183 protein-coding genes, 13 tRNA genes, 3 rRNA genes, 2 other RNA genes, 2 pseudogenes, 2 riboswitches and 1 other annotated feature (2 of these 206 cut by a window edge) are annotated in these 230,686 nt (G+C 58.4%); of the genes and pseudogenes, 23 read left to right on the forward strand and 180 right to left on the reverse strand.

The window, feature by feature from the left end; all coding sequences use genetic code 11:
• A protein-coding gene (locus KB449_RS27245; protein ID WP_282911375.1) for a hypothetical protein crosses the window boundary here: on the forward strand, window positions 1-382 show its 3' portion. 365 nt of this gene lie to the left of the window's left edge; only the last 382 of its 747 coding nucleotides appear in the window; its start codon lies off the left edge, out of view; the stop codon is at window positions 380-382.
• A gap of 497 nt (window positions 383-879) precedes the next feature.
• Here KB449_RS27245 and gcvH read toward each other — a convergent pair whose 3' ends face one another.
• From gcvH to KB449_RS27285, 8 genes are all read right to left on the reverse strand, one after another.
• Window positions 880-1,272, reverse strand: a complete 393-nt coding sequence (gene gcvH, locus KB449_RS27250; protein ID WP_282911376.1) for a glycine cleavage system protein GcvH — start codon at window positions 1,270-1,272, stop codon at window positions 880-882.
• 93 nt (window positions 1,273-1,365) lie between these two features.
• Window positions 1,366-1,446, reverse strand: a riboswitch (glycine riboswitch).
• Window positions 1,447-1,449: 3 nt separating this feature from the next.
• Window positions 1,450-1,558: riboswitch (glycine riboswitch) on the reverse strand.
• Between the two features lie 420 nt (window positions 1,559-1,978).
• The gene (locus KB449_RS27255; protein WP_282911377.1) at window positions 1,979-3,226 is read right to left on the reverse strand and encodes a response regulator; all 1,248 of its coding nucleotides are present in this window, start codon (window positions 3,224-3,226) and stop codon (window positions 1,979-1,981) included.
• Window positions 3,226-5,034 (reverse strand): cache domain-containing sensor histidine kinase, encoded by a 1,809-nt coding sequence (locus KB449_RS27260; protein ID WP_282911378.1) that lies wholly within the window; start codon window positions 5,032-5,034, stop codon window positions 3,226-3,228. The genes KB449_RS27255 and KB449_RS27260 overlap by 1 nt, the downstream gene beginning before the upstream one ends.
• Window positions 5,035-5,043: 9 nt before the next feature.
• Window positions 5,044-5,925 carry a carbohydrate ABC transporter permease gene (locus tag KB449_RS27265; protein ID WP_282911379.1) on the reverse strand — a complete coding sequence of 294 codons (882 nt, stop codon included), beginning with the start codon at window positions 5,923-5,925 and terminating at the stop codon, window positions 5,044-5,046.
• A gap of 41 nt (window positions 5,926-5,966) precedes the next feature.
• Window positions 5,967-6,860, reverse strand: a complete 894-nt coding sequence (locus KB449_RS27270) for a carbohydrate ABC transporter permease (RefSeq protein ID WP_282911380.1) — start codon at window positions 6,858-6,860, stop codon at window positions 5,967-5,969.
• A gap of 88 nt (window positions 6,861-6,948) precedes the next feature.
• Window positions 6,949-8,346, reverse strand: a complete 1,398-nt coding sequence (locus tag KB449_RS27275) for an extracellular solute-binding protein (protein WP_282911381.1) — start codon at window positions 8,344-8,346, stop codon at window positions 6,949-6,951.
• Between the two features lie 404 nt (window positions 8,347-8,750).
• The gene (locus KB449_RS27280; protein ID WP_282911382.1) at window positions 8,751-9,629 is read right to left on the reverse strand and encodes an AraC family transcriptional regulator; all 879 of its coding nucleotides are present in this window, start codon (window positions 9,627-9,629) and stop codon (window positions 8,751-8,753) included.
• A 217-nt stretch (window positions 9,630-9,846) separates the two neighbouring features.
• Window positions 9,847-10,662, reverse strand: coding sequence for a hypothetical protein (locus KB449_RS27285; protein WP_282911383.1), 816 nt, complete (start codon window positions 10,660-10,662; stop codon window positions 9,847-9,849).
• Window positions 10,663-10,826: 164 nt separating this feature from the next.
• Here KB449_RS27285 and KB449_RS27290 point away from each other — a divergent pair, with 164 nt between their 5' ends.
• Complete coding sequence (locus tag KB449_RS27290; RefSeq protein ID WP_282911384.1) at window positions 10,827-11,975, forward strand: lipocalin-like domain-containing protein; 1,149 nt, start codon at window positions 10,827-10,829, stop codon at window positions 11,973-11,975.
• On the opposite strand, the gene KB449_RS27295 is transcribed toward KB449_RS27290, so the two are convergent.
• Window positions 11,963-12,787: a methyl-accepting chemotaxis protein gene (locus KB449_RS27295; RefSeq protein WP_282911385.1), complete on the reverse strand. Its 825-nt coding sequence runs from the start codon at window positions 12,785-12,787 to the stop codon at window positions 11,963-11,965. The two genes, KB449_RS27290 and KB449_RS27295, sit on opposite strands and share 13 nt — an antisense overlap.
• Window positions 12,788-13,022: 235 nt before the next feature.
• On the opposite strand from KB449_RS27295, the gene KB449_RS27300 reads away from it, so the two are divergent.
• Complete coding sequence (locus tag KB449_RS27300; protein ID WP_282911386.1) at window positions 13,023-14,285, forward strand: MFS transporter; 1,263 nt, start codon at window positions 13,023-13,025, stop codon at window positions 14,283-14,285.
• Between the two features lie 660 nt (window positions 14,286-14,945).
• Here KB449_RS27300 and KB449_RS27305 read toward each other — a convergent pair.
• Window positions 14,946-15,539 carry a LysR family transcriptional regulator gene (locus KB449_RS27305; protein ID WP_282911387.1) on the reverse strand — a complete coding sequence of 198 codons (594 nt, stop codon included), beginning with the start codon at window positions 15,537-15,539 and terminating at the stop codon, window positions 14,946-14,948.
• 161 nt (window positions 15,540-15,700) lie between these two features.
• Between KB449_RS27305 and KB449_RS27310 the strand changes: the two genes are divergently transcribed.
• Window positions 15,701-16,540 carry an SDR family NAD(P)-dependent oxidoreductase gene (locus KB449_RS27310; RefSeq protein WP_282911388.1) on the forward strand — a complete coding sequence of 280 codons (840 nt, stop codon included), beginning with the start codon at window positions 15,701-15,703 and terminating at the stop codon, window positions 16,538-16,540.
• A gap of 62 nt (window positions 16,541-16,602) precedes the next feature.
• On the opposite strand, the gene KB449_RS27315 is transcribed toward KB449_RS27310, so the two are convergent.
• The 3 genes from KB449_RS27315 to KB449_RS27325 all read right to left on the reverse strand — a co-directional run bounded on the left by KB449_RS27315 (window position 16,603) and on the right by KB449_RS27325 (window position 18,952).
• Window positions 16,603-17,223, reverse strand: coding sequence for a glycerol-3-phosphate acyltransferase (locus KB449_RS27315; protein WP_282911389.1), 621 nt, complete (start codon window positions 17,221-17,223; stop codon window positions 16,603-16,605).
• Window positions 17,220-18,314: a glycosyltransferase family 2 protein gene (locus tag KB449_RS27320; RefSeq protein WP_282911390.1), complete on the reverse strand. Its 1,095-nt coding sequence runs from the start codon at window positions 18,312-18,314 to the stop codon at window positions 17,220-17,222. The genes KB449_RS27315 and KB449_RS27320 overlap by 4 nt, the downstream gene beginning before the upstream one ends.
• A 98-nt stretch (window positions 18,315-18,412) precedes the next feature.
• Window positions 18,413-18,952, reverse strand: coding sequence for a hypothetical protein (locus tag KB449_RS27325; RefSeq protein ID WP_282911391.1), 540 nt, complete (start codon window positions 18,950-18,952; stop codon window positions 18,413-18,415).
• A 91-nt stretch (window positions 18,953-19,043) separates the two neighbouring features.
• On the opposite strand from KB449_RS27325, the gene KB449_RS27330 reads away from it, so the two are divergent.
• The gene (locus tag KB449_RS27330; RefSeq protein ID WP_282911392.1) at window positions 19,044-19,640 is read left to right on the forward strand and encodes a TetR/AcrR family transcriptional regulator; all 597 of its coding nucleotides are present in this window, start codon (window positions 19,044-19,046) and stop codon (window positions 19,638-19,640) included.
• 283 nt (window positions 19,641-19,923) lie between these two features.
• Here KB449_RS27330 and KB449_RS27335 read toward each other — a convergent pair whose 3' ends face one another.
• From KB449_RS27335 to KB449_RS27425, 19 genes are all read right to left on the reverse strand, one after another.
• The gene (locus KB449_RS27335) at window positions 19,924-21,651 is read right to left on the reverse strand and encodes a proline--tRNA ligase (protein ID WP_282911393.1); all 1,728 of its coding nucleotides are present in this window, start codon (window positions 21,649-21,651) and stop codon (window positions 19,924-19,926) included.
• Between the two features lie 630 nt (window positions 21,652-22,281).
• Window positions 22,282-23,736: a serine--tRNA ligase gene (serS, locus tag KB449_RS27340; RefSeq protein WP_282911394.1), complete on the reverse strand. Its 1,455-nt coding sequence runs from the start codon at window positions 23,734-23,736 to the stop codon at window positions 22,282-22,284.
• A gap of 18 nt (window positions 23,737-23,754) precedes the next feature.
• Entirely contained in the window at window positions 23,755-24,867 is a 1,113-nt protein-coding gene (serC, locus tag KB449_RS27345; protein WP_282911395.1) for a 3-phosphoserine/phosphohydroxythreonine transaminase, read from the reverse strand.
• Between the two features lie 303 nt (window positions 24,868-25,170).
• Window positions 25,171-26,175, reverse strand: coding sequence for a DUF4917 family protein (locus tag KB449_RS27350; RefSeq protein ID WP_282911396.1), 1,005 nt, complete (start codon window positions 26,173-26,175; stop codon window positions 25,171-25,173).
• A gap of 628 nt (window positions 26,176-26,803) precedes the next feature.
• Entirely contained in the window at window positions 26,804-27,415 is a 612-nt protein-coding gene (locus tag KB449_RS27355) for a flavin reductase family protein (RefSeq protein ID WP_282911397.1), read from the reverse strand.
• 67 nt (window positions 27,416-27,482) lie between these two features.
• Window positions 27,483-28,436, reverse strand: a complete 954-nt coding sequence (locus tag KB449_RS27360; protein WP_282911398.1) for a ring-cleaving dioxygenase — start codon at window positions 28,434-28,436, stop codon at window positions 27,483-27,485.
• Between the two features lie 131 nt (window positions 28,437-28,567).
• Window positions 28,568-29,275, reverse strand: coding sequence for a response regulator (locus KB449_RS27365; RefSeq protein ID WP_282911399.1), 708 nt, complete (start codon window positions 29,273-29,275; stop codon window positions 28,568-28,570).
• A 27-nt stretch (window positions 29,276-29,302) separates the two neighbouring features.
• A complete protein-coding gene (locus KB449_RS27370; protein ID WP_282911400.1) occupies window positions 29,303-31,312 on the reverse strand; it encodes a PAS domain-containing sensor histidine kinase in 2,010 nt (669 codons plus the stop codon).
• A gap of 362 nt (window positions 31,313-31,674) precedes the next feature.
• Complete coding sequence (locus tag KB449_RS27375) at window positions 31,675-32,751, reverse strand: protein-glutamate methylesterase/protein-glutamine glutaminase (RefSeq protein WP_282911401.1); 1,077 nt, start codon at window positions 32,749-32,751, stop codon at window positions 31,675-31,677.
• A 36-nt stretch (window positions 32,752-32,787) separates the two neighbouring features.
• Window positions 32,788-33,579 carry a CheR family methyltransferase gene (locus tag KB449_RS27380; protein ID WP_282911402.1) on the reverse strand — a complete coding sequence of 264 codons (792 nt, stop codon included), beginning with the start codon at window positions 33,577-33,579 and terminating at the stop codon, window positions 32,788-32,790.
• Window positions 33,580-33,596: 17 nt separating this feature from the next.
• Window positions 33,597-35,195 (reverse strand): methyl-accepting chemotaxis protein, encoded by a 1,599-nt coding sequence (locus KB449_RS27385; protein ID WP_282911403.1) that lies wholly within the window; start codon window positions 35,193-35,195, stop codon window positions 33,597-33,599.
• Window positions 35,196-35,223: 28 nt separating this feature from the next.
• Window positions 35,224-37,404 carry a chemotaxis protein CheA gene (locus tag KB449_RS27390; protein WP_282911404.1) on the reverse strand — a complete coding sequence of 727 codons (2,181 nt, stop codon included), beginning with the start codon at window positions 37,402-37,404 and terminating at the stop codon, window positions 35,224-35,226.
• A 13-nt stretch (window positions 37,405-37,417) separates the two neighbouring features.
• Window positions 37,418-37,840 carry a chemotaxis protein CheW gene (locus KB449_RS27395; RefSeq protein WP_282911405.1) on the reverse strand — a complete coding sequence of 141 codons (423 nt, stop codon included), beginning with the start codon at window positions 37,838-37,840 and terminating at the stop codon, window positions 37,418-37,420.
• Window positions 37,841-37,889: 49 nt separating this feature from the next.
• Window positions 37,890-39,725, reverse strand: coding sequence for a methyl-accepting chemotaxis protein (locus tag KB449_RS27400; RefSeq protein WP_282911406.1), 1,836 nt, complete (start codon window positions 39,723-39,725; stop codon window positions 37,890-37,892).
• Entirely contained in the window at window positions 39,725-40,105 is a 381-nt protein-coding gene (locus KB449_RS27405; RefSeq protein ID WP_282911407.1) for a response regulator, read from the reverse strand. The genes KB449_RS27400 and KB449_RS27405 overlap by 1 nt, the downstream gene beginning before the upstream one ends.
• 4 nt (window positions 40,106-40,109) lie before the next feature.
• Window positions 40,110-40,607 (reverse strand): chemotaxis protein CheX, encoded by a 498-nt coding sequence (locus tag KB449_RS27410; RefSeq protein ID WP_282911408.1) that lies wholly within the window; start codon window positions 40,605-40,607, stop codon window positions 40,110-40,112.
• A 223-nt stretch (window positions 40,608-40,830) separates the two neighbouring features.
• Window positions 40,831-41,802, reverse strand: coding sequence for a 2,3-diaminopropionate biosynthesis protein SbnB (locus tag KB449_RS27415; RefSeq protein WP_282911409.1), 972 nt, complete (start codon window positions 41,800-41,802; stop codon window positions 40,831-40,833).
• A complete protein-coding gene (gene sbnA, locus KB449_RS27420) occupies window positions 41,799-42,836 on the reverse strand; it encodes a 2,3-diaminopropionate biosynthesis protein SbnA (protein ID WP_282911410.1) in 1,038 nt (345 codons plus the stop codon). The genes KB449_RS27415 and sbnA overlap by 4 nt, the downstream gene beginning before the upstream one ends.
• Window positions 42,837-42,849: 13 nt before the next feature.
• On the reverse strand, window positions 42,850-44,064 hold the full coding sequence (locus KB449_RS27425; RefSeq protein ID WP_282911411.1) for a phenylacetate--CoA ligase family protein: 1,215 nt from the start codon (window positions 44,062-44,064) through the stop codon (window positions 42,850-42,852).
• A gap of 181 nt (window positions 44,065-44,245) precedes the next feature.
• On the opposite strand from KB449_RS27425, the gene KB449_RS27430 reads away from it, so the two are divergent.
• Window positions 44,246-45,034 carry a YheC/YheD family protein gene (locus tag KB449_RS27430; RefSeq protein ID WP_282911412.1) on the forward strand — a complete coding sequence of 263 codons (789 nt, stop codon included), beginning with the start codon at window positions 44,246-44,248 and terminating at the stop codon, window positions 45,032-45,034.
• A 60-nt stretch (window positions 45,035-45,094) separates the two neighbouring features.
• On the opposite strand, the gene KB449_RS27435 is transcribed toward KB449_RS27430, so the two are convergent.
• The 6 genes from KB449_RS27435 to KB449_RS27460 form a co-directional block, all read right to left on the reverse strand.
• The gene (locus tag KB449_RS27435) at window positions 45,095-45,619 is read right to left on the reverse strand and encodes an RpnC/YadD family protein (protein WP_282911413.1); all 525 of its coding nucleotides are present in this window, start codon (window positions 45,617-45,619) and stop codon (window positions 45,095-45,097) included.
• A complete protein-coding gene (locus KB449_RS27440; RefSeq protein ID WP_282911414.1) occupies window positions 45,598-45,870 on the reverse strand; it encodes a hypothetical protein in 273 nt (90 codons plus the stop codon). The genes KB449_RS27435 and KB449_RS27440 overlap by 22 nt, the downstream gene beginning before the upstream one ends.
• A 208-nt stretch (window positions 45,871-46,078) precedes the next feature.
• Window positions 46,079-46,978, reverse strand: coding sequence for an aldo/keto reductase (locus tag KB449_RS27445; protein ID WP_282911415.1), 900 nt, complete (start codon window positions 46,976-46,978; stop codon window positions 46,079-46,081).
• 105 nt (window positions 46,979-47,083) lie between these two features.
• Entirely contained in the window at window positions 47,084-48,082 is a 999-nt protein-coding gene (locus KB449_RS27450; protein ID WP_282911416.1) for a cell wall hydrolase, read from the reverse strand.
• Window positions 48,083-48,304: 222 nt separating this feature from the next.
• Window positions 48,305-48,769, reverse strand: coding sequence for a hypothetical protein (locus KB449_RS27455; RefSeq protein ID WP_282911417.1), 465 nt, complete (start codon window positions 48,767-48,769; stop codon window positions 48,305-48,307).
• Between the two features lie 168 nt (window positions 48,770-48,937).
• Window positions 48,938-50,710 (reverse strand): glycoside hydrolase family 2 protein, encoded by a 1,773-nt coding sequence (locus tag KB449_RS27460; RefSeq protein WP_282911418.1) that lies wholly within the window; start codon window positions 50,708-50,710, stop codon window positions 48,938-48,940.
• Between the two features lie 151 nt (window positions 50,711-50,861).
• On the opposite strand from KB449_RS27460, the gene KB449_RS27465 reads away from it, so the two are divergent.
• The gene (locus tag KB449_RS27465) at window positions 50,862-51,776 is read left to right on the forward strand and encodes an ArsR/SmtB family transcription factor (protein ID WP_282911419.1); all 915 of its coding nucleotides are present in this window, start codon (window positions 50,862-50,864) and stop codon (window positions 51,774-51,776) included.
• A 7-nt stretch (window positions 51,777-51,783) separates the two neighbouring features.
• Here KB449_RS27465 and KB449_RS27470 read toward each other — a convergent pair whose 3' ends face one another.
• The 6 genes from KB449_RS27470 to KB449_RS27495 form a co-directional block, all read right to left on the reverse strand.
• On the reverse strand, window positions 51,784-52,668 hold the full coding sequence (locus tag KB449_RS27470; RefSeq protein ID WP_282911420.1) for an ADP-ribosylglycohydrolase family protein: 885 nt from the start codon (window positions 52,666-52,668) through the stop codon (window positions 51,784-51,786).
• Window positions 52,669-52,767: 99 nt separating this feature from the next.
• Window positions 52,768-53,535 carry an NUDIX hydrolase gene (locus KB449_RS27475; RefSeq protein WP_282911421.1) on the reverse strand — a complete coding sequence of 256 codons (768 nt, stop codon included), beginning with the start codon at window positions 53,533-53,535 and terminating at the stop codon, window positions 52,768-52,770.
• A 19-nt stretch (window positions 53,536-53,554) separates the two neighbouring features.
• The gene (locus KB449_RS27480) at window positions 53,555-55,057 is read right to left on the reverse strand and encodes a nicotinate phosphoribosyltransferase (RefSeq protein WP_282911422.1); all 1,503 of its coding nucleotides are present in this window, start codon (window positions 55,055-55,057) and stop codon (window positions 53,555-53,557) included.
• Window positions 55,054-55,878: a ribose-phosphate pyrophosphokinase gene (locus tag KB449_RS27485; RefSeq protein WP_282911423.1), complete on the reverse strand. Its 825-nt coding sequence runs from the start codon at window positions 55,876-55,878 to the stop codon at window positions 55,054-55,056. The genes KB449_RS27480 and KB449_RS27485 overlap by 4 nt, the downstream gene beginning before the upstream one ends.
• A gap of 5 nt (window positions 55,879-55,883) precedes the next feature.
• The gene (locus KB449_RS27490) at window positions 55,884-56,288 is read right to left on the reverse strand and encodes a hypothetical protein (protein ID WP_282911424.1); all 405 of its coding nucleotides are present in this window, start codon (window positions 56,286-56,288) and stop codon (window positions 55,884-55,886) included.
• 114 nt (window positions 56,289-56,402) lie between these two features.
• Complete coding sequence (locus KB449_RS27495; RefSeq protein WP_282911425.1) at window positions 56,403-56,915, reverse strand: acyl-CoA thioesterase; 513 nt, start codon at window positions 56,913-56,915, stop codon at window positions 56,403-56,405.
• Between the two features lie 232 nt (window positions 56,916-57,147).
• On the opposite strand from KB449_RS27495, the gene KB449_RS27500 reads away from it, so the two are divergent.
• Entirely contained in the window at window positions 57,148-57,978 is an 831-nt protein-coding gene (locus tag KB449_RS27500) for a sugar phosphate isomerase/epimerase family protein (RefSeq protein WP_282911426.1), read from the forward strand.
• A 610-nt stretch (window positions 57,979-58,588) separates the two neighbouring features.
• Here the strand turns inward: KB449_RS27500 and KB449_RS27505 are convergent.
• The 17 genes from KB449_RS27505 to KB449_RS27585 all read right to left on the reverse strand — a co-directional run bounded on the left by KB449_RS27505 (window position 58,589) and on the right by KB449_RS27585 (window position 73,984).
• Entirely contained in the window at window positions 58,589-59,977 is a 1,389-nt protein-coding gene (locus KB449_RS27505) for an MATE family efflux transporter (protein ID WP_282911427.1), read from the reverse strand.
• 153 nt (window positions 59,978-60,130) lie between these two features.
• On the reverse strand, window positions 60,131-60,370 hold the full coding sequence (locus KB449_RS27510; RefSeq protein WP_282911428.1) for a cold-shock protein: 240 nt from the start codon (window positions 60,368-60,370) through the stop codon (window positions 60,131-60,133).
• 101 nt (window positions 60,371-60,471) lie between these two features.
• Entirely contained in the window at window positions 60,472-60,672 is a 201-nt protein-coding gene (locus KB449_RS27515) for a cold-shock protein (protein ID WP_090117032.1), read from the reverse strand.
• A gap of 275 nt (window positions 60,673-60,947) precedes the next feature.
• Window positions 60,948-61,847: a glycoside hydrolase family 43 protein gene (locus KB449_RS27520; RefSeq protein ID WP_282911429.1), complete on the reverse strand. Its 900-nt coding sequence runs from the start codon at window positions 61,845-61,847 to the stop codon at window positions 60,948-60,950.
• A 60-nt stretch (window positions 61,848-61,907) separates the two neighbouring features.
• Complete coding sequence (locus tag KB449_RS27525; RefSeq protein ID WP_282911430.1) at window positions 61,908-62,843, reverse strand: 5'-nucleotidase; 936 nt, start codon at window positions 62,841-62,843, stop codon at window positions 61,908-61,910.
• A gap of 474 nt (window positions 62,844-63,317) precedes the next feature.
• Window positions 63,318-64,241: a CapA family protein gene (locus KB449_RS27530; protein WP_282911431.1), complete on the reverse strand. Its 924-nt coding sequence runs from the start codon at window positions 64,239-64,241 to the stop codon at window positions 63,318-63,320.
• Window positions 64,242-64,369: 128 nt separating this feature from the next.
• On the reverse strand, window positions 64,370-66,958 hold the full coding sequence (locus tag KB449_RS27535; protein ID WP_282911432.1) for a metallophosphoesterase: 2,589 nt from the start codon (window positions 66,956-66,958) through the stop codon (window positions 64,370-64,372).
• A 3-nt stretch (window positions 66,959-66,961) separates the two neighbouring features.
• Complete coding sequence (locus KB449_RS27540; protein ID WP_282911433.1) at window positions 66,962-68,227, reverse strand: class I SAM-dependent methyltransferase; 1,266 nt, start codon at window positions 68,225-68,227, stop codon at window positions 66,962-66,964.
• A gap of 44 nt (window positions 68,228-68,271) precedes the next feature.
• Window positions 68,272-69,498: an RtcB family protein gene (locus tag KB449_RS27545; RefSeq protein WP_282911434.1), complete on the reverse strand. Its 1,227-nt coding sequence runs from the start codon at window positions 69,496-69,498 to the stop codon at window positions 68,272-68,274.
• Window positions 69,499-69,541: 43 nt separating this feature from the next.
• The gene (locus KB449_RS27550) at window positions 69,542-70,327 is read right to left on the reverse strand and encodes a nucleotidyltransferase domain-containing protein (protein WP_282911435.1); all 786 of its coding nucleotides are present in this window, start codon (window positions 70,325-70,327) and stop codon (window positions 69,542-69,544) included.
• A gap of 289 nt (window positions 70,328-70,616) precedes the next feature.
• Window positions 70,617-71,078 (reverse strand): DIP1984 family protein, encoded by a 462-nt coding sequence (locus KB449_RS27555; RefSeq protein WP_282911436.1) that lies wholly within the window; start codon window positions 71,076-71,078, stop codon window positions 70,617-70,619.
• An 18-nt stretch (window positions 71,079-71,096) separates the two neighbouring features.
• Entirely contained in the window at window positions 71,097-72,596 is a 1,500-nt protein-coding gene (locus tag KB449_RS27560) for a TROVE domain-containing protein (protein ID WP_282911437.1), read from the reverse strand.
• 403 nt (window positions 72,597-72,999) lie between these two features.
• Window positions 73,000-73,596 carry a ribonuclease H-like YkuK family protein gene (locus tag KB449_RS27565; RefSeq protein WP_282911438.1) on the reverse strand — a complete coding sequence of 199 codons (597 nt, stop codon included), beginning with the start codon at window positions 73,594-73,596 and terminating at the stop codon, window positions 73,000-73,002.
• A gap of 50 nt (window positions 73,597-73,646) precedes the next feature.
• Window positions 73,647-73,722 (reverse strand) — tRNA-Asn (locus KB449_RS27570).
• 7 nt (window positions 73,723-73,729) lie between these two features.
• A tRNA-Glu gene (locus tag KB449_RS27575) sits at window positions 73,730-73,807 on the reverse strand.
• Window positions 73,808-73,830: 23 nt separating this feature from the next.
• Window positions 73,831-73,904: transfer RNA gene (locus KB449_RS27580), tRNA-Gln, on the reverse strand.
• Between the two features lie 5 nt (window positions 73,905-73,909).
• A tRNA-His gene (locus tag KB449_RS27585) sits at window positions 73,910-73,984 on the reverse strand.
• Window positions 73,985-74,781: 797 nt separating this feature from the next.
• Between KB449_RS27585 and KB449_RS27590 the strand changes: the two genes are divergently transcribed.
• Both KB449_RS27590 and KB449_RS27595 read left to right on the forward strand, forming a co-directional pair.
• Complete coding sequence (locus tag KB449_RS27590) at window positions 74,782-76,095, forward strand: helix-turn-helix transcriptional regulator (RefSeq protein WP_282911439.1); 1,314 nt, start codon at window positions 74,782-74,784, stop codon at window positions 76,093-76,095.
• Window positions 76,070-76,915 (forward strand): WYL domain-containing protein, encoded by an 846-nt coding sequence (locus KB449_RS27595; RefSeq protein ID WP_282911440.1) that lies wholly within the window; start codon window positions 76,070-76,072, stop codon window positions 76,913-76,915. Before KB449_RS27590 ends, KB449_RS27595 begins: the two co-directional genes overlap by 26 nt.
• Before the next feature lie 19 nt (window positions 76,916-76,934).
• Here KB449_RS27595 and KB449_RS27600 read toward each other — a convergent pair whose 3' ends face one another.
• The 5 genes from KB449_RS27600 to KB449_RS27620 form a co-directional block, all read right to left on the reverse strand.
• A complete protein-coding gene (locus KB449_RS27600; protein WP_282911441.1) occupies window positions 76,935-77,780 on the reverse strand; it encodes a hypothetical protein in 846 nt (281 codons plus the stop codon).
• A 102-nt stretch (window positions 77,781-77,882) separates the two neighbouring features.
• Window positions 77,883-78,269, reverse strand: coding sequence for a retropepsin-like aspartic protease (locus tag KB449_RS27605; RefSeq protein ID WP_282911442.1), 387 nt, complete (start codon window positions 78,267-78,269; stop codon window positions 77,883-77,885).
• Window positions 78,266-78,523, reverse strand: coding sequence for a hypothetical protein (locus KB449_RS27610; RefSeq protein ID WP_282911443.1), 258 nt, complete (start codon window positions 78,521-78,523; stop codon window positions 78,266-78,268). The genes KB449_RS27605 and KB449_RS27610 overlap by 4 nt, the downstream gene beginning before the upstream one ends.
• A 220-nt stretch (window positions 78,524-78,743) precedes the next feature.
• Complete coding sequence (locus KB449_RS27615) at window positions 78,744-80,192, reverse strand: DEAD/DEAH box helicase (RefSeq protein ID WP_282911444.1); 1,449 nt, start codon at window positions 80,190-80,192, stop codon at window positions 78,744-78,746.
• 96 nt (window positions 80,193-80,288) lie between these two features.
• Entirely contained in the window at window positions 80,289-80,918 is a 630-nt protein-coding gene (locus KB449_RS27620; RefSeq protein ID WP_282911445.1) for a peptide-methionine (S)-S-oxide reductase MsrA, read from the reverse strand.
• A gap of 93 nt (window positions 80,919-81,011) precedes the next feature.
• Here KB449_RS27620 and KB449_RS27625 point away from each other — a divergent pair, with 93 nt between their 5' ends.
• Complete coding sequence (locus tag KB449_RS27625; protein ID WP_282911446.1) at window positions 81,012-81,179, forward strand: hypothetical protein; 168 nt, start codon at window positions 81,012-81,014, stop codon at window positions 81,177-81,179.
• Window positions 81,180-81,263: 84 nt separating this feature from the next.
• On the opposite strand, the gene KB449_RS27630 is transcribed toward KB449_RS27625, so the two are convergent.
• The 3 genes from KB449_RS27630 to KB449_RS27640 form a co-directional block, all read right to left on the reverse strand.
• Window positions 81,264-81,680 (reverse strand): organic hydroperoxide resistance protein, encoded by a 417-nt coding sequence (locus KB449_RS27630; RefSeq protein ID WP_282911447.1) that lies wholly within the window; start codon window positions 81,678-81,680, stop codon window positions 81,264-81,266.
• 225 nt (window positions 81,681-81,905) lie between these two features.
• Window positions 81,906-82,115, reverse strand: coding sequence for an SGNH/GDSL hydrolase family protein (locus KB449_RS27635; protein ID WP_282911448.1), 210 nt, complete (start codon window positions 82,113-82,115; stop codon window positions 81,906-81,908).
• 370 nt (window positions 82,116-82,485) lie between these two features.
• The gene (locus KB449_RS27640) at window positions 82,486-85,779 is read right to left on the reverse strand and encodes a cadherin-like beta sandwich domain-containing protein (RefSeq protein WP_282911449.1); all 3,294 of its coding nucleotides are present in this window, start codon (window positions 85,777-85,779) and stop codon (window positions 82,486-82,488) included.
• Window positions 85,780-85,994: 215 nt separating this feature from the next.
• On the opposite strand from KB449_RS27640, the gene KB449_RS27645 reads away from it, so the two are divergent.
• Together KB449_RS27645 and KB449_RS27650 are read left to right on the forward strand one after the other, a co-directional pair.
• Window positions 85,995-90,401, forward strand: a complete 4,407-nt coding sequence (locus tag KB449_RS27645) for an AAA family ATPase (RefSeq protein ID WP_282911450.1) — start codon at window positions 85,995-85,997, stop codon at window positions 90,399-90,401.
• A gap of 17 nt (window positions 90,402-90,418) precedes the next feature.
• On the forward strand, window positions 90,419-90,802 hold the full coding sequence (locus KB449_RS27650; protein WP_282911451.1) for a carbohydrate ABC transporter permease: 384 nt from the start codon (window positions 90,419-90,421) through the stop codon (window positions 90,800-90,802).
• A 141-nt stretch (window positions 90,803-90,943) separates the two neighbouring features.
• On the opposite strand, the gene KB449_RS27655 is transcribed toward KB449_RS27650, so the two are convergent.
• A complete protein-coding gene (locus tag KB449_RS27655; protein WP_434082528.1) occupies window positions 90,944-91,483 on the reverse strand; it encodes an O-acetyl-ADP-ribose deacetylase in 540 nt (179 codons plus the stop codon).
• Between the two features lie 23 nt (window positions 91,484-91,506).
• A complete protein-coding gene (locus KB449_RS27660) occupies window positions 91,507-92,040 on the reverse strand; it encodes a GNAT family N-acetyltransferase (protein WP_282911453.1) in 534 nt (177 codons plus the stop codon).
• A 71-nt stretch (window positions 92,041-92,111) separates the two neighbouring features.
• Window positions 92,112-92,345: a binding site (T-box leader), on the reverse strand.
• A gap of 149 nt (window positions 92,346-92,494) precedes the next feature.
• On the opposite strand from KB449_RS27660, the gene KB449_RS27665 reads away from it, so the two are divergent.
• Both KB449_RS27665 and KB449_RS27670 read left to right on the forward strand, forming a co-directional pair.
• Window positions 92,495-92,758, forward strand: coding sequence for an AbrB/MazE/SpoVT family DNA-binding domain-containing protein (locus tag KB449_RS27665; protein WP_282911454.1), 264 nt, complete (start codon window positions 92,495-92,497; stop codon window positions 92,756-92,758).
• A 1-nt stretch (window position 92,759) separates the two neighbouring features.
• The gene (locus KB449_RS27670; protein ID WP_282911455.1) at window positions 92,760-93,152 is read left to right on the forward strand and encodes a type II toxin-antitoxin system death-on-curing family toxin; all 393 of its coding nucleotides are present in this window, start codon (window positions 92,760-92,762) and stop codon (window positions 93,150-93,152) included.
• A gap of 105 nt (window positions 93,153-93,257) precedes the next feature.
• Here the strand turns inward: KB449_RS27670 and KB449_RS27675 are convergent, their stop codons facing one another.
• Both KB449_RS27675 and KB449_RS27680 read right to left on the reverse strand, forming a co-directional pair.
• Window positions 93,258-94,976, reverse strand: coding sequence for a hypothetical protein (locus KB449_RS27675; protein WP_282911456.1), 1,719 nt, complete (start codon window positions 94,974-94,976; stop codon window positions 93,258-93,260).
• 3 nt (window positions 94,977-94,979) lie between these two features.
• Complete coding sequence (locus tag KB449_RS27680) at window positions 94,980-96,020, reverse strand: glycoside hydrolase family 88/105 protein (protein ID WP_282911457.1); 1,041 nt, start codon at window positions 96,018-96,020, stop codon at window positions 94,980-94,982.
• 437 nt (window positions 96,021-96,457) lie between these two features.
• On the opposite strand from KB449_RS27680, the gene KB449_RS27685 reads away from it, so the two are divergent.
• A complete protein-coding gene (locus KB449_RS27685; RefSeq protein WP_282911458.1) occupies window positions 96,458-96,982 on the forward strand; it encodes an RNA polymerase sigma factor in 525 nt (174 codons plus the stop codon).
• Window positions 96,951-97,688: a hypothetical protein gene (locus KB449_RS27690; RefSeq protein ID WP_282911459.1), complete on the forward strand. Its 738-nt coding sequence runs from the start codon at window positions 96,951-96,953 to the stop codon at window positions 97,686-97,688. Before KB449_RS27685 ends, KB449_RS27690 begins: the two co-directional genes overlap by 32 nt.
• A gap of 107 nt (window positions 97,689-97,795) precedes the next feature.
• Here KB449_RS27690 and KB449_RS27695 read toward each other — a convergent pair whose 3' ends face one another.
• The gene (locus KB449_RS27695) at window positions 97,796-98,029 is read right to left on the reverse strand and encodes a DNA-binding protein (protein ID WP_282911460.1); all 234 of its coding nucleotides are present in this window, start codon (window positions 98,027-98,029) and stop codon (window positions 97,796-97,798) included.
• A 430-nt stretch (window positions 98,030-98,459) separates the two neighbouring features.
• Between KB449_RS27695 and KB449_RS27700 the strand changes: the two genes are divergently transcribed.
• Window positions 98,460-98,687, forward strand: a complete 228-nt coding sequence (locus KB449_RS27700) for a hypothetical protein (protein WP_282911461.1) — start codon at window positions 98,460-98,462, stop codon at window positions 98,685-98,687.
• Window positions 98,688-98,999: 312 nt separating this feature from the next.
• Here the strand turns inward: KB449_RS27700 and KB449_RS27705 are convergent, their stop codons facing one another.
• The 7 genes from KB449_RS27705 to KB449_RS27735 all read right to left on the reverse strand — a co-directional run bounded on the left by KB449_RS27705 (window position 99,000) and on the right by KB449_RS27735 (window position 110,678).
• The gene (locus KB449_RS27705; RefSeq protein ID WP_282911462.1) at window positions 99,000-102,137 is read right to left on the reverse strand and encodes a beta-galactosidase; all 3,138 of its coding nucleotides are present in this window, start codon (window positions 102,135-102,137) and stop codon (window positions 99,000-99,002) included.
• A 27-nt stretch (window positions 102,138-102,164) separates the two neighbouring features.
• Window positions 102,165-103,874: a hypothetical protein gene (locus KB449_RS27710; RefSeq protein WP_282911463.1), complete on the reverse strand. Its 1,710-nt coding sequence runs from the start codon at window positions 103,872-103,874 to the stop codon at window positions 102,165-102,167.
• 3 nt (window positions 103,875-103,877) lie between these two features.
• A complete protein-coding gene (locus KB449_RS27715) occupies window positions 103,878-104,789 on the reverse strand; it encodes a glycoside hydrolase family protein (protein WP_282911464.1) in 912 nt (303 codons plus the stop codon).
• Window positions 104,790-104,803: 14 nt separating this feature from the next.
• On the reverse strand, window positions 104,804-107,461 hold the full coding sequence (locus KB449_RS27720) for a carbohydrate binding domain-containing protein (RefSeq protein ID WP_282911465.1): 2,658 nt from the start codon (window positions 107,459-107,461) through the stop codon (window positions 104,804-104,806).
• A gap of 19 nt (window positions 107,462-107,480) precedes the next feature.
• Window positions 107,481-108,314 carry a carbohydrate ABC transporter permease gene (locus KB449_RS27725; protein WP_282911466.1) on the reverse strand — a complete coding sequence of 278 codons (834 nt, stop codon included), beginning with the start codon at window positions 108,312-108,314 and terminating at the stop codon, window positions 107,481-107,483.
• Complete coding sequence (locus KB449_RS27730) at window positions 108,311-109,186, reverse strand: carbohydrate ABC transporter permease (RefSeq protein WP_282911467.1); 876 nt, start codon at window positions 109,184-109,186, stop codon at window positions 108,311-108,313. The genes KB449_RS27725 and KB449_RS27730 overlap by 4 nt, the downstream gene beginning before the upstream one ends.
• 130 nt (window positions 109,187-109,316) lie before the next feature.
• A complete protein-coding gene (locus KB449_RS27735) occupies window positions 109,317-110,678 on the reverse strand; it encodes an ABC transporter substrate-binding protein (protein WP_282911468.1) in 1,362 nt (453 codons plus the stop codon).
• Window positions 110,679-111,081: 403 nt separating this feature from the next.
• Between KB449_RS27735 and KB449_RS27740 the strand changes: the two genes are divergently transcribed.
• The gene (locus tag KB449_RS27740; RefSeq protein WP_282911469.1) at window positions 111,082-112,134 is read left to right on the forward strand and encodes a LacI family DNA-binding transcriptional regulator; all 1,053 of its coding nucleotides are present in this window, start codon (window positions 111,082-111,084) and stop codon (window positions 112,132-112,134) included.
• Between the two features lie 606 nt (window positions 112,135-112,740).
• Here the strand turns inward: KB449_RS27740 and KB449_RS27745 are convergent.
• The 31 genes and pseudogenes from KB449_RS27745 to KB449_RS27890 form a co-directional block, all read right to left on the reverse strand.
• On the reverse strand, window positions 112,741-113,229 hold the full coding sequence (locus KB449_RS27745; protein WP_282911470.1) for a hypothetical protein: 489 nt from the start codon (window positions 113,227-113,229) through the stop codon (window positions 112,741-112,743).
• 207 nt (window positions 113,230-113,436) lie between these two features.
• Window positions 113,437-114,639, reverse strand: coding sequence for a restriction endonuclease (locus KB449_RS27750; protein WP_282911471.1), 1,203 nt, complete (start codon window positions 114,637-114,639; stop codon window positions 113,437-113,439).
• 14 nt (window positions 114,640-114,653) lie between these two features.
• Window positions 114,654-118,094, reverse strand: a complete 3,441-nt coding sequence (locus KB449_RS27755) for a DEAD/DEAH box helicase (RefSeq protein ID WP_282911472.1) — start codon at window positions 118,092-118,094, stop codon at window positions 114,654-114,656.
• Window positions 118,087-118,962, reverse strand: coding sequence for a hypothetical protein (locus KB449_RS27760; RefSeq protein WP_282911473.1), 876 nt, complete (start codon window positions 118,960-118,962; stop codon window positions 118,087-118,089). Before KB449_RS27760 ends, KB449_RS27755 begins: the two co-directional genes overlap by 8 nt.
• A 29-nt stretch (window positions 118,963-118,991) precedes the next feature.
• Window positions 118,992-119,726, reverse strand: a complete 735-nt coding sequence (locus tag KB449_RS27765) for an NERD domain-containing protein (protein WP_282911474.1) — start codon at window positions 119,724-119,726, stop codon at window positions 118,992-118,994.
• Window positions 119,727-119,771: 45 nt separating this feature from the next.
• Complete coding sequence (locus tag KB449_RS27770; RefSeq protein WP_282911475.1) at window positions 119,772-120,458, reverse strand: restriction endonuclease; 687 nt, start codon at window positions 120,456-120,458, stop codon at window positions 119,772-119,774.
• A 1,254-nt stretch (window positions 120,459-121,712) separates the two neighbouring features.
• Window positions 121,713-122,076, reverse strand: a transfer-messenger RNA (tmRNA) gene (gene ssrA / locus KB449_RS27775).
• A gap of 280 nt (window positions 122,077-122,356) precedes the next feature.
• Window positions 122,357-122,842 (reverse strand): SsrA-binding protein SmpB, encoded by a 486-nt coding sequence (gene smpB / locus KB449_RS27780; protein ID WP_217597866.1) that lies wholly within the window; start codon window positions 122,840-122,842, stop codon window positions 122,357-122,359.
• A gap of 276 nt (window positions 122,843-123,118) precedes the next feature.
• Entirely contained in the window at window positions 123,119-124,054 is a 936-nt protein-coding gene (pyrB, locus tag KB449_RS27785) for an aspartate carbamoyltransferase (protein ID WP_282911476.1), read from the reverse strand.
• A 256-nt stretch (window positions 124,055-124,310) separates the two neighbouring features.
• Window positions 124,311-127,457 carry a ribonuclease R gene (gene rnr / locus KB449_RS27790; protein ID WP_282911477.1) on the reverse strand — a complete coding sequence of 1,049 codons (3,147 nt, stop codon included), beginning with the start codon at window positions 127,455-127,457 and terminating at the stop codon, window positions 124,311-124,313.
• Between the two features lie 192 nt (window positions 127,458-127,649).
• Window positions 127,650-127,886 carry a preprotein translocase subunit SecG gene (gene secG, locus KB449_RS27795; protein ID WP_282911478.1) on the reverse strand — a complete coding sequence of 79 codons (237 nt, stop codon included), beginning with the start codon at window positions 127,884-127,886 and terminating at the stop codon, window positions 127,650-127,652.
• Between the two features lie 107 nt (window positions 127,887-127,993).
• On the reverse strand, window positions 127,994-128,359 hold the full coding sequence (locus tag KB449_RS36605) for a BclA C-terminal domain-containing protein (RefSeq protein WP_350356246.1): 366 nt from the start codon (window positions 128,357-128,359) through the stop codon (window positions 127,994-127,996).
• Between the two features lie 549 nt (window positions 128,360-128,908).
• Entirely contained in the window at window positions 128,909-129,397 is a 489-nt protein-coding gene (locus KB449_RS27800; protein WP_282911479.1) for a copper amine oxidase N-terminal domain-containing protein, read from the reverse strand.
• A gap of 222 nt (window positions 129,398-129,619) precedes the next feature.
• A pseudogene (locus KB449_RS27805) lies at window positions 129,620-131,179 on the reverse strand (catalase); the annotation flags it as partial.
• A 221-nt stretch (window positions 131,180-131,400) separates the two neighbouring features.
• The gene (locus tag KB449_RS27810) at window positions 131,401-132,171 is read right to left on the reverse strand and encodes a sugar phosphate isomerase/epimerase family protein (RefSeq protein WP_282911481.1); all 771 of its coding nucleotides are present in this window, start codon (window positions 132,169-132,171) and stop codon (window positions 131,401-131,403) included.
• A gap of 546 nt (window positions 132,172-132,717) precedes the next feature.
• Window positions 132,718-135,513, reverse strand: a complete 2,796-nt coding sequence (locus KB449_RS27815) for an alpha-mannosidase (RefSeq protein WP_282911482.1) — start codon at window positions 135,511-135,513, stop codon at window positions 132,718-132,720.
• 25 nt (window positions 135,514-135,538) lie between these two features.
• Window positions 135,539-138,697, reverse strand: coding sequence for an alpha-amylase family protein (locus tag KB449_RS27820; protein ID WP_282911483.1), 3,159 nt, complete (start codon window positions 138,695-138,697; stop codon window positions 135,539-135,541).
• Entirely contained in the window at window positions 138,690-140,015 is a 1,326-nt protein-coding gene (locus tag KB449_RS27825; RefSeq protein WP_282911484.1) for a glycoside hydrolase family 125 protein, read from the reverse strand. Before KB449_RS27825 ends, KB449_RS27820 begins: the two co-directional genes overlap by 8 nt.
• 1,255 nt (window positions 140,016-141,270) lie before the next feature.
• Entirely contained in the window at window positions 141,271-144,390 is a 3,120-nt protein-coding gene (locus tag KB449_RS27830) for an alpha-mannosidase (protein WP_282912921.1), read from the reverse strand.
• Between the two features lie 14 nt (window positions 144,391-144,404).
• Window positions 144,405-146,705 (reverse strand): glycoside hydrolase family 3 N-terminal domain-containing protein, encoded by a 2,301-nt coding sequence (locus KB449_RS27835; protein WP_282911485.1) that lies wholly within the window; start codon window positions 146,703-146,705, stop codon window positions 144,405-144,407.
• Window positions 146,706-146,813: 108 nt separating this feature from the next.
• Complete coding sequence (locus KB449_RS27840) at window positions 146,814-147,719, reverse strand: carbohydrate ABC transporter permease (RefSeq protein ID WP_090117127.1); 906 nt, start codon at window positions 147,717-147,719, stop codon at window positions 146,814-146,816.
• A 41-nt stretch (window positions 147,720-147,760) separates the two neighbouring features.
• Window positions 147,761-148,693: an ABC transporter permease gene (locus KB449_RS27845; protein ID WP_277566748.1), complete on the reverse strand. Its 933-nt coding sequence runs from the start codon at window positions 148,691-148,693 to the stop codon at window positions 147,761-147,763.
• A gap of 100 nt (window positions 148,694-148,793) precedes the next feature.
• Window positions 148,794-150,266, reverse strand: coding sequence for an ABC transporter substrate-binding protein (locus KB449_RS27850; protein ID WP_282911486.1), 1,473 nt, complete (start codon window positions 150,264-150,266; stop codon window positions 148,794-148,796).
• A gap of 161 nt (window positions 150,267-150,427) precedes the next feature.
• The gene (locus tag KB449_RS27855; protein ID WP_282911487.1) at window positions 150,428-151,963 is read right to left on the reverse strand and encodes a response regulator transcription factor; all 1,536 of its coding nucleotides are present in this window, start codon (window positions 151,961-151,963) and stop codon (window positions 150,428-150,430) included.
• Window positions 151,964-152,012: 49 nt separating this feature from the next.
• Window positions 152,013-153,815 carry a sensor histidine kinase gene (locus tag KB449_RS27860; RefSeq protein ID WP_282911488.1) on the reverse strand — a complete coding sequence of 601 codons (1,803 nt, stop codon included), beginning with the start codon at window positions 153,813-153,815 and terminating at the stop codon, window positions 152,013-152,015.
• Between the two features lie 145 nt (window positions 153,816-153,960).
• Window positions 153,961-155,253: a phosphopyruvate hydratase gene (gene eno, locus KB449_RS27865; protein WP_090117067.1), complete on the reverse strand. Its 1,293-nt coding sequence runs from the start codon at window positions 155,251-155,253 to the stop codon at window positions 153,961-153,963.
• A 586-nt stretch (window positions 155,254-155,839) separates the two neighbouring features.
• Window positions 155,840-157,387, reverse strand: a complete 1,548-nt coding sequence (gene gpmI, locus KB449_RS27870) for a 2,3-bisphosphoglycerate-independent phosphoglycerate mutase (RefSeq protein WP_282911489.1) — start codon at window positions 157,385-157,387, stop codon at window positions 155,840-155,842.
• Between the two features lies 1 nt (window position 157,388).
• The gene (gene tpiA / locus KB449_RS27875) at window positions 157,389-158,144 is read right to left on the reverse strand and encodes a triose-phosphate isomerase (RefSeq protein ID WP_282911490.1); all 756 of its coding nucleotides are present in this window, start codon (window positions 158,142-158,144) and stop codon (window positions 157,389-157,391) included.
• Between the two features lie 10 nt (window positions 158,145-158,154).
• Complete coding sequence (locus KB449_RS27880) at window positions 158,155-159,336, reverse strand: phosphoglycerate kinase (RefSeq protein WP_277566754.1); 1,182 nt, start codon at window positions 159,334-159,336, stop codon at window positions 158,155-158,157.
• 101 nt (window positions 159,337-159,437) lie between these two features.
• The gene (gene gap, locus KB449_RS27885) at window positions 159,438-160,445 is read right to left on the reverse strand and encodes a type I glyceraldehyde-3-phosphate dehydrogenase (protein ID WP_090117071.1); all 1,008 of its coding nucleotides are present in this window, start codon (window positions 160,443-160,445) and stop codon (window positions 159,438-159,440) included.
• A 121-nt stretch (window positions 160,446-160,566) separates the two neighbouring features.
• Complete coding sequence (locus KB449_RS27890; protein ID WP_282911491.1) at window positions 160,567-161,595, reverse strand: sugar-binding transcriptional regulator; 1,029 nt, start codon at window positions 161,593-161,595, stop codon at window positions 160,567-160,569.
• 298 nt (window positions 161,596-161,893) lie between these two features.
• Between KB449_RS27890 and KB449_RS27895 the strand changes: the two genes are divergently transcribed.
• Together KB449_RS27895 and clpP are read left to right on the forward strand one after the other, a co-directional pair.
• Window positions 161,894-161,968, forward strand: a tRNA-Arg gene (locus KB449_RS27895).
• 212 nt (window positions 161,969-162,180) lie between these two features.
• Window positions 162,181-162,762 (forward strand): ATP-dependent Clp endopeptidase proteolytic subunit ClpP, encoded by a 582-nt coding sequence (gene clpP, locus KB449_RS27900; protein WP_282911492.1) that lies wholly within the window; start codon window positions 162,181-162,183, stop codon window positions 162,760-162,762.
• Window positions 162,763-162,941: 179 nt separating this feature from the next.
• Here clpP and KB449_RS27905 read toward each other — a convergent pair whose 3' ends face one another.
• The 4 genes from KB449_RS27905 to KB449_RS27920 all read right to left on the reverse strand — a co-directional run bounded on the left by KB449_RS27905 (window position 162,942) and on the right by KB449_RS27920 (window position 168,936).
• On the reverse strand, window positions 162,942-164,501 hold the full coding sequence (locus tag KB449_RS27905) for an extracellular solute-binding protein (protein WP_282911493.1): 1,560 nt from the start codon (window positions 164,499-164,501) through the stop codon (window positions 162,942-162,944).
• Between the two features lie 66 nt (window positions 164,502-164,567).
• Window positions 164,568-165,449, reverse strand: coding sequence for a carbohydrate ABC transporter permease (locus KB449_RS27910; protein WP_282911494.1), 882 nt, complete (start codon window positions 165,447-165,449; stop codon window positions 164,568-164,570).
• A 31-nt stretch (window positions 165,450-165,480) separates the two neighbouring features.
• Entirely contained in the window at window positions 165,481-166,368 is an 888-nt protein-coding gene (locus KB449_RS27915; RefSeq protein WP_282912922.1) for an ABC transporter permease, read from the reverse strand.
• A 285-nt stretch (window positions 166,369-166,653) separates the two neighbouring features.
• A complete protein-coding gene (locus KB449_RS27920) occupies window positions 166,654-168,936 on the reverse strand; it encodes a helix-turn-helix domain-containing protein (RefSeq protein WP_282911495.1) in 2,283 nt (760 codons plus the stop codon).
• Between the two features lie 395 nt (window positions 168,937-169,331).
• On the opposite strand from KB449_RS27920, the gene sda reads away from it, so the two are divergent.
• On the forward strand, window positions 169,332-169,598 hold the full coding sequence (gene sda, locus KB449_RS27925) for a sporulation histidine kinase inhibitor Sda (RefSeq protein WP_282911496.1): 267 nt from the start codon (window positions 169,332-169,334) through the stop codon (window positions 169,596-169,598).
• A 56-nt stretch (window positions 169,599-169,654) separates the two neighbouring features.
• Here the strand turns inward: sda and KB449_RS27930 are convergent, their stop codons facing one another.
• The 30 genes from KB449_RS27930 to KB449_RS28075 form a co-directional block, all read right to left on the reverse strand.
• A complete protein-coding gene (locus KB449_RS27930) occupies window positions 169,655-170,416 on the reverse strand; it encodes a MerR family transcriptional regulator (RefSeq protein ID WP_282911497.1) in 762 nt (253 codons plus the stop codon).
• Between the two features lie 234 nt (window positions 170,417-170,650).
• The gene (locus tag KB449_RS27935; protein WP_282911498.1) at window positions 170,651-171,421 is read right to left on the reverse strand and encodes an SIMPL domain-containing protein; all 771 of its coding nucleotides are present in this window, start codon (window positions 171,419-171,421) and stop codon (window positions 170,651-170,653) included.
• 126 nt (window positions 171,422-171,547) lie between these two features.
• Window positions 171,548-171,817, reverse strand: a complete 270-nt coding sequence (locus KB449_RS27940) for an HPr family phosphocarrier protein (protein ID WP_090117078.1) — start codon at window positions 171,815-171,817, stop codon at window positions 171,548-171,550.
• 102 nt (window positions 171,818-171,919) lie between these two features.
• Window positions 171,920-172,855, reverse strand: a complete 936-nt coding sequence (gene whiA, locus KB449_RS27945) for a DNA-binding protein WhiA (protein ID WP_282911499.1) — start codon at window positions 172,853-172,855, stop codon at window positions 171,920-171,922.
• A 7-nt stretch (window positions 172,856-172,862) separates the two neighbouring features.
• Window positions 172,863-173,849: a gluconeogenesis factor YvcK family protein gene (locus KB449_RS27950; protein WP_282911500.1), complete on the reverse strand. Its 987-nt coding sequence runs from the start codon at window positions 173,847-173,849 to the stop codon at window positions 172,863-172,865.
• Entirely contained in the window at window positions 173,842-174,741 is a 900-nt protein-coding gene (gene rapZ / locus KB449_RS27955; RefSeq protein WP_282911501.1) for an RNase adapter RapZ, read from the reverse strand. The genes KB449_RS27950 and rapZ overlap by 8 nt, the downstream gene beginning before the upstream one ends.
• A 72-nt stretch (window positions 174,742-174,813) precedes the next feature.
• Window positions 174,814-175,764 carry an ROK family glucokinase gene (locus KB449_RS27960; protein WP_282911502.1) on the reverse strand — a complete coding sequence of 317 codons (951 nt, stop codon included), beginning with the start codon at window positions 175,762-175,764 and terminating at the stop codon, window positions 174,814-174,816.
• An 84-nt stretch (window positions 175,765-175,848) separates the two neighbouring features.
• Window positions 175,849-176,799, reverse strand: a complete 951-nt coding sequence (gene trxB / locus KB449_RS27965; RefSeq protein ID WP_282912923.1) for a thioredoxin-disulfide reductase — start codon at window positions 176,797-176,799, stop codon at window positions 175,849-175,851.
• A gap of 48 nt (window positions 176,800-176,847) precedes the next feature.
• Window positions 176,848-178,587 (reverse strand): tetratricopeptide repeat protein, encoded by a 1,740-nt coding sequence (locus tag KB449_RS27970; protein WP_282911503.1) that lies wholly within the window; start codon window positions 178,585-178,587, stop codon window positions 176,848-176,850.
• 306 nt (window positions 178,588-178,893) lie between these two features.
• A complete protein-coding gene (locus tag KB449_RS27975) occupies window positions 178,894-179,844 on the reverse strand; it encodes a ribose-phosphate diphosphokinase (RefSeq protein WP_282911504.1) in 951 nt (316 codons plus the stop codon).
• A gap of 234 nt (window positions 179,845-180,078) precedes the next feature.
• Window positions 180,079-180,738 carry a bifunctional phosphoribosyl-AMP cyclohydrolase/phosphoribosyl-ATP diphosphatase HisIE gene (gene hisIE, locus KB449_RS27980; RefSeq protein WP_282911505.1) on the reverse strand — a complete coding sequence of 220 codons (660 nt, stop codon included), beginning with the start codon at window positions 180,736-180,738 and terminating at the stop codon, window positions 180,079-180,081.
• Entirely contained in the window at window positions 180,735-181,493 is a 759-nt protein-coding gene (hisF, locus tag KB449_RS27985) for an imidazole glycerol phosphate synthase subunit HisF (protein ID WP_282911506.1), read from the reverse strand. Before hisF ends, hisIE begins: the two co-directional genes overlap by 4 nt.
• Window positions 181,494-181,673: 180 nt before the next feature.
• On the reverse strand, window positions 181,674-182,405 hold the full coding sequence (gene hisA, locus KB449_RS27990) for a 1-(5-phosphoribosyl)-5-[(5-phosphoribosylamino)methylideneamino]imidazole-4-carboxamide isomerase (RefSeq protein ID WP_282911507.1): 732 nt from the start codon (window positions 182,403-182,405) through the stop codon (window positions 181,674-181,676).
• Between the two features lie 226 nt (window positions 182,406-182,631).
• On the reverse strand, window positions 182,632-183,249 hold the full coding sequence (gene hisH, locus KB449_RS27995; RefSeq protein WP_282911508.1) for an imidazole glycerol phosphate synthase subunit HisH: 618 nt from the start codon (window positions 183,247-183,249) through the stop codon (window positions 182,632-182,634).
• Between the two features lies 1 nt (window position 183,250).
• Entirely contained in the window at window positions 183,251-183,865 is a 615-nt protein-coding gene (gene hisB / locus KB449_RS28000; RefSeq protein ID WP_282911509.1) for an imidazoleglycerol-phosphate dehydratase HisB, read from the reverse strand.
• A complete protein-coding gene (gene hisD, locus KB449_RS28005; RefSeq protein ID WP_282911510.1) occupies window positions 183,866-185,155 on the reverse strand; it encodes a histidinol dehydrogenase in 1,290 nt (429 codons plus the stop codon).
• A gap of 76 nt (window positions 185,156-185,231) precedes the next feature.
• Window positions 185,232-185,873, reverse strand: coding sequence for an ATP phosphoribosyltransferase (gene hisG, locus KB449_RS28010; RefSeq protein WP_282911511.1), 642 nt, complete (start codon window positions 185,871-185,873; stop codon window positions 185,232-185,234).
• Complete coding sequence (locus tag KB449_RS28015) at window positions 185,870-187,120, reverse strand: ATP phosphoribosyltransferase regulatory subunit (protein WP_282911512.1); 1,251 nt, start codon at window positions 187,118-187,120, stop codon at window positions 185,870-185,872. Before KB449_RS28015 ends, hisG begins: the two co-directional genes overlap by 4 nt.
• Before the next feature lie 298 nt (window positions 187,121-187,418).
• Window positions 187,419-187,928: an acyltransferase gene (locus KB449_RS28020; RefSeq protein ID WP_282911513.1), complete on the reverse strand. Its 510-nt coding sequence runs from the start codon at window positions 187,926-187,928 to the stop codon at window positions 187,419-187,421.
• A gap of 3 nt (window positions 187,929-187,931) precedes the next feature.
• Window positions 187,932-188,612 carry a pyrophosphatase PpaX gene (gene ppaX, locus KB449_RS28025; RefSeq protein WP_282911514.1) on the reverse strand — a complete coding sequence of 227 codons (681 nt, stop codon included), beginning with the start codon at window positions 188,610-188,612 and terminating at the stop codon, window positions 187,932-187,934.
• A complete protein-coding gene (gene lgt, locus KB449_RS28030) occupies window positions 188,569-189,690 on the reverse strand; it encodes a prolipoprotein diacylglyceryl transferase (protein WP_282911515.1) in 1,122 nt (373 codons plus the stop codon). The genes ppaX and lgt overlap by 44 nt, the downstream gene beginning before the upstream one ends.
• A 49-nt stretch (window positions 189,691-189,739) precedes the next feature.
• Complete coding sequence (gene hprK / locus KB449_RS28035) at window positions 189,740-190,672, reverse strand: HPr(Ser) kinase/phosphatase (protein ID WP_282911516.1); 933 nt, start codon at window positions 190,670-190,672, stop codon at window positions 189,740-189,742.
• Window positions 190,673-190,887: 215 nt separating this feature from the next.
• Window positions 190,888-191,238, reverse strand: a complete 351-nt coding sequence (locus KB449_RS28040; protein WP_282911517.1) for a 4Fe-4S dicluster domain-containing protein — start codon at window positions 191,236-191,238, stop codon at window positions 190,888-190,890.
• Window positions 191,235-192,869, reverse strand: a complete 1,635-nt coding sequence (locus KB449_RS28045) for an FAD-binding protein (protein WP_282911518.1) — start codon at window positions 192,867-192,869, stop codon at window positions 191,235-191,237. The genes KB449_RS28040 and KB449_RS28045 overlap by 4 nt, the downstream gene beginning before the upstream one ends.
• A gap of 48 nt (window positions 192,870-192,917) precedes the next feature.
• Entirely contained in the window at window positions 192,918-193,712 is a 795-nt protein-coding gene (locus KB449_RS28050; RefSeq protein WP_282911519.1) for an alpha/beta hydrolase family protein, read from the reverse strand.
• A gap of 21 nt (window positions 193,713-193,733) precedes the next feature.
• Complete coding sequence (locus KB449_RS28055; protein ID WP_282911520.1) at window positions 193,734-194,855, reverse strand: ABC transporter substrate-binding protein; 1,122 nt, start codon at window positions 194,853-194,855, stop codon at window positions 193,734-193,736.
• A gap of 16 nt (window positions 194,856-194,871) precedes the next feature.
• Complete coding sequence (locus tag KB449_RS28060) at window positions 194,872-195,204, reverse strand: 4Fe-4S dicluster domain-containing protein (protein ID WP_282911521.1); 333 nt, start codon at window positions 195,202-195,204, stop codon at window positions 194,872-194,874.
• A complete protein-coding gene (locus KB449_RS28065) occupies window positions 195,201-196,805 on the reverse strand; it encodes an FAD-dependent oxidoreductase (RefSeq protein WP_282911522.1) in 1,605 nt (534 codons plus the stop codon). Before KB449_RS28065 ends, KB449_RS28060 begins: the two co-directional genes overlap by 4 nt.
• Window positions 196,806-196,897: 92 nt before the next feature.
• Complete coding sequence (locus tag KB449_RS28070; RefSeq protein ID WP_282911523.1) at window positions 196,898-197,743, reverse strand: ABC transporter permease; 846 nt, start codon at window positions 197,741-197,743, stop codon at window positions 196,898-196,900.
• A 14-nt stretch (window positions 197,744-197,757) separates the two neighbouring features.
• Complete coding sequence (locus tag KB449_RS28075) at window positions 197,758-198,561, reverse strand: ABC transporter permease (protein ID WP_282911524.1); 804 nt, start codon at window positions 198,559-198,561, stop codon at window positions 197,758-197,760.
• Window positions 198,562-198,762: 201 nt separating this feature from the next.
• Here KB449_RS28075 and KB449_RS28080 point away from each other — a divergent pair, with 201 nt between their 5' ends.
• The gene (locus KB449_RS28080; RefSeq protein ID WP_282912924.1) at window positions 198,763-199,539 is read left to right on the forward strand and encodes an ABC transporter ATP-binding protein; all 777 of its coding nucleotides are present in this window, start codon (window positions 198,763-198,765) and stop codon (window positions 199,537-199,539) included.
• Window positions 199,540-199,624: 85 nt separating this feature from the next.
• Here the strand turns inward: KB449_RS28080 and KB449_RS28085 are convergent, their stop codons facing one another.
• From KB449_RS28085 to murA, 34 genes and pseudogenes are all read right to left on the reverse strand, one after another.
• Entirely contained in the window at window positions 199,625-200,746 is a 1,122-nt protein-coding gene (locus tag KB449_RS28085; RefSeq protein ID WP_090117100.1) for an ABC transporter ATP-binding protein, read from the reverse strand.
• A gap of 89 nt (window positions 200,747-200,835) precedes the next feature.
• Window positions 200,836-201,933 (reverse strand): PucR family transcriptional regulator, encoded by a 1,098-nt coding sequence (locus KB449_RS28090; protein WP_282911525.1) that lies wholly within the window; start codon window positions 201,931-201,933, stop codon window positions 200,836-200,838.
• Between the two features lie 75 nt (window positions 201,934-202,008).
• Window positions 202,009-202,962, reverse strand: coding sequence for an MraY family glycosyltransferase (locus KB449_RS28095; RefSeq protein ID WP_282911526.1), 954 nt, complete (start codon window positions 202,960-202,962; stop codon window positions 202,009-202,011).
• 132 nt (window positions 202,963-203,094) lie between these two features.
• A tRNA-Lys gene (locus KB449_RS28100) sits at window positions 203,095-203,170 on the reverse strand.
• 8 nt (window positions 203,171-203,178) lie between these two features.
• Window positions 203,179-203,263, reverse strand: a tRNA-Tyr gene (locus tag KB449_RS28105).
• 62 nt (window positions 203,264-203,325) lie between these two features.
• Window positions 203,326-203,401 (reverse strand) — tRNA-Phe (locus tag KB449_RS28110).
• Window positions 203,402-203,421: 20 nt separating this feature from the next.
• A tRNA-Asp gene (locus tag KB449_RS28115) sits at window positions 203,422-203,498 on the reverse strand.
• A 15-nt stretch (window positions 203,499-203,513) separates the two neighbouring features.
• A tRNA-Val gene (locus KB449_RS28120) sits at window positions 203,514-203,589 on the reverse strand.
• A 15-nt stretch (window positions 203,590-203,604) separates the two neighbouring features.
• A tRNA-Met gene (locus KB449_RS28125) sits at window positions 203,605-203,681 on the reverse strand.
• 136 nt (window positions 203,682-203,817) lie between these two features.
• A 23S ribosomal RNA gene (locus tag KB449_RS28130) occupies window positions 203,818-206,748 on the reverse strand.
• A 130-nt stretch (window positions 206,749-206,878) separates the two neighbouring features.
• Window positions 206,879-206,954, reverse strand: a tRNA-Ala gene (locus KB449_RS28135).
• A 26-nt stretch (window positions 206,955-206,980) separates the two neighbouring features.
• Window positions 206,981-207,057: transfer RNA gene (locus KB449_RS28140), tRNA-Ile, on the reverse strand.
• A 58-nt stretch (window positions 207,058-207,115) separates the two neighbouring features.
• Window positions 207,116-207,232: ribosomal RNA gene (rrf, locus tag KB449_RS28145) — 5S ribosomal RNA — on the reverse strand.
• Window positions 207,233-207,317: 85 nt separating this feature from the next.
• Window positions 207,318-208,870, reverse strand: a 16S ribosomal RNA gene (locus KB449_RS28150).
• Together the 16S, 23S and 5S rRNA genes with 8 tRNA genes alongside form the textbook arrangement of a ribosomal RNA operon.
• A 315-nt stretch (window positions 208,871-209,185) precedes the next feature.
• Complete coding sequence (locus tag KB449_RS28155; RefSeq protein ID WP_282911527.1) at window positions 209,186-209,452, reverse strand: pro-sigmaK processing inhibitor BofA family protein; 267 nt, start codon at window positions 209,450-209,452, stop codon at window positions 209,186-209,188.
• Window positions 209,449-209,739 (reverse strand): DUF2508 family protein, encoded by a 291-nt coding sequence (locus KB449_RS28160; protein ID WP_282911528.1) that lies wholly within the window; start codon window positions 209,737-209,739, stop codon window positions 209,449-209,451. Before KB449_RS28160 ends, KB449_RS28155 begins: the two co-directional genes overlap by 4 nt.
• Before the next feature lie 165 nt (window positions 209,740-209,904).
• A complete protein-coding gene (gene recR, locus KB449_RS28165; protein ID WP_282911529.1) occupies window positions 209,905-210,504 on the reverse strand; it encodes a recombination mediator RecR in 600 nt (199 codons plus the stop codon).
• Window positions 210,505-210,519: 15 nt separating this feature from the next.
• The gene (locus KB449_RS28170) at window positions 210,520-210,831 is read right to left on the reverse strand and encodes a YbaB/EbfC family nucleoid-associated protein (RefSeq protein WP_282911530.1); all 312 of its coding nucleotides are present in this window, start codon (window positions 210,829-210,831) and stop codon (window positions 210,520-210,522) included.
• Between the two features lie 13 nt (window positions 210,832-210,844).
• A complete protein-coding gene (dnaX, locus tag KB449_RS28175; protein ID WP_282911531.1) occupies window positions 210,845-212,650 on the reverse strand; it encodes a DNA polymerase III subunit gamma/tau in 1,806 nt (601 codons plus the stop codon).
• Between the two features lie 37 nt (window positions 212,651-212,687).
• Window positions 212,688-213,869, reverse strand: coding sequence for a two-component system sensor histidine kinase NtrB (locus KB449_RS28180; RefSeq protein ID WP_282911532.1), 1,182 nt, complete (start codon window positions 213,867-213,869; stop codon window positions 212,688-212,690).
• 157 nt (window positions 213,870-214,026) lie between these two features.
• An RNA gene (ffs, locus tag KB449_RS28185) (signal recognition particle sRNA large type) lies at window positions 214,027-214,290 on the reverse strand.
• A 135-nt stretch (window positions 214,291-214,425) separates the two neighbouring features.
• Window positions 214,426-214,845 carry a hypothetical protein gene (locus KB449_RS28190; protein WP_282911533.1) on the reverse strand — a complete coding sequence of 140 codons (420 nt, stop codon included), beginning with the start codon at window positions 214,843-214,845 and terminating at the stop codon, window positions 214,426-214,428.
• Between the two features lie 73 nt (window positions 214,846-214,918).
• Complete coding sequence (gene rpmE, locus KB449_RS28195; RefSeq protein ID WP_090117667.1) at window positions 214,919-215,116, reverse strand: 50S ribosomal protein L31; 198 nt, start codon at window positions 215,114-215,116, stop codon at window positions 214,919-214,921.
• A gap of 132 nt (window positions 215,117-215,248) precedes the next feature.
• The gene (locus KB449_RS28200; protein WP_282911534.1) at window positions 215,249-217,471 is read right to left on the reverse strand and encodes a DUF4434 domain-containing protein; all 2,223 of its coding nucleotides are present in this window, start codon (window positions 217,469-217,471) and stop codon (window positions 215,249-215,251) included.
• Between the two features lie 327 nt (window positions 217,472-217,798).
• On the reverse strand, window positions 217,799-218,731 hold the full coding sequence (locus tag KB449_RS28205) for an ROK family protein (RefSeq protein WP_282911535.1): 933 nt from the start codon (window positions 218,729-218,731) through the stop codon (window positions 217,799-217,801).
• A 60-nt stretch (window positions 218,732-218,791) separates the two neighbouring features.
• Window positions 218,792-219,496 carry an N-acetylmannosamine-6-phosphate 2-epimerase gene (locus tag KB449_RS28210; protein ID WP_282911536.1) on the reverse strand — a complete coding sequence of 235 codons (705 nt, stop codon included), beginning with the start codon at window positions 219,494-219,496 and terminating at the stop codon, window positions 218,792-218,794.
• A 43-nt stretch (window positions 219,497-219,539) separates the two neighbouring features.
• On the reverse strand, window positions 219,540-220,370 hold the full coding sequence (locus tag KB449_RS28215; protein WP_282911537.1) for a carbohydrate ABC transporter permease: 831 nt from the start codon (window positions 220,368-220,370) through the stop codon (window positions 219,540-219,542).
• A gap of 1 nt (window position 220,371) precedes the next feature.
• Window positions 220,372-221,268, reverse strand: a complete 897-nt coding sequence (locus tag KB449_RS28220; protein ID WP_282911538.1) for a carbohydrate ABC transporter permease — start codon at window positions 221,266-221,268, stop codon at window positions 220,372-220,374.
• Between the two features lie 104 nt (window positions 221,269-221,372).
• Window positions 221,373-222,755: an ABC transporter substrate-binding protein gene (locus KB449_RS28225; RefSeq protein WP_282911539.1), complete on the reverse strand. Its 1,383-nt coding sequence runs from the start codon at window positions 222,753-222,755 to the stop codon at window positions 221,373-221,375.
• Between the two features lie 193 nt (window positions 222,756-222,948).
• A complete protein-coding gene (locus KB449_RS28230; RefSeq protein ID WP_282911540.1) occupies window positions 222,949-224,568 on the reverse strand; it encodes a DUF4127 family protein in 1,620 nt (539 codons plus the stop codon).
• Between the two features lie 88 nt (window positions 224,569-224,656).
• Window positions 224,657-225,526: a MurR/RpiR family transcriptional regulator gene (locus KB449_RS28235; protein WP_282911541.1), complete on the reverse strand. Its 870-nt coding sequence runs from the start codon at window positions 225,524-225,526 to the stop codon at window positions 224,657-224,659.
• 152 nt (window positions 225,527-225,678) lie between these two features.
• Window positions 225,679-226,947, reverse strand: coding sequence for a radical SAM family protein (locus tag KB449_RS28240; protein WP_282911542.1), 1,269 nt, complete (start codon window positions 226,945-226,947; stop codon window positions 225,679-225,681).
• A gap of 1,482 nt (window positions 226,948-228,429) precedes the next feature.
• Window positions 228,430-229,761: pseudogene (gene rho / locus KB449_RS28245) on the reverse strand (transcription termination factor Rho); the annotation flags it as partial.
• 69 nt (window positions 229,762-229,830) lie between these two features.
• Window positions 229,831-230,686: the 3' portion of a UDP-N-acetylglucosamine 1-carboxyvinyltransferase gene (gene murA / locus KB449_RS28250; protein WP_282911543.1), read on the reverse strand. Its footprint extends 395 nt past the window's final position; 856 of the gene's 1,251 nt are visible here — the last part of the coding sequence; its start codon lies beyond the right edge, outside the window; it ends in the stop codon at window positions 229,831-229,833.

Genomic DNA, 230,686 nt, shown 5'->3' on the forward strand with positions numbered 1-230,686 from the left:
AGGCGTTCGCGTGCTCGTGGCAAACGATACGGTGTTCCTCGCGGCCAAGGACCGGGGACCGTCCGCGTCCTCGACGGATCACCTTCAGCGCAAGCTGCTGAGCAATACCGGCGGCCTGTCCGGCAAAGGACCGGAGCCCGGTCCGCACGGCGGCATCGGCATACGCTCAGTCGACACGGACAGGACGGATACGCTGGCCGCAGCCGAGCAATGGCTGAAAGACCGCGGCTTCGGCGAACGCATCGTCACCGTCGCCGGCCCCGAGGCCGTCGCGCTGATCGACCGCTTGCGGTCGCAAGGCGCGGACGGGACGTCCGGCAGCCACGATCAGGAGATCGCGCAGCTGATGAGGCTGGCCGGCGCGGCGAAGGATGGGAAGTAATTCGGAGATATTTGAAAGCAGACATAGGAAAAAGCCGCCAGGGAAGATCGCCTGGCGGTTCTTTGGCAGTAGCCTATACAGTTAGCGGCCTGACGCCGACCGTCTGAACGCATTACAGACCGCGCCAAATTCCAGAGTGACGCCGGCAGCGATGCGCGATCGGACAATGCCTCCCGTGAGCGCGATTCGCCTGCCGGAGGGGAACAGATGAATGCCTGCAAATTTACATCCTTTTTCTACATGACAGACTTCGAACAATAAAAAGATGCGAATCTGCAGGCTTTGATCTCTTTCCCTTTGTGATTTTCGGGTTTCACAGCTAAATAGATGCTGATTTGCAGGCATTTTCGCTTCCGCTCGTCAAATCGGCTGAAAGCCTGCACGGATGCAGGCATTTAGCTACTGGTTTACAGAAGGCGATATTTTATCCCCGCATCATGAAGCAGGCCGTTCCGAGCTTACAGCTTCAGTCATTGATCGTCTGCGTAAAAGTCTGGCTACTTGCTCGCGAGGAATGTCTCGTATTGCCCGGCATCCATCAGACCGCCGACCGCCTCCGCGGGATCGCCATCCACCTCGACTTCGACGATCCAGCCTTCTCCGTAGGGGTCCGCGTTGACCTTCTCCGGCGCAGTCAGCAGCTCCTCGTTCACGCGTACGACTTTTCCGTCCACCGGGCTGAACAGATCCGACACCGTCTTGACCGACTCGATCGTCCCCATCGGCTGATTCGCCGCGAGCGCATCGCCTACTCCGGGCAGCTCGACAAAGACGATGTCTCCGAGCAGACTCTGCGCATAATCGGTGATGCCAACCCGAATGACGCTCGCCGTCGCCTCCGCCCACTCATGCTCCTCCGTGTAACCCAAACCAGCCTTGATCTCGCTCATCTTCGTCATCCTCTCGTTTAAGGTCGCACCGCTGCCTGCCGCAATAAGCGCCGAACGGCAAAAAAGGACAGAGCAACGGCAAGCTGCCGTATGCTCTGTCCCGGGTACCTGAGAGATTAGACGGGGCGTTCGCTCCGCCCTTACCCCTTTGGTGGCTGTTCGCTCTCTCCAGAGGCGCGTCGGATGGCGGTACTTTTACCTGAAAGTTTGATCCTGCGGCGGGCCGGCCGCGGACTTGCTCCTTCGGTGCCGCGCCGTCGGCGCAGTCTCTCCCTGCCATCGTCATCCGCAAATATAAGATTTTACACGGATAGCTTAATTCACGCGGGGAATGGATGTCAATCGATTTGGCTGAATCAAACAAACTTTTACTGGTCATCGAAGCTGCGTCGACGAATAAAACGGACACAGCATCCGCTATTGCTTAAAATGAAGCGCAATGAAACGCTAACTGCATAAATAAAGAATCTGGTGTCCGTAAGGCTTGATTTTAAGCGCTTTGCGGCGAAATAGCGGATGCTATGTCCGCTGCGGGGAGGACTGGAAGGCTTCGGTGGCTTCGATGGTTTCGGTGGTTTCGGTGGTTTCGGTGGTTTCGGTGGCTTCGGTGGCTTCGGTGGCTTCGGTGATTGGATGCGCTTGACGGTTTAGTAAGATTGGTGGCGGCTAGGTCGCTTCAGTGGATTGGGTTCCTTTGCACATCCTCCTACTCCTGCCTCTCTTCATCCTCCGTCCCGCGCTCCTCCCGCCCGCTTGCCTCCTGCGAATGTCCGCATTCAATTGCGGCGCCGCCTTTCATTTCCTGCCTGTACTCGGACGGCGTGCAGCCCGCCTTCTTGCGGAATACCTGGGAGAAGTGGCGCACGTCCGGATAGCCGACCCGCTCCGCGATATCGCCGATCTTCAGCTCCGAGCCGCCCAGCAGCTCCATCGCACGCGAGATTCGCAGGTTGGTGACGTACTCCTTGAAGCCCGTCCCCGCCTTCTGCTTGAACAGCTGGCTGAAATAGACCGGGTTCAGGTACACGATCGACGCCACTTTCTCCAGTCCGATCTCCTCGCCGAAATGCGTATGGATGTACTGAACCGCGACCTCGATCGCCTTTTCTCCCCCGCTCGCGTAGTGATCGTACACCTGCGCGGACGATGCGCTTCGCATGCGGCGCACCTCGCCGGGCACGGCTGCCAGATCGTCGATGCGCCCCGAATGCAGCACCTGGAACGGCGTTTTCAAGTAACGCTTCAGATGGGTGCGGAGCTTGTCGACGAGCAGGCCGAGCCCAGCTTCCTCCCGCAGCGTCACGAGTCCAAGCAGGCTGTGCGCGTCAATGCTCGCGACGAAGCCTTTGCCGGCGGAATCCATCAGCTCGGTCAGCACGTTCTCTACGATGAAGTGCTCCAGCTTCGTATCGGCATCGCTGTCCAGACGCACCATAAGCAGGTTGAAGTACGGGTGGCTCTCCGTGAACGGCGCGATATCGATGCCGCCCAGGTCGAGACCGGACGCCCAACGCGCGAATACGCCTTCCCGAAGGAACCGCAGATTGCGCTTCATCAGGTCGGCTTCTTTGTTGCGCTCGCTCTCCTCCGCGATCTCGCGCGCAAGCTCGTCGATCAGTCCGATTAGCGACTCCTTGCCGATCGGCTTGAGCATATAGTCCCTGGCGCCGAGCCGCACGGCCTCCTGCGCGTACGCGAACTCCGAATGCGCCGAGATGACGACCCACTTCACCTGCGGCTGCATGCGACGGGAAAATGCCATCAGCTCAAGTCCCGTCATGCCGGGCATCAGCACGTCGGTCAGCACCAGATCGACATGCTTGGTCCGAAGCGCTTGTACGGCTTCTTCCGGATTCCCCGCGAGCAGGACGCGATGCTCGGGGAAACCGCGGGAGATCGTCCGCTCGATGCCGCTGCGGATGACTTCCTCGTCGTCGACGACGAGAATATTCATCAAGAATCCCCCTCTTCTGCGGGTTTCGGAAACGAAACCATAATCTTCGTGCCGCGCTCGCATTCGCTCTCGATACGAAGCCCGAACCCTTCCCCGTACATCAGCGCAATGCGGCGGTGCACGTTCGCGAGCCCGATACCCCGGCGTCCTGCGGCATCCTCCTGCCGGGCCGGCGCCGCGGCCGCATCCTCCAACGACTGCCGGATGCGAAGCAGCGTCTCCTCGTCCATGCCGACGCCATTGTCCTCGACGACGATGACGAGCGCGTCCTCCGTCTCCTCCGAGCAAATCCGTAGCACGCCTTCTCGGCTTAGCGGCTCAAGCCCGTACTTCACGGCGTTCTCCACGATCGGCTGCAGGATCATCTTCGGCACCTGGGCGCCGAGCCAGCGCTCCTCCACCTCGATCTCGGTATTAACGCGACCGCCGAGCCGCGTCTCGATAATGGTGAGATAGTGGCGCAGCTGCTCGAGCTCAAGCCGGAGCGGCGCGCGCGAGGCCTCTTCCCAGTCACTGCTGTACCGAAAAATCCGAGAAAGCGCCAGGATCAGGCGCCCAAGCCGGTCGTTCTCCCGCTCGTCGAGCAGCCAATAGATCATGTCGAGCGTGTTAAACAAAAAGTGCGGGTTGACCTGAGACTGGAGCGCCTGCAGCTGGGCGTTTTTCTCGCTGATCGACAGCAGCTTTTCTCGTTCGATCAAGTTGTCCATCTGCTGGACCATCCGGTTGAAAGAGCCCACGAGCACGTTGAGCTCCTGATAGGAATGGACGCGGACCCGCCCCTGAAAGTTCCCTAACTCGACCTGCTTCATTTGCTGAATCAGCCGCTTGAACGGCGAGGAGAACGAGCGCGACACGAGCGTCGCCAGCGCCGTGGCCGCCGCGACGAGCAGGATGACGACCGTGAGCAGGAACCGCTGCGTCTGCTTCAGCTCCAGCTTCAGGTCGCGCTTCGGCGTCACGCCGATAACCGTCCAGTCCGCCGTGCCGATCCGGGCCGCCGTCAGCAGCGCGTCCTTGCGGTCGCGGACGGCGACCTCGCTTTTCTTCAGCGCGCCCGGCCAGTCGGCGGGCAATGCCTCCGCCTCGGAACCATCCACCTCCGGCCTGGTCCGGACAATCACGTTTCCGGCCGAATCGCGGATGACGACACTGCTGCCCGGCCCGATGCTGGCGTTGGAGAGCGCCGAGAGGATCGGGTCCTCCTCCGTCTCGATCAGCACATAGCCGACCGACTTCATCGTGCTGAGCTCGAACAGCTGGCGGCCGAACGCGAACACCGGGCTGTCGATGCCGCCGCTCATCGGCGCCTGCGGGTATACGCCCAGCCAGCGCATATCCCCCTTGGACTTTTGCAGCTCGGCATACCAGTCCGTCATCTTGTAATCCCGCGTCGAAGATCCGATCGAGCGGTCGAAGCTGTACACCTTGCCCTGGCTCGAGATGACGTGGATGCCGACGATATCGCTCCGCGAATAGAAGATCGCGCCCAGAATATCGGTGATCTGCCGCTCCCGGTTGACAGAGCTTACTTCCGGGGAGCCCGCGGGCGTCTTCTGCTGCAGCAGCTGCATCAGCTCGTTGTTGCTGTTGAGCGACTTGGTGACGCTGTCGTAGCCTTTGAGCATGAGCTCGAACAGACCGACCGTTTGCGATATGTTTTTTTTCGCGATGACGCCGACCTTGTCCCTGATCTGTTCGGTCGCCCGCTGATAGTAGACGAGGCTGACGATGAGCAGAAGCCCGAGCATGCTGAAGAGGAAGATCAGGAACAAGCGGCCATGGATGGACTGGAATCTTTTTCTCATTCTCTCATCTTATCCCTTAACCGCGCCCGCTACCATGCCTTTCGTTATTTTCTCGGCCAGCAGGAAGTAGACGAGGATGACCGGCAGCGCTCCGAGCACGAGGAAGGCGCCGATCGCCCCGTAGTTGACCGAGTATTGGCTGACGAAGCTGTACACGCCGAACGGCAGCGTCTTGAGCGCTTCCTTGGAGATGAACGTGGCGGCGAGAATGTATTCGTTCCACACGTTGATGAACGTCAGGATGCATACCGTCATGATCGGCGGCACCGATACCGGCAGGATGATGCTGCGGAAAATGCGCAGCACGTTCGCCCCGTCCATGATGGCCGACTCCTCGATCTCGTGCGGAATCGTGCGTAGAAAGCCGCTCATAATGAAGACGGCGATCGGGATCTGGAACGCGATATAGGGCAGGATCATCGCCCAGCGCGTGTTCAGGACGTGGATGTTTTTGAAAATGAGCATGAGCGGCAGCAGCGTGCTCTGCAGCGGGATCATGAGGCCCATCAGGAAGATCAGCATGACGATATGGCCGTACTTCCAGCGAAAACGCGTAATCGCGAAGGCGGCGAGCGACGCGAGCAGAATGACGCAGACCATCGTGACCGAGGTCACGATCACGCTGTTGAGCAGGTAGTGCCAGTAGCGGCCGCCCGCGAGCGCGTTCGAATAGTTGCTCCATTGCACGGAGGCCGGCAGGGCGAAGAAGCTCCCCGACAGAATCTCCTCGTTGGTCTTGACCGAGTAGATGAGCAGCCACAGCAGCGGGTACAGCTGCGTGACGAGCAGGACGCCGAAGAAGCCGAATACGATCGTCTTTTTGAGGGAAAACCCGCGCCTTCGAGTCTGGACGGCAGGCTCCCGGACGGCGATGCTGGCGGATTGGCTCATGGGGTTGCGCCCCCTTTCCTATTTTCGCGGCATTGGCGGCATTAGTTGTAGCGCTTCTCGATGCGGTTGAAGAGCAGGTTGATGATGACCGTCGCAGCCAGGCACACGACGACGAGGAAGCAGGCGATGGCGCTGCCGTAGCCGTATTTCTGGGACAGGATCGAGATGTTGTACATATGGCTGGCCAGGACGTCCGTCGCGTGCGCCGGTCCGCCGGCCGTCGTGACCATGATGAGGTCGAACGACTGCAGCGAGCCGATGAACGAGAGCACGACGGAGATCTTGAAGATCGGCACGATCATCGGCAGCGTAATATATCGGTCGGCCTTGAAGCCTTCGGCGCCGTCGATCTTGGCGGCTTCGTAAATATCGGCCGGTATGTTCTGGATTCCGGTAAATTGAATGAGAATATGATAGCCCAGATACTGCCACAGCCCGATGACGATGATGGCGTAGATCGCCACCTTCGGCTCCGACAGCCAGGCGTGCGTCCAGGAGTCCAGTCCGAGCTTGATGAGGATCTGGTTGATCATGCCGCCTTGCGAAGCAGGGTTGTAGATTGTTTTCCACAACTGCCCGATGACGGCGACGGACAGGATGACGGGCATAAAGTAGCTCGATACGAGAAAGTTAGGCTTGCGGACGAAGCGGCTGATGAGGATGGCGACGAACAGCGCGAGCGGCAGCTGCACCAGCATGGAGAAGCCGGCCAGCATGAACGTCCGCCGGACGGACGGCCAGAATACCGAGTCGTTCGTGAACATGCGGTGAAAATTGTCGAGACCGACGTGCTTGGCGACGCCGATGCCGTTCCAATTGAGGGTGGCGTTATAAAAGGACACGATGATCGGCGCGAAAACGAGGCCGACGTACAGCAGCAGACAAGGCAGCACGAACGCCGCGATCGTCCAGCGGGATACCTTCAGTACATTCAAGGCTGACGCCTCCTTCAGCGGCTCCGGCGATACGGATGCGGAGGGAGGCGCCGGGCGTCCCCCTCCGTACCGCTATCGTCTGCGCCGATTATTCTTTGTTGTCTTCGTAAGCCTGCTGGTGCTCCTTGCCGACCGCAGCCGCGTCTTTCTTGGAGACGAACAGGTTCTGGATGCTGGACAGATGCGCCTGGGAGGTAGCCGGGTTCATCGTATTGTCGAAGGAGATGTCGCCGCCCGTGACGTCCTTGAACATCGCGAGCACTTCCATCGCCATGTCGGAGTAGCCGGCCGCCTTGTAGTCGCCGTCCACCTTTTGCGCGACGCCGACGGCGCCCTTGACCGCGAACGCTTCCTTCGGATAGTTCAGCATGAAGTAGTTCAGGAAGTCGAGCGTCTCCGGCAGGTGCTTGCTGTTCTTGGATACCGCGAACGCGCTGCCCGGCGCCAGCATGAACTGGTTCGGATCGCCCTTGCCGCCGACCGTCGGGAACTTGAACACGCCGACGTTGCCGTCTTTGTTCGCGTCGGATACTTCGATGCCGCCGGTCGCCCAGCTGCCCATGAAGTACATGGCCGCTTTGCCCGTCTTGAACAGGTTCTCGCCCGCGTTGTAGTCGAAGCTCGTCGCGCCTTCCTGGAAGGCGCCCGCTTGCACGAGCTGCTCGAACGCGTCGACCGCGCCCGTGAACGCCGGGTCCTCGAACGTCTTTTTGCCGTCGACGACGTCCTTCAGGAAGCCCGGTCCGCCGTTCGTGCGGAGCAGCACGTTCATGAACAGGAACGAGCCGGTCCAGGTGTCCTTCTCGCCGATCGCCATCGGCTGGATGCCTTTTTCCTTCAGCTTCTTCACGTCGGCGACGAGATCCTCGAACGTCGTCGGCGGCGCGTCGATGCCTGCTTGCTTGAACAGCGCCTTGTTATAGTAGAGCAGCGCGATGTTGTTGCCGTCGGGCAGCGCGTACAGATTGCCGTCGAAGGTATAGTAGTCCAGGATGCCGGATTGGAACGTGTCCTTCAGGCCGTTTTGCTCGACCATCTCGTTAAGCGGCGCGAACAGGCCGGCGTCGACGTAAGGCTTCATCTGCGCGGACGGGTTGACGATCGTGATGTCCGGCACCTCGTTGGAGGCGGCCTGCGTCTTCAGCTTCTGCTTCTGCTGGTCGGTGTTCAGCGAGTCGAGCTCGATATGGACGTTCGGGTGATCGGTCTCGTACTGCTTCACGATCTTGTGCAGCATGTTGTATTTCGGATCGGTCGGGTCCGGATAAATGTTCTGGAACGTAATCGTGACTTTCTCGCCGCTGGCTGCGCTGGAGGAGGCAGGCGCGCTGGCCGAAGCCGAAGCGGACGTGGAGGCCGAAGCCGATGGGGAAGCCGCCGCGTCGCCGCCGTTGTTGCCGTTATTGGAAGAACCGCAAGCTGCCAGGCTGACGGCGAGGAAGCCCGCCATCGCGGTGCCAGCCACTTTTTTGCCGGTCGTATTCATGTTCAAATCCCCCTTGACTTGGTATAGCCTCATTATGCTCGGAGGTGTAATCGCATACAATGCGTATACTTAGGAGTCGATGTTTGTTTTCTTAATATGGCTTGAAAATGGTGCGAATATGGTTTGCGCAACATCGGACTTCGCGCGCTGCCCGGAGTTGAGGGGGAGCCTCCGCAGACCCGCACGCTCGTCGACCCGCATTCCGCTGCTGCAGCCGCAATTTTTACGCTTGCAGCTTCCGTCAACCCGCATTCCGGCAATGCAGCAGCACGCTATTTATGTAACGCTCGTTTCTCGCTTGCAGCGGACCCGCACCTCGACAGCGCTCGCACGCAATCTTCGCGCAGCGCAAAGGAGTCTCCCTCCCCGCTACCCGCGGTTCGGGAGACTCCTTTGTACGTAACCTATAACCTTCTTCGCACCGGGATCCAGATCTCGCTCCGGTAGTCCGGCTTGCTCGTGTCCTGGCCCTCGTTCCACAGCAGCTCGGGACCCGGCGCCAGCTCGTAGCTGGAGGACGGAAACCACTCGGCGTAAATCCGGCCCCAGACGGACTGCAGGGCCGACGGAAACGCGCCGGTCGCCTCGAATACGGCCCACTCCGAAGCGGCCACCTCCAGCGCGGATAGATGCGCGGGACATTCCCGCGTCGTCGCGGCGCCGATGTACTGATCGACCTCGCCGCCGTCCTTCCTTCCCTCGGAGAAGTTGGCCGAGGCGCTGATCAGCCCGGCCGGCTCAATCTCGGACAGCCCCTTAATCTCAGCGATTAAATCCGGCGTCAGACGGCCCCATAACTCGGCGATGTGCGGATTGACGCCTTCATAGATCAAAGGCACCCGCTTCATGATGCCGACGATGCGAAACGCTTCCTTTTCCACTAACCGATACTTCATCTCGTCGCCTCCCTCGATCGTCAATCGGAAGGTCATCCGCGGATAGGCCTTGAGCGGCCGGCCGAGCCGACGCGCCTCGGAAGGCGTCAAGCCATGCATCGCCTGAAAGGCGCGGGCGAACGAATCCGCCGTACCATAGCCGTACTTCACGGCTATGTCGATGACCCTCGCCTCGCTGCCGATCAACTCGAAGGCGGCCAAGGTCAGCCGTCTGCGCCGTACATACTCCGTCAGCGTCACCCCCGCGAGCGATGCGAACATGCGCCGAAAATGATGCTCGCCGCAGCAGGCCCGCCGAGCGGCTTCCCCGATATCCGGCGCCTCCTCGTCCGCGAGATGCGCTTCGAGATACGCCAGCCCGTCGTTCAACCGGTCAAGTCCGTTCATGCGCCAACCTCCCTTCGCCTTCAAGATTAACAAGATCGGTACGGAGAGGTCCGACAATTCCGGTGCAGTTTCGGACGGATGACGATGCGATGCGACGAATGTGGTGCGATACGATGTGATGCCGTGCAATGCGATGCAATGCGATGCGGTACGGTCGGCGCGATGCGATCATATGCAAACGAGAGCGCGGGTTACCCGCGCCTCCGGATACTGCCGTCTATGCCTTCACGATCTTGGCCGGATTGTTGATCTTGTAAGGAATCGGATGCTTCGCAAGCTTCTTGGCGACGACCTTCGCCTCAAACGCGAGTTTGTCCCCCACCTCGAGCTCGAGCTTCTTCAGCGTGGCGCTATGGCTCGACCATGCTTCGCCCAGCTCCGTCTCCGTGTCGGCGATCGCGACCGACTCGTAGATGATGACTTCGTCGTCGTTGTCCGCGAAGTGGTTGGGCACCGTCGTAAATTCCTTGACGGTCGCCGTCAGCTTGACCTTTTCCTCGGGCAGCTGCACCTTCTTCGACCGCGTGGCCCCGGCTTTCGCCTTGGCCGGCGCAGCAGCGGCCGCGGCGACTGCGGGGGCCGCATCTCCCGAAGCCACGAACGAAGCGAACGCGTCCGCCGCCGAACGATCGTCCTCTGCCGCAGATGGCCGCGCGCTCGGGCGAATCTCGGCTGCAGGGCTCTCCGCGACGGCGACCGGCTCGGCTCCCGTCTCCTCGCGCTCGGCGAACGCGTCCTCCGACTCCGCGACGCTCGCATAACGCTGACCGAAGTTCGCCGCTTGCATTTCTTTCAAATAAGAGGGGTGGATGCAATGCTTCTGCTTGTTCGGGAGCTCGATGACGGCGGTCATATGATCGACATAGCCGACGATGCCGCAGGCTTCCTTCAGTCCGTTGCCTTTGTAGTAGAACGTCTTGGCCTTGGTCGCCTTCTCGGAGACCAGATCCCACTCCTTCAGCTTGTCCAGCTGCTCCGCTTCGTCCGCGAACGCAATGTAACTCACAGGCTCAATGACAAACGCGTAAACCATCTTATCCCGCCTTTTATCCATAAATAATCCCGGACCGGACGCGTATCCTGTATCCAAGTATATCGCTTTAGCTTGATTATAAATCGGATCGCCGAAAGAATACCATCTTTCACCCCTGCCCATGCGCCCACATACGTTGGTTAAAAAGCAAAGCGGGTGCGATCATGATCAGCCGCTCCAGCCTCATCGCCTTGCCCGGGGACGCAGGCGCCCATCCTTGGTCCAACGTGGAATGGTGGTATTGCTACGCCTTGCTGACCGGGAGCAGGGGCGGACGTTACGCCGTCATGGCTTCCTTTTTCCGCGTGGGAGAATGGGCGGCGCCCAAGGGACATTATATCATTCACTCGCTCGTCCGGTTGGACAGGGCGCGGTTCGAGAGCAGCTCGGCGCTCGACCGGTCGCTCGCGGTCCAGATGGCCGGCGTGTACCTGCCAGCCTATTTGCTGGCGCATCCGACCGACGGGCATACGTGGGACGTCTACCGGCGGTTGCTCGCGAACGCGCTGCCGGCGCCGCATCGCTTCATGCCGTCTTCGTCCGTCGACGCACGTCCGACCAGGCTCGTCTATGGCCAGAACCGAATGACATTCGCAGACGACCGCGATGCAGGCTTCGAGCTTAAGCTGGAAGCCGATACGGCTCGCCTCCGGTTGAACTTCGCGCCGAGCAAGCCCTTGTCCGTCATCGACGAGACAGGCGGGCTCAACGGCTTGCGCTATTACTCCCAGACGCGCAGCCGGGTACACGGAGAGCTGTATGAAGAAGGCCGCGCGGAAACGCTGCGCGGCGAAGGCTGGTTCGACCATCAATGGGGGCGCAGCTACGGACTGCTGACGGGCGAGGGATGGGACTGGTTCGGGCTGCAATTGGAAGACGGCCGCGAACTGCTCGTCAGCCGGCTGCGACCCGCCGGCGCGGGCGCGGCAACCGACGGCGAAGCACTGGTCCAAGCTCGCGCCGAAGCGAGGCTGATCGGGCCGGACGGTTCGACGACGCCGTCGAACCGCGTGGTTCTCCGCCCCTTGCGGCGTTGGCGAAGCGAAGACACGGGCGCAGACTATCCCGTCGCCTGGGCGATCTCGCTGCCCGACTTCGGCATGACGATCAGCGTCGCGCCGCTTATGGACCGCCAGGAGATGCCCGTGCTCGGGCCGCTGCGGGCGATCTGGGAAGGCGTCGTCGCCTTCGAAGGCGACGAGCGGGACGGCGAAGAATCGCCTGCGCGCATCGCGGGTTACGGCTTCATGGAGCTGGTCGGCTATCCGCAGTCCGCCCGGACCGCGCCTGCGTCCTTCCGTTACTTGCCGTAATTCGCCGCGTCCGACAGCTGCCCCGCGACTTCCGCGATATGCGCGAAGGCTCTGCTGAATTCGTCCATGCCCGCCGAAGCGGACTTGGATTCCTTCGCGATCTCCCCGACCGTGCGGTCCATCGCGCGGATGCTCTCCTCCATCGACCGGAACAGCTCGGTAATCTGCGACACCGCCGCCTTGCTGTACTCGCCGAGCTTGCGGATCTCCGTCGCGACGACGCCGAAGCCGAGCCCCTGCTCGCCGGCGCGCGCCGCTTCGATGGCCGCGTTCAGGCCGAGCAGCTGGCTCTGCTCCGCGATCTCCTTCACCGAGGCGAGCACGGATCCCGCCTTCTTGAGCCGCTCGAGCAGCTGCGCCGACTCCGACGCCTGCTCCTGCAGCCGATCCGCGATGTGCGCGCCGGCCGCCGTTATTTCCTGCCCCGTTGCCGACATCTCCTCGATCACACCCGACAAGTCGGCCGTGCCCGCGCGCAGCGAGTCGAGCCGCGCGTTCGGGACGATGAAGCCGATCGCCCCGACGACTTCCCCGTTCTCCCGGATGGGACTCGCCACCGACAGGTAGGCGGTGCCGAACCGCGAGGCGTCCCGTTCCTCCACGATCCGTACGCCCAGCTCGAGCGCTTTTGCGATAACCGTCCCCTCCAGCGACGACACCGGCGTGCCGGCCGGGATGCCCGAAGGATAGAACGAAGCTTTTTCGAAATGAACGACCTGGGTCCGATCGATCACGATGACGACGGGTTCGTCGGTATAAGTTTCCTTGTAAACGGGGATGGCGGCTAGTACGTGCTCCAGCATCGTCGGCATCGGGGCATGGCTCCTTATGTGAGAGAATATAACCTGTATGTCGTCAGACCGGGGTCGGAAATGAAGTGAGCGCAGCCCTGCAGAAAGCAAAAAATAGAGCAATTCAAAAGAAATGCCCGCAGCGTCCGTATGCTATGGTAGAATCGAGCAACAAAGCGAGCCGGTGAAGCGTTTACCTAATGAAAACCGGCCGGATCGTTTAGAACGCCGCCAAGATTAAGGAGTGTATGAATCTATGAATTCGGCATCCCATGCCGCCAAGGGAAAGCCGCCCGGCCTGCTGTCGAGCCGCTTCCTGCAAACCATCCTGCTGTCCAACGTCCTGCTGCAAATCGGCATTTGGGTCCGCAACTTCGCGATCCTGCTGTATGTGGCGGCCAAAACGGACAACGATCCCTACGCCATCTCGCTCATCAGCGTGGCCGAGTTCGCCCCGATCTTCGTCTTTTCGTTCATCGGCGGCACCTTCGCCGACCGCTGGAAGCCGAAGCGCACGATGGTCTGGTGCGACCTGCTGTCCGCCGTCTCGGTATTCATCGTGCTGCTCAGCATTCACTTCGGCTCCTGGCATGCCGTCTACCTCGTGACCTTTATATCCGCGATCCTGTCGCAGTTCTCCCAACCGTCCGGCATGCGCCTGTTCAAGCAGCATGTGCCGGAAGCCCAGATGCAGCAGGGCATGGCCATCTTTCAATCGCTGATGGCCATCTTCATGGTGCTCGGTCCCATGCTCGGCACGTTCGCCTACAGCAGCTTTGGGCTGGAGACGTCGGTCGCGGTTATGGGCGTCGCGTTCCTGCTGTCCGCGATCGTGCTCGTCCGGCTGCCCGCCGACCTGCCGCAGGAGCGCAATGCCGCGGAGAGCCATTTCCGCCGGGAATTCGTCGAAGGCTTCAGTTACGTCTGGCAGAGCCCCGTGCTCCGCATGCTCGGACTGGCCTTCATTCTGGCCGGGCTCGCCGTCGGCATCGCGCAGGCGCTCAACCTGTTCGTCGTCACCGAGCGGCTCGGCAAGCCGGAGGACTTCCTTCAATACATGCTTATGGTCAGCGGCGGCGCGATGCTCATCGGCGGCGGACTCGTGGCCGCGTTCGCCCAGAAGGTGCCGCCGCAGGCGCTGCTCGCTACGGGCATGTTCTTCGGCGCGGTATGCACCGTGATCGTCGGCTACTCCACGAGCGTGCCGCTGACGCTGGTCGTCCAGTTTGTCAACGGCCTCGTATTCCCTTGCATTCACATCGGCATCAGCACGATGATCCTCAAATGGTCCAAGCCGACGATCATCGGCCGCGTCAACGGCGTGCTGAGCCCCATGTTCACCGGCATGATGGTCATCTCGATGTCCGCGGCCGGCGCGCTCAAGAAGTCCTTTCCGCTCGAGGTCATCTTCTCTGCGGCCGGCGTGCTGTTCTTGATCGGGACGGTCGCCATGCTGCTGATCGTCAGACAGCGCCCGCCGGTGCACGCCGGCGAAGGCATTGCGCAGACGAGCGCCTAAGGCGATTGGTCTTAAGCGCCGGCGGTCCCCATGCGGCGGTGCGGCGGCGTACGCTGTTCGGTAAAAATCAGCTAAAAATTAAACAGCGGCAGTCTAAGATTTTGAAATAATGTCTTGGACTACCGCTGTCTGCGTTCAATTAACGTTCTCCCGTTAGGCTTAAAAATTATGACTCAATTTATTTTGCTTGAATTTATGTATTCTACTTCAATTGTCTCATTTTCCGGTATGGAGTTATAACAAGAGAGAAGTTCATTAACTTCAGGTTTGCTGTGAAAAACTACAGGTCCATTTTTCGGCTGTTCACGGTCTGCCCTTCAGCTCGTTTACACTTTGCACCTCGACATCACTCAACCTAGGTTCAAACATTTCTTTGCATTTCGATTATGATTTCTAAGAATTGATCAACTTCCTCGGATGGATGTAATGGATATATCAAACCATATGGAACCTCGAAATCTAAATCACTAGGGATCGTCACCAAGGAAGGATGAATATCTGCCCAGGCCTCCAATGTCAGCATAACCGTATTACTTTCCTCGCAGCGATTAAACACATCAAGATCATAGAGACGCGGAACATCCTTAATTCGTATCTGAGGGTGATTCATTATCAGGAAATCACGTATGTCATGAATAACGGCACTTTCCCCGCCGTTCACTACAGCCAATCTTTCCCCATACAAATCTTTGACAGAAAGTGTTTTCTTGAAGCTAGCCTATGTTGTCGAGATACGGCAAAGCAAACGCGGTAACTTCCCAGTTCAAGCACACGGTAGTAATCCTTCAAGTTATCTGTAAGAAATGGCCCCGCAATGATATCGAGTGATTGGCCAATCGTGCGGTAAGTTGTTGGGAGTGTATGTGCGTCATCTTCGAAATTTACGATGTTTATTCCGAATTGCGGGTATAGGTCGCTAATTCCAGTCCACAAATCAATCAAAACATTACAGGGGTTAAGCATAGAAGTGCCCACTCGAACAATATGCCGATTGGTCTGTGCGGACTGATGCATACGGATAAGAGATTCTTGAAAATACTGCAGCATAAATTTTGCATCTTTAATAAAAGATATTCCTGCTTTTGTGAGCCTGACACCGTGGTTGGTGCGGATAAAAAGCGGGACTCCGGCTTGCTTTTCCAACAAATTCATTTGCTTCATAACAGCGGTTGAAGAAATAAAAAGCTTTTCGGCAGCCTTAGAGAAGCTTCCGGACTCCGCCACTTGAACAAAAGTCTTCACTTGCTCAATCATTCAGGAAGGCCTCTCCTTTGCATAAACCAAAAGTTAATGCCATGCTAACATATTTGAAATTCCGCATCAAGCTACTAAGCCGTAACATTAGTGAGGAGTGAAAGAGGAAACAAAAGCTTTAAAAATACGACCACACAGGATCTGTATCGGAGGAGAATACAATGGAGAAAAAAGTCTGGTTCATTACAGGGGCCTCTCGCGGATTAGGGCGCATTTGGACCGAGGCCGCACTCTCTCGCGGTGATAAGGTTGCCGCGACCGCGCGCACACCGGAAAGCATCGTCGATCTTAAGGAACGTTTTGGAGACGCTGTTCTTCCCCTAGCGCTCGATGTAACTGATTCCCGTCAGGTCGAGCTTGTCGTTCAGCAGGCTCACGCGCATTTCGGCAGGCTAGACGTCGTTCTAAACAATGCCGGTTACACGCTGGTTGGCACGACTGAGGAGGCTGACGAATCCGACGTCCGCGAACTATTTGACGCCAATTACTTTGGTACGCTTCGTGTCATCCAAGCTGCCCTGCCTCTGCTTCGATTGCAGGGCAGCGGGCATATTCTCGGCGTCTCAAGCGCCATGGGTATTGTTGCAGCGCCGCTCATTGGCTTCTATTGCGCTTCCAAATGGGCAGTCGAAGCACTGCACGATAGCCTCGCTCAAGAGGTTAAAGACTTCGGCATTAAGGTCACGTTGCTCGAGCCGGGCGCCTATGCCACCGACTTTGGAAGCCCCTTGTCCATGAAGACATCACAGGTATTGGAAGCTTACGCCGAACTTCGTAATCAGGTGTCCATTCGTTTATCGACCCAAGAACGAGGCGATCCGAAGGCGACGGCTGAAGCGATCCTTCAAATCGTAGACGCCCAGGACCCGCCTCTGCGGTTTGCGATAGGCGCCGGGGTGCTGCCTTTGGTGCGTGGAACCTATGCCGATCGTTTAGCCACTTGGGAGGCATGGGAAGCTGTCTCGAACGGAGCGCAAGGAAAACCGATAAGCCATCGTTAGCATTGGAAGTTATTTTCCTGATCTTACACTTTATTCCTCATAACATCCGCGGCTGCCGCGTCCTAGCGACGCATGCGGTCCGCTCCCCTGCGCGCGACCAACCGCCGCAGCTCGCGCCGATGCGTAAAGGCGAGCAGCAGCGCATTCGCGAGCGCGAAGGCGGCGATCGGCGCCGGGAACGCCCGCGCCAGCGCGTAGACCAGCAGCATCATCATCCCCAGCACGACCTGGAAGGCGTCCGCTTCGGCGGACGCCTTCTTTGTGCCGCGCGTCAGGCGGCCGCCCAAGAGCAGGATGGCGAGGATGACCGCATAGGCGAGCGCGCCCTCGAACGAGAGCGCGCACCAGACGCCGAACGTAGTCGCGATCGCTTTGCCGCCTCTTCCCCGAAGGAACGGGGAGAAGGCATGCCCAAGCACGGGCATCAAGGAAGCGGCGGCAGCGGCATACCCCGGCAGGCGTCCCGAGGCGAGCATGAAGGCGACGGGCGCAAAGCCTTTGGCGAAGTCGAGCGCGATGCCGACGACGCCGTAAGCGAAGCCGGCCGCCCGCCACAAATTCAGGGCGCCAGGATTGCCGTCGCCGATCTCGCGAAGGTTGCTGCGCGCTGCGAGGCCCAGCCAGTAGGAGAACATGAGCGAGCCGCACAGGAACAGCGTCGCCGACCAGAGTAGGGCCGTCACTTGCGATCGCCCCCGACGCGGATTTTTCTCCCTTTCCAAGGCACATGTCCGACGAACAGGACGCGATACGACGAGTAAAGCATGATATACAGGAAAAACGCCGTGCTGAGCGGATGAAGCGCCGGCAGCCAAAGACCGAAGCGCCCGGTATGGCGGGAGAAGTAGTAAATCTGCAGCGTGTACAGCAAATAGCCGGCCGCCCATACGGGCGCCCCGGCCGTATGAAGGACAAATGGCGCAGCTTCAGCGCAAATCAAACCGACCAGCCACAAGGCGACGAGCAGCACCGTCGGCTTGGCGAGCTTGCCCGTGCTTTGCACGGCGCCTTTGCCGAAGCCTTCGACCTCGCTGCGAATGCCGCCCGGATACATGCGGAACGACACCTGACCGCGGCCGATAAAGTTTGTGACGGGCACGCCGGCCTCAACGAACCGCGCCCCGAGCGTCAAGTCGTCCAGAAGCTCGGCTTTTACGCCCTCATGTCCTTTCGCCCGCTCGTAGTCCTCGCGCGATGTCAGGATGCAGGAGCCGTACAGCCCCTTCTGCGGATTGGTCCGCTCGAACGGCGAAGTAAACGCGAACAGGCCGAGCAGGTTCGGAACCAGCGCCAGCCGCTCGTACAGCTTTTCCGTGTAATGGTAAGGAACGACGGAGACGACCCCGTTCGTCCGGGACCTCGCTTCTACCAGCGCGCCAAGCGCGTCCGGCGCCAGCCGCACGTCCGCATCCAAAAACGCGATCAGGTCGCCCGTCGACTGCAAATAGCCGTTCCACACCGCCCAATTTTTTCCTGTCCAGCCTTCTGGCAGCGGCAGCCCGCGGACGAGCGTCGCACCATAAGCCTCGGCGATCGGGCCTGTCCGGTCCGTCGAACCGTCGTCGACGACGATGATCTCGTACGGCCGATAGCGCTGCGCGCGGAGCGACGAGAGCAGGTGCGGCAAGTTTTCCTCTTCGTTCCTGGCCGGAATGACGACCGACAGTCGGAATGCATCTGAAGACTGCGACGATGCTTGCGGAATCGTCATTTTCCGGAAAAGGACAAAGCCCGCGGCGCACGCCGGAACCATAAACGCCAGCCATATCCACATGCCGCTCCCGCCCTTCGCCCGATGATTCGGCCTATGCGCCGTTATCTCATCCTATTAGCGGACAGGGGAAAAGATGATCGGGATCCGGCACGGGACTTTCAGGACTCGTGCTTCTCTTTTTTCGGAGAAAGGGTGTAGCTGAAGCTGATCAAAAAGTCGATGCCGAGCACGACCGACCAGAGCCGGATGACCTGGACGAGCTGCTCCGTGCTGTCCGCATCGTCGACAAGGTAGATCATGCCGGCCAGACAGAGGCAGCCGATCGCCCAAGCGAGCAAATGCTTGAACCAGCCGAGGCGCTCCTGCCGCGCATGCTCGCGTCCGAATCTCGCCTTGGGCTTCGGCGCCGCCCCCCCGGCGAACCGATGGGCGAAGCGTTCGTCGGCCCATCGGATCATCGCGTGGCCGAACGCGATCGAGACGCCGATATACACCGCGGAGAGCCCATGTACAAAAGTTGCCTCGGCTCCCTGTTTCAGGTGAATGACAGTTACTGCGAGCAGAACGATGTCGACGCCCGGCGTCAGCAGGAGCAGCACGGAGCCGGTCTTTTTCCATTTAAGAAGGTAACGGCACGCCAGCCCCGCCAGAATGAGCACCCAGAAAGCAATTTCGCAGCCGATGATGACGCCGATCAACGCAAGCCCCCCTCTTTTACGATACAGTTGTATTAATTAAGCTCGATTATACCAGCTTTTTTTAATAATACAATCGTATTATAATGAGTACATGCCTAAAATCGTCGATCATGAGAAACGAAAACAGCATATCGCCGAAGCCGTCTTGCGCCTCGTCCGGCGTGAGGGAATCGAGAGCGCATCCGTCAGAAGAGTCGCGGAGGAGGCCGGCCTGACACTTGGCGCGCTGCGGCATTACTTCGACGCGCAGCACGATTTGCTCGCCTATGCGATGCGTCTCCTCATCGGACGGGTCCGTGCGCGAATCGACGCCCTGCCGCTCACCGGACATGCGCGAACGGACATCGAGCTGATCATCGCGCAGCTCGCCCCGCTCGACGAAGAGCGCCTCGCGGAATCCGAAGTCTGGCTGGCGTTCGCGGGCAAGGCGGTGTCGGATCCCGCGATCCGCGCGCTCAGCCGTGAAGTTCACGAGGCGCTGTATGAAGGCTTCAAGCGCATGATCGCCTCCCTGTGCGAGCGCGGCCTCGCCCGGCCCGGCATCGATCCGGAACTCGAAGCCCGCCGGCTGCACGCGCTCGCCGACGGGCTGGTCGTCCACTATACGACCTACGCCGAGCATCTGGATCCAGCGGGGCTGATGCGGATCGTATCCGCGCATCTGGACGGGCTGATTAGGGCGGATTAGTTGGCGGGATCGCCAGCGCTGCGGAGCGGGCGGAGCGTGAGGGGGGACAACTGCGACTGCGTCACAAATGGACACAGGCGCCGCTATTTTACGTCAATCGCCGAAAAGGCCGCCGCTTTGGGACAGGGAGTCCGCTATTTGGCCTCTGGAAGCTCGAATCGTTGCTTCGATGCGGCGATAACGGATCCTGTGTCCGTTAAAGCTGGTCCGCAACCGGTTTGCGCATGAATAGCGAATCCTGTGTCCGACATGCCAGCCTGACGCGAGTACCAGCAGCTATTTCCTATCGGTACGTCATCGCAGCTCGCTGCTTACAGCGTTCAACGGCATCCGCCGCGGAGACCGCCTCAGCTTCCGGAAGCGCACGCTCCGAATACTCGACGATCCCCTCGCCCGCTCTTTTGCCGACAACGATGCGAAGCGGGATGCCGAACAGATCGGCATCCTTCAGCTTGACGCCCAAGCGTTCGTCCCGGTCGTCAAGCAGCGTTTCGACGCCATTGTCCTGGAGCATGCGGCGGATCTCTTCCGCGAGCGCTCTCTGCGCGGCATCCTTCCAAGAAACGGGCACGATATGCGCTTGAAAAGGCGCGATCGCCGCCGGCCAGCGGAAGCCCCATTCGTCGTGATGCTGCTCAGCGGCGGCAGACATCATGCGGGAAATCCCGATGCCATAGCAGCCCATGACGACTGGCGCCGCGGCTCCCTTCGCGTCCGCAAATTCCGCATGAAACGGAAGGCTGTATTTTGTCCCTAGTTTAAAAACGTGGCCAATCTCGATCCCCTTACGCAAGCCGAGGCTGCCTTCCGTACAGCGCGGACATGGGTCGCCCTCCTCCGCGTCGCGCAGATCGCCTACCCTTGTCAGCGAAAAGTCACGTCCGGGCACGACGCCTCGCAGGTGGAATTCCCCTTTGTTCGCCCCCGTTATGCCTGTTGCCATATCCGCCACGGCAAAGTCGACCCACAGCGGCAGATCCAATCCGACCGGACCTAGAAAGCCCGCGGGAGCAACGGCGAGCGCCGCGATTGTCTCGGCATCCGCCATCTCCAGCGTGTCCGTACCGAGCAGACGCTTGAGTTTGATCTCATTCACCCCGTGATCCCCGCGAATCGCGACAGCCGCCACTTGTCCATCCGCCACAAACAGCATTGTTTTAATCGTCTCAGCAGCTGTAACGCCCAAGGCCGCCGTTAACTGATCGATCGTTCGCGCACCAGGCGTATGAACGAGCTCCGGCGAAGTCTCCTCATCGTTCGCAGGAAACGTTCGCTGCACGCCCTCCCGCCTTCCGGCCTCCGCTTTTTCCAGATTCGCCGAATATCCGCAATGCGCGCAAAACGCGATCGTATCCTCGCCGACATCGGCCAAAGCCATGAATTCGTGCGAGCCGCCCTCCCCGCCGATCGTTCCCGAATCGGCCTCGACGCCCCGCACCTCCAACCCGCAGCGCGCGAAAATCCGCTCGTACGTTTCGTAAATGACGCGATACGCGTGATCCAGTCCTTCTTGATCCGCTCCGAACGAATAGGCGTCCATCATCAGAAACTCCCTGCCGCGCAGCAGTCCAAACCGCGGGCGCCGCTCGTCCCTGAATTTCGTCTGGATCTGATATAACGTCATCGGAAGCTGCCGATAGGAATTCACTTCGCTCGCGACCAGCGCGGTAACGACTTCCTCGTGCGTCGGTCCCAGCACAAAGTCACGATCGCCGCGATCCTTGAATCGAATCAGCTCGGGGCCGTACGCCCCGTATCGCCCGGACGTTCGCCACAACTCCGCCGGCTGCAAGGCGGACATCAACATCTCTTGCGCACCGGCATGGTCCAACTCCTCGCGCACGATGGACGAGATCTTGCGGAGCACGCGCCAGCCGAGCGGGAGAAACGTATAGACCCCCGAAGCTAGCTGACGAATGAACCCGGCGCGCAGCATGAGTCGATGGCTGGCGGCTTCGGCATCCGATGGAACTTCCCGCATCGTCGGGGCAAACAAACCGGACTGATACATGATCCGACACCTCCCGTAAAATAAAAAAGAACGCCTTCGTCAGGGACGAAAACGTTCGCGGTACCACCCTAATTCGACCGATCGGCAAGCCGATCGATCCTTCGCGGATAACGGGGCAGCGCCCCGGCAGCGAATACTTGAACTTCCTCGCTGCGGCTCGCAAGGCGGGAATCGTCCACTCGGTCAGGGAAGCCTCTCAGCCTTGGGCTTCCTCTCTGCGCAGCACGATCGTGTACGGTCGTTTCCTTGTGTCTTCGCCTTTGTAATCATAAAAGTGTGAATTGTCAAATAATTTACGCGAATGACGGCTTGTTGTCAAGTCTCGCCCTGTGCGGCAATGGGACAGAAGTGGACCTTACGATGACGCTACGGACTGCGAGGCACTGCACGACCGATTCGGGCAGCGCGCGACACGGACACAGCGGACGTTATTTACTCAAAATGCCTTCAATCCGCCGGTAAGCGGACAGAGAATCCGCTATTGCGCTCACACATACTCCAAATGAGCTCCGCGCGCATGAATAGCGGATCCTGTGTCCGACAGAATTTGATTTTACCTATACTATTCGAAAATAACGTATGCTGTGTCCGACACGCGGCAGACTGTGCATAATCGGGAAACCCCGTGTCTCACTCCGCCCGAATTTCCTCTATCCCGCCCAAGTATGGCCGCAGCGCCAACGGCACGTAGACCGAGCCGTCCTCCCGCTGATGGTTCTCCAGCAGCGGGATCAGGATGCGCGGCGTGGCGACCGCCGTATTGTTGAGCGTGTGCGCGTAGCGCAGCGTTCCGTCCGCGTCGCGGTAGCGAATGCCCGCCCGGCGCGCCTGAAAGTCCAGCACGTTCGACGACGAGTGCGTCTCCCCGTAAGCGCCGCGGCTCGGCATCCACGTCTCGATGTCGTACTGCTTGTGCGTCTTCTGCGACATGTCGCCGATGCAAACCGCCACGACGCGGTACGGCAGCTCGAGCAGCCGCAATATTTCCTCGGCGTTGGCCGTAATCTCCGCCAGCATCGCATCCGATTCCGCCGCCTCGCCGCGACATACCACGACCTGCTCGACCTTGGCGAACTGATGCACCCGGTACAGCCCGTGTACGTCTCGCCCTGCCGAGCCGACCTCGCTTCGGAAGCATGGCGTCGCTGCCGCAAGGCGGATCGGTTCCTCCAGGTTCACCGTCTCGCCCGCGTAGTACGACACCAAGCCGACCTCCGATGTGCCGATCAGATACTTGTCACCTTCGGCCAACGCGAAGGTCTGGTCCCGTCCCGTCGGAAAAAATCCGGTGTTCTCGAACGTCTCGCCGCGCATCATGGCCGGCAGCTCGAGCGGCGTGAAGCCCCTTCGCTCCAGCACGTCCATCGCCAACTGCTGCACCGCGCGGTGCAAGCGGCTGCCGATGCCCTTCAGCACGTAGCTGCGCGTGCCCGCTAGCTTCACGCCGCGCGCCAGGTCGAGCAGGCCGAGCCGCTCGCCAAGCCGTACATGATCCAGCGGCTCGAAGGCGAATGTCGGAATGTCTCCGACCCGGCGCAGCTCGACATTGTCAGCGTCCGAATTCCCGTCCGGCGTGTCCGCCGATACCGGATTCGGCACGAGCTCGAGCAGCGACCGCCAGGCGGCCGAGACTTCCGCCTGCCGCGCCTCGAGCTCCGCGAGCTTCGCGTTTGCCTCCCGCACCTGCCGTTTGGCCTCGTCTATCTTTCCCGAATACACGGCGCCGAAGTTCTCGTCAGATAGCGCACCGTTCCCTAGCTTCGCGCTCAGCGCCTCCCCTTCCGCATAGATCCGCGTTTCGTGCGGCATGCTCGGCGCATCCCTTAACGCAGCCCCGATTGCGGGCTTCACTTCTCCGGCTTTCCTCCCGCGCGCTTCGCCTTGTGTGCGCCGCGCCTTGACGAGCGCCGCGATCTCCTCGCTTCGCCGGTTCCGCTCGGCCCGCAGCCGCTCGACCTCCTGCAGCAGCGACCTGCGCGACGCATCCAGCTCCAGCAGCTCGCGGATCGATATCGCGATTCCTTTGCGATCCGCCGTATGCTGAAGTAGCTCCGCATGTTCGCGTATATACGTCATGTCCAGCATGCTTGCCAGCCTCCTCCCTCAACCCCGCCGATTCCGGAAATCGTCCATAAACGCCGCCAGCGCCCGGCAAGCCTCCACCGGCACGCCGTTATAGATCGATGCCCGGATCCCGCCGACGCTCCGATGGCCCGCGAGTCCCGCGAAGCCGGCAGCCTGCGCCTCCTGCACGAACGCCTTCTCAAGCGACTCGTCCGGCAGCCGCCATGTCGCGTTCATCGCCGAACGGTCAGGCTTCTCCACGATGCCGCCGTAAAATCCGCCGCTCCCGTCGATCGCCTCGTAGAGCAATGCCGCCTTTTCCGCGCTTCGCGCCTCCATCGCCGCGACGCCGCCCTGCCGCTTCGTCCACTCCAGCATCAGCTTCATCATGTAAATGCTGTGCACCGGCGGCGTGTTGTACAGGGAATTGTTGCTCGCGTAGGTTGCATATCGGAAAATCACAGGTACCTTAGCATTCGCATTCGCCTTCGCCGATGCCGCCAGCAGGTCCTCGCGGATCACGACGGCCGTGACGCCCGCCGGTCCCAGGTTTTTCTGCGCGCCTGCATAGAACATCGCGAACCTCGTCCAGTCGATCTGCCGGCTCAAGATGTCGCTCGTCATGTCGCCGATCAGCGGAATGCCGCCCGTGTCCGGAAATGTCTTGAACTGCGAGCCTTCGATCGTATTGTTCGTCGTCACATGGGCGTAAGCGGTATCTCCCTCAGTCAGACCCGTCAAAGCCGCTTCCAAGTTCGGCAGTCTCGCCCATCCCGTCCCCTTGCCGCTCGCCAGCACCTCTGCCGCCCCGACTGTCAGCGCCTCCTCGTACGCTTTTTCCGCAAAGCTGCCCGACAGCACGTAACGCCCCGCCTTGCCCGCCGCCAACAGATTCATCGCCAGCAAAGCGAACTGCGCGCTCGCTCCGCCCGACATGAACAGCACGCGGTAACCCGCATCTTCCAGGCCGATCAGCTCGAGCAGCAGCCGCTCCGTCTCCGCGATCATCCCTTCCACCGGCTTGCTGCGATGCGACATTTCCATGAGCGACATGCCCTGTCCCCCATACTCGACAAAGCTGTCCCGTCCCTGCTCCAGCACCTCGAGCGGCAGCGCCGCCGGTCCTGGATTGAAATTGTACGTCCGATCCATTTTCCATCGCCTCTTTCCCAAGATTGTCGTTTGAAAACGCAAAGACGCCCCTCGTCCGAATTGGGACGAGGAGCGTCAGCTCGCGGTGCCACCCAACTTGATGAACCGGCGCGCGGGGCGCGGCTCATCCTCTTGGTTCCGCGGTAACGGGCGGGGCCGGTAAACTTAGGATACGGCGGTATCTAGCGATACCCAGCCGCTCTTGACGGGAACGCCTCCGAGTTGGATGCTCTTCACAGGCATGATTCCGATCTGCGATTGTTTGATCATTCTAACGGAGGGCGGGCGGCATTGTCAACAAGCTCACCTTGCGTCCGTCTCCCCGAACGAAGCCGAGTCGAAAAACACCAGCTCGCGGTCGCTTCCGAACTTGCTTGCGTACCTCGCTTGCTCGAGCATGATCGCTTCGGGGCTCATTCCCGGCGTATAAATGCCTATTGCAATGCGTGTTAGCGCCGACTCCCGGACGGCCTGGACGATATGCTCGTCCCCGTCGAACGACAGGCCGAATACCGTAAGCCCGCCGGACTGGCGCTCCAGGCTGTCGTAACAGAACGAGAGGTACTCGTTTTCCAAAATGCGCGACATTTTGTGGCGGCTCAGCCCTTCGGATACGAAAAGCGGCACGGCGTTCCCGCTCCTATACAACTGGTCCAGCGTGCGCGGCAGCGTGAGGTGGCGGCTTTCTGCGACGATCTTGCGCGTGAGCTTGTCCTCCGTATACAGATGCAGAGCGCCGTGCAGGAAATGAAGCGGAATGCGCTCCAGGTACTTCTCCGGCACCTCGGACGAGAAGACGCAGTCGAAGAAGTAATCCTTGAAGGATGACGGCGAGGTCATGATGGCCCAATAGGGAATCAGGTCGTACGAGGTGGTGAAAATCGCCTTGAACCGGGCAAGCTGCACGCCCAGCACGGCGAGCCTGCCGTGTCTGCGGCCCTCTGCGGCCGGCGCACCGGGAAGCGTGTCGACATCGGTCTTCTCCGGATGCACCTGCTGCACGACCCGGACGAGCGCGTGCCGGATATCCGCGTAGAGGTCCGGCAGTCTGCCGCTGGCGTTGCCGACGAGCCCGTTCAAGGCGATCGCCTGGTTGATCTCGCGCAGCGCCAGCTCGAAGTTGGTCGTGCCGAGCGCCCGGAAGATCGCGGACACCGTCTCTTCCATAAAAGGCGCTGCAGCTTGATAGAGCGAGCCATAGCTGAACCTCGGCGAATAAGAGATCGACAGCCCGTTGCCCGCCAGCAGCGCATCTGTATGCGCTTCCTGGATGTCCCGATAAGCATACATCTCGTAGCGAAAAGACATATGGCGCCTCCCCCGGCAATCTCCGAATCCCCATCCCGGCAGTGCCGGGCTTCGATTCGAGTATACCAGACAGGGAGGCGCCATGCCTTCCTTATAGGTTCATGCGAGTGCTTTCCGTCGGCAGCACTTCGCGCCGCTGGACCCGCGTACGCTCGCATGTGCTTTCCCTAGGCAGCACTTCGGGCCACTGGACCCGCATACGCTCGCATGTGCTTTCCCTCGGCAGCATTTCGCGCCGCTGGACCCGCATACGCTCGCATGTGCTTTCCCTCGGCAGCATTTCGCGCCGCTGGACCCGCGTACGCTCGCATGTGCTTTCCCTCGGCAGCACTTCGCGCCACTGGACCCGCATACGCTCGCATGTGCTTTCCCTCGACAGCACTTCGCGCCGCTGGACCCGCGTACGCTCGCATGTGCTTTCCCTAGGCAGCACTTCGCGCCACTGGACCCGCATACGCTCGCATGTGCTTTCCCTCGGCAGCACTTTGCGCCGCTGGACCCGCGTACGCTCGCATGTGCTTTCCCTAGGCAGCACTTCGCGCCGCTGGACCCGCATACGCTCGCATGTGCTTTCCCTCGGCAGCATTTCGCTCACCGAGCCGCGAAGAAAACCTCGCCTGCTCGTCCCTCACTCCGGCCGCTCCAGCGAAAATGCTTCGCCCAGCTTCGCGTACGCATTGCCCGCCAGCCGGCTCACCGGCTGAAGCAGCTGCGCGTCTATTCTGCCGCCGCTGAGCAGTTCGTCGGCGACATGGAAGCGTACGACGCGGCCGATCAGCAGGTCGCAGGCCGGCGCGTCGGCCGTTCCGCCAAGCGGATAGGCATGCTCGAGCACGCATTCCATGCGGATCTTCGCCTCCGCGAGGCCGGGTACGGGCACGGCGCTGCTCTGCACGGCCGTAAAGCCCGCGAAGTCGATCTCGCTCTCCTCCGGCGGGAGGTTCGCCGCAGCGAGGTTCGCAGCGTTCACGTTCGACTCATCGGTGACATGAACGACGAAGCTGCCGGTCGCCAACGCATTGCGCGCGCTGTCTTTTTGCCGCCCGCTCTTGCGTTGGACCGATATCGACACCATCGGCGGATTCGCGGTCACGATATTAAAATAGCTGAACGGTGCCGCGTTCACGACCCCGTCCGTCGACAGCGTCGTCATCAGCGCGATCGGACGCGGCACGATGCTGCCGATCATGAGCTTATAGTTGTCCCGTTCGGTCTGGTCAGCCGGATCAATCGCGATCATGCTTGTTCTCTCCCTTCGCCGGGGCCGTCCTATGCGGCCTGCACGGCATTCACTTGCGCGGTATCCGTCATTGTGCACGGTCGGCGTCCAGCACGCGGACCTCGATCGGAGGCAGCGCCTTCTCAAGCTCGGCGCGTCTTGGCTCGAACCATTCGGGCAGCATCAGCAGCTCGCCGAGCGCCTCGGCCGGCTCGTCGCGAGCGAAGCCGGGCGGATCCGTCGCGATCTCGAATAGAATGCCCCCGGTCTCGCGGAAATAGATGGCATTAAAGTACTGCCGGTCGGTAAACGGCGTCGGCTGGAAGCCGTGCACGAGCGTCCGCTCGCGCCATACGCGGTGATCTTCGTCGTTCTTCGCGCGCCAGGCGATATGGTGCACCGTGCCGGAGCCGCCGTGACCGCCCGGGACCGCATCCTCGCGGACCTCGACGATATTGCCCAGCTCTCCGTAAGCGCGGAACCGGACAAGGCCGCCTTCCGAGCCGACCTTTTCGAGCCCCAGCAGTCCCTGCAGCGTCTCCATCGTCTTGTCAGGCGCGAGGCTGAAAAGAACGGCGCCGCCAAGTCCCTTGATCGCCTTGTCGGCCGGCACGCCGCCGAACGACCACTTGCTCGGCTCGCCCTGCACGCGCTCGACCAGTTCGAGCTGCAGCTCGTCGCGGTCGCGGAACCGCAGGAAGGTCTCTCCGAACCGCGTCGTCCGCTCGTAAGCGATCCCCAGCTTCGCGAGGCGTCCTTCCCAGAAAGAAAGCGCGCCGACCGGCACGGCAAACGTCGACCAGCCCACCTGACCGCCCCCGATCATTCCTTTGCGACCGTGCTCGAACGGAAAAAACGTAATCGCCGTTCCGGGGCTCCCGCCTTCGTTGCCGAAGTAGAGGTGATAAACCTCGGGACCGTCGAAGTTTACCGTCTTTTTCACGAGCCGCAGCCCAAGTACACCTGCATAAAAATCCACGTTGTCCTGCGCGTTGCGAACGAATGCCGTAATATGGTGGATGCCGGCGGTCTTTTGTGTCATCGATATCTGCTCCTTCGCTCGTTGGCGATTGGTTTTATCTTTAAATTATTTATCTTTAATTTAAGATAAATATACAGCAAGATTCCCGCCATTGCAAGCGGGAATTCGGCGCAAGCCGCTATCGCCGATATTTAAATCGCATCCAGTCCGGGATATCCGATGAACGAGAGGTCGGACCGTTGCCCCGCGCCGTGTTCCGGCTCGTCTACGATGCCGAGCTGGCCGGCTTTGATGACGGCTTCGACCCTCGATTTGACCTTGAGCATGTGAAAAAGGTCCGTCAGCGCGTACTCGAGCGACCGTTGGCTGATCAGCAGCGCTTGCGCAATTTCCTTGTTGCTCTTGCCGCGGGCAATCTCCGTCAGAATCTGCCGGTCCCTATCGGACACGGCCGCGATCGTCGGATCGGCGCGCGGCTCGGGGCGAGGCTCGCTCGGGCGCCTGAGCTGCTTGAGCAGCTCCAGGGGCACCACGGCCTCGCCGCGCGACGCGCACCGCACCGCTGTGACGAGCTGCTCCCGGTTCACCGTCTTGGGCAGAAAACCGGAGAGCCCGGACTCTACCATCAGGTTAAAATGGTTTTTAAAATCGATGCCCGTATAGATTAGAATCGTCGCGTCCGGCCGGATGCCGAGCATGCGCTTCGACAGCTCGAGCCCGTTCATGTCGGGCATCTGGAGATCGACGAGGATCACGTCGAACCGCAGCCGCTCCGTCAGCTCGATCGCCATCGCCGCCGTGCTCGCGAAGCGCACCCGGATGTCTCCTTCCTGCTCGAGCAGCAGCTTCGTGCCTTCCATCACCGAGGGATGGTCGTCTACCGTCAATACTTCTATCATGTGGTTTCCCTCCCGTCGCAGGCCGGTCTAGCCGACAGCCGGTATGCGGATGCTGATGGAGAGCCCGTCGTTCGGGGCCGAGCAGAATACGATCTGGCCGCTCATGCTGTGCACGCGCTCCTTCATGCCGTATACGCCCATGCTCGCGAATGCGCTCCCCGCTTTCTCGATGTCCATCCCAACGCCATTGTCTTCGTAATGCAAGTGAATCAAGCCTGACGACGCGGCGAGCGCGATTTTCACCCGTGTCGCCTGCGAATGCTTGGACGCGTTCGCGAGCAGCTCTTGAACGACGCGGTAAATGCCCAGCATCTGATCCTCGCACAAAGCTTCCCCGATATCGCCCAGCTGGTAATCGATCGCATAGTCCGCGCGAAGCTGCGTCAGCTCGAACAGCGAAGCAAGCGAGGACGCCAGTCCAGCTTCCTTGAGCATAGGCGGGCGAAGATCAATGCACATCATCCGGATTTGGTACATGACGTCCAGCAACCCCTCCGCAATCGCCTGGAGCTTGCCCCGGAATTCCGGGTCCAGCGTCGGATCGGCGAGCATCTGCTCCGCCTTGCGGTACCAGACGATCTGCTCCTGCAGCGCCGAGTCGTGCAGCTCCTGGGCAAGCCGCTTGCGCTCGTGCTCGTTCAACTGGAACAGCAGCCGGAGCAGCTTGGACGGGACGGCCTTCTGCGACGCAGCGGATTCTACCTCTCTGGTCAAGTCCTCGATAACCAGAAAATTGTCGTACAGCACGCTGACGTACCGGCAGATTGTCTCGAGCCATATCCGAACCTGCCCTAGCTGAAGGGCTGCAGGACGCTTTCCTACGCACAGCACGTAAGCCGATCTGCGGATATCCCCGATCCGGATAAGATAGCCTGCCGGCTTGTCTACAACGCGGCATAGCGGCAGCTCGGCGCACCACGCCTTGGGGAGTTCCCCCAGCCATCCCGGGATCCGCTCGCCCCCGCGGAGGACGCTGCGGCGGCCGGACCGAACCTCGAGCAGGCAGACTTCCTCGGTCATGAGCACCTCCCTTACGACTCGAACGAGACGCTCCTCCATCTCGGACACTTTGACCATGCCGAACAGTGCGCTCGAAAAGCAGTCCAGACTATTCTGCAGACGGACGTACAGTTCGCCGTTTTCCCGCACCAGCCTCTCCGTCTCCAGCCGTTGGCTCTCCGCCTGCTTGCGTTCGGTGATATCCCGTACGATCGAGATTGCGGCGACGCCTCCCTTATAAGGCACGGGACCCGAGATGACCTCGACGTCGACGAACGAGCCGTCCATCCGCACGATCCGCTGCTCGGCCGGCGCGCTCGTGCGGCCTTCGCGGTACACCTTGGACAGGCGAGACAGCGCATCGTCCAGGCCGTCCGGATGAATCATTCCGAAAATCCGCGCCTCCGTCAGTTCCTGCGCGCCGAACAGCGCCTTCGTCGCCGGGTTGGCGTATAGGATCCGGTAATCCTGGTGAAAAATGATCCCATCGGGGCTCTGCTCGGCCAACTGAAAATCGATTCCCTCGCCCCCGAACGATGCCGACATTTTAACTGCGACTTGCGGCGCGTCCGTAAAAGAGCCGCAGGCGGCCAACTTGGCCTCGGTAATGTCGCGAAAAATCGCGTTGATAAATCGGCGCCCGGATACGTCGGTCGGAAAGGCAGTGCAGACGCTCAGCCAGCGCAGCTCTCCGTCCGCGCGATAGATGCGGCATTCCAGATCGTCCCCGCTGCCGTCCGGCGCCGTGATGTCCAATGCCAGAAATACGTCGAAATCGTCCGGATGCACGATCCGGCTCCATGCGCGCATATCTTGCAGTTGATCCCTGCCGTATCCCGTAATCGACAGCACGGACTCGGATAAATAATCGCAGCGCCCCGTCTCCGCCTCGTACGAACACATCGCCACGCCCACCGATTCCATAATGCGGCGCATTTTGATTTGTTCCAGCTCATGCGAAGCCGTAGACGATTTCTTGAAAGACTGATGACGGTTGGCAGTCAACGCTCGCTGAGAGACAATAGGCGATTTTTTCACGTGGCATTCCCTTCCTCGTCCACTATATTCCACATTCCATTAAATAATGATTATTTTACCAATTCTAGCGGGAACCAAATGGCGTCTTTTCAAAATTCGACACCTTTCCTTATATTTCGATATTTTCTGGTCTTTATTTTAGTCCCAACCGCTAAACATTTGCTAAAAATGATAAGACAGCGCTTTTCCCTTCTTTATCTCTACGCCCAAGAAAGCCATAATAGCGAGAGCAGGCCTGCGTTTCCGGCACGCCGCGCATAGCAAAAAGGGCGGTGCAGCGTCATTTTCCCTTGACGCGCACTGCCCTTTTCGAAGCGTATGACCCGACGTATCTCCAATCTGAATGCCCGGGACTGCCCCGGTCAGCTTCTTCCCGTTACTTGAACGATCTTCTCGGCAATCCTCCCTAGCGGTACGACGTGTTCGACACAGCCGAGCTCAATCGCGGACCTCGGCATGCCGTAGACGACACAAGTCTCCTGGGACTCCGCGATCGTCGAGGCGGCGCCGAGCTCCTTGGCCAGCAGCATGCCCTTCGCCCCGTCCTGTCCCATGCCCGTCATGATGACGTAATGGCGCTTCAGCCTCGACAGGCGGGCCACCGATTCGAACAAGACGTCTACGGACGGACGGTGACCGCTCCGCAGCGGATCCTCCGTTAACTTGACGAGGTATTCGCCGTTTTTTTCCACGACGGTCAGATGCCGGTCGCCGGGCGCGACGTAGACGCGCCCCCCCCGCAATGCCTCTCCGTCCTCGGCTTCCGAGACGCGCACCTCGCAAATCGTGTTCAACCGCTCGGCAAGCGACTTCGTGAATCGCGGAGGCATGTGCTGCACCACCAGTACCGGGTAGAGAAACCCCGCCGGCAGCGCCGACAGGACGGCGTCCAGCGCACGCGGTCCGCCGGTCGAAGTGCCGACCGCCACTACCTGGCCGAACGTCCTGAAGCCCGGCGAGTCCTCGCGCCTGCTTCCCGCCGCAGCGCGAAGGGCAGCGGCAGGCCTCGCCTCGGCCGACGGCTTCAACGCGGCTTTCTGCGTTTTGGACGCCGCTTTGACCTTCGCAACCAGCTCCGTCCTCACCTTGTATAGATCAAAAGATGTCGAGCCGGAAGGCTTGCCGACGAAGTCCACGGCGCCCCGCCGCAGTGCGTCTATGGTCGCAGCGGCCCCTTCTTGCGTCTGCGAGCTCAGCATGACGATCGGCACCGGACGCGACCTCATGATGGCGGATACCGCGTCCAGCCCGTTCATGCCGGGCATCTCGACGTCCATCGTAATGACGTCCGGCTGGAGCTCCTGGGCCATGCTTACCGCTTCGGCTCCGTTCGTCGCCACTCCCGGCACTTCGATCGCCGGGTCCTCTTCGAGCAGACGCTTGATCAGCTTGCGCATGAAGATCGAGTCGTCGACCACCAGCACCCGAATCGCAGCCATCGCGTCCTCCTCCTTTCCGTTTCGCCGGAACGACCTTCACTTTTTCCTATAGAAAAAGGCGTCGGTCGTCTCCAGCCCGTACTGTTCCGGCTGGAAGACCTGTTCGGTCCCCCCGATAAATAAGTACCCGCCTGTGCTCAGCGACCTGGCGAAATTTCTAAATACGCTTTCCTTGGCGGCGTCGGTAAAATATATCAGCACGTTGCGGCACACGATCAGGTCGAAGCCCTGTTCGTACGGATCGGCCAGCAGATTATGCTGTTTAAACGCGACACTGCGCTTGATCTCGTCGGAGACCGCATACGTTTCCCCCGTAACCTTGAAATACCGGCTAAGGATCGGCTTGGGCACCTCTCTGACCGAGGAAGGCCCGTACAGGCCTTCCCGCGCCCTTTTAATCGCCGTCTTGTCGATATCGGTAGCCAAAAGCTCATACTGGTGCCGTTTGAGCAGGCCGGAGAGCACGATCGACAGCGTATACGGCTCGTCGCCGGTCGAACATGCGGCACTCCAGCAGCGAAGCTTGCCGCGGCTGGCAGCCAGCTCGGGAATGATTTTTTTCTCGAGCGTCTCCCAGCGCTTGGCGTTGCGGAAAAATTCGGACACATTGATCGTCATGCGGTCCAGAAATTCCTCGTACAGTTCAGCGTCGCGCAGCATGCCCTCGAAGAGCTCGACAAACGTGCGATAGCCTCTTCGGTCTCTAAAAGTAGCCAGCCGCCTGCGCATCTGATCCTCTTTGTACTGCAGCAAGTCGATCCCGGTCTTGCTCTTTAACTTGGCGACAAACTGCGCAAAATCCAGATCGTCGGTCTTCATCGCCGCCATCGTTCATCCCGCCTTTTCTATGCTTTGCGCGTGCGGAACATCGCCACCGCCGCATTCAGCTCCTCGGCCAGGCCTGCGAGCGTCTGCGCGGTCGCCGCAGTCTCCTGGCTGCTGGCCGCCGATTCCTCGGCAGCGGAAGAGATGCTCTCGATGGATGCCATCATGTCCGACGACTGCGCTGCCTGCTGTTCGCTCGCGGCCGCGATCTCCGCGACCCGACCCGCCGACTCGCTCACCCTGGAGAGGATGCCGCCGAACGCTTCGCCCGTGCGCTCGGAGCCGGCCAAACCGCTCGCAACCGCCTCTACGCTGCGCCGCGTGTTCGTTTGCATGCCCTTCACGATCTGCGCGATCTGCTTGGTCGCTTCTCCGCTTCGTTCGGCCAGCTTGCGCACCTCGTCCGCCACCACGGCGAAGCCGCGGCCTTGATCTCCCGCGCGCGCGGCTTCAATCGCGGCATTCAACGCAAGCAGATTGGTCTGCTCCGCGATATCGTCGATGACCGATACGATCTCGCCCACTTGCTCCGAGTCTTGCGCCAGCCGCGCCATCTGCGCGTTGACTTCGTTCATGCCCTGGATCGAAGATTCGACGACCCGGCTGCCGTCCTGCGCGATCTCCATCGCCGCGTTCGACAGATCCGAGGCATGCTCCGCGCTTCTGGCAACGGACCCGATTGCTTCCGACAGTTCCTTGAACAGCTCGGTCATCGTCTGCGCGGAGTTCGCCTGGCTGGAACTGCCGCCCGCAATCTCTTCCGTACTCGCCGATATTTGCTGCGCGGCCGAAGAAACGTTCTCGGCCGAATACTGAATGCGCTCGACCGTCGCCCGCAGATCCTCGATCATGCGATTGACCGAACCCGCCAGCTGGCCAACCTCGTCCCTCGTATCAATATCCGAGGTGTCCCGCAGATCGCCTTGGGCAACGCGGCCGACGAGATCGACCATGCGTCCCAACGGACGAGAGATGTGCCGGGAGACATAGAAGCCCAGCGCGATGCCGAGCAGCGCGCCCAGCAGGATCACGACCAGCGTCGTGGTCCGCGCCGCAGCGAATGTCCGGTCGCCCTTCTCGCTCGCCTGCTCCGCGATCTTGACGTTCAGGTCCACGAGATCGCCGAGCTCCTTGGACATCGTTTCGCCGTTTTTTTTCAAGTCCCCGAGAAGGAGCGCCTCAATCGCAACATGATCGCCTTTTTTTAATGACTGAAGCGCCTCTTGCAGCGTGGACGAGTAGCTTTTCCAGGCGTTATCGAATTGCCCGAGCCCGACTTGCTCCGGCGGCGTCAACAAGGTATTCCGGTAAGTATCCACGCGGGCGATCAGATCGGTTTCCGCTTGCTTAATGGCATCTTCGTAAGCCTGCTTGTCGGCATCGCTTGCGGCAAATGCGTTATAGTCGCGAATGCTGACGCGGATCAGTTCGTATTGGGTCTGCGCTTCCGACAGGTTGGAGATCGGAATCAGGTTGTTGTCGTACATGTTGCCGAGCGCGTTGTTCATTTTACCCGTCTGACTCAGCCCCGACAGGCCGATAAAGATCAGCAGCGCGACCATGAAGAGGAAGACGATGCTTAACTTCCAGGATATTTTCAGATGTCCGAACCATCTCATGATGTTCCCTCCGTTTTTTGTTGACCGTTCATCGTGCGGCCGTTTTGGCGAACATCGCCGATATCTCGAGTATCAAGGCCACGCTTCCGTCGCCCAGAATCGTCGCCCCGGCGATGCCGTCCACCTTGCCGATGTAAGCGCCTAGCGACTTGATGACGATCTCCTGGTTGCCGATGAGCTCGTCCACGGTAAGCGCAAGACGCTTCTCCGCAGAGCCGATGATGACCAGCGGGAGATGCTTCGACGCATCGTTCGACTGCGGTACGCCGAATCGGTCCCGGATGTCCGCCACAGGGATGACCTGATTGCGGATCAGTACGACCGGCTGGCCGCGGACACTCCGTATTTCCTCGACGGGAACCCGAACGATCTCCGCTATATTGCTCATCGGGATGATCAACGTCTGTCCGCCGCATTTGACCAGCAGCCCGACGATGATCGCCAGCGTCAGCGGCAGCTTGATCTTGAATGTCGTCCCGCGTCCGAGCTCGGAGCGAATATCGATCATGCCGTTCAGCTTTTCGATATGGCTCGCTACGATGTCCATTCCGACGCCGCGGCCGGACACGTCGCTCACCCGCTGCGCCGTAGAAAAGCCCGGACGGAAGATCAGATCAATCGCCTCCCGGTCCCCCATGGCGTCCGCTTCCTCCTGCGTGATGATCCCCTTGCCGACCGCGGAAGACCGCATTCTCGCCGGATCGATCCCCGCGCCGTCATCCTCGACGCAGATGACGACCTGATTGTCTTCGTGCGCGGCCTTGATGCGCAGCATGCCTTGGCGGGGCTTGCCCGCGCGCTCCCGGACCTCGGGCAGCTCCAGACCGTGATCGACCGCATTGCGGATCAAATGAATGAGCGGATCGGCGATCTCCTCGATGAGGGTTCGGTCCAGTTCCGTATCCTGACCTTCCATGACGAGCTCCAGCTCTTTGCCCAGCTCCCTGGACAGATCCCGGATCATCCGCGGGAACCGGCCCATCAGCTGTTCGATCGGCAGCATTCTGGCTTTCATGACGCTCTCCTGGAGATCGCCGATAATCCGCGAGAGATGATCCGCGATATGCCCGAGCTCTCCGACCGAATCGTCCTGGAAACGGCGGCGCTGCGTGCGGGCGACCTGCTGGATGCGGGTCTGGTCGATCACGAGCTCGCCGACGAGGTTCATCAGGTCGTCGAGCCGCTCGACGCTGACGCGGATCGTCTGAGCCTTCGGCTTGGCGGCCGCGGAAGGCGGGGTCGCGGGCGCGGACGAGGACGAGGACGGCTCTGGCTGCCTGGACGGCGCTTCCGCCGCCGCCGCGGACTCGTCGATATGCGGAGCGGATGCCGGCAAGGCGCCTTCGAGCCCCGACGTATCCTGGCTGTATGCAGCGGCGGATGCCGTTCCGCGATAGTCCATCTCGGTCTCTTCAAGAAGGACAGCCTCGGCATGCGCGCCCGCGACGTCGGCCAATCCCGCCGCCATCGCCGCCAATTCAGCCGGCTCCTGCGTCCCAGCGTACAAATACGTCAGCTCGGGCGCATCTCCGACGCTCTCGCCGATGCTCTCGTAATCGGGAGAGGCCAGCAGCAGCTCGCCCCACTCCGTGAGCATCGTCTGGATCACGTAAGCCCTGGCGCCCTGGATGAAGCAATCGGGCGAGAGACGGACGCACAGCCAGGACAGGCGCAGCCCTTGCTCAAGTGCGCTTTTCATATGCAGGCGGATCGAAAGGGAGAGCTCCGGGCGTACCGCAGCGGAGGCGGCGACAACGGCCTGCGCCCCGGCCTGCGACTGAACCGCGCCGGAAGCCCCCGCCTCCGCGCCGCCAGCAGACGCCGCGCCCGCCGCATCCGAATCGAACCGCTCGAGCGCCTGCAGGCATGCAGACACGTCCACCGTGATGCAATCCTGCTTCAGGATGTCTTCCTTCATCAGCTTCAAGTTATCGAGCGCGCGGAACAGCAGATCGATCATTAAAGGCGTGACCGCTCGTTCTTTGGAACGGACCAGATCGAGCAAATGCTCCATCCGGTGGGTCAGGCGCTTCATCTCTTCGAAGCCCATGGCCGCGGAAGAGCCCTTCAGGGTGTGCGCGGCGCGGAACAGGCTCTGGATCACCTCTCCGGATTCGCAGTCGCGCTCCAACTGCATGATTACCTCGTCCATCAGCTGAAGCTGCTCGTCCAGCTCCTCCAGAAATACCTCTTTGTATTCAGACAACATATTCGGCATCCCCCTAGTCTCGAAGCAAAACTTCCTCCAGCTGCAGGATGCCGACCAGCCCGCCGCTCGTCAGACCGATCCCCGTGAACAGTCGGCCGTCAAGTCCGCCGAAGCGTCCCTGCGGTGCCTGGATATCGTTGAAGGTCGTCACCTTGCTGACGCGGTCGACGATGATGCCGACCGTGTCGACGGCGTGATTCACGACGACGATGCGGGTCTGCTTGGTGTACGTCTGCTCCTCCATCCCGAACAGGTCGCGCAGGCTGAGCACCGGCACGATCTTGCCTCTGAGATTGATGACCCCTTTGACATACGGCATGACGCCCGGAATATGCGTGATGTCCTGCATCTTAATAATCTCGTGGATGTCCTGTATGCGTATGGCATACTGCTCGCGCTCGATGCCGAACTCCACGTATTGTTCTTGCGCCGTCATGACGGATGCTCCCCTCTGTCGTGGCTGCCGCCGATGGCGGCGGTACCGGTCAGTCGACCTTGAATACGGATGCGGATTCGTGCAGCCTCTCCGCCAGCTGCGCGAGCGATTGGGAAGTCGACGCGGTCTCTTCCGACGCGGCAGCGGCCTCCTCGCTGGCTGCGGAGATGCTCTCGATGGAGCGCCGGACCTCTTCGGACTGCGCGGCCTGCTCTTCGCTGGCAGCGGCGATCTCCCCGACCTTATCCTCCGTGGCGGAAACCATGGAGAGGATTCGCTCGAACGCTTCGCCCGTCTCCTTGGAATGGCTCACGCCTTCGGCGACGGCTTCGACGCTCCGCTCGGTATTGCGCTGCATCTCCTTGATGATCGCGGAGATTTGCTTGGTCGCCTCGCCGCTGCGCTCTGCGAGCTTGCGGACTTCGTCCGCGACGACGGCGAAGCCTCGTCCCTGGTCGCCGGCGCGGGCGGCCTCGATCGCCGCGTTCAGCGCCAGCAGGTTGGTCTGCTCGGCGATGTCGCCGATGACTTCGAGAATGTCGCCGATCTTGGCGCTGTCCTCGGCCAGATGCGCAACCTGCTTGCTTACTTGTCCCATGCTGGCCACCGACCGGTTGACGACGGCGCCGCCGTCCCGGGCGATCGTCGAAGTCTGCGACGCGAGCAGCGCAGCCGACTCCGCGCCCTCGGCGACGGCCGCGATCGCGGCCGACAGCTCGCCGAAGCGCTCCCGAATGTCCAACGCAGCTTCAGACTGCACGTTCGTGCCGCTGGCGATCTCGTGGGTGCTTGCGGAGATTTGCTCCGACGAAGCCGCGACGCTCTCGGAGGAGCGAACCACATCGCCGATCAGCGTTCTGAGCTTGTCGATCATGCGATTGACCGCAGCGGAGAGCTGACCGAACTCGTCCTTGCTGCGAACCGGCACCTCTTCCGTCAGGTCGCCGTCCGCGATTCGCGCCGTCGCCTCCATCAGGCGCTTCATCGGCGAGCCGATCGAACGAATCAGCCAGAAGGCCAGCAACAGGCCGATAATGGCGGTGGCCGCGATTACGATGACGGTCGTATACAAGATGCCGCGCGTCGCATCCGACACCTCGCTCAGCTCGATTGCACCCATGATTTTCCAACCTGTAAGCTTGTTCGTGGCGTAGGCGGCTTCTTTTTTCACGCCCTCCAACGTATAGTTCACGGTGCCTTCATCGGTAGAATACACCTGTCCGATATAGCTGTTGGTGTTCGGCGTGCCCGGCGTTTTGGTAGGGTGCGTAATATAATTGTGTTTCCCGTCCATGATCAAAATGTAGCCCCGTTCGCCAACTTTGAACTGCTTCATCTGCTCGCCGAGTTCCTTCAGTCCGATTACTGCGCCTACGACGCCCGAGCCGTCTTTGACGGTCTTGGCGACAACGACGATCATCTCGCCGCTGGAGGCCGATACGATCGGGTCGGTGACCACCGCGGTCCCCGGATGTTCCATTGCGAGCTTGTACCAGTCCCGCTGGCGCGGGTCGTAGTCCGCGGCCAGATTGGAAGGAGGCACCGCCGCCGTCTTGCCCTCCGCGGTTCCGAAGATGACGTTTGCGTAACGGTGCTTGGCCGTCTGGAAGGGCGCGAGCAGCGCTTCCGCTTTAGTCGCGTCATCGCCTGCAAGCAGCTTAGAACTCATGAGACCTGCCAGATAGTCGACGTCCTGCATACCGGACGAGATTTCTTCTTGAATCTTCATCTCCGCCGCTTGCACGCTTTCCCTCGCGGAGCTTTGAATCTGCGACTTGATTTCTTTTTCCGCGCTCCGGAAGGAAAACCAGCCGATCGCCGAACTCGGCAGCAGCAGCACGATGAGCAGCACGATCGCCAGCCGATTTTTAACGGAGAGATTCATCACGGTACCGGCCTCCCCTCGGCTTTAAGCAGCTTGTTCACGGACTCGATAACGCGATCCTCCTGGAACGGCTTGACGATGAAGTCCTTCGCTCCGGCCTGGATGGCCTGAATGATCATGCCCTGCTGGCCCATCGCCGAGCACATGATGATCCGCGCGTCCGAATGGTTCGCCCTGATCGACCGGACCGCTTCGATTCCCTCCATGACCGGCATCGTAATATCCATCGTCACGAGATCCGGCTTCAGCATGGCGTATTTGTCAACCGCGACCGCACCGTTCTCGGCTTCGCCGACGACCTCGTGCCCGCCCTTTTGCAAAATAGATTTGAGCATCATCCGCATGAACGCCGCATCGTCTACGACCAATATCGTTGCCATGGCGTCACACCTTCCCTTCCGTGTCTCTGGATATAATGAATTGAAGCTCTCCCGCGCGCTCGAATGCCACGGACATCCGGACGACATTCCTCAATCCGAAAATGTGCATTTTACCCGTGATGACGGTGGGCGGCGTAATATCGATCCTGTAGCCTCTGCCGGAAACGAGCGTTGCTGCTTGTCCCGTGACCATATTGGCCAGCTCTCCGACGAAAGAATGGAGCATGTCGCCCTCGAGCGCCATCCCGAACATAGACTCCCCGAGCCTGCCGAACACTTCGCCTTCGCCCAGGATGACGACGCGCCCGTACATGTCCCCCGTAACCCCGATTAATACGCCCCATTCATCCTGCCACTCCTCATTGTCCGAGCGAGGGTCCGTAACGCTGAGAGACAGCGGCACGACCTGACGGAGCGCTTGCAGAATATCCTGCAGCAGCTCGTCCGACTGTTCGCTCGTCCCGTCCCTCACGATTGCCGACGTGTTCGCGTCTATGTTCATGATGGCCTCCTGACCGGTTAATTCGAACTATACTAATCATAAAGTCCCAACATTTCTCTGTAACCGAAAATCCATTGCGCGGTACCGCAAATATTCGCGGATGACAGCAATATTTTGCGGTACCGCGCAATTTTGAAATGATATAAGAAAGAATATTTACACAAAAAAAGGCCGATGTCTTGGAACGTTAGACATCGACACATAATCCTTAAGACCTATTCCTTTATTCTTCCTCCAGCGGAATTCCGATTCCCCGCTCGGCCGCCAGCTTCGCGTAATCGCCCGCGATTGCGATATCGAAGACGCCGAGTCCCATCGGATTGAAAAAGATCGGCATGCCCGCAGGAATATCGCGCAAGGCGTCCCGGCATACGACGTCCGCAAGCGTGAGCGCGGCTGCCTCGCCGAGTCCGCATGCTGCGTGAAGCCGCTCGATGTCCGTGTTCTCCCTGCACACCTCGGACCAGTCGTCCACGATCGGCTGCGCCTTGCCAAATATGCTGCCGGGCTCGTAGTCGCGCAGCGAGACGTTGAGCAGCAGCGCACCTGGCGGCGGCGCCTCGTCGATGTAACGCTCCGCGGACGCGGTGCACGTCGCGAACACATCGGATGCGCCGTAAACCGCACGCCAATCGTCCGCGATGCAGGCGATGCAACGGAGGTCCGAGGGAATCGTCTGTAGGTCGATCGGCCGAAGATCGAAAAGCGTCACCCGCTTCAGCCGATTGCCGAGCAGCTGCGCGCACATGTCGAGATGCAGACGGCCGATCGGGCCCCAGCCGACGATGCCGAGGCTGACTTCCTCCGGCTGCCTCGCTTCCAGATACGCCCGCAGCATCAGACCGCTGACGGCAGCCGCACGCAGGCCGTTCAGCAGCGCGCTTCGGATAAAAGCGACAGGGATGCCAGTCCGGGCATCGTTGAGCACGATTACGTTGCTCGCGCGCGGCAAGCCGCGCAGAATATTGCCGGGGAAGCCCGCCACCCACTTGATACCGGCCATGTCGAACGTTCCGCCGACATATGCCGGCATCGCGATGATCCGGTTGCGCAGGTCTCCATAGCGCAAATACGTTTTAGCCGGACTGACGCATGTGCCGCGTTCCCGTTCGCGAACGGCCGTCTCTACGATACCGGTCAGCCGGTTCCAGTCGATGCCCAGCGTGCGGATATGCCCATCGTGCAAGTAGATCATCCGCTGTCACCTTCGCTCTCCGCCGAGACGTAAGCCTGCGGCGTCTGGTCCGGATCCGGCTTCGATTCCGGCTCCAAGCCGAGCGCTGTCCGGACCCAATCGTCGTCGTAAACCGTGTCCATGTACCGCTCTCCCCGGTCCGGCAATATCGCGACGCATATCGCGCCGGCGGGAATCTCGCGGCTTATCCGGCCGATCGCGGCGATGACGCCTCCCGACGACGCCCCGGCAAGAATGGCTTCCTGCCGCATGAGCGCCCGGCACCCCCGCACGCAATCGGCATCCGATACGCGTACGACGAAATCCGCCAGCGACGCGTCATGCAGTTCCGGCACCTGCGCGGCGCCGAGCCCGGGGAATCTTCGCCGGCCCTCGGAACCGCCGAAGAGCGCGCTGCCCTCAGCGTCAATCGCGATGATCTTCGTCGCCCAGCCGCGCTGCCTCACATAATCGCGGCACCCGCGGATCGTTCCGCACGAGCTGACGCCGCAGAACAAATAGTCGACCTTGCCGAGTTGCTCCGCAATCTCGCGCATCGTCGTCTCCGCGTGCGCCAGCGCGTTGTCCGGATTGCCGTATTGATTCGTCCAATATGCCCCGGGAATCTCTCGGACCAGCTCCTGCACCCGGCGAATTCGCGCAGGCAGGTATTCGCCAGTGCGCGCGTCCGGCTTCGTCACAAGCTCGATCTCGCCGCCGAAGCTCCGGATGATCTGCAGATGCCGCTGCGTCGTCCGGGGATCGGCCACGCAGATGAAACGAAGTCCCAGATAAGCGCACAGCTGCGCGAGGCTGATGCCGAGATTGCCTGAGCTCGACTCGACGATCACGCTGCCTTCGGACACGTCGCCTCGCCCGATCGCTTCGCGCAGCATATACAAAGCCGGACGGTCCTTGGCGCTGCCGCCGGGATTCATCCACTCCAGCTTGCCGTGCACCTCGAACGATTCGCCGGCGTACAGCCGCTCCAGACGTTTCAGACGAATGAGCGGCGTGCGACCGATCGCTTCCGCGATGCCTCCATCGAGCCTCATGCGAATCCGACCTTTACGTATAAAATATTTTTTTGTTTTTGACGGCGCCTCGGCTACGCTCGTCGTCGAAGCCTGCTTCGGCGACGACATCGATACCGGCCAGAATGCCGCTGCGGATCATGGCACCGATCTCGGGTATGCGGTCCTGAAGCTCCGCGCGTACCCGATCGAGCAGCGTCCGATCGAGCGTACGGACGCTATAAAGGTGGACGCGCAATGCGTTTCCCTCTACGTTGATGCGGACACCTGCGTCGCGAACATGCCGATAAACCGCATTTTCGATATCGTAGACGCTGATTTTCTCCCCGTGCTTGAGATCGGGGCCGATGCGCTTCACGATGCTTTGAAAGCTCTGCCTTCGTACGCCGTCCACGACGATCGGGCGCAAATCTCGGACAACGTCATACGTGACATAACGCAGCGCGGGGAACGCTTCTCTGACGGTCGACGTGAGCACGAGCACCCGCTCGCCCGCAGGCAGCGGGTCATACGTCTCGCCGAGCGACTCGGCGCCGATGCCTTCCGCCTCCAGCCCCTCCGTCAGCAAGTAGCGCCCGTGCCGATGGTCGTAATAGGCGATGGTGCCGATCTCGATCGACCCGTACGTGTCTGCGATCGCTTCCGGTTCGATGCCCAGGCGGTCGGCTGCGCGCCCGATCCACCCCGGGGACGCGACCTCTCCAACCAGAATGACCTGCCTCACGCCGAACGCTAGCGGATCGTCCGCCGCGAGCAGGATGCGGTCTAGGATCGAGGGCATCGTGTAGAGCACCTCGGGGCGGATACGCTTCAATCGCTCGACGTGCAGCTCGATCGGATCCCGGTACGACAGCGTATGCACGGACATGCCAAGACTTTGAAATACGCTCGAAGCCGTCGCTTCGGCATGCCCCGTTCCCATGTCCGACACCGCGGTCCGGTAGCCGCGGTCTCCGAGTATGTTGCGAAATACGCGTTCCTTGATACGCAAATACGCCGCTTCGTCCCGGCCGGAATAGTAGATGGCCTTGCGCAGCCCCGAGCTCGTTCCGGAGGTACGATAGCAGTGCAGATCGCTGCGGCGCGCGAGCGGATTGTCTTCCGTATAATAAAAAGCCTCCAGCACGGAAGCTGTGATCAGCGGCAAAGGCTCCGGCGGCGCCGCGTCCCAACCCGAGAGTCCGCGATACCATGGAAACTGCTGCGCGGTCCGCTCGGCGAGCGCTTCCCTGCCTGCAGGCTCGGACATTCGATCCACTCCTTGCCCGTCAAGGTCAAAGCCTAACTCGGGGTGCTATCACCATATGTCAAAGGGCGGTCGGACGTTCGAGAAACACGTGCGCGGCGGTTGTCCCATGCCATCGAACAATTCGCAAACCGCTTAACTCGTTCGTATGATGATAGCAAACAGACGCGGGAGGCGATGCGCCGTGATCAATCGTTTGAAACAGACCGTGTCCAGCAAGCTGGTCAAAACCGGATTGCTTCTCGGCGGGAAGTTAGGGCGGCATGTGCCGGTCACCGTACCGTTTTCTTGGGAACGACTGCAGAAGATGCTGGAAGAGTGCGGGATGGTCTATGTAAAGCCCGATACGGGGTCGCAGGGCATAGGCATCATGAAAGTCGAACGAATGGCCCGAGGACGCTTACGATACCAGCTTGGCACCGAGCGGCATGACTTTGGCACTTATGCGGACATGTACAGGTCCATGCGACGCCGCATGGGAAGAAGACGCCATCTGATCCAGCAGGGCGTGCAGGTGCTGCGATACGAAGGCAGGCCTTTCGATTTTCGAATCATGACGCAGAAAAACGCGGCGGGCCGATGGGTAAGCACCGGCATTGCCGGCCGTGTCGCGCATCCGGGCAAGATCGTCTCGAACGGCAGTCAGGGCGGCGCGATCTATGAAGCCGAGCGGCTGCTCCGGCACGCTGCAGGCGGGGAGGAGACCCCAGGCTTGATCAACAGTATGCGGAAGCTGGCCCTGCTAACCGCGGACCGATTCGGGCGTAAATATCCGGCGATGAACGAGCTCGGTATCGACATCGCGGTAGACCGCGGGCGCAAGCCGTGGATATTGGAGGTTAACACCCGCCCGGATCCTTGCCCGTTCGCCAAGCTCGAGGACCGGACGGCGATACGCAGAATCGTGCGCTACGGCCGCAGGTATGGCAGGCGATATTGCTTGAAGTGCGGAAAGGCTAAAACGGGAACGTAACGACTCTCTATCATGCCCGTTGTGGCGTAAGCACGGTTTGCAGCCGCAGCGGACATGAATTTATTTCATTCGTTCGCGGAGCTTCTGAAGCTTATCATCGGAAAAGCCCGTCGCCTCGCCGATGACTGGAAGACTCAACCCCAGCCGGAGCATGCGGAGCGCGGCTTGCTCAAGTCCTTGTGCAAGTCCTTGCTCCAATCCTTGCTCGAGCCCTTCCTCCATCCCTTTCGCGATGCCGAGCTTGAGGCCTTCCTCCACGCCGCTGTTTCGAATCGCCTCCAGGTTTTGCTGCAGTCCCATCGTTACCTCTCCCTCCTGATTAAACTGGTTAATCAAATCGTCGATCGCCTTGCCCGGATCCGGCAGCTGCCTGGCGACCATATGGGCCAGCCAATTGAGAAACTGGCTCTTCAGCTCTTCGGGCATCGACCGCACCGTGTCCATCAGCTTCGCGAGCCGGTCGTGCAACTGCTGCCGGTCGGCGGTCTGATCGAGCAGGAACACCGCGCCGATCGTATTTGACAGCGCCAGCAGCTCTCGCTCCGTGTATCGCTCTACGTCGATTAGCACATATTCGAAGTCCAATAACTCCTGGCCGAAGGCATCCTGCCCTTCAAGCGGAGCCTATATACCAAGTCCGCTTCCTTCCGGCCAAAATCCGGCAAGACGAAGGAATGATCGATCGCCTCCAGATCGGACTCGTGGATGGTCTCGGCCCACTCTCGGGCAACGAACGATCGGATCAGCTCGACGAACAGCTTTTTGCTCGACAACAGGTAACGGTAAGACGTATCGTGAGGAAAAGAGAGGCCCGCGGTCTTCTTCCCGCCGCTCATACCCGTTCACCCGATATAATAAGTCCATTATAATGCACGATACTCCATCGCAAAAGCGTGCTCGAGCTCACCGAGGCCCCTCCTCCGCCCGGAAAAGCAAACACCCCGACCAAGCCGTCATGGACGACCGTCGGGGTGTGCTTCACCGCTAACGTATTGCTTTTATTAAACCACATTCGCCGCAAAAAGGGAATATACGTTCGTAATTTTATTCCAATCCGATCCAATCCTCCTCGGCGACCGCGCGCCAACGCTCGCGAATCGCCTCATACTCCGCCGCAGGCAGAGGGCCCTCCGCCAACAGCCTGGCGTTCGATGTCCAGCGATCCGGGTTCGCGGTGCCGACGATTGCCGAATGCACGCCGGGCGTCGACAGCGTGAAGCGCAGCGCCTTGCCGACCGTTTCCTCCAGCTCGCCTTGCAGGAATTCATATTTTAGCTTCTGCAGCCGCTGCCAATACGGATACTCGTAAGCCTTGGAATCCGGCGCTTGCGTATGCCGCCAAGCCACGTTCGCTACAGGACGCTTGACGACGACGCCCATGCCTTTCTCCGCCGCTTCTTTTAAAGTGAGATCCGCAGCTTCCTGATCCGCGATGTTCAAGGAAGTCATGAGCGAATCGAACGCGCCCGTACGTACGGCGTACAGCGCGTTGGTATGGTCGCCGCTGTAACCGATGAATCGCGTCTTGCCCTGCTCTTTCGCCCGTTTCAGCACGTCGATGACATCGCCCTGCCTCAGCACCTCCTCGGAGCAGCTGTGGAGATGGATCACGTCGACGTAATCCGTCTTGAGCCGCTCGAGACTGCGGTCGATGCTCTGCGCCAGCATGCGGGGATCCCAGTCGGGCAGGTCGAGACCAGCGGCATGTCCGCATTTGGTGAACAGGAAGTAATCTCCGCGCCTGCCGGATACGGCTTGGCCGATGAGCTCTTCGCTGTTTTTGTAGCATTCCGCCGTATCGATCAGGTTGAGCCCCGCGTCCAACGCGCTGCTCAGCAGCCTGTCCACGTCCCGCTGAGCGGCGCCGCTGAAGCCGATCTCCGCGCCGCCGAATCCAAGTTCGCTAACCTGCATACCTGTCTTGCCGTACGCTTTTTTTTCCATCGCAATCGCCTCTTTCCATAGAATCTATATTCATTTTACCCAATCCCGCGTCTATGTCCCGATACGGCAAAGAGCGGGGCCTCGGCCCCGCTCTCCTATCCATCGTCAGACAAACACATGATGGCCGATTTTCTTGATCGCCTTCAGCCGCTTGGCCTTGGCAGGCTCGAGCTGCGGATTAAAGAAAGACAACGCGCCGGGAACGTTGTTCTCGCCGGACAGCGCGGCCTTGGCCGCTTTGATGCTGTCCTTGGAGGGCGTCTCCCGTTCCAGGCTGCCATTGCCCGCTGGGGAGAATTGTCCGGGGGCGTATATAACGCCTCGCAAGGTATCCGGATACCTGTCGTTGTGCATACGGTTCATGACGACGCTCGCGACGGCCAGCTTGCCCGCGTACGGCTCGCTGCCGGCCTCGGCTTCCACCAGCTTCGCGAGCAGCGTTACATCTGCGGGGTCGATCGCTTCCGCTGCTGCGGCTGTCGCCTTCTGCTCGGAGACGTCCGGATCGAGGAATTCCGGTGCGACGATCTTGAGCTGCTGACCGACCGTCAGCGCTTCGCCGGACAGCCCGTTGCGGACCTTCAGCGCGGTTGCGGTCGTATCGTGCGCCTCGGCAATACGCCAGAGCGTGTCGCCCGCCACGACGGCGTACAGCTCTTCTTGCCGGAGGACCGCAACCTTCTCCTGCTCCTTCCAGCCGACGCTGGCATGCATTGACTCGGCGACGACCCGCAGCGGCGCGTAGGCGACGCCCTCCTTTAACCGGACCGTACCGCCGATGTCGTACGTGCCGCCGTTCAACGCAACGACCGACGATCCCGCCTTAAACGCGAGCACGTCTCCCAGATCGTTGCGAATCGTGGTGCGTCCGGAATCCCCGTCGTACTCGAGCTTCCAGTCCATAAGGTCAGCGATCTCTTTGACCGGCGCGTAAGTCCATCCGCCGATCGTCCATAGACTCTGGGTCAGGCCGACCTTAACATCTGCTATGTATAGAGTATTATTCGTGCTATTCGTGCCTGCGAATGCCGCGCCTGCGCCAAGCGACAGGAAGAGCGCAAGAGCCAGGAACGCGATTCTGTTCAGCCGTTGAATGAGCTTCATCTCCTTTTGAGCGGAATGAAATCCATGATCTCAGCACTGTTCGCTATTATACAGACATTAAAAAGGAAAAATTTAAAAATGAGTGATTTTTCATCCTGGGTAAGCGTTTACTTGTCCAAAACCCTTCGAAAATAGCGATCATTAGCTATATTAAGGTCCTAATTTAGATGAGGCAAGCATGCAAAAAGACCGCGCCCGAACCGGGTGCGGTCTTCAGACTCCTTATTTTTTGGCGTTTCTGCGCTTGGTCGCGCGCCGGATTCTGGCCGCCAGCACGATTCTCAAAATCTCGCCGAAGTTGTTCCGAAGACCGTTCTGCTGAATTTCCAGAATGTCTGCGTCGGACAGCGTCAACGAAGTAGCCACGAGCGAGGAAGCGCGGTTGGCGAAGTTGAAATCCGCGAGATCGTCGACGTTGCCCGTGCTGAACTTCACGTACTCTCCCTTATAGTTGTTGTTCTCGAACAGTACAACGGTGCCACTGCCTGTCGGCGACGAGAACTTCAGGCTTTCGAGGTCGTCGTTCAGGTTGACCGATGACAGCCGTTGCACGCCGATGTTGCCGCGGAAGCGCTTGGATGAGCCTGAAAAGTTGGTGCCTGCGTATACTTCAAGGAGCGGGTTGAGCACTTTGGTTTTCGCACGCTTGGGCGCTGCTTTGGCGATCGGTTTTCTTTTATTGATCATCTTCAAATCCCTCCTCATCGGTGATACTCCAATTTATGGAGACGAGCACCCGAGGGATTGTCCGTTTAACTATTTGGCCGTCTATTTTTGAAACCTATTTTTATGAGATTAATAGGCCCGAACCTGGACAAAGAAAGAGGATCATCCGCTCGCCAACAATCCGAGACGTTACTCCCCTTCGTTGATCGCCCGAATCGCCTCAACCGGCAGCTTGGGTACGCGATCGTAGGTCAACAGCCCGTTGATCTCCTGCTCGACGTCGGTCAGCTGCGTATAGCAGTAGCCCTGGACGACGCCCGAACGGAGCAGCGGTTGAATGACGGCGCGCAGCCGCGCAGCGAAGTCCTCGTCGCTTTCCGCGCCGGAGTATCCCCAGCCCTCCCACTCGCTCTTCTTGTAGGCGATGCCGCCGAACTCGGTCACGAGAATCGGCTGACCTTCGTACGCATGGCCTCCGACGGTCAACCGACGGCCGGACGGCATGCCGTTCACGGCCCGCCCTGCTTCCGCATAGCGCTCCTCCAGCACCTCGCGCCGATACTCGTAGTCGTGGATGTTGAGCAAATCCGTCTTTACCATCTCCCAGCCGTCGTTGGAGACGACCAGACGCGTCGCGTCCAGCGACTTGGTCAAGTGATACATCGTCAGCGCGTGGTGCTGCTGCTGCGCGTCGATCTGAATGTTCGGCACGCCCCAGCTCTCGTTGATCGGCACCCAGACGACGATACACGGGTGACTGTAGTCGCGTTCGATCGAAGCCTGCCATTCGCTCACGAAGCGGCGCACATAGGCGTCTGAATATTGGTAGGCGTTGGCCGCCTCGCTCCAAACGAGGAGCCCAAGCCGGTCGCACCAATAGAGATAGCGTGGATCCTCCAGTTTCTGGTGCTTGCGCGCGCCGTTGAAGCCCATCGCCTTGGTCAGCTCGACGTCCCTGCGGACGGCCTCGTCGCTCGGCGGCGTCAGGTTGCCGTCGGGGAAATAGCCCTGATCGAGAACGAGCTTCTGAAAATAAGGCCGGTTGTTAAGGTTGAACCTGCCCGCTTCGATCGACACCTTGCGCATGCCGAAATAGCTGGTCACCTCGTCGATCGCCGTCTCTCCGTCGTACAGCGTCAGCCTGACATCGTAAAGGTTCGGTTTTTCCGGCGACCACCAGCGTCCCTGGCCGTGGTCGTTCAGCTCCTGCAGATGAATCGTGCGGGCTTCGTTCGCGGAGCGGATCGTGTAGGTGTCGCTCGATACCGGCTCCCCCTCGAACGTAATGTCTACATTCACCTTCAACTCTGCCTGACCGGTCCATCCCGCTACCGCAAGCCGCAGTCCGATGTCGTTGCGGTCGATATCCGGCGTCCAGCGAACCGAGGCCAGATGCGCCGGGGCGACCGCCTCCGCCCATACCGTCTGCCAAATACCCGTCGTACGGGTGTAAAAGATGCTCGCGGAGTCGGACAACCAGTATTGCTTGCCTCGCGGCAGCGTGACGTCGCGGCTGTAGTCGACCGCCCGAACGACGAGGGCATTGTCCTCCCCTGCAGGCCGCAGCGCGTCCGTGATATCGGCATGAAAAGGCGTATGCCCGCCCTCGTGCGTCGCGACGAGCTTGCCGTTGACCCATACCGAGGCTTCGTAGTCGACGGCGCCGAAATGCAGGACGATGCGCTTATCTCTGAACGCCTCCGGCAGCGAGAGGGTCCGGCGGTACCAGACGATATCGTGAAAATCCGGCTCGCCGATGCCGCTCAACGGGCTCTGGAAAGCAAAAGGCACCTGGATGCGCCGGCCGAACGCCCGATCGCCGTCTTGCCACCGCTGCCCGACGCCGACCGCGGCGTCGTCGAACTCGAACTCCCACTCTCCATTCAGATTCACCCAGCCTTCCCGCACGAACTGCGGCCTCGGATAGTCCTGTCTGGGGACTGGCTTTTGAATTTCGGACATCTGGTTACCCTCCTGATTAAGTTAACTATAAGGTTAATGATTAATATAAAGAAGCTGTTTTCCAACCTATCGTATTCCGATTCGGATTGATTGTCAACTGTTGTGTAGTATAATTAACCCTATGATTAACAATAGGAACTGAGGGAACCACATGGAGATCGAAGTCAGTACGAACCATATGCAGCTGCTCGAATGCCTGTCGTCGGAAACGCGGGTGCGCATCATCGAGATGCTGCGCGAAAGACCGATGTACGTCAAAGAGATCGCGGACGAGCTGAAGCTCTCGTCGGCGATCGTCACCAAACATATGCAAAAGCTCGAACAGGCCGGGATCGTGTCCACCCATATGGCCGCCGGCACCCGGGGAAAACAGAAAATTTGCACGCTCAGCCTGGAACGGCTCGTCCTTCTGTTCCGAACCGATGCCCGGGAGCCCGAAGTGCGAGATCCGTCAAGCTATGCCGTCTCCATTCCGATCGGACACTATACCGCTTATCAGGTCAAGCCGACCTGCGGGCTGGCATCGCCGCGCAAGCTGATCGGCCTGCTCGACGATCCCCGCTACTTCGATGCGCCAGAGCGCGTCGAGGCGCATCATCTCTGGTTCGCCAGCGGTTACGTAGAATATCGGGTGCCCAACTATCTGATCGGCGACGCGCGGGCGCGAGAGATCCGCGTCACGCTGGAGATCGGCTCGGAAGCGCCTGGCTACAGAGAGGACTGGCCGTCGGACATCGCTTTTTCGATGAACGGCGTCCAGCTCGGCGTATGGACCTGCCCCGGCGACTTCGGGAGCCAACGCGGCAGACTTAATCCGCCATGGTGGGGATCGAGCAACTCGCAGCATGGGGTACTGAAGACGCTGCTGGTGACCGAGGAAGGAAGCTATATCGACGGCGTGCGGATGTCCGACATAACGACCGGGAAGCTCGGCCTGACTGCCGGCAGCGACATCCGGCTGCGCATCGCCTCGGCAGAAGACGCCCGCTATCCGGGAGGCGTCAGTCTGTTCGGCAGCCGCTTCGGCAACTATGCCCACGACATCGACGTGATCGTCGCTTACTAACGTGAGACTAGCCGGCCGTCCCCGATCTCGTCGCCAGTATCGCCGCGCATGTCTTGTCCAGCCGATCCTTGAGCAAAATTTGCGAGGAATAACGTTCAGGGATGCCGGTGAAGCCCCAGTGCACGCCGGCCAGACCGCCGGCGATCGCGCCGATCGTGTCCGAGTCTCCGCCTTGATTGGCCGCCCGCTGCACCACTTCCTCGAAGGAATCCGAAGTCAGCAGCAAATGCAGCACCCAGCGGAACGTATGCACGACATAGCCGCTGGACTCGCAGTTCGGCTCCGACGCGAGCATCGCTTCGTACGCGGTGCCCGCGACGGCGTCCGCAATCGCTTCGCGCAGCGGAGTCTCGCCCTCCAGCATAGCGAACGCGATGCGGTTATAAATCTCGCAAGCCTCGTTGCACCGCTCGTCATAGTGCGTCATCTTCGACTGCATGCGCGACACGCGCGAGACGTCGGCCCATTCCGGATAACGCAGCGCCACGGGCAAGCAGCGCATCAGGGAGCCGTTGCCCGCGCTCTGGCCGAGGTTCAGGTCCGCGAGCAGCGCGGCCTCGAACCAGTTCCCTTCATACGTCGCGAGCACGGTACGAATGATATTTCCGATGTCTTTGGGATCCGAAGCATACCAGTCGAGAAAATGCCTGCCGATCGCCCGAACCGGATCCCGCGGCGCTTCGAGGATGCCGTCCGCCACGCACAGCGTCATCATCGTATCGTCGGTCACTTCGCCCGGCTCGAGGCGCCATACGCCGCCCCCGATTATTTCCGTCAGATAGCCGTGCCGCTCCGCAATCTCTCTCGGAGACATAAATTCCGTCGTACCGCCCAATGCATCCCCGACGGCCACGCCGTACAAGCCGCCTCGGATTCGTTCCGCCAGTTCCATTTTTTCCGCCTCCGTCTCTATCCCGTCTCGTCTCTATTTCATCTCGTCTCTATTCCGTCAACAGGACGCCATGATCCTTGAATCCGCCGCGTATTTTCCCTATCCGTAAATCGACAATTCCGGCGCATAATCGGTGAACCGATACAACTGTGCCGGCCGCTGCGAGTAACGGTTGGACATCATCGGACGCCCTTCCGCGTCGCGGACCTCTTCCAGAATGCCTCTGCGGCTCTGCGTGGAGGTCACCTTGCGGATGAAGTTCTTTTCCTCAAAGGACGGCACGACGGCCGTAATCACCTGGTACAACTCCGCGATCGTAAACGTCTCCGGCAGAAATTCCTTGGCGATCGTCGTCGTCAGCATCTCCCGGCGAATGCGTCCGAGCGCATCCGCCACGATCGACCGGTGGTCGAACGCCAGCTCCATGGCAAGCGCCTCTTCGACCGGCCAGAGACTCACGTCCGACGCTTCGTCCGAGGTTCTGCGGCTTGCCACGTACCGCTCCTCGACAAGCGCGAAGAACGCGTGCGAGATCATCCAGCCGCGCGGATCGCGGCCCGGCGCGCTGTAGACGTTGAAGTACGCGAGGTGCACGTCCGCTACGCCCGTCTCCTCCAGCAGCTCCCGCCGGGCGCACGCTTCCACCGTTTCTTGCTCCCGCGTGAAGCCCCCCGGCAGCGCCCACATGCCCTCGCACGGCCACTGCTTGCGTTTGATCAGCATGACCGCAAGCTTCCGGAGCGGCAGCGCCTTCTTCGCGCCCGTCCGCTCGGTCTTGGTAATGGTGAATACGACGATGTCCGTCGGCGCGCCGTCCGGCGTACGGAATCCCGCGGCTGAGTATGGTCCGGCATGGTTATCGCTCATATGAAATGACCCCTGTCGCTTAGTCCTGCAGGTTCCCGAGGAGTCTGGCGCGTATATCGCCGAGCGTCTGCTCGCGCACGAGGCGCCCGTCGACGAACACGTCCTCCAAGAGATCGATCCCGCTGTATTGATCGTATTCTTCCTTGTTCAGATTATCAATACAGACCATGGTACCGTTCTGCGGAATAACGCGCACAAGCCCCGTTTGCGACTTTTTGACCTTGCCGGCGTCCGTCTTCGGATCCTTGTAGATCTTGCGCTCCTCCCCGTCCACGACCGCATACGTCGATTTGAGCGCGTAGCCGAACGTGTCCCGGGTGTTGTACTGGTACGTAAACGAGCCGATGCCGAAAACCATGTTGGTCGACGCAAATCCCTTGGCCGCAAGCCGCTCGCAGATCTCCCGGCAGCGCGCGATCGTAATCGCGTCTCCGTAAATGGCGCCGATGTGGCTGTCGAGCTGCTTGAAGCCGCGCGCGGTCGTCGTGCCGCCGAAAATGTCCCACAAAATCTCGATGACTCCGCGCTGCGCAAGCGGGTCCTCGGCGTCCGGATCGCCGCAAATAATCTTGACCGGGTCGCCGCTGTCCGGACGGATGACGACCTTGCCGTCCCGGCTCATAATATCGTCCTTCAGCCCGCGGATGACGACGTCCAGGACGGTCCACAGATCCCAGGTATCCGACACGATCGATACGAACCCGCTCGGGTACACCTCCTTGATGAGGTAGCGGTACGAAGCAGCCTCGTCCCGGCCGTGCGCGCACATGACGCTGTGCTCGGTCGCGGGGATCGACGTGCCGACCAGCTCCTTTTCCATGTCGGCCCCGTAGTGGTCCTCAAGATACAGAATCGCAGGAATCGTGTCCGTGCCGGTAAACGAGAGCAGATGCCCCGCGCCGCTCGCCTTGGCCGCTTCGAGCGAGCCCATGCCCCGCATCGAGAAGTCGTGTCCCTGGAAGGGCACGCCGGTTGCGTCTCCGTTGGTCCGCTGCGCGAAGTCCTCAAGAAGCTTGCGGTACTCGAACGCGAGCGTCGCGCTCGTCGCCGGCAGCCACAGCTGGCACGACATGAGCGTCTCGAGGTAATTGGTGAGCCAGAAAAATGCGGGCAGCGTGTTCTCGATCGTCAGCATCGGCACCTTGACCGGCACGAGGCTGCCTTCCTTAACGGCCTTAATCTTGATCGGCAGATAGCCGAGATCGTGCAGCGCCTCGATGTGACCGGCGTCCGGGTTCGTCTCGCCGAGCGCGTAACGGATGACACGCTTGTATTCTTCCGTCACTTCCGCCTTCGTCCGGCCGAAGAAGTGAACGTTGAAGTAGTCGATCAGGTATTCCTTGACGAAAGCCTGGAAGCCGAAAGCCGCAATTCGGTCGATCTCGGCGATGCGGCTTGCGCGGGCCGTCCAGGTCGAGTAGACGAGCTCCGTGCCTTGCGGGTATTGATTTTTGTGGCTCACCTTGTAAAAATCGCACAGCAGCGTGGCAGGGTATACGAAGCTGTTGATCGTATGGGTCATGGCAACATGCCTCCAATGGGATAAATTTGAATGAAGTCCGTGCCTGGTCCGTCAAGAATCGTGTCGGTCGTGAAAACGCGGTCGATCAAGCCCGAGGCCGGCAGCTTGCCTTGATGAACGGCGTTCTCGCAATGGGTCACGAGCAGGTAAATGTGCGAAGCGCCAAGCTCGCGCAGCCGCGCCGCGCCCAGCAGGAACGTGCCGCCGTACGAGCACAGATCGTCGACGATAATGGCCTTGAACCCCGTCCGGTCGACTTTGCCTGCCACTTCGAGCTTTTGAATGCGCCCGGTTTGAAAATCCCGCTCTTTGTGACCGACCAGCTGTCTGAAGCCCTCTACCTGGCCGTACCGCTTTTGCGCGCCCGCGTCGGGAAAAAACAGATAGTCGGCCGCCCGATCGAAGCCCGTCTCCGCCGTCACCCGGCCCAGCAGCTCGAGCGTCGGATACAGCGCCTCGCTGCGGTCAAGCAGCGCCAGCGTGACGTCCGAATGCGGCTCGACGACTGTAATGCGCTCGAAGTCCATGGCGTTAATCATTTGCGCCGTGTACTTCAACGTAAAGGCCGACGCCCCCTCCGTCCGGTCCATCCGGCTGTAAGGCATGTAGTAGATATCCAGCGTCGCCGAGCCAAGTCCGCGGTCGTCCAAATAGCTTTTGACGAACAGGAGCTTGATGAGATCCGCGTCCGTCTCGTACTTGAGCGCGATCCGATTGCCGTCCGTCCCGCGGGCCAGCGCAAGGATCTGCTCCCCCTTCACCCGCGTCTCCCCGTTCGGGTAAGTCTCGAATACCAGCGTCTGTCCGTTTAGCCGAATCATATCGTTCACGCTCCCCGCTTCATGATGTCCAGCGCCGACTGCAGGCACCGGTAGGCCGAGCCGAGTCCCGCCCGATCGTCGAGCAAAATGTTGAAGTAGATCTTCCTGCCGCCCGAGGAAGGAACGAACGGCGGATCTTCGTTGATGGCATCGAACGGAATGTCGTTGTCCTTAAGGTAAGCTGCAATAGCCGGATACTGAGACGGCCCGCAGGCGGTAAAGACGATCAGGTAAGCGCCTTGCGACCGGCACTCCCTGAGCAGCCGCGGCACGTCGTCGAATGCGAGACCCGCGCGATGATAATCGAACACCGTGTTGTCGTAGTCGAACGCGACGACGAGCCGGCCGTATTTGCGCCATTCCGTCACGAGCCGGGAAACCACATGTTCGTCTTCCAGATAGAAGTCCATCGGAGTCGCCTCAATTCACATCGTCATTTTTATATTATCATAATGACAATATCAATGATTGTCAAGCGAATAACGTCCGAAAAAATAAAAAGAGCGCCGAAACCGGCGCCAGTCTTACTCCCAAGGGTACTTCGTCAGCAAAAAATCCGCGAACGCCTTACTCTGCTCCCGCCGAATGCCGCGCATCTCTTTCCGGTGCTCCGCGGTTTCGAACAGCTTTTTCTCCTCGTCCGTCTCCGGGATGACCTGCGGCACGGGCACGGGCCGATTGTCCTCGCCGAGGCCCACGAACGTGAGGAACGACGTCGCGGCGATCCTGCGCTCTCCCGTGCGGAGATCCTCTCGGATCACTTTGACGAACACCTCCATGGATCGCTTGCCCGTCCACGACACGAAGGCTTCTAGCGATACCGAATCCGTCTGCCGGATCGGAAGCAAAAAGTCGACCGAATCCGTCGAGGCCGTAACCGCGGTGACCCGGCACAGCTTGGATGCGGAGATCGATGCGATATCGTCGATATGGGACATCAGCTTGCCGCCGAACAGCGTTTCGTGATTGTTGACGTCGGTGGGGAATACTCTTGAGGTTTTGACGCAGCGGGTTTCCTTGACGTATTTGTTCTCCATTTCGGCTCACAGTCCTCCTTCCATTCGTTGTCTGCTCCGCTCATTGTCCCCAGGAGCAAGCTCATTATGCCGAAAACCGGCTGCCTGGAACGAGGAGGATGCCGCCGGCGGGCGTCGAATAAGGATTAACGTCGTGAACCGAATGAATGTTAATGCCTTGAATCCTTTAAAAGCTAACGCCATCAACAGTGAAGCGCGTCTTCGTATGCGCAGGAAAGGAGCAAGCCCACCCATGTCAGTCGGAATATTGGCGCATCTCCTCGGTACGCTCCCTTACGCGCAATTGGCCGAAAAGGTGGCCGAGCACCGATTCTCTTACGTGCAGCTGGCGTTGTCCAAAGCGATCGCCGACATCGATTTTTCCCTCGGCAAGCTCAGCCCCGGACTCGCGAGCGAGATCGGAGGCGCGTTCGCGGACAACGGCGTGCGAATCGCCGTGCTCGGCTGCTACGCCAGCCTGATCGATCTGAACGAAGATAACTATCGCTACAACGTAGATCGATTCAAAGAACATCTGCGTCACGCGCGGCATTTCGGAGCGCCCGTCGTCGCGACCGAAGTCGGCGTGCCTCAGGATCCGAGCCGTCTTGCGCAGCACGCGGCGCTGCTCGACCGCGCGCTCGAGGAGCTCGTCGAGGAAGCCGAGCGCTGGGGTGCCGTCATCGGACTCGAAGCGGCGCAAGGCCACCTGATCGACTCGCCGGAGACGCTGGCGGCCGCCATCGAGCGCTTCCCGTCGTCGTGCGTCGGGGTCGTCCTCGACCCATGCAACCTGCTCGGCGGCCACAACCTGGACGATCAGGACCGGGTCGTCGACGAGGCGTTTCGGCTGCTCGGACCGCGAATCGTCAGTACCCATGCCAAGGATCTGGTTCGCGTCGAAGGCGGCGGCGTCCAAGAGACGGCGGCCGGGCTCGGACAGCTCCATTATGCCCGCTTCTGGGAGAAGCTCGAGGCGCAGAAGCCACGCGGTTTCGTCACGCTGGAAGCCGTCACGGTGCCGCAAATGGAAGCTGCGGCGAGCTTCGTGCGGGAAGGGCGGGCGTCGGCTCGCAGGGGTTAACGCCGGCGGGTGCGTTTGATCCGGCGGCGGGGCAGGCGCAGCGCGCATTCCTGCATGAGAGCATCTGCGGCTGGCGGCAAGCGATCGGCGCGCAGTTGTTCCTAGCTAGGAACAACTGCGGCAGGCTGCAAGCGCGAAGCGCCCGGTGTTCCTGGCCAGGAACAACTCCAACTCGCGGCAAGCGCGAAGCGCCCCAGTGTTCCTAACCAGGAACACCTCTGACCCGCGGCAAGCGCGAAGCGCCCGGTGTTCCTAGCCAGGAACACCTACGACACGCGCCAAGCGCTAAGCGCCCCGTGTTCCTAGCCAGGAACACCTACGACACGCGCCAAGCGCTAAGCGCCCCAGTGTTCCTAACCAGGAACACCTACGACACGCGCCAAGCGCTAAGCGCCCCAGTGTTCCTAACCAGGAACACCTCTGACCCGCGGCAAGCGCGAAGCGCCCCAGTGTTCCTAGCCAGGAACACCTCCGACTCGCGGCAAGCTCGAAGCGCCGGGTGTTCCGTATATCCGCGATTGCGCAGCTTGGACCAGCCGTGAGTGCTACCGCAAATAAGGGATGAGGCAGACCCACGCTGCCTCATCCCTTATTTTTATATGGCGAGTCTTCAAATCAGCTTCTTCGCATACCACCGGTCCCCGCGGAACCGCTTCAGGAACAGGATGCCCCGCACGCCCCATTCGCAGTTCATCGCCAGCCATACGCCAATGATGCCAAACCCGAGCGTGATCCCCAGCACGTAGCCGAGCACGATCCGAAACAGCCACATGGACAGCATCGACGCGATCGAGGTGAAGCGCGCGTCCCCGGCCGCCCGCAGCCCGGCTGGCAGAATGAAGCTGATCGACCAGAGCGGGATTTGCGCGATCGCATTGATCAGCGTCAGCCAGAAGATGTCGTCCACGATGTCGGCCGGCGGATGGAACAGGCTCACCAGCGGATGGAAAAGCGGCATCAAAATGGCGGTCATCACAACGAACGAGCAGGAGGACAACCAGATAAACGACTTGATGAACTTGCGTGCATCCCCGACGTTGCGTCCGCCGATGCACTGGCCCACGACGGTGACGATCGTCAGCGACATCGCGCCGGCCGGGATCTGATACACCATGGCAATCGTTCCGCTGATGGCATTCGCCGCGAGCGCGTACGTACCCATGCTGACGATGAACACCTGGGTAAGCATTTTCCCGCCGTTAAAAAACATCTGCTCCGCCGCGAACGGCACGCCGATCGTCATGATCTTCTTCAGCATATCCCACGGCACGCGGACGAGCTGCACCAGACGCAAGCGCAGCGAAGTATCGATCCGCAAGATGTAGAACAGCGCGCACGCGGCGGCCGTATAACGCGCAATGTTGACCGCGATCGTCATGCCGAGCACGCCCATGTCGAGCGCATTGATAAAAATGAAGTTAAGTGCCACGTACAGCAGATTCATGATCAGCGAGAGGATCAGCGACACCCTGGAACGCCCAATTCCCCGCATCGCGCCGCACACGGCTTGCACGACGCCGATTCCGAGATAGGAGGCGCAGCTGCCGACCAGATACACGCGGGCGTGGTCCAGCACGTCGGCAGACGCCCTGCCGAACAGCACTTGAAGCACGGGCGCATGCAGGGCCGCCACCAACAGGCCGATGCCGAGCGACAGCAGCGCGACCGAGGCGACCGTGCCCGCTGCGGCCTTGGAGATCATGCTGTCGTTGCCGCTGCCCTTGTACTGCGCGACGACGACCGTCCCCCCGGTCGCTACGGCGACGAAGACGTTAATCAGGAAAATGTTCAGCGAATCGACGGTGCTGACCGCGCCGACCGCCGCGACGCCGGACGAGCTGATCATGGCGGTGTTGACGAGGTTGAGACCTACGATAAAGGCCTGGTCGATCAGGATCGGGATGAACAACGCGATCACTTTGCGGTAGTCCATGGACGACCCGGTCAAACGCTTGTCCAGATAAGCGTGCGTCCGCGCCTTGAGCTGAAGCGGTCTCACCTTATCACTTCTTTTCCCGGATGATAGAATGCTTTGCAAGCGTTATCCCTGCGGGTCCTATTCTAGTGGCAAAAAGAAAAATCCACAACCTCGGCAGGCTGCGGACAGGGATCGCATATGGGGATAAAACGCCTGCTTACGCCGAAGAACGGCCTACTGCGCCGCTTTCCGCTGGTTTTTCCGATGCTGCTTGAGCTCATGGTCCGAGGAGATCAGGATCGGCAGCACCTTTTCGCTGCGGTCCATGACCGACTTGCAGATCATGCACGTAGGCACGTCCTCGAACGAAAAGTTGTCCCGGATCCATCCCTTGCAGCCGTCTTTCGTGCAGGACCAGATCGTCGTCATTTCTTCGGGTAAATTGTCCAACGGTTTATTCCAGGAATAATTCAATGGATCGTCCCCCTTAGAATGAACGTGCTACTATCTACTTACAAAGCCTCTTCATTAAAAAACCCCCAAAACGATACGTTCGGGGATTTTTAAATCTTCATTTACAGTTTTACTACGTTCTCGGCTTGCTGGCCGCGATTGCCTTGGACTACATTGAATTCGACGCGTTGGCCTTCGTCCAGCGACTTGAAGCCCTCGCCCGTAATCGCGCTGAAGTGCACGAATACGTCTTCGCCGCCCTCAACCTCGATAAATCCGAATCCTTTTTCTGCGTTAAACCATTTCACTGTTCCTGTTTGCATAGAAACACCTCCAATTTTTACATGAGCTTCTCATTTTAAGGTACCAAATAAAAAATTCATATATTGCACAAGGTTAGTCATCAAAATAATAACCCTCTGCAATAGATGAATTTGAGGTCAAAATCCCAATAAACCAACTATACCATAAAGGACGGGATAAAGCAATGCCGACTGCCGGCGCCGCTTCGATCCATAAGACATCAGGCCTCCCGGCAACCATGGGGAAACCTGGCATCCTCTTGTTCTCGTCCGGCTGCGCGCTCAAGACCGCGACTTCAACGCTCCCACGAATCGGTCATGACGACCGGTTCGATTCTGCCATTGCCGATCTGCAAGCGATCGATGCATAATCGGCGATTCCCCGGCTCCGTATCTCCGATCGTCCGGCGATGGTATACGATCAGCCATTCGTCCGTCTCCGGCAGGTGCAGGTAGCCGTGGTGACCAGGCCCCTCCGCGATCGGCTCCTGCCTTTCCAGTATCGTGCCCTCATTCTGGAACGGACCGAGCGGACTATCACTCACGCCGTACGCTACGCGATACGTGCCGTTCGTCCATCCGCCCATGGACCACATCAGGTAATAAAGCCCGTCCTTCTTGATCATGCAGGGGCCTTCCACGTATCCCTCCGGCGTGATGGAACGGAACACTTCATCGTCCCCGCCCGTCAAAGGAACGAAACCGGTCATCTCCTCGTTCATCCGCGCGACGTTGCAGTGACCCCAGCCGCCGTAATACAGATAGACGGTTCCGTTGTCGTCCTTGAACAGGTGCGCATCTATCGGCTGCGCCCGATGAATGAACTTGTCCACCAACGGCTTCCCGAGATAGCCTCGATACGGTCCCTCGGGACGATCGGCCACGGCAATCTCCAAGCCCCCGATCTCCTCGTTCGACTGGATATCGTTCGACGCGAATACGAGGTAATATCGTCCCCGGTGCTCGATATGCGTCGGCGCCCAGACCGCTCTCCATACCCAGGGGAAATCCGCCATGTCTACGATACCTTCGTGTTTGTCCCAGTGGACCAGATCGTCGGAGCTGAACGCGTCCAGATTCATCTGCATCGTGTATTCCGTGAAGGAGCGTGTCGCGAAAATCCAATGCCTTCCTTCATACGTCCTTGCCTCGGGGTCTGCATACCAGCCTGGCACGATCGGATTGTTTATTTTCATAGGTCGTAAACTCCTTCCATGTCCGGTTCACGCCGGCCTCTTCGGCCGCCGCGCCGTTATTTACGTGGATGCCGCGCTGTTGATCGCCCCGAACGGCACGTGCGCCGTCGGATAATAGCCGGACACGCCTTCGATATGGCCGACCTGATCGTCGATAAAAATATGCGGCCGGAACACCTTGAGCACGCGCGCCTTCTCGATGCCGCCCAGGAAAAAGGCGTCGTCGACCCGAATGCCCGCAGCCCGAAGCGTCGTGACGACGCGTTCGTGAGCCGGCGCGTTCCTCGCCGTCACAATGGCGATCCGGACGCGCGGCGAGTAGTCCGGATCTCTCTTTTTCTTATCCCATTCCCGCTGCTGAAGACGGGCCAGCTCGCTAAAAAACCGGAAGAGCGGTCCCGGCGGCAGCGCCTCGCCCGCCTTCAACCGCTCGCTCTCATGGAAACCCTGCATGCCTTGCGCCTGATAGATGCCTTCAGCGGAATCGTCCGCGATAATGCCGTCGAAGTCGAAGGCGATGCGCAATTCCTGCTCCTGGTCGTCGTCTACGAAACCGGTCGGGAACACCTGCGCCGCAGGCAGCCCCACCCGGATCGCCGAGCGCACTTCGTCGGGATCGGCCGAGAGAAACAACGACGCGTTGAACGCGTCCATATACGTAAACGGATTGCGTCCGGCGACGAACGCGGCGCGCGTGATCGGCAGGCCGTAATGCTGGATCGACTTGAACACGCGCAGTCCCGTATCCGGATCGTTGCGCGACAGCAGCACGACCTCGACCGGCTGGTCGTCCGGCGCCTCGCCGTTGATCATGAGCAGACGCTTGATCAGCGGGAAGGCGACGCCGGGGCGCAAGACCTCGTCCTCGTGCGCATGCTGGTACTGCCGATACTCCTCCTCTCCCTTTTCCTTGAACACCTTGTCCGACGCTTCATGGTCGAATAGCGCGCTGGATGCGACTGCGACGACGAACTTTTCTTCAATGGGAAATGGCATGGGTACTGGTTCCTCCATAAATTCGAGCGTGCGATATTTTAAGCGACGTCTTTTCATCGGGCGGGATCGTAGCAGCATCGCTTGCGTAACGCCGGGATCCGTCGCCGCCCCGTCTGCGTAGCGGGTATACGTCGCCGCGAAGAGCGGAATGACGCGATAACGCGCGACGTTCGTCGCCGTCAGATAACTAAGCGACGGAACTGTCCTCAAACCCGCAAACGTAATAAAAGGGCCCTGGTACAGTACCTCCTTTAACCCTATTATTTTAACAAAAATTTGCGTGTAGCGGTCTGCACTAAAAATCAGAAGTGGAGCCCATGCAATCCTGCAATTTCTTTTGCACGATAGGCGGAGCGGAGAGAAGGCGATGATTTCGATGGTGTACTTTTGCGCGATAGAGGCTCGGCGTGGCATAAACGCGGCGCGAATCGCGACTTTTTGCGCCTGTTCAACGCCATCCTGCCGTAGATCGTTTTAATCGCCGTTTCTCGCCGGCACCACCCGATACGTCCGTTTAGGACCGACATTTTGCAAAATACGGGTTGGCACGCGAGATATTTTCCGTACGTCCGCGATCCCTTTTGCGTTTTTCGTAACGGTCAGCTTCAAGATCGTACCTCTTAGCCTGGCCGTATGCCGCGGCAGCTCGGTCGATACGAAGTTGCCCAAGGAGGAAGCCGCTACTCGATTCAGGACCCGTCCGTCCCGGTCCTTCATCTTGTACATTTTGATCGGATGCAGCACGTGGGGATGCGCGCCAAGCACGACGTTCACGCCATTTCGGAACAATTGATGCATCAGGCGGACCTGGCCCCGATCGGGTCGCGAACGGAACTCTTTGCCGAAATGCAGGCATACGACGATAAAATCGGCAACGCGTTTTAAGCTGCGCACGTCCGCCGCCATTTTGCTGCGTACGATACGGTTGACCATCCAGCGCTGCGGCACTGGAATACCGTTGGTCCCGTACGTATAAGCCAACACGCCGATCTTGATTCCCTTTACGTTAACGATAAGCTTCCGGCGGGATTCCTTCGCGGAACGGGACGTGCCCGTATGCCGCAGGCCGTGCCGATCGAGGACATTCAGCGTTCGCTTCAATCCGGCCGATGTCCCGTCCATGCAATGGTTGTTGGCCGTGCTCAGCACGTCGAAGCCGAGGCTTCGGAGCGTAGCAGCGAAGGCGTCCGGCGAGCTGAACAGCAGTTTTCCGGCCTTTCCTTTGAACCGGATGCCGGAGAAGGTCGTCTCCAGATTGCCGATCGTCAGGTCTCCTTGACGCAGGTAAGGCTTCACCCTTGAGAATATAGGCGAAAATCCGCCTTCTCGCGCGGCCGAGGCGATCATGTTCTTTTTCATCAACAAGTCCCCGACCGCAGCCAACGTGATGGTTGTCATCGCCCGCTTCTCTCCTTCTTAAATTACGGATGCATCATGTTATGTGGGGAGTTGGGGACTGCGTGCGCCGGGCAAACGCAAAAAAATCCGGCGCCAGATGGGCCGGATTTTGAAAATCGTGCGCGAAGCTAAAGCCGCGGATCCATCTCCTTCTCCCTGGCCACCTCGAACAGCAGGTTGGCTGCAATCTGATTAAACGACTCGTTTTCCGGCTCGATATCCGCCAGCTTGATCGCCAGCATCTGCTTGTCCAGCCGGTGTTCGTTCATCGAGGTCCGCAGCTTGGGCGCGATGTTCTTCTGCTTGATCAACTTGCCGTATTTATGCGGAAACCTGTAATCGTAGCCGTAGATGATCGACAGATAGCCGGCGTTGCGCACCTTCATATACGGAACCGTGCCGGGATGCTCAAGCTCGGGCTTGATGACGATGCCTTCCATGCCGTTCTCGACGGTGAGCCTGGAGAAAAAAGCTTCGGCGTCTGCATAGACGTCAGGGCTCTCAAGGTCCAGCACCATGTACTCGTCGTCAGACACGAAGCGATAGTTGTCCGAAGTCTTGCCTTCAGGCAGCCGCTCGTCGCCGTTTTCGCCGATTTCCTTGAGCAGCGCAAACGGCTTGTAAACGATCTCGCCATCTCCCGCATACAGCTCGAGCTGGCGCCTGTACACTTCGAACGCTTCCTCGTGCTGCGCCAGAGGCACGCGCGTGTCCCGGATGCCGCGAACGAACTTGTACGTCTGATACTGATGCGTGCCGTATTTGTCGTTCAGCGCTTCCTTGGTCGCGTGATGCTGATCCTGCTCGAACCCGCTGTTCTCCCAGGCCTCCACCAGCTCGCCCAGCGCCTTTTCGAACCCGTGCCGTTTCAGAAAATCCAGCTCCGTCTCGAGCGCCTTCCCGATCGGCCGGAACTGCCGTTCGATCAGCCCTTCGCCCAGCGCCTTCCACGGCAGCAGCTCTCCGTCCAGCACCAGCATGACGATCCCCCGCTCCGACATATACGGCCCGAACTTCCGGAGCAAGCGCTCGTAAATCGGCTGCATGTCCACGGCCTTGACCTGATAGCCGTTGCGGCTGACCGCGCGGCACTGCTCGATATCGCGATGCAAATACACATTGCATCTGGAGCCCATGTACTTCGGCTGCAGCACGACCTCGCCGACGCCGCGCTCCGCGAAGTAAGCGAGCCCTTTGCGCAGTGATTCGAGTTCGCCCGCCTCCTGGTCCTTGTCCGCGGGCGACATCGTGCCCGATATATAGTTGATGCGATGACGGGCGCAATAACGCAGCCTGCGGACCGATTCGGCATCCAGCTCCAGCAGCTTGACCTTCCGTTCCTCGCGGAAAAGCGTCGGCAGCTCCTCTTGAAAGGCATCGGTTTGCGATTTGCGGCTCTTGAAAAACAGCTTGAACGACATCCGGACGCCCGTCAGCAGGTTGCCGTGCGCGCAGCCGGTGTCGAGATGAATTTTGTTTTTAATCCGAAATGCCTGCTTCGCCGCGACGTGCCCGAACAGGTGGTACGGATGGTTGCCCGTCGCTTCCTCGCGCAGGAAATGCAGCTGATCTTCCGCAGCAAGCGCGCGGTCGAGCCTGAAATTCCGCTGACGGCGCAGCGATTCGGCGTCGAGCTTCCCGATATGCACGCTGCGGCACGGGGCATGCGTGACATAAAAGGAGGATCTGCCATCGCCGCCGACATAGCGGTAGAAGGGGCGGGACGCTTCCGCAAGCTCGGCGAATTTTCCGAACATCGCCTCGTCGGTCTGCAATTCCGGAATGGAGTCGAAATACGCATCCGTCAGCTGCGCGTCGGCGCCTTTGATTTCCCCGTTGATATACTTCAGCACGAAGTTCTCATGGTTGCCGAGCACAAACAAGAAATGTTCCCGGTTGCGATGCAGGAACTCGACGATGTCCCGCGTATGCTTGCCCTTGTCGATCCAATCGCCGACCAGAATCACCTTCGCGCCCCGTACCTTATCCGTCGGCACGAGCCGCCCGTCCTCGAAGCGATAGCCGAAGTCCGCCAGCAGTCCTTGCAAGTCCGCAACGCATTCGTGGACGTCTCCGATTACGATGTATTCCGCATCTCTGGGCAGCACCGACGCCGCGTACTCGTTCCAATTTTCCGCCGCGATCCGGTATTCCGGGTTGGCCCGCCGCTCCTCCGGGAAATAGAAATCCTTGGCCCGCACCTTGTGGATCCTGTCGTAGCCCTCGCGAGACAGCACGGGCAGCACGTCCTTGCGAAGCCGGTTCAAATGCGCGGTAATCAGCTTCTTCGACCGCTCGGAGGCATAGTAGTCATCGCGTCTGCGATAATCAAACAGCACGACCTCCAGATGGTAGTGGTTGTCGCGGGCGATCTCACGCACCTTGGCGCGGAAATCCTCGGCCAGACCGATCGTATCGACGATGACGAACTCGGCGTTAATCGGAAACGAAGTGACGAGCTTCAGGCGCTCGAACAGCAGCTGAAACGCATGCGAGCTCGACTCCAGCATCAGCTGCTCGTATTTGTCGTAAGCATAGCCGAGCAATTCCTGCCGGATGGCGTCCGAGGACAAATACTGCACATTGGTCCGCAAGCCACGCTCCTCATCCGTCAGACGAAGCTGCGGCATCATCACTTCTTTTGCAAACGTCGTCTTGCCGCATTCGCTTGAACCGACCAGCATAAATATCGTATGCACGCGCGTCGCCATCTCCATGCGCTACCCCTCCCCTCTCCGGACGATAACGCCCTGTGTCGTATGAACGCCGTCCACCCGATCTCCGATTTCCACGAACTCGCAATCGAGCGGCAGCCCTTGGACCGTATCCGCGAACCATTGCCGGAACGCCGTCTGGCCCAATTCCCACTTATGATCGTCATGCCGGAACCCTTCCAGCTCGTAATACCGGTTGAAGTCCGCGTTCGGCGTCGTCACGATCAACCGGTCAAAGTCGATCTCGGTGCCGATTTGCCGAACAAATGCCGCCGCCTCCTCCAGGCTCATATGCTCGACAACCTCCGTGAGGATGACGTCGACCTGCTCGCCGTTGTACGTTTCGAGGAAGCGGTCGAGCGAACCGAACGTCGCGATATTCTCGACCTCCCTGGCCGCCGCTTTTCTCGCGACGGTATCGAGCAGCTCTTCGTCGATGTCCACCGCGTAATAAGCGCTCTCCAGCTTGCTCGCAAAAGGAATCGCATAGAAGCCCTCGCCGCAGCCGATGTCGAGAATCGGTTTGTCGAAAGGCAGCACGCCCGCAATGAAGCTGCGCCGCTGCATGGCCGTACCGCCGAACCCCAATTCGATGGCATATCGGTCCGTCCGCTCCACGACCGCCTTGTACTTCTTGAACCGCTCCCGCGAATGGAGGAAGTTTCTCGCAAACAGGCTGCGAATGAAAAACGGCGCATCGATGACGTTCAGGCTGGGAACGTACTTGTCGAGCACGGCGTCCGAGATGTCGATCTGCTCGTCTCCGAATATGGACAGGAACAGACACAGCACACTGGCAACATGCAGCAGACCGTACAGGCTTTTTCGCGTGGCGATCGTGAGCGCGTAGCTTTTGTGCGCCCGGTGCTCCAGCGTGAAGGCATAATCGGTAAGGTGCTTCTCAAAAAAATCAATGTAGCGAAGCCGGTCGACGTGAATCATGTTGATGAAAAAGACGTGCTCGCAGCCTTCCTCGTCCCGATCGTCATGCTTTTTGAACGGCGCCGCGAAAAACTCGTTGATCGCGTTCAGCGGGAACAGCGGCGTGTTGTACCTGGAGACATTCAAGTACTCGAAGCTCTCGTCCTCCTGCTTTTTATACGAAATATCGTTGTCGGCGTCCTTGAAGTAAACGTTGTACGTCGAATCGTCCGAATACCAGCCGTAGGCCATGCCTTGGCGGATCTGCCGAAGCTGCATGCCGGTAGACGGATTTTTGCGGATTAGAAACGTAAACTGCGGATGGCTCGACTTGAGTTGAACGATGGCCATTAAAAATCATCCTCTCTGTGGCGGGCGATAAGGCTGGGGGACAACTAATCCTTGTACGGATCGAACTCGTCCGCGCCCGCCATGCACACCCCGATCGGCTTCAGCACGTGCAGCACGTCGATCGTCTCGGCATGCGCGTCCAGCACTTCCTGCAGCCGGCGATAGACGAACGGACTCTCGTCCGTTCCCGCGCCCCGCAGCTCGACGCCGAACTCGCGAACCGCCCGCTTCATTTGCTCCGGAGAGATCTGTCCACCCGAACGGGTACGCGTCTTCCAGTTCATCTTGCCGGCCGCCTGCGTGCGGCTCATCACCCGACCCGCGCCGTGGACGGTGCTGTAGAAGGAATCGCGGTTTTCCGTCGTGTCCTTGCCGCGAACGATGACCGAGATATCGCCCATGCTGCCGCCGATGAACCCCAGCTGACCCGGCGCCGAAGGGGTCGCGCCTTTGCGCACGACGATCGTGTCCCTGCCGCCGTGCGTCTCGCGCCAGGCGTAGTTGTGATGATTATGGACCTCGAAGTCCGCCTCGGCGCCCAGGATCGCCAGCACCTGCCGGATCACGTAGTCGCGCCCTGCATACGCGTACCGGCCGGCCAGCTTCATCGCCCTGTAGTACAGGTCTCCGAGCTCGCTATCGAGGTCGAACAGCACGGGCGGTTGATCCATTTTCTCTCCGGGCGCGTTGCCCAGAAATTCGCGTCCCGCCGCAAGGTTCAGGAACCCGCTGGCCGTCTTGTGGCCGAACCCCCGGCTGCCGAAGTGATTGCCGATCCACAGGCGGCCCGTGACGGGTTCGACGAACAAGTCGACGTAATGATTGCCGCTGCCGACCGTCCCAAGCTGGTCCCGAGCAAGCTTCTTCAGCTTGTCGTGCTCCTGCCGTCCGATCGCAGCATAGACGCTCCAATCCGGATCGTCGAACAGCTCGTGATCGACCGGCTCGCTGTTGGTGCGGCCGATGCCGAAGGACACCTTTCGCGCGATCTGATCCATGATGTTGGCGAGGCGAGGCAGCACATCGCTTGCCATCAGGTTCGTGCGCACGGCCTTGTTGCCGCAGCCGATGTCGTAGCCCACGCCGGAAGGCGAGATCTGGCCGTCATACGCGATCACGCCGCCGATCGGCTGGCTGTAGCCTTTGTGATGGTCGGCCATCAGCAGCGCCTGAACGACGTTGCCGTGCACCGCGCAGGTTTTGGCTTGGGAGAGCGCGCTCTCGTCGGGCTTGCCCCAGACGCGCACGCCGTCTATCGTTTGATAGGTCATGATGTATTTTTACGCTCCTTTATTTTGCAATAATGAACAGCGGCTAGGCGCCCCATACCTCCCGCAGCGCCGACCGGAACAGTGCATCCAGCCTGTCGTCCAGGCGTTCGCCCCTGGATGACTGCGAGGCGGCGATTCGCTCCAGATGAGCGAGCCGCTCCTCCAGATAATCGTTGACTACGGCGAGCCGCGGCTCGTAGTCAAGCTCCTCGCCCGCTTTTTTGCGGGCCAGCAGCTGCTGCACCGTACGCCAGAGCTCGCCGTCCCGCGGGAGCAATCGGTCCGCCAGGACGTCGAACGCCATCGGCGGCATGTCGCCGTACCGCTCGATCCACTCGCACGCCAGCACGGGGCGCAGTACGTAGAAATACTTTTTGATCTTGACCCGATCGCCCTGCAGGTACGTCCGGTAGTTGCCGCGGGCCATGTTCAGGTAGTGATACATGCAGGACTTCGGCGAAAAGGTGAGCGGCGAGATCGCGCGCAGCTGCTCAGCTACGGTGTAGCGCTCAGCGTACTGGATCGGCGACTGCAGCCACTCGAGCAGCGGCGGGTTGGACTTGCGGTACAAGTTAAGCGCCTTGCGCAGATCCCAGCCGCTGATGTCCAGGCTGTCGCTGATCGGACGCTCGATCACATCTCTTTTATCGTAGATCGACAGGTACCAATCCGGCTCGCGAACGTAGACGAACCGCACGTCGTAATCGCTGTCCTGCGACGGGAACCCCCACGCCCGGCTGCCCGATTCGCATGCATACAGGATGCGGACGTTCTCTTCCCGCTCCAGTCGCTCCAACTGATCGCTTATCGTTTTTCTGATCGTTTCCATTTAAAAATCACCTCTATGTAGAACGGCGGCTCCGGTATTCCGAAGCCTGCCGCCCTTCTGTCGTGTTGCGCTGCGATTTCCCCATTCCCGCCCTCGCCCGAATCCTGCCGATCTGCACGCGGTGGTTACAGTGATTGGTACACGTTACTTCCATGCTCAGGCGCATTTTTGTCACATTACTGGGCTCATTCGTTAAAGGCCTAGACATGGCCCTGCGTCTAATTAGGAGGTCCAACTTTCCCTGTTGGCGGGTTGTGCACGCCTCGGCCGATCCGGACTACCTTCGCAGCTATGTCTCGATGAGATCCGTCGTCCAGTTCATCTCCTGAATCCGAAAATCCATCTCCCGGTAGGCTTTGGACAGCGCATCCACGCGAGCCTGAATCTGCACGACGTCCACCGTCCGCTCGAACTTGACCTCCGACCGGCTGAACCGGTCCTGCTTGATCGACGCCTGCTCGAGCAGGTCCGCGAGCAGCTTGCGATGCTGCATGAGCCGGTCCCGCTCCGCCAGCGCGTCCGAGATGCTCAGCTCGGCGTTAAACGGCGTCGCCGCATTCGTTTTGTTGATCCTGCGCACCCAAAGCGTCTGCTCGGCGAGCGTCTGCTCCAGCTCCGCGATCAGCGCGGCCGGATCCTCCGCGGGCGTTTCGCCCTCCTGCACCTTCACGACCCGCTCGAGCCGCTGCCGCAACTGCGCGATCTTCTTCTGGCTGTCCGCCCTGCGGACCAGCGCTTCCGCCAGCTTCATTTTTACGCACCTCTTATTTTAATTATCGATATCGATCGCTTCGATCCGTTCGACCACGGTCGTGTAGCCTTTGGCCGACTGCGCGATGTAGCTCAGCACCGTGTCGCTCCAGCCGTAGATATAGAACGTACCGGGATCCTGCTGCGGCACCATCGCGCCGCGATAGGGCGAGACGTCGACGATAAACGCCTTGACGCCCGGGTGTACCTTCGCCCTGTACTGCGCCAGCGCTTCGTAAAACGGACTGCCCGCATTTTGCTGTTCGTCCGTGATGATGACGATTTGCTCGACCTTATGCCGCTTTGCCAGCAGCTTGCGTACCGGCGCGCCCGTATCCGTGCCGCCTCGCGTCCGGATGCGCTCCGCCTGCGACAGGATACTGTCCCTGCGCGAAGGCTTCGCATCTTCGGCGACGGTGTCGAACAGCCAGAACAGGGAGTCGCCTTCCGTCTTCTTGTACAGCGCCAGCGCGAACACCGAGCCGATCTGCAGGTAGTCGCCGGTCATCGAGCCCGAGATGTCGAGGAAGATCGCCGTACGGCCTTCGAGATCCGGCAGATGCTCGAACGTATACTCCGCCGCGTCCCGCAGCGCGTCGCGCAGAACCGGATTCTCCACCTGCCGGAACGCCTTGGCGAACCGGAACGGCAGGATCCTCGCCTTGGCAAGCGCGCGCCGGTCGGTCAGCCGATCGGTCACCGCCTGCAAGTTGTGCCGATCCTCCAGCACCCCGGCCCGCTCAAGCGCGTTCAGATGCCGAAGCAGCGCGAATGTCGGCAGCTGGGCGATCAGCGCTTCCCAGATCGCCTTGGTCGGCTTCACCGCGCCCGTGACGACCTCGTGCGGCAGCTTGCCCGTCTCGATCCAGTACAGCCGCTCGGCCTCGGTCGTCGCCTGCTTCAGCTGCTCCAGCGCATGGACTTGCGGCAGCAGCGACAGGTTCGCTTCCTGACCCCGCAGGTACCGGTAGAGCGCCTGCTGCTTCAGGTCCGTCGGCTTCGGGTGCGCCGTCGCAATCGCGTCGCCGAGGCTGTAGCCCCGGCCCCGGCCATTGTACTTGACGGCCCAGTATTCGGACACGCCGGCCAGGAACCGGTTCACCTGCCGCTTCACGGCCCGGCCTCCTTCTCCCCGGCCCATCCCCTGGAGGATCGTCAGGAAATCGGACAAGTCGGACGGAATCTGCACGACCTTGAGGAAGATCTTTGCGAAAAGGTCGGGCCGATAGGCCGACAGGATCGCGAGGCCGTACAACGGCTGAAGCCGCATATAGCCTTCGCCCCGCGCATACACGAGCGCCTTGGCCATGAACTGCGGATCGCGCTGCGCCATCTCGCGATGAAGCGCTTCGGCTTCGATCAGCAGCGACTGACCGTCCGCGTAAAACGTGTTGCCCATCGTATTGGTGACCAGTGTCTGCACGTACCGCTCCTCTGGGGAGCGTTCGTAGGCCGGATAGCCATCCTGGTTCAATGTCGTCGGCCGGACGGCCGAGAACAGCTTTTTAGCGAAACTCATAAAATTTAAACCTCCTTAAAGAGAGCGGAGCGAGGAAATGGCCGAGAAGGTTCGCGGAAGGCCAGCGTATGGCCACGTCCGTCCCTTATATCGAAGTATCCCTCTCGTTCGCCTCGCTCCGTTTGTCGCCATTGCATCGTTGAGGAAAAGGTCGGAAAGGCATGCTGCTCTACCATCTGAGCTATCCCGCCGCAGCGGGAGTTGGATTCGAACCAACGACAAGCCGATTAAAAGTCGAAGTAGCCCTTCCATGCGCCTCAACGAACGAACGTCGATAACTGATCTGTTCATTTTGCATTTACATCTTGCGTTGTGCCCCGCCTTTTCGGCGTCGGCTGCTTGCTCTTATCATCGCGCACATCCGCTGCTGCGAACATGGCGCAAGTATGACGACTTGTAAGATTTATCCGAAACTCGATGCCGTCTTCGAGGCTAGGGAGCCTCTGTACGGGGTTTTCGTATAGCGATTGGAAACGGAAGAAGCCGCGATCGCCTCCGGTTTCACTCTGGCCGACAGCCCCATCGCTTCGATTCTTCCGACCAGCTCCGCGACCATCGCCGACGTCCGGTTGCGCTGCGCGTCGGTACCTGCGTCGATATCGACGAACATCGCAAGGCTCGCGCCATGGTAGGCATGCGGCAGAAGGATATCCTCCAACGCAGCCCGTTTACCGGAATCGAAGTAGGCTGCGATTTCCTGGCTGTATGTCGTTTCGAGGCTCAGCTTTTCCCGCAGCGAACGCAGCTCCCGCGGGACGATCACCTGGCGGTAGCAGAACCAGGCGCCTCGGCCCGGCCGGAGAATGACGACGGACGTTACGAACTTCGTATGTCCGGCGTGCACCTGCGCGTCCGTCCCGACGACGAGCTGGTACGCCGCGCGCGGATCGCGCGCCATGAAGCTTCGGATGCGTTCGAAGACGTCGCCGAGCGACAGATTTTGTTCGGAGAGGTTGCGGAAGACTTGCTCGTGAAGCATGGGGTATACGTGTCTTTTCATAAGTGTCACCTGTAGCGCAAGGCGGCTTCTTCCTTTCTTCTTTGTCGTATTGGCAGGGTTGGCAGGGCTCGAACCTGCGACCGTCCGATTAACAGTCGGGCGCTCTACCCGCTGAGCTACAACCCTATGGATTTGGAGGCGTGGACGGGGCTCGAACCCGCAGATCCGGACGTGAAAGGCCCGTGTGTTCATCCAGTTTCACCACCACGCCGCGGCGGTTCAGCTTATATCGAATGGCTGCCCGGGCAGGAATCGAACCTGCGGTGGATGATTCAAAGTCATCTGCCTTGCCGCTTGGCTACCGGGCATCGTATGGGGAGACCAACCGGAATCGAACCGGTACTGGCGGATTCACAGTCCGCTGCGTTCGCCTTTTCGCCATGATCTCCATAATAGAATGCGATTGTTGCCGTCGGCCCCGCCCCTGCCTGATGGCAGGAGCGCGCCGCCTCCTTTCCTCGTTATTAATATCGCTTGACGCGGTATGTACTTTGCAGGGGCCGTATAGGTATGAAAAAAGACCCCTGTCGCCCTCGGATCTTCCTCTAAGACTGAATTCAGCCATAGAAAAAGACCGCTCGGCTACAAGCAGTCTTTACGGGTACGCATATGTATGCCGTCGCCGGCGGCGTCAGGCTGTAGAAAACAACCGACGAACCGAAGCTGGTTTGCGCCTGTAAAGAATGCCGATATGAGATTGGAAATACAGATCATGCGGGTTGAATAAGCCTATCTCTCGCTGGCTGCCTTTAATCTGGGACATCGGGCTACGATGGTATGGACGTTCATAGATAAAATTCGTGTCGCGCATGTTCCGCACTCCTTTCTCCAATTCAGTATGTTGCTGGTAATCCTAGCATCGGACGATTAACGGTGTCAACCATAAACTGCATGAATGGTATCATGGAGGAAATGGGTTGGAAAGGTTCTGCGCTTCGATCCTGTCTTTATGATCGAAGCGATTAGGTTTCGAGCCTAATATAGTTTTGGGCGAAGTAACCCTTCCGTGCGCCTCCATGATGCCGTGGCACCGATTGCCTTGCGACCCTCGGCTTCACAACCTGATTTTCGCAGCAATCGCATCGATCGAACAGGGCGAAAGTATGGCAACGCGTAAAAAGTTTCCATATTCCCCTGCCTTTTCTCTTGATACAATGGAACAAAAGATCGGCTGGAGGTGCGCGCATGGCACGGGAAAGCTTCGATAAAGAGGTGCAGTTTCTACGCATGCTCGCGCTGGCGGGCGGCGCCTACAGCAGGCAGCAATTCGCCGACCGGCTCGGCATCTCCGTGCATACGTACGACAAGACGCTGCGCTACATCAAGGACATGCGAACGGCGCTGTCCTCCGAAGCGGCCAAGGACCTGGCCGAAGGTCTGCGCTACAACCATTACGAATCCGCGGACCCGCTGCTGCTGTTTCTCTTCAGGTCCAAATCGCTGAAGGATTCGGAAAGCATCCGGCTCGCGGTCCTGATCGGCTTGATGCAGGGCGAAGCGATGACCGCCAAAGAACTGCTGGACGCCTGCAGCGACAGCATGCCGTCCGAGTATGCTTGCCCCGACGAGAAGACCGTGCGCGGGGACCTCAAGTATCTGGAGGAGGTCGGCGTTATCCGCCGCCTGGACGGCGGTCGGCCGTACAGATACCGCGCCGATATCGATCTCATCGATCGGCTGTCGGACGAGGAACTCCTTGACCTTTACGACTATGTCGATGTAATGGCGAACACGCAGGTGCCTGCCGTACAGGGATATCTTCTGCGAGATACGCTGAAGAAGGCGCTGACGAGACGCGGCTACGGACCCGAGACCTTCGACGTTCATCTGTACAAATATCACTATCACACGCGCATTCTCGACGAGGCGCATCTGTATACGATATTCGAGGCGATCAGGGAGCACCGCAAGCTGACCTTCCTCTACCTGTCGCCAAAAAAAGGCAAGAACTATGCCTCCAAAAACACGAACCCCCTGTTCGAGCGCGAGACGGAGGGTCGCGTGGAGACGACGCTGCCGCTTCGCGTCGTTTACGACCATCAATACGGCCGCTGGTATCTGATCGGACACAGCCCCCGGCTCGGCACCATGAAGTATCGCCTGGAGGGCATCACCCAGATCGAGATGGGAGAAGCCGTAGACGCGGAAACCTTCAGCCGGCGCCTCGAGGCGGTCGTGCAGGAGCTCGAACACAGCTGGGTGACGGACTCGCACCGGCGCGTGAAGATCCGGGTGCGATTCTACAACCCGGGACGGGCGGGCGCGAACTTCGTACGCGAACGCGTCGAGGCCCAAGGCCAATGGGGCGTCTTGACGGACGAGTCGGACACGACCTTCCTCTATGAGATCGAGGTCAACGGCATTTACGAGATCAAGCCGTGGCTGCGCAGCTTCGGCTCGAGCTGCGAAGTTCTGGAGCCCGCATGGCTGCGCAGGGAGCTGATCGCCGAATGGAAGGAGATTCAGGCCTATTATGAACCCGTTCGAGAAAATCTTTAATTATCAAATTCTGTCGCGGCTGGACGAAGCGGATTCGATCGCCCTCACGACCCACGAGCGTTCATGGCTGAAAACAATGCTCGAGCATCCGGCGTCGGACGACGCGTTCGCAGAGGGAACGTTGTCACGGCTACGCGATCTGCTGCGGGATGAGGCTACCATCGACAGCCGCGAATATATTATGCAAAAAGCCAAAAGCCGGGAGAGACAGGTCTATCACCCCCTGCTCCGTCCGCTGCGCCGCATGATTCAGGGGGGCAGCGGAATCAGACTCACGACGAGGCTCAAGCACGGCGGCGTCCAGGCCAATCAGAACGGACTGCCCGTCAAGCTGGAATACAATATGGTCAAGCGAGAGTGGTATCTGCTCTGGTATAACGTGCGCGGCCTCATGTCCAGCAAGCTGCAGCATATCGTCTCCGCGAAGCCCCTCCCGCTTCCGCCGGAGCGCTTCGAGGCTTTGCGAAGCCGGGCATTCGCCCTTCTCGAGGAGCGCCGGACCCAAGCGGTGATCGAGATCGTCCGCGAATACAACGCGGAGCTATCCCGGATCCTTTACGCCTTCTCCTGCTTCGATAAGACCGTCAGCTACGATGAGGACCTGGACTTGTACCGCATCCGGGTATCCTGCCTAGCCGACGAGAGCGAGTTCCTGCTGTCCAAGATCCGCTTCCTCGGACGCCGGGTTCGTATCGTCGAAGGCGATCAGCTGCGCCGGCGCATGCGGGAGTCGGCGGCTTGGACGCTGGCCAGATACGAGGAAACGACCGAGCCGCAGCAAGCCCCGCAGCCTCCTCAAGATGCCGACTCCGCATCTTGACCCGGCCGAAGCAGTCGTCTTACTTCCGAGGCGGCAGCAGACCGGCTTTGCCGTCCCGCACCCAATAGATGCGGTCCGACACCGGGCTCGGCATAAGCGCCACGCTGCGCTTCGCCATCGTACGGAATCCGGATTCCTCCGCCAGTCGCTGCGCCTGCCGGAGCGTCTCCATCGCTTCGTCCGCGCGCAGCACCATTACCGTCTTGCGATTCGTGAACGCGACCAGGTATGGCTTCTTGCTGATTGGCCCGTTCAACTCCGGGTCCAAAAACTGGCACTCCGCCGGATGCGTATCGTGCATGTACACTTCAAGCTTGCAGCTGTCCAGAAGCGTCGGCAATCTCATTCGCGGCTCCTGCCACCCTTCCCGCCGCAAATTCCGATAGGCGATCTTCCTCAATTGGTCCTCATGAAGCTCGGGATTTAGCTCGAGCATACCCTTGCTGATAACCTTCGTGAGTTCGTCCTTGATCTCGAGATACACCTCACGCAGTCCTGGCAGCCGTTCCGCCGACAGTCCCCCCGCTTGTTTTCGCATTACCTCTGCGTAAGCCTCGTCGCGCAGCGCAGGATAGATATAATCAGGATCGAGTACGGTGATTTCATCTTTCTTATCATTTGCTACCCTGGAGCTGCGGACGATGTCGTTCAAATAATCGACGGCCGCATTCAGATCGCCTCCGGCCATGTACATGCGATACGTGTCGTGCAGACTGACCTGCGTCGTGCCGATATTGTCGTCCATCTCGAGCAGCAGCGGCTCGCCCTCTGTCATTCTCACTTCAATCTGCAGACTTTCCGCCAACTGACGCTTCATCATCTCCGCGAACTGCTCCGGCCGATCGTACAATCTTGCCTGCTTCATACCGCACGCCTCCTCAAAATGTCCCGGGCAAAACAAAACACCCCGACAAAACGTCCGCAGACGTCCTGCCAGGGTGTGCTTCACCGCTGGAATATAAGATGCTCACGCATTAATAACACTTAATACCATTCTTTGAACGTTAATCACTGCTCCTGCTTGCTTTAAAAAGTTAAAACCTAAAATACCGTCGAGTTCCAATCCATAATCCATGTTCCCGATCTCGACTTGGAAGTCTTTTATTGTCGATTCGCCTACCCAAATGGCATCAACGTTTTTAGTGTAAACATACTCCACGCCGCCAACTCCGCGAATCATATCTACAAGATCGTTTTCTTCAGGAACCATACCTATTTGTTGCACGGCATCCGCGTTCAAGAGCGTACCGGCGGAGCCGGTGTCAAGCAAGACCCTTGTCAAAGTTAATGGCCTTTCCCTGAACATAACCGTCATGCTGACAAAAGGAAGGCCGTATCGTTCGGTTATCTTCATTTTGGACCTCGAATCCCCATGTATCGCTCTCTCGCGACGACTTCCGGACGAGAGGTATGAAAGAAACAATACTCGCGGTGCGGAGCCTCCTGATGAAGCTCGCTGTACCGCTTTAGCGCCTTGGTTGAGTCTTCGAACACGTCGATAACGGTCATTTCTTCAATATAGCGCTGCCCTTCCTTGGAATAGGCCTTCGTTGCCTCAAGCACGACCCATTCATTGGGGAAGCGCTCTTGAACCTCATTCCATCGCATGTCGGACACCTCCGATAACATGATCAGCAGTATTATAACATAGCGGGTTTACCGCCGAACCCAGTCCTCCTCGCCCGGGCAAAACAAAACACCCCGACAAAACGTCCGCAGACGTTCTGCCAGGGTGTGCTTCACCACTGGAAATATTAAGTACATTAAACCATATTCGAACGCGCTTGAAAAGCTCAAATTTTATAGGCTGCGAAGCTGATTCGCTTTTCTATTTCTTGTTCGCTACGCGAACCTTCAGCAGCTTGCCTTTGATCGTCGTCTCTTGCATCTTGTTCAACACCAGGCGGCCTTTGCCGTTGAGAATATCCACATAGGACACATTGTCCTCGATCGTGATAATTCCGATATCCTCCGCCGATACGCCTTCGATCTTGGCGATCGTGCCGACGAAGTCCACCGCCCGGATCTTCTTTTTCTTCCCGCCGTTGAAGTAAAGCTTGAGGATCTCCTCGTCCAATCGGGCGCTCCTGTCTTTTTTGACGCCTGCCTTGCTCTTGATCTTCGCTTCAAAAGACGCTTGGGCATACGCTACTGCGTCTTTGGAAGGGTGGTTTCTCCTCGGAATTTCAAAGCCGACATACCGCTCCACGTTGATTACGAATTTCTCTTCGTTCGGCGTGGCGAAGGAGACCGCTTTGCCCCGGTTGCCGGCTCGTCCGGTTCTGCCGGTCCGATGCACGTAGCTCTCGTTTTCCTGGGGAAAATCGTAATTAATCACGAGACTGATATTGTCGATGTCGATGCCCCTCGCAGCGACGTCCGTCGCGATCAGATAACGAAACTCCCCGCGTTTGAACTCGTTCATGACCTGGGAGCGATTGTCCTGCTCCATGCCCCCGTGGATTCGATCGCAAGGGTATCCGTGCTTGTGCAGTTCCTTAAATACGACGTCAACCCTGACCTGCGTCCGGCAAAAAATAATGCAGCTGTCCGGATTTTCGACCGTGGCGACGTCCCTGAGCAGATTCAGCTTGTCGTCGTCCTTCACCGTGTAGAGCGCATGCTCGATCTGGCTTGTCGTTCTGCCCTCCGTCTGAATCTCGATATCGAGCGGCTGCTTCATATATTTGTGGCACAGGCGTTCGACATCCTTGGGCAGCGTCGCCGAGAACAGCAGGGTCATACGATCCTTGGGCAGCTCGCGGATAATCTTTTCGACCTGCTCGATGAATCCCATGCTCAGCATCTCGTCGGCTTCATCGATGACCAGATATTTCACTTGCTCGAGGTCGATCGTTTCTCTCTCGATGTGATCCATAACCCGCCCCGGCGTTCCGACGACGACATGGTTTTTATGCGCCAACTGAATCTTTTGCCTGGCGAAGGGCTGCTTGCCGTAAATCGCGGTTGCCTTGATCCGTTTAAATCGGCCGATGTTCATCATATCTTCCTTGACCTGGTCGGCCAGCTCGCGCGTCGGCGTCAGGATCAGAGCTTGCGGACGGTTCTCTTCCCACTCCACCATCTCGCAGATCGGAATCCCGTACGCGGCCGTCTTCCCGCTGCCCGTATGCGACTTGACGGTCATATCCTTCTTCTGCAGCGCGACAGGAATGACTTTGCTTTGCACTTCGGTCGGCTTGACATACCCCATGCTGTCCAAAGCCCGGCGTATGTCGTCGCTTAATTTATAGTCGTTGAAGCTGGGCTCGCTCATGCTGATTCCCCTTTGTTCATCCGCGATTGTCGGTTCCTCATGATACGATAAATTCCCGTGCTTTACCATCTAAAGCGGACAGGCTGCGGTTTAAGATCACCATCGTATGTTCCGAACCTGTTCAATCAGGGCATTCCGCTCATCCGGATTCATGGGCCACGCTTGAATTTCCCGAAGGACCGGCCCCAGATTCGCATACCCCTTGGCGATGCCGTTGAGCCGCGCCGCCAGCGTCGAACGCAGAAACGCTTCTTCCGATTCGTACAGCCCGCTCAACCTGTCGACCGCATCCGGATATCTTTTCAGATAATACTTCTGATGCCGCGGCTCTGCCGGATAAAACGCCTCGAAAGCAGCAATCTCCGTCTCCAGCGCCTGTCCCTTAGCCGCCTCCACCCGCTTCTTAACCCGGTTAAAAGTCTCCGCCTGCAGCGTGTCGCGGTAGAGCAGCAAAGACTGATACTGCCTTCCTTTATAACCGTTAATATTAACGGGGTTATGGTTATTCCAGAAGGTCTCCAGCAACTGGTCAGCAGCAATAAACTCGGCATCGAAGCCGATCTCGACCGTCTCGGAGTGGTCCCCCATCTCTCGGTAAGTCGGCTGTCCGGTCGTGCCGCCCGCATAGCCCACGCGCGTCTCCGTAACGCCGGGCAGCGCGCCGAACAACGCTTCAGGCGACCAGAAGCAGCCCATGCCGAGCGTGATCGTTTGTTTCTCGTACATAGATCCTACCTGCCTCCTCCATGTCGCGCACATATTCTAGCCTAAAAAGTGGCATGCTGGAAGGGTTGTGAAAATCGTCCAAGGAGGTGCCCCATGACAAGTAACCACAATGAGCCGACCAAAGCGGAAGTTCAAACCACCGAGCTCAACAAGCTGCCCGTACCCGGCCAGGACGATACTGAGTTCTCAGCGGAGGAAGCGGCGGAAGCTTTCGAGCAAGGCCAATCCGCGAGCGGCACTCAGAATACGGATCGTCCATAACCTTGTTTAAAGAATAAGACACCGGCGGCCTTTTCGCAAAAAGGATCACGGTGTCTTATTCGCGTATCGCCGGGCGCCCCATCTTTAAACGACGTTGATCGCAACCTCGATATTGCCCCGCGTCGCCTTGGAATAAGGGCATACCTGGTGCGCCTCGGCAGTCAATTGTTCGGCCAGCGTGCGCTCGACCCCAATCAGCTTTACGTCGAGTGCGACCGCCAGGGCGAATCCGCCGTCCGTATCTTTGCCGATCGTGACACTGCCCGTCACTTCCGTGCCTTCGTACTTAACTTCCCGCCGCCGGCATACCAGGTTCAGCGCGCTCTCGAAGCATGCCGCGTAGCCAGCCGCGAACAGCTGCTCCGGATTCGTCGCCGCCCCGCCCATTCCGCCTAATTCCTTTGGCATCCGAAGCTCAAGCTGCAGCACGCCGTCGCTCGAAGACAGCTTGCCTTCGCGTCCTCCCGTGACCGTTACGGTAGCCGTATATAAGTTTTCCACTCGATATCCCTCCACGTACCTGAAGTCCGATGCGTCGGCATGCCCCGTGGGGAAGCTTGCTTCGACATCCAAATAGGTTGCGCGGAAGGGAAATTTTTATCCCAACGGCACTGCCGAAGTGAATGCTCAGGATAAGCCGGGGATTGGTCTATCCGGCATTTCCTCACATGTGCATAAAGCTGTGCACATGTTGTGGATGTTCTGTTGATAACTGCCCAAACGTCCCTATTGCAAGCCCGGCAAGGTCACGGTCTTCAGCCATTGACGCGCGATCAGCTCGTGGCCGGCGGCTGTCGGGTGGATGCCGTCCCAGAGCCAGTGTTCCCGGGCCGCCCGCCGGCAAGCTTCGTCGAACAGGTGCTGGAGCGGTACGAACGTGGCCGAGTAGCTGTCCGCCAGCTCCCGCCATTCACATGTGCATAACTTTGTGCACAACCCGTGGACAGTTTGGGGATAAGGCCGGCCGCAAGTCGGGTTATTATCCACAGGCGCTCGCGCAAACGATAAAAACCACTCTCTGCACCCTGGGTACAGAGAATGGTTCCGTCGATTTGGGAGCCGAGCGGCTAAAAATCCATCCAGAAAAATTGAGAAACAGCAAGGATGAGTCCTATCGCGTTTGCGACAATAAAATACCACTTGATGGCTCTTCGGCTAACGGGATCGCCCCCCGTTAACAACGACCAACCCACAATTCCGTTACATACAACCATAATAATAAGGGCTAACCACCAATTTGCCGCCAATCCGATTCCATCCTCTCCGGGCTTTGAACGACGCTCAACTCCCATTCATCCCTCTGATCTTAACTGTCTCCGCCGAGCATCCCGCTCAGAAGCAGCATCCGATAGAGCAGCACGGCCGTAACGGCACGCGACAAAGGCTGCTGCGGGTTAAGCTTGCCTCCTTCTCCCTTCACCAGTCCGATTCCGACGGCCGTTCGAACCTCCTCGACCGCCCTACTGCTGATAAAGCTACTGTCGGCGAACGTTCCCATTTCCGCCTGCTTGCGCAAGGAATCGAGTTTTTCCGCCCCCAGCGCCAGCCGCAGCGCTCGGATCATCGTCACGATCGCTTCTTCCCGGGATACCTGCCGATCAGGGCCGAAGGCGTCCTCCCCGATTCCGTCCATTAATCCGTAAGCGTGTACGGCCGACACTTCTTCTTTGTACCAGCTTCCCGCTTTTACGTCGCGGAAGACCGAAGCTTCTTCAACCTTAGGCAGGCCCAACGCTTTTGCAAGCATCACGGCCAATTCTGCGCGGGTGACGACGGAGCGAGGCATGAATCGGCCTCCTTCAAATCCATTGACGATCATCCGCCCCGTCATGTCGCGAATCTCGCTTTTCGCCCAGTGGCCTTCAAGATCCGTCAGCGAGAAAGTCTGAGCCGCCAGTATGAAGGTGCCATGGGTCAAGCTGCGAAATACAGCCGTACCCTGCCCGTTCTGCGCCGTAAATGCCGTCGGGACAGGACGGAAGCGCCCGCCGTCCCAGCGCATCGCCGTCGATACGTCTGCAGCATCAGCCGGCACATTCAGAAGGCCAGTTATAAACCGATTAGAAGAGTCCATCTTAAATGTAGCCCCGCGGTGCTTGACATACAGTCCAAAATCAACCGGCTCCCCTACCAAACGGAAACCGCCCGCGTCTGCCTCCTTCTTCATATCGGCCGTAATCGCGCTGCGTTCAAGCACGACCAGCAGCTCCGAAGCCGGCTCATCCGCCCAACGGGATTCGTCGCGCATCGCTTCCGCAAAAGGCAGCTTATATCGACCTAGTGAAGTCTGGAACGTCACGTCCGCCGTTCTTTCAGCCAGACGAACGGCTGCGTCTGCCGACAGGCGCAGCGTATAGCGATCCGCTTCCTCCTTCACGACAAACGCGAACGCCGCGCTTCCCGGTCCTGACCGGGAAATGACCTGAGTGACGCGGTCCAGATCAAGCCTTGCTTCAATCGACTTTTTCCCGTCCGCCTCCTTTTTCAAGAAAGCCATCCACGGGAATACGGTCTCATTGACAATCAGATCGACCGGCATGTCCGGATTCACCGAACCTGTGCCGCCATTATCGACCGGTATCGTAGTCGGTTCCGCGCGAACCACGTTTAGCGTATACGTCCGGACAGTACCGTCCTGCGCTTTTACGGCGATCTCGAACGTATTGTTTCCTACGGCCAGCGGAAGCGCGGCAGATTCAAAGCCGCTGCCTATCGGACTGCCGTTGACCGCGATGCCCGCATAGGCATTGGAGGCGGACAGCACCATTTTCAAGCTGTCGACGGACGTCGCGACTTGCACCGCATAGTCCGTCTTGCCGGCTTCAAAATCGAACGGGATCGCTGCGCCATTCCCCGTAATCGTCCATGCGCTTAAAGCTGCATCGCCGCTCATCGGCTGCTCGCGAACGACGTTCAGCGTATACGTCCGAACGGTGCCGTCCTGCGCTTCTACGACAATCTCGAACGTATTGTCGCCTGGCGTCAGCGGAAATTCCCCGGATTCGGCATCGCTGTCGATCGCGCTGCCGTTCAGGGTAATGTCCGCGTACGCACTGGAAGCGGTCAGCGCCATTTTCAAGCTGTCGACGGACGTCGCGACTTGCACCGTGTAGTCCGTCTTGCCGGCTTCGAAATCGAACGGGATCGCAGCGCCATTCCCCGTAATCGTCCATGCGCTTAAAGCTGCGTCGCTGCTCTTCCTCAAAATATTTTGGATGTCGACTTCCTTGACGCTGGCATTGCCTGCCGTATCGACGGCATAGACCGTATAGATGCCGTTCTCTCCGACCCAGAACCCTTCTCCGAGCGTTCGGCCGCCCGATGGAAAATAAGAAAGCGGGTGGCTGCCCTTCGCCCACTTCATGTCGGCAATTTCGTTGTATTCGCCATACGCGGAAGCGCCCGGCCATACAAACACTTCATTATACGTAGGCGCTTCCGGCGTCACGCGAATTCGGATCGAAGGAGGCTGATCGTACAGAAACGAAATCTTGACCGTTCCGTCCAGCGTCAGACCGCTCTCCGCGTCCTTGGCCGAATAAGTCACTTCTTCCATCGCAAGATTGCTGACCTTAAATTCGGCAGTACCGCTTGCATCGGTCGTTCCGTTCACGGCTTCAATATCCGATTCGCCGCCGTCCGCTTCGAGCGTCACTTCCCTGCCTGCCAGCGGATGATCATAATCATCCTTGAGCGTCGCGAATATGGACAGCGTGCTGCTGCCATCCGCTCGTATGGAAGTGCCTCCGGCCGTGACGGCGGAACGGGAAGGGCTCACATCGCCTTCAACAAATTGGACGGAGGCCGTCGACGTTAATGGGCTGCCATCGACGCCGGCGCTCACGATCGCCGTCCCCAACGTCGTATCCGCCGTCAGCGTCGCCGTATACGTGCCGTCAAGGTTGTCCGTGGTCTCGCCGATCGTTCCCCGCGTCGAGGAGATGACCACGGCTTCTCCGCCGCTCGTCCGAGCGTCGCCCTGCGCATCCTTCAGACGAACGGTGACGCTCGTCTGGCTGGCGCCGTCCGCGAGCAGCCGCGCGTCCCCAACCTCGATCTCACTGTAGTCGGCAGAGGTAGACTCATCCGCCACCATATAGGTCCGGAAGCCGAAGTCATACCCATACGAATTCGACGCTCCACGCGGATACGGATCGCCGCCGGCAATGCTCCACATCACGCCATTGTATCCGCCATACTCCGTCGTCACCGCTAATCTGTACATTGTATTCTTCGTCAGATAAGGAGACGCCCCGGAGAAATCGAAGGTTACCCAGCCCGAGCTCATTCCGGTGCGTGCCGTTGCCAGCGGCGCGGAACGATCGCTTTCTCGATAGAGGTAGACGATGATATCACCCGATCCCGACGCATCCAGACTCAATTCCACCGCACTCAAACTGCCGGTTACTGCCGGCGTAAAGGTCTGATAACGCGTCAGTCCGGAATCCGCATTGATCCATACGCCCCCTGGGCTGCCCGGCGATTGTTGATCCACAATCGCCGCTCCCGCGGCTCGGGAGCCCCCGGCCGGCAGCATGCCTGCCGCCAGCATAAAGACCAGCATCATAACCGCATACTTCTTGAGCCGATTTCTGCTCATTTTATCGCCTCTTCCAGCTTGCAAAATAACTTTCCCTCCGTTCAATCTCCAATCGGATTCTCCTTCCGGGGCCAATCTTTTAGAACATACAAAAAGTCGATAGCTACCTCCATACCTACAAAGGAGTATTTTGTCCGAAGTCTATAAAATTTCGGCATGGTTCGATTACAATAAGAGCAAATCGGAAAGAATGCTGGCGATAGAGGAGTACGACGATGGAACGGCCGACATCAATCGACGAAATGATCACGCTTAGGGACTATATGAACGAACGGACCGTTGTTCATCCAAATGAATTTCACGGCATCGCGAGAGCGCTGGCTGCCTGCTTGGCAGAATTCCATCAAGGTCGGATGCTGCATCTCGACCTGTGCCCCGAGCGAATTATGATCTCGGGAGACGGACGAAAGGCTTATCTGATCGATTCGGAATATAGCGTGCGGCGCTCCGATCGCGGCGGAGTCCGACCGGCAGGGCCGGGGCTGTCGCTTGCGGCGCTCCCCTACTGCTCGCCGGAAAATACGGGGAGGATGCAAAGAGCCGTCGACGAGCGAAGCGACTTGTACGCCCTGGGCGTCATTTTTTATCAAATGCTTGCCGGCCGACTGCCTTTCCGCGGAGACAACCGGCTGGAGTGGATCTACCGGCACCTCGCCCAGAGTCCGCCGCGAATCGTAGAATTGCAGCCTCAGGTTCCCGACGGCCTCGAGGCCATGATCATGAAGCTGCTGGATAAGAACCCGGACAATCGCTACCCTAACGCCGGGTCTCTGCTCGCCGATCTGGACCGCATGGAACGCGCCCGGGATACGTTCGGCAGCGGGCGCGGTTTTCACGGCCGAGAGCACGAGCTGTCCGTGTTGAACGATGCCTTCCTCTCCGCATGTTTGGGATCGACAGAGATGGTATATATATCCGGCGAACCGGGAATCGGCAAGACAAGACTGGTCGAAGAGCTGTTCCGCAATCAGCTGCAGCAGCGTCGTTTCTTTTACATAACGGGCAAGTTCGAGCAAATTTCCAGCGAAAGTCCCTATCAGCCCATCGTCCAGGCTTTCCGCGGGCTGATTCGTCATTTGGCGGGCGAGAAGGCCGAGCAGACTGCCGAGTGGGCCCGCAAGCTGCGTATCGCGCTGGGCTCCAATGCCGGCATCATTGCGGAAATGATCCCCGAAGCGGGTTTATTGCTGGGCGATCTGCCGGCGGCAGCGGGTCCGCAGACTCTTGAGCCCCACAAGCGGTTCCTCTACGCATTCCGTAAATTCGTACAGGCGCTGGCTTCCAGAGAGCATCCGCTCGTCCTGTTCATTGACGACCTGCAGTGGGCGAACGCCTCTTCGCTTCAGCTGATACACGCGCTGCTGAGCGATCCCGAAAGCCAGTATTTGTTGCTGGTGTGCGCCTATCGGGATGCGGAGACGGACACCCGCAAGCTTCCCGGCTATGAGCAAGACGGCAGTGCTACTGAGCAAACCTTCGTTCGCCATCTGCGCCTGGCCCGGCTAAGTCTGGAGCAGATGAATGCGATTGTGACGGAAACGCTGAACAGTCCGGCGGATGCCACTCTGCCCTTGACGGAGCTGCTGTATCGCCAAGCGAACGGCAATCCGTTTCATTTTCATCAAATTCTGCTCCGTCTGCAGGACGAACGCACGCTGCGCTACAAGCCTGAGCGACGGGAATGGGATTGGGAACTGGGAAGGATGATCGAGCAGGGGCTTCGCTATGCCGTAACGGATCTGGTTCAGCATAAGCTGAACCGCCTGTCCGTTCATGCGCGCGCGCTGCTCGAAGCCGCATCCTGCGTCGGTAGCAGCTTCCACCCTGCCCTGATCGCAAGCGTCGCAGGACGCGGGACGGACGATGCTCGCCTGGAATGGTCCGCCATTGAAGCCGAAGGGATGATCGTCTCCTCGGATACGGGACGATATCGATTCGCGCACGACAGCATCCAGCGGACGATCTACGACGGGATCGAAGAGACTTCCAGACAAGCGCTTCATATCAAGATCGGTAGGAGCATACAAGGAAAGGAGTCAGCTTACGGATGCAGCTCGTTCGACGCGATCCATCATCTGAATCGGGGATCGCGTCTTATCTCGCACGGCCCGGAGCTGCTCCGCCTGGCCGAACTGAATCTGGAGGCCGGGAAACGCGCCAAGTCTTCCTCCGCCTACGATATCGCGCTCGAGCATCTTGCCAAAGGCATGTCTCTCCTTCCGCCGAACGCTTGGGAGGAGCAGTTCGAGCTCCATTTCGAGCTTCATGCCCAGCAGGCCGAGTGTCAATTTCTATGCGGGAATTACGGCCAATCCGAACAGCTGATCGACCTGCTGCTCGTTCGGGCGCGCAATCCGCGCGAACGCAGCCGCGTCCAGATGATTCGGATCATGCTCTACATCAACCAGGGCAAATATTTGGAGAGCACTGCGCTAGGCCTTCACAGCCTTCGCGAGCTTCATATTTCGATTCCGGCCAAGCCTGGCAAGCTTACGCTGATACGCGAAGGATTGCGTATCGAGTCCTTGCTGCGCAACCGGTACGAGCGTCTCGCTCAACTGGAGGAAATGTCCGACCCCGGGCGGATAGCGGCGATGAACCTCATTTTCGCCATTATTCCCTCCACCTTTTTCACGGACAAAAATATTTTTTTCTTGTTGATCTGCAGAGCCATCCAGCTGTCCCTCGAATATGGGAACACGCCGATGTCGGCCGCGATCTATTCCGCTTACGGCATGGTGCTTGGCCAAGCCATGGGCAAATACGAAAAAGGATATGCGATCGGCAAAATCGGCATGGAGTTGTCCAAGCGCTACGGCGTCCGCGCCGTACAGAGCAAAACGTACACGATCTTTGGCGGCGTCCTGTCCCAATTCGCGGGGAGCGCTCGGGACGGCGAGTCATATTTGGCCGAGGCGCTCCGGTTCGGCATGGAGTCGGGCGACTACGTCTTCGCCAGCTATGCGATCGGCGCGCATGTTAATTCGCTGTATACGAGAGCGCCGCTGCATGAACTGACCCGCACGATTGCCGACTATATGACCGTACTGGACACGACGAACGATGAGTTCGTCCGGCAGAACTTTTTCCTGTATCAACAATTTATTCTCGCCCTTAAGGGGGAGACAGATGCGCCGGATTCCTTCAGTGGCGGCGGCTTTGACGAAGACGCCTATCTCGGCCGGATCCGCATAGAGGAGACTTCGGCTACGTCGCTGTTCCAATACCATGCCTACAAGACACAGCTCTGTTATCTGTTAGGCCGGTACGACGAGGCGATAATATGGGCCGGTCAGGCGGAGCCTTACAAAGCGTATGCCTCCCATCTGCCTCATCTGCCGGAATGCCTGCTCTACGAATCGCTGGCCGCTTGTTCTCTGCCGACACGCGCGCAGAAGCTGTCTCAGCGGTTGTCGCGCAACATTCGCCGCTTCGCCCGATGGGCGCAGTGGAGTCCCGACAATTACAAGACGCGGTTTGACCTTCTCCAGGCCGAATACGCAAGAATTCGTCACGAATATCAAGAGGCCGAGATCCTCTATGAACGGGCCATCCGCGAAGCGCGCGAACAGGGCGACGTGCCGATCCAAAGCCTGGCCTGCGAGCTGGCCGCTCGCCACTTCGAACGGCGCGGCAGTTCGAAGACGGCTCAATTTTATCGGAAGCTTGCGATCGAGGGATACCGGCAGTGGGGGATCACGATCAAGACGGACTCGCTAGAGCGGCATGCGTCTGTCGCCGACGAACGGCATAACCCCCGGACAGCGACGGCCCTTGCCGGATCCGCGATGGCCGCCGGGGTAGCGACGTCGGCGCATGAGCCGAACCAGGCTACCGTCAGCGCAAGCATCGATCCGGATAACATCGATCTCGCCGCGATATTGAGAACGAGCCAGGCGAATTCGAACCAGATGGATATGGACGCCGTACTGGCCGAGATCATCGGGACGATCGTCCGGCATGCCGGAGCCAGCAAAGGCGCGCTGCTGACCGGCGGAGACGACGATCTTTACGTGCTGGCCTATGCGGATATGGATGCGCAGACCGCAGCAACGGACAAGCTGTCCGAAGCCGATTCCCCGCTGCTCCCGGAAGGCGTCATCCGGTATGTCCTTCGTACCCAGGAAAGCGTCCGTTACGGCGGAGAAGAGGATAGCTGGCTTATCCATAATCCATATGTCGCCAAGCATAGACCGCAGTCCATTCTCTGCCTCCCTGTCACCGTTCATGGCAATATGCTGGGGGCGCTCTATTTGGAAAACCGGCTGGCCGCCGACGTATTCGCGGCAGACAGAGAGCCGGTCTTATTGGCCATGTCGTCTCACGGACTATTTCTGTCCATGCTGCAGCGCCCAGCGAAGCCTTCCTCCGCGGAAGACGCGCTCTCCGGCGAGGATGCGCCGTCATCGCACGAGATGGACGAGCCCCTTACGGATCGCGAGCTTGAGGTGCTCGCTCTCCTGGCAAAGGGACTTTCCAACAAAGAAATCGCCGATCAGCTCATTATCGCGATGAGTACGGTGAAGGTGCACGTCAAGCATATCTTCGCCAAATTAAAGGTAAACCGGCGGACCAAGGCGGCCGCGTTAGCCAAGGAACTGCACCTCATCGAAAAAAATTAGGAGCGCAGCGCCCCTTCTTGTTGCTTCGCCAATTTTATACCGGCATCCCGCGCGAGCTGGAGGATGCGGTGAAAATGGACGGCGGCGGACGATGGACGATTTATAGCCGGGTTGCGCTCCCTCTGTCGCTGCCGCCGCTGATCACCGCGCTGCTGCTCGAGTTTATCGGCCGGTGGAACGACTTTTTCGGGCCGCTGCTTTATTTGCATGAGGAACGGCTGTACCCTTTCGCGCTCGGATTGACGAGCTTTACGTCGCAATATGGGGCCACGCCTTGGCCGCTCGTCATGGCAGCCTCGACCGTGGAGACTCTTCCGCTGCTGCTGATCTACTTTTTCGCGCAAACTTTTATGGTTAAAGACTTAGCCGTTCATGCGCTAACTCGATCCGAACGCCGATGAATTCGTCCCCATGCGGAACATCCACATGTGCACAACTCTGTGCACACGCTGTGGGTATTTTGTGGATAACGTTGATAAAATGGGGACAACGAAGATGGCGTCGAAAATTGTTTCTTTGTCCTCTCCGACCGCGGCGGCTTGTCACAGCGCCCCGATCCGTTCCACGTACAAGTCGTAGTTCTCGCGATCGAAGCACACGAACTGAATCCGCTCAAACGCATGTTTGCGCGCCAATTCGCCGGTGACGGCCTCGATCGCTACATCGGCGGCTTTGTCTTTGGGATAACCGTAGATGCCCGTGCTGATATTCGGAAAAGAAAGGCTCTCGATCCCATGCTGTTCGGCCAGGCGAAGCGCGCTACTGTAGCAATTGCCCAGCTTCTCGGCTTCGCCGCTCTTGCCGCCATTCCAGACCGGCCCCACCGTATGAATCACGTGCTTGGCCTTTAAGTTGCCCCCTGTTGTGATGACGGCCTCGCCGACAGGGCACCCGCCCCGTTCGCTTCGAATGCGCACGCACTCGTCCAGTATTCTTCTCCCGCCGGCGCGATGAATCGCTCCGTCCACGCCGCCGCCGCCCAGCAAGCTGGTATTCGCCGCATTCACGATGCATGCCATGGCGGATAGCGTGATGTCCCCCTGCACGACCTCTAATTCTGCGCCGTTAAATGTCTTTTCCAACGGGCTACCCTCCTTCATCCTGCTTACGTTCGCTCCGAGCGCAGCAAGGCATAATAGGTCAAATCCTCGTATACGCCGTCCTTTAACACATGTCCTCGAAAAATCCCTTCATGCTTCATTCCCAACTTTTCCATGATGCGAAACGAAGCCGGATTCCGCGTCATCGCCGCGGCCCATACGCGATGCAGCTTCAGGTCCTCCAACGCGAACCGCAATACTTGCTTCGCCGCCTCCGAGCAATAGCCTTGGTTCCAGTAAGCCTTGCCCAACCAATAGGCCAGTTCGGCATGGTGATGCGACGGATCGATGCGCAATCCCACGATGCCCATAAACGTCTCCGACTGACGATCAAGGACGGCGAATGAGAAGCCATCCCCTTTCTTCGCTGCCTCTTGCCTGCGTTGGATGAATGCGTCTGCCGATCCAGGCGGATATGGATGCGGGATCCCCAACGTCGTCCGCGCAATCTCCCTATCATTGACCAGTCTCTCCATGGGCTCCGCATCCTTGGGCTCCACCAATCGCAGCTTCAACCGATCCGTGTACATCTCCATCATCCCCGCATCTCCTTTAACCGAGTTAAAAATGTAAGTTTAAACGCCATGTAAAACGCAAAAAGACCCCATCCTCAAGGGACGGAGTCGATCCGCGGTACCACCCTGGTTGACGTATGCTTGCGCTACGCCCGCTCTGCCATCATCCAACAATGATGCGCCCGGTTAACGGCGGGATGCCGTGTCCGCCTACTCGCGTTCGGGGACCTGCTCGGAGGCGATCGTTCAACGCTCAGCGATGCTGCCTCGCACCGGCCGGCAGCTCTCTGCAATGCGACAAGCGTTTACTTCCTCTTCGGCGCTTTTATTCGTATCGTTGGTTTGCATTTTATTCCAGGAGGAATACGGCTGTCAATAGGGAATGCGCATTAAGGAATGAAGCAACTGCATTTAAAGGCATTCAATCTAAATGTATAATTGTTATACGGTTGAATAGTATAACAAGAGGGAGACTTTTATGGGAAAGGTGAATGAAATGGAACGAAAAGTAACAAAGTTCGGAAACAGCTTGGGCATCACAATGACCGAAGCATTAAAGCAAATCGGTCTTGAACTTGGCGATACGGTGCATATCGACGTAAAAGAAAACGACGGCGAGATTGTTATTAGAAAAGCGAATAAAGTAGCATTGCCGACAGGTATAAGCAACGAATTTCTAGAGACTTTATCTCAAGTGATGGGACAGTATGATGAGACTTTAAAGGGATTAAAGGATCGTTAACATGACCATTCGTTACCTAACCATCCACGAGGTCGTAGCCATTAATGTCGCGATGATACAGAAATATAGTCCTGGCGAACTCATTGGCGTCAAAGACAGCGGCATGCTAGAATCAGCTGTTGCCAGGCCCCAATCCTCCGCTTTCGGGGAAGATGCTTATCCTTCCGTATTTGAAAAGGCAGTCGCCCTTTTCGAATCTCTAGGACAAAATCACCCTTTTCAGAATGCGAATAAGAGGACGGCCTTTACCGCTCTCGTGGTTTTTTTGAACCTTAACGGGTGTCGCTTTAAAATGGATCAGAAAGCAGCCGAAGATATGACGGTCGATATGGTCAATCATCAATATGACTTTCAAACGCTTGTAAAGCTGATTCAAGAGCACTGCCAGAGCTAAAAGCCCAATTGCCATCGTCCATGCCACCCGGCGAACAACAAAAAGCCTTCAACCTGCCGAAGCAGCATCGAAGGCTTGCCTCATTTTTTACACCCATTTTGCACGCTATTTCCCCAGCAAAGCCGAAGGCAGTTGAACCTTGTTCTCCTGATACAGCTCGCGGGTCTTACGCGGCTGCAGCGGCACGGTGATGGCGGCCAGGCCATCGTCCGTTTGAACTGATGCGGTCAGCCACGATTCGTCCGACTGGATGTCGACGCCCGGCAACGGCCCATCCTCGCCGAGCGACAGCGCAAAAATCCAGACCGCCCGCTCCAGCGCATGGAAATCGAAATCCCGCTCCTCGCCCGTCGAGATGACATAATCCAGGCTGAGGCCTTCTTCGCTTCGCTCCGTTTGCAGCTGGAGTTGGCCGTAATCCGAGCGGTCCACGACCGCCTCCACCCGGAGCGTCGTCTCCCCGATCACGGTCGCAAACCGGGCGCCAGTCTGTGTCGTCGGCAGCTCCACGTTCGCCGCTTGGCCGCAGAGGAGAAGCCGGATGCGCAAATCCGCCGCTCTGAACCTGCCGTTAATGATGTCCAGATCCTGGTGCCATCCGCCGTTATCCGTCGCCAGGTTAAGGGCGAACAGCACCTGCCGGCGCGACTGCACGCCCGTGAACATCGCCGAGCAGAAGTCCTTGCCGTCCTTCAAAAACTGAAGCTGGATCGACACGGCATGGCCGCCGCCGCTATCCACATAGCCGAGCAGGTTGCGACGCTGGTTCCACATGATGCCCGACGTATAGCTGCCAAGCGACAGCCGTTCGTTCTGGTACGTCGTCGCATAGTTCTGATAGCCCGTTTCGTCCGCCTTCAGCGTGGGCTCCGTGAAATAGCGCTCCTCCGTAGAGCTGAACAAGTAACGGTACTTTTCAGGACAACGAATGTGGCCCCGCTCCTTCTCCTGCTCCTGGCCTTCCTCCTGTCCCTGCTCCTGCTTAAGCGCATTCTCAAGAAACGCCTTCTCGTTCGGCCGCAGCAGCGTGCTGTACGTCCGGCTGTGCGGGCCGCTCCACGCGCCCGTCGCCGGGTGATAGTGCTTCGCGATCATATGCCAAGCCAGATCCAGCAGCTCATCCGCATCCGCAACCGCCCCGGCCGTGCTCGACTCGGCATAGATGCCGTGCAGCTCCTCGATCGCGATCGGGGTATAGCAGGGGCTGTTGTACTCCGAGAACGTGCCGATGGCCTTCGTATAGTCGCGGAACGTTCGGAGGCGCCGCTCGCCATAGCTGCGAATCCCTTCCTGACCCAGCAGCTCGCCGCCAAGTAGCGTCACGAGCGCCCCCATGATGGCAATGTTTGTATAGTGCGGGCCGACATTACGGATGATGATCGCCTGGCAGGCGTGATACACGGCGGCGCGCAGCTTATCGACGAGCGAAGGGGAGAGCAGCTCCGCATGATTTTTTAAAATGAGTACGAGCTTCTTGCCGTGAAAATCCGCCATATTCCAGTCGGGGCGGTCCATCTCATCCAGCGGCTCTTCGTCAAAATACGGCCAAATCCCGTAAGTCGAACGACCCGGATCCTGGTCCTGCCGCGCAATGACAACCTCCAGAATGTCTGCCGCCCGCTTAGCATACGCCTCGCCGCCATACTGCAGCAGGTCGAACGCATAGCAGGTCGCGACGTACAGCTCGTAAGCGAAAGGATGCTGATCCAGCTTTAACGCCGTGTGATAGGTCTTCGTCATGGGAACCTTGAGCAGCTTAATGTCGGCATCATAAGCTTTATCCTTTGCTTGGATCGAGGCGAGAAGCTCGGCAGCATCACGCATATTCTACTCGCTCCTTTCCGCTATTTTCGCGAGCAGCATCAGCACCAAGCCTTGCCCGTATAGGGTCGGATACGTCGGAACGTCATTTTGGTACGCCTCGATCGTCGACATCACCGGCGTACCGCCGGATACGCCCGTGACCAAGCCCTCCGTCGTAATATATGGAACAATCGCGCGATATGCATCCTCGACTCTGACTGCGTATTCCGCTTCATCAGGGATCAACTTTACTTCAACCGCCTTAAGAAGACCATAAGCAATTCCCGCGCTGCCCGACACCTCCCTGTAAAAGTCAGGCCGGTCCATCACCGTGCTCCATAGTCCATCCTCCTGCTGGTAGGCAAGGAGCCCGCGCATCAGTCGACCGTACCGTTCCTTCAATTCCTGCGGAATGTCGACCAGCTTGTCAATCTCCGCCACGATCAGCGGGACGCCGGCGGCGATCCAGGCATTCGCCCGCGTCCAGCGCGCACCCGACATATGATCGCCCGAAGCGCAGTTCCAGCCGTGGAACAACACGCCGGTCTGTGGATCCTGCAGCAAGCGCAGATGGATCAGCACCTGCTTGAGCGCCTCCTCCGCGTAAGCCGCGCTTCCGAGGAGCGAAGCGGTTCGCGCCAGAAACAGTACCGCCATGAAGATCGTATCCGCCCACACCTGCTCGGAGAACGCCACGTTTTCCGTAACCGTATGTTCAAAGGCCTCTTCGCGCGTACGCGGCGCTTCATGCAGCAGCCATTCCGCGATGCGCACCGCTTCCTCTTTAAACTTAGCATCCCCCGTCAGCCGATAAAGCGCAGGAAAGATCGCAAAGGGCGCGATCGCGTTGATCACCGTTTTACCCTTGGCCTTCGCCTCATTCCGGTTCACCCAATCAAGTAAATACGCCTGCACCTGCACATCGCGCGTTGTCTCGTAGTATTCCAGCAGCGCAATGACGCCAACCCCCGGGACCCAGTCCCAGTGATCGATGTCCATTCCCCAGTTCCCCGCATGATCCTGTATCATTTGCCGCCATACTTTTTCCGCATAGATTCCGGCCATCGAAGTCCCTGCCCTTCGTCCTCTAGTAATTTACCGTTTACTTGCACGGTATGTTCAAGAAGGGGAATTAATACGTCGGGCTTGCTTTGCTTATAAATGCAGTTCCATCGGATCATGGCGTAGCGCGTAACCGAGTTTAGAACTTCCCAATAAATTATAGCTTGTTCTTCGTCGCCCACGCCCGAATCGCCTTGAGCAGTTCGCTCCCGCATCCCTGCTACCTGTACGCAGGGTCCGTATAAACGTTGGCCATATAGCACTTGGATACGTTACACGCCCTGGCCGCGGTACTTTATGGTTGCCGCAGCCTCCGATTAGTTGACGACCATCCTTCAATACCACCGCGAATTCATAATCTAAACCGACTCATAACGATGAGTAATTTTGAAACCATTTCCTGTTCTGTGTGTCTTTATTGTAGAAAGAAGGTGAGCGTATTGGAGCAGAAAGATCTCCTTGTTCAATGGGTTCAGCAATACTTTGATCGGTTAACCTATATAGCCTATACCTACGTCCGTGATCAAAGCAGAGCAGAGGATCTTGTTCAAGAGAGTTTTATGAATGCTTATCTCTCGGCACATCAACTTAAAGACCCCACACGTCCGTTTCCATGGTTAGTCCGGATAGTAATAAATCGTTGTCTCAACGCAACCCGGAATAACCGGCGAGAACAACCCACGCAATTTCTGCCGGAGCAGAGAAGCATGAGCACTGAAGATATTTACATGCAACGAAGCCGGGACAAGGAAGTCTATGCGGCAATCATGTCTTTACCTGAGAAATACCGTACGCCTGTCATCCTTTTTTACTTTGAAGAGTTGTCCATTCGTGAAATCGCGGATGCATTAAAGCTCAGCGAGGGAGCGATCAAGACTCGCCTCAGCAGAGGAAGAGATCAATTAAAAATTAAATTAAGAGGAGTTGATATCGATGAACTTAGAGACGCTTATTCGTCAAGCTAAACCAAATTATATCCACGCTGATTCAGAGAAAGTGACATCAGAAATTTTGGAAAGGTTAATGGACTTTTCTAATAAACCAAGACGAAAAATTTCTGTGAGGGCTGCACTAGTCCCCGCGGTTATAGTTGCGATGCTGTTTTCCGCTTTAACCGTCAATGCCGCTACTGGCGGAAAGCTGTTTGGTGCGATATTAATAAATAAGGAAAACAGGCACATCGCCAATGAGCCAAATTATGCTTCCATGCAAGCTGTTCCAACCGGAACTGCAATCTCACCGAATAAAAAGCCGAGTCTAAACAGCGATATTATTAATAAAGACCAGCTTCAAACGCTCAATGCCGGTTCGGTAACTAACATTGCCTTGAAGGAAAATAAGAAATATTATGAAATACCGGAGCTGCTTTTGACTAACAATGCGGATCTTGTGATTTTCACAAAAACGGAGAAATCAGGATGGCACTTAGACAAAGGCGAGAAACTGTCCATCCGGTTCACACTAGATTTGAAAACCAGCAAATATTCGGATCCAGCAGGAGAATGGATGGAGATCGGCTTTATTAAAAACGGTGAGTTAATCACTAGCTTTGCTAAAAAGGAAAAGGAGTTTTCCTACACCATTACGGCAGATGAGATAGGAGAATATTATTTCTACGCTGAGAATATGTCTGCCGGAAAAATCATAATCTCATCTGGAATTATTAAATAAATCTTTTAGAAAATAAAATAAAAAGACAGTTAAGAATCGATCATCTTAACTGTCTTTTTATCCGAGGGGATTTGACCCCCTCTCCGAAAGTAACGCAAAATAAGCTTCTAAATGGCCCTGTTCGCTACAATATCGTCTATTTCACACTTCAGCAGCAGATATCTATGGGCACTTCTCATGATCGGGACTTTTGTTAATTTATATTTATCCACGAAAATCTTCATTTGGTCTTTGGAGAGGCCAAGTAATCCTCCTGCCTCCGTAACGGTTAATACAACTATATTGCTCGTCGCATTAAACGTCTTTTTTACTTTTAGATTCCAGTCTTCAAAAACGTTCATATTGGGTTTCCTCTCTCGTTCCTAATCGATCGGATACTTCATTATATCATGACTTTAGACAGATTCAGATTCTATTCTAAAAAACCTTTTCAAACACAAAAGCATTTCGGGACTCCCAGATTCGCGTGCCATCTTGTTAACGACCAGTATAATTTGTCCTTGACGTTGTAATTCGAACGCCAATTTGCGAAAAAAAAGCTCCTCCTTGTGGGTTAAACAGTTCGTTAGAAACAACAAATACAAGCAAATCGGACCTCGAAATCTGGTCCTGGGTTACCTCATCATGATCGTTACGCCCTGCATAAATTCCGGGTGTATCAATAAGCAGCACCTCGTCCCACAAGTACCGTTCTGTACGATCCGGCATGTTCAAACTGATCATGGACTATGTCGGGATTTAGCCGAATGCACGGACGGCGCAGACTATTCGATGCGCGAGACTCGCAAGCAAGCTTACGAGCCTCGGCTGACGCAATTGTCCACCCCGACCAAGGACGGCTTCACCACCTTCTACAACGATGATATGATCCGCGTCATGATCAGCGATCTGCCGGTGGAAGCCGCCTGGCAAGGCATTATCGACGGCTATAAAGAAAAAGGCCTCGATCGGATGATCGAGGAAGTGAATGCAGAAGCCCGCGAGCTCGGCATTGAATAGCTATTTGGCGTACCGGTGGCTGCCGATCGTGGCGATCGTGGTGAGATCGGACCAGAACGAGCCTTTGGTTACCCGCGGGTTTAAAGGGGCTGTCTCATAAGTAAAAAGAGTCGTACGATAGGATGATCGATAGAGAATGTTGTCGTGCATGTATCTCCTTACGATGCTATACGATCCCGACATGGGAATGGGTAAACCCGTTAATAGGTGATTCAGGACCGTATGAGGCAGTCTCCAGGGGATACATGCACTTTTTCTTGATCGATCATCTTGTGCGACCTTACTTATAAGACAGCCCCTTTCTTGCACTTACTATCTTTGCTGCTCCGTCTCCCTGATTAGAAGCTCGTCTCCTCCTAACGCCGAGACAAGTCGCCCTTCTGCGTCGGCAGCAAACAACACCGTTCGCTCGCTTTCTAACAGGAACGCATACCCTTGGCCGGTTTTGGCATCCCTGATTTCGATCTCGGCATCGCGGCCATACTCGGATACGAACAGGTACAGCGCGCCATCGCCGAAAGCGACTTTGGATCCGAACACTCCGTGAAGCTCCCCGCCTCGAATCCATTCCATTGGCGTTAGATACCCCGCGACAGACAAGGCATGCCGGTACACCGCGGCGATAACCTCCGATCTTTCGTTCAATTCGATCGGCAGCGGGCACCGGATAAATGTCCCTTTGCCAAGCTTTGTCCGGTGCAGAGAAGCTGGCTCCGTTGTACGCCCGGACGCATTCGAGCCGTCTCTCCCACTTGGCAATTCCTTATTCACTTCGGAAATGCGGTTCGCTCCGTAAGAGACCGGCAGCACGCGGCCGTCAACCTCAATCGCCTCTTCTCTCATGACGTTGCTTAACTTGTATTCTCCAAGCGCATCCGCATAGCGGGAATCCGGCCGCCAATACTCGTCCAATCCTAGCGGTCCGGTAAACAAGACGGCGCCTCCTCTTTCCTTGGCATGATTAACGATTGTATCGAGCGCTTGTCTACTGAAATTATGCGGACTAGGAACGATAATCAGCTTAGGCGGAGCTTGCTCCAGCGAATCCAGATGATATTCCCCGACCGCGCGGAACGGAACCTTCATCTCGTAAGCGAGAACCCTCGTCAACTTCGTCGTCGCGTCAAAGGCCAGCTTCCGATTCGAGAAATCGTTCGAATACGGGAATACGACGACGACGTCTTCGAGTTCCCTGTCCTTGAACAAATGTCCGATCTCCCCCATAAAACGGCCGTAACGATAACTTACGTCCGCTTCGGGCTTCTCCGTGCCGTCCGCTCGCAGCGCTCCGATATTGGATTCATTGACGTTGTTCATGTAATAATTCGTGTTCCATATCCACTGAACCGCTCCGGCCCCGCCCGCCGCGAAAGCGTAAGCGTATTTTCTCTCCAGAATGTTGCGGATTTCCGTTTCCGACCGCTTCGCCCGCCCGTTCGGCGTTTCGACGTACATGATGCCCGTCTCTTGAATTAGATTCGGTTTGTTCGCCGTTTTGGAGAACAAGCTATCCCACAGCAGATGATCCATCAGCCACCACGAATGCACCGTCGTATAGTCGACCGCTTCCGCATAGAAGAACGGCGACGGTCTCTGGGAGCCGAGCCCCTCATCTTGGCCGACCGTCACCATCTGCGAACCGTTGTGCGAACGGACCGTAGAGATCAAGTCCTTGGCCCATCTATTGTGCATCTCCATCGTGAACAAGGTGTAATCCAACCAAATCCCGTTCCTCTTCGGGATCGCGTTATCTATAACACTGAAGCTGATCTCTTCAGGCTGCGGCAAGAGTACCGAAGAGAAACCGGGAAGTTCGTCGGGGGTCATATCCCAACGCTCTTGCAGTACGCGAACGTCGCGGTGGCGGCTTTGCAACCATTCCGCGAAAGCCGCCTGCTCGTATGTGTCGCCCACTGTGCGCGGGCCTGAGAACAAGCGTTTCGGATCGAACATCGTCGGTTCGTTGATCAAATCCCAGTGAACGTTAGTCGTACCGGAATGACGCGAAACGATCGCGGAGATCAACCGCTTTTGTGCCGCCACGCTTCGTGGATCCAGATAAGGGTTGACTCCCTCCCATAATTCCGGAGTGAACGAGAAGAACGTGAAGACCACTTCCAAACCGTTTTTCTTAGCCGTCAATATAAAAGCGTCGATCGATCGGAGCACTTCCTCGTAAGGATGGCCGTCCACGAACATCACTTGGCGCCAAGCCGTCCATATTCCGGTTCGGATAAGGTTGATGCCGGCCCGTCTCATATGCGCCATATCCGCATCCCAGAGCCCGGCGTTCGGCATGAACAGGAACTTTCGGGAAACGTCGGAAGTCATGTACGTCATTCCGACGATCGGCATAGGCTTGCCCGCCTTCACGAAGTAATCGCGGCCCACCGTCAGTCTTTCCCCTTCGCTCAGCAGCTGATTGTCGCGGCCCCAGAAACCTTGTCTCAGCACGCGCCGCTCGCCAAACTCGGATACCGCTTCGCACACGACGCGGTAGAAACCCGGAGCGACCGAAACGGGAACAGGCATCCTTTCGATCTTAAGCTCCCTGGAAGACTGCAAGCTATCCTGGGTCGTCCAAATGGCCTCATCGCTTCCCTCCTCGTACAGGGAAAGAGAAACTCGCCATTCTTTGGCGGCAGCGTCAGGCTTCGCAGCTCCCAACGTCTGCATATGCAGACTTAAGACAGGCTGCTCCCCAGGCTCGTAACAGGCATAATTCGGTTTAAGCCACAATTCGGTGACGCCTTCCGCGCAGTAAGCACCCCAGATCTGAAGCGCGGTTAAGCCGCCCCCCTCCCAGAAAGCCGGTCCGATTCGCTGGTTGACGAACAACCACCGTCCGCCCGCTAATTCCCCCTTCGTATTCTCGATCATCGTTATCGGAGCGGACAGCTTCCTACCCTCGTCCGACACCCCGTACAACAAAGGATAAATATGACCGTCCATCGGACCGCTCGACCCTAGTTCGCCAGGGCGGTCGTCCGTCCGGGTCATATGGAGCGTGAACGAACAGGTCGGCTCGATCGTTAGCAATTGCTCGCAGCCCGCCGCCAACGGAATGTCCGGATTCGCTTGAAGAGTGGTTACACGCTCCGCGTCCGTATTCAGTACCTCGTGAATGCGAAGCTGCCGATGATAGGCCGTTTGTACCCCCTCCACCACCCACTCTTCCTGCTTGCGGTAGACGGGAATTCGAAACGGAGCCCCCCCTATATGAATGAGGCCTTTGCCCTGCTTAAGAAATCGAACGAGGGAGTCCCATGCCAGTTTAGGAAAGTAAGGCCCGTGAAGTTGAATCAATACATCCGCGGCGAGAAGAGCATCGGCCAAGCCTTCGGCGTCGACTATCTTGAATTTGCTCTGAAGCTCGTTTATGGCCTCGTTACTCGGACGCTGCCCGTCGTAGGGAAAAGCGGGATCATAAAATACAATGGTGTTGATCATCGAAGTGATTCATCCTTTTCAAAGTTGCTATTCGTCGTTACTTTCATATTTCAGCGTAACTTTGCCGATTTGCGCGGCCTTGGGATTTTCCGAAAACTGGATTTTTAAGTACTTAGTCCCTTTCGGAAAATGATCGCCGGTATAGATCGTTTTGTTTGCCGCGCTCTCGGCGGTCTTTTTATCCGGAGTGTACGGCTCATACCTGTCGTTGTCCGCCGAGACGTAAAACCGCAGATCCGCGGACGGATCGCTTCCCCCAAACCAGGCCTCGACCGTAAAACCGGACAATACGCCCTTTCCCGATGCGAACGGGGCTTTGTAAATGACGTACTCCTTGTTGCCGGATTCGTTCGTGAGCCTCTTCTCGTCCCGTCCGAACGAAGAAGACGGACGTTGATCGTAGATCACGCGTCTGCTCAGTTTGTACACACGGGTCAAATCCTTAAGCTCATCCACGATCATGCCTGATTTTGGGGCGTCTTCCCATATCGCCTTGATCGTTTCCTCGTCGCCAAACGATGAAGGGTACGACTTACTAGACATGAGCGCGTTGTACTCTTTGTTAGAGCCAACGGGGGCATAACCGAGCGTTCGGTAGGCGGGCATCTGAATATGGCCGTTCGGATCGTTCGTCTCCATCCAATCGTAAGCATAAGCCAGCCAGGAACGGCGGTAATCGTCACTCTGATGAGCGAACCAGGCAATCTCGTCATATCCCCAAGGCCAGAAAGGCTCGCTCTTGCCTGGCGTACCGTTCGTGCCTCCATAGTTATCCAATTCGATCAAATACGGCGAGTTGGACGCGACCCATCCTTGAGGATGCAACCCTCCGATCGTGTTCCGATAGATGGAGTCCATGTAACCAACTTCCAGTTTCGTTTCCTGGGGAAAATGAAGCAGCGGTTTGACACGCGCGGGATACCCCACGAAATCGAACGCCAGCTTCCGATCGGATGCATTCGAAGAAGCGGAATCGTCGTCATACACTTCGTTCGTGTGCGCGTCCAACAAAACGTTATGCCGCCGGCCGTGCTCCTCTGCGTATGCCCGAATCCGTTTCAGCAATCGGTTCCATTCCGCATAGGAAGTATCTTCTTCTCCTACCAGCCTCACTTGTCCGAAATGGATCGATTCGTAGCCAAGATCGATGAATCTTTTGGCCCGATAGAAGAAAAAAAGTTGCGTCTCCGTCTGCGTAATGTCCGGCACCGATTGTCCCTGTCCCCAGTTATCCAAATATCTTCCGTCGGGATACAGCATAGCTTCGTATTTGAAATTCCGGTTTTCTTGAGGTAGTCCAAATTCCTCGAATACCCAAGCCGGTATCGGGATATCGTTCACCGATTTCGCCGTCGTCTCGAAGATGCCGGCCTGCAGAATAACCTCCGGATCCTGGGCATGCACGGCTTCGGCCAGTTGCCCGGCGTTGGCGAACATCGTCTCGTCGTATTCGAATTCGGTCCAGATCATCGCGGCCCTTCCGATATGCTTCGCGCCCGTATTCTTGATAAATCTCAGCCATTCCCGCATCTTATCCGGATCTGAATTCGCCCAAAATAAATACGTGGTCTGAACGGAACGGGACAAGTAACGATTCAGCGTATCTTGCGACATGCGACCGTCGAACGCGTAACCGGAAGCCGCTTGTTTCCCGCCGTCTCTGAACTTATCCGCGGCCATCGCCCAGATCCCGGCTAACAGGCCGGCCACCGCGACGGCGATGATCCATTTCCGCACGGATTACCGCCCCCGTTCCGCTAGGGTGACGGAGCCGTCTTCTCCGTAAACCATTCTGTATCCGCCAAGAAGTGATTCGATCGCTTTATTGGCAAGAAAAACGTCTTGTCCGTTCGTATCCTCCACCACCTTCGCGATATAGAAATAGCAATCTCCCGGCAGCGAGATTCGCGACCACGGACGAGCCTCGTACGGCCCGTCGAAGCTCTCTGAAACATAAATCCAGTTCTCGAATTTTTCGTCCCCGGTAACGCCCCCGAAGTACATATACCATAATCCGTTGCGGCTCCAGATTTGGGACGTTTCCATCCTCTCGAATTTCCGCGGATAAGCGGCTATCTTATGCGCCTCCCAATCCGTCAGATTCCCGGACCTCAACATGAGCTGACACCCGCGACTGCCTTGAGGCGCATCGACCTCTTGCGCGTTAATGACCATATAGTAAAAGCCATCCACCGCCTCGGGATAAACGTAAGGATCGGCAAGGGGGGAAGCCTGAATCTCTTCTCCGTCCCAATTCGCGATGAAGGGGGCAGGTTTCGAAAACACCGGAGCTTCACCGACTTTGGTCCAATTCGTCAGATCGTCGCTTCGGGCTAGGCCAATTCCTCCTCCGTCCCGACTCGAGTTTCCGGTGAACAGCATATTCCAAACGCCATCCTTGAACACGACACTGCCCGTCGCGATTCCCTGGTCGTTCCACGTCCCCGGAATCGGTTGGAGCGCAGTCGGCTTTTCTTCCCAATGCAGCAAATCCTTCGAGACCGCATGCCCTACGCTCTGGCGGAAATGGATATATTCCGGGTCGCCCTCTCTTGGATACTGCAAATAAAAGGCATGATATTCGTCCCCTTGCCTGGCATACCAAAAATCCCATACGAACTTATCATCCAGCTTGTAACAATCGAAGCCCATACGGAACACCTCCTTTAATAGCTGATCGCTTCGATAGAATCGAAATACAACGTGCCCGCTCCCGGGCTTCCGGCGCCGACGCCCGCGTAGAGCGTGAGATTCGCGACCGCCGACAAGTTCATCGGCCCGGTACCGTTATGCCAGGACGGCCTCGCGAATGCGCTGAAAGGAATCTCGATCATCCTGGCCATCGGATCCGATAAATCCAGAACTTTATCCCAATAATCTCCATCGTCCGTTATCATTTGAATCGTTAAATTGCGATTGGAGCCGTCCGGCTTGAGCCAGAAACGAAGCGCGTCGTACCCGGACCAATCGGCGCCGCCGAGATTCAACGCCACCCCGCCATAGGTTAAGACCCCGACGTTATACTCGTATTTCATTCCGTAATCGCCGTCATTTTTGTTGGCCGGATCCAACGAAACCGTTACCGGATCCGCATTGGGATTGACCTCGTAAGCCGCGTTAAGAGCCGGGTCCGATCCCCCGTAGCCTTCGAAATCGTCGATTTTGCCATCGCTATAGGAACCGGAGTCCGCATAAAACGTCGTTACCTTCCCGATCTGCGGATTCGCCGCGGAAGATGAGGCGCTGTTGAACTCGACTTTCACGTATCGGGTTCCGACCGGCAGCCTGCTGCCGATGTAGGTGATCTTTGTCATGCCCCCGTTGACCGTAATCTTTTTAGGCGTATAGAGCGTATAGTTGACGTCGTCCGAAGAGACGTAAAACTTAAAGTCGGCGACAGACGTAGCGGACGAAAACCAAGTATCGACCGCGAATCCGGTCAGTCTCGTACGATCGGTTACGTTTGGAGCTTTGTAAACGACATATTCGCTCGTATTCGACATTCTCGTCAGCCGCGCGCCGTCTCCTCCGTAGGAACCGGGATTGCTGCCGTCCTTGGCCAAATTCGTGCTGAGCCTATAGATTTTCGTCAAGTCGCGCAAATCGTCTTCGACCGCTCCGCTCTGAGCCGCGGAGCTCCATATCACTTTAATCGCTTCTTCGTCTCCGAGCGTATTCGGATAAATAGGACTCGCCGTTATCGCGTTATAAACATTGCTTCCGTTGACCGGCGCATTGCCCAACGTTCGATAGGCGGGCATTTGCAAGTGACCGTATGAATCGTTCGTTCTAAACCAATCGTAGGCATATTTCAACCAAGAGCGACGATAGTCGTCGTTCTGATGCGCGAACCAGGCGATTTCGTCGTATCCCCAAGGCCAATACGGCGAATCGATTCCCGGGGAACCGTTACTTCCTCCGTAATTGTCCAGTTCGATTAAGTAGGGAGAATGAGGAGTAACCCAACCTTGCGGATTTAATCCTCCGATCGTTTTTTGGTAAAGGCTGTCCATGTAATTCACTTCGAGCTTCGTTTCCTGAGGGAAATTCGGGACTCCTTTCATCCTGGCGGGATAACCCACGAAGTCGAAGGCGAGTTTTTTCACGGCGGGATTGGGCTGCTCCAAAGTATCGTGAAGAGCTGCCCCGGTGGCATTGATCTTAACGTCCAACAATTGCACCGTCCAGATATTCGGCATCGTCTTCCAACTAACTTTCACATAGTTCGTGCCGGCCGGGAGTGGACTCGCGTTTGTCGTTTTGTAATTCGGCCACGTATATTCCGTACGCTGGATTTCTTGAATCGTCTTGCCGACCGGCGTCCAGCTCCGGCCGTCCGGGGACGTGTACAGATCGAAACCGTCAGGCTGATCGCCGGCTCCCGCCCAATTCGCGGAGATGACCTCGAAGCCGGTCGCGTTTGCCAGCTTGTACACGATATAGTGCCCGTCGGCCGATTGGGCGCCGTCGGCGCGGTTCAATCTCGATGCGTCGCCATTATAATAGTTGCCCGTATTGCCCGGCGCTTCATATCTGAACTGACCCTTGGCCGTATACCATAACGGATTGGCGTTGTCGTACACTTCGTTCACGTGAGCGTCCAATAAAACGTTATGCCTTCTGGCATGCACCTCCCCGTACGCGCGAATACGATTCAACAGGCGGTTCCAGTTCAAATAAAACGGATCCGCTTCGCCCACCAACCTTACTTGCCCGAGATGGATGGCCTCGTAACCGAGATCGATGAATCTTTTCGCCCGGTAGAAGAAGAACATCTGCGTTTCGAGGCTCGTAATATCCGGAACGGACTGTCCCGCTCCCCAGTAATTCGAATACCTCCCGTCTTTGTAGAGCATCCCCTCGTAACTGAAATTGCGGGTTTCCGGCTGCAGCCCGAACTCTTCGAACACCCAAGCCGGTACCGGGATTTGATTCACTGATTGCGCCGTCGTCTCAAAGATGGCCGCCTGCAGGATGACTTCCGGATCCTGAGCATGAACGGCATCAGCCATCCGGCCCGAGTGATAGAACATCGTCTCGTCGTCTTGGAAATTCGTCCAGATCATCGCCGCCCGCCCGATCAGCTTGGTGCCGGTATTCTCAACGAACCGCAGCCATTCCTGCTTCTTGCCCGCGTCCGTATCGAACCAGAACATATCCATGATCTGCGCGGATCGGGACAAATAACGATTCAGCGTGTCCTGCGACATTTTCCCGTCGAAAGCGTAAGGCGACGGGGCGGTTGCCGCCGCTTCGCCTCCGGTCTGCCATAACCCCGCCATAAGGCTCAAGCTGACGGCTAAGCCAATCGATTTTTTGCGCATTCGATCGTCCTCCGATTTTTTATTTTAAGTTGGCGATATTGACTCCCTTATTCAGATACTTCTGAGATAAAACGAAGAACAATAACGTCGGGACCAAGGCGATGACGATCGCGACCAGAATCAATGTGTAAGCATTGCTGGTCGGCGAAGTAAAGTAGAGCAACCCTACCGCAAGCGGATAAGAGCTTCTATCGCTCAAGTAAATAAGCGGCCCGAAGACGTCCTTCCAGGAACCGAGAAAGACGAACAGCGCAGAGACGATGAGAACGGGTTTCGCCTGCGGCATGATCACGTTCCACCATATCCGCAAATAGCCGCATCCGTCGATCTTGGCCGCCTCGTCGATCTCCCGCGGCAGCGTGATATAGAACTGCCGGATCAGGAAGATTAAATACGCGGAGCCGAACAGTTGCGGCACGAGTAGCGGTTTGTAGCTGCCGAGCCAGCCGATCGACTTGAAGTAAATGAACAACGGAAGCATGGTAACTTGACCTGGGAGCATCATCGTCGCGATGACGAGAATGAACATACCGTTGCGGAGAGGAAACTTGAATCTCGCGAAACCGTATGCGATCAACGACGAGCTGAGCACGGATAACACGACCGAGCTAACTGCAAGGAACGTGCTGTTCCACATGTAGATGTAGAATTTCAATTTTACGAACACATAGGAATAGTTGCTCCACAAGGCGGGAGACGGTATCCACTCAATTGGGATCTTGAAGTATTGCGCGCTGGTCTTCAAAGACGAAGTAAACAGGTAAACGAACGGGACGAGAATAATGAACGACAATAAAGCCAGGAATGAAAAAATGAATATTTTGCTCGCGAGAAGACCCGATTTATATCTCATTTGCTCTCCTCCTCGCCGAACAGCTGAAACTTTTTGGATAGTCTGAAGATGACCAAACTGAGCAGAAGGCTGACGATAAAGATGACCCACCCGACAACGGCCGCCGACCCCATGTTATAGTCGCGGAAAGCAAGAGTGTATAAATAGAAAACAAGCGTGGCTAACGAGTTTTCATTGCCCATTCCGCCCGTCTTGAATTCGGAAGCCAGCGTTAGCGCCAAATCAAACACTTGCAAGCCGCCGATAATCCCCATGATCGATTGGAACAGCAAAACCGGAGTAAGGAGCGGTATCGTGACCTTGTAGAACTGTTGCAAGCCGTTCGCTCCGTCGATCATGGCCGCTTCGAAGTACGATGGATCGATCCCTTTAATCCCCGCCAAATAAATAATGACGCTGCTGCCCAAAAACCAGAAGCTCATGGCGACGATGACCCATACGGCTTGGCCCGGCTCGGTCAACCAGGATTGGTAAGGCATGCCTATTAAATTCAGCACTTGATTCAAGAGCCCGTATTTCCCGTTGCCGAATACAGGTCCCATCATCATGGCGAGCGCCGTCCCGATCACGAGGGACGGAAGAAAGATGATCGCGCGGAACACATTGGCGCCGAGATAGTCTTTGGCCAACATCGCGGCGATCACAACGCCGAACACGAGGTAGATCAAGCTGCTTCCGAACGTAATAATCAACGTATTCTTTAATGCCGTATAGAAAATCGGATTCCGAAAAACTTCTTCGAAGTTGGACAGTCCTACCCATCGCGGGTCCCTCAGAAAATCCCATTTGACGAACGTCAGATAGCCAGAGACTCCCATTGGAAAAAGCCCGAACAACAGGAACCCCACGATCCATGGGGAAACCAGAAGCAAACCCGCTATCTTCTCCCTTTTCTCAATCCCCATTTTTCTTGTGCCTGATCCCAAGTTGTTTCCCTCCTAACTTCTTGCTGAAAATCGGGATGCTCTCCGGATGGAAGAGCATCCCTCTCCTTTATGCCGCTTATTTGCCGATATTTGCTTGATACTTGTCCAGCATAGGCTGGCCCTCTTTCTCCAATTGATCGGCGAATTGCTGCGCCGTCACTTTGTCCGATACGAGCTTGCTTTGCAACCCCGCCCGCAACGTATCGAAGTCCGAAGGGAACGGAGGAGTCGGAACGACGCTCGCCTTGGCTGCGGAGAACCCGGTATAGGCATTGGGATCTTCCGCTTCGAGCGCTTTCAGCGTTTCGTCCAGCGCTTCTTTGTGAACGGGAAGATCGGAGATCTTGCCGAACGAAAGTTGCCCTTCCTTGGAGATCATCCACTTGACCAGCTCCCAAGCGGCTTCCCGATTCGGGGAGGAAATAGGAATGGCGTGCGAGTTCAGATAACCAACCTGCGTCGTTTTTCCGCCTTCCACGATCGGCGCCGGGATGGACATATAGTCGATGTTGGCTTCTTTCATCGACTTCACTGTCCAAGGTCCCGTCCAGCCAATCGCCACTTTCCCGGTCGTCAGCGCGCTATCCGGATTGCCGTAAGCACCTTTCCATACGTCGAGAATCGGCACTTGTGCCCCGCTTGCCATGATGTCTTTGAACGCCTGAATAGCTTTTACTCCTTCCGGCGTATTCGCTGTCACCTTCTTGCCGTCTTGCGACAGAATCGGCGATCCGGCACTTAACGCCAGGGAGTATAGCAGTTCTTCAGGGAACAGATTAGCGGCCATCATATCCCCTTCAAGGCCCGCTTGAACCTTTTTCATCATCTCTACCCATTGGGCTGCGGTCATCGGTTCGGTCTGGGAAGGAAGCGGTACGTTTGCCTTAGCGAACAGATCCTTATTAATGAACGGAACTCTTCGGCCCACCCCGATCGGGGCTCCCAATTGCGCCCCATCCACGTTAAACGCCAACACCGAATCCTCGGTCAATTGTCCAAAAGCTTCCTTTGCTCCTGGCAGCGTATTCAAATCCAGGAAAACGTTTGAGTAGATGTAGGCAACCCATTCGCTTGAAGTGAAGGCGATAACGTCCGGTGCGTTGCCCGAAATCAAGTCCGTTTTCACTTTCGAGCTGTAGGTATCGTAAGGCAAAAATTCAGACTCTACTTTAATAGTCGGATGGGCGTTCTCGAACTCGTCCAACCAGTTCCGGAAGTTGACTTCTTCTTCCCCGGAAGCCCACCGCAAATACCTAAGCGTAACTTCCTTCTCCTCGCCATTCCCTTTGCTTTGCTGCGCCCCGCTTTCGACTCCGCTGCCAGCGCTAGATTCCGAAGATGAATTTCCGGAAGAACAGGCCGCAGTAACCAGAAGAATCGCGATAACCAAATAAACCGATAAAAACGCTTTCAAAGTTTTCATTTTCTTTACCCCCATTTGAGTATGAATGGCCCTACCTTGCCCTGAAACCGACGCTTAGCTTCCTTTCGTCACCGCTTATTCGCCTCGCATCCCAACCCCTTGCAGAAAAACAAAATGCTAGACTAAAAACAAAAAAACTACATAACGTTATCTAACATTTCGATATTAAGGATAACACACGCAAAACAAATGTCAATACGTTATTTCATTTAATCTGCTTTTAATCATACTTTATCTTAAAACCCATAATCAAAAGTTTCATAGGAAACCACCGCTAATTTCAAATCTTAATTGTTATCTAACAAATCATGAAATATACAGAAATAACTTTTGACTCATTGTTATTTCGTTAGGTATTGGATATGATTAGAGGTAGATACTTCGAATCGTTCGTCATTGCCAAGGGAGAGAAAGAAGGATGTCTCGCAAAGTTACGCTGCAACAAATCGCCGATACCGTCGGCTTCTCGAAATTCGCCGTTTCGAGGGCGCTTGCCGGCAAATCCGGAGTAACCTCCGAAACCCGGGATAAAATAATCGAGGCTGCCACGAAGCTTGGGTATTTTTCACAGCGCTCCAAAGATCAAAAAACGAAGCCTTACGATCGATCGAACAGTAACATTTCTCCTTCTAAAAAAGTGATTGCCGTAGTCATCCCGAATTTAAGGGATCAGACCAAGGACAATCCATATTGGGGAAAGATTCTCCACGGCATAACCGAGAGCGTCGAAAAAGCAGGATTAAACATGATTATTATGACGGAGCAGCTTTCCGATCATTTATTTTCCGCGATTAACCAGCAAGGGCTGTTAGGCTATATTTGCGTCGGGTTCATTCCCACGCAGATCGTGCTGGAAATTAGCAATTTCGGCCTCCCTATCGTGTTAGTCGACCATGAAGATCCGTTAATTCCATCGGATTCGATCTTCATGAACAACTTCGATTGCTCAAGACAGCTGACTTCGCATCTGATCGGACTCGGTCATCGTTCTTTGCAATTCGTGGGGGAAACTTCGATGATGCGAAGCTATTACGACAGATGGAAGGGCTATTCCGCCGCTTTGGAGGATCACGGCATACCTTCGCGCCAGCATCCTCAATTGTTGAATCTTTTCGTGCTGCGTCCGGAAGAAATCCATGAAGAGACTTTGAATCAATTAAAAGAGCTTCAATCCAACAATGAGCTCCCGACGGCTTTCGTATGCATTAACGATTACATGGCCGACATCGTTATTCAATCTCTACAGAGATTGGGAGTTCAAGTCCCTCGGGACTGTTCCGTGACCGGGTTCGATGACTTGGATGTCAACGCTCTCGGGATTACGACGGTTCATAGCGCCAAGAACGCGCTGGGCAGAAGAGCCGTAGAAATGCTGCAGAGACGCGTTGCGCACCCCCATGAGGACTACGAAAAAATTCTGTTCGCTGGAAGGATGCTCATTAAGAAGACGACAAGCGTCCCTCCAACCTGAATTACAGTAGACAGGCTACAAAGAGTTTGCAGCCTGTTTCGAAGTTGTTATCGCTAAAAAAAACCGTCAGGGGTAGATCTCCCTGACGGTCCTCTCTGTGCATCTCTTCAATTTCCAGCAGTTGTGCTACGTACATTCTCAATTCTGTACTATTGGCCATAGATTCCCTTGTAGTACTCGGGATACATTGCATCACCACATTCTTCGCAAGCAAACTTCCGCGCGGTCGAACCCCAATGTCCTCCTTCGGACTGGGGGCAGCGCCTAGCCCCCTCGGCTTCACCATAACAAAAAACTCTGACCTCGTGCGGTCAGAGTTCTTATGGTGGAGCCGAGGGGAGTATATGATTCCCGATTAAAATGGCTGACGAGGCCTACTCGACGAAGTAGAGCGCAGCGGTAGAATCAGATGCCGTGCTCGTCCGCTTCGCTCCCTGCGCGCGGTCGAACCCCTGTCCGAAGATAACGCAACATAAGCTTCTACGGGTGTAGTGACAGATTTGATGTCACCCTAGAGACTCCCTGTCATGTCTCTATGTGATTATCTACCAATAGGTCACCGTCTCGGTGACAAATAAAATATATGAACTATATGGCTTTTAAAGCTTACATCTCATCCTCTTCTAATTCTTCTTCATCATCCAATTGTTTATTTCTCCATAAATCTATACAATCTCGATACTGTTCATCACTTTCAGGTATAATATTAATTACTTCTGCATGTCCACTTTCAAATCCAGCTTGCCAAGCAGCTTCAAATTGTCCCTTTTCAGTAATATAATCATCCTCGTCGTGTCCTAATTCTTCATGTGCACCTTGGATTGCTTCCTGATTGTATCTATAAGCACTTTCCTCAGCTGCACCTCTATCATTGGAGGCGAATATAATCTCACTTGAAACTTCCACTGCAAAAAAACGATAAGGAATTTCTTCATACTCCTGATCAAGAGGAGAATATTCTCCATTAGCCCCCTCATCGAGCTCTCTTATCTCAAACTCAGAATCATTTTCATATTCTATGCATAGATATTTTTCCGCATTTTCCTGATTTTCGAAAACTGCAAATATTTCTTCTTCCCTAAAAACTGCGTACATTTTCATTCCCCCAACATTAACTAATAACACTCCTCCATGATACCATTGGAAATATTAGTATGCATAGTAAAAGGAGAACGAAGCTACAACTTTATTGCCTCTTTAAGTGCAGTATCCATTCCTTAGCGGAAAGATTCCAGTATACCGATTGTTCCCCTTTGCTTAATGCCCTGTTACTTAATTACACAAATTGCTCCTGCTTTACTTTCATCTTAAATTGAATTCTGCAATAAGTGCGGGCCTCCTAACTAACAAGCTTTCCAAATGGCTTTCAGCCCACATCTCTATAGATAAAGCAGAATCCATTTGATTATGCCGCTCTATTGCCGCAACGGCATCCGCCGTGAATCTTCCAGATGTTGCAACAATAACAATATCTATTCTTGGAGGTTCCCATAGCTTAATTTGCTCCTTGAGAACTGCAACATCAGTTGGAGTGATACTTTTTGATTGATAATGTTTGCATTGAATAACAACTCTTCGCCGCAAAACGCCACTTAAACCATCTTTAAAAACTCTCGTTACAGATAAATCACGTCCCCGATCAGGTGCATTTGTATGCATCAACCATTCGGCATTTTCATAGCCCTCTTCAGAGCTAATTAAGGAATAAATTAACCTTTCAAAATTATCTGGTGTAAGAGCGCTCCAATTTAATTTTGTAACAACTGTTCCGCTCGGTTTCTGATCTATGACATTCCCTAAGTCATCAATACCCGTGGGAATTGGGTCATATTCACCGTAAAGACTGTTTATGATTGCATCCTTGACAACTGGCCAATCATAATTAACGATTTGTTTTAAATCTCCGAACTGTCCTGATGAGAGATGTTTTTTTAGTTCATTCCACCGTCTGGGTCGAGGAACGCTACTCCCCAAAAGAGTATCCACTTCCTTAACCTTCTCATTCAGCATTTCCCACTCATCATCACTTAATTGTTTTACGAAGTCATCATTACTTTCAGGCGAGGCTTGTAAACTCTTTAAGACAAGCGTAACTTCATTAAACAATTTTGTAACTGCATCTCTAATAAGCTGACGCCGCTTAAGATTAAATCTGAATCTGTAATCTCTGAGCTCTAAACCTGGTTCCTCAATCCACTTCTCGACAGAAACTGTAGCACCGATATCCCAAACCTCTTTAGCATCTAAACGAGATTGGGCTATACTATCAAGATCGATTGGCTCCATAGATGGCTTCCAACCATCAATCAACGGCAAATGACGTAATAGATTTGTGTATGTTCTGCACAAATCTTCATATTGTAAGTTAGATCCGAATACAATTCCTTCAGGAACAATTCCATAAATTTGACCCCAAACCCGCTCAAGTTTACTTAAATTGGCTTCAGTTGCCTCAAAGATTTTAACTGCTTTGTTGAGGGTGATGCTACTAGGGGTCTCCAACACTGTAGCCTCTCCCTTCAGCGTACTATTCGCCTTAAAGATTCAAGTACCGCTTCATCCTCGTAAGAAAGATTATTGTTATCTCCAGCAAATCCATCAAGCCAGAGTTTTTTCACTCTACGGACATACCTTCTTGCCCGCTCATCATTCATTATATCTTCATTTAAAGGAAAGGATTTTGCTAGTAAATGCGAACACACTCGATATCTGACACCAAACCTGTACCAACATAGACTCGAGTAGTCATTACATCCATTTTTTATCGCTAACGGTAGCGCACTTAAATTCCAAGGCAAACTTATACCTTCCGACGAAAACTTCTCTTCCAAGATAGCCACAAATAAACCAGCAAACAAGGATAGTTTAGCGATTGGGCCATTTATAACTGAAAGTATTGTTGGAATAGGCTTACCAGCACTTCTTGATGAGTCATTTAATGATTCATCTTCTAATAAAGTGATGATTAATTCTTTTAAAGTCGCTCCATCCATATACTGCATAATAAGATAACAGAACTGCTCCCATAAAAATTCCCATTCAGGAGGACGCTCCCACTCAAGGCTATCTTCGTGTGAATTTTCTGCAACAAATCTTTGAATTTGATTGATTGCTGTTTCCCTGGAAGATACATACTCTGGAAATAAATCAACCAGGTATTTAGGAGGTATCTCCTTCATACACAAAATAAAAAATCTTAGCCAATCATCTATTGAATATTCAGTAGCCTTATCCAGATCAATAACAATGTTATTCATTGACTGATAGAATCTTAAAGTTGTAAAAAAGTCTACACCTGCTTTTCTAGCAACTCCAATAGTCCAATTTGGAGCTTCATTTTCCTCGATAAAACTTTGTTTTATCTCTTCAACGTATTTACCTGCTTGCTCGAGAATGCTTTGTGAGATAATGTTGCGTTTCCTGTATGCTGCAAAGGTATTGTTTAATATACCCTGCTTCATATCAGGATGTCCTTCGACATCAGATAAGTAAGAAACCATTAGCAGTTCTGTATTTGAGGCTATACTAGGATCAAATGATTGATCAATAACCCTGTCTAAGAAAGCCTCCAACGGACTTTCCACTCTAATTGTGGCATCATGCTCACCTAGTACTTCGAGCCTTCTTAATACCGCTTCCCAGTCCTCCTTCCCTCTCAAGAAGATAGGCTTATCTGGCACTATTATACTGAGGCTTTGATTGGAAAACCCCGCCCTTCCTGCTCTCCCAATTGCATTTAATATTGTAGCTTTCGATCTTTTCTCATTTTCCAATGTACCAGTTTCTCTACGGTCCCCTACTGATTCTCCTGCAATTATTACTGCTACAGATGGTAAGTTGAGTCCTTGTGCTAACGTACCTGTAGCAAACATTAGTGAACTTACTCCACATTTAAAGGCCTCCTCGGAGGCTTCTTTTTCCGCTTCAAGCATTGCAGAAGAGTGAACGGAAATCCCTCTATTAACCAGTAGTTGCCCAACCTCAGAAATAAGCCCCAGTTCTCTTTCTGATACATCAATTAAATCAAGAATTTTTTGGGGAACCTCTGAAGTTCCCTCTGACAAATCAATTTCACCTACTGAAAATACATGATTTTTATCATGCGGAAAAAAAACAATAGATGGAATTTTATTTCTTGCCAAATGCAACCCTAAGGATTTTGCTGTATTGTTAGTCCAACTAGGAGATTTAAAAACATATCTTATACGGCGTCCATTACTTTCTCTAGTAGCTTGTAATTCAGTTTCCACATCTTGAAATCTTATAGTACTAAAATTGTCCTCATCTACCGTTTGCCATACACCTGTGAAGCAATATAAGATGTCGGCAGCTAATGTATATTTACGATTAACTCTCCTAGGGTGGTGGTCGAGCCACTCAATAGCTTCATTGTACTTATGACTATTTTCAATAAGGCTTACGCCCGCTGCTCCTCTTAACGTTCTAGTAGGTTTCCATTTTACAGTGGGAATACTTGCTTCAATTCCTGTTTTAGTTCGTAGCCAATCCGCTATTTCATCGGGGTTACTCATCATCGCCGACATTAAAAGAAATTTTACTGTTTTATTTAACGAAATTATCTGCCCAAGAACAAGATCAGATATAATGCCTCTTTCACTTTCTCCAATTAAATGAAACTCGTCAAAGACACATAAGCTACAGTTGCTAAAAATTTGTGGTGTAAGCCTTAATGCTAAGGAACATTTCTCAGGAGTCATTACAGCAATAAATCTTTTATTCGAATCTTCAATAATCTCTGGAATTTCGGATGATAAAGCAGTGTACTCTTCTTCTCCTACAAAAGAGCGTACGTCCAGATTAGGGAGGGATCGCAACCCTTGAAGTAAATCTCTCCTTATTTGGTGAGTCAATGCGTTTGTCGGTGCCAAATAAAGTACCCATCCTGAATATAAGGCTTGAGCTATTGCCAATTCAGCCAAAAAGCTCTTTCCACTTCCTGTAGGCATGCTGACAACAGAGTGAGAATGCGGACCAGGTAATGTCTCATCAACAAATTGCTTGGTTGAAGGCCACAGAAACGGCCTTGACCTCAAGTTTTGATGACCCAGAGCCCTAAACTTAAGATAGCTAGTCCACTCTGTTTCCCACCCTGGTAGCGACGGAACTTTATGAATCATTGATCTTCTAGAGGTTTCCTTATAGGTCGCTTCTAACAGTTTTGAAAGATGATAAATAGTTGCATATGAAGCAAGCCGTTCTGCAGAACTAAGTCGGATTACTTTCTGAAGGACTCTGATGCTTGCATTGTAGCCCTCAGCATCTTCTCCTAACAACCATTTGATGTAGTAATAAAGACTAGATTCAATTAGCTTATACATTTGAAATTGATTATTGTTAACAATCCCCGTAAGGGGATCCAACGCATCCATTCTAAATAATTCGTTACTTTCTTCTGGAATTGCCCATAGTTCAAAACTACATAGCATATATATTAGTTCGTATACTTTATTCGCAATCTTTATCAAAGAATTTGCTTCTGCTTCTAATAAAGCTTGGCTTTCAATAAACTCCTTGATCTCTCGTACTTCTGTTATTGCATTTGCATCATAACCAGCAATCAGATATAACAAAGCGCTTTCGATTTTGGTATAGATATAATCATATCCAAATAAAAAAGCATGTTGACCAACCTCTTCAACATTATTCTTATAGTATTTAGAAAGCAATGAAAGAGATTCCGCTGAAATAAACGCAGATGCTTCTCTAATTTTTTGCGGAACATCAACATCAAACACTGCTGCACTCTCAAGTGCACTACCTAATCTCCTGAGATTCTCAAATGTTGTTATGATATCGATGTTTTGTTGATGTTTATTATTTATCCCCTTATCTATACAATACAGATACGCGGAGGTTAGCCACCTTTTACACTCATCAGCGTCAATATCAGAAAGTCTAGGTAAGGACTCAAAAAGTTCTTCAGAATATCGATCAAACATTTTGAAGCATCTCCCCGATATAGACTCTAATCGCATCCGATAATTCGTTAAAGAATAAATGGAAGTTATCTATAACAATTGGAACAAGAATTCTTTTATCTTTATTAACAACCATGTTCCTCATCTGATCTCTACCGATAGACCAATCTTCGTTCTTAGATGAATCATAAAATATTGTCGGGACAAAACTTTTCTCCTGCTTCCAAAATGAATTTGTGGCTTGATTTCTATATTCCTCTGTAAGATAACCTCTCATTACTTGCACATGGGTCCGAATTCTTTTGCCCAAAATATGGTTATTGTTAAAATTAGTGTAGTAGTTTGTTGCATCTCTAAACGCAGCAGCAGGCCTATTTTTATACGCTTTACACTCAACTACAACTACACCAAGCGATTGTGAAATAAATAACGCTGCAGCGTCTAAACCGTTGTCGGTTGGAAGGTCATGTACAAAACTAGTTGTTAGTATTTCACCAGGAGGATGTAGGTTTCTGACTGTCGTGGAGATGTTCAGTAGCATATGAACAATTACCTCTGCTAACCAAGGGTTTCTTGCACGGTCAATAAATCGCTTTTCAGTAGCAGTAGAATAGTTGTTATTATGCTGTATGTAACGAGCAAAACATCCTTGAATTTCAAGAATACTTTCTCGGTTATCTTCCATTAAATCAGCAGAAATCCTTAAGTTTGCCTCTATTGCATGTGATACAACAGCTACAGTGTAAACAGCTAAGTGCCTAATTATTTCAGGGGATCTATCTAGTCCATTTATCACGACAGTAAAATGAGATTCTGAATCAACTACATTGGCATTTATCGTTGATGACAGATAGGACAACGAATGACTAATATCATCATATAAAGTCATGGTATCCCTCCTTAACATTCGCATTACGTTTAATTTACCTTCGTAAACCTGCACCTAGGATAGCTGCTACACCCCATAAACATCCCACTCTTGCCACGCCGTTCAACAAGCTTACCATTACACCTGGGGCATATCCCCGCGCTTGCTAGAGCCGCCTTCTCTTTCAGGTTCCCTTTAATGTCGGCAACATGCTTCTTCCGTTCTTCGCGAGTATGTAAGGTCTTGACCGACAACGCCTTGTGTACCCGATCCTTTTGATCTTCGGAAAGCCTAACATTCTTATACTTCTGAATGGTCGACACCAATCTAGTAGTATAAACAACGTCGATACTCATCGGCTCTAGCTTCAAATCGGCTCTGGTACTGAACGCAATGATGGAGATGAAGGGTATCGTCTCATCTTCCAAGAAGCTCTCCAGTGCCTTAACATGGCCATAATTCTGCCTTATTGGGTTATACAGTCTTTCCTTGCGCTTGTAGATCACCTGGGTCCAATACTCAGACTTCTCGCCTCCCACGATCCAGCCCGTATAGTTCTTTGTCTCAATTACGAACACACCATATCTGGACACTACAACATGATCAATCTGCGATGTCTTCCCATCTGGCCGCTGAATCATGATATCGTGCATTACTGTGTATTCTTTCGGATTAAGCTTCCCTAACTTATGGCGAACGGAGGATTCGCCGATCATTCCCTTTATCTTTGGTGACCTTAATATAATGACTAGGATAAGGAGAATGGTAGCAAACAAGTAAGTCATCATATTAACACTCCATCATAATAGTAAGCCGTTTTAGACGGCTGCTTATCTACTTCGAACTTGTCCTTTAAAGTCGTTTGCCGACATCGCTTTACGCCAGGATGTGAGTTTGTCATGCAATGACAGGCCATTGATTAGCTTTATATTGAGTCGCTCTGCCGCTTCCTTGGCCGCTTTTGTAAAGTTACTCGTCGTTACAATCCAAGCGTCATAACATCCATGAACTTGTTTGCCTGCCTTCAACCTCAGTACAATATCGTTGCCGACATCACGCTTCCAGCGCTTGCATTGAACGGCGATCTTGTAGCCTTCCTTGCCCTTAAGAATCAGATCGACTTCGTGATCTCCCGCACCGCCGACTCGCAATACCGTATAACCCTTGGCCATATAGTACAGTTCCATGAGACGTTCGAATTCTGAACCAGACAAGGAATCGACATCTGCCTGGATCAGTTCTTGATCAGTTAGTTTCTTACTCTTGGACGAACTAGCTGCTATGGCTGCTTTCTTTACGGCAGCCTTCTTATTAGTCTTCAGAACCGCTAAACGGCGTTTGGCAGTCAACATTGCGCCTGCTATTTCTCCCAAGATGACAGAACCAATTAGAATGCCGAAAAAGTAGCCCCAATGCAATCCAGGAATGTTAAAGTACAAAGAAGCTCCGATGACGATACAAAGACTTCTTAAGAAATAAGCGACTTGCCTTCCTTCAGCATGATATGTCTTTGCCATGGTCTCACCTCGACCGTCTCCATCCATAGTTTCCTTATTCAAGTGTAGTTTCCATCTGTATCTTTCGACTACATGCGACTTTGTTCCTTCTTTTACTTAAAAATAAAAAGCGCCATTAGGGCGCTTTGGCCTATCCTTGCTACTCAGCGTCCTAATACTCCAGTGGGAGAGCTGAATCCCAATCGGACTTGAATCGCTCGCCTCGTTCCATAATCTCCATTCCTCGTACAACCGTATCGCTGGTAAACTCGATACTATCATACGTAGCCATGCTGAAAGCAATAACCTGCGTCTTCTTTAAGTGTAGAAGAACAGTCCCGCTTAGATTCCGTACTTTGTCATTACCGTAAGCTTTAACGATGTCTCCGAGCGTGCTTCCTAGGCCGATTCCCTTGTCTGTTCTGTACTCAGTACTACTTATTCTGATTGTTTCGATCAGTCCAATATCGGGATCAGCCTCGAACTCAATACCGTTGTACCCGTATACGATACCACTATACTTATCTTGAGAAACACTTAACTGCTCTTCGACTGTATCAATTCGATCTCCTAGTTTGAGACCCCCTCGGCTCCACCATAAAAACTCTGACCTCATGCGGTCAGAGTCTTTATGGTGGAGCCGAGGGGCGTATATGATTTCTGATTTAAACGGCTGACGATGCTTATTCGACGAAGTAGAGCGCTGCGGTAGAATCAGATGCCGTGCTCGTCCGCTTCGCTCCCTGCGCGCGGTCGAACCCCTGTCCTCTTCGAACTGGGGGCAGCGCCTGCCCCCTCGGCTTCACCATAACAAAAAAACTCTGACCTCATGCGGTCAGAGTTCTTATGGTGGAGCCGAGGGGAGCTATGATTCCTGATTGAACTTGCTAACGAGGCCTATTCGAGAAGTAGAGCGTAGCGGTAGAATCAGATGCCGTGCTCAGTCCGCTTCGCTCCCTTCCGCGCGGTCGAACCCCAATGTCCTCCTTCGGACTGGGGACAACGCCTAGCCCCTCGGATCCACGCAAAAAAGCCAGCCTCTCGCGGCTGGCTTTGATGATGGTGGAGCCGAGGGGAGTATATGATTCATGATTTAAACGGCTGACGAGGCCTACTCGACGAAGTAGAGCGCAGCGGTAGAATCAGATGCCGTGCTCGTCCGCTTCGCTCCCTGCGCGCGGTCGAACCCCTGTCCTCTTCGAACTGGGGGCAGCGACTGCCCCCTCGGTTCCACCATAACAAAAAAACTCTGACCTCATGCGGTCAGAGTCTTTATGGTGGAGCCGAGGGGAGTCGAACCCCTGTCCGAAGATAACGCAACATAAGCTTCTACGGGTGTAGTGACAGATTTGATGTCACCCTAGAGACTCCCTGTCACCGGATTCCCTTCGGGTCAGCCTGATTGTCTTCTTCAGCTAGCCCCAGGCGGAGACTAGACAGCGTATCCCACTAAAGTTGAGCCCCTATCCCGCCACATGGGCGATGGAAGGTAGGAGCACGAGAGCAGTTTCTTAGGCTGCTACAGCGTAGGTTGGTTGTTGTTTGCCAGTTAATTGGCTTCCGCGTTGGTGAAGCAGCCGCAGCCCTACTACCCGCTACTCATGTCCGAACTACCCCCGTCGAATCCATAAACGGCCCCTAAATGAGAAGCGAAGCCTTCGCGGCGGACCACATAGCGGTCGGCCAAGCGAACGGATCTTCAGGTGCCTATCTTCACGTAACAGCGAAGATCGGCGAGTACGAACACGGTGCATAAAACGAATCGTATCGGTGGAACTTCTATAGTATAACACACCCCGCCGCCAAATACCGCACGGCATTACTGGGATGGATGGCGATGACTGCCTGACGCGGCTGATTAACGAAAAAAAGCTGTACGGCACGCAGAATTCCTTGCCGTCAACGCGCGTTGCGCCTTCTTACCTCGCGACCTTCTGCTTCTCACGCAATGCCCGTTGGATATCGCGCTCGGCATCCTTTTTGGCGGCGGATTCGCGCTTGTCGTAGTTCTTCTTGCCTCGGCCGAGGCCCAGAAGGCACTTGGCGTAGCCGTTGCGCGTGTACACCTTGAGCGGCACGATCGTGTAACCCTCTTGCTTGGAAGCGCCGATCAGCTTGCGAATCTGCGCCTTGTGCATGAGCAGCTTGCGCGTGCGCGTCGGATCGGTCGGATTGTGACGGTTGCCCTGTTCGAACGGACTGATATGCATGTTGTGCAGGAAAATCTCGCCGTTCCGAATGGTTGCGAACGCATCGCCCATATTGGCTCTCCCGCCACGGAGCGACTTAATCTCGGTGCCGGTCAGCACCATGCCCGCTTCAAACGTATCCTCGATGAAGTAGTCATGCGAAGCCTTCCTGTTCTGCGCGAGCGGCTTGTCGAACTGGTCTTTGCTCTTCACCATGCTGCTTCACCTCACGGATTCCATTTTGGTCGGACTCTCATTATAGCATGCGCTTCCAGCCGCTCACAACTATGCAGCCGGGGACGAAGAAAGGCAATGCATGCTGCCGCGTATGACTCCTCATAAAGTACCCCAATCGCGCGAAACGATAACTAAGATTCGGGAACGTTACCTAGCGGACACAGAAGCTGTTATTTGGCTTAAAAGCGCTCTATTCGGCACGATTGCGAACTGAAAAAAACGACGCCAGAGACTCTCTCCGACGTCGATCCACCGTTATTCAGCTTGCAGCGCCCTGTCGATGAGCGCCATGCGAATATAGAGGCCGTTCTGCGCCTGGCGGAAGTACGCGGCGCGCGGGTCCGCATCCACTTCTTCGGCGATCTCCCCGGCACGCGGGAGCGGATGTAGTACGATCGCGTCCCGACGCATACGGTTCATTAGCTCGGCGTCGACGATATATTGTCCGGCGGCCTTGTCGTACTCCTCCGGAGAAGGGAAACGCTCCTTCTGAATTCGCGTCTGATACAGCACGTCCACAGATCCTGCCACAGCGTTCAAGTCAGTCGTTTCCTCGTAACGCACGCCCTTGTTGTCCATATAGTGCTTGACCGACGGCGGAATCGGCACGTTTTCAGGAGAGATGTAGTAGATCTTGACGTCCTTGAAATTGGCGAGAATGTAGCTCAGCGAGTGTACCGTACGCCCGTATGCCAGGTCCCCGACCATCGCGATGTTCAGGCCGTCGAGGCTGCCGCATTCCTTCTGGATCGTATAAGCGTCCAGGAGTGCCTGCGTCGGGTGCTCGCCCGCGCCGTCTCCCGCATTAAGGACCGGTACGCCCGACACCGCCGCCGCGCGCTTCGCCGCCCCGATCTCCGTGTGACGCATAACGATCAGGTCGCTGTACCCTGTAATGATGCGGATCGTGTCCTCGAGCGTCTCGCCCTTGATGGCCGACGAGAACTGCGCCGCGTTTTCCGTTCCGATGACGCTGCCGCCCAGACGATTCATCGCAGACTCGAACGACAGCCGCGTCCGCGTACTTGCTTCGAAGAACAGCGTCGTCATAATGCGTCCCGCATGGCGCCGGTCGCCACCGGCACGAACGACGTCCTCCATTGACCGCGACGCCGCGAACAACTCCTCAAGCTCGCTCCGCGAGAACTGCTTGGCCCCTAGCACATGATACAGCTTGTCCTGCACTGCCATCACTTTCGTTCCTCCCGTCGACGCTGCTTCGCGTCCATGTTTACCATGATCTATCCTAGCGGATTGCCCCGGGATTGTCTAATGGGATTTGTGCGAAAAGGGATTGGCGTTAAGCGACTATTCGTTGACGGACTGTCCACTTGAAACGGGAACGGTACGTGGGCATTACGTGAGCTTTAATGTGTAATTTTGAGATGGCCATGGGGCTGCGTCGCATAAAAAAGAAGCCCGCAGCGGCTGCCGCAGGCTTCCATTATTATTGTTCCGGCGTTGGCGAAGGCGTCGGCTTGGCGCCCGGCGCCTTCGGCTTGCGCCGGCGGCGCGGCTTGGCTGCGCCTTCGGGCTTCACACCCTCCGGCGCGCCCTTGCCGCCTGCAGAGGCGGAGGCCGCCGCAGTCTGCGCGGCGGCCTTGGCGCGCGCGCTGCGCCCGGCGTCGCCCGGCTGCGCGCCGCCCTTGCCCTGCGCTGCACCCTGCTGCGGACGGCCACCCGGGCCTGGCTTGCCGCCGAAGCGGCCGCCTCGACCGCCCGGACCGCCGCCGCCTGGGCCCGGCCTGCCGCCGGAGCGGTTACCGCCGCCGCTGCGGCCATGGCCGAGCGCGCTGCGCTCGCGGCGCAGTTGGCTCTTCTCGCCGTAGAAGCGCTCCTCGTCGTCATCGTTCGCGTACTTGCGCGTCGTGAACGGAAGGCCCCACATGTCGAGCTTCGGACCGCGCTTGCTCTTCTGCGTTGGCGCCGGCACGTAGTCCGGCGAATCGCGGTTCACGTCGACCGGCTCGCGGTCGCGCTCATGCCGCGGCGGCAATCCCGCATCGCTGCCAAAGCCGATCAGCTCCTCGCTTGCCAGCCCCGCGCCGCGCCGCTGCGGCTGCGGCAGCTGCACCGCCGATTGCTCGAACTCGCCGAGTTCGCTCAGCATCGGCGATTCGTCGCGCTCGTCGCTGGCCACGCCGACATCGGCGTCGCCATTACCCACGCGCCCGCCGCGCCCGCGCTTGGCGCCCGGCTTCGCGCCGGCCGCCACGAACGGCGGCGCCGCGTGCCCGCCGCCGGCACCGCGATCTCCGCGGGCGCCGCTGCGACGCCCGCCGCCTTCGCCGCGCGCCGCGCCTCCGCGGCTACCTTCCGCCGCCGGCGATTCCCCGCCGCCGCGACGCTTCTTGCCTTTGCGCGCGCCCGCGAACCCGCCGGCGCCGCCTTGTCCCCCATTGCCTCGCTGGCCCGCTCCGCCGCCCTTGTTCTCGCTGCGCGGCTTCATGCCGACCACTTCGAAGTCGATGTTATAATCGTCCATGTTCACCCGTCCCACTCTGATCCGCACTTCGTCTCCCAATCGGTACACCTTGCTCGTGCGCTCGCCGAGCAGCGCCATCTGGCGCTCGTCGAAGTGGTAGTAGTCGTCGCTCATCTCGCCGAGACGGACCAGACCCTCCACCGTATTGTCGAGCACGATAAACATCCCGAAGCCGGTCACGCCGCTGATGATGCCGTCGTATTCTTCGCCGATCTTGTCCAGCATGAATTCGGCCTTCTTCAGCTTGCTCGTGTCGCGCTCCGCGTCCACGGCAACGCGCTCCCTCTCGGACGACTGCTGCGCGATGTCCGGCATGCGCCCGGCCCATTGCTCAAGGCGTTCCTCAGGCAGCGTCCCTCCGTTCTCCAGCACCTCGCGCATGACGCGATGAATGACCAGGTCCGGATAACGCCGGATCGGGGACGTAAAGTGCGTGTAAAATTCGGCCGCGAGCCCGAAGTGTCCAAGGCTCTGCGAATCATATTTGGCTTGCTTCATCGAACGCAGCATCATCGTGCTGATGACGTTCTCTTCCTTGGTATCGCGAATCTGCTCCAGCAGATCCTGCAGCGCGCGCGGATGCACGGAGTTGCCCTTGCCGCGCACCGTATAGCCGAGGTTCGAAGCAAACTGAACGAACGTCAGCAGCTTCTCGCTGTCCGGATCCTCATGAATCCGGTACAGGAACGGCACCTTCAGCCAGTGGAAATGCTCCGCCACCGTCTCGTTCGCCGCCAGCATGAACTCCTCGATAATCTGCTCGGCGATCGAGCGCTCGCGCTTGACGATGTCGACCGGCTTGCCTTCCTCATCCACGATGACCTTGGACTCCTCGAAGTCGAAGTCGATCGCGCCGCGGCGCATCCGGCTGTCCCGAAGCGCCAGCGCGAGCTCGCGCATCGTGCGGAACGTCTCGACGAGCGGCGCATACCGCTCCATTTGCTCCGGATCCTCGTCCACGAGGATCTTGCGGACGTTGGTGTAGGTCATGCGTTCCGTCGTCTTGATGACGCTGGTGAAAACGTCGTGGCGGACCCGCTTCATCGTGCCGGCTTCGAACTCCATCTCGCAGGACATCGTCAGGCGATCCACCTTCGGATTCAGCGAGCAGATGCCGTTGGACAGCCGGTGCGGCAGCATCGGAATGACGCGGTCGACGAGGTATACGCTGCAGCCGCGGTTGTAGGCTTCCTCGTCGAGCCGGGACTTGTCCTTCACGTAGTAGCTGACGTCCGCGATATGTACGCCGAGCACATAGTTGCCGTTCGGCAGCCGCTCTACGTTTACCGCGTCGTCCAGATCCTTGGCGTCTTCGCCGTCGATCGTCACGATCGTCTTGCCCCGCAGGTCGCGCCGGCCCTGGGCGACGATCTCTTCCTCGGAGATGGCGTCCGGCGCGGCTTCCGCCTCGGCGTTCACCTCGTCAGGGAACTTCTCCGGCAGCCCGTGCTTGCGGATAATGCTGAGGATGTCGACCCCGGGATCGTCCTTGTGGCCGAGCACCTCGATAATCTCGCCTTCGGCAGCCGCTTTGCCTTCCGGATAGTGCACGATGTCGGCTACGACCTTCTGTCCTGTTACCGCACCTTTGAAATTCGCCGGACGGACGTAAATCTCCTTGTTGATCCGCTTGTCGTCCGGAATGACGAGGCCGTAGCTCTCGTGATGTTCGAACACGCCGACGATCTGCGTGACGGCGCGGCTGACGATCTTCACGACTTCGCCTTCCATGCGGCTGCCGTCGTGGTTCTTGGACGTAATGCGGGCGAGTACGATATCCCCGTTCATCGCGCCCTTCAGATCGTTGGCATTAATATAGAGATCGGGATGTCCCTCCTGCTCGGGCAGCAGAAAGGCGAAGCCCTTCGCGTGCACCTGCAATCGGCCCCGCAGCAGATTCATCTGTTCGGGCAGACCGTAGCGCTGCGCGCGGGAACGCATGATTTTCCCCGCTTCTTCCATCTCCGTCAACAGACGCAGGAATGCCTTGAATTCCGCGGCGTCCGTAATCTCGAAGCGCGCTTCGAGCTCTTTGTAAGTGAGCGGCTTGTAGTCTGGATTCTTCATCATCTCGAGCAGCTCCTGCTCGCTCCACGATGGCACTGGCATCACCTCATCTTCCAATAGTATACACGATTTAGCGGTGAGCCAATCGGAGCGCAGCAAGATGTCCCGAACCAAATATCGCTATGGCACGGGACACGGTTGGAGCGTACGCAGACGCTTGGTAAATAGAACCAGGCCGCTTCACGATACAAAAAAAGCGGGAAGCCCTCGCTTCCCGCTTGAACGACATTGCAATTACGCACTCACAACGTAAGCAACGACCAAGGACAGAACGAAAAATCCGACTGCCAGAACGATCGTGAGCCGTTGAAGGAACAGATCCAATCCCCGTGCCTTTTGCTTGCCGAACAAGTGCTCCGCACCGCCGGAGATGGCGCCCGACAGGCCTGCGCTCTTGCCGCGCTGCAACAATACGGTGCCGATCAGTCCGAGCGAGAAAATGACCAGTACGATTTTCAAAGCGATTTCCACTGCTTCCACCCCCCGTGATGCCGGAACACTGAGAATCGGTTCAATAGGCATAAAACGTTAGTTTCATAATAGCACAAGCCCGCGATAAGTGGCAACCGTCATTACAATCAGGCGACTTGCTCGATCACCAACTGTGCGCCCACGCCCGGTGCGAGTGATAGAACCTGAGGTACAGCCGAATTGTTGCGTAACGTAATGACGTCTCCCGCGGCCAAGTTTAGATATGCGACGCCGTTGAGATTTCCTGTCGCAATGAAGGAGTTGACATTCGTACTCGGATCTACGACACCGTTAACCGCTATAGCCATAGCCGAACCAATTCCCGCTGTGATGCTTAGATCGTAGTTTATTTTGTATATGCCTGTATTGGGAACAGTGAAAGTGGTCATGCCCGCATTATGAACGACACCGCCAAATGAAGGGCCATTACTTGAAAAAGGAACATCGGCGCCGCCAATAACGGTAGCATTCACTATGGTCGCGAGATGATAAGCGTAAATTCCGCTGATTAGACCTGCCGGCGCGCTGCCGGGTTCCCCTGTATCTCCCTTCGGACCTTGGGGGCCGGTCGCGCCGGCAGGGCCAGTCGGTCCAGTTGCGCCCGTATCGCCTTTATCGCCCTGCGGACCTTGGGGACCGGTCGCGCCGGCAGGGCCTGTCGGTCCAGTTGCGCCTGTGTCCCCTTTGTCGCCCTGCGGACCTTGGGGACCGGTCGCGCCGGCAGGGCCTGCCGGTCCAGTTGCGCCTGTATCGCCTTTGTCGCCCTGCGGACCTTGGGGACCGGTAGCGCCGGCAGGGCCTGTCGGTCCCGTTGCGCCTGTATCGCCTTTGTCGCCCTTCGCCCCCGTCGGTCCCGTCGGTCCCGTTTCGCCAGCAGGTCCGATGGCGCCTGCATCGCCCTTGTCGCCCTTATCTCCTTTATCCCCTTTGTCTCCCTTCGCGCCAGCAGGGCCTGCCGGTCCAGTTGCTCCCGTTGCTCCCGTCGCGCCTGTGTCGCCCTTATCTCCCTTATCTCCTTTATCTCATTTATCGCCCTTGTCGCCCTTTGCGCCCTGCGTCGTTTGAGGCGCGTCAGCCGTCGTGACGACGACTGTCTGGTTCGCCTTGTCCCACGTTACGGCGGCGCCGAATTGATCGACCAGGAAGCGTACGGGCACCATCACTCTGTTGTTAATGAGCGCACCCGGTTGATCCAGCGTAATTCGCGTCACATCCGAACCTTTTTTCACGGTAGCCACAGACTCGCCGATTTTAAGCGTTACGACCGTGTCGCCCTTAACCGCGGTTACGGTTTGGGTCGATCCGTTCCACTGCAACTTCGCGCCAAGCGGATCCAACGTCCCCTTCATCGGCACGAGAACGGTATTGTTGACCATAACCGGATCGACATCCAGTTTTTGAACGTTGCCGTCGATCGACAAAGACAGCGCCGCGGCCTGACTAACCGGCAGCATGAGCAACGAAGCCGCAAGCGCCATGGACGCCAACGATTTTCGCCAGTTTCTTTTCATTACATGCCCTCCTCGTTCATAAAATTTAGATGATATAAGTCTTTTCTCGACCTAATTTACCATTCTTCGGCATTAATTTATAGCGATTTTCTCCTTCATTCCGGCGCAAAAAAAGCGGATCGCTCGACAATCGAACGATCCGCTTTTTCTATTAAGCGATCGGCAAGGCAAATCCCTATCGCCGGCTTTGCGGCAATTCGGCATTTGCCTTTCCTCCGCTTCTCAGTATCCGTCCGTCTCTCCGCCCAGCTTCTTCGCCTCTTCGACACCCGCATCCGAAGCGACCGCTCCCGTGGCGGGATTGCCGTGCTGCAGCCCGTTCGCCTCCAGCCCTTCGCGCACGCGGCGGCCGTAGTCCGGATCGGCCTGCGTGAAGTAGCCGATCATCCGCTCGCGGATATCCGCCTTGCAGATGCTGAGGTTCGCGACCAGGTTCGCGATCAGCTCGTCGCGCTCCCAGTCCTCGAACGCGCGGTACGTCTCTCCCGCTTGCTTGAAGTCGTTGGGCCGGTCGATCTTCTGCCGCACGAGGCGCGCATTGTAAGCAGGCTCGTGATCCTTGCCCGCCTTGGGCGCTTCCTTCAGTCCGCCGAGCGAGGAAGGCTCATAGTTCACATGCGGGCTCTGGCCGGGCGCCGCATCGACGTTGTACGCCATCTGGCCGTCGCGCTGGTTCGTCGCGACATGCGTCTTGGGCGCGTTGATCGGCAGCTGCAGATAGTTCGTGCCGACGCGGTGCCGCTGCGTGTCCGAATAGGAGAACGTGCGTCCCTGCAGCAGCTTGTCGTCCGAGAAGTCGAGGCCGTCCACCAGCACGCCCGTTCCAAACGCAGCCTGCTCCACTTCCGCGAAGTAGTTGGTCGGATTGCGGTCGAGCACCAGCTTGCCGACTGGCAGCATCGGGGCTACATCCTCCGGCCACAGCTTGGTCGGGTCGAGCGGGTCGAAGTCGAGCTCGGGATGTTCGTCGTCGCTCAGAATCTGCACCCGCAGCTCCCACTCCGGATACTCGCCCTTTTCGATCGCCTCATATAAATCCTGCGTGGCATGGCTGTAGTTCTTGCTGATGATCTTGTCGGCATCGGCCTGCGTCAGGTTGCGGATCGGCAGCTTGAGCGGCTCGAAGTGGTACTTGACGAGCACGCCGACGCCGTCCTTGTTAACCCATTTGTACGTGTTGACGCCCGAGCCTTGCATCTGCCGATAATTCGCCGGAATTCCCCAGGGTGAAAATAGGAACGTGACCATATGCGTAGCTTCGGGCGAAAGCGAGAGGAAGTCGAACATGCGCTCCATATTGTTGACGTTCGTGACCGGGTCCGGCTTGAACGCATGCACCATATCGGGAAACTTCAGCGGATCGCGGATGAAGAAGATCTTGAGGTTGTTGCCGACGAGGTCCCAGTTGCCGTCCTCGGTATAGAACTTGACCGCGAAGCCACGCGGATCGCGCAGCGTCTCGGGCGAGTGGCCGCCGTGAACGACGGTCGAAAAGCGAACGAACGCCGGCGTCCTTTTCCCCGCCTCCTGGAACAACTTCGCCCTCGTATACTTGGAGACCGGCTCGTCTCCTGCTTTTCCGTACGATTCGAAATAGCCGTGCGCCCCGGCACCGCGCGCGTGAACGACGCGTTCTGGGATACGTTCGCGGTCGAAATGCGTGATTTTCTCGAGGAAATGATAGTTTTCCAGCGTCGTCGGTCCTCTGCTGCCGACCGTGCGCACGTTCTGGTTGTCCGTGATCGGATGTCCCTGGCGATTGGTCAGCGTCATGTCCGATTCCGCGCCTTGTTGTTGTCCGCCGTTCTGATTCGTCTCGTTCGCCATCTTATGGTCACCTCTATAAGTAAGAATGAATCGCTACTCTTACTCTATCCCTGGACTGGCAGGATATGCATGAAGATGACATGAATTCCGGATGAAGCGGAGGTGAAGAATGTGCGCACGTGAAAAAGCCCGGCCATCGGGCCGGGCTTGTCGCGTCTATCGCTGCGTGAACCGGATCAGATCCAGCCGCGCTCCTTGAACCAGGCGTAGTTCAGCTTCGCGCTCTCGAGCGAGCCTACGTCGTACTGCTCCTGCTCGATGATGACGTACTCGACGCCGGCCTTCTCGGCAGCCGCCAGCGCGGAGTCCCAATTGACCGAGCCCTTGCCGATCTCGGTGTCCTTGCCGTCATCCTTGAAGTCCTTGGCATGCACGAGCGGCAGACGGCCGGCATACTTCTCGATGTAGGCGGCAGGGTCCTGACCCGCGACCTTCACCCAGCCGAGGTCGAACTCGAATACCAGCTCTTCAGCGGACAGCTGTTCGGCAAGGTGGTCGATAACCAGCTTGCCGTCCTGGGCAGGCTTGAATTCGAACGCGTGGTTGTGATAGCCGAACTCGAGGCCGGCCGCGCGTACGATCGCCGAAGCGCGCTTCAGCGTGTCTGCGAATTTGTTCACGTCCTCGACGGACGGATTTTCGGGCAGCGGGTAGTAAGGCACGACGAAGCGCTTGATGCCGAGCTCCTTGTAATAAGCGACCTTCTCGTTCAGGTCGGATTCGAACTGGTCCGGCTCCTGCACGTTCAGACCGACGTGCACCGAGTTGACGTTCAGGCCGGCATCGGCCAGCGCCTGCTTCAGGTCGGCGGCGGAAACGCCATAGTTGCCCGCCAATTCAACGTTCTTGTATCCGATCTCGGCGATCTCGCGGATCGTGCCGAGGAAGTCCTTCTCGCTGCGGTCGCGTACGGAGTAAAGCTGGATGCCCACTTGCGGCTTGCTCATCGTCATTTACCTCCAAATAGGGGATTAGCGCGGACGCGCTTATAGCTTTTATTGTGCTTGATCCTATTATAGGCATTCAAGGAGAACGCTTACGATTCCGATATTAGCTCATTTTATATGGCATTTGGACTTCGTGACCCGCGCCCGCGTCCGCCGCTCCCTTTCATGCCGTTAACGGGGTACATCATGTCGAACCCATTTTCGGCCCTACGGCACCTAGCCGCTACGGCAAAAAAAAACGGGATGGAAGCAGATCGTCCTGCTACCATTCCGTTTACATGTTGGCTGATTAACAACCTAAAGTAACGCTGTACGACGTTACTTCGCCGCCGTACGATGCTACTTTCGCCTTTACGTCCGGTCTGCACGCTAAAGTAACGCCGTACGATGCTACTTCGCCGCTAAGACTGGTCTGCACGCTAAAGTAACGCCATACGATGCTACTTTCGCCGCTACGGACGGTCAGCACGTTAAGTACCGCCGTACGACGCCACTTTCACCGCTACGGACGGTCAGCTCGCTAAAGTAACGCCGTATGACGTTACCTCACGCTCGCGCCGGCACCGCGCCCCGGATGCCCAGCGTGAAAATCTCGCAGGCGCCCAGCTGGCGGACAAGCGCTTCAGCTGAAGCTGCCGGGGCAACCTCCGTCCCGCGCCGCTCAAGCACGTCGCTCTCGTAGAACGACGAAGCCGTCGCCGCCACGCGCAGCTCCGCGGCCTCCGGCCGCATATTGAACCAGCGGACCATCAGGTCCCCGCTCTCCTCGCCGATCGCGGCGGAGGAGAAGGCAATGCCCTCGCCTTCCCAGCTCAGCAGCTGCCCGGAAGCAGCCAGCGAGCCCTCGTGCACGCCGGTCTGCGCGATCGTCCAAGGCGCCTGGAACTGATACGCCTCGGCAAAGGCGCCGTCCGTCGCGCCGTCGCCGCCATGCGGAACGAGCAGCAGCTCCGTCGTATGCATGCCCAGGCACTGCGCTTCCGGCGTCGGGAACACGCCCCAGTCGCCCAGCTCGGCGACCGACCGCAGCAGCGTCACCGCGATCGTGCCGCGTCCGTCCCGTAGCACCTCGTACTCGTTCAGACCGAGGTTCGCGACCGTCAGGCCGAAGGCCTCGCCGTCCGCGACGTCCACGAATGCCTGCTGATGCTGGGCGTTGCTCGGATTGCGCCATTCGGCCGCAGGCTCGGTATCCCGGCGCGCGATCTCGAAGATCGCGTCCGCCAGATGCGTGGCAGCCTGCAGATCCGTCGGGAATAACGCGCGGACGCGATGGTCCTTGGCACGGTTGTCGATCGTCGTGCGGATGCCGACGCCGCGTCCCGAGCGTTCCAGGCTGACGACGGTGCGAATTTCCATCGGCACCGTCTCTGCCACGCGCTGCGCCTTGCGTTCAGGGAAGTATACGGCTTCCCGCTTCTCTTCCTCGAATAGCGTGTCCGCCGAAGCCGGCACGGCCCAGCGATGCACGATCTCGATTGCGCCGCGATGCGCTTCGTCTTCCAGGACCCGGATGTCGGCCGCAAGGCCGCGGGTCGTCAGCGCCGTCTCGCCATCCGGCTGCCGGTACATGTACTCGTTGCCGATGTCGCCGGTGTCCTCGTAAACGAGCAGATCGCGGTATGTGCGCCCGGTCTGCTTGTCCGTCACGGACAGCGTGCCGTCGTCCGCAACTTCGACGCGCAGGCGGTCGTTCTCCAGCGCGCGTTCGCCGCTGACGAGCGGAGCAACCGAAGACGCCGTAGGCTTTCCCGCAACAGCTTTATCATCAGCAGCCTCGCCGTCACTCTCCCCGGCAGCAGACTTGACCCACGCATAAGCCTTCCAGCCCAGCGCCGGCACGTCCGCCGCCTCGAACGTCAGCTTCACGCGCCGCGTCCAGTACGGCTGGCGGAACTTGTCGTCCGGCAGATCGTAGCCAAACTGCAGGCCGAGATCCTCCACCCGGCAAGCTACGGCCAAGCCCTCGGCATCCACCAATACGCGCCCGCCGATGTCCAGCGCCTTCATACGGCGCTTCATCTCCTCGGGCGGCACGCCGTCGCGGTAGTAGATTCGCTCGACGTCGAGCTCAAGCTCGACCGTGCCCGTGCGCGGCCAGCCGGTCGTGTTGAACGCCACGAGCGGCAGCGCGTCCGCGCCGTAACGGCCGAATGCCGACGTATCCACGGCATCCGCCGCGGCCCGCTTGCTGTCGTCTATGATCGCCTCGGCGACGTGCCGGCTTTTCTCGAACCGGGTCACCATCTCGCGATGGACCTCGTCGACGCTGCAGCCGCAGATGCTGTCGTGCGGATGGTTTTGCATGAGCGTCTTCCACGCGTAAGTCAGCAGATGATGCGGATAGGCTTCGCCAACGCCGTGCGCGATCGCGGCGAGCGGCTCCGCCACCCGCTCCAGCAAAGCTTGCCCCAACTGGTTCATCTGCTTGAGGTAAACCCGCGCGGAGGCGGTATTCACGAGCGTAGACCAGCCGTCGGTGCGCTGGCTCCGCAACTCGCCCTTGACGACGGACAGGTTATCGCCGAGCGACTGCCGGACCGACGCAAGATAGTCTTCGAAGCTCGAATGCACGAACTTCGTGTCCGGATACAGCTCACGGGCGACGCGGATCGCCTCCGGCAGGTCGGTCTGGATCGGCTGGTGGTCGCAGCCGTTCATGTAGAGCAGCTGGCCGGTCGACGCATAGCGCTCCGCATCCGCCAGCTTGCGATCCCAGTATGCCTTCGCTTCGGCCGCGTCGACGGGCACTTCGTTGCCGTTGCTGTACCAGTTGGCGAACAGGATGCCGAGCACGCGCGACCCGTCCGGTCCTTCCCAGACCAGCTCGGAAAACGACGATTCATACTCCGAATCGGCTACCGTGTTGTTGAACCCGGTCGGCTTCACGCCGCGTCCGAACACGGCGTTGTCGATGCCCGCCTGCTTCATGATCTGCGGCGCCTGGCCGATATTGCCGAACGTGTCGGGGAAGTAGCCGACCTTCGAGATCGTCCCGTACCGCGCGGCGTCGCGATGCCCGATGAGCAGATTGCGCAGGTTGGCCTCGCCGCTCGTCAGGAACGCGTCCTGCAGAATGTACCAGGGACCGATATGAATCCGTCCTTCGCGGATCAGCTTTTCCAGCCGCTCCCGTCGTTCCGGACGCACCTGGAGGTAATCCTCCAGAATGATCGTCTGGCCATCGAGGAAAAAGCTGCGGTACTCTTCTTTCCGCTCCAGCGTGTCCATCAGCGTATCCATCAGGCGGATCAGCCGGACGTGATGCTTTTCATAAGGTAAATACCATTCGCGATCCCAGTGGGTGTGCGAGATGATATGGGCGGTTCTTTTTTGCTCCAAAATGATTCTCTCCTCTCCTGATCGCTCAGGCGCCGAAATCTGTTTCTACTGTCATCTCGCCAGGGCGATAGACGGCGGTCAGACGGCCCTCCCTGTCGACCGAGAACAGCACCGAGCGCTCTCGCTCCAGCAGGAACGAATAGGTCGCTCCAGTCGAAGCGTCCTTCACCCGGACCGGCGTATCGTAGGCATACTCCGAGACGAATACGTACAACGCGCCATCCGCAAACGAAAGCTTGCGCCCGTAGACGCCCGGCAGGTCGCCGCCCTCCAGCCACTCGAGCGTAGGCTTATAGTTTGCCGTCTCCAGCGCGTGCTCGTACAGCGCCGCGATCGGCTCGACGCGGTCGTTCAGCTCGACCGGCAGCGGGCACCACAGGATGCGGCCGATTCCGTAGAACACGTCGACCACGACATCCGCTCCCGAGCCGGCGGCGTCGGCCGGCACTTCCTTGGCGACCTGCGCGATGCGCCGGCTGCCGTAGCTGACCGCGTAGCGTTTGCCGCCGACGGCGAGCCGCTCTTCGCGAACGACGTTGGCGGGCTTGCGCGCGCCAAGCGTCTCCGCGAGACGGTCCGTGTGCCGCCAATATGCGTCGAGGCCCGCGGGACCGGTGACGAGCAGCGTCGCGCCCGTCCGGCCGACGATGTCAAGCAGCTGCGCAAACGCAGCGTCGTCCACGTTGTGGGCGGAAGGCAGCACGATGAGCTTGGCCGGCTCGTCCAGCAGCGGCTTCAGGTCGTACTCTGACACGCCGCGGAACGGAACGTTCAGCTCGTAGGACAGCACGCGGGTCAGCTTCGTCGTGGCGTCGAAGGCCAGCTTGCGGTTGGAAAGATCGTTCGAATACGGGAAAACGACCGCCACGTCCTCGAGCGCGCGGCCTTTGAACAGATCGCGCGAAGCTTCGATGAACGCGCCGAAATCGTACGAGACATCCGCCTCCGGCTTTTCCGTGCCGTCCGCGCGCAGCGCCCCGATATGGGATTCGTTCGCGTTGTCCATATAGAAGTTCGTGTTCCAGATCCAGTGGATCGCGCCGGCGCCGCCTGCCGCGAAGGCGTAGGCGTATTTGCGCTCCAGCATCGCTTTTAGCTCTTGCTCCGAGCGCTTCGCGAGCCCTTCCGGCGTTTCCACGTACATGATGCCGGTCTCCTGCACGACGTTCGGCTTGTCCGCCGTCTTGGCGAAGACGCCGTCCCACAGCAGCTGGTCGTTCAGCCACCAGGAATGCACCGTCGTATAGTCGACCGCCTTTCCATAGAAAAACGGAGATGGCCGCTGCGCGCCGAGCGCCTCGTCCTGGCCGACGGTCACGAGATGGTCCGGGCAAACGTCTTTAATCGCGGCGACGAGCTGGCTCGCCCACCGGTTGTGCATGTCCATCGAGAACAGCGCGTAGTCGAGCCAGCGCGTTCCCTTTTTCCCGCTGTGCATGTCCTGAACGTCGAAGTTGATCTGCTCGGGCTCCGGAATCTCGGCCGACGCGAAGTCCGGCAGCTCGCCCGGCGTCATGCTCCAGCGCTCGCGCAGCCGTTCGATCGTGCCGTGCCGCCGCTCCAGCCACTCGACGAATGCCGCCCGCTCGAAAGGATCGCGGCTCGAACGCGGACCGTCGGAGAAGATGCGGACCGGATCGAACATCGACGGTTCGTTGATCAGATCCCAGTCGACATGCTTCGTCTCGCGGTGGCGGCTGACGATGGTTCGGATGAATCGTTTCTGCGCTTCCACGCTGCGCGGGTCCAGGTATGGGTTTAGGCCCTCCCACGCCTCCGGCGTGAACGAGAAGAAGGTGAACGTCACCTGCAGCCCGTGCTTCTTGGCGGTCAGCAGAAACGCGTCGATCGCGCGCAGCGCGTCCTCCGAGACGTGGCCGTCGACCTGCATGATGTTGCGGTACGCCGTCCAGATGCCCGTGCGGATCCAGTTGATGCCCGCCCGGCGCATCTGCGCCATATCGCGGTCCCATACCGATACGTTCGGGAGGAACAGGAACTTGCGCGCGACGTCGCTCGTCATGTACGTCATGCCGACGATCGGCAGCGGACGCCCGTCCTGCTCGAAGTAGTCGCGCCCGGCCCGAATCGTCGTACCTTCGGCCAGCAGGGCCGGATCTGCGCCCCAGAAGCCCTGCCGGAGATAACGGACTTCGCCGTCCTCCGATTCGGCCCGGCAGGACACCCGGTAGAACCCGTTTTGCACGTCCGTCGGTACCGGAATCCGCCATACGTCCAGCTCCCGGCCCACCTTTTCGCTAAGCGTCAGGCGGAACGGTTGCTCCGTGCCGGCTTGCCCGTTCGTCTCCCGCTCGACCCGGAGGTCGAACGTCCACTTTTGCATGCCGCGATCGGCCGCATTGACGGACTCGCCGCCTGCAGCGCCGCCGCGTCCGAGCGTCTGCGTCTGCAGCGTCAGCAGCGGTCGCTCGTGCGCTTCATAGACCGCATAGCTTGGCTTCAGCCACAGCTCCGTCACGCCGCGCGCGCAGAAACGCGCCCAGCCCGCGAGAGCCGCCCAGCCGCCGCGCGCCGCGAACGCGTCGCCGAGCGGCTGGTTTACGAACAGCCAGCGGCTGCCGGCGAAGTCGCCCTTGGTGTTCTCCCACAGGACGACCGGAGCGGACCGCTCGCGTCCGTCGGCCGACATGCCCTTGAGCAGCGCGTACACGTGCGCGTCCATCGGGCCTGCCGAGCCCATCTGATGCGGAAGGTCGCTCGCTCTCGACACGTGCGGCACGAGGTTCCAGGTGTCGGCAACGTCAAGCAGCGCCTCTTGTCCCGCGAACAGCGGAATATCCGCGTGCGATGCATGTCGCGCCACGGGGTCGGCGGACACCCGCAGCATCTCGTGAATGCGAAGCTGACGATGGTAAGCCGTCTGCTCGGCTTCGACATGCCAGGCGCCGCCCGCGCGGCGAACCGGCTTGCGGAACGGCGCGCCGCCCGCGCTGAGCAGACCGCCACCGCGCTTCAGGTACGCAAGGATGTCCCCCCACGCGGCGACGGGGAAATACGGCGCATGCAGCGACACGAAGCTGCCGGCGCCCGCGCCGCGCAGTCGCTCGCCGAGCTCCTCCGCGTTCGCCACTTCGCCGATCAGTCGCGCTTCCTCCTCCGACAACGCCGGAGCGCCGGGAAATGCCGGGTCGTAGAAAACGATGATTTTCGACGCGTCATCCATCCAGCAATCCATCCTTCATCGCGCGGTAGACAAGCTGCGAGAACAAGCTGTTCGACCAGGCAAACCACTTGCGCGTGAACACGGCCGGATCGTCGGCGTGAAAGCCCTCATGCATGAACCCCGTGTCTCCGTCCGTCGCTTCGAGCATCGCGATCATCTCGAGCTTCTCCTCGTCGGTCGATGCCGTGATGCCCTGCATGGACAGCGCCATATGCCAGATGTAATCCGGCGGGGTATGCGGGCTGCCGATGCCCCGCGCGACCTTGCCTTCGTAGTAGAACGGATTTTCCTTGCTCAGCGCGAATCGGCGCGTGTTCTGATAAATCGGATCGTCCGCCGATACGTAACCGAGGTACGGGATGGACATGAGACCCGGCGTGCCCGCGTCGTCCATCAGGCAGTAGTTGCCGTAGCCGTCGGTCTCGTAGGCATAGATAGGTCCGAACTCGGGGTGGCGGTAGATGCCGTACAGCTGAATGCCGTGATCGATGTCGGCTTCGAGCGCCTTTAACTCGGCCAACAGCGCCATGTCGCGGAACACCCACTCGGCGAACTCCTGCATATGGCGCAGCGCGACGACAGCGAACATGTTGCCCGGAATGTTGTAGTGGAAATCGCAGGCGTCGTCGCTCGAGCGGAACCCGGACCAGACCATGCCCGTGTAGTTGACCGGCATGCCCAGCCCGTTGTTGCGCAGGGAATCCGTCGGGATGCCGTTGTTGCGCGTGAAGCGGTATGGCGACAGCTCGAAGTGGCGCTGCTCGGTCTTGAACAGGTCGACGATCAGGCGCATCGCCTGCTTGAAGCCCGCGTCGAATACGTCCGCGCGCCCGGTCTCTTTCCAGTACAGGTACGCGAGACGCATCGAGAAGCACAGCGAGTCGATCTCGAACTTGCGCTCCCACACCCACGGCGACATCTCGGTGACGTCGGTCGTGTTCCAGTGCCAGTCGTTGGCGGATTCGTTAAACGCGTTCGCGTACGGGTCGATCTGGATGTACGCAATGTGGCGGCGGATGAGGCCTGCGATGACGCGCTGCAGGTCCGCGTCGTCCTTGGCCAGCGGCACGTAGTGGACGACCTGCTCGACGGAATCCCGCAGCCAGGAGGCCGGGATGTCGCCGGTGATGACGAACGTCGTGCCGTCGTCCAGCAGCTTGGTCGTCGTCTCAAGGGTGTTCGGGAAGCAGTTTTTGAAAAGCCGGAGCAGCTTCGGACGGTGCGCGAGCCGCTGCTCGGCTTCGGCGAGCACGTCCCGCACGGCCGCCGGCAGCGTCAGCTTCGGCATCGCGATCTGTGGCAATCTGAATTGTTCCATGGCAGGCAAGACCCCGCTTCTATGTGATTTAACGAGCTAAGTTAACGTTATAAAGCATTACCGCCGCCTGACCGTGAACCACCGATCCGACCGAGATAACAAGCCGCCCCTGAGAGAAGACGCGCGCATCGTTATCCAGTCACGTACCGTTAAATAGTTCAGAGCGGCCGGTGACGTATGTTAGCGGCATTCCGTGCCGATCATGGGCCCGGAGCGGCTCGCTCGCGCGTGTTAACGGCATTCCATGCCGCTAATGGGCCTGGAGCGGCACGCTCGCGTGGGGTAACGGCATACGGTGCCGCTAATGGACCTGAAACGGCGCGCTCGCGCGTATTAGCGGCATTCCGTGCTGCTAATAGACTTGGAGCGGCGCGCTCGCGCGTGTTAACGGCATTCCATGCCGCTAATGGACCTGAAACGGCGCGCTCACGCGTATTAGCGGCATTCCGTGCTGCTAATAGACTTGGAGCGGCTCGCTCGCGCGTGTTAACGGCATTCCATGCCGCTAATGGGCCTGGAGCGGCGCGCTCGCGCGTGTTAACGGCATTCCATGCCGCTAATGGGCCTGGAGCGGCTCACTCGCGCGTGTTAACGGCATTCCATGCCGCTAATGGATCTGGAGCGGCGCGCTCGCGCGTGTTAACGGCATTCCGTGCCGCTAATGGACCTGGAGCGGCTCGCTCGCGCGTGTTAACGGCATTCCGTGCCGCTAATGGACCTGGAGCGGCTCGCTCGCGCGTGTTAACGGCATTCCGTGCCGCTAATGGATCTGGAGCGGCTCGCTCGCGCGTGTTAACGGCATTCCATGCCGCTAATGGATCTGGAGCGGCTCGCTCGCGCGTGTTAACGGCATTCCGTGCCGCTAATGGGCCTGGAGCGGCTCGCTCGCGCGTGTTAACGGCATTCCGTGCCGCTAACACGCCTGCTAGCGGCGCTGTCGCATATGTTAGCTGCATTCGCGCCGTTAGCGACTCTTGTGCGTACTGCTATCACCACCAGAAAATACGTTCGCGCATCGTTATTCCGTTGCAAACCGCCGTTCCCGCCGAAATAAGACGCTGGCACATCGTTATTCCGCTGCGAACCGCCATTCCCGACGTGATAGCCCTGGCACATCGCTATTCCGCTGCGAACCGCATTCCCGACGTGATAAGACCCTGGCACATCGCTATTCCATCGCAAACCACCGTTCCCGCCGAGATAAGACGCTACCGCATCGCTATTCCGCAACATACCGCCGATCCCGCACGATACATTAGCGATCTAAAAGCTTAACCGTCTTAATCTCAAACGGCGCAAAAGAAAGTTCGATCCGGCCGTCCTCGACCGCAAGCCCCTCTCCGTCCGCCTCGAGCGCATTCGAGAGCACCGCGCGCGCGAACGGGCGAGGCCAGTTCAGCACGGCGCGGCCGCGGCCGCCCGACGATTCGTACAGGCGCAGCACGATGCCGTCGCCGTCCTCGGCCGGCTTGACCGAGTCGAGCACGACATGCTCGCTCTCGAACGGCAGCAGCGCGCCGGCCGCCGGGAGCGAGCCGCTCTGACGGTCGGCCAAAACCACGATGTCCTCGGCGTTCAGCTCCGCCGCGCGCCGCAGCGTATGGGCCGTCCGCCAGTCGCCTTCGTGCGGATAGAGCGAATAGGTGAATTCATGCTCGCCGAGATCTGCCGTGATGTCCGGCCACTTTGGAGCGCGGAGCAAGGACAGGCGGATCGTCGTGCCCTGGATGTCGTAGCCGTACTTGCAGTCGTTCAGCAGGCTGACGCCGTAGCCGTGCTCCGACACGTCGACGAACCGGTGGCCGCACACCTCGTATTGCGCCTGCTCCCAGCTCGTGTTGCGATGCGTCGGACGCTCGAGCGCCCCATACGGAATCTCGTACGTCGCCTTGTTCGCGACGACGTCGATCGGAAAGCCGACCTTCAGCAGCTTGTGCGCTTCGTTCCAGACGATGCGGGTGCGAAAGTCGATGCGCCGGTCGCCATGGTAGAATATGACGTCCTGGCTGATCTCCGACTGATGCAGTCGCCAGCGGAAACGCAGCACGTCCATCGTCTCGCCTTTCAGCGCCACGCTTTTCGACAGCAGCTCGGCCTCGCCGGCCGGCTGCAGCTCGTAGCGCTCGTCGATGTCCCAGGCATCCCACAGCGTCGGGCGGTCGTGGTAGAAGCCGAAGCGGTTCGCGGCTTCGCCTTCCTTCACGATCTCCCGTCCGGCACCCTTGTCGAACAGGCTGACGATCTCGCCTCGCGCGTTGAACCGGACGCGGTAGACCGCGGTCTCCCAGCTGTCGCCAAGCGTATACCCGGACGCGCCCGCCGCAGCCGCGCCTGCGTCGCCTTGCTCGCGCAGCCAGATCGTCTTATAGCCGAAAGCCGACACCGCCGGCACGCGCACGGCCAGACGATCTTCGCCGACCGCATCGGCGTTCAACCGGACGCCATCCGCGTCATAAGCGGCAAGCGTACCCGCTAATAACCCCGCGAACCCTTTCGCCGCCAGCTCAGCCTGCATGTCCCGCGCCCAGCCGAGTCCGTTAAAAACAACATAAGGCATGCCTTCGCCGACCGTCGTATCGATGCCTCCTGCGAGCGCCGGCAGGATCTCGTTCAGGCTATTGCGTCCCTTTTCAAAAATCGTCCCGTATTCCTTCTCCGAGGTCACGTACGCTTCGGTAATCGCCGACCCCGGGATGATGTCGTGGAACTGGTTGAGCAGAATCAGCTTCCAGCCTTCGTGCAGTTCGCTCCGCAGCCGTCCGTCCAGTCCGGCGTCCAGCCGAGGCAGCGCGAGCGCGTGCCACAGCTCGGCCTCGCGATACAGCACTTCGGCTTTGCGATTGCTGCGCTTGTTGCGGCCATGCGTCGTGTACGTCCCGCGGTGCAGCTCGAGATACAGGTCGCCGTGCCATTCCGGCACTTCGCTGCGTTTCGCCTCCGCGCCCGCGAAGAAATCCGCGGCCGTGCTATGCTTGCTGGCCGGCTGGCCGACCATCAGGTCCGCAAGGTCGACGTACTCGAGCATCTCGCGAGTCACGCCGCCGCCTCCGTCACCATGCCCGTAAAGCAGCATCTGCTCGGGGTACACATCCTTTTGCCGGTACGATTGCCAGTGCTCGTGAATGTCCTTCGGCGTAGTATGCTCGTTGATGCCGTGATTCAGATACGACAGCATCGGCGTGCCGTCGATGCCGATCCAACGGAACAGGTCGTACGGGAATACGTTCGTGTCGTTCCAGTTGAGCTTGGTCGTCATGAAATAGCGCACGCCGCCGTGCTTCAGAATCTGAGGCAGCGACGCGCAGTAGCCGAACGTATCCGGCAGCCACTCGATGTCCGACCCCCGGCCGAACTCTTCCTGGTAGAAGCGTTGGCCGTACAGCATCTGCCGCATGAGCGATTCTCCGCTCGGGATGTTCAGGTCGGGCTCGACGTACATGCCGCCGACCAGCTCCCAACGGCCCTCGGCGATCCGCGACTTCACCCGCCCGTACAGCTCCGGATCGTTGTTCTTCAGAAATTCGAACAGCAGCGGCTGGCTCTGCGCGTACCGGAAGTCCGGATACTCGCGCATGAGCGCGTCCACCGTCGAGAACGTCCGGCTCGTCTTGCGCACCGTCTCCCGTACCGGCCACAGCCAGGCGACGTCGATATGCGACTGCCCGACCATGTGCTGGACGCCTTCGGCGTTGCCGCCGACCTCGCGGACCTCGCCCGCCAGCTTCGCCTCAATGCCTGCTACCGCTTTGCCTTCGCGGATATCCCCCTCGCTCAGGGATACGTACGCATCCATCGCGCGAAGCAGCGCTTCAAGCAGCCGCGCCCTGCGGAAGTCCGTCTCCGGCAGCAGCACGGCCGAATCGCGCACGACCGTCGCCGCGTACAGAAGGCGCTGGACCGGTTCGTTCGTCAGCACCAGCTCGCTGCGGATCGCGGCGATCGGCGGATGGATGGTGGCCTGGCGGTTCAGCGGATCGACCGGCTCGGGGATCGGATCGAAGAGCTCGATCTCAAGCTCGGGCGCCGTGCCGACACGAGCGACATCGAGCGTTACAAACGTATGGTTGCGATCAAGCCCTTGATACGAGGCGCCATTAACGCGCAGCAGCCCCTCGCCGCCGGATTCGAACAAGAGGCCGATTCGGGCGCCCGACGCGATCCAGTCTCGGGACAGCTCCAGCTTTTTGCGAAAAAAGTAAGTGTTCCCCTGCTTGCTCGGAAACGGGGCAAGTCCCTCCGTCTTATAGGGAGCGCGCTCCTCATACTTCCCCGGCAGCACGTAAGTCGCCCGCTCGATCGCCCAATCGCTCACTTCCGCTCGTTCCAGCCATTGTGCCTCGGACAGCTCGCGAAGGAAGCGGCGCAGACGTTCCAAAATGTCTTTTGCGTTCATCGGTTTCCGTCCTCCTTGACGAGCAGATCGGCTGCCAGCGTGTCGGCCGAATGCCGCCCGACCAGCACCTTGAACCGTCCCGCTTCGACGACCCGCTCGTAAGCCGGGCCTACGTATTCAAGCTGTTCTCTCCCTACCCGAAACTGAACGGTACGCGTCTCTCCCGGCGCCAGTCCGATCTTCTCGAAGCCTTTCAGCTCCAACGCAGGCCGCGTGACCGCACTCGCGACATCGGAGATATACAACTGCACGACCTCGGAACCCGCGACGCCGCCCGCGTTGGTCACATCAACGGAGACGATCGCTTCATCATCGGGTCCGATCGCGGCGGGCGTCACCGTCAGGTTGGCATATTCGTAGTTCGTGTAGCTGAGCCCGTAGCCGAACGGATACTGGGGCTTCAAATCGCTCTCCAGGTACCGCTTGCCTCGCGAGCGCTTGCCGTTATAATACACGGGCAGCTGCCCGACATCGTTCGGAATCGATATTGTAAGGCGCCCGGACGGATTGACGTCGCCGAACAGAATGTCTGCAATCGCATGACCGCCCTCCTGCCCCGGATACCATGCCTCGAGGATTGCGTCCGCATGCGCGTCGATCCACGGTTCCGCGATCGGCCGTCCGTTGATATAGACGACGATAAGCCGCTTGCCGAGCTTGCGAATCTCCTGGATCAGCTCGAGCTGCACGCCGGAGAGACGCAGCGACATGCGGTCGATGCCTTCGCCGCAATCCATGTCGTTCCAGGCATTCTCGGTCACCTTGGACGCGCCTGTCTTCAGGTCGATCGTGCCGTCGCCAAAGTCCCGCGCGCTGGAGCCGCCGACCACCATCACGACGGTGTCCGCTTGCTGCGCCGTCTCAAGCGCCAGCGGAAACCCGTCCCGGTCTTCGCCGCGAATCCGGCAGCCCGGCGCATAGAGCACCCGCTCCGCGCCCAGCTTGGCGCTGATGCCCGCGAGCACCGTGGCGACTTTGTCCGCGGGCTGAGGCGACGTGTAGTCGCCCAGCTGGTTGTAGCCGAGGTCGGCGTTCGGACCGATGACCGCGACCTTGCCGGCGGACGGGTCGAGCGGCAGCGCGCCGCCTTCGTTCTTTAGCAGCACGACGCCTTCGGCCGCCAGCTGCCGCGCCAGCGCGACATGCGCGTCCGCGCCGATCGCCTCGCCGGCGAGCTGCGCGTCTACATAAGGCCGCTCGAACAAGCCAAGCTTGAACTTGAGCGTCAGGACGCGCCGGGAAGCCCGGTCCAGCGCCTCTTCCTTCAGCTTGCCCTCGGCAAGCGCCTGCCGCAGGTACTTGCCGAACATTTCGCCCGACATCTCCATATCGATGCCGGCTTCGAGCGCCCGTACGGCGGCTTCCATGCCGTCTTCCGCCGTGTCATGCCCCGCCGCGAGCATATCGATCGCGCCGCAGTCGGTGATGATCATGCCGTCGAAGCCCCAGTCCCGGACCAGCACCTCGTCGAGCAGCTTCGCGTTCGTCGTGCACGGGACGCCGTCGATCTCGTTGTAGGCCGGCATGATCGAAGCCGCGCCTGCCTCCACCGCCTTGCGAAACGGATGCAGGTCGACCTCGAGCAGCTCGCGCCAGCCCATATGGACGGGCCCGGCATTGCGGCCGCCCTCCGAGCTGCCGTATGCAACGAAGTGCTTCAGCGTCACGGCGACGCTGTCCGGCGCATCGAGACGCTCGCCCTGCATACCCTCGACCGCGGCGACCGCCAGCTCGCCAACCAGGTACGGGTCCTCGCCGAAGCATTCCTCCGTCCGGCCCCAACGGGGATCGCGGACGATGTCCAGCACCGGCGAATACGTGACCGCGCCCCCCTGGGCGCGCGTCTCCTTCGCCACCGCGCGGCACATCTCGCGGTAAAGGCCGACGTTCCAGGCGCTGCCGATCGACAGCGGCACGGGGAAAACCGTCGCGCCGATCGCCATATGGCCGTGGGAGCACTCCTCGCCGATCAGCAGCGGGATGCCGAGCCGCGAATGCTCGATCGCATAGCGCTGGATCTCGTTGACCGCCGCCGAGCCGCGAACGGGCGACAGACCCGTCTCCAGCGTGACGCCGGTCCACGGGTCGGCGCGCAGCGTGCCGTACAGCGCGCCTACGGCGCCCCGCGCGACCTGTTCCTTGAACGTCTCCTTCAGGACGACGTTCCCGTCTTTATGTTCATAGGCCTGCCAGCCGAACGGCTGCACGAGCTGGCCGACCTTTTCTTCCGCCGTCATCTGCCGAAGCAGCAGCTCCGCGCGTACGCGGGGCGGCTTCGACGGGTCTTTGTAATCCATTCTTTTCACATCCCGCTCGTTCTTTGACCGCTGCCTAACCTCTGCTTAACCCAGTGCGATCCTGCAAAAGCGCATCATCCAAGGCCTTTCCTGCGGCCCGAATCCCGCTTATTCTTTAACGCCCCCGACCGTCAGGCCCTGAACGAAGTAACGCTGGAAAAACGGATAAGCGAAAATAATCGGCACCGTCGCCAGCACGACCATGGCCATGCGGGCCGTATCCTGCGGCATCGACTGCAGCACCTCGAGGCTGATGGAGCCGTTCGCCGAATTTTGCTGGATGAACTGCATGCTCGATTCGATTCGCATCAACATCGCCTGCAGCGGCACCTTGTTCGGATCGTCGATGTACAGCAGCGCGTTAAACCAGTCGTTCCAGTAGCCCAGCGTACTGAACAGGCCGATCGTAGCGAGGCCGGGCAGCGACAGCGGCAGCACGATGGTGGAGAAAATGCGGAATTCGCCGGCGCCGTCGATCTTGCCGGACTCGATGATCGCGTCGGGAATGCCGGTGATGTAAAACGTCCGCAGGATCATGATATAGAAGGCATTGAGCGCGAGCGGCAGGATGAGCGCCCAGATGCTGTCCTTCAGGCCGAGCAGCTGCGTCACGACGATATAAGTCGGAATCATGCCGCCGCTGAACAGCATCGTGAAGATCGCGAACAGGGAGAAAAAGCGGCGGTACGCGAAGCTGCGGCGCGATACCGCGTAAGCATACAGCGAGATCAGCAGCAAGCTGACGACCGTACCGATGACCGTTACGAGGATCGTGACCCCGTAGGAGCGCAGCAGCGTATCGCCGGTTTTGAATATATATTGATAAGCATCCAGGCTCCAGGCTTTGGGAATGATGCGGTATCCGTCCGTCGCCAGCGTCTTCTCCTCGGTGAAGGAGATGATGACGACGAACACGAACGGAAACACGCACAGAAATGCGAATATGCCGGCGATCAGGTTGAACACGATATTCCAGCCCGGCGATGCCTGGTGGAAGTTCCGTTTCTTTTTCATCACGTTGGGCACCGGATATGCCCTCCTCTCGATTCAGGAATTTAGAACAGCGCGCTGTCCTTGTCGACCTTGCGCACGACATAGTTGGACACCATGACGAGCACGAAGCCGACGACGGATTGATACAGGCCCGCGGCGGTGCTCATGCCGATCTCGCCGGTCGTCTTGAGGCCCCGGTATACGTATGTGTCGATAACGTTCGTCACGGAGTATAGCGTGCCCGAATCGCGCGGCACCTGATAGAAGAGGCCGAAGTCGGCATAGAAGATCTTGCCCACGGCGAGCAGCGTCATGATGATGATGATCGGCTTGAGCATCGGCAGCGTGATATTGCGCACTTGCTGCATCTTGCTGGCGCCGTCGATCATCGCGGCTTCGTACAGCGAACGGTCGATGCCGAGGATGGAGGCCAGATAGACGACGCTGCTGTAGCCGATCGATTTCCACAAATAGACCAGCACCAGAATATAAGGCCAGACCTTCGGATCGTTGTACCATTGCATACGGTCCATGCCGAAGTATTCGAGCGTATGGTTCAGCAGGCCGCGGTCCATGCTCAGGAAGCTGAACGCGAAGTAACCGACGATAACCCACGACAGGAAGTACGGGAGGAACATGCCGGTTTGATACAGCTTGGCCAGCTTCTTGTTCGCCAGCTCCGACAGCAGAATGGCCAGCGCGACGGAGAATACGAGGCCGAGAACGATAAACGCGATATTGTAAAGCAGCGTGTTGCGAGTGATCGACCACGCGGCGTCCGTGCTGAAGAGAAACTTGAAATTGGCCCATCCGACGTTTTTGCTGTGGACGAGGCTGTACCAGAAGCCGTGGCGGCTGAAGCGGTATTGCTTGAATGCGGCGATCGTGCCCACCAGGGGCAGGTAGGAAAAGAAAAGGAACCAGATGGCGCCCGGGAGCACCATGAGCAGCATAACCTTGTTGCGGTTGAACGAGCGGAAAAAGGATCCGACCATGTTCGCCAATCCCTCCTATGGTCTTTTGTGAATACGACAAAAAATAACGAAAGATCGGGCGAATTGCTCACCCGCCCGATCTCGCGATTTCATCCGATTATTAAGCTTTGTTGGCTGCGACCCAAGCGTCCAGCTGGGTTTGCGCTTCGGCGATGACCTTGTCGAGGCCGGCCGACTTGAACTGCTCGATCGCCTTCGGCAGGTACGTCGCCGGGTCGACCGTGCCGGTCATCAGGGATGCCCAGAATTGCTCCTTGACGTTCTGGATGGCCGTCATCTCGGTGGATACCTTCGTGCTGTCGAAGTTGAAGCCCAGGATCGGGGAAGGCTTGCCTTCCGCGTTGAACTTCTTGAATTGCTCCCACTTGTCGTCCGGATCGTTCTCGTTCAGGTAGAGCAGCATGTTGTTGCCCAGCGAGTACGAAGGCATGTTGTAGTTCTGGGAAGCGTCGAGGTTCTTCATGTGTGTGTCGTCGATCTTCTCGTAGTGCGTGCCTTCGATGCCGGAGTCGACCATGTTGCGGAGGACCGGATCGGTATTGAGCAGGTTCAGGAATTCCATCGCCTTGTCAGGGTGCTCGGAGTTGGCCGAGATCGCCATGATCGAGCCTTGTACCGACGTGTTCGTGATCACGGCGTCGCTGGCAGGCGTCGAAGTGATCGGATAGCCGTTGGAAGCCGACCAGGAGGTCTCTGCAAGCGGCTGGGTTTGCGCGCGGTCGAGCAGCCATTTGCCGGAAGTCATCAGGTCTTGCGTCGAGCCGGTCGTCGCGGCTTCAGGCGCGACGTAGCCCGCTTGGTAGTATTTGTGCATCGTGTTCAGCGCTTGCTTCATCTCGTCTGTCTCGAGGATGTCGACGACCTTCAGGTCCGTACCGTCGAGCTTGACGGCCATCGGCATGTTCGTCACGAGATAGTCGTAAGGCACGTACGGCACGTAGTTCTTGTCCATCGCGAACGGCGTGATCGACGGATCCTGCGCCTTGATCGTCTTCAGCAGCGGCTCGAGGCTATCCAGCGTGCGGACGCCGGTCGTTTCCAGCTTGTACTTGTCGACGAGGTTCTGGTTGAAGCGCCATACTTCGAGCTGCGGGAGCTCCTTGTTGGCCGGGATGCCGTAGTTGTGGCCGTCGACCTTGGATCCGCTCAGGAAGCCCGGATCGATCGTGTCCTTGATGCCTTGGCCGTACTTGTCCAGCAGCTCGTCGAGCTCGAGGAACGCGCCTTTACGGGCATTTTGTACGTAGTCGAAGCCGCCGGCCGAGGTGAACATGATGTCCATCGGTTCGCCCGAAGCGACGAGCACCTGCATCTTCTGCGTGTAATCGCCCCAGTCGATCATTTTCATCTTGATCGTGGCATTGATCTTTTCTTGCGTGTACTTGCTGACTTCCGCCATGACGGTGTCGACGTCCTTCTGCGGCGTGCCGATCGTGTACCAGATCAGCTCGACAGGCTTGTCCGAAGCGCTGTCCGATTTGGCGTCGTTGCCGCCGCAAGCGCTCAGCGCGAGCGACAGCGCGGTTACGGTAGCCGCGGCCGTCAGGCCGGTTTTCCTAGTCATTTTACTCATGTTTCTAGTGCCCTCCCTTATTTCTGATTCCCTCAAGCAACAATTCAACTTTAATTCATGAAAGCAGTTTCAAATAGAACACAAACCTAATAAATCATGTTCAAAATAAAGAAAGGACTGCGCGGCTGGCAGTCCGGAGGCTCATATTGGCTCATTGTGCGTCAATGCAGGCCTTTGAATTCGGTCGGAGAGATGCCGACGTACTTCTTGAATTGCTTGTAAAAGTACCCCGTCTCCCAATAGCCCGCCTGACGAGCGATATCGTGCACTTTTAACGTAGAGGACTTCAGCAGCTTCTTGGCCTGCTCGATCCGGTATTTGTTGATATACTCGGTGAAGCTCTCGCCCGTCTCCTTCTGGAACAGCTGCCCCAGGTATACCGGATGGATGTGGTATCGTGCGCCGAGCTGCTTCAAAGACAATTCGTCCGCGTAGTGACGGTGGATCTCCTCGAGCACCTGCAGCACGACCGGGCTGCGGCTGTCCTTCACCAGGGAATCCACGCAGCGCTCCGCGACGGATCGAAGCGCCCTGACGAGCTCCGCATAGTCCGAAGCCGCGTTCACCTGCGCGAAGCCCTGCGAGAACATCTCCGTCTCGTCCGAATGCTTGATGGCCTTCAGCTCCATCTTGAAGCGGACGATCAGCTCCACCGCCACTTCGAGCAGATAAGACGGCGTGACGCCTTCCCGGCGCCTTAGCCGATCAAGATCCGCTTCGACGGCCGCCGCCAGGCCTTCCTTGTCTCTGGCGACGAGCAGCTTGCGGCAAGCCTCCCAATCGATCGGGAACTCGGACGTCTCCGCTTCCTTGAACGGCTCCGTCTCCGCATAGTCTATCCATTCGCGCTCCGGATAGATCATGAAATATTCCTGCGCCTTCTTCGCCTCGCTATAGCTGGACGCGATCGCCGTCCGCAGCGGATGCACGCCGCCGAGCGACAGCCTCGCCGCTTCGCCCGGGCTGCCTTTTTCGAGCAGCGGCAGTACGCGGCGGACCAGCTCCACCTTCCCCGCCTCCTCTTCGGAAGGAAGGCCGGCCACGATGACGACGTCTCCGTCCATGTCGCGGAAAGGATACACCGAGGCGCTCCCCTCGAATGCGCGGGCGACGCGCTCGAACGTTGCTTCCTGCGCTTCGGAGCCGGCGGACGGGAGCCTCAGCAGGGCGATGACGCCGTAGGGATCCGTCAACGAGATATTCAGAAGGCCCGCACGCTCGTTGAACTCCGCCTCCGAGATCCGGCCGCCGATCCACCGGTACAGCGTGTTGTCCTTCATGATCTGAACGTCGTACGGGGACAGCAGCGCGTCCGTATGGACGCTGTTCAGCTTCTCGACGGCGTTGCTCAGCGTATCGTGCAGCTCCTTGACGTTAATCGGCTTGAGCAGGTAGTTCTCGATGCCGAGGCGCATGCCTTCCTTCAAGTAATCGAATTCGTTGAAGCCGCTCAGGATGATCGCCTTCAGGTCGGGGCGGCTCTCGCGTGCGGCGCGGATCAGGTCCAGGCCGTTCATGCGGGGCATCGAGATGTCGGTGATCAGCAGGTCGACGGGCGTCTCACCTATGCGGCGGAGCGCTTGCTCTCCGTTCTCTGCGCTGCCGACGACTTCGAGACCGAAGGCCGGCCAGTCGATCGCGTCGATAAGGCCTTCGATGATGAACGGTTCGTCGTCTACGATAAATACCTTGTACATTTTCGCAACGTCCTCCTTCGGTCCCTCGGTCCTTCGGTCTTTAAACCGCTTATTCGACCAGCGGAATCCCGATCGTGACCCGGGTTTCCTTGCCGGGCTCGCTCTCGATCCCGATGCCGTATTCCGGCCCGTACATCAGCTTCAACCGCTCATGCACGCTCCTCAGCCCGAAAGAGCCCTCGCGCTGCTCTGGATAGTCGAGCTCGGTCCGGATCTGCCGCAGACGCTCCGGGTCGATCGGCGCGCCGTTGTTAACCACCTGGATCAGCAGCATGCCGTCCTCCGCGGTAACCTCGATGGCGACCCGGTTGTCGGTCCGGTCGTTTTCCATGCCATGCACGATATAATTTTCGACCACCGGCTGCAGCAGCATCTTGGGGATCGCGACCGAAGCGTACGCAGGCGAGCAGTCGATCGAATAAGAGATCCGGTCCTTGAACCGGATGCGGAAAAGCTCGAGGTACAGCCGGCAAGTCTCCAGCTCCTCGCCGAGCGTGCAGTCCGGGCCCGCCCGGACCGAGTTGCGGAACAGCGCGGCCAGGCTGTATATCATCTCGCCGACATCGCTCGCCCCTTGGGACATCGCCCGCATCCGGATCACTTCCAGCGTGTTGTAAAGGAAATGCGGATTGACCCGTGCCTGGAGCGCGGCCAGCTCGGTCTGCTTCAGCTTGATCTCCGATTTGTATTCCCGGTCGATCGTCCGGTTCAGCTCCTCCACCATTTCGTTGAAGCTCTGGGAGATCTGCCCGAGCTCGTCCTCCCGGGCATCCTGAAGGCGAACGCTCAGATCGCCGCCTTCAACCTTCTTCATGAAGCGAACGATCTTGTTGGTCCGCTTGGCAATGTTGACGATAAGCAGGGAGGGAATCAGGACCGCAAACGCAATGCAGACGGCGCCGATCAGCACGATCGCCCGTTTCAGCCCCGCATAGGATTGCGCGACCTCTGCTTTCGGCGCGATGCCAACGACCGTATAGCCCGCCGCGTTCTGCGTCAGCCGCGAGATATAGACCGGCTCTCCCGTATTGCCGGTGTCCTGGGAGCCGTTGATCTGGTCCATATACGGATAGGCTTGCCCGTAATACTTGCCGGACGAGTCGAACATGACGCTGCCGTCTTGGGTCAGGACGAGGAGCGTGCCTTTGAAAGGCGACGAGACGCGCAGCAACGCCTGGCGAACCATCTCGGAATCGAAATACACCATGAGCTGACCGACGTTTTTGAGCGTGCTTTTGTCGTTGATCTGGCTCCGCATCGCGTAGAGCCGCGTATCCCATTGTCCGATCGCCTTGCGGATCCACACGTTCGGCGTCGAAGCGTTGGGACCCTCCAGCGACATGATGTCGGGAATGAAGGAGCGGGCGGCGTTCGTCTGGTACAGCTTCGGGTTTCCGGCGTATTTGTAAACGTACATGAGCTGCTGGTCGGCGCTGTACAGGATCAGGTTGCGGATGTCGGAGTCGGTGCCGAGCTTATTCCCGAAGTATTCGAGCGCATTGGCCGCGCTGGCGCTGCCGTTGGCGTAATTTTCGCCCAGCGTATATTGAATGTATTCTTGATAAGAATGCCGCAGCAGATAAGACACGTTATCCGCCAGCAGGTTGTTCCGGTAAACGTCCTGCACAACGTTCTGAACCCAATCGTACTTCGCTTCCATGTACAGATTGACGCGGTCCATCGCCTCTCGCTGGTCGTTCAGCTGGCTTCGCACGATCGAGGCCGAGCTGAAGTGGAACAAAAAATAAGAAAACGCAATGATCGTCAGATTGACGATGACGGTAAATACAAGAATGACTTTCACGAACAGATTGTTCTGAAAATAGTTCCGGTACACCTTTTTGATTCTCACTTCGGAAGATCCCCCGCAGTCTGGTTGAACGGCTTTCATTATAGCACGAAATAAAACAATCCCCGAGAGCACTGCCGTATAGGCAGCGTTCCCCGGGGATCGTCAGGTCATGCTATTCGCGCAGCCGCGGCGGGCCGTGCCGGGCTTACTTGAAGTTCTTCAGGTTGTAGAACGCCTTTTTGCCCGCGTATACGGCGGAGCCTGCCAGGCGGTCTTCGATGCGAAGCAGTTGGTTGTACTTCGCGACGCGGTCCGTACGGGAAGGCGCGCCCGTCTTGATCTGGCCGGCGTTGGTCGCAACGGCGATGTCGGCGATCGTGCTGTCTTCGGACTCGCCGGAGCGGTGCGAGATGACGGCGGTGTAGCCGGCGGTCTTCGCCATTTCGATCGCTTCGAACGTTTCGGTCAGGGAGCCGATTTGGTTGACCTTGACGAGGATCGAGTTGCCGATGCCTTGCTCGATGCCCTTCGACAGACGCTCGGTGTTGGTGACGAACAGGTCGTCGCCGACGAGCTGGATCTTGTCGCCGAGCTTCTCGGTCAGCAGCTTCCAACCTTCCCAGTCGTCTTCGGAGCAGCCGTCTTCGATCGTGATCAGCGGGTACTTGTCAACCCAGCTGGCGAGCAGGTCGACGAACTCGGCGGACGTGTATGACTTGCCTTCGCCTTCGAGGTGGTACTTGCCATCCTTGTAGAACTCGGTGGAAGCGACGTCCATGCCCAGGAACACGTCGACGCCCGGCTTGTAGCCGGCTTTCTCGATAGCTTCGATGATCGTGGACAGCGCTTCTTCGTTGGAGCCGAAGTTCGGCGCGAAGCCGCCTTCGTCGCCGACAGCCGTGTTCAGGCCCTTCGACTTGAGTACGCTCTTCAGCGAGTGGAAGATCTCGGCGCCCGTGCGGAGCGCTTCCTTGAACGTAGGCGCGCCGACCGGCAGCACCATGAACTCTTGCACGTCGACGTTGTTGTCGGCGTGCGCCCCGCCGTTGACGATGTTCATCATCGGCACGGGCAGCGTCTTGGAGTTGAAGCCGCCGAGGTAAGCGTAGATCGGCAGGTCCAGCGCGTCGGCTGCAGCGCGCGCGACGGCGATGGAGACGGCCAGGATCGCGTTGGCGCCCAGCTTCGCCTTGTTCGGGGTACCGTCGAGCTCGATCATCTTGCGGTCGATCGCGACTTGGTCAAGCGCGTCGTAGCCGATGATCTCAGGCGCGATGATGGAGTTGACGTTGTCGACGGCCTTCTCGACACCCTTGCCGAGGTAGCGGTCCTTGTCGCCGTCGCGAAGCTCAACGGCTTCGTAAGCGCCGGTGGATGCGCCGGACGGTACGATGGCGCTGCCGAACGCGCCGGATTCCAGGCGGACTTCTACTTCAACCGTCGGGTTGCCGCGGGAGTCCAGTACTTCGCGTGCATAGACGTCAGAGATAATCGTCATTTGAGTGAACACTCCTTGGTTTGTTTTTAATGGAAGGTTACTGCTTAGCCGGTTTGAGCTCGGTCGCGTGCCAAAACTCGGTCGCGTGCCGAACAATGGTAACCGCTCGAGCGGCGCTTCTTCTGATGAAATAGTTGTCAAAAGGCAGTTATTTGCGCCTTAGCATGCCGAAGGGAGACAAATAGTTGCTAAAAAGCAGCTAATTCCGTTGTATCGGGACGACTGCCTCGGATTTTTGCAAATTAAATGCTTTTTAACCGTTATTTCGCATGAAGGCGCCTGACAGGAGCGATTAGTTGCCAAATTGCAGTTATTTCTACTGATTGGTAGACAGTCGCAACCAATACGCCGCCCCGCCCTCAAGCTTCGCCGCGCAAGGCCTGAATTCCTGCCGTCGTCCGGCGCGGATCTTAAGCCGGGAGAATGGCGTTTGCGCGAATGCCTCGAAATCCTGCTGTCCGGCCGCCGTTCGCCCAGTCTTAGCGGACATGGAGAGGCGGCCGCAAGCCGCCAACTCCCGCTATGCTGTACTCGCCCAACTGCCCGGACATGGAGAGGCGGCCGCAAGCGCCGCCTCCTGCGAGAATTACTCGCCGAGCGGCGCGAGCAGCGTGCGGCCGGTCATCTCGGCCGGCTGCGGCAGCTCGAGCAGCGTCAGCAGCGTCGGCGCGACGTCGGCCAGCATGCCGCCGTCGCGCACGGTCACGCCGTGCTTGGTCACGATGCACGGGACCGGGTTGGTCGTGTGCGCCGTGAACGGGCGGCCCGCATCGTCGATGACCATGTCGGCGTTGCCGTGGTCCGCGATGATGACGGCGACGCCGCCCTTCGCGAGGATCGCGTCGACGACGCGGCCGAGGCACGCGTCCGTCGCTTCGACGGCTTTGATCGTCGGCTCCAGCATGCCGGAGTGGCCGACCATGTCCGGGTTCGCGAAGTTCAGGATGATCGCGTCATGCTTCTCCGACTCGATCTCCTTGACCGCAGCGTCCGCGACCTCATAGGCGCTCATCTCCGGCTGCAGGTCGTACGTCGCGACCTTCGGCGAGTTGATCAGCACCCGCGTCTCGCCCGGCAGCTGCAGATCGCGTCCGCCGCTGAAGAAGAACGTGACGTGCGGATACTTCTCGGTCTCGGCGATGCGCAGCTGCGTCTTGCCCTGCTGCACGAGCACCTCGCCCAGCGTGTTGTCGAGCTCCTTGGGCTTGTACGCGACGAACCCGCCGACCGTCTCGCTGAACAGCGTCAGGCAGACGAAGTACAGGCCGACCGGACGTCCATCGCCGCGCTCGAAGCCGCGGAAGTCGTCGTTCGTGAATACGTTGGACAGCTGGATCGCGCGGTCCGGACGGAAGTTGAAGAACACGACCGCGTCTTCCGACTCGACCAGGCCGACTGGCTTGCCGTCCGCGCCCACGATGACGGTCGGCAGCACGAACTCGTCGTAGACCGACGCTTCGTACGAGGCTTTGACCGCCGCGATCGGATCGACCGCCGTCGGGCCGTCGCCGTACACCATCGCGCGGTAGGACTTCTCGACGCGATCCCACCGCTTGTCGCGGTCCATCGCGTAGTAACGTCCTTGCACGGTGGCGATCTTGCCGACGCCGAGCTCTTCGATCTTGGCCTGCAGCTGGGTCAGGTAGCCGACCGCGCTGTCCGGCGCCACGTCGCGCCCGTCCAGGAACGCATGAATGTATACGTCGTTCAGGCCTTCGCGCTTCGCCAGCTCGAGCAGCGCGAACAGATGCGCGATATGGCTGTGCACGCCGCCGTCCGACAGAAGGCCGTACAGATGCAGCTTTTTGCCGTTCGTCTTGGCATGGTTCACGGCGCCCCGCAGCGTCTCGTTGTCGAAGAAATCGCCGTCCCGAATCGACTTGGTGATCCGCGTCAGGTCCTGATAAACGATGCGACCGGCGCCGATGTTCAGGTGTCCGACTTCGGAGTTGCCCATTTGGCCCTCGGGGAGGCCGACGGCCTCGCCCTGAGCGGTTAATTGCGTATGCGGGTAGGTCGCCCACAGACGGTCGAAGTTCGGCTTGTTCGCTTGGGCAACGGCGTTGCCGTGCGTCTCCTCGCGAAGGCCGAAGCCGTCCAGAATGATGAGCGCGACCGGTTTGGGTGCGGCCATCTTACTTCGCCCCCTCGACCAGGGCGATGAAGGAAGCCGGCTCCAGGCTGGCGCCGCCGACGAGCGCACCGTCGATATCGGATTCGCCCATGTACTCGGCGACGTTGTTCGGCTTGACGCTGCCGCCGTATTGAATGCGGACCTTGCCGGCTACTTCAGCGCCGAAGAGTCCTTCAACGACGCTGCGGATCGCCTTGATCGCGTCGTTGGCATCCGTTGCCGTCGACGACTTGCCCGTGCCGATCGCCCAGATCGGCTCGTAAGCGATGACGACCTCGGCAGCTTGCTCGGCGGTAAGGCCGGCCAGCGCCGCCGTCGTCTGTACGCGGTTGACTTCGTCGGTCTTGCCGGCTTCGCGCTCTTCGAGCTTCTCGCCGACGCAGACGATCGGGGTCAGGCCGTGTTTGAACGCCGCGTGCGTCTTCTTGTTCACCGTCTCGTCGGTCTCGGCAAAGTACTGCCGGCGCTCGGAGTGGCCGATGATGACGAAGTCGACGCCCAGATCCTTCAGGAAGACGCCGCTGATCTCGCCGGTGAAGGCGCCGTTGTCTTCATAGTGCATGTTTTGCGCGCCGATCTTGATCGACGTGCCTTTAACCGCCTCGACGAGCGCCGGCAGCGCCGTGAACGGCGCGCAGACGACGGTCTCGACGCCGGCGACTTCCGCCTTGCCCTTCACTTCGGACACGAACGCGGTCGCTTCGGAGACGGTCTTGAACATTTTCCAGTTGCCTGCGATGATCGGAGTTCTGCTCATGGGTTCACCCTCACTTGTCGTTAAGGGCTACGACACCCGGAAGCGCCTTGCCCTCCATAAATTCGAGCGACGCGCCGCCGCCGGTGGAGATATGGTCCATCTTGTCTGCCAGCTTAAACTTCTCCGCCGCCGCTGCCGAGTCGCCGCCGCCGATGACGGTGTATGCGGACGTGTCGGCGCAAGCTTGCGCGACCGCGCGCGTGCCGTTCGAAAAGCCTTCGACTTCGAAAACGCCCATCGGCCCGTTCCACACGACCAGCTTGGAGTTCTTGATGACGTCCGCGTAGATCTCGCGGGTCTTCGGACCGATGTCGACGCCTTCCCAGTCGGGACGGATGCCGTCGATGTTCACGATCTCGATGTTCTTGTCGGACTTGAAGTCGTCGGAGATGACGAGGTCGACCGGCAGGTACAGCTTCTTGCCGAGCTGCTTCGCCTTTTCGACGAATTCCTTAACCTTCTCCAGCTTGGACTCGTCGAGCAGCGATTGACCGATCTCGTAGCCTTGGGACTTGAAAAAGGTGTAGGAGATGCCGCCGCCGATGATGATGTTGTCGGCGATCTCGATCATCTTGTCGATGACGTCGATCTTGTCCTTGACCTTGGAGCCGCCGACAATCGCCGTGAACGGGCGGTCCGGATCGTTAAGCGCCTTGCCCAGCACGTCGAGCTCCTTCTCCATCAGGAGACCGGATACGGCCGGCAGGTGGTGAGCGATGCCTTCGGTGGACGCGTGCGCGCGGTGGGCGGCGCCGAATGCGTCGTTGACGAACAGATCGGCCAGAGCCGCGAATTGCTTAGCGAGCTCAGGATCGTTCTTTTCTTCGCCCGGGTAGAAACGGACGTTTTCAAGCAGCAGCACGTCGCCGTTTTGCAGCGCGTCGACCTTGGCTTGAACGTCAGCGCCTACGGCTTCGTCAGCCTTGACAACCGGCTTGCCGAGCAGCTCGGACAGGCGTGCAGCGACCGGCGTCAGGCGCAGTTCTTCTACGACTTCGCCCTTCGGGCGGCCAAAGTGGCTCGCCAGGATAACCTTCGCGCCGTTTTCGATCAGGTATTTGATCGTAGGCAGCGTTTCGCGGATACGCGTGTCGTCGGTGATCGCGCCGTTTTCGACAGGGACGTTGAAGTCGACGCGCACGAATACTTTCAGCCCGGAAACGTTCACGTCGCGGACACTCTTCTTGTTCATAAGGCAGACTCTCCCTCCGATATCTGGTAATGCCCGTACGGACGGAAAGAGGAGCGCTCGCGTCTCCTCTTTGCCGTTAACATGCATCTATGAAGTAACTCTTACAGACCCTTCGAAGCGACAAACGCAGCCAGGTCTACGACGCGGTTGGAGTAGCCCCACTCGTTGTCGTACCAGGAAACGACCTTCACCATGTTGCCTTCGACGACCATCGTGGACAGCGCGTCGATCGTGGAGGAAGCCGGGTCGCCGTTGTAGTCGCTCGATACGAGCGGCTCGTCGGAGTAGTTCAGGATGCCCTTCAGCGGGCCTTCTGCGGCAGCCTTCAGCGCAGCGTTGACTTCGTCGACCGTAACGTTGCCCTTAACTTCGGCTACGAGGTCGGTAACGGATACGTTAGGCGTAGGTACGCGGAACGACATGCCGTTCAGCTTGCCCTTCAGCTCAGGCAGTACCAGCGATACGGCCTTCGCAGCGCCCGTCGTGGACGGAATGATGTTCTCTGCAGCGGCGCGCGCGCGGCGCAGATCCTTGTGCGGCAGGTCGAGTACGCTTTGGTCGTTCGTATAGGAGTGGATCGTCGTCATCATACCCTTGACGATGCCGAATTGGTCGTTGATAACCTTAGCGAAAGGCGCCAGGCAGTTCGTGGTGCAAGAAGCGTTGGAGAGGATCGTGTGCGCGGACGGATCGTACTTGTCTTCGTTGACGCCCATAACGATCGTGATGTCTTCGTTCGTAGCCGGAGCGGAGATGATGACCTTCTTCGCGCCGCCCTTCAGGTGAAGCTCGGCCTTTTCCTTCGCCGTGAAGATACCCGTGGATTCAACGACGATCTCGGCGCCAACGGATGCCCACGGCAGGTTGCCCGGATCGCGTTCCGCGAATACCTTGATGGTCTTGCCGTTTACGATCAGCGCGCCTTCGCCCGCTTCGACCGTCGCGTTCAGCTTGCCGTGCGTCGTGTCGTATTTGAGCAGGTGCTTCAGCGTGTTAACGTCCGTCAGGTCGTTGATGGCGACCACTTCTACCTCAGGGTTGTTGAGCGAAGCGCGGAATACGTTGCGACCGATGCGACCGAAGCCGTTGATACCGATTTTGACCGTCATTGATAGTTCCTCCTTGGGTTGTGAAAATAAGATTTGATCTATGTCAGGCGCACGAGCGCCGAGACCACTTGTTCTGCCGGACCGGGAGCTTCGTCCCGGTCCTGGGGTGCCGGCGTCAGCGTCAGACGCCGGCATGCTTGAGCGCTTCTTCGGCAGCCGCTTCGTCGGTGACGAGCACGTCGTCGTGTCCGAAGCGCATAACGGCGGCGATCGCCTCGCCCTTGCTGCGTCCGCCGGCGATGCCGATGACCGACTCGGCGGCCTCTATGTCCTCGAGGCGGAGCCCGGCGGTCGCCATGCGGTGGACGACCGCGCCCTCCCGGTCGAAGTAGTAGCCGAACGCCTCCGCGAGCGCGCCGTCGCGCAGAATCTCCTGCACGGTGCCCGCGTCGAGCTTGCGCCGGCGGGCCATGGCGCTAGCGTCCCCGATGCCGTGAACCACGATACGCGCGCTGCGGATCATATCCACGACTTCCCGCACGTTCGGCTCCTGCATGATCGTCTGGTAGGCGTCCTCGCTCAGATGATCCGGCACGTGCAGCATCCGGTACCGCGCGCCCGTCCGCTTGGCGAGCTCGGAGGCGATCGTGTTGGCCTGGTAGTCCACGCTCTCGCCGAGACCGCCGCGCGCCGGCACGAACCAGTTGTCGCGCAGCGGCGACGGCACCGAGAACTGCGAGGCCATGCGCGCCATCGTCGTGCCGCCCATGACGGCGACGATGTCGCCGGGGCCGATGACGCGGCGCAGCACCTTGCTGCCCGCCCGGCCCAGCTCGCGCTTGGCCTCCTCGGAGACGTCCGAGTCGCCGGGAACGACGACCGCCTGCTTCAGGCCGAACCGCTTGCGAAGCGCCGCCTCCAGATCGGACAGTCCGAACAGCTCCCTTACCATCGGCTCCATCTCTTCGAGCAAGCGGCGGCCGCGTTCCGTCAGGCTGACCCCGGTCGTTCCCGCTTCGATAAGGCCCTGCGACCGCAGCAGGTCGAGCTCTGCCCGCAGCGTCCGCTCCGTCAGCTCCAGGCTGGCCGCCAGCGTCCGCCTGCCGCCGGTACCCGTGACCCCGATACGGCGCAAAATGTCATAGCGCTTCTGCAGCACCTGCATAATGTCGGGCACGAGCTTTTGTTGCATCTCAAGAATGTTCCGCATCCTATACCGTCTCTCCCTTAAGTGCCGGATGAATATAGCCGGAATGCGACGGGGAATCACGGTATGGGACCGATTACGTCCCACTGTGACATTTTAAGTCCCACTTCCTGTTTTCATTTTATCGGATTCGACCGCGCGTTGCAAGCCCAAGATAAGTTCGCGAGTAACGGACGGGAGTCCCGCTGAGCCGTACAGACATGGGAAGCGCACGTACCCTTTTTACCCCGTTTGAATCCTTTTCAAAGCCCTTGCTTTTCCCCATTCGATCGCCTATAATGAATCTTGCTGTTATCGACGTGCGCCCGTGGTCCAACGGATATGACGCAGGCCTCCGGAGCCTGAGATTGGGGTTCGATTCCCTACGGGCGCGCCATATTCGCTCTAATAGGCAGTTTTGCCGAAACTTATGATGCAGCAGACGCGCCCGTGCCATACGGGCGCTTTTTTTCGACCTATGTTTGACTTTCTTTGACATTGGGTTCATGATCCATTAGAATGGATTCACGGTCAACCCGCGCCTTTCCGGGAGACGTCGGAGCCAGGACCGCCACACCACTATCCACACCCCCGAGGAGGGATCACGCAATGAGCTTTGTCCCTATGGTCGTCGAACAGACTAATCGAGGAGAGCGGGCATACGATATCTATTCCCGTCTGCTCAAGGACCGCATCATCTTCCTGGGCACCCAGGTCAACGATGTGGTTGCCAACTCCATCATCGCGCAGTTGCTTTTCCTCGCGGCCGAAGATCCGGAGAAAGACATCCACTTATACATCAACAGCCCAGGCGGCTCCATTACGGCCGGTATGGCGATCTTCGATACGATGCAGTACATCAAGCCGGACGTCTCCACGATCTGCGTCGGCATGGCCGCTTCCATGGGCGCGTTCTTGCTCGCCGCGGGCGCCAAGGGCAAGCGCTTCGCGCTGCCGAACGCCGAAGTGATGATCCACCAGCCGCTCGGCGGCGCCGAGGGACAGGCGAGCGACATCGAGATTCGCGCCCGCCGCATCCTCAAGCTCCGCGACAAGCTGAACCGTATCCTCTCCGAACGCACGGGCCAGCCGCTCGAGCGCATCGAGAAGGATACCGACCGCGACAACTTCATGGAAGCCGAGACGGCAAGAGAGTACGGCCTCGTCGACAAGGTTATCGAGAAGGTTTAACAGGAACCCGCACAGCGCATTCCCATCGCTATAAGCCCCCGTCCGCCGCATCCCGGCGGTTAACGGGGGCTTTTGCTTTGGCCGGGCGGCTTACGATCCCGCCTCAGCCTACGAATCGCCTCCAACCACAAAAAAAGGCACTGACCCGCACGCAGGGTCAGCGCCTATCTAGCAACCGGTCACTTCAGCTTGACATACTCCGCGTTCAGCTCCTCCATCCCCTGCGAACCGCCGGCCTTCATCCACTTCTCGACAGCTTTGCTCCAGCCGGCATCGTCGATCTCGCCCAAAATATATTGCAGCCGCGCATCGTTCTTGATCTTATCGAGCTCGCCGCTCTTCTCGGTGAGCGTCTGCGACTGGATGGAGAACGCCGGATTGGACACCGCGATCGACACATTGTCTGCGAACATCTGCTTGACCTTGCCGGCCAGCGGCGTATCCTTCGCCTTCAGGGTCGGGATCTCGTCGCTGACGACGGACAATTGAACGATCGGCAGTCTGTCCTCGGTCCGCAGAGCAAGCTCCTGCTCCGTGGCGGCGACCAACCCGTCCTCCAGATGATAATGCGTCCCTTCGATGCCCCAGGCCAGCAGATTGGCGACTTCTTCGTCGAACATCTTATCGAAGAAGCCGAGAATCTGTCTCATCTCCTCTTCCGTTTCCACCGCGCTCTTGGGGAACATGAAGATGCCGTTGTAGCCTGGAGAAGCCATGATCCGCTCGCCCTTCGGGCCCTCGATCCGCGAGATGACGTCGATTTCGCCCTGCGGATTGGTTTTCTTGACGGCGACGTCCATGCTCGGCGCATCGTCGAGCGCGGTGGAGATCATCATGCCCGCCTTGCCTCCCTCCAGCATCGCCCTGGACTGGTTGCCTTCCGTCACCGCGAAGTCCGGGTTCACCAGCTTCTCGTCGTAGAGCCGCTTGAAAAACTTCAGTGCGTTCAGTTGCTCCTCCGTCGTAAAGCTGGGAACCAGCTTGCCGTCCCGCTCCTCGTAGTCGTTGCCCGCCCCGAAGAAGCCCGCCAGCATATGAAAATCGTTGAAGCCCTTGCGGGACACGAGACCGTAGGTATCGTTCTTGCCGTTCCCGTCCGGATCGTTCAGCGTAAAGGCCTTGATAACCTCGTACAGCTCATCCAGCGTCTTGGGCTCCGAGAGCCCCACTTTGTCCAGCCAGTCCTTGCGGTAGATGATTCCGCCGCGAGCCAGTACCCGAGGACGATACAAGGCGTAGTTCTTGCCGTCATGGGAGGCATTCCGCAGGACATCCGGGTTGAGCTTGGCGCTGAGGTTCGGAAAGTCCTTCAGCATCGGCCCGATCTCCCAGAAGGCGCCGGAACGGACACCGCTTACAACCGCCGGCGCGTAAATAACCCCGTCCAGATGGGAGATGACCGTCGCCTGCTTCAGATCGCCGGAGGCCAGACTGACGGACAGTTTATCCTTGTACGCCGCGTCCGGCACCCAGGTGATATCCAGCTTGGTGTTCGTCATTTCCTCCAGCTTCTTGACGATCGGATTGTTCTTGGGCGCTTCCGTGGAGTAATACGGCATCATCATGGAGATCGCGACCGGCTCCTTGGCCGTCTCCGAAGCGGCTGAAGAAGCGGCAGCTGCGGTGCCGCCCGACGGCGCGCTTGCCGCCCCCTCGTTATTTCCTCCGCAGCCGGCCAGCAGCCCCGCCGACATCGCACCTACGCCGATGACCGGCAAAAGCTTGTTCCATCTTTTCATCCTGACAACCTCTCCCTTTGTTTAAAGTGTACCGCATATGTGAAAAGCCGGCAGCCCTGCGGCCGATCAGCCTTTTACCGAGCCCAACAGCACGCCCTTGGCGAAGTGCTTCTGCAAAAACGGATAGACCAGGAGGATCGGCAGATTGGCGAAAACGATGACCGCGGATTTGAGCGTCTGCTCCGGCGGAAGCACGAAGTCCGGGCCCATGTCCGTGGCGTCGCCCACGCCCCCTTGGGACAGGATGACGATCTGCCGCATCAGCACCTGCACCGGCCACTTATCGGGATCGTTCAGATAAAGAATCGGCGCCAGAAACGCGTTCCAATGGCCCACCGCATAAAACAGGGAGAACGTGGCGATGGCGGGCAGGGACAGCGGTATCACGATCCGGGCCAAAATATAAGGATGGCTCGCGCCGTCCATCTTGGCCGATTCTTCGAGACCGTCGGGCAGCTGCTGAAAGAAGTTTTTAATGACGATGAGATTAAAAGCGTTGATGGCGCCGGGAATAATGACCGACGAGTAAGTGTTAAGCATGCCCAGCTGCTTGACCAGGATAAAAGACGGAATCATGCCGCCGCTGAATATCATGGTAAACAGCACGAGGAGCATGATGCGGTCCCGGCCCAGCAGGGTCTTGTGCGCCAGCGGATAGGCCATGAGCGTGGTCATGGCAATATTCACGAACGTTCCCGTCACGGTGATCAGCACCGTAACCCCCATGCTGCGGAGGACCGTATTCGTGCTGAGAATGTAAGCGTAGGAATCCCAGGAAATGACGCGAGGAAACAAAATAAACGATTTTTCCCGAAGCTCCTCTGCCGTCGTGAGGGAAGCCGCGATCAGATGAATGAAGGGGATGATCGTTACCAGCGCGAATAAACCGACGGCGATGTAAATGAATGCGGTAAACAGCCTGCTTGCCGCACTATACTCGCGGATCATGGCCAAGCTCCTTTCTGCTGGACGCGGAAGGCTAGTACACGCCTTCTTCGCCGAATTTTTTGGCAAGCTTATTGGAAATGACGATCAGCACCAGCCCCACCAGGGAATTGAACAGTCCGACGGCCGTCGTATAGCTGAACAAGCCGCGCTGAATGCCGTTGGTGTAGATATAAGTATCGAAGATTTCCCCTACGTCCCGGTTCATGCCGTTCAGCATCAGATAGATCTGCTCGAAGCCGAGATGAAGGAAGTTGCCCAGCCGGAGAATCAACAGAATGACGATTGTGCTGCGAATGGCGGGAAGCGTAATGTGCAGGAGCTGCTTGAACCGGTTGGCGCCGTCCATCCGCGCCGCCTCGTACAAGGAGGGATCCACGCCTGCCAGCGCTGCCAGGAAAATGATCGTGCCCCAGCCCGTTTCCTTCCAGATCGCCTGGGAAGTAATAATGGTGCGAAACCAATTCTCGCTCAGCAGAAAATTGATCTTCTCCCCGCCGAAAAATTCGATGACCTGATTAACAATGCCGCCCTCCGTGGTCAGCATGATGTAGGTGATGCCCGATATGACCACCCAGGAGAAGAAGTGAGGTACATAAATGAAGGTCTGGGCCAGACGCTTGAACGTCTCGTTCTTGATCTCGTTGAGCATCAGCGCGACGATGATGGGCAGCGGGAAAAAGAAGACCAGATTATAGAAGGCGATAATGAACGTGTTGCGGAACAGAATCCAGAAGGAAGGATCCGTGAAAAAACGCTCAAAATGCTTGAAACCCACCCAAGGGCTGCCCCAGAAGCCGCTGAACGGCTGGTAATCCTTAAAGGCCAGCAGCACGCCCCACATCGGGATATATTTGAATACGAGAAAATATAAGAGTCCCGGGAGCAGCATCAGGTAGAGCCAATAGTCCATCCTGACCATACGGATGCGTCGCGTCCACAGCTCCCGTCTGAGCGCCCGCCTTCTTGCCAGAGGCGCAGGACTTATCATGGATGACGCCAGGGAATCCGGTTGCTTCATCTTGTTTGCCTCCATTTCGTTGAGCCGGCTCATGAGCAGCTTCAGCATACGGAACGCGCGGCGGTTCGGGCAATAATCCGGTTCGGCTCTAACGCGCAGCCACGGCCGGTGTCCGGAAATGATCAGGCGCGGCTCGGAAATGATCCACGGCGGCTTTGGCCGCCGCGCAAAAAAACGCGGCCGCCGTTATCGGCGGTCCGCGTCGTATTCGTCGTATTGGGCATTGCGGTATTGTCCCGGCGTCATCCCCTCCATTTTCCTGAAGTACCGGATAAAGTTCTGAGAGTTCGTATACTGCAGCCTTTCCGCGATCTCGGCTATTTTCATGGAGGTCTCCGCCAGCCACGTCTTGGCGACGCTCAGCCTGTGCAAGGCCAGATATTCGCCGAAGGGCATGCCGGCCTCGCGCCGGAAGACATGCCGGACATAATCGGGATGATAGTGGAGACGGGATGCGCATGCCTCCAAGGTCAGATCGGTATCGTATTCCTCCTGAACCATGCGGATCAGTTCGCTGGAGATGCTGCGGTGCCGGGTCGCCTTCATTTCCTCCAGCAGCCCGATCGCGGGAATAATGAGGCGTTCGTTGAACCATTGGATCATCTCGTCCGGCGTCCGCAGCTCGAATACCTGGTCGAACAGCGATTTTTCCTCCCCGAACAGAGCCTGCGGCAGCTCGCCGAATTCCCGCAGCAGCTTCAGGAGATCGGCCAGGAGCACGATCATCATCATCCGGTACTCGCGATTCGACATCGGGTTGCTGAAGATTTCCGCGGAAAACTGCCGAAGCAGCCCGCAAGCCCGTTCACGGTCATAAAGCTTGATGGCGTCGACCAGTTCGTTCTTCAGCATTTCAGGATACTCCGGAACCGTACGCCGGCTCAGCGACACGTCATCCATATACAGAACGGATTCATATCCGAGCTTGATGCGATAATCAAGCGCGTTCAGCGCCTCTTTGTAAGCTCTGCCGGCCCCCGACAGGCTGTGGAAGGCGCGGCTGATGCCGATGCTCGTTTGCAGCTTCAGGTAGGCTTTGATCATCTGCTGAATGCTCCCGGTAAGGCTGTCCAGCAGCTGTCCATGCGCTTCGCGGGAGTCGAATGCGCTGCCGAAGAGAAACAGAATGGACTGGTCAGAGACGATGGGCGCAAGCAGCCGGTGCTCGGGCATGACCAGGTCGGACACGATATTGCCGGCTGCGAACAACAGCAGGTTTCGGTCGCTCTCGCCGTAACGCGTCCCCTCCCACGTGTCGATCGCGACCACGACGACATTCATTTCGGCCCACTGCGACGCGTTCGCTCCCAGTTTGTCTTCGATCTCCTTCGGTCTGGCTTCTCCCAGGAAAAGCTTCAGCATCAGAAAGTCGTTAAGCTGCTTGCGCTGATGCTCCAATTCGCTGTTCAAACGTTTCTCGCTGAGGAGGATATGCCTGACCTTCTCGCCGATCTCTTCGAATTCATCCTTGACCTCGACGGGCTTGCCGCGCCCCGGAGCGACGACAACCTGGTCGTACAAGCGCCTTACCGGCACGTAAATGCTTCTGGTGCCCGGAAGGGAAAGCGCAACGCCGGCAGTCACCACCAGCAGACAGACCGCTAGCGTGAACCACTTGATGGCTTCCGCTTCCTTCGTCATCTCCCTGACGGAGATGAAGGATGCGTAAGTCCATCCCCCGTTATAATCCGATTTGGTGAAAATAATATTGTAGCTCTCGCCGTTCACGCGCACGGGTATCAACCCTTGCTGAAGCCCGGTGTCTTCGATCTGCTTCGCATAGCGGTCCAAATCCGGCAATTGCTCATCGGCCAGCGGCAGCTGGTCATGGATCATATGAAATTCCCGGTCATAAACGAACGGCATCCCCATCTCCTGTCGGGGAGTCAGATAACGGCTGATGTCGGCGTATGGTATGCTCAGGCTCACGACGGCGGAAGGGTCCAAGGATACAGCCGGCAGCGGCTTGACATAACTGATTGCCTGCTCGCCGATGGTCCAGTACGCGCCTTTTTTTAAACGAACGGCATCCCGCCAATCCCGCTCCTCCGGATCGTATTTGACAAAGCCGAAGGTCGTGGACAGACTCCAGGCATAGCGCAACTGCACGAACTTCACTTCTCCCGTGCCGCTGTCATGGAGCTTGATCCGGCCCATTCCTTCCCGCAGGTCATTGATCAGCTGAACGTTGTCGCTGCGGTTCAGCGCGGATACGTCGTTGTTCAGCGCTTTGGAGAGCGTGGAGCTGGACGCGAGCTGCGTCAGGGCATTATCGGCTGTTACCAGAATCTGCTCCACCTGCTGTCTGGTGAGCATCAACAGCTGCAAGGAGCTGCCATTCACCTTTTCCTGGATCGTATCGGAAGAACGATAATAGGAAAAGCCGCCGACCACGGCGACAGGCAGCGTAATCAGGCATACGGCAAACAGGATCAGCTTGTGGTAATATCGCGAACGCAACGGCCTCATCTCTGGTCCACCCCCGGTATTTTGCCCGCAGGGGGGCCGCCCCAGCTTAGTCAATATCACAAGGTTCCGTCAATAATCACGGGCGGCTGTTCCGTTATATATCCGCTGTCCGCTTTGTCGCCATTCTCACAATTATACTGTAAACGCCGTTTGTCTGAATTTCCGGCGAAAGTTGAACGATATTTGGGTAAGTAAGGGTAAGGCCTGCTTCCTGTATTGGTGAAGTTGAATCATTAACACAAATCGTTATTTTCGTCAAGGGAAATTTAACAACTCGAGTGCCCCCTCTTCGGACGCTCTTATGCATGTTATTCTATAATCACAAGTCGTACCATTTCCCCCCATATATTGCTATGGAATAGGAATTGGACAGCAAGCCGGAAGGGAGATTTACAATGAACCAATCTTATCATTCCTTGCACTTGGTGCCGCGTCACTCATCCGAGAACCCGATCCCGCCGTCCCATACTTTTAACGATGATTCAAGCCATATGATCGCACGTACGCTTAAGGATAAAGCCTCCCTGCTCCGCCCGCTCAAGGACGAGCATCTGCTTGAGGTTTATCGCGAAGCGAAAAAAATGAACTTGTCCAACGAGTTCATCGAGCTGTTGGAGGATGCCATTGAACTGCGCAACCTCGAGCACCGCCTCAAGGCTTAATCCATCTATCAAAAGCCCCCTCTGTTGCCGGTTTACCGGCCGCAAAGGGGGCTTTTTCATGGCGTGCGACGAGCAGCTTGCGAATAGGATTCCGCGGCAAGGCACATAAAGTAGGACAGGCCGATCTGCATTGACTCCAGCATCCCCCGGTGGAAAGCATCGCCTAGGAAAAAATGGGTCTGCGCCGCATAATCGTCCGGGCTTACAGCCTGCCCCTCCTCCGCGCGTGCAGCCAGGTGACGTTCGATTTGTGAATGCACTCCTTTATCGTCATGTGCGCGTCCTTCGCGAAGCGCGTTTGCCATGCTCTCCATAAACCTCGCCGCCTCGGCTGCTTGTCGATTCAGCTTTATGGGGTCGATCGCCTCTGCGCCGGGCAGCTCAAAGTCGTACGTTTCCTTCAGATGCCGCCGCTGCTCCGCCAGCGCCGCTTCCCATTCCTCCGCCGTGCCGAATCCGGCAAACAATTCAGCAGCCGGCAGAGCAGCCCCCTCCCGCGCCGACACGATCGAAGCCTCCAGCGTGACGGACAGACGCTCCATGCGCCGCTGTCGCTCTCGAATAAGCTCGCGTTGATTTTCAAGGATATGCAGACGATCCGGCGCCCCGGCCAACAACCGCTTGATCTCCTCAAGCGGAAATTCCAGCTCTCTGTAGAACAAAATCTCCTGCAGCCGCTCGATCTCCTCCTGGCCGTATAGCCGGTAGCCCGCCTCGCTGACCTCCGCCGGTACGAGCAAGCCGATCTTGTGATAATGATGAAGCGCCTTGATCGTTACTTTCGACAATGCCGACATTTCCTTTACCGTATATCGCATGCGAACACCTCCTATGGGATATTCCGATCGTACGGCCTCCTCCAAGGGGAGGGTCAAGACCGTTATCCGGTTTTTCCGGCTATCTCCAGCCTAACCCACGCTCACGCATCAGTTATCCGGTTTTTCCGGTCATATTCGCCCGCGTCCCCTCTCGCTTACCGCCCGCTTCCTCCACAACATAAAAGCCGCCCTCCAACCGGAGAGCGGCTCTTCCCGCGCCGCGCGCGACGCTTATTACTTCAATTGGTACTGCACCGTCACGCTCGCCGAAATCTCGATCTGTCCGCTTTGCACGGAGGATGAGACTCCTGCAGCGGATGCCGTGGCCATCTTCATCTGATCGAAGTTGGCAGTGACGATCGGCACGTTCGCCGCGTTGCCCTGCACGATGTTGATGACCGGTCCCAGTGTGCGGCTGGCCGACGTCGCGAGTACCGAAGCCTTCGCGCCTGCATTGGTCATCGCCTTCTTCAACGCATCGAGCTCATATTGGTCCTGCTTCTCCGTGCCGAACTGCACGCCGTCCACCCGGTTCGCGCCTGCCGCGGATACCGCGTCCAGCAGCTTGCCGATGCCGGCGAGGTCGCGGTAAGCGACGCGCACCGAATGCGTCGCAAGATAGCCCTTAAGCACCTGGCCATCCTTTTCCGTATAGTTGTACTCCGGCTGCACGCCGAAGTTTGTCGTCTGCACGTCCTTCTTATCGATCTTGTACGTGTCGTACAGCGTCTTCTCGACTGCCGCGAACTTCGCCGCCGAGGCCTGCTGGGCCTCCTGCGCCGTCTTGCCTCGCGCGTCTACGCCGAAGCTCAAGTAAGCCACGTCCGGGTCCACCTTTATCGAGCCCTCGGCCCCTACCGTCACTGCGTTTTGAACGTTTGCCGCTTGTACGGTGCCTGTTGTCTCCGCCAATGCTTGATCCGCCCCCAGCTTCGTCGCTCCGAACCAACCTGCAGCTACCATCGTTACGGCCAGTAATGCCACTTGCACGGTCCTTTTACCCATTATAGACGCCTCCATATTCAGGTTTGTCTACTCCAACGGATATTATAGGCAAAAGGTTGCAGCCCAACCAAAAAATAGTCCGAAAAAAGCAAAAAGCCCCCGTCCGGGAGCTCGCGCATCTGCTTGTTATTGGTTCTCCAGCTCTTCCTTGCTGACCAGTTGGACTAAAGCGGTTACAGCTTGCTCTGCGTCCGAACCTTCCGCACTAATGGATACTTCAGTGCCCGAGCTGATCGCCAGACTCATGATACCCATGATGCTCTTCGCGTTCACGCGCTTGTCTTCCTTCTCCACGAACACGTCAGAGGAGAATTTATTGGCTTCTTGCACGAATAAGGCCGCCGGTCTGGCGTGAAGCCCCGTCTTAAGCCGAACAACAACCGGCTGTCTCGTCATGGAACGAATCCCCCTGTCTTTGTTCTCATCCCGGTACACGGGACCCACCGCACATGGTTTGTTATCTATTATAGCATTAGAGCGCTTGGTTGTGCCACAGGCTTATAAAGCCCCGCCCCGTATTTTTTCGGCCCATTCGTCGATTTTGCGAAGCCGGTGATTGACGCCGGATTTGCTGACCTGTCCCTTCAGCATATCCCCGACTTCCTTCAGGTTCATATCGGGATGCATAAGCCGGATCTCCGCGACCTCGCGCAGCTTGTCGGGTATGTTCTCGAGTCCGACTTCCTTTTGCAGCAGCTTGATGTTATCGATCTGGCGGACGGCGGCTCCGATCGTCTTGTTGAGATTCGCGGTCTCGCAGTTCACGATCCGGTTAACCGAATTGCGCATGTCCCGCATGATGCGTACGTCCTCGAACTTGAACAGGGCCTGGTGCGCGCCGATGATGCTGAGGAACTCGATGATTTTCTCGCCTTCCTTGATGTACAAAATGAAGCCCTTCTTGCGTTCGATGAACCTGGCGTTGAGGTGAAACTTGTTCGCGAGATCCACGAGCGCCTTGCAGTGCTCCTCGTACATGGAGGCGATCTCCAGATGGTAAGACGAGCCCTCCGGATTGTTCACGGATCCGCCGGCGAGGAAGGCGCCGCGCAGGTAAGCTTTTTTGCAGCAAGGCTTGCGCACGAGATCCTTGTCGATATCCGAATTGAACTGGAAGCCGGCGCTCGCGATCTTCAGCTCGCCGAGCAGCTGCTCGACGCCTGCAGGCACGCGAACGATGTAGACGTTGTTTTTCTTGAGCCGCATCTTTTTGCGTACGAGCAGCTCGGTCGGCACGGGATAGTGCCGCTTCATCAAAGTATAAATACGCCGGGCGATGGCCGCGTTTTCAGTGGAAATGTCGAGCACGATTCGCTTGTTGGTCAGCGACACCGAGCCGTTCATCCGGATTAGCGCCGACAGCTCGGCGATATCGCAGCAGCCTTCGGACTCCACGAGCGTCAATTCTTTTTTGGTCTGCGCGGCGAACGACACGTCGCCTTCACTCCTTTCTCAGCATCCAGTCCTCCACCAGCTGGTAGATATGCTCGCTCAGCTTCGCGGCGTCATGGCGCAGATAGGTCCGGAACAGCACCAGGCGGTCGGCGATCACTTTGTAACCGCGCCGCTCCACCTCGTCCAGGTCCAGATGGACGGCCGCCGAGCCCTGCTCCGCATACATGCTGTGCACTTGCGGGGGGATCTCCCCGTTGTTCACGATAACATAGTCGAATAAATGATGGCCGATATGCGCATGAATCGCATGGAGGTGGTCGCCGACCGAGTAGTTGTCGGTTTCTCCGGGCTGCGTCATGACGTTGCATACGAAAATCTTGACGGCCTGCGCGTTCAGGATCGCCTCCGCGAGCTTGGGCACGAGCAGGTTGGGCATAATGCTCGTGTACAGGCTGCCCGGACCGATCAGAATCGCGTCGGCCTCGGCGATCGCCTCGACCGCTTCCTCGAGCGGCTCAACGTCGGCCGGCTCGATGAAGACGCGTCTGATCGCAAGTCCGGACTTCGGAATTTGCGACTCTCCCTCGACGATGCTGCCGTCCTCCATCTCGGCCTTCAGGAGGATCGCCTGATTGGCGGCAGGCAGCACGCGTCCCCGCACCGCAAGCACCCGGCTCAGCTCTCTGACCCCGGCGACAAAATCGCCCGAGATGTCGGTCATCGCCGCCAATATCAGATTGCCCAAGCTGTGACCGGCCAATCCCGCGCCGCCCATGAAGCGGTAGGAAAGCATGTCGGCCAGAAGCGGCTCGGTATCCGCAAGCGCGGTGAGCACGTTGCGGATATCTCCCGGCGGCGGCATCTGCAGCTCCGAGCGCAGAATGCCCGAGCTCCCCCCGTCGTCGGCTACTGTGACGATCGCGGTGATGTCGAGGGGCTTTTGCTTGAGTCCCCGGAGCATAACGGACAATCCCGTACCGCCGCCGATGACGACGATCCGGGCTTTCCTGGCGCCCTGCCCCGCCTTAGCCATGACGGTCTCTCTCTGCGTCGCGGTGGCTGACGCGGACTGCCTCGGTCTCGCCTGCGCTCAGCATGCGGCCGAGATACTCTGCGAGCGCGACGGAGCGGTGCTTGCCGCCGGTGCAGCCGATGCCGATGACGACCTGGCTCTTGCCTTCCTTGTGGTACAGCGGGATAAGATACTGCAGCATATCGAGCAGCTTGGCGAGAAACGTCTGCGTTTCCGGCCACTTCATGACGTAGTCGTAAACTTCGGCATCCTGCCCCGTCTTGGGCCGCAGATTTTCCACGTAATGCGGATTCGGCAAAAAGCGCACGTCGAAAATCAGATCCGCGTCGATCGGCACGCCATACTTGAAGCCGAACGACGTGACGTTGACGGCCAGCGAATTGCGGCCTTCTTCGGTGAACCTTGAGATGATCTTGTCTTTGAGCTGGGCAGGCTTGATGCTGCTCGTGTCGATGACCTGCGTCGCCCAGCCCTTGAGATCCTCAAGAAGCTTGCGCTCGGCATGGATGCCTTCGAGCGGCATCCCTTCTGGCGCGAGCGGATGCCTGCGGCGAGTCTCCTTGTAGCGTTGGACGAGTACCGAATCGGTCGCGTCGAGAAACAGGATCTCGTAGTGCAGCGTATAGTGCTCGCGAATATAGTTCAGCGACTCGGACAGCGCCGTGAAAAACTCCCGGCCGCGGAGGTCGATGACGAGCGCGACTTTGCCGATACGGCCTTGGGATTGATCGATAAGCTCGGCAAACTTCGGAATGAGCACCGGCGGCAGGTTATCGACGCAAAAAAAGCCGAGATCCTCCATGCTCTGCACCGCGATCGTCTTGCCCGCGCCCGACATCCCCGTGATGATGACGAGCGTCGGCCTTGATACCGTCGAGTTCGTAGTGTCCACGTGCATCCCTCCCTGCCACATGCGAAGCGCCTGACCGCCGTTGACCGGACAAGCAGGCGCCTCTCAATCGAATTAAGCGTATAAGAAAAGTCCGGCCGCGCCGACGACGCCGGCATTGTTGCCCAGCTCGGCAGGAACGATGTCCACGCCTTCCTTCGCCGTATCCGTGGAGAACTTCTCGAACGTCTCGCGGATCTGCTCGAACAGATATTCGCCGGCCTTGCTCACGCCGCCGCCGATGATGAACCGCTGCGGATTGACGATGACCGCGAGCGCCGCCATCGACTTGCCCAGGTAGAAGGCCGCCCGCGCCACGATGCGCTGAGACACTTCGTCCCCCGCCTTCGCAGCGTCGAATACGTCCTTCGCCATGATCTTGTCGACGAGCGACAGCGAAGTCCGGTCGCCGCGCGCCACGGCGTCGTTCGCCATGCGGATGATGCCGGTCGCCGACGATACCGTCTCGAGGCACCCCATCTGGCCGCAGCCGCACTGGATGGCCTCAAGATCGGGGACGATGGAGATATGGCCCAGCTCGCCCGCCATGCCGTTAAAGCCCTCGATCAGCCGGCCGTTCACGATGATGCCGCCGCCGACGCCGGTGCCGAGCGTGTAGCACACGCAATTATGCACGCCGCGGCCTGCGCCGCCCCACACTTCGCCCAACGCGGCAACGTTGGCGTCGTTGTTGATCTTGACCGGCTTGCCGAGCTTCTCCTCCATGATATGCCGGACCGGCACTTGCCGGAAAGGCAGGTTCGCGGAGAACTTGATGACACCGCCCGGAATGTCGAGGAAGCCGGCAATGCCGATGCCGATGCCGTGAACCTGCTCCCACTCCGGCGTGCCGGGAGGCACGAGCGAATGCACGTAAGCCGCGATATTGTCCAAAATGCGGTCGGTGCCGAGCTCGGTCTCGGTCGGTCCTTCATAGGTCCGCAGAAGCTCGCCGAGGTGGTTGCAAAGACCAATCTTGATCGTCGTGCCGCCCAGGTCGACGCCAACGTATAGCGATTGAGACATAGTGTTAGACACCTCTTGAAAGTATTGGATAAGTCATCAAGCGAGAAGCGCCGACCTCAAGGCCGGCGCGCCTCATTCTGCCGATCAGCCCAGCGTCTGGCTCCAGTCGTGAACCATGCTTCCCTCGAGATACTTCTCGCAATCGAGCGCGGCCATGCAGCCGCTGCCCGCGGCGGTGATCGCCTGGCGATACTTGGTATCCTGCACGTCGCCGCAAGCGAATACGCCCGGAATATTGGTCTCGGAGGAACCCGGCTTCGTCACGATATAGCCGTTCTCGTCGGTCTCGACCTGGCCGCCGAGGAACTTGGTGTTCGGCGTATGGCCGATGGCGATGAAGACGCCGTCCGTTGCCAGCACTTCTTCTTCGCCCGTCTTGTTGTCGCGGACCTTCAGGCCGGTGACGCCCAGCGGGCCTGCGACGACCTCGAGCGGCGTCTTGTCGAGTCCCCAATCGATCTTGGGATTCTCCCGCGCACGGTCCTGCATGATTTTCGAAGCGCGCAGCTCCTCGCGGCGGTGAACCAGCGTCAGCTCCGAAGCGAAGCGCGTCAGGAAATTCGCTTCTTCCATCGCGGAGTCGCCGCCGCCGACGACGATAATCTTCTTGTTGCGAAAGAAAAATCCGTCGCAGGTCGCACACGTGCTGACGCCGCGTCCGACGTTGTCCTTCTCGCCGGCGATGCCCAGGTACTTGGCCGAAGCGCCCGTCGAGATGATGAGGCTCTCGCCCTGCAGCGTCTCGCCGCCTTCGAGATGGAGCGTGAACGGCCGCTCGCCGAGCTCGACCGAGTTGATCCAGCCCGTGCGGAACTGCGCGCCGAAGCGCTCCGCCTGCTTGCGCATGTTGGCCATCAGGTCGGGTCCCATAATGCCTTCGGGGAAGCCGGGGAAGTTCTCGACCTCGGTCGTCGTGGTCAACTGTCCGCCCGGCTCCGGGCCTTCGATGACCAGCGGGTTCATGTTCGCGCGCGCCAAATAGATGGCGGCCGTGAGGCCCGCCGGTCCTGTTCCGATTACGATGCTCTTATAGATAGTCATGCGTTCTGGTCCTCCTCGGCCTATTGTTGAGATATTTCCTGATTAAGGGCGATCCTGAAATGCGCGGTTCGTCAGCTTCAACTTCTCGCGGATGCCGCAAGCCTCGTCGATTCGTCCCGCATAACGGCTGATGCTAGCCTGCGAAGCGCCGTATACGTCCATCAGCTCGGCGTATGTAATGCTCCTGCGGTGCATTTTCGCCGTCCAATATTCGAGCGCCGCAGCCCAGCCTGCCGCATTGCGAAGCTTGGGCACATCCGGATAGACGCGGGAGAGATAATCGACCCACAGCGTCATCATGTCATGCTGCTGCACGACGTCGTACCGTCCGGCCATTCGCTCCATCGCCTGCTCCAGCACGCCCTGCCAGTCGCTGTCCCAGACCGGCAGCCTGGCGGACCTGCGCCTCGCGTCGAGCGTGAGCGACCGGCCGTCGAAGACGACCGCGAGCGCGTCCTCGACGCCAATCGAGCGCAGCACGAGCACGGCGACCCGCTTCAGGTCGTCCTCTTCCTCCGCGTCGACGAGAAATGCCTTCAGCGCCTCGATGACCTCTTCGTCGGCAACCAGACCCAGCGCCTGGATGACCTGCATCTTGGTCCGGCGATCGCCGTGGCGCAGCGCCCAGAAAAATGAGGAGCGCACGAGCGGATCCTTCTTGAGCGTCTCGGAGATCCGCTCGGGGTGCTTTTCCCACTCGCGAAACTGCTCGTCGAACGGCATATGGTAGTGGTACTGGGTCGGCGGACTCGCTTCTCCCTGTCTTACCTTAGCCAATTTGCCCAGATAGAAATCAGCGACGGCCGGCGACGCGTCCAGCCGCCTCGCCTGCAGCCAGTGTCGCTCGGCCTCGTCCAACCTTCCGATATTGGCAGATGCGACGGCCGCGAAGTGATGCAGGCTCGGCTCCGAGGACAGCTCGCCTTTGCGTAGCAGCCTGTTGAAGTGAATGTACGCTTCGCGGTGTTCGCCGACAATTCCCATCGTCGTGCCCAGCTTGAATACATGCTCGGGATGAATCGGAATCGTCTTCTTCAAAAGGCTCAGCAGCGCAGCGAGATCTTCGCGCCGGTTCACGTGCTGATAGAAAATAGCCAGGTTGCAAAGCGCGTGCAAATTACCCGGCTCCGCCTTAAGCACCTCGCCGATCGTCTGCACGGACTTGTCGAACAAGCCCATATAATAATAGGCAAGCCCTAGATTGTTGCGCGCCGCGAGGAAGTCCGGCTTCTGGATCAGGATATCCTCCAGCAGCCGCACGGCCTCGGAGAAACGTCCTGCCTCCAGCAGCTCCCTCGCCTTGTCGTGCTCGTAGAGACTCTCCTTGGCCTTGATCGTGGACAGCTTGGTCGGACGCTTGAGCTCGTAAACCAGCAGATCGAGCAACTCGTCCGCCTCGTCGAGGAACTGGCCGTCCGGATCGTTCTCCAGGTACGTGACGAGCGACTCCTCGGCAGCCTCGAAGAGTTCCATGTTGGCATAGTTGTTCGCCAGATAATAATGGCACTCCGTCATGCCCGGATCGATGCGCTCCAGCACCGACCGCAGGATATCGTTGGACTCCTCGTAGCGCCCCATCTCGGACAGGATGCCTGCCATGTTGCAGTGATTCACCGGATTCTCCGGCTCGTATTCGACGGCACGGCGGAAATACTTGAGCGCCTTGTCGTAATGATAGCGGTCCAGCGACTGGACGGCGCGCTCAAAGAAAAACGTCGCGTCCAGCGACAACGGAATGACTTTGGTGCGGCGGCCGGCGACCATACGCTTGCGCGGATTCATCGTCAAGGCACCTCCCCCCGGTCGTATAATAGTTTGTTCGATTCGTTCGCTTGCATCGCGGTTCGTTGGCTGCCGCCCGCGGCGAGCCGCCGGTCCTCGGCCGGACCGGCATATGTTAAACCGATTATAACACAGCAATGGCATCCATCAAATGAAAAAGGACCGCCCGGGCGTGTCGCGGCTTGTCCGCCGGCAAGCGCAGCGCGCGTAGTCCCTGCCTCGGCCATCGGCAGCCGCCGAGCAAATAAAAACGCGGCTCCCGCGCAAATCGCGCAGGGTGCCGCGCCTAGCATGCTTTGCTTAGGTCTATACGCCCGCCGTCTTGAACAGCGTGCTGATCGAGCCGCCTTCGGTGATGATGCGGGTCGCTTCGGCCAGCATCGGCGCGACGGACAGCACCTTGAAACGGTCCGAACGGTCGTTCGGCAGCAGGATCGAATCCGTCACGACGACCTCGCGAATGCTCGGGTGATCGAGCTTCTGCAGGGCGTTGCCGGAGAAGAGCGGATGCGTCGCGCAGACGTAAACGTCCTCCGAACCGCGCTCCTTCAGGCCCTCGACGACGTTCACGATCGTCGTACCGGTGTCGATCATGTCCTCGATGATAATCGGGGTATAACCCTCGACTTCGCCGATGACGTGCGTGATGACCGATTCGTTGTGCGCGGGGCGCTTCTTGATCATGATCGCGAACGGAGAATCGAGCTGGTTGGCCAGCTTCTCCGCCGTGGAGGCTCGTCCGGCGTCCGGCGAGACGATAACCGGATTGCGGATGTTCTTCGCCCGCAGGTAATCGCTGATCAGATCCAGCGCGGTCAAGTGGTCGACCGGGATGTTGAAGAAACCTTGGATCGCCGGCGCGTGCAGGTCGATCGTGACGATCCGGGTCGCGCCGACTGTCGTCAGCACGTCCGCGACCATCTTCGCGGAGATCGGCTCGCGCGGCGCGGCCTTGCGCTCTTGGCGGGCATATCCATAGTAAGGGAGCACAATGTTGATCGTACGCGCCGATGCCCGCTTGGCCGCGTCGATCATGATCAGCAGCTCTACGAAGAAGTCATTGATCGGATGTGACAAAGATTGCACGAGGAACACGTCGCAGTTGCGGATGGTCTCCTCGTAGTGCACGTACACTTCGCCGCTCTTGAAGCGAGACAGCGTAATCTTGCCTAGCGGCAGCCCGAGCTGCTCGGCGATCTTCTCCGCCAGCACGGGATTCGACGATCCGGAAAAAATACGAAGCTTGCTGCTGTACATTGTGCGCCTCCAAGATTTTTCACTAGCGGCATAGCCGCATTTATCCCCTCTATTATACATGACGCAGGAAGGATAGCCAAAGGGTTCTGTGTCATATATCGACTGGTAATTCACTTTAATTGGCACATTTTCGTCACTTTTCGAGCCGCGTGCGTCGAATCGTGGCCGATTGCCGCGGCACAACAAGCCGCCGGCTCCCGTCCCTCCCGGAACCGGAGACCGGCGGCTGCGCGGTCAATTCTTTTTGGTCGGCTTGCGGTGGCGGAACTCCAGCTCTTGAAGGACATCGTCGAGCGGAATGCTTTCCTCGCGCAGCAGCACCATCAAATGGAAGATGAGATCCGCCGCTTCCGCGCGCGTCTCCGCCTTGTCGTGGTTCTTGGCGCCGATGATGACCTCCGCGGTCTCCTCGCCGATCTTTTTCAGGATCTTGTCCAGACCTTTGTCGAAAAGGTACGTCGTATACGAGCCCTCTGGCCGCTCGGCATGCCGCTTCGCGATCGTCGACTCCAGCTCGGATAGCGGCGCGAAGCGGTCGGCTCCAGGCAGCGATTCCTGCGGCAGCTCGCCGGACGCATCGCGGTAGAAACAGCTGTAGCTGCCGGTGTGGCAGGCCGGGCCGTTCGGGATCGCCTGGACCAGCAGCGTGTCGCCGTCGCAATCGTAGCGCACCGACACGACCTTTTGGGTATTGCCGCTCGTCGCGCCTTTATGCCACAGCTCCTGCCGGGACCGGCTCCAGAATACCGTCTCCCCTTTTTCCAGCGTCAGGGCGAGGGATTCCTTGTTCATATAGGCCATCATGAGTACTTCCTTGCTGACCGCGTCCTGCACGATCGCAGGCACCAGCCCGTCCGCGTCCCATTTGATCGAATCCGACAGCGTCTCGCTCATCTCACATTCACTCCTTGGCTCCGCAGGGCGTCCTTGACCTCGCGGATCGTCACTTCTTTGTAGTGGAAAATGCTCGCGGCGAGCGCCGCGTCCGCGTGCCCCTGCGAGAAGGCGTCCGCGAAATGGGAGACGTTGCCCGCGCCGCCCGAGGCGATGACGGGAATGCCGACGTTATCCGACACGGCGCGCGTCAGCGCGTTGTCGAACCCGTCCTTCGTGCCGTCTGCGTCCATGCTCGTCAAGAGCAGCTCGCCTGCGCCGCGCCGCTCGGCTTCCTGCGCCCAGGCGACCGCCCGGATGCCCGTCGGATTGCGTCCGCCGTGCGTGAAGATCTCCCATTCGCCCCACTCGGCGTTGTACTTCGCGTCGATGGCGACGACGATGCACTGCGCGCCGAACACGCGCGAACCGTCCGAGATGAGATCCGGATTGCGGATCGCCGCCGTGTTGATCCCGATCTTGTCGGCGCCGGCTCGCAGCAGCCGTTTCATGTCTTCGACCGTAGAGATGCCGCCGCCTACGGTAAACGGAATCGTGATCTCGCCGGCCGTCCTGCGCACGACGTCGACCATCGTCGCGCGGCCCTCGACCGAAGCCGAGATGTCGAGAAACACCAGCTCGTCCGCGCCTTCGCGGTCGTAGATCTCGGCCAGCTCGACCGGATCTCCCGCGTCGCGCAGGTTAACGAAATTGACGCCTTTGACGACCCGCCCGTCCTTGACGTCGAGGCAGGGAATGACGCGTTTTGCCAACATAAGCTTGCCTCCAGTCCGCAGAGCGCCCGCCGTTCGACTTGTCGTCTGGCGGACGCTCCGGGTTTGCGATGCGCTGCGATGAAGCAGCCGATGCGTTTTTGTTAGCCGCGCTGCTCGCGGCCTGCCATATGACTGAGGGGCGGATCGGCTGCCGGACCGCTTCGGTCCGGTCGCTTCCGCTTACTTGTAAGCGGCGACTGCCTCGGACAGCGAGATGCTGCCCGTATAGAGCGCCTTGCCGACGATCGCGCCGCCGACGCCGTCCGCCGCATGCTTCGACAGGTTCGCCAGGTCCTCCGGCTTGCTGACGCCGCCCGAGGCGATGACCGTGCGGCCCGATATTTGCGCCAGGCGCACGATCGCTTCGACGTTCGGTCCGCCCATCATGCCGTCGCGGGAAATGTCGGTGAAAATGAACGTCTCGGCCCCCTCGGCCGCCAGCTCCTTCGCCAGATCCTCCGCGCGCACCTGCGATGTCTCGAGCCAGCCTCGCGTCGCCACGAAGCCGTCCCGGGCGTCGATGCCGATCGCCACTTTGCCGCCGTACTTCGCCAGCACCTTCGATACGAAGGCGCGGTCCTCGATCGCCGCCGTCCCCAGAATGACGCGGGAAACGCCGAGCGACAGCAGCCGCTCGACGTCCGCCTCGGTCCGAAGGCCGCCGCCTACCTGCACGGGAACCTGCACGGAACGCGCGATTCGGCCGATCAGCTCATCGTTGACCGGGTGACCGACCTTGGCGCCGTCCAGATCGACGAGATGCACCCACTCGCCGCCCTGCGCTTCCCAATCTTTGGCCGCGGACACCGGATCGTCGTTGTACACCGTCTCGCGATTATAGTCGCCCTGAACCAGACGGACGGCTTTGCCGCCGCGAATGTCGATGGCCGGGTAGATGATGAAATTGGACAAAGGGATGACCTCCAACTTGTTGACGTTCCTCAGTTTCTCATACTCGCAGGCCTCGCAATTGCGCTGCCCGGTTGCTGTAGAGTAACTTTTTGCCCTTACAGCAACTTCTCGAGCGCTCTTTGATGCTGTAGAGTAGCTTTTTGCTCTTACAGCACCATTCCGAGCATGATTCGATGCTGCAATGCAACTTTTTGCCCTTACAGCACCAACGCCCGCACGGATCTGCCTAAGCTTTCCCGCCTTCGGCCAACTCCACGAATCTGCGCAGCAGCGCAACGCCGAGATCGCCGCTTTTCTCCGGGTGGAATTGCATGCCGCTCACATTGTCCCGCCCGACGATCGCCGTCACCGGCTGATGATAGTCCGTCGTCGCCAGCAGGTCTTCCGGCCGCTCCGGCAGCGCATGGAACGAGTGCACGAAGTACACGTATCCCGGCGCGAGACCCGCAAACAACGGATGCGACGGCTGCTCGAAATTCAGCTCGTTCCAGCCCATATGCGGGATCTTGTAATCCCCGCGGAACTTCGCGACCCGGCCCGGCAGCAGGCCGAGCCCCTCGTGCGTACCGTGCTCCTCGCTTTCCGCGAACAGCAGCTGCATGCCCAGGCAGATGCCCAGCAGCGGCTGTCCCGCGGTCGCCGACTCGCGGACGACCGCGTCGAGCCCGGTCTCCCGCAGGTTGCGCATCGCGTCGCCGAAGGCGCCGACGCCCGGCAGGATGACGCCGTCCGCCGCGAGAATCTCCTCTCGCGAAGACGTCACCAGCGCCTCGCGCCCGAGCCGCTCGACCGCCTTGCTGACGCTGTGCAGGTTGCCCATGCCGTAGTCGACGATCGCGATCATCTTACAGCACTCCCTTCGTCGAAGGCACGCCCTTCACGCGCGGATCGATCTGCGTCGCTTCGTCCAGCGCGCGTCCCAGCGCCTTGAACACCGCCTCGATCATATGGTGCGTATTTTTGCCGTAGTGGACGATGACATGGAGCGTGATGCGCGACTCCAGCGCCAGTTTCCACAGAAATTCATGAACGAGCTCCGTGCTGAAGCTGCCCACCGTCTGCGAAGGATATTCCGCGCGGTACTCGAAGTGCGGACGGTTGCTCACGTCAACGATGACCTGCGCGAGCGCCTCGTCCATCGGTACGAACACGCTGGCGTAACGCTTGATGCCGGCTTTGTCGCCAAGCGCTTCCCGCAGCGTCTGCCCGAGGCAGATGCCGATGTCTTCCACCGTGTGATGGTCGTCGATATCGACGTCCCCGCGCGCCTCGACCTTCAGGTCGAACTGGCCGTGCTTGGCGAACAAGTCGAGCATATGGTTGAGAAAAGGTACGTCCGTTTCGATGTTCACTTCGCCCGTGCCGTCCACGCCGAACGCCAGCTTGATGTCCGTTTCGTTCGTCTTGCGCGCGACCTCCGAGCTTCTTGCCCCGGCCGCGATGTTGTTGTCCTGTGCCATCTATTGGTCCCCGCTTTCCTTGAAGCGAATTTCTACCGCTCTCGCATGTGCTTCCAAGCCTTCGTGCCGGGCAAGCGACGCGATGCCCGCCGCGTCCCGGCGCAGCGCCTCGCGGCTGTACCTGATCAAGCTCGACTTCTTGACGAAGTCGTCCACGTTCAGCGGCGAGGAGAACCTGGCCGTACCGTTCGTGGGCAAAATGTGGTTCGGTCCCGCGAAATAATCGCCGACCGGCTCCGAGCTGTACGGTCCCAGGAAGATCGCGCCCGCATTCTCGATCCGCCCGAGCAGCTCAAGCGGGTCCTCGGTCATGATCTCCAGGTGCTCCGGCGCCAGCTTGTTCACGACGTCGATGCCCTCCGCAAGATCGGCGACCGTCAGGATCGCCCCGTATTGCTCGAGCGACTTCTCGGCAATCTCGCGCCGCGGCAGCGTGGCGACCTGCCACGCAAGCTCCGCTTCGACATCCCGCGCGAGCCGCTCCGACGGCGTCACGAGCATCGCGGACGCCATCTCGTCGTGCTCCGCCTGCGACAGCAGATCGGCGGCGACGAAGCGCGCATCCGCGCTGTCGTCGGCCAATACGACGATCTCGCTCGGCCCGGCGATGCTGTCGATGTCGACGGCGCCGAACACGGCGCGCTTCGCCAGCGCCACGTAGATGTTGCCCGGGCCGCAGATCTTGTCCACGGCCGGTATGCTCTCCGTGCCGTACGCCAGCGCGGCTACGGCTTGCGCGCCTCCGACCCGGTACATCTCCGTGACGCCAGCCTCGGCGGCCGCCACGAGAATGTACGGGTCGATGCCTTCGCGTCCGCCGGTCGCCGGCGGCGTGACCATCGCGATCTGCGGCACGCCCGCGACCTTGGCGGGCAGCACGTTCATGAGCACCGACGACGGGTAAGCCGCCTTGCCCCCGGGCACGTACAAGCCTACGCGAGCGAGCGGACGCAGCGACATCCCGAGCATCGTGCCGTCCGGCTGCACGTCGATCCACGATTGACGCGTTTGCTTTTCATGGAAAGCAGTCACGTTCGCCGCGGCTCGGCGCAGCGCATCCAGAAATTCAGGCTCGACGCGTTCGTACGCGGACTGGATCTCCGCCTCCGTCACGCGCAATTGCGAAGCATCCAGCCGAACGCGGTCGAACGCCTCGGTGTACCGCAGCAGCGCGGCATCTCCTTCGGAACGGACCGCCGATACGATCTCGGCGACTGCCGCGTTTTGCTCCGGCGAGCCGTATTCGCTCTCCCGCTCCAGCTTGAAGCCGCTCGCAGGTCCTTTGTACATGCCTTTTCCCCCTGCCGTTTCTTAATTGCCTATTCTTGCCGCCGCACAAACCCGGAGCCGAATTTAATTCCAAGCCCTAAGCCTTCGCCGCCAGCGTGTCGGACAGTCTGTCGCACAGCGACTGGATCGCCGCGTTCTGCAGCCTGTAGCTGACGCGATTCGCGATCAGCCGGCTCGTCACCTGGAACAGCGTCTCCATCTCGACCAGTCCGTTCTCCTCGAGCGTCTTTCCCGTTTCGACCATGTCCACGATCCGATCGGCCAATCCGATGAGCGGCGCCAGCTCGATCGAGCCGTTAAGCTTGATAACCTCTACCTGCTGGCCGCGCTCGCGGAAATACTGGGACGCCACCCTCGGATACTTCGTCGCCACCCGCGGATGGATGACCGGCTCCCAGTCCGGCAGCCCGATGACCGACATCCGGCACCTGGCGATGCCCAGATCGAGCAGCTCGTAGACGTCCTTGTTCTCCTCCATCAGTACGTCCTTGCCGACGATGCCGATGTCAGCGACGCCGTATTCCACGTAGGTCGGCACATCCACGGGCTTGGCCATGATGAACTCCATGTTTGCTTCCGGCACCGGAATGATCAGCCGGCGGGAATCGTCGAAGTCCTCCGGAATCGGGAGCCCCGCCTGCCGGAACAGCTTGCTCGCCTGCTTGTAGATGCGCCCCTTGGGCATCGCGACCTTCAACACCGCGCCGCTGTCCGTCATTGCGGGTCCCCTCCCTTCTCGTCAAACGTGAACACTTTATCGAAAAAGGTGCCTTTGTATTCGTAGCGTCCCGCCTTTGCGTGCGCCGACGCGAGCGCGTCTCCCGCTCCCGATCCGCCAACCGCGCCCAATCCCCCGCCGGTCTGCACGACACCTTCGGTCACGACCGCAAGTCCTTCCGCCCGCAAGCCCGCAGCCTTCTCCAGCGCTTCGCGTCTGCGTCCCGGTGCATAGCGGATCAGCGCGCGTACGGGCTCTTCCTGACCGACCTCGGCGACCTCGAGCATGCGCGTCGTCTTGAGCGCGAAGCCGGTCGCAGGCGCCGGCCTTCCGAACTGCGCCAGCAGGTTGTCGTACCGTCCGCCGCTGCAGACCGGGAACCCGAGCTGCGACGCGTAACCCTCGAACGTCATGCCAGTATAGTAGGAGATGTCGCCGATCATCGTCAGATCGATCAGGACATGATCCTGCACGCCGTAAGCGCCCAGCACATCCCACATCTCGCACAGATGGCGGATCGCCTCGCGCGCGCCGTCGCTCACGCGAAGCTCCAATGCACGCTCGCAAATCTCCTGGCCGCCGCGCAGCCGCAGCAATCCCTCAAGCTCGCGATGCACGGATTGTTCGAGCCGCAGCTCTCCAAGCGCGGTGCGATAGCCGACATAATCGCGCTGCAGCAAGCATTCCTTCAGTCTCTCCTGCGCTTCCGCGCGTCCGGGCAGCGTATCGCCGAACAAGCCGTTCAAGAAGCCGACGTGGCCGACCGCGATCTTGAACGAAGGCACGCCAGCCGCCTTGAGCGAGGCGATGGCAAGCGCGATTACTTCCGCGTCGGCCTCCGGTGACGGATCGCCGATCAATTCGACGCCGGTCTGGAAAAACTCCGCTTCGCGCCCGGCTTCTTCCTCGAAGGCGCGGAAGACGTTCGCATGGTAGCTGAGCCGCAGCGGAAACGGGTGGTCCTTGAGCAGCGACGAAGCGACGCGCGCGATCGGCGCCGTAACGTCGGAGCGGAGCACGATCGTCGTTCCCCGCTGATTGAGCAGCTTGAACAGCTTCTGATCGGAGGTCGCGCTCGCTACGCCAACCGTATCGTAATATTCGATCGTGGGAGTCAGGATCTGCTCGTAACCCCAGCCTCGCATGCACGCCAGCACCTCATGCTCGATACGCCGCAGCTTGGCGACCGCATGGGGCAGATAGTCCTTGACGCCGATCGGCTTTTCGAAGCCTTTGGGTTTGGACACGACAAAACACCTCGCTATAATGAGGCGGCCGAAGCCGCATTTTACTTCATCCACTTTTACTTCATCACGTTAAAGCGACACCATGTTACCATACTGCCAAAGTAAAGATTTACGTTTCACTTTATCACGAACGCCTGCAAGCGTCAAGTTGGGCAGCTCCGGCATGCTTCCTGCACGCGACAGCAAAAAAACCGGCGGCCGGCCTGCTCGCCAACCCCGGTTCTCGCCAATCCAGCTCGTCCGACTTGTCCTGCCATGCGTTCTTCACTGGTGTCCTCTCCTGTGCGCGTGTCTGAGCTCAGCCTGGGCTATCCTCCGAAGATTCTTCGCCTTTTCCGAGCTCGCGCAGCGGATTGCCGCCTACTCTGGCGTGAGCAGGCACATCCCGGTGCACGACCGATCCGGCCGCGACCACCGCATGGTCTCCGATCGTCACGCCGGGCAGGATCGTCACGTTGGCTCCGATCATCACATGCGAGCCGATGACGATATCGCCGAGTCTGTATTCTTTAATGAGGTATTCGTGCGTCAGCAGCGTGGAGTTATAGCCGACGATGCAGTTGTCCCCGATCGTGATCCGCTCGGGGAAGAACACGTCCACCATAACCATCAGCGCGAACGACGTCTCCTTGCCCACCTTCATGCCCAGCACGCGGCGATAGATCCAATTTTTAACCGAGAGCTCCGGACAATATCGCGCGATCTGGATAAAAATAAAGTTCCTGACCGCCTTCACCCTGGATACCGTACGGTACACCTGCCATAAAGCGTTGGGGCCTTCGACCGGGTACCGCTCGACCTTCCGCAAGACTTATCCCTCCAACCCGCTAAGCGGCAGCAGCTCGCGCATGTCGTGAATGATGCGATGCGCGCCTGCCTCCCGCAGCGGGGCTTCGCCCTTGAGCGACCAGGAGACGCCGACCGCATATGCGCCGGCGGCCAGCGCAGAACCGATATCGACCGTGCTGTCGCCGACCATAATCGCATGTTCCGGCGCAATGCCAAGCGCCTGCAGCGCCTTCTGGACCGGCTCCGGATGCGGCTTGGCATGCTCGACGTCGTCCAGCGTCACGATCGCGTCCATATATTCGTACAGCCCCAGCAGCTTAAGCGCCCGCTCTGTGGTCAGCCGCTTCTTCGTCGTGACGATGCCCAGCTTGAGACCGCCCTGTTTCAATAGAGGCACGACCTCCAGCACGCCGGGGAACAGCGATACCATGTCGTCGTGATGCTTGAAGTTGTAATCCCGGTACCCTGCGATCAAATCGTCGACCTGCTCGCGCCCCGAGAATTGCTGCAGCTGAGAGAGCAGCGTCTGTCCCATGATCGGGATGATCTGCTCGCGTCCGAATTCGGGGGGGACGATCCCTTGCAGGCAATATAGAAATGACTGGATAATCAGTTCGTTCGTGTCGACGATCGTGCCGTCGAGGTCGAACAGCACCGCATCAATCCGGGTCCCTGTCTTGCCTTCTGTCTGATTGTGACTCATCTGCAGGCTTCCTCTCTTCTTCCGTATCGGCCGCTTCCACGTCTGGCACGGTCTCATCGGCCGGCCGGACGGCAGTCGCAGCCGCAGGCGCTTCGGCGACGGTCGCTTCGGCCGGATTCACTTCGGCGGGATTCGCTTCGGTCACCTTGTTTCTCTCGAGCGGGTCCAAATACCGCGTTCTGTCCGGATTCATCGCACGGCGCACGATAATGGCCACGATGCTCGCAATGACAAGGAGCAGCGCGAGCAGCTGCGAGCTGCGAACGTTGCCGTATGCCGGATCGAGGTAGCCCTGATCCCCGAATATCCACTTCATCGGCGTCCACAGACCGTCGATCAGCGAAGCGAGCCAGTCGGGCCCCTTGAAGGCCAGGCTGTCCGTGCGCAGCGCCTCGATAAAGAAGCGGCCGATCGAATACCAGATCAAATAGGAGAAAAACAATTCCCCTACGCGCAGGAACTTCTGACGGCGCAAAATGAACAGGATGACGAGGCCGACCAGGCTCCATAGCGACTCGTACAGGAAAGTCGGGTGGTGGTAGGCGCCCGCTCCATTCGCGTCGATGACATACATCTGCCTGACGATGAACGCCGGCAGGTGAAGCTCGTTGCTCAGATATGTACCCGTGACCTCTCCGCCATAGGCTTCCTGGTTGACGAAGTTGCCCCAGCGTCCGATCATCTGACCCGCCAGCAGCGACGGCACGCAGATGTCGACGATGCGCATGAACGTATAGCCCTTGCTGCGGAAGTAGAAAAATCCGCAGACGAAGGCGCCGATCAACGCGCCGTAGATGGCAATGCCCCCGTTCCAAATCTGGATGATCTCGCCCGGGTGCTTGCTGTAATAATCCCATTTGAACAGGACGTAATACAATCTGGCGCCGACGATGGCCGAAGGCACCCCGTACAGCATCAGGTCCAGGAAGAAGTCGGCCGACAAGCCGAAGCGCTTGCCCTCCCAGATGGCGAGCAGCAGCCCCACGAGGGCTCCCGTGCCGAGGATGAGTCCGTACCAGTGCACGGGAATCGGGCCGAGGTGAAACGCAATCGATTCGAGCCGCATGGGCAGCAACATGAGTATCCTCCGTCTCTAACGCGATCGACCGAAAGGCCGCGAGCGCGGTTTATTCGTTGTCTTCGTCTGCGATCGCTTCGGTGAGCTTGTTGGTAAACTGCAGGGCGGCGTTGTAGCCCATCCGCTTGAGGCGGAAATTCATGGCCGCCACCTCCAGGATGACCGCGAGATTACGACCGGGGCGAACGGGGACGGTCACGAGCGGCACGTCCGTGTCGATAATTCTTGTCGTCTCCTCGTCCAGTCCTAGCCGGTCGTATTGCTTGTCCTGCTGCCAATTTTCAAGCTTGATGACGAGTCCGATCTGCTTGGTGTTGCGAACGGCGCCCGCTCCGAACAGCGTCATGACGTTCAGAATTCCGAGTCCGCGGATCTCGAGCAGATGCTGGATCAATTCCGGCGCGCTGCCGTACAGATAGTTGTCCGCGGTCTGCCGGATCTCTACGGCATCGTCGGCAATGAGCCGATGGCCGCGCTTGACGAGCTCGAGCGCGGTCTCGCTCTTGCCGATGCCGCTGCCGCCGGTAATGAGCATGCCGACCCCGTAAACGTCTACGAGAACGCCGTGTATCGTCGTCGTAGGCGCCAGCTTCTTCTCCAGGAAGTTGGTGATGCGGCTCAGCAGCGTCGTCGTCGCCGTCGTCGAACGAAGCACCGGAAAATGGCGTTCCTCCGCCACTTGGATCAGCTCTTCGGGCGCATCGAGCCCGCGCGTAATGATAATGCACGGCGTCTCTTCCGCGCAGATCTGCCGCATCCGCTCGAGACGTTCGTCGGAGGTCAGCTTTTCGAGAAAAGCGAGCTCCGTCTTGCCCAAAATCTGCGTACGCTCCGCGGGGTAATAATCGTAATATCCGGCCATCTCCAGGCCCGGCCGGTTCAAGTCGTCGGTCACGATCGTGCGCCGCATGCCTTCCGAGCCGGCGACGACCTCGAGTTGAAATTGCTGCACGAGCTCGGATACCTTTACTTTTTTAGCCATCGTACAGCTCCCTTCAACGCTCTGTTCATCTTTCTCATCGTATCGAAAATAAGCGCGGAAATCAATGTAAACCGCGTATTCGCGGGCAATCCCGGGCATAGTGCGCACCCGCCTGCAAGCCCCGGCATGCAAAAGCCAGCGCTCTCGATGAGAGGCTGGCTCGGTTTTCTCGGCCTATAAGAAAGGGATTTATGCATAATCCTTGTCGGTACGGCTCAAGCTTGCCGGTACCGCTCCGTGAACGTTTCGAAGAACGGCGTCGTATCCCGCTCCGCCATCGTCGAATCCGTCCCTTTGGACCAACCGATTTCCCTTCTCCAGCTGCCCAGCGTACCCGCCGCGGCTAATGCAATCTCGTCGACTTCCGCACGGGCTTCGGCTTGGGGCGCCACGTACAGCGCGTCGGCCGGACAATACGCTTCGCACATGAAGCAGGTCTGGCAATCCTCGAGGCGGGCGATGACGGGAAGCTTCGCGGCTTCGTCCATATCGAAAACGTTCGTCGGACAAGCCTTCACGCACAGCTTGCAGCCGATGCAGCGCTCCGCGCTGACGAGTTCGATCATGATGCCTCTCCCTTCGCTTGGCCGTCCGCCCGCCCGAGTTCTTCCGCATGCGGCGCCCGCTCCGTCCCGACGGCGATCTCGTCGATGCCGGAGAGGATCAGGCGATGCGTCTGCCGCGGATCGAGCGCCGGATATTCGGCGAGCGCCGCGAGCCCGCGCGTCTCTTTGCGCGCCAGCGCGGCGGTATACATCCAGCGGGCGACCGTCAGCATGCCGGCCGCCTCTCGCGCACGCACGCGGCCCTGCACAGTGCCGGGCACGCTGCCGCCAAGCGCCTCGCGCAGCGCGTCGAGCCGGCCCAGCGCACCGGCGATGCCCGACTCGCTGCGGTAAAAGTTAATGTTCAGCGGCAGAACGTCCCGCTGAATATCCCCGACCAGCGCCGTCGTGTCGATCGGCGCGTCCGTCTCCCGGCCGGCATCGAGACCGTGCCGGCCGACAGGCTGCAGCGCCCGGCGATCCGGATCGCCGCTTTTTCCCGCTCCCAGCGCATGACGAGCTGCGCCGCGTCCCGACCAGCATCCGCTGCAGATCGCCCAAGACGCGTTATAAGCGCCGCCGCCGCTGACCGCGCCCATCACGCGTTCGCGCGATGCCGCATCGCCGGCCGCGTACAAACCCGCCACCGTCGTCCGGCAATCCTCCCCCGCCAACCTCAGACCGCCCGTGCCTCGCATCGTGCCTTCGTAGCGCAGCGTCAGCGGAAACTTGTCCTTGAACGGATCGATGCCCGCCCGCTCGAGCGGCATGAAGAAGATCGGATGCGCCTGACGCAGGAACCTTCGCTTCTCATCCGTATCCGCCAGGTCGATGGAGGCGTAGACCGGCCCCTCCAGCAGCAGCTTGTGCATGCTGCCGAAGGTGCGATCCCCCGCGTGAATCGACCTTCCCGCCGCATCGTACAGCGTCGACCAGGCCAGCATGCGGCCGCGGGTCACGCTGCCGTCCGCGTAGCTGGGCGCATACTGCCGGCTGAACTCCATGCCGGACAGCTCAGCGCCGGCTTCCGCCGACATCAGCAGCCCTTCTCCGGTGAGCACGTTGCAGCCCAAGCCTTTGCTCAAAAAGGTGCAGCCGCCGGTCGCGACGACGACCGCATGCGCGCGGACTTCCCACGTACGTCCGGTCAACCGGTCGATGCCCCGGGCGCCGCCGACGCCGTGCTCGTCCGCGAGCAGCTCCAGCGCGGGCGACTGATCCAGGATCCGGACGCCCGCCTTGCGCACGGCGCGGCGCATCAGCTTCATATATTCCGGCCCGTGCAAATGCGTGCGCAGCGTCTCGCCCCGCTCGTCTTTGCGGAACGGATAGCCCCAATCCTCGAGCAGCCTCAGACGGATCTCGACCTCGTCGAGCACGCGGTGAATCCAGGCATTTTCGGAAAGGTAGCCGCCGGCTTTGAGCCTCGCCTGGACAGCCTGTTCGCGCAGCTCCGCGACAGGCGGGATGACCAGAAGCGTCGTCCCCCCGGGAGCGGTGGCCCCGCTTGTGCCGACATAGCCTTTATCGGCCAGCACGACGCTTGCGCCTTCCGCTGCCGCGCTCCAGGCGGCCCAGGCGCCTGCGGGTCCTCCGCCAAGCACCAGCACATCCGCCGTCAGCGTCGTTGCCGACTCGATCGTCACGCTCATCCCCCGCTTTCCCGCACCCGTTCGACGAATCGCCGGTGCCCGTTTCTGTTATGGCTCCAATCGGCTTCGCAAAAAGTCGATGGTCACGGCCAGCGCTTCCTCCAGCTCGGGCGTCGTGCCTGCATAAGGATGCACGGCGTTAAACGTATGATCCGCCCGCTCGATATCGTGGAACTGAAAATGCGGCGCGTTCTGTTTGAATATCCGGTTCTGCGCGAGCAGCGACTCGCGGTCCGCGCCGCCCTGCACGATGAGGACCTCTGCGCGCACCTCGTTCAGTCGATTTTCGATGACAAATCGATCTGCATGCCGCGCTTGATCATCGTCGAGCGCCGCTTCGAGAAGCGTGCGGCCTCCTTCTCCGCCAGAGCGCGCGGGCGACGAGCCGCCGTTCCAGACGACCAGCGCCCGAATGCCGCCCTGCTCCGCCGCGTGCAAGATCGCGCCGCCGCCCGCCCGGCTATGCCCGATCAGTCCCAGCCTCGACGCATCGGCCTGTTCGGCAAGCGGCAGTTCTCCCGCCAGTAGCGCGTTCGCCACGATCTTCAGCTCCTCCAGCTCACGCGACAGCGTGCTCGCCTCCGCGATCAGCGCCTCGTTCGCACCCACTTCCCGCGCAGCGACGCGGGAGTAATCGAAGCTCACCGTATAGAAGCCTTCGGCCGCGAGCCGGTCCGTCGTCTCCGGCCAGAACGCCCAATCCTTGTGTCCTCTGAAGCCGTGGCTCACGAGAACGGCCGGTCTGCTTGCACCCTCGCCAGCCGTCTTCACTTCGCCGCGGATGTACAAGCCGTTATCCAGCGGCAGCCGGAAAGCTGCGGTCGTGATCGTCTGCTCGCTCACTCGCGTTCCTCCTATCAACGTTTATTCGGCCTTCAGCACCCAATCGCCGATGTTGAAGTCCTTTTTCGCAATCTTCTCCTCGACCAGGAAGTTCTTCGTTCCCTCGATCAGCGCAAGCCCGTCGTCCGTGAACGCCGTGTCCTTGATATCCTCGATCGGGCTCAGCTTCTTCACGTTCTCGACCGTCGTCTTCTGAATGCCCGCGATATATTCGTAGTACTCGTCCGGATGCTGCTTCAAGTCGGCCAGCGCCTTCTCGCGCGCAGCGTTCCATACTTTCGGGAAATCCGGGAACTTCTCGAGAAATGCCTCCGACACCACCGTCGCGCTCGTGCCGAGCAGCTCGGGATGATCCGACGAGATATCCAGCTGCGGATACCCGTTCGCCAGCGAAGTCAGGGCATTAACGCCCGTATTGGTCATCGCGTCCACGCTGCCATTAGCCAGCGCGGCTTGCGCGTCGGGGATCAGCATGTGCACGAGCTTATAATCGGTGACGCCCGCATCCTTGAGCAGTCCCACGATATAGCGGTGCATAAAGGAGCCCTTCTGAATGGCGATCGTCTTGCCCTTCAGATCTTGCAGCGTCTTGGGGCCGTCCTTCTTGGCAATGAGATAGCCGATCGTACGGGTACCCGGCTGCGTGATGAGACGCGTCTTTGCGCCGCCCGCCCGCGCGATGATCGCCGGCGTGTCGCCGAGACTGCCGAAGTCAAGCCTCCCGCTGATGAGCGATTCCGTCTGGTCCGGTCCGTTGGGGAAGCCCGCGAGCTTCACTTCCTTGACGCCGTATTTTTTCAACTCTTCTTGAATGATGCCTTTGTAAAATCCCCAGCCTTCCGCGCCCGTCGTCTGATTCTGGTCGTTCAGGCCGATGTAGCCGTAATTGATAACCTCCGGCACATGGCGCTCCGGCTCCGCGCTTGCGGTCGAAGCGGCCTGCGACGATGCAGCCGCAGTGGACGCAGCTGCCGTGGAAGCGGCTGCCGACGGCGACGACGCAGCCGACGAAGAAGCGGCTCCTTCTTCGTTCTTGTTCCCGCAGCCTTGCAGCGCGAGCGTCAGCGCCACGATTGTCCCCAGCAGCAAGAGCGACCATCTGCGCCGGCTGCCCCCCTTGATCCGTCTTTGTCTCTGTTTCATCTCCGATTGCTCCTCCCTAGAATCCTGATCGCCGTGACAGCTGGTACATGAATTGATGCTTCGCAACCGGGACGCGTCCCTTGCCCCATCCGACCTTCTCCCGATAGCCGCCAAGCAAGCCCTGACCCTCAAGCTCCTCCTCGGTGACGCCCATCAAGCCCTCCGAATCCGGCGATACGTAGAGTGCGTCGACCGGGCAGTAAAGCTCGCACATAAAGCAGGTTTGGCAGTCGTCCTGCCTTGCAATCACGGGAATGCCGTTCTCGCCGCGGTCGAACACGTTCGTCGGGCAGACGGAGACGCATTGGTTGCACGATACGCAGCGGGATTCGCTGACGACCTCGATCATACCGACACACGCTCCTTCGCCACTTCTTCCTGCCGCACCCATACCCGGTCGAGTCCGCCGCTGATGAGGCGATGGTGCTGGCCGGCGTCGCCTGCCGGGAAATCCTCGCGCTTGTGCATGCCTCGCGTCTCCGTGCGGGCCAGCGCCGAATGGTACATCCATCGCGCCGTGGCCGTCATCGCGGCAGCCTCGCGCGCCTTCACGCCTTCGGTGGTCCGGCCGATTCCCGCTTCGCGCTGCCGCTGCCACAGATCGTCGAGCCTGACGAGCGAGTCGCCGAGTCCCTTCTCCGTGCGGAACAAATTACGGTCGTACGGCTTTACTTCGTCCTGCACGGCGCGAACGTACTCGTCCGTCCGCGCTGCCCCGCCCGGTTCCTGGCGGTCTCTCAACGTTTGCGAGGACAGCCCTCTCAAATTCCGCGATCCCGCCCCTTCGCCAAGCTTCAATGCATAAGCTGCCGCACCTTCGCCGGCAAACGAGCCCGAGGACATCGCCCACGCTGCGTTATGGCTGCCGCCGCCTGTGAAGCCGCCGCAGATCAGCTCGCGCGTCGCCGCGTCCCCGGCTGCGTAGAGACCGGGTGCGCTTGTGGCGCATGTCTCGTCGATGACGCGGATGCCGCCCGTGCCGCGAACCGTACCTTCCAGCCGGAGCGTGACCGGGAACAGATCCTTGAACGGATCGATGCCCCTGCGGTCGAACGGCAGAAAGAAGTTCGTCTGCGCGACGCGCAGCAGCGGCTTCAGGTCCTCCGGCGCCTGGTCGAGTCTCGCGTACACTTGCTTGCCTTGCAGCAGGTTGCGAGCGATGACTGAACGCCCCTTTTTCGAGCCGGCGCCCTCGACGACCGTCCCGTCCTCGTAATAGAAGCTGGCGTAGCTGTAGTACGCGGTCTTCGTGACCGAGGAGAACGTCGGGCAGATCGCATAGGCGTTCGAGAATTCCATGCCCGACAGGTCCGCTCCAGCCTCGGTCGCGAACAGATAGCCGTCTCCCGTAAGCACGTTGCAGCCGAGCGCGCGGCTCAGGAAGGCGCATCCGCCGGTGGCGATCACTACGGCGCCTGCCCGGATCTCCCAAGTCTCGCCGGTTTGCGTGTTCACGCCGGCAGCGCCGCCTACGCCGTGCTCGTCAGCAAGCAGCTCCAGCACCGGACTATGATCCAATATCTTGACGCCTGCGCGCTGCACGAGCTTTCTCATCAGCCGCATGTACTCCGGTCCCTGCAAGCTCCGCTTGTGCGGATTGCCGTTCTCGTCGACGGGGAACGGATAGCCGAGATTGCCCAGCTTGTTCATATTCTCATACGTGCGGTCGAGCACGCGGTCCATCCAGCTGTGCTCCGCCAGCTGCCCGCCCATGGCGTAGCGGCTGGCCTTCGCTTCCTCACGCTTCTCCCGGTCCGGCTCGACGTACCAGACGCCGGTGCCCGACGGCGCGGTGGCTCCGCTTGAGCCGCAGTACCCTTTATCGACCAGCGTTACCTTTGCGCCCTTCGAAGCCGCGGATATGGCCGCCCAGGTTCCTGCGGGTCCGCCGCCGATTACCAGTACGTCCGTGATCCGTTCGACCGAAGCTCTTGCCGCTGTGCTCGTCATTGTTTGTTCCTCCTCAGGAATGATGGGTTGTAAATCCGATTGGAGACTTCGACTTGTCGGGCAGGCCTAGCTGGCCTTGCAATCGGAATCGCTCAGCCCTTGTAGCCGTCCTGCCATCTCAACGTCCGGCGTTCGACCGCCTTGACTGCCGAATCCAGCAGCTTGCCCACGACCGCGAAGATCAGTATGCCGACGAAAATGACTTCCGGTTGGCCGTTCTGCTTGGCCTCGTTGATCAGAAAGCCGATCCCCGAGGTCGAACCGATCAGCTCCGCCACCACCAGCCCGATCCAGGAGACTGCGAGCGAGGTTCGCAAGCCCAGCAGGATTTGCGGGAACGCCGCCGGCACGATCAGCCTTGAGATCCGTTTGAACCGGCTGAAGCTAAGTGTTCGCGACACCTCGAACAGCTTGTTGTCCACTTGGCGAATGCCCAGGAAGGTGTTGACGTAAAGCGGGAAAAACGAACCTGCGGCGATGATGACCACTTTCGATGTTTCTCCGAATCCGAACCACAAAATAATGAGCGGCGCGATCGCCAGATGCGGTACGAGGCGCAGTACCTGCGCGCTGGGATCGAGGAGATACTCGGCCCGACGGAACAACCCCGTCAGAAGGCCTAGCGCCAACCCCAGTCCGCCGCCGAATAAGAATCCGATTCCGGCTCGGCGTATGCTGTCTCCCAAGTGATGGAGCAAGCCGCCGTTCGCCGCCAAGTCCGCGAATGCCGCCGCGATTGCGGCCGGCGTCGGGAGAAATTCCGATGAGATCCACCCGAGGCTGCCGGCCAGCTGCCAGACGGCGAGCGCCGCGACCGGCACCAGCCATCCGGTTGCGATGTCCGCCAATGCCGCACGTATTTTCCCGACTGCGTCCCGAACCCGTTTCTCTCTTGTTTTCCCGGCCGGCGCGATCCATGCTTCAACTCTCTCGCTCATCTCTCACGCCTCCTTTATCCGCTGTAGGTGTCTTTCCAACGCACGATTCTGCGCTCCAGCAGCCGCACGGCCGTATCCGATATGAGCCCGGCGACTGCGAATACGAAGATGCCGACGAATACGACCGGCGTATCCGCAAACTGGCGCGCATCCGATATCATATAGCCGATGCCCGACGTAGAGGCGATCAATTCAGCCACAACCAGCCCCAGCCAAGCCAATCCCAGCGACAGCCTTGCGCCGAGCAGAATATTCGGTATCGCCGCCGGGATGACCAGCCGCACGATTTGTTTGAACCGGTTAAACCCAAGGACGCGGCTGACTTCGAACAGCTTGTTGTCCACCTGCCGAATGCCGAGGAACGAATTGATATAGAGCGGGAAAAAGGCTGCCTTCGCGATCAACAGCACTTTCGACTCTTCTCCGATTCCGAACCAGAGAATAAACAGCGGCACGACGGCGAGACTTGGAATCATTCGGATCATCTGAATCGTCGGATCAAGCAGCTTTTCCGATCTGCGAAACAGACCGACCAGGACGCCGAAAGCAAGCCCCAGGCCTCCTCCCAACAAAAACCCGGATATCGCCCGAACCGCGCTGATTCGAAAGTTCTCCCACAAATCGCCCGATGCCGCCAGATCTGCGAACGAACCGGCGATGACTGTAGGCGCTGGAAACATAAGCTCCGACAGATATCCCCATTCGGCCAACGCTTGCCAGACCGCGATGACGGTCACCGGCAGCAGCAGACCAAGTCCGATCTGCACCCATCGTCCAGGCGCCCCCGCCTCTCGCGAGTCTGCTATTCGACTGTTCATCCATGCTCCCTCCCTGCCCATTCAGCGGAATTCCTGCTGCCTGTATTGCCCAGATTATAAACACATTAATTCCTAGCTGTAAAATAGGAATTATCTATCGATGGCTTTATTGACAGGGTAAGTACCCCGATGTTACGGTTAACTTATTATTCTCATCGTTTTTGTATGTTATATTTCTCTTCACATAGGGAGGCGTATATTGTGGGGAATGTCTCGCTGGAAATCACCAATTTGAACAAACAATTCGTTGGCGCAAAAGGGGCCGTGACGGCCCTCAAAAATGTCGATCTCAAAGTGCGAGATGGCGAGTTCATTACGGTCATCGGCCCGAGCGGATGCGGCAAGAGCACCTTGCTCCGCATTGTTGCGGGACTCGATACGCAGTATGCCGGGCATGTCCGTCTGAACGGCGCTCCAATCGTCAAGCCTGGCATCGATAAAGGCTTTATTTTTCAGGAGCATCGTCTGTTCCCATGGCTGACCGTGGAGAAAAATATCGCTTCCGATTTGTCTCTGAATGATAAAGACGTGCGTCGAAAAGTGGACGAATTAATCGGGCTTGTACGGCTCAAGGGCTTTGAGAAAGCTTATCCGCGCGAGCTCTCAGGCGGGATGGCGCAGCGGGTTTCCATCGCTCGAGCCCTGCTCCGGCAGCCTCAGATCTTGCTGCTTGACGAGCCCTTTGGGGCGCTGGACGCCTTTACGCGTGCCCATATGCAGGAGGTGCTGCTCGAAGTGTGGCGCAACAACAAGACAACGATGATCTTCGTCACCCACGACATTGACGAAGCGATCTTCCTTGCCGATCGTGTCGTTATCCTGAAGCCCAGACCCGGCGAGATCAGTGCGATCGTCCCCGTCGAGCTCTCCCATCCTCGTAAGAAGGCGAGCCCGGACTTCCAGGCACTGCGCTTGAAGGTACTCAGCCAATTTGAATCCGGCGAGGAATTCCAATTCGCAGACGGCGCGGGAATTTAAAGCAGGACAAAAAGAAGCCTGGCGGCCTAACCCTGAGGGGGTCGGGAAGCCAGGCTTCTTGATTATTATCTATGATAGCCGGTGATTAAGCTTCAAGGATGTTGAGCTCGGTGTCCTTGTCGAAGATATGGATCTTGTTCATATCGATCGCCAGCTTGATGTTTTGGCCTTCTTGCAGCTGGGAACGGCCGTCGACGCGAGCGATAACGTTGTCCTTGCCCAGTCCGTTCAGGTACAGGAACATTTCGTGACCGAGGTTTTCGGAAACTTCAATGCTCGCGCTGATGACGGAGTTCGGAGAAGCTTCGATAAAGACCGGCTCTTCGTGCAGATCTTCAGGACGAATGCCTACGATCATCTCGCGGCCGATGTAGCCCTTGTCACGAAGCAGTTGCGCCTTGCCAGCCGGAATAACGACGTTGATGCCCGTTGCCTTGAAGCGAACGGCGCCGCCTTCTTCCGACAGTTGGCCGGTGATGAAGTTCATCGCCGGAGCGCCGATGAAGCCTGCTACGAACAGGTTGACCGGGTGGTTGTAGAGCTCATCCGGCGTAGCTGCTTGTTGAATAAAGCCGTCCTTCATAACGACGATACGGTCGCCCATCGTCATGGCTTCCGTCTGGTCATGGGTTACGTAGATGCAAGTCGTCTCAAGACGCTTCATCAGCTTGGAGATGTTCGCCCGCATCTGCGTACGCAGCTTGGCGTCAAGGTTCGACAGCGGTTCGTCCATCAGGAACACTTGCGGTTCGCGGACGATTGCGCGGCCCAGGGCGACACGTTGGCGTTGACCGCCGGAAAGCGCCTTCGGCTTGCGGTCGAGCAGATGCTCGATCTCGAGCGTGCGCGCAGCTTCGCGAACGCGACGGTCGATCTCGTCCTTGCGGAACTTGCGGAGCTTAAGACCGAATGCCATGTTCTGATATACGTTCATGTGCGGGTACAGCGCGTAGGATTGGAATACCATCGCGATATCGCGGTCCTTCGGTGCAACGTCGTTCACGACGCGATCGCCGATGTACAGCTTGCCTTCGGAGATTTCTTCGAGGCCTGCGATCATACGCAGCGTCGTCGATTTGCCGCAGCCGGACGGGCCGACCAGCACGAGAAATTCTTTGTCTGCAATGTCGAGATTAAAGTCGGTTACCGACGCTTTGTCGGAACCCGGATATTTTTTGTATACATGCTCTAAACGTACGCCTGCCATTGAGAGTTCCCCCTAACGCTTCGTTTAAGGTACGTTCTTATCTTACCTTAGACCGTGACGACTGACTATGCACAATCCGTACAAAAAATTCATTTCCTTTTCGTAACTTTGTACAATAGCATAAGCAGACGCACCAAAATGGCATCGTTAAAGGAGCGGACGTCCAGGCCTGCTTCCTGCTTGAGCTTGTCCAGCCTGTAGAGCAGCGTGTTGCGATGAATAAACAGACGCTTCGCCGTCTCGCTCACGTTGCAGTCCATGGCAAAGAAGGCATCTAGCGTCGACACCGTCTCCGGGTCCGTGAACAGGTCCTGCCGCCCGGACATCTCGTCCATAAATCTCGATCGCACAGGCTCGGGAATGCCGCTAAGGAGACGCTCCAGGTGAACCAGCCACGGCATATGCACATGCATGCCCATATGGAACTTGCGTCCCAGGTTGATCGTCTCCCGCAGCGTCGCGACGGCGTAGACGAGACTCTCCGTGGGGATGATCGGCTCTCCTACCGCCACATGGCAGTCGCCGCCCCACTCCTCGGTGATCATCTGATGAAGGCCGGTCGCCAGAGACACTAGGGCTTCCTTGGTCTCGCCGCGTTCGATCATATCGCCTTCGTTGGTCTCGACCTCGGCGAGCAGCCTGTCCGTCCCCAGTATAAGCCATTCTCTCTCGCGGAGGGGAATGAGCAGCATTTCGTCCGACAAATAAGAGCGGAATACCTTTTCCAATTCAACGTAAGAAGGCTCGCGGTTTTCAGCTTGTTCGCTCATCAGCAAAAAAGGAATCATCCCGTCGAACAGCCGGTGGTGCAGCTCGAACCGCTCGGGAATCTCCGCACGCCATTCGCCTGCATCGATCGACTGCTGCAGCCAGTCGCCTAGCTTGCGAGCCTGACGCTCCAGCTCTGAAGCGCTGGTGCTGGCCGACTTCGACATCGATCCTTGCTTGGCCAGCCAGCTCAACAGCTCCTTTTCCAGCAAGGTAAGCTCCGCTTGCGCCCTTAGTACCTGCACATGGTGGTTATCCGCCTTGGTCACAAGCATGAATCCTTGTTCAAGCTCCAGCTGATCCCCGGATTCGGGTAGCTTGGCGCCTCCCGCTTTGACCCACTCGGCTTTGGACATCGTATCGATCTCGACAGATCCGTTTATCAACTGCTGCAACTGTTGAAGCCTCGTATTGTTCATCCTGCGAGCCCCTCGTTTGCCTGGCGTTAGCCACATTGTACCACATCGGCTCTCGGCCGGGCCAAGCTGCGTCGATTAACCGTTTCGAAGCAGGAGCAGCACCACGACGGACATTAGACCGAACACGGCTGCGATGAGGTACAGAAACGAGACCGTCTGAACCTGAGACAGTCCCCACTTCATTAAACTATGGTGCGTATGGAGATTGTCCGCGTGATGCAGCCCCTTTCCCTTGATCAGACGCCTCGCGAATACGATGGCCGTGTCGAGGATCGGTACGCCTAGGGCGAGCAGCGGCACGAGCAGAGACAGAAAAGTCGCGCCTTTTAAAGTGCCGTCCATGGCGATTACCGCCAGCATATAACCTAAAAAGGTCGCCCCCGCGTCTCCCATAAAAATTCGTGCCGGGTGAAAATTATAAGCCAGAAAGGCCAGGCAGGAGCCGGCGATCGCCAGCGCGGCGAAAGCAGTCGTTTCTTGATGACCGACAATCGAAGCCACGAACAAGGTCATGGCCGAAATTACGGATATGCCCGAAGCCAACCCGTCCACGCCGTCTATAAAATTCATCATATTAATAAGCGCGAATACCCAAAACATTGTAAACAAAATGCTCCAGCCGTCGCTGAACAAAATCATCGACGACAAAGAAGGCGTCGAAACGCCCTGAATGGTAATACCGAATTCGCAAGGAATATACGACACAAGAATATAGAGGATGAGACGCGGCCATACGGGAAAATCTTTGCCTTTCGATTTGAAACCGTCGTCCACAAGTCCGATCGCTACCAGTAGCGCTCCGCCCGTAACGATCGCCCTGAACAAAGTCGCATGCTGCACAAAAAGCGCGCAAGTAAGCACTGCTCCGGCATAAATCGCAACGCCGCCGCTTAAGGGAATCGGCGTTTTATGTATTTTACGGCTGTTCGGCCGGTCGACAAATCCGATCCTCAGAGCCAATATTCGCACAAAAGGGACCAAGATCATCACACATAAAAAAGCGAATGCAAACGCGTACGGATATCTCATGCTGGATGCCTCCGGACTGTCGGGATGCGCTTAACGTTCCCAACTCGGCGGCCTCTTCATTCGAAGGAAATCGAAGAATGTTCCTGAAATGCAAAAAAACAGACGACATCGCGTCTGCTTCGACTGAAAAAATGGTGAGCCATGAAGGACTCGAACCTTCGACACCCTGATTAAAAGTCAGGTGCTCTACCAACTGAGCTAATGGCTCGGGTAAACTGGTGGAGGCTGATGGAGTCGAACCACCGAACCCAGAGGGAACAGATTTACAGTCTGTCGCGTTTGGCCACTTCGCTAAGCCTCCACGTTATGAACCCGATCCCCGGTAGCTTGCACACCTGATGGCTTGCTTATACCGGAAATGAATGGTGGCTCGGGACGGAATCGAACCGCCGACACGAGGATTTTCAGTCCTCTGCTCTACCGACTGAGCTACCGAGCCGTAAAGATTGCCATTAAAAATGGCGGAGCTGACGGGATTCGAACCCGCGGTCTCCTGCGTGACAGGCAGGCATGTTAGGCCTCTACACCACAGCTCCATGTGGTTAAATCAATGGTGGAGGCTGAGGGGATCGAACCCCCGACCCTCTGCTTGTAAGGCAGATGCTCTCCCGGCTGAGCTAAGCCTCCACGGGATAAATGGTATGGTAGCGGCAGAGGGGATCGAACCCCCGACCTTTCGGGTATGAACCGAACGCTCTAGCCAGCTGAGCTACGCCGCCACGCCACTTTGCGACTGGAGCTTGTCCAGTACGCAGCTTCACAGAGCTTGCGCCCTGAAAACCGGATGCGAAACAAACCTGCGCTTAGAAATGCTCTTACCTGTGCGGCTTGCCGTTTGTTCCTCGGAAGGAACAGTAGGATAAGCCCTCGACCGATTAGTACTCGTCAGCTACACACATTACTGTGCTTACACCCCGAGCCTATCAACCTCGTGTTCTCCAAGGGGTCTTACATACTGGGAAATCTCATCTTGAGGCGGGCTTCGCGCTTAGATGCTTTCAGCGCTTATCCCTCCCGCACTTGGCTACCCAGCGATGCTCCTGGCGGAACAACTGGTACACCAGCGGTGCGTCCATCCCGGTCCTCTCGTACTAAGGACAGCCCCTCTCAAATTTCCTACGCCCGCGACAGATAGGGACCGAACTGTCTCACGACGTTCTGAACCCAGCTCGCGTACCGCTTTAATGGGCGAACAGCCCAACCCTTGGGACCTACTTCAGCCCCAGGATGCGATGAGCCGACATCGAGGTGCCAAACCTCCCCGTCGATGTGGACTCTTGGGGGAGATAAGCCTGTTATCCCCAGGGTAGCTTTTATCCGTTGAGCGATGGCCCTTCCATTCGGTACCACCGGATCACTAAGCCCGACTTTCGTCCCTGCTCGACTTGTAGGTCTCGCAGTCAAGCTCCCTTATGCCTTTGCACTCTTCGAATGATTTCCAACCATTCTGAGGGAACCTTGGGGCGCCTCCGTTACGCTTTAGGAGGCGACCGCCCCAGTCAAACTGTCCGCCTGACACGGTCCCTTCACCGGATTCACGGTGACAGGTTAGAACCTAGATACGATCAGGGTGGTATCCCAACGGCGCCTCCATTGAAGCTTGCGCTCCAACTTCTTAGGCTCCCACCTATCCTGTACAGACCGTACCCAAGTTCAATATCAAGCTACAGTAAAGCTCCATGGGGTCTTTCCGTCACGTCGCGGGTAACCTGCATCTTCACAGGTACTAAAATTTCACCGGATCTCTCGTTGAGACAGCGCCCAAGTCGTTACGCCATTCGTGCGGGTCAGAATTTACCTGACAAGGAATTTCGCTACCTTAGGACCGTTATAGTTACGGCCGCCGTTTACTGGGGCTTCGGTTCACAGCTTCGGGTTGCCCCTAACCGCTCCCCTTAACCTTCCAGCACCGGGCAGGCGTCAGCCCGTATACTTCGCCTTACGGCTTCGCACAGACCTGTGTTTTTGCTAAACAGTCGCTTGGGCCTATTCACTGCGGCCCCCTCGGGCTATTCACCCTACCGAGGCACCCCTTCTCCCGAAGTTACGGGGTCATTTTGCCGAGTTCCTTAACGAGAGTTCTTCCGCGCGCCTTAGAATTCTCTTCTCGCCTACCTGTGTCGGTTTGCGGTACGGGCACCTTCTCCTGGCTAGAGGCTTTTCTCGGCAGCGTGAGCACGGAACCTTCGGTACTGTAATTTTCCCTCCCCATCACAGCTCAAGGTTAAAGCATGCGGATTTGCCTACATGCACCCCTCACTGCTTGGACGAGCTATTCCATCAGCTCGCGTTCTTGCCCTCCTGCGTCCCCCCATCGCTCGTAACGGATTACGGTGGTACAGGAATTTCAACCTGTTGTCCTTCGACTACGCCTTTCGGCCTCGCCTTAGGTCCCGACTTACCCTGAGCGGACGAACCTTCCTCAGGAACCCTTAGGCTTTCGGCGGACAGGATTCTCACCTGTCTTTTCGTTACTCATACCGGCATTCTCACTTGAATGCAGTCCACCGGTCCTCTCGGTCCGACTTCAACCCGCATTCAACGCTCCCCTACCCAAGTACCAAAAGGTACATGCCATAGCTTCGGTGGTGTGTTTAGCCCCGTTACATTTTCGGCGCAGAGTCACTCGACCAGTGAGCTATTACGCACTCTTTAAATGGTGGCTGCTTCTAAGCCAACATCCTGGTTGTCTTCGCAACTCCACATCCTTTCCCACTTAACACACACTTGGGGACCTTAGCTGATGATCTGGGCTCTTTCCCTCTTGACGACGGATCTTAGCACTCGCCGTCTGACTCCCGAGCATACATCCATGGCATTCGGAGTTTGACTGGACTTGGTAACCCTTGGCGGGCCCCGCACCCAATCAGTGCTCTACCTCCATGATGCTAAATCTCGAGGCTAGCCCTAAAGCTATTTCGGGGAGAACCAGCTATCTCCGAGTTCGATTGGAATTTCTCCCCTACCCCCACGTCATCCCAGAGCTTTTCAACGCTCACGAGTTCGGGCCTCCAGTAAGTGTTACCTCACCTTCACCCTGCACAGGGGTAGATCACCCGGTTTCGGGTCTACGACTACGTACTAAAGCGCCCTATTCAGACTCGCTTTCGCTGCGGCTCCGTCTCTCCGACTTAACCTCGCACGTAAACGTAACTCGCCGGTTCATTCTACAAAAGGCACGCCATCACCCCTAGATCGGGCTCTGACTTCTTGTAAGCGCACGGTTTCAGGTTCTTTTTCACTCCGCTCCCGCGGTGCTTTTCACCTTTCCCTCACGGTACTGCTTCACTATCGGTCGCCAGGGAGTATTTAGCCTTGGCAGATGGTCCTGCCGGATTCCCACGGGGTTTCTCGTGTCCCGCGGTACTCGGGATCCGTCTCGGAGGGAACAGATTTTTGGCTACAGGGCTTTTACCTTCTATGCCGGGCCTTTCCAGACCTCTTCGCCTAACCTATCCCTTTGTAACTCCATGTGAGACGTCCCACAACCCCTGAGAGCAAGCTCTCAGGTTTGGGCTAATCCGCTTTCGCTCGCCGCTACTGACGGAATCACTCTTGTTTTCTTCTCCTCCAGGTACTTAGATGTTTCAGTTCCCTGGGTGTGCCTCCTTATGAGCTATGTATTCACTCATAGGTGACTGGGCATGACCCCAGCCGGGTTTCCCCATTCGGACATCCCCGGATCAAAGCCTGCTTACGGCTCCCCGAGGCAATTTCGCTGTTCGCCGCGTCCTTCTTAGGCTCCTGGCGCCTAGGCATCCTCCGTGCGCCCTTAATAGCTTAACCTGTCGGCTAAACCACACAAGGCATTGCATGAGAATTTCTAATTTGCGCATTTTCGTTTCGCTATCCGGTTTTCAAAGAACAAGTTCTGCACTCCGCCCATCTGACCAGCAGGCTGTGCGGAGAATAAAGATGGTGGAGACTAACGGGATCGAACCGTTGACCCCCTGCGTGCAAGGCAGGTGCTCTCCCAGCTGAGCTAAGTCCCCATGGGAAGTATTCAATTGAAGCTTGGTGGTGGGCCTTAGTGGACTCGAACCACCGACCTCACCCTTATCAGGGGTGCGCTCTAACCAGCTGAGCTAAAGGCCCGCATTTTATGGCCAGTCTCGCTGGCTTCATCCCGATTCCGATGAAGGAATCAAGACCGGCTTGGCGACGTCCTACTCTCCCAGGACCCTGCGGTCCAAGTACCATCGGCGCTGGAAGGCTTAACGGTCGTGTTCGAGATGGGTACGCGTGGAACCCTTCCGCCATTATCACCAAACCGGTATTGCTGAAGGATTTCTCCTTCAAAACTGAACTCGAGCGGTAAAACAACGGACTTCGTATTGCCCCGAAGGGCTCCTTAGAAAGGAGGTGATCCAGCCGCACCTTCCGATACGGCTACCTTGTTACGACTTCACCCCAATCATCTACCCCACCTTCGACGGCTGGCCCCCTTGCGGGTTACCCCACCGGCTTCGGGTGTTGTAAACTCTCGTGGTGTGACGGGCGGTGTGTACAAGACCCGGGAACGTATTCACCGCGGCATGCTGATCCGCGATTACTAGCAATTCCGACTTCATGCAGGCGAGTTGCAGCCTGCAATCCGAACTGAGACCGGCTTTGGTAGGATTGGCTCCGGATCGCTCCTTCGCAGCCCGTTGTACCGGCCATTGTAGTACGTGTGTAGCCCAGGTCATAAGGGGCATGATGATTTGACGTCATCCCCGCCTTCCTCCGGTTTGTCACCGGCAGTCGATCTAGAGTGCCCACCCAAAGTGCTGGCAACTAAATCCAAGGGTTGCGCTCGTTGCGGGACTTAACCCAACATCTCACGACACGAGCTGACGACAACCATGCACCACCTGTCTCCTCTGCCCCGAAGGGAAGGCCTATCTCTAGACCGGTCAGAGGGATGTCAAGACCTGGTAAGGTTCTTCGCGTTGCTTCGAATTAAACCACATACTCCACTGCTTGTGCGGGTCCCCGTCAATTCCTTTGAGTTTCAGTCTTGCGACCGTACTCCCCAGGCGGAGTGCTTAATGTGTTAACTTCGGCACCGAGGGGTGGACCCCCCCAACACCTAGCACTCATCGTTTACGGCGTGGACTACCAGGGTATCTAATCCTGTTTGCTCCCCACGCTTTCGCGCCTCAGCGTCAGTTACAGTCCAGAGAGCCGCCTTCGCCACTGGTGTTCCTCCACATCTCTACGCATTTCACCGCTACACGTGGAATTCCGCTCTCCTCTTCTGCACTCAAGTCTCCCAGTTTCCAGTGCATCACGGGGTTGAGCCCCGCACTTAGACACCAGACTTAAAAGACCGCCTGCGCGCGCTTTACGCCCAATAATTCCGGACAACGCTTGCCCCCTACGTATTACCGCGGCTGCTGGCACGTAGTTAGCCGGGGCTTTCTTCTCAGGTACCGTCATCGAATGTGCAGTTAACACATCCTTATTCTTCCCTGGCAACAGAGCTTTACGACCCGAAAGCCTTCCTCACTCACGCGGCGTTGCTCCATCAGGCTTGCGCCCATTGTGGAAGATTCCCTACTGCTGCCTCCCGTAGGAGTCTGGGCCGTGTCTCAGTCCCAGTGTGGCCGTTCACCCTCTCAGGTCGGCTACGCATCGTCGCCTTGGTGAGCCGTTACCCCACCAACTAGCTAATGCGCCGCAGGCCCATCCCAAAGCCACAGCTTGCACCGTGTTTCTCAGCAAGATGATGCCATCTCGCTGCCTATCCGGTCTTAGCATTCGTTTCCGAATGTTATCCCGGTCTTCAGGGCAGGTTGCCTACGTGTTACTCACCCGTCCGCCGCTAACCTCATCAGGAGCAAGCTCCATCAGAGATCCGCTCGACTTGCATGTATTAGGCACGCCGCCAGCGTTCGTCCTGAGCCAGGATCAAACTCTCCATAAAGGGTAGTTCAATATAGCTCATTTCATTGCTGGTATAACTTTTGCTTCCGCCTCGAAAGGCTTCAGCGTCCGTTTGTTTTAACGCTCGATGTTCAGTTTTCAAGGAGCAATCTCGTCTTCGCTCTGAAGCCTCTTGCTCGGCGGCCTCTCAGCGGCGACTTGAATAATATATCACACTCGCCTAATCCGATGCAACCCATATTTTCTGGAAGTTTGCTTTCTTTCCGACGACCGCTTGGCCGCCGCTCTTAGGCGCGAAAATTAATTTAACACATTCAGGCATCGCTCGTCAATGCGTTTTTTCATTTTTTCTACCTTATAAGACAAGCATATGCTGCAGACCAAGCACAAGCGCGATGCCAGGCAGCCCAAGCAGCGTTACTGCGCCGATTGTCGCCGGATTCAAAGGCACGTGCCATCCGCTGATCCAGCCCGAAAAATTCAACGCATAGATCGCAAAAGCCGCTAACGCCAGATGGGTGCCGAACCTCAAAAGCCAGCCTCCCGGAGCGCTCCTTCGCAAGAGAAGAAGCAGCAGGGAGGCTGCAGAGACGACCAGCATGATGAGCCATACCGTCTTCACGCGCCCTCGCCTCCGACTACGGCAGACTCCATGCTAAACTCAGGCAGTTGCGCAGCTTGATCCGCATGCCAGTGCATGCGCGCGCGACGAAGCGTCATGTCGAGCTTCTGCTCGGCCGCTTCAAGCAGATAGATGGCATAATCGACCTGGTCCGCTCCGAGCGCGTCGTCGAACCTTACGCATGCCTGTCTCCACTCCGCTTCGGCCAGACGAACCTCGTCAACGAGCTTCTCCCGTTCGGACTTGCGCTGCTGCGCCGCCAACCTCTCCCGTCTCCCCTTTAGCATTGCTCACCGCTCCCTCTCCTGTGTGGTCAAGCGCCCGCAAAGGACAACCCGATACCATTTATATGTCACAGAATCGGCATTCAGAATCAGGCAGGCATAGAAAAAAGCGCCCTTCGGCGCTTTTCGGCAGAAATATGGATAAGATTCATAGGATAAATCGTGGCGTCAAAAAAGCTCGCGGCGCCCTTCGAGCGCCTTGGAGAGCGTCACTTCGTCCGCATACTCCAAGTCTCCGCCGACCGGGAGGCCGTGCGCGATACGCGTCACCTTGATGCCGAAAGGCTTCACCAGCCGGGACAGGTACATCGCTGTTGCTTCTCCCTCGATGTTGGCGTTGGTCGCCAGAATCAGCTCCTGCACGCGTTCGTCGCTGAGACGCTGTACAAGCTCCTTGATGCGAATATCATCGGGACCTACGCCATCCATCGGCGAGATCGCGCCGTGCAGCACGTGATAATAGCCGCCAAACTCGCGCGTACGCTCCATGGCGACGAGATCCTTGGGCTCCTGCACGACGCAAATGGCGGACGGATCGCGGGTCTTGTCGGAGCAAATCCGGCAGGGATCCGTGTCGGTAATGTTGCAGCATATTGAACAATAGGTCAGATTGCGCTTGACGCTGACCAGCGCCTTCGCAAAATCGATCGTGTCCTCTTCCTTCATCCGAAGCACGTGAAACGCAAGCCGGGCCGCCGTCTTGGGACCGATGCCCGGCAGTCGGGAGAAGGAATCGATCAGCTTGGCGATCGGTTCGGGATAGAACAAGAATCAGATCCTCGCTTAGAACAAGCCCGGAATCTTCATTCCGCCCGTATATTTGCCCATGTCTGCGTTCGCCAGCTCGTCCGCCTTGGTCAGGGCGTCGTTAACGGCGGTCAGTACCAGGTCCTGCAGCATTTCGACATCCTCGGGATCGACTGCTTCAGGCTTGATCGTTACGTTCAGCAGCTTCTTGTGGCCGTTCATGGATACCGTCACGACGCCGCCGCCGGCCGTACCTTCGATCGTCTTGTCGCCGAGCGCCTCTTGGGCCTTCAGCATTTGCTCCTGCATCTTTTTCACTTGCTTCATCATTTGGTTCATGTTGTTCATCTTATACTCCTCCTCAGTCTTCTCTAATGACGACCAATTCTTCTCCAAAAAGCCGAAGCGCCTCGTCGATCAACGGCTCGCTCTGCGATCCTGTGCCGTCGTCCGGTACGAGCTGCAGCACTTCTGGTTCTTCCCTGCCGGCTCCAGAGTTGTCTGCGGAGGCGAGCGCCTCCTGCCATTCCTTCTGAAGGAGCGTGGCCAACTGGGTAGGCCTCCCGAGCACCGCGCTAAGCACGCCTTCGATCACCTGTCGGTTGGCAGGCTTCTCCGTCGTCTCGCGGTGGATCGAGTTGCGGAAGGCGACGAGCACCGTATCGTCCGCATAAGACACCGGCTCGCCGTCGACCAGCCAGGCGTGTACGGTCACGCGCTCCTCCTTAACCCGCTGCATGGCCTGGGGCCACTTGCCGAGCGCCTGCAGCGCGTCCGGCGAACCCTTCGCCGCGAGGAAGGGATCGACCTTGACGCGCGCGCGAAGCGGCGCCTTGGCGGCCCCGCCCGCCCCCGCGGCAGTCCCCGTGGAGCTGCGAGCCGAGCCGGCGCCTCCGACGCGACTGCCGCCGGCGTCGCCAGGACCGCCGTTGCCTGCGGCCCCGGCGGCCACGCCTGTGCGCGCCAGCTCCGCGAGCTTGCGCTCAAGGCCTGCGACCTGCTGCTGAAGGCGCTGCAGGTCCGCGCCAGCAGCTGCGGCGGGAGCCGCCGAGGCCGCCGCTTGTCCGCCGACGGCGGTGGCGCCGCCGTCCGAACAAAGCTTAAGCAGCGCGATCTCGAACATCGTCTGCGGATGCGCCGCGTACTTCATCTCCGTCTGATACCGGTTGAGATGGTCGATGACGGCGAACAGCCGCTCCCTGCTGAATCCGGATGCCGCCTGCGCAAGCGCAGCCGGGTCGCCTGCACGGCCCGTCGCCCCTTCGGCATCCGGAGCCAATTGTGCCAGCAGCATATCGCGGAAATAATGCATGAGCTGCTCGAGGCACTTGTCCGCGCTCTTGCCGGCCTGCATCATCTCGTCGATCTCGCGAAGCGCCGCGGCGGCGTCCTGATCCCTGATCGCAACCGCCATGCGCACGAACTGATCGGCCGGCAATCCGCCCGTCGCGTCGACCGCGCCCTGAAGCGTGACCTCGCCGCCCGTGAACGAAGCGATCTGGTCGAGCAGGCTCACCGCATCGCGCATCCCGCCGTCGGACAGTCTGGCGATATAGCCCAGCGCATCCGGATCGGCCGAGATGCCTTCCTCGCCGCAAATCTCGCGCAGTCGCTCGACCTGCTCCGATAACGGCACGCGGCGGAATTCGAAGCGCTGGCACCGCGAGATGATCGTCGCCGGCAGCCGATGCGATTCGGTCGTCGCCAGGATGAACATCACGTGCGCCGGCGGCTCCTCCAGCGTCTTGAGCAGGGCGTTAAACGCCTCTGTCGTCAGCATGTGCACTTCGTCGATAATATACACTTTGCGCCGAACCTCGGTCGGCGCGTACTTGACCTTGTCGCGGATGTCGCGAATCTCCTCGACGCCCCGGTTGGAGGCGGCATCGATCTCGACGACGTCCATCACCGCGCCGGACGTGATCCGGCGGCAGGCATCGCATTCGTTGCAAGGCTCCGTCGCAGGGCCGCGCTCGCAGTTGACGGCCTTGGCCAGAACCTTGGCCGCCGTCGTCTTGCCGGTTCCCCTCGGACCGCTGAAAAGATAAGCATGAGACAGCCGGTCTTCCCGGATGGCGTTCTGCAGCGTCTGGACGATATGTTGCTGCCCGACCATGTCCTTGAACGTCTGGGGACGCCAGGCACGGTACAATGCCATATGGGCCATTCCAAGTCGCTCCTGCCTGTGGTGTGATTGCTATTTATTATACATCATCGAGGGGAATCGCTCCACCGCCGGCTGCATGTCCGTTGGTGCCCGAAGCGACGCAAGGGATCAGAACGGTGAACACCGTACCGGACTCCGAGGAGGAAACTTGGATCCTCCCGCCCAAATCGTGAACGATCCGTTGGCAAATGGACAGTCCGAGCCCCGTCCCGTTTTCTTTTGTCGTATAAAAGGGGTCGAAGATGCGGTCTAGCGCAGCTTTAGGTATGCCAGGGCCCGAGTCGCTAACCTCTATAGCTACGAAGCCGGGAATCGAAGGGCTGCCATGACGCTCGCGAATGAGCAGACGACCGCCTTTTCCCATGGCCTCGATCGCATTTTTGCCCAAATTCAGAATGACCTGCTTGAGCATCTCCTTGTCCGCGAAAACGGGCGGCAGATCGGGCTTGGTCTCGTACAATAGGACGATGTCGTGAAGGGTGGCCTCGTTACGAAGCATCGGCATCATCTCGCGCATCACATAGCCGAGACGCATGGAAGACAGCTTGGTCTCCTTCGACTTGCTGAGCAGTAAAAATTCGCCTACCAGGTCCTGCACGCGATCCAGCTCGGAAAGCACGATATGCGCATACTCCTGCTCCTTGGTCATTTGCCGCTCGTCGAAGGATTTTTTCATCAATTGAACGAAGCCCTTGATTGCCGTCAACGGATTGCGAATCTCGTGCGCGGTCCCCGCAGCCACCTGTCCGATCATCTTAAGCCGGTCGGAACGCCGCACCTGCTCCTCGAGCATCATCCAGGGCGTGACATCGTGAAAAAGCAGATAGCCGCCGATCACCTCTCCGCCGGAGACAAGCACGTCCCCGTCGACGACGACTTCCCGGGATACGCCGTCTTTGGTCCATGCCAGCTTGCGGTTGCGAAACGCTTCTCCCTGAAGAAGAGATCGGCCGAAGGGAAGCGGCAGCCCCAGCGTCTCGGCCCAAACGTCCGCCGGCTGCCCGGCCCACGCAGACCGGTCTCCGCCGAAGATGTCGCCTGCCATCGGATTCGCCTCGACGATCCGAAAATCTGCGTCGACGAGCAATACGCCCATCCATTCGTCGGCCAGCATCCGGTTCGCGAACAATCGTATGAAGTGATCCCGGCGCGCACGGGAATCCCCCCGCCACTGCGCGACCGCCCTCAATGCCCCTTGCTGCTGCCTCTTGTCCCCCATGATTCCCCTCCACTCTGACACCTTGACCGCTCGCGCCGCCCGCCCTCTCGCGTTGGAATACGCTTACGCAGAAAATAAAAAAACACACCTCAGCGCAGCTCTGTCTACGCTGAGGTGTGTTGATATTGTGAAATGAAAATCAACATCGAATGAAGGACCGTGCACCTGCCCTCGATCGATGCCATCCAGCCGTACTTCGTTCGTACGCTCCCGAAGGGCTACCCTTCAGCACAAGAACGTGACCACTTACGGCTGCTTCCTTCCGGACCTGACCGGGTTCATGGGCGTCCCTCGCGAAGGACCCTGCGATCAACGCGCCGGGACGAAGCCGGAACTGCGTGGCATGACCTCAAACAGGAATTCGATCTCGCTATAGCGGATTGCGAGTGACAGGGCACCGCTACCTCCCCATCTAGCACGGCATGACCTAGTATAACGAATATCGTCGCCAGGTGCAACTAAGTCCCGCATATCCCCGCACGGGAATCGTTCCCTGTCATCGGCGCCCGACGATCAGCGCGATCGCCCGCCCGCCGGGCGCCGCCTTACGCCGCTGTCAGCGGCCGCCGACAGTACTCACGTGAACGTTGTATCTCGGGAAATTGAAACGGAGCACGGTCGTCGCTTGGCTCTCCACCGTCTGCCGCTGCTTGGCGTCAAGCCCCGGCTTCAGCTTCACGGTCACGTAGGCGTCGGCGCCGTTGAAGGTGACCTGCGAACCTGCGACGCCGTTTAGGTTTTTGATCGTCGTCGACATCATCTTGTAGTCGTTGTCGTAATTGAGCGCCATATGGCGCCCCGGAATGCGCGGGTAACTGCTTGTCCGTCCGAGCAGCCCATCGTCCGCATAGCTTTGCTGCTTGATGGAGCTGCTGTTGGAACCGCCGGAAACGCCGCAGCCGGCGATCGGCAGCGAGGCCGCGAGAAGTGCGGCAGCCAGCAGCATATTAAGGCGGAATCCCGTTGGCTTAAGCATGAAAAAAACCTCCCTTCGTATCCGTTAGGATGCGGAGGGAGGCTGCGCTCTATTCGTGATGATACGGCGTCGATTAGATGCCGTACTTCTTCTTGAACTTGTCGATCCGGCCGCCGGCGTCCAGGAACTTCTGCTTGCCGGTGAAGAACGGATGGCACGCGGAGCAAATTTCGACCTTGATGTTCGGGCGAACCGAGCCGGTCTCAAACGTGTTGCCGCAAGCGCACGTAGCCGTCGTGACGGAGTACTTCGGGTGGATGGCTTCTTTCATCTTAGAATTCACCTCTTCTGCCCTGGAACGCATGCGGCTCCAGAGTTAATGGACATACCCGAACATTATAGCACGACCGTACTCGCGTCGCAATACGCAGCACGCTGCGATGCATTTCTCCGAACCGAAAACTTAATTTCGCACCTGGACTTCGTCGATGAACGTCCACGCGCTGCTCGCGGGCGTCACCTCGACCTTGACGTAGCGGCCCGAAACCCCCGAGAGATCGGTAAGCCGGTACTTCTTGGTCTGATCGGCGCTGCCGACCGCCGGCTTCGCGACCGTGCCGATCGGCGTATAGGAAGCGCCCGTCGAGGACACCGAGAACGTGACGGAGGCAGGCAAGAGCACGTATACGGATTTGACTTGAAGAAAGTCCGCATATATTTCCTTGATCGTCTTGCTGGATCCCAGGTCGATCGTAAACGAATAAGCCGACGCGGTATTGCGCCCTTGCCAGGCGGCGTCCGTATACGTCGCCGTTCCGAACGCGCCGTTCGTCAGCTCGGCTGCGCCCGTATCCGGATAGCTCGCATCCGCGGTCGTCGAGGCCGAATAGGATTGGCCTGCGGCGAGGTTCGTCGCATAGACGGTGCCCGCCGCCGTGGTCGCGGAGACGGTCGGCGAGGAGGCGGATTCGTTGCCGGCGGCGTCGAACGAACGGATGGCGTAGCTGTAGGCAGTGGAAGGCGCCAGTTGACCGTCCGTAAAACTGGTCGCATTCGTATAGGCGGTGTATACCAATTCGCTATTCCGATAAATCTTGTACCCGACGACGCCCGTGTTGTCCGTCGATGCGGTCCAGTTCAACTGCACGGTCATCGAATTCGGCGAGGTCGCCGTTAGCCCGCTCGGCGCCGTAGGCGAAGAAGCGTCTACCGCTCCCGTCTGGAAGTAGCTTTTGTATGTGGTGAAATAAAGCGGATTGACCTGCTGCGGACTGATGTAATGGTTGAAGCTGAAACTGGTGTACTTCGACACGTAAGGCTGTACGGCCGCCAAGTCGTCCTTCAGCAGCTTGATATCCATCGGCTTGAAGTCCAGGTTGAACGTCTCCGCGTCGTCCCAAAGCGCGGTCGCGGGCCGCGCGTTAGTTATGGCCGCTTTGGTGGCGGAGAACCAGGCGGCGAGCTGCGCGGTCGTGGCATGGCCAGCGCCGATGCCGTCCTGGAGCGCGATGACGTCGATGGCGGCGTTGGACAGAATGTACTCCCACATCGTCTGCCAGCCGGAAGTCGTCAAGCCGCCCGCCGTATTATAGAAGGGCGATACAATGACAGGCAGGCTCGGGGTCAGCGTCTTGAGCGCATCGATGACCGTATCGTAAAAGGTCGCCATCTTCGCCCATTCCGTCGACGTCGGGAGGTTCCAATTGTCTACCTCGAAGCTGAGATACCACCCTTTGAAGGATGGATTCGATCCGTATTTCGTCCACAGGTCCTGCGCAAGCGACTGCGCGACGGCTGCTTCGTTATTCAACCATGTGGCATTATTCGTGTAGTTAACGAACCAGTCTTCGTTCAGCTGCAATCCCATGTAAATGTCCACGCCGAACTGGTTGCCCATCGCGAGCGTCTTGGCGACGACATCGGTCGACGTGTTCTGCGCGTAGCCGCTCACTCCCGTCGGATAGACCGCGGTATGCGACTTGCTGTTGGCCGACCACTGAAGGAACAGATGATCGATGCCGACCTCCTCCATCCGCTGGAACTCGGTCGTCCACTGCGCGCTCGTCCACGCGTCGCCCAGATCCGGCTGCAGAAAGGAGCCGGAGAGCAGCGGCGCCGCAGCGCCGGCTGGTTTGTTGACCTCCCATTCGTCGATAAACGACCACTTGCCGACCGCGCCCGTGACCGTCGCCCTCACGTATCTCGCCGAAATCGGCGAAGCGGCGCCGCAAGAATAGGGTACCGATACGATATCGACGCCGGTCCCCTGTTGGTTTACGGAACAAGCCGTCGAATAGGCCAAATTGTCGTTCGAATACTCGTAGGCGACCTGCACCGGCGTCTCTACGCCGCCGCCCGTATATTTGAAGAAGTCCGTCTTAAAGCTTTGAAACGTTCTGGCGGTGCCCAGATCCGTTGTAAAGCTGTACGTCGTAGCGCCCGTAACGCCAAGCCGGCCCTGCCATCCGGCGCTGGCGAGCAGGGGCGCCGCATAGATGCCGTCCGTCAACTCCGCGCCGCTATCGGGATACGATGAATTGGCCGCGCTTGAAGCGGTATAAGACTTGCCCGCGAGCAGATTGGGGCTTGCCGCGTTCGCCGCGGAGGGGGCGCCGAGGGCGCCCAGACCGGCTGCCGCAAGCATGCCGGCGCAAAGCGAGACATGCGCGAGACGTTTAATCATCATCTTAAAGCCTCCTTTAATAGATGCCTTGCCAACTTCGGACTTCCGACTTCCGACTTCCGACTTCCGACTTCCACCTTCCGTCTTCCACCTTCCGTCTTCCACCTTCCGTCTTCCGACTGCCTGCGCCGGCACGGCAGCGCGATCCGCAGAGCCGGCCGCCCCCCGCCTCACCCCCTTTTCGGGCATCACAAAATAACCCCGCAAAAGCATGCTTGGCTTTGAAGCCGTACAGCAACTTTTGCGGGGAATCATGGATGTTATGGAAAGTGCTAAATACCGGATTGCCTGGCTAGCCGCACGACTGTCGACCAAGCCGCGTAGCTAGCCTCAAATGTCGGTCAGCATTCGTCTGGCCGCGCCGATGAATCCTGCGCGATCGCCGAGTCCCGCGGCGACGATGTCGACCCCGCCCGGTCCGCGAAAGACGGGCATGATCTTGGCCTCGGTACGCGCGCGGATCCGGTTCAGCAGCGCTTCGCCCTGCGCGGAGACGGCGCCGCCGATGACGATGGCCTGCGGATTGAAGATATGAATCAAGCCTGCAAGACCGACGGACAGCCGCTCCGCGTACGCGTCCAGGACGGCCGAAGCGGCGGGATCGCCGCGCCCGGCGGCCTCGAACAGCGCGATCGGCTGCGTCTGCTCCGCGGGGAGGCCCCGCTCGCGCGCAAGCCGGATCAGCGCGGTCACCGAAGCATACTGCTCCCAGCAGCCCCGGCCGCCGCAGGTGCAATGGAGCCCCTCCATCTGCACGATCATATGGCCAAGCTCGCCTGCATAGCCGTCCCGGCCAAGATCGGCCGCGCCGTCCTTGATCCGGCAGCCGCCGATGCCCGTGCCGAGCGCGACGCACAAGAAGTCGCCGTACTTCGCGCCGACGCCGAGCCAGCTCTCGCCGAGCGCGATCATGTTCACGTCGTTGTCGACCGCGACCGGCATACCGCCGCTCGCTTCGCCCAGCCGTTCGATCAGGGGGACGCCCGCCCAGCCCGGCAGGTTGCCCGTGGCGCCGGCGATGCGGCCTGTCCGCTTGTTCACCTGCCCGGCCGTGCCGACGCCGATGCCGCCAAGCGACGCACCGGCTTGGGCGCAGAGCGCGGCCGCTTCCTCCACGAGCGGGAGCAGCTTGGCGAGGACCGCTTCTCCGCCCGCGCCGGCGTCCGTCGGCACGGTGCGGCTGGCCAACACCTGTCCGTCCGCCGTCACAACGCCAGACTTGATATGCGTCCCGCCGATATCGATGCCAAGCGCCGCTTGCATGCGCGGATCTCCTCCTTCAATATGCGATAGTCCAGGGAAGCGCAACCGGCCGGCAGCCGCTCAGCCCGATATCGCGGAGCGGACGATCCTGTCCACGAACCGCTTGGTGATGAGCTCCGGCCGCGTAATGGCGCTGCCGACGACGACGGCGTACGCGCCGCTTCGCAGGCAAGCCGCCGCCTGGTCCGGCGTCGAGATGCGGCCCTCGGCGAATACGGGAAGCCGCAGCGCCTTGGCGAGCTCGCCGACTAGCGCAAGATCCGGCCCGTCGTTAACCGGACTGTAAGGCGTGTAGCCCGACAGCGTCGTCGAGACGATGTCGAAGCCGAGGCGCTCGGCTTCAAGTCCCTCCTTGACCGTGGACACGTCGGCCATGAGAAGCACGCCCGGATAGCGCGAGCGTGTCTCGGCGATGAGGTCCGGCAGCTGCGCGCCGCCGGGCCTCGGGCGATCCGTCGCATCGATCGCGACGATGTCCGAACCCGCGTCGCAGACCGCCGCGATCTCGCGCATCGTCGGCGTAATATAAATAGAAGAATCGGCGTATCGCTCCTTCCAGATGCCGATGACGGGCAGCGCCGTCCGCGCCTTGATCTCGGCGATGTCCTGCGGCGAGTTGGCGCGGATGCCGACGGCGCCGCCCTCCTTGGCCGCGAGGGCCATGCGCGACATCACGTCGGCGCCGAACAGCACCTCTCCGGCGTACGCCTGGCAGGATACGATGAGTCCTCCCCGCAGGGAAGCAAGAATAGCGTTGTCGTTCATGGCTGACACCTCGCGATTGCTTGATCCGGACTTTCCGATCCGGTCAGCCTTTGATCCCCGTCAGGGAGATACCTTCTACGAATTGCTTTTGGGCGAAGAAAAAGACGACGACGATCGGCAGCGTGAACAGCGCGGATGCGGCCATCAGCAATCCCCATTCCGTATAATGCTCGGCGAGGAAGGCTTGCAGGCCCAGCGTCAGCGTGTACTGCTTGGCCTTGTTGATATAAAGCAGCGGTCCCATGAAGTCCGACCAGGTATACAGAAAAGTGAAAATGGCGACCGAAGCGAGCGCAGGTCTCGTCAGCGGCAGGACGACCGACCAATAGATCCGGTAGTCGTTCGCGCCGTCGATCTTGGCGGCATGGATGAGCGACGTCGGCAGCCCCATGAAAAACTGGCGGAGCAGGAAAATGTAAAGCGGCGCCGCCGTAAAAGTCGGAATGACGAGCGGCCAAATGCTGCCGGTCAGATGCAGCTTCTGAAAGATCAGGTAGACCGGAATCATCGTCACTTGGTAAGGCAGCAGCATCGTGCCGATGACGATTGGAAAAATCCACTTCGCGCCGAACCATTCGATTTTCGTGATCGCGTACGCGACGAGCGGCGCGGAGATGAGCTGCCCGATCACGCTCAGCCCGGTGATGAGCAGCGTATTCCAGAAGTAGCGTGTAAACGGAATGACGTCGAACACGTCCGCGTAATTCCGCCAGCGAAAGACTTCGGGCCAGATGGTGACTGGCAGCGAAGTAATCTCTTCGAGCGACTTGATCGAGGTGAGCAGCATCCATAGAAACGGCGCGACGAAGGAAAGTCCGAGCGCGATCAGGATGGCATGGGTCGCCGTTTTTTGTCGAAGCAAGCGCGTCTTCATGTCAGTCTCCTCCCCCGTAAGTCACCCAACGCTTGGACGACTTGAAGATGATCCAGGTGAGAATGCCCGCCATGACGAACAGAATCCATGCCATTGCCGACGCCTTGCCCATCTTGAAATAAATAAACGCGTTCTGGTACAGGTAGACGGCGTACATGAGCAGCGAGTTTTCCGGCCCGCCGCTGACCTGGTTCAAATTGCTGCTGGAGATGACGAAGTAGGCCTGGGTGAAATATTGCAAATTGTTGATCACCTGCATGATGAGCTGGAACAAAATAATGGGCGAGATCCAGTGGATGGTGATATGCCTAAACTTGCGGAACCCACCCGCGCCGTCGATGGAGGCCGATTCGTAGAGCGACTGCGGCACCTCCTGCAGCGAAGCCAGGAAGATGATGATGATATTGCCGACGCCCCACAATCCCATGAGGATCAGGGACATCTTGCTGTAGGCGGGATCGGAGAACCAGCCCGGCTGCGGCAGGCCCAACCATCCCAGCAGCTTGTTCAGCAGGCCGTACTGCCCGTTCATGATCCACATCCATAAGAGCGACGTGGCCGCCAGCGGAATGATCGTCGGAATATAATAAACGGTTCGATAGACGGAGAGACCGCGAATCCGCGTATTGAGCAGCATAGCGGTTAGCAGCGCGAAGAGCAGGTTGACCGGCGTGCTGATGACCGTCAGGTACAGCGTGTTGCGAATGCTTTTCCAGAACAGGTCGTCTCCCATCAGGTCCCTGTAATTGTCCAGGCCGACAAAACGCGGAGATTGGAACACGTTGAAATCCGTGAAGCCGTAGTACAAGGAGGCGCACAGCGGATACAGCGTGAAGGCCAGAAAGCCGATGATCCAGGGGCTGGCGAAGACGAAGCCCGTCAAGTTGTTCTTGTTCATGGCAGAACCCCCATTGCTTGGCGCCGGACGAACCGCTGCGCTTCTTGCTGCGGAGCGCAGCGGCTCTGACCGAGCCGGCTATCGTTGGATGATGCGAGAGCCTCTTATTTGAGCAGTCCTGCGGATTTGTCCTTCATGTGCTTGACGGCCTCTTCGGCGGTTTGCTTGCCGCCGACGGCGAGCTCGAACTCGTCGTTGATCAGCTTGCCGTATTCGGTCTGTCCGGAAAATACCGGAAACGCTTTGAGGTTCGGACTCTTGGCCGCGTCGGCGAATGCCTTGAAGTCGGGAATGCTCTGCAGGGCCGGATCGTCGTACACCGAAGTCCGTGCCGGCAGGTTGGCGAACATGCTGTTGAACTTGGTCATGCCTTCCTTCGACATCAGCCAGCTCATGAACGCCCATGCGCCGTCTTTGTTTTTCGCGTTGCTCGGGATGAAGAACGTCGACGAGCTGACTTCTCCGCCGCCCGCGAGCTCGGGGTGGCCGGCCGGACCCGGCAGCGGCGCGACGCCGTAGTCGAGGTCTTTTTTCAGCACATTTTTAACCGTGTTGCCGAACCAAGGGCCGTCGATGCGCATCGCTTGCTTGCCAAGGAACATCGGATCGGTGGCGTCCATGTATTTGGCTGCGGCATTGAACTTGACGACATTGCCTACGCCGAATTGATTGCGATAATCCTGCATCAGCTTGATGGCTTCGACGGTGCCCGGATTGTCCGGCGTCAGCGTCTTGCCGTCATCGGAGATGAAGCTGCCGCCGAACGCCATCGACATGCCCGTCGTGTAGTAAATGAGCGGGAAGTCCGGGAAGCCCAGCGTGTCGATCGTCTTGTCCGCGTTGACCTTCGTGAGCTTGATCGCATCCGCGAGCAGCTCGTCGGCCGTCTTCGGCGGCTCGGCGATGCCGGCGTCGGCGAACAGCTTTTTATTGTAGAAAAGGAGGTTGAAGTTCACGTTGATCGGCAGCGCGTACTGCTTGCCGTCGTACTTGCCGCCCTCTAGCGCGGCGGGCACGAAATCGGAGAGGTCGTAATTATCCTTTTTGATGTATTCGTCGAGCGGCTCGAGCATGCCCTTCTCGGCGTAGGACGCCGTATTGTTGCTGAAGTTGTCCGTAATGTCCGGGCCGTCTCCGCTGGAGATGCCCACGACGACCTTCTGGACGTCCGGCACGGAGAGGCCTTTGACCTCGTAAAGGTCCTGGCTCGCGTTGAACTCGGCGATCAGCTTCTCGACGTTCTCGCCTTCGGCGCCGCCCCACAGGTACCAGAAGCTGACGGGCGTCTTATCCTTGGCGGGTTTGGCCGAAGCCGATGCGGTTGCGGTTGCGGTTGCGGTTGCGGACGCCGAAGCGGACGAACCTGATGATGCGCCGGCCGAAGCCGAAGGGCTCGCGTTGCCGTTGTCCTTGTCGTTCCCGCATGCCGATACCGTCGCAGCTAGCGTCGCCGCGGCGAGTACCGCCGCTATCTTTCTTTTTTCCATGTCGCATGCCACCCCTCATTAAGGTAGAGATTCGATGAGCTCGCTTTTATTATAGGGGCGATTGGATGAACATGTAAAGAATTATTTCTTTTTATTTAATATTTTTGGAGGTATACTCCTTTTATTTAGAAAGGTACCCGTTTCTCTTTGTGGAACGATGCCAGAGACGCGCGAGACGGCGCGCGGGCAGCCTTTAGGCCGGGTCCTTTTCGGAGGTTCGCTCCACTCGGAACCCGACTTCGAACATGCGGTTCCAAGGCAGCGTCAGGTCGCTGATCGAGAGTACGCCGAAGAATGGCATATACGTTTTGGAGAATTGCTCCAATCTGCGGACGATAGACGCTTCAATCCGGGGCTGGACATGTGAAATTCGAAAATATTCGGCATCCAGTCCCGGAAGCTCCTCACGACAGACATCCTCTCGCACCACAGATTGATAGCCCCAATCCTCGAGAAGACGATACGCGTAGTACAGACGGCTGCGGTCCCGCCTCGCTTCGTCGCTTTCCTCGGGCCGGTCTCTGTAATACGATTCGATGATCGCGTGCGAGATGACCGTGCCCAGCGCATTGCCGGACGTATTCCAAGCCGCATAAGCGGTGATACCCTCGAGCAGACCCTCTTGCCCTAAGAGACGCATAAGCGACTGGTCTCCTCCGTTGGACAGCGCGACATCCGCCAGCGCGACGAGCCGTCCCCGGCTCAGATGGTGCCGAATCGCTTCCGCGAACTCGCGGATGTGAATCTCCGACGCATAGGTGCGATGGCGGCGCTCAGGCGGGTCCATCGTCTCCGCGGCTTCCGTGCCGGACACGGCCGGCGAATGCACCATCAAATGAATATCGGCCGGCTCCACCGAGTCCGCGATGACCGCGCGAGCCGCGGTGAGATGCGACTTGATGCTCTCGGCCAAACTGCGATCCTCGTACTTCGGAATGCAGAACGGCCCTTTTGTGGAGGAATATCGGATACGGAACAACGGCGTATACGACTTGGTCTCGCAAAACAGCCGCGCGAACAGCGTGCAGCCGATCTCGTCGGCGCCCGGATAAACGTGAACCTTGGCGGCCAAAGACAGCCGGTCTACGAGCGCGGCAATTCGGCGCTGATCTACGGAGGTGTGGCCGTATTCGGCATTGTCGTCGAGCGGGATGATCAGAAAATCGATGATCCCCTCCGCGGCGAGCTCAATCGTACGGACGTTAACAGCGTGATTGATACGTCGGCGGTTAAGGAAGTCATCCTGGACCTCAGCCGGCACGACGGCACGCAGATTCGCCAGATCCTTGAGGAGCTCGTCTTCGGCAGAAGGGACAGGGGTTGAGGCCGGGCTGGCCGAATGGAAGCCGGCCGCGGGAGTCGCTTCGCGGTCCAGCATATCCGTCAGCTTGCCGATGCGGCAAAGCTCGCTGCCGTACTCGGCATAATAATCGGGCTCTTCTTCGCTGCTGGAGTAGGCAGGCGCGCGCGTTATCAGGTTAAAGGCATAGAGGCGGAGGTCGGGCTTCGCCCGTTTGAGCTCGCGCAGCGCATCGAGCCGCGCGAGGCAGATATCGAGGGAGAGATGATGGAGTCTCGAGGGGACGATCCCGCCGTATACGAGCATATCGACGGAAATAATGGCTTGATCCGCATGTCTCGCATGGTCGGCGAGCCAACGGGCGATCGCGGGGACGTCCCCCGGCGTCTTTTTGCGTCCGAGCAGCGAGGCAGCCGGAGCTGTAACCGTCAGATCGGTCATCTCCGCCAATGCCAGCGGATAGCGGTAGTTGCACGGTCTCTCGTCTAGCGGCAGATAGAGGACGTTCGTCAAAGGAATCCTCCTACAATTAGGAATTAAACTCCAAATAAAAATTTAATAAAGGAGTATACTTCCATTATAGTGACCCCGTGACGCCGAATCAATAAATTTTATCCAGGACGGACTTCGAGGTACGTCCCAATGCTTCGTACGCTTTGTCCTTGAACCGGATGGCCGTGGCCGTCGACAAGACGTCGAGCACATGAATTTGCGACAGCTTGGAGGAAAACGCGCCGCCTTGAAGCGGCGTCTCGCGCGACTTGGACAGGAGCACGACGTCCGCGAACTGTGTCAAAGGCGACCGCAAGTGGCTCGTCAGGCAGATGAGAAAGACCGACTTTTGCTTGGCCAATCGAACCGCATCGACGATATCCTTCGTGCTGCCGGTGGTCGAAACAGCGAAGACAACATCTCCGTCTTGCATGAGCGCAGCCGTCATCGCCATCATATGCGGATCGATCACGGCCTCGGTATCGTAACCGAGCCGCATAAATCGGTATTTGGCATCGAGCGCGGTATTGCCGGACGAACCTACGCCGAAAAAGTAAATTTTCCGGGCGGCACCGATCGCGTCGATCGCACGTTCCATCTGCGTCGTATCAAGCATATTGAGCGTATTCTCGATCGCCTTGGTGTTCTCCGCGGTAATCTTGGTCGCCATCGCGCGGATGTCGTCGGTCTCTTCGATCTCGCTATGGACGTTGCGTACCGGCACGACCAGGTCCTGAGCCAAGGAGAGCTTGAACTCCTGATAGCCCTTGAACCCGATCTTGCGGCATAGCCGAAGGACAGAGGTCTCTCCGGTTCCTGCCTTCTCCGCCAGATCCGTCAGCGTAATATAGACGACCGCTTCAGGATCCTGCTGGATGACGTCGGCGATTTTCTTTTCCGTGCGCGTGAGCGAATTATAGATGCTGGACAAAACGAGCAGCGTATTAGCGCCGCCCGACGTTCCCTTAGGTTTGGACACTGGGGTGCTCCCTTCGTTCGAGAGAAAAATTCCTTCTTATATTCGAATAATAGATGAAAACTCCATTTAGAACAAGTAAGTTTCGACCTTCGATCAGAAAAAAGAGAAAAGAGCAGAAGCGTACGCCGCGGCGTCCGTCTCTGCTCTTTGATTCACACTGTGGCATTCGCCCGGTTTTTCCGCGATGGCGGAATATGCGTATAGGACCCGATGACGACGTCCGGCAGCTCCTCGCGGAAGATCTCGAGCAGTGTTTTCATGCCGTAAATCTCGCCCTTAGCCTTCGGAATAAGGTTCAGGTAAGCGTCGGGATCGATGTTCAGGTTGCGCATCTGAATGAGCTTAAGCTTGGTCCGTCGCGCAAATTCAATCATGGCTTCGATCTCTTCCTCCCGATCCGTGACGCCGGGGAAAATCAGGTAGTTGATCGAAGTGTAGACGCCCTGGCTCTCCGCGTATTTCATCGTCTTTTCGACGTTGGCGAGCGTGTAGCCCCGCGGTTTGTAGTAGGCGTTGTAGTGCTCGTCGATCGCGCTGATCGTACTGACGCGCATCAGGTCGAGCCCCGCGTCGGTAATGGCGCGCAGATGATCGCTGAGGCCGGCGTTCGTGTTGATGTTGATATAGCCGTTCGACGTGCGCTCGCGCACTCTTTTGATCGCTTCGATGATCGTCTTGGCCTGCGTCGAGGGCTCGCCTTCGCAGCCTTGGCCGAAGCTTATGATCGTTTCGGGCTTTTTCAGATGCTCGAGCATGATGTCAACGACTTCGTCCGTCGTCGGCTTGAACTTGAGACGCGTCTGCGGAGCCACGAAGCCGCTGTCGTCGGGCTGTTCGGAGATGCAGCCGAAGCAGCCGGCATTGCATGAAAACGACACGGGCACGGCTCCCTCGAGACGCTGGAGAAACGTATTGGAAGCCGTCAGGCACTCGTAACCGAGCGCGCAATGAGAAAGATGCTGGTACAGCCGATTGTCCGGGTAGGAGGCAAGCAACCTGCTCACTTCGACCTCCAGTTCCTTACGGTCGCAGTTGTCCGGATTCCAAGGCTCGGGATCGTCCGTGCCCGCAGCCGCTACGTAGAAGCCGCCGTCTTTCCAGACGACGGCCGTATAGCCGAACAGAGGGAATATCTGCGTCTTGTCCGTCTTGGTGTAGCCCGGGACATAAAAGCGCGTGAAGCCCTGAGGCAGCAAAGCGCCGACCGCCTGGCTGCCCGCAGGCAAAGCCTTCATCTCGCCGGTCTTGGGATTCATCCCGATCGCGCGCGTGTGCGGCAAGCCGACCAGCGTAGCGCCGGCGGGGAGCGGAATTAATTCGTCTTCAAGCAGCTCGACCAGCCTGTCGCCGCTCCGCGCAACGGCATGAAGTTTGTCGTGATCGTATACATTGCCGTGCTCGTCTGCGTAAACCAGGTACATGGCGTATAGCTCCTTTCGTGACTTGGACGCGCCCGGACGATGCCGGGCGCGTCCTATATGGCATGGGCGAGCTTATTCGCTCGCCGGGTTGTTCTTGGTCGTGCGCCGCTGGCGAGGCGTCTTGGCTGCAGGGGCTTCGGCGTCCGCGGGCGCAGCAGGCGCCGCGGGCGTAGGTGCCGCGGGCGTGTCGCCTGCGGCGTCGTCCGCAGCCGCCTTGGCGGCGCGAGCGCTTGTCTTGGCGCCCGCGGCAGCGCGGGTGCGCGGCTTGGCAGCGGTCGGCGGAGCTGCAGCCGTCTCTGCCGCCTGCGGAGCAGCGGTTGGCTCGGCCGCCTGCGCGGCAGGCGCGTCATCGGCCGCGGTCTTAGCAGCGCGGCCTCCACGGGTAGTGCCGCGCGTCGTCGAAGACGAAGCGCGCGTTGACGTGCGCTTGGCGGCGGCCGGCGTATCGCCGCCGGCAGACGGCGCCTCTGGGGCGACGGCTGCGCTCGGCGGAGCGGCAGGTGCCGCCTCGTTTGCTGCGCTTGGCGCAACAGCCGGGGCAGACGCTACAGAAGCTGCCGTGCTTGACGCGGCAGCAGAAGCCGGCGTTGTCGCTGCGTTCGGCTTGGCAGCCGGCACAGACGCCGCAGGCGCTGCTGCGCTTGGCGCGGGGGCCGACGGCGTTGCCGACGGTGTCGCTGCACTCGGCGCAGCAGCTGCTGCAGACGCCGCCGGCGTTGCTGCGTTAGAAGCGGCTGCCGGCGGCGTTGACGCGGCCGGCGCTGTTGCGGACGCTGACGGAGCCGCCACCGCGGGCGCTGCTGCCGGGTTGGAACGCGCAGCTCCCGAAGCCGCGCCAGCGCTGCCAGATGTTGGCCGGCCGGATGCCGCGGAGCCGCTGCCGGTCGCCGGCCTCGAAGTACGAGCCGCCGCTCCCGGCGAGGAAGCAGCCGGTCGTGCCGAAGATCTCGCGGCCGAAGATGCCGACGGCGACGAAGCCGAAGCCGTGCCGCCCGGTCTGGACGAAGCGCTCGTACGAGGCGTCGCTCCCGTCGGCGGCACGCCGCCGCCCGTCGTCGAGGAGGTGCCTGCGCCTGTGTTCCCTACGTTCGGGTTCGCCGCAGCCGAAGGCGCGATCGGCGTGCCGTTCCCCGTACCCGAGGCTGCACTTGCCGAATTCCCCGCCCCTGTTCCGGTCGACGGCGATCCGGCAGGCGAGGACGGCATCTGCGATGCCGGCGACCCGCCGCTCGAAGAAGGCGAAGTTGCGTTAGGACGTCCCCCGTAGGAGGACGAGCCGTTCGAGTAGGTCGGACGGCTGCTCGAGTAACTGCCGCCGCGCGGCCCTGCATTGTAGCTGCCAGGACGGGACTGCGACAGCGGCCGGGAACCTGAAGGCCCCGAATAACGGGAACCGCCGGTCGACCCGGACGAAGCGGAGCCGTAACCCGCTCCTGTACCCGAAGCGCCGCCTGAAGCTGCGGTACCGGAAGAAGAGCCTGCGGATGCGGCGCTGGACGTCGTACCGCTCGAAGCGGTGCTGCCGGAAGCTGCCGTGCCCCCGGTCTGCCCGGGACGCAGCGGTCCGCGGCCCGGCGCATTCGCCGCGCTGTCCAGCACGGTCAGAAATTCCACGTTGGTCTTCGTGCCGCCCAGCTTGCGCAGAAATTGGTCCACGAACTCGATCGAGTCGTTCATGCTCTTGCGCAGCGTCCATACCTTGTCGAGCTCCTCCTTGGAAAGGAGCATCTCCTCGCGGCGCGTGCCTGAGCGGCGAATGTCGAGCGCCGGGAAGATTCTGCGCTCGGCGAGCTTGCGATCGAGGTGCAGTTCCATATTGCCTGTGCCCTTGAATTCCTCGTAGATGACATCATCCATCCGAGAGCCCGTCTCGACGAGCGCGGTGGCCAGAATGGTCAAGCTGCCGCCCTCTTCGATGTTGCGCGCCGCGCCGAAGAACCGCTTCGGACGGTGAAACGCAGCTGGATCCACGCCACCGGACAGGGTACGACCCGAAGGCGGCACAACGAGATTGTAAGCTCGCGCCAGTCGGGTAATGCTGTCCAGCAGGATAACGACGTCGCGCTTCTGCTCGACCAGACGGCGGGCACGCTCGAGCACGAGCTCCGCAACTTTAATATGATGCTCGGGAACTTCGTCGAAAGTCGATGCCACGACCTCGCCTTTGACCGAACGCTGCATATCCGTTACTTCTTCCGGGCGCTCGTCGATCAGCAAGACGAATAAATAGATATCCGGACGGTTGGTCGAGATGCTGTTGGCGATTTCTTTGAGGAGGAGCGTCTTACCAGCTTTGGGAGGAGCGACAATGAGACCGCGTTGTCCGAGTCCGACCGGGGCCAGGAGGTCCATAATGCGGGTGGACAAGCGATGGGGCGACGATTCGAGCACAAGCTTTTGATCCGGGAACAGCGGTGTGAGTGCCGGAAAGTGCAAGCGCTCCGCGGCTACTTCCGGCGTGTCGCCGTTGACGAGATTCACCTGCAGCAGGCCGAAGTACCGTTCGTTTTCCTTGGGCGTCCGGCACTTGCCGGAGACGAGATCTCCGGTGCGCAAGTCGAACTTGCGAATCTGGGAAGCGGAGATATAAATATCCTCCGCGCTGGGCAAATAATTGATCGGGCGAAGAAAGCCGTAGCCTTCGGGCAAAACTTCCAGCACGCCTTCGAGAAACATGTGTCCGCCGCGTTCGGCCTGCGCACGCAGGATGGCGATCATGAGTTCCTTTTTGATCATCTGACTGTAGCCTGCGATCTGAAGGTCCTTCGCCAGCTTGTATAGCTGGGTCAGGCTGAGGCCTTCCAGATCGGACATTTTAAAATCCGTCAATACAATCCCCACTTCATATTAGGATGTGCGCAGCGCCGGAGCGGCTGCCGCCGCTCAAGCTTCGCGCCATACGTCCGCGCCGAGGCCGCGCAAATGCTCCTCGAGCCTCTCGTAACCGCGGTCGATGTATTCCAGACCGGTGATCTCCGTCACCCCTTCTTCGACGGTCAACGCAGCCACGACAAGCGCAGCTCCCGCGCGCAGGTCGGATGCCCGAACCTTAGCGGCGTTAAGCTTGCTGCCCTCGACGATTGCCGAGCGGCCTTCGACGCGGATCTGGGCGCCCATCCGCGCGAGCTCGGGGACATGCTTGAACCGGTTGCTGTACACGTAATCGGACAAAATGCTGACACCGGTCGTCTGGGTGAGCAGGCTCGTCATCGGCGACTGGAGATCCGTGGCGAATCCCGGATAGACGAGCGCCTTGACGTCGACCGCCTCGTAGTCTTGCTGGCCGACGACCCGGATGGATTCGTCCATTTCGTAGACGTGAACGCCCATTTCTTGAAGTTTGGCGGTGAGTGCTTCCATGTGCTTGGGAATGATGTTGTCGATGAGAACGTCGCCGCGCGTCGCGGCGGCCATGATCATATAAGTGCCGGCTTGAATGCGGTCGGGAATGATGGAGTGTCTGCAGCCGTGCATGCGTTCTACGCCTTCGATGCGAATCGTCTCGGTGCCCGCGCCTTTGATCTTGGCGCCCATGGCGTTCAGCAGCGTGGCCACGTCGATGATCTCGGGTTCCTTCGCGGCGTTTTCGATGATCGTAGAGCCCTTCGCTCTGGCCGCTGCCAGCATAATATTAATCGTGGCGCCTACGCTGACGACGTCCATATATATTCTAGCTCCGCGTAATTCGTTAGCTTTAATGCGGATAGCTCCATGTTCGTTGGTTACGATTGCGCCCAGG

It is taken from the genome of Cohnella hashimotonis, from assembly GCF_030014955.1.
Classification (GTDB): domain Bacteria; phylum Bacillota; class Bacilli; order Paenibacillales; family Paenibacillaceae; genus Cohnella; species Cohnella hashimotonis.

Coding starts and splice junctions, on each gene's coding strand:
- KB449_RS27500 (WP_282911426.1), top strand. CDS start 57,148: ATGTCAGTCGGAATATTGGCGCATCTCCTCGGTACGCTCCCTTACGCG.
- KB449_RS27255 (WP_282911377.1), bottom strand. CDS start 3,226: ATGAATATTCTCGTCGTCGACGACGAGGAAGTCATCCGCAGCGGCATC.
- sda (WP_282911496.1), top strand. CDS start 169,332: ATGAACCAATCTTATCATTCCTTGCACTTGGTGCCGCGTCACTCATCC.
- KB449_RS27595 (WP_282911440.1), top strand. CDS start 76,070: ATGAACCCGTTCGAGAAAATCTTTAATTATCAAATTCTGTCGCGGCTG.
- KB449_RS27365 (WP_282911399.1), bottom strand. CDS start 29,275: ATGATAGAAGTATTGACGGTAGACGACCATCCCTCGGTGATGGAAGGC.
- KB449_RS27910 (WP_282911494.1), bottom strand. CDS start 165,449: ATGATCCGCGAGTATAGTGCGGCAAGCAGGCTGTTTACCGCATTCATT.
- KB449_RS28065 (WP_282911522.1), bottom strand. CDS start 196,805: ATGACGAGCACAGCGGCAAGAGCTTCGGTCGAACGGATCACGGACGTA.
- hisF (WP_282911506.1), bottom strand. CDS start 181,493: ATGTTGGCAAAACGCGTCATTCCCTGCCTCGACGTCAAGGACGGGCGG.
- KB449_RS27920 (WP_282911495.1), bottom strand. CDS start 168,936: ATGAGGCCGTTGCGTTCGCGATATTACCACAAGCTGATCCTGTTTGCC.
- KB449_RS27295 (WP_282911385.1), bottom strand. CDS start 12,787: ATGCCGACGATGCTGGAGCACGTACTAGCCGCCATCCCCGTTTACAAG.
- smpB (WP_217597866.1), bottom strand. CDS start 122,842: ATGGTGAAGAGCAAAGACCAGTTCGACAAGCCGCTCGCGCAGAACAGG.
- KB449_RS28085 (WP_090117100.1), bottom strand. CDS start 200,746: ATGGCAGGCGTACGTTTAGAGCATGTATACAAAAAATATCCGGGTTCC.
- KB449_RS28190 (WP_282911533.1), bottom strand. CDS start 214,845: ATGCTTAAGCCAACGGGATTCCGCCTTAATATGCTGCTGGCTGCCGCA.
- KB449_RS27450 (WP_282911416.1), bottom strand. CDS start 48,082: ATGAAGCTCATTCAACGGCTGAACAGAATCGCGTTCCTGGCTCTTGCG.
- KB449_RS27975 (WP_282911504.1), bottom strand. CDS start 179,844: ATGTACAGCAGCAAGCTTCGTATTTTTTCCGGATCGTCGAATCCCGTG.
- KB449_RS28205 (WP_282911535.1), bottom strand. CDS start 218,731: ATGCAAGCGGCGCTTGGCATCGATATCGGCGGGACGCATATCAAGTCT.
- KB449_RS27555 (WP_282911436.1), bottom strand. CDS start 71,078: ATGAAGCTGGCGGAAGCGCTGGTCCGCAGGGCGGACAGCCAGAAGAAG.
- KB449_RS27660 (WP_282911453.1), bottom strand. CDS start 92,040: ATGATGGAGATGTACACGGATCGGTTGAAGCTGCGATTGGTGGAGCCC.
- hisB (WP_282911509.1), bottom strand. CDS start 183,865: ATGGCACAGGACAACAACATCGCGGCCGGGGCAAGAAGCTCGGAGGTC.
- KB449_RS28180 (WP_282911532.1), bottom strand. CDS start 213,869: ATGGGGGACAAGAGGCAGCAGCAAGGGGCATTGAGGGCGGTCGCGCAG.
- KB449_RS27330 (WP_282911392.1), top strand. CDS start 19,044: ATGCCTAAAATCGTCGATCATGAGAAACGAAAACAGCATATCGCCGAA.
- KB449_RS28040 (WP_282911517.1), bottom strand. CDS start 191,238: ATGATCGAACTCGTCAGCGCGGAGCGCTGCATCGGCTGCAAGCTGTGC.
- KB449_RS27515 (WP_090117032.1), bottom strand. CDS start 60,672: ATGCAAACAGGAACAGTGAAATGGTTTAACGCAGAAAAAGGATTCGGA.
- KB449_RS28070 (WP_282911523.1), bottom strand. CDS start 197,743: ATGAGCGAGAGAGTTGAAGCATGGATCGCGCCGGCCGGGAAAACAAGA.
- KB449_RS27395 (WP_282911405.1), bottom strand. CDS start 37,840: ATGACGGCGCAAGAACAATACGTGGAGTTCGGCATCGAGCGCGAGCAG.
- KB449_RS27285 (WP_282911383.1), bottom strand. CDS start 10,662: ATGGTTTACGCGTTTGTCATTGAGCCTGTGAGTTACATTGCGTTCGCG.
- KB449_RS27485 (WP_282911423.1), bottom strand. CDS start 55,878: ATGATTCGGCTAAACGGACAGACGCTGGTATTCGAGACTTACCCGAAC.
- KB449_RS27620 (WP_282911445.1), bottom strand. CDS start 80,918: ATGTACGAGAAACAAACGATCACGCTCGGCATGGGCTGCTTCTGGTCG.
- KB449_RS27320 (WP_282911390.1), bottom strand. CDS start 18,314: ATGTGGATATGGCTGGCGTTTATGGTTCCGGCGTGCGCCGCGGGCTTT.
- KB449_RS28215 (WP_282911537.1), bottom strand. CDS start 220,370: ATGAAGACGCGCTTGCTTCGACAAAAAACGGCGACCCATGCCATCCTG.
- hisH (WP_282911508.1), bottom strand. CDS start 183,249: ATGATCGCGATCGTCGACTACGGCATGGGCAACCTGCACAGCGTCAGC.
- gpmI (WP_282911489.1), bottom strand. CDS start 157,387: ATGGCCGCACCCAAACCGGTCGCGCTCATCATTCTGGACGGCTTCGGC.
- KB449_RS27970 (WP_282911503.1), bottom strand. CDS start 178,587: ATGAATCCGCGCAAGCGTATGGTCGCCGGCCGCCGCACCAAAGTCATT.
- eno (WP_090117067.1), bottom strand. CDS start 155,253: ATGACGATTATCTCTGACGTCTATGCACGCGAAGTACTGGACTCCCGC.
- KB449_RS27390 (WP_282911404.1), bottom strand. CDS start 37,404: ATGTTGTCTGAATACAAAGAGGTATTTCTGGAGGAGCTGGACGAGCAG.
- KB449_RS27705 (WP_282911462.1), bottom strand. CDS start 102,137: ATGATCAACACCATTGTATTTTATGATCCCGCTTTTCCCTACGACGGG.
- clpP (WP_282911492.1), top strand. CDS start 162,181: ATGAGCTTTGTCCCTATGGTCGTCGAACAGACTAATCGAGGAGAGCGG.
- lgt (WP_282911515.1), bottom strand. CDS start 189,690: ATGTTGCTGCCCATGCGGCTCGAATCGATTGCGTTTCACCTCGGCCCG.
- KB449_RS27820 (WP_282911483.1), bottom strand. CDS start 138,697: ATGGATGACGCGTCGAAAATCATCGTTTTCTACGACCCGGCATTTCCC.
- KB449_RS27590 (WP_282911439.1), top strand. CDS start 74,782: ATGGCACGGGAAAGCTTCGATAAAGAGGTGCAGTTTCTACGCATGCTC.
- hisIE (WP_282911505.1), bottom strand. CDS start 180,738: ATGAGCGAGACGCTGTCGGATTCGATCAAATGGGACGCGGACGGGCTG.
- KB449_RS27470 (WP_282911420.1), bottom strand. CDS start 52,668: ATGGAACTGGCGGAACGAATCCGAGGCGGCTTGTACGGCGTGGCCGTC.
- KB449_RS27480 (WP_282911422.1), bottom strand. CDS start 55,057: ATGACCCATACGATCAACAGCTTCGTATACCCTGCCACGCTGCTGTGC.
- KB449_RS27520 (WP_282911429.1), bottom strand. CDS start 61,847: ATGAAAATAAACAATCCGATCGTGCCAGGCTGGTATGCAGACCCCGAG.
- KB449_RS27440 (WP_282911414.1), bottom strand. CDS start 45,870: ATGAGCGGCGGGAAGAAGACCGCGGGCCTCTCTTTTCCTCACGATACG.
- KB449_RS27755 (WP_282911472.1), bottom strand. CDS start 118,094: ATGTTTGATCGATATTCTGAAGAACTTTTTGAGTCCTTACCTAGACTT.
- ppaX (WP_282911514.1), bottom strand. CDS start 188,612: ATGAGTCACAATCAGACAGAAGGCAAGACAGGGACCCGGATTGATGCG.
- KB449_RS28045 (WP_282911518.1), bottom strand. CDS start 192,869: ATGAGCGTGACGATCGAGTCGGCAACGACGCTGACGGCGGATGTGCTG.
- KB449_RS27695 (WP_282911460.1), bottom strand. CDS start 98,029: ATGAACGTTTTTGAAGACTGGAATCTAAAAGTAAAAAAGACGTTTAAT.
- KB449_RS28225 (WP_282911539.1), bottom strand. CDS start 222,755: ATGGAAAAAAGAAAGATAGCGGCGGTACTCGCCGCGGCGACGCTAGCT.
- KB449_RS27735 (WP_282911468.1), bottom strand. CDS start 110,678: ATGGGGGTAAAGAAAATGAAAACTTTGAAAGCGTTTTTATCGGTTTAT.
- rpmE (WP_090117667.1), bottom strand. CDS start 215,116: ATGAAAGAAGCCATCCACCCGAAGTACTCCGTCACGACGGCTACGTGC.
- KB449_RS27770 (WP_282911475.1), bottom strand. CDS start 120,458: ATGGCAAAGACATATCATGCTGAAGGAAGGCAAGTCGCTTATTTCTTA.
- KB449_RS27400 (WP_282911406.1), bottom strand. CDS start 39,725: ATGAATCTCTCCGTTAAAAATCGGCTGGCGATCGTGCTGCTCATCGTG.
- KB449_RS27490 (WP_282911424.1), bottom strand. CDS start 56,288: ATGGACTTCTATCTGGAAGACGAACATGTGGTTTCCCGGCTCGTGACG.
- KB449_RS27915 (WP_282912922.1), bottom strand. CDS start 166,368: ATGGTCAGGATGGACTATTGGCTCTACCTGATGCTGCTCCCGGGACTC.
- KB449_RS27275 (WP_282911381.1), bottom strand. CDS start 8,346: ATGAATACGACCGGCAAAAAAGTGGCTGGCACCGCGATGGCGGGCTTC.
- KB449_RS27800 (WP_282911479.1), bottom strand. CDS start 129,397: ATGAAAAGAAACTGGCGAAAATCGTTGGCGTCCATGGCGCTTGCGGCT.
- KB449_RS27640 (WP_282911449.1), bottom strand. CDS start 85,779: ATGAGCAGAAATCGGCTCAAGAAGTATGCGGTTATGATGCTGGTCTTT.
- KB449_RS27300 (WP_282911386.1), top strand. CDS start 13,023: ATGAATTCGGCATCCCATGCCGCCAAGGGAAAGCCGCCCGGCCTGCTG.
- KB449_RS27380 (WP_282911402.1), bottom strand. CDS start 33,579: ATGGCGGCGATGAAGACCGACGATCTGGATTTTGCGCAGTTTGTCGCC.
- KB449_RS27600 (WP_282911441.1), bottom strand. CDS start 77,780: ATGAAGCAGGCAAGATTGTACGATCGGCCGGAGCAGTTCGCGGAGATG.
- KB449_RS27310 (WP_282911388.1), top strand. CDS start 15,701: ATGGAGAAAAAAGTCTGGTTCATTACAGGGGCCTCTCGCGGATTAGGG.
- KB449_RS28055 (WP_282911520.1), bottom strand. CDS start 194,855: ATGAAACAGAGACAAAGACGGATCAAGGGGGGCAGCCGGCGCAGATGG.
- KB449_RS27525 (WP_282911430.1), bottom strand. CDS start 62,843: ATGCCATTTCCCATTGAAGAAAAGTTCGTCGTCGCAGTCGCATCCAGC.
- rnr (WP_282911477.1), bottom strand. CDS start 127,457: ATGCCAGTGCCATCGTGGAGCGAGCAGGAGCTGCTCGAGATGATGAAG.
- KB449_RS28060 (WP_282911521.1), bottom strand. CDS start 195,204: ATGATCGAGGTCGTCAGCGAATCCCGCTGCGTATCGTGCAACCAATGC.
- sbnA (WP_282911410.1), bottom strand. CDS start 42,836: ATGAGGCTCGATGGAGGCATCGCGGAAGCGATCGGTCGCACGCCGCTC.
- serS (WP_282911394.1), bottom strand. CDS start 23,736: ATGCTGGACATGACGTATATACGCGAACATGCGGAGCTACTTCAGCAT.
- KB449_RS27605 (WP_282911442.1), bottom strand. CDS start 78,269: ATGAAGATAACCGAACGATACGGCCTTCCTTTTGTCAGCATGACGGTT.
- KB449_RS27725 (WP_282911466.1), bottom strand. CDS start 108,314: ATGAGATATAAATCGGGTCTTCTCGCGAGCAAAATATTCATTTTTTCA.
- KB449_RS27350 (WP_282911396.1), bottom strand. CDS start 26,175: ATGTCTTTTCGCTACGAGATGTATGCTTATCGGGACATCCAGGAAGCG.
- KB449_RS28240 (WP_282911542.1), bottom strand. CDS start 226,947: ATGTACCTGGTTTACGCAGACGAGCACGGCAATGTATACGATCACGAC.
- gap (WP_090117071.1), bottom strand. CDS start 160,445: ATGACGGTCAAAATCGGTATCAACGGCTTCGGTCGCATCGGTCGCAAC.
- KB449_RS27810 (WP_282911481.1), bottom strand. CDS start 132,171: ATGAGCAAGCCGCAAGTGGGCATCCAGCTTTACTCCGTACGCGACCGC.
- KB449_RS27410 (WP_282911408.1), bottom strand. CDS start 40,607: ATGAACATAGACGCGAACACGTCGGCAATCGTGAGGGACGGGACGAGC.
- KB449_RS27645 (WP_282911450.1), top strand. CDS start 85,995: ATGGAACGGCCGACATCAATCGACGAAATGATCACGCTTAGGGACTAT.
- KB449_RS27700 (WP_282911461.1), top strand. CDS start 98,460: ATGCGCGAGACTCGCAAGCAAGCTTACGAGCCTCGGCTGACGCAATTG.
- KB449_RS28075 (WP_282911524.1), bottom strand. CDS start 198,561: ATGAACAGTCGAATAGCAGACTCGCGAGAGGCGGGGGCGCCTGGACGA.
- KB449_RS28220 (WP_282911538.1), bottom strand. CDS start 221,268: ATGAACAAGAACAACTTGACGGGCTTCGTCTTCGCCAGCCCCTGGATC.
- gcvH (WP_282911376.1), bottom strand. CDS start 1,272: ATGAGCGAGATCAAGGCTGGTTTGGGTTACACGGAGGAGCATGAGTGG.
- pyrB (WP_282911476.1), bottom strand. CDS start 124,054: ATGGCAGTGCAGGACAAGCTGTATCATGTGCTAGGGGCCAAGCAGTTC.
- KB449_RS27425 (WP_282911411.1), bottom strand. CDS start 44,064: ATGTCCGAGCCTGCAGGCAGGGAAGCGCTCGCCGAGCGGACCGCGCAG.
- KB449_RS27265 (WP_282911379.1), bottom strand. CDS start 5,925: ATGAGCCAATCCGCCAGCATCGCCGTCCGGGAGCCTGCCGTCCAGACT.
- KB449_RS27840 (WP_090117127.1), bottom strand. CDS start 147,719: ATGAAAAAGAAACGGAACTTCCACCAGGCATCGCCGGGCTGGAATATC.
- KB449_RS27930 (WP_282911497.1), bottom strand. CDS start 170,416: ATGCGATATACGGTAAAGGAAATGTCGGCATTGTCGAAAGTAACGATC.
- KB449_RS27745 (WP_282911470.1), bottom strand. CDS start 113,229: ATGTACGCAGTTTTTAGGGAAGAAGAAATATTTGCAGTTTTCGAAAAT.
- KB449_RS27665 (WP_282911454.1), top strand. CDS start 92,495: ATGGGAAAGGTGAATGAAATGGAACGAAAAGTAACAAAGTTCGGAAAC.
- KB449_RS27495 (WP_282911425.1), bottom strand. CDS start 56,915: ATGGAGAACAAATACGTCAAGGAAACCCGCTGCGTCAAAACCTCAAGA.
- KB449_RS27720 (WP_282911465.1), bottom strand. CDS start 107,461: ATGCGCAAAAAATCGATTGGCTTAGCCGTCAGCTTGAGCCTTATGGCG.
- KB449_RS27935 (WP_282911498.1), bottom strand. CDS start 171,421: ATGGGTAAAAGGACCGTGCAAGTGGCATTACTGGCCGTAACGATGGTA.
- KB449_RS27290 (WP_282911384.1), top strand. CDS start 10,827: ATGATCAGCCGCTCCAGCCTCATCGCCTTGCCCGGGGACGCAGGCGCC.
- KB449_RS27765 (WP_282911474.1), bottom strand. CDS start 119,726: ATGACTTACTTGTTTGCTACCATTCTCCTTATCCTAGTCATTATATTA.
- KB449_RS27825 (WP_282911484.1), bottom strand. CDS start 140,015: ATGGAACAATTCAGATTGCCACAGATCGCGATGCCGAAGCTGACGCTG.
- KB449_RS27475 (WP_282911421.1), bottom strand. CDS start 53,535: ATGAGCGATAACCATGCCGGACCATACTCAGCCGCGGGATTCCGTACG.
- KB449_RS28170 (WP_282911530.1), bottom strand. CDS start 210,831: ATGAACAACATGAACCAAATGATGAAGCAAGTGAAAAAGATGCAGGAG.
- KB449_RS27375 (WP_282911401.1), bottom strand. CDS start 32,751: ATGGCTGCGATTCGGGTGCTGGTGGTCGACGACTCGATCTTCATGCGC.
- KB449_RS27455 (WP_282911417.1), bottom strand. CDS start 48,769: ATGATCAATAAAAGAAAACCGATCGCCAAAGCAGCGCCCAAGCGTGCG.
- hprK (WP_282911516.1), bottom strand. CDS start 190,672: ATGGCTAAAAAAGTAAAGGTATCCGAGCTCGTGCAGCAATTTCAACTC.
- KB449_RS27545 (WP_282911434.1), bottom strand. CDS start 69,498: ATGACCTATCAAACGATAGACGGCGTGCGCGTCTGGGGCAAGCCCGAC.
- KB449_RS27415 (WP_282911409.1), bottom strand. CDS start 41,802: ATGATCTACTTGCACGATGGGCATATCCGCACGCTGGGCATCGACTGG.
- KB449_RS27760 (WP_282911473.1), bottom strand. CDS start 118,962: ATGACTTTATATGATGATATTAGTCATTCGTTGTCCTATCTGTCATCA.
- KB449_RS27360 (WP_282911398.1), bottom strand. CDS start 28,436: ATGACACAAAAGACCGCCGGCATCCACCATATTACGGCATTCGTTCGC.
- KB449_RS27855 (WP_282911487.1), bottom strand. CDS start 151,963: ATGTACAAGGTATTTATCGTAGACGACGAACCGTTCATCATCGAAGGC.
- KB449_RS27715 (WP_282911464.1), bottom strand. CDS start 104,789: ATGGGCTTCGATTGTTACAAGCTGGATGATAAGTTCGTATGGGATTTT.
- KB449_RS27280 (WP_282911382.1), bottom strand. CDS start 9,629: ATGAACGGACTTGACCGGTTGAACGACGGGCTGGCGTATCTCGAAGCG.
- KB449_RS27905 (WP_282911493.1), bottom strand. CDS start 164,501: ATGAAAAGATGGAACAAGCTTTTGCCGGTCATCGGCGTAGGTGCGATG.
- KB449_RS27880 (WP_277566754.1), bottom strand. CDS start 159,336: ATGAACAAGAAGAGTGTCCGCGACGTGAACGTTTCCGGGCTGAAAGTA.
- tpiA (WP_282911490.1), bottom strand. CDS start 158,144: ATGAGCAGAACTCCGATCATCGCAGGCAACTGGAAAATGTTCAAGACC.
- KB449_RS28200 (WP_282911534.1), bottom strand. CDS start 217,471: ATGATGATTAAACGTCTCGCGCATGTCTCGCTTTGCGCCGGCATGCTT.
- KB449_RS28090 (WP_282911525.1), bottom strand. CDS start 201,933: ATGAACAATACGAGGCTTCAACAGTTGCAGCAGTTGATAAACGGATCT.
- KB449_RS27670 (WP_282911455.1), top strand. CDS start 92,760: ATGACCATTCGTTACCTAACCATCCACGAGGTCGTAGCCATTAATGTC.
- KB449_RS27530 (WP_282911431.1), bottom strand. CDS start 64,241: ATGACAACCATCACGTTGGCTGCGGTCGGGGACTTGTTGATGAAAAAG.
- KB449_RS27690 (WP_282911459.1), top strand. CDS start 96,951: ATGAACTTAGAGACGCTTATTCGTCAAGCTAAACCAAATTATATCCAC.
- KB449_RS27385 (WP_282911403.1), bottom strand. CDS start 35,195: ATGAGATGGTTCGGACATCTGAAAATATCCTGGAAGTTAAGCATCGTC.
- KB449_RS27540 (WP_282911433.1), bottom strand. CDS start 68,227: ATGGCCATCGTTCAACTCAAGTCGAGCCATCCGCAGTTTACGTTTCTA.
- KB449_RS28160 (WP_282911528.1), bottom strand. CDS start 209,739: ATGCTAAAGGGGAGACGGGAGAGGTTGGCGGCGCAGCAGCGCAAGTCC.
- KB449_RS27335 (WP_282911393.1), bottom strand. CDS start 21,651: ATGTATCAGTCCGGTTTGTTTGCCCCGACGATGCGGGAAGTTCCATCG.
- KB449_RS27675 (WP_282911456.1), bottom strand. CDS start 94,976: ATGCGTGATGCTGCCGAGCTTCTCGCCTCGATCCAAGCAAAGGATAAA.
- KB449_RS27550 (WP_282911435.1), bottom strand. CDS start 70,327: ATGGAAACGATCAGAAAAACGATAAGCGATCAGTTGGAGCGACTGGAG.
- hisG (WP_282911511.1), bottom strand. CDS start 185,873: ATGACGGACAGCGGCGCGGTGTTGAAGGTCGCGATGCCCAAGGGGCGC.
- KB449_RS27680 (WP_282911457.1), bottom strand. CDS start 96,020: ATGGCCGGAATCTATGCGGAAAAAGTATGGCGGCAAATGATACAGGAT.
- KB449_RS27355 (WP_282911397.1), bottom strand. CDS start 27,415: ATGATCGCGATTGATCCGGCTGACCAGACCGAACGGGACAACTATAAG.
- KB449_RS27405 (WP_282911407.1), bottom strand. CDS start 40,105: ATGGCAACGATATTGGTCGTAGACGATGCGGCGTTCATGCGGATGATG.
- KB449_RS27445 (WP_282911415.1), bottom strand. CDS start 46,978: ATGGAAAAAAAAGCGTACGGCAAGACAGGTATGCAGGTTAGCGAACTT.
- KB449_RS27850 (WP_282911486.1), bottom strand. CDS start 150,266: ATGAGTAAAATGACTAGGAAAACCGGCCTGACGGCCGCGGCTACCGTA.
- KB449_RS27465 (WP_282911419.1), top strand. CDS start 50,862: ATGGAGATCGAAGTCAGTACGAACCATATGCAGCTGCTCGAATGCCTG.
- KB449_RS27960 (WP_282911502.1), bottom strand. CDS start 175,764: ATGTCTCAATCGCTATACGTTGGCGTCGACCTGGGCGGCACGACGATC.
- KB449_RS27565 (WP_282911438.1), bottom strand. CDS start 73,596: ATGAAAAGACACGTATACCCCATGCTTCACGAGCAAGTCTTCCGCAAC.
- dnaX (WP_282911531.1), bottom strand. CDS start 212,650: ATGGCCCATATGGCATTGTACCGTGCCTGGCGTCCCCAGACGTTCAAG.
- KB449_RS28210 (WP_282911536.1), bottom strand. CDS start 219,496: ATGAACGACAACGCTATTCTTGCTTCCCTGCGGGGAGGACTCATCGTA.
- serC (WP_282911395.1), bottom strand. CDS start 24,867: ATGGATCGGACGTACAATTTCAATCCAGGACCGGCGGCGCTGCCGCTC.
- KB449_RS28095 (WP_282911526.1), bottom strand. CDS start 202,962: ATGAGATATCCGTACGCGTTTGCATTCGCTTTTTTATGTGTGATGATC.
- KB449_RS27305 (WP_282911387.1), bottom strand. CDS start 15,539: ATGATTGAGCAAGTGAAGACTTTTGTTCAAGTGGCGGAGTCCGGAAGC.
- hisD (WP_282911510.1), bottom strand. CDS start 185,155: ATGTACAAAGGACCTGCGAGCGGCTTCAAGCTGGAGCGGGAGAGCGAA.
- KB449_RS27260 (WP_282911378.1), bottom strand. CDS start 5,034: ATGAGAAAAAGATTCCAGTCCATCCATGGCCGCTTGTTCCTGATCTTC.
- KB449_RS27835 (WP_282911485.1), bottom strand. CDS start 146,705: ATGGATTACAAAGACCCGTCGAAGCCGCCCCGCGTACGCGCGGAGCTG.
- KB449_RS27845 (WP_277566748.1), bottom strand. CDS start 148,693: ATGGTCGGATCCTTTTTCCGCTCGTTCAACCGCAACAAGGTTATGCTG.
- KB449_RS27610 (WP_282911443.1), bottom strand. CDS start 78,523: ATGCGATGGAATGAGGTTCAAGAGCGCTTCCCCAATGAATGGGTCGTG.
- KB449_RS27940 (WP_090117078.1), bottom strand. CDS start 171,817: ATGACGAGACAGCCGGTTGTTGTTCGGCTTAAGACGGGGCTTCACGCC.
- KB449_RS27460 (WP_282911418.1), bottom strand. CDS start 50,710: ATGTCCGAAATTCAAAAGCCAGTCCCCAGACAGGACTATCCGAGGCCG.
- KB449_RS27950 (WP_282911500.1), bottom strand. CDS start 173,849: ATGGCTAAGGCGGGGCAGGGCGCCAGGAAAGCCCGGATCGTCGTCATC.
- KB449_RS27560 (WP_282911437.1), bottom strand. CDS start 72,596: ATGAGTTTCGCTAAAAAGCTGTTCTCGGCCGTCCGGCCGACGACATTG.
- KB449_RS27535 (WP_282911432.1), bottom strand. CDS start 66,958: ATGGAGATGGCGACGCGCGTGCATACGATATTTATGCTGGTCGGTTCA.
- KB449_RS27890 (WP_282911491.1), bottom strand. CDS start 161,595: ATGCGGAACATTCTTGAGATGCAACAAAAGCTCGTGCCCGACATTATG.
- KB449_RS27615 (WP_282911444.1), bottom strand. CDS start 80,192: ATGAGCGAGCCCAGCTTCAACGACTATAAATTAAGCGACGACATACGC.
- KB449_RS27625 (WP_282911446.1), top strand. CDS start 81,012: ATGACAAGTAACCACAATGAGCCGACCAAAGCGGAAGTTCAAACCACC.
- KB449_RS27740 (WP_282911469.1), top strand. CDS start 111,082: ATGTCTCGCAAAGTTACGCTGCAACAAATCGCCGATACCGTCGGCTTC.